General features: G+C 74.1%; 192 protein-coding genes, 10 tRNA genes, 3 rRNA genes, 1 other RNA gene, 4 pseudogenes and 1 riboswitch (2 of these 211 only partly in view). Of the genes and pseudogenes, 98 read left to right on the forward strand and 112 right to left on the reverse strand.

Annotated features, from left to right (window positions below; translation table 11 throughout):
* Both mshA and CP974_RS13585 read right to left on the reverse strand, forming a co-directional pair.
* Window positions 1-10, reverse strand: partial view of a D-inositol-3-phosphate glycosyltransferase gene (mshA, locus tag CP974_RS13575; RefSeq protein ID WP_031130272.1) — the 5' end (the start) only. 1,337 nt of this gene lie to the left of the window's left edge; the window shows 10 of its 1,347 coding nt (coding positions 1-10); it begins with the start codon at window positions 8-10; its stop codon lies beyond the left edge, outside the window.
* Between the two features lie 218 nt (window positions 11-228).
* The gene (locus tag CP974_RS13585) at window positions 229-810 is read right to left on the reverse strand and encodes a GNAT family N-acetyltransferase (protein WP_078915511.1); all 582 of its coding nucleotides are present in this window, start codon (window positions 808-810) and stop codon (window positions 229-231) included.
* A 278-nt stretch (window positions 811-1,088) separates the two neighbouring features.
* Between CP974_RS13585 and CP974_RS13595 the strand changes: the two genes are divergently transcribed.
* The 3 genes from CP974_RS13595 to CP974_RS13605 all read left to right on the forward strand — a co-directional run bounded on the left by CP974_RS13595 (window position 1,089) and on the right by CP974_RS13605 (window position 4,878).
* Window positions 1,089-1,916, forward strand: coding sequence for a class I SAM-dependent methyltransferase (locus CP974_RS13595; RefSeq protein WP_031130274.1), 828 nt, complete (start codon window positions 1,089-1,091; stop codon window positions 1,914-1,916).
* Between the two features lie 393 nt (window positions 1,917-2,309).
* Entirely contained in the window at window positions 2,310-3,374 is a 1,065-nt protein-coding gene (locus CP974_RS13600; protein ID WP_031130275.1) for a C40 family peptidase, read from the forward strand.
* A gap of 268 nt (window positions 3,375-3,642) precedes the next feature.
* Window positions 3,643-4,878 (forward strand): PP2C family protein-serine/threonine phosphatase, encoded by a 1,236-nt coding sequence (locus tag CP974_RS13605; protein WP_031130276.1) that lies wholly within the window; start codon window positions 3,643-3,645, stop codon window positions 4,876-4,878.
* 398 nt (window positions 4,879-5,276) lie between these two features.
* On the opposite strand, the gene CP974_RS13610 is transcribed toward CP974_RS13605, so the two are convergent.
* From CP974_RS13610 to CP974_RS13620, 3 genes are all read right to left on the reverse strand, one after another.
* Complete coding sequence (locus CP974_RS13610; RefSeq protein ID WP_031130277.1) at window positions 5,277-5,606, reverse strand: DUF2516 family protein; 330 nt, start codon at window positions 5,604-5,606, stop codon at window positions 5,277-5,279.
* Between the two features lie 130 nt (window positions 5,607-5,736).
* Window positions 5,737-6,315 (reverse strand): hypothetical protein, encoded by a 579-nt coding sequence (locus tag CP974_RS13615; RefSeq protein ID WP_031130278.1) that lies wholly within the window; start codon window positions 6,313-6,315, stop codon window positions 5,737-5,739.
* A 59-nt stretch (window positions 6,316-6,374) separates the two neighbouring features.
* Window positions 6,375-6,776, reverse strand: coding sequence for a helix-turn-helix domain-containing protein (locus tag CP974_RS13620; RefSeq protein WP_031130279.1), 402 nt, complete (start codon window positions 6,774-6,776; stop codon window positions 6,375-6,377).
* A gap of 226 nt (window positions 6,777-7,002) precedes the next feature.
* On the opposite strand from CP974_RS13620, the gene CP974_RS13625 reads away from it, so the two are divergent.
* Window positions 7,003-7,779, forward strand: a complete 777-nt coding sequence (locus CP974_RS13625; RefSeq protein WP_069976988.1) for a DUF5710 domain-containing protein — start codon at window positions 7,003-7,005, stop codon at window positions 7,777-7,779.
* A gap of 101 nt (window positions 7,780-7,880) precedes the next feature.
* Here the strand turns inward: CP974_RS13625 and CP974_RS13630 are convergent, their stop codons facing one another.
* The 5 genes and pseudogenes from CP974_RS13630 to CP974_RS13655 all read right to left on the reverse strand — a co-directional run bounded on the left by CP974_RS13630 (window position 7,881) and on the right by CP974_RS13655 (window position 14,784).
* A complete protein-coding gene (locus CP974_RS13630; RefSeq protein ID WP_031135589.1) occupies window positions 7,881-9,047 on the reverse strand; it encodes an MFS transporter in 1,167 nt (388 codons plus the stop codon).
* Between the two features lie 250 nt (window positions 9,048-9,297).
* Window positions 9,298-10,599, reverse strand: coding sequence for an ATP-grasp domain-containing protein (locus tag CP974_RS30225; RefSeq protein WP_037939234.1), 1,302 nt, complete (start codon window positions 10,597-10,599; stop codon window positions 9,298-9,300).
* A 356-nt stretch (window positions 10,600-10,955) separates the two neighbouring features.
* Window positions 10,956-13,115, reverse strand: a complete 2,160-nt coding sequence (locus tag CP974_RS13645; protein ID WP_031135593.1) for a HelD family protein — start codon at window positions 13,113-13,115, stop codon at window positions 10,956-10,958.
* 150 nt (window positions 13,116-13,265) lie between these two features.
* A pseudogene (locus tag CP974_RS13650) lies at window positions 13,266-14,027 on the reverse strand (TetR family transcriptional regulator); the annotation flags it as partial.
* On the reverse strand, window positions 14,020-14,784 hold the full coding sequence (locus tag CP974_RS13655) for a TetR/AcrR family transcriptional regulator (protein ID WP_031135597.1): 765 nt from the start codon (window positions 14,782-14,784) through the stop codon (window positions 14,020-14,022). The gene CP974_RS13655 and the pseudogene CP974_RS13650, both read right to left, overlap by 8 nt.
* A gap of 308 nt (window positions 14,785-15,092) precedes the next feature.
* Between CP974_RS13655 and CP974_RS13665 the strand changes: the two genes are divergently transcribed.
* Entirely contained in the window at window positions 15,093-16,298 is a 1,206-nt protein-coding gene (locus CP974_RS13665) for an ABC transporter ATP-binding protein (protein ID WP_051839364.1), read from the forward strand.
* Window positions 16,291-17,043, forward strand: a complete 753-nt coding sequence (locus CP974_RS13670) for an ABC transporter permease (protein WP_031131382.1) — start codon at window positions 16,291-16,293, stop codon at window positions 17,041-17,043. Before CP974_RS13665 ends, CP974_RS13670 begins: the two co-directional genes overlap by 8 nt.
* Before the next feature lie 24 nt (window positions 17,044-17,067).
* Here CP974_RS13670 and CP974_RS13675 read toward each other — a convergent pair whose 3' ends face one another.
* The gene (locus CP974_RS13675; protein ID WP_051839362.1) at window positions 17,068-18,342 is read right to left on the reverse strand and encodes a GNAT family N-acetyltransferase; all 1,275 of its coding nucleotides are present in this window, start codon (window positions 18,340-18,342) and stop codon (window positions 17,068-17,070) included.
* Window positions 18,343-18,428: 86 nt separating this feature from the next.
* Entirely contained in the window at window positions 18,429-19,106 is a 678-nt protein-coding gene (locus CP974_RS13680) for an RsiG family protein (protein ID WP_031131379.1), read from the reverse strand.
* 115 nt (window positions 19,107-19,221) lie between these two features.
* Between CP974_RS13680 and dtd the strand changes: the two genes are divergently transcribed.
* A complete protein-coding gene (dtd, locus tag CP974_RS13685; protein ID WP_031131377.1) occupies window positions 19,222-19,647 on the forward strand; it encodes a D-aminoacyl-tRNA deacylase in 426 nt (141 codons plus the stop codon).
* Between the two features lie 146 nt (window positions 19,648-19,793).
* Here the strand turns inward: dtd and ygfZ are convergent, their stop codons facing one another.
* The 6 genes from ygfZ to CP974_RS30230 form a co-directional block, all read right to left on the reverse strand.
* Window positions 19,794-20,777 carry a CAF17-like 4Fe-4S cluster assembly/insertion protein YgfZ gene (gene ygfZ, locus CP974_RS13690; protein ID WP_031131375.1) on the reverse strand — a complete coding sequence of 328 codons (984 nt, stop codon included), beginning with the start codon at window positions 20,775-20,777 and terminating at the stop codon, window positions 19,794-19,796.
* Window positions 20,778-20,787: 10 nt separating this feature from the next.
* Window positions 20,788-21,237 (reverse strand): Fur family transcriptional regulator, encoded by a 450-nt coding sequence (locus CP974_RS13695; RefSeq protein ID WP_031131373.1) that lies wholly within the window; start codon window positions 21,235-21,237, stop codon window positions 20,788-20,790.
* Between the two features lie 151 nt (window positions 21,238-21,388).
* Complete coding sequence (locus tag CP974_RS13700) at window positions 21,389-21,961, reverse strand: heme-binding beta-barrel domain-containing protein (RefSeq protein ID WP_031131371.1); 573 nt, start codon at window positions 21,959-21,961, stop codon at window positions 21,389-21,391.
* A 288-nt stretch (window positions 21,962-22,249) separates the two neighbouring features.
* Window positions 22,250-23,080, reverse strand: a complete 831-nt coding sequence (locus tag CP974_RS13710) for a hypothetical protein (protein WP_031131370.1) — start codon at window positions 23,078-23,080, stop codon at window positions 22,250-22,252.
* On the reverse strand, window positions 23,077-23,868 hold the full coding sequence (locus tag CP974_RS13715; protein ID WP_031131368.1) for a hypothetical protein: 792 nt from the start codon (window positions 23,866-23,868) through the stop codon (window positions 23,077-23,079). The genes CP974_RS13710 and CP974_RS13715 overlap by 4 nt, the downstream gene beginning before the upstream one ends.
* Complete coding sequence (locus CP974_RS30230) at window positions 23,865-24,938, reverse strand: hypothetical protein (protein ID WP_223844373.1); 1,074 nt, start codon at window positions 24,936-24,938, stop codon at window positions 23,865-23,867. The genes CP974_RS13715 and CP974_RS30230 overlap by 4 nt, the downstream gene beginning before the upstream one ends.
* Window positions 24,939-25,048: 110 nt before the next feature.
* Here CP974_RS30230 and CP974_RS13725 point away from each other — a divergent pair, with 110 nt between their 5' ends.
* On the forward strand, window positions 25,049-25,411 hold the full coding sequence (locus CP974_RS13725) for a DsrE family protein (protein WP_031131363.1): 363 nt from the start codon (window positions 25,049-25,051) through the stop codon (window positions 25,409-25,411).
* Between the two features lie 36 nt (window positions 25,412-25,447).
* Here the strand turns inward: CP974_RS13725 and CP974_RS13730 are convergent, their stop codons facing one another.
* From CP974_RS13730 to CP974_RS13760, 7 genes are all read right to left on the reverse strand, one after another.
* Window positions 25,448-25,714: a DUF3099 domain-containing protein gene (locus tag CP974_RS13730; protein ID WP_031131361.1), complete on the reverse strand. Its 267-nt coding sequence runs from the start codon at window positions 25,712-25,714 to the stop codon at window positions 25,448-25,450.
* Between the two features lie 241 nt (window positions 25,715-25,955).
* The gene (locus CP974_RS13735; protein WP_031131359.1) at window positions 25,956-26,243 is read right to left on the reverse strand and encodes a DUF1416 domain-containing protein; all 288 of its coding nucleotides are present in this window, start codon (window positions 26,241-26,243) and stop codon (window positions 25,956-25,958) included.
* A gap of 36 nt (window positions 26,244-26,279) precedes the next feature.
* Window positions 26,280-27,125 carry a sulfurtransferase gene (locus CP974_RS13740; protein ID WP_031131357.1) on the reverse strand — a complete coding sequence of 282 codons (846 nt, stop codon included), beginning with the start codon at window positions 27,123-27,125 and terminating at the stop codon, window positions 26,280-26,282.
* Window positions 27,126-27,538: 413 nt separating this feature from the next.
* The gene (locus CP974_RS13745) at window positions 27,539-28,228 is read right to left on the reverse strand and encodes an LmeA family phospholipid-binding protein (RefSeq protein ID WP_031131355.1); all 690 of its coding nucleotides are present in this window, start codon (window positions 28,226-28,228) and stop codon (window positions 27,539-27,541) included.
* 234 nt (window positions 28,229-28,462) lie between these two features.
* Window positions 28,463-30,175 (reverse strand): hypothetical protein, encoded by a 1,713-nt coding sequence (locus tag CP974_RS13750; RefSeq protein ID WP_031131353.1) that lies wholly within the window; start codon window positions 30,173-30,175, stop codon window positions 28,463-28,465.
* A gap of 10 nt (window positions 30,176-30,185) precedes the next feature.
* Window positions 30,186-30,440 carry a MoaD/ThiS family protein gene (locus tag CP974_RS13755; RefSeq protein WP_031131351.1) on the reverse strand — a complete coding sequence of 85 codons (255 nt, stop codon included), beginning with the start codon at window positions 30,438-30,440 and terminating at the stop codon, window positions 30,186-30,188.
* 77 nt (window positions 30,441-30,517) lie between these two features.
* On the reverse strand, window positions 30,518-31,399 hold the full coding sequence (locus CP974_RS13760; RefSeq protein ID WP_078915582.1) for an alpha/beta hydrolase: 882 nt from the start codon (window positions 31,397-31,399) through the stop codon (window positions 30,518-30,520).
* 255 nt (window positions 31,400-31,654) lie between these two features.
* Here CP974_RS13760 and CP974_RS29610 point away from each other — a divergent pair, with 255 nt between their 5' ends.
* The 6 genes from CP974_RS29610 to CP974_RS13785 all read left to right on the forward strand — a co-directional run bounded on the left by CP974_RS29610 (window position 31,655) and on the right by CP974_RS13785 (window position 37,480).
* Window positions 31,655-31,810, forward strand: coding sequence for a hypothetical protein (locus tag CP974_RS29610; RefSeq protein ID WP_158935954.1), 156 nt, complete (start codon window positions 31,655-31,657; stop codon window positions 31,808-31,810).
* On the forward strand, window positions 31,807-32,631 hold the full coding sequence (locus CP974_RS13765; protein WP_078915581.1) for a response regulator transcription factor: 825 nt from the start codon (window positions 31,807-31,809) through the stop codon (window positions 32,629-32,631). Before CP974_RS29610 ends, CP974_RS13765 begins: the two co-directional genes overlap by 4 nt.
* A 51-nt stretch (window positions 32,632-32,682) precedes the next feature.
* Window positions 32,683-33,711 carry a LacI family DNA-binding transcriptional regulator gene (locus CP974_RS13770; protein WP_150485809.1) on the forward strand — a complete coding sequence of 343 codons (1,029 nt, stop codon included), beginning with the start codon at window positions 32,683-32,685 and terminating at the stop codon, window positions 33,709-33,711.
* Between the two features lie 323 nt (window positions 33,712-34,034).
* Window positions 34,035-35,063: a S1C family serine protease gene (locus CP974_RS13775; protein WP_085921457.1), complete on the forward strand. Its 1,029-nt coding sequence runs from the start codon at window positions 34,035-34,037 to the stop codon at window positions 35,061-35,063.
* Between the two features lie 237 nt (window positions 35,064-35,300).
* Window positions 35,301-36,038: a response regulator transcription factor gene (locus CP974_RS13780; protein ID WP_031129379.1), complete on the forward strand. Its 738-nt coding sequence runs from the start codon at window positions 35,301-35,303 to the stop codon at window positions 36,036-36,038.
* Window positions 36,035-37,480, forward strand: coding sequence for a HAMP domain-containing sensor histidine kinase (locus CP974_RS13785; RefSeq protein WP_031129380.1), 1,446 nt, complete (start codon window positions 36,035-36,037; stop codon window positions 37,478-37,480). The genes CP974_RS13780 and CP974_RS13785 overlap by 4 nt, the downstream gene beginning before the upstream one ends.
* 213 nt (window positions 37,481-37,693) lie before the next feature.
* On the opposite strand, the gene CP974_RS13790 is transcribed toward CP974_RS13785, so the two are convergent.
* Window positions 37,694-39,517 (reverse strand): bifunctional metallophosphatase/5'-nucleotidase, encoded by a 1,824-nt coding sequence (locus CP974_RS13790; RefSeq protein WP_037936927.1) that lies wholly within the window; start codon window positions 39,515-39,517, stop codon window positions 37,694-37,696.
* A 186-nt stretch (window positions 39,518-39,703) separates the two neighbouring features.
* Between CP974_RS13790 and mshD the strand changes: the two genes are divergently transcribed.
* From mshD to pstB, 10 genes are all read left to right on the forward strand, one after another.
* Window positions 39,704-40,687, forward strand: coding sequence for a mycothiol synthase (gene mshD / locus CP974_RS13795; RefSeq protein ID WP_031129382.1), 984 nt, complete (start codon window positions 39,704-39,706; stop codon window positions 40,685-40,687).
* Between the two features lie 346 nt (window positions 40,688-41,033).
* Window positions 41,034-41,162 (forward strand): hypothetical protein, encoded by a 129-nt coding sequence (locus tag CP974_RS30855; protein ID WP_308425530.1) that lies wholly within the window; start codon window positions 41,034-41,036, stop codon window positions 41,160-41,162.
* Between the two features lie 52 nt (window positions 41,163-41,214).
* Complete coding sequence (locus CP974_RS13800) at window positions 41,215-41,406, forward strand: hypothetical protein (protein ID WP_051839074.1); 192 nt, start codon at window positions 41,215-41,217, stop codon at window positions 41,404-41,406.
* 303 nt (window positions 41,407-41,709) lie between these two features.
* The gene (locus CP974_RS13805) at window positions 41,710-44,019 is read left to right on the forward strand and encodes an RNA degradosome polyphosphate kinase (protein ID WP_031129386.1); all 2,310 of its coding nucleotides are present in this window, start codon (window positions 41,710-41,712) and stop codon (window positions 44,017-44,019) included.
* Window positions 44,006-44,962: a CHAD domain-containing protein gene (locus CP974_RS13810; RefSeq protein WP_031129387.1), complete on the forward strand. Its 957-nt coding sequence runs from the start codon at window positions 44,006-44,008 to the stop codon at window positions 44,960-44,962. Before CP974_RS13805 ends, CP974_RS13810 begins: the two co-directional genes overlap by 14 nt.
* A 119-nt stretch (window positions 44,963-45,081) precedes the next feature.
* A complete protein-coding gene (locus CP974_RS13815; protein WP_031129389.1) occupies window positions 45,082-45,465 on the forward strand; it encodes an NUDIX hydrolase in 384 nt (127 codons plus the stop codon).
* Between the two features lie 591 nt (window positions 45,466-46,056).
* Complete coding sequence (gene pstS / locus CP974_RS13820; protein WP_031129390.1) at window positions 46,057-47,187, forward strand: phosphate ABC transporter substrate-binding protein PstS; 1,131 nt, start codon at window positions 46,057-46,059, stop codon at window positions 47,185-47,187.
* A 105-nt stretch (window positions 47,188-47,292) separates the two neighbouring features.
* Window positions 47,293-48,291 (forward strand): phosphate ABC transporter permease subunit PstC, encoded by a 999-nt coding sequence (gene pstC / locus CP974_RS13825; RefSeq protein ID WP_031129391.1) that lies wholly within the window; start codon window positions 47,293-47,295, stop codon window positions 48,289-48,291.
* On the forward strand, window positions 48,288-49,376 hold the full coding sequence (gene pstA, locus CP974_RS13830) for a phosphate ABC transporter permease PstA (protein ID WP_031129392.1): 1,089 nt from the start codon (window positions 48,288-48,290) through the stop codon (window positions 49,374-49,376). The genes pstC and pstA overlap by 4 nt, the downstream gene beginning before the upstream one ends.
* 65 nt (window positions 49,377-49,441) lie before the next feature.
* Complete coding sequence (gene pstB / locus CP974_RS13835) at window positions 49,442-50,218, forward strand: phosphate ABC transporter ATP-binding protein PstB (RefSeq protein ID WP_031129394.1); 777 nt, start codon at window positions 49,442-49,444, stop codon at window positions 50,216-50,218.
* 259 nt (window positions 50,219-50,477) lie between these two features.
* Here the strand turns inward: pstB and CP974_RS13840 are convergent, their stop codons facing one another.
* Both CP974_RS13840 and CP974_RS13845 read right to left on the reverse strand, forming a co-directional pair.
* The gene (locus tag CP974_RS13840; RefSeq protein WP_031129395.1) at window positions 50,478-51,476 is read right to left on the reverse strand and encodes an inorganic phosphate transporter; all 999 of its coding nucleotides are present in this window, start codon (window positions 51,474-51,476) and stop codon (window positions 50,478-50,480) included.
* 6 nt (window positions 51,477-51,482) lie between these two features.
* Window positions 51,483-52,103: a DUF47 domain-containing protein gene (locus tag CP974_RS13845; protein ID WP_031129396.1), complete on the reverse strand. Its 621-nt coding sequence runs from the start codon at window positions 52,101-52,103 to the stop codon at window positions 51,483-51,485.
* A 190-nt stretch (window positions 52,104-52,293) separates the two neighbouring features.
* On the opposite strand from CP974_RS13845, the gene CP974_RS13850 reads away from it, so the two are divergent.
* Window positions 52,294-52,647 carry a metal-sensitive transcriptional regulator gene (locus CP974_RS13850; RefSeq protein WP_031129398.1) on the forward strand — a complete coding sequence of 118 codons (354 nt, stop codon included), beginning with the start codon at window positions 52,294-52,296 and terminating at the stop codon, window positions 52,645-52,647.
* 61 nt (window positions 52,648-52,708) lie between these two features.
* On the opposite strand, the gene CP974_RS13855 is transcribed toward CP974_RS13850, so the two are convergent.
* Both CP974_RS13855 and CP974_RS13860 read right to left on the reverse strand, forming a co-directional pair.
* Window positions 52,709-52,888, reverse strand: coding sequence for a hypothetical protein (locus CP974_RS13855; protein ID WP_031129399.1), 180 nt, complete (start codon window positions 52,886-52,888; stop codon window positions 52,709-52,711).
* A 294-nt stretch (window positions 52,889-53,182) separates the two neighbouring features.
* A complete protein-coding gene (locus CP974_RS13860) occupies window positions 53,183-54,133 on the reverse strand; it encodes an SCO4651 family lipoprotein (RefSeq protein ID WP_085921512.1) in 951 nt (316 codons plus the stop codon).
* Between the two features lie 155 nt (window positions 54,134-54,288).
* Between CP974_RS13860 and CP974_RS13865 the strand changes: the two genes are divergently transcribed.
* The gene (locus CP974_RS13865) at window positions 54,289-54,492 is read left to right on the forward strand and encodes a hypothetical protein (protein ID WP_051839072.1); all 204 of its coding nucleotides are present in this window, start codon (window positions 54,289-54,291) and stop codon (window positions 54,490-54,492) included.
* 146 nt (window positions 54,493-54,638) lie between these two features.
* On the opposite strand, the gene CP974_RS13870 is transcribed toward CP974_RS13865, so the two are convergent.
* Entirely contained in the window at window positions 54,639-55,358 is a 720-nt protein-coding gene (locus CP974_RS13870; RefSeq protein ID WP_031129402.1) for a phosphatase PAP2 family protein, read from the reverse strand.
* A gap of 148 nt (window positions 55,359-55,506) precedes the next feature.
* On the reverse strand, window positions 55,507-56,523 hold the full coding sequence (locus CP974_RS13875; RefSeq protein WP_031129403.1) for a bifunctional lytic transglycosylase/C40 family peptidase: 1,017 nt from the start codon (window positions 56,521-56,523) through the stop codon (window positions 55,507-55,509).
* 191 nt (window positions 56,524-56,714) lie between these two features.
* Between CP974_RS13875 and CP974_RS30985 the strand changes: the two genes are divergently transcribed.
* The 9 genes from CP974_RS30985 (at window position 56,715) to CP974_RS13915 (ending at window position 66,026) form a co-directional block, all read left to right on the forward strand.
* On the forward strand, window positions 56,715-56,960 hold the full coding sequence (locus CP974_RS30985) for a Scr1 family TA system antitoxin-like transcriptional regulator (RefSeq protein WP_078915395.1): 246 nt from the start codon (window positions 56,715-56,717) through the stop codon (window positions 56,958-56,960).
* Between the two features lie 11 nt (window positions 56,961-56,971).
* Entirely contained in the window at window positions 56,972-57,316 is a 345-nt protein-coding gene (locus CP974_RS13885; protein WP_037936934.1) for a DUF397 domain-containing protein, read from the forward strand.
* Between the two features lie 497 nt (window positions 57,317-57,813).
* On the forward strand, window positions 57,814-57,942 hold the full coding sequence (locus CP974_RS30695; RefSeq protein ID WP_023587499.1) for a hypothetical protein: 129 nt from the start codon (window positions 57,814-57,816) through the stop codon (window positions 57,940-57,942).
* Window positions 57,943-58,331: 389 nt separating this feature from the next.
* Entirely contained in the window at window positions 58,332-58,640 is a 309-nt protein-coding gene (locus CP974_RS13890; protein WP_031129405.1) for a DUF8827 family protein, read from the forward strand.
* A 137-nt stretch (window positions 58,641-58,777) separates the two neighbouring features.
* Window positions 58,778-59,638, forward strand: coding sequence for a DUF8175 domain-containg protein (locus tag CP974_RS13895; RefSeq protein WP_031129406.1), 861 nt, complete (start codon window positions 58,778-58,780; stop codon window positions 59,636-59,638).
* Window positions 59,628-61,016: a membrane protein gene (locus CP974_RS13900; protein WP_031129407.1), complete on the forward strand. Its 1,389-nt coding sequence runs from the start codon at window positions 59,628-59,630 to the stop codon at window positions 61,014-61,016. The genes CP974_RS13895 and CP974_RS13900 overlap by 11 nt, the downstream gene beginning before the upstream one ends.
* Complete coding sequence (locus CP974_RS13905) at window positions 61,013-62,575, forward strand: SCO6880 family protein (protein ID WP_031129408.1); 1,563 nt, start codon at window positions 61,013-61,015, stop codon at window positions 62,573-62,575. The genes CP974_RS13900 and CP974_RS13905 overlap by 4 nt, the downstream gene beginning before the upstream one ends.
* A 251-nt stretch (window positions 62,576-62,826) precedes the next feature.
* Entirely contained in the window at window positions 62,827-64,236 is a 1,410-nt protein-coding gene (locus tag CP974_RS13910) for an ATP-binding protein (RefSeq protein ID WP_031129409.1), read from the forward strand.
* Between the two features lie 134 nt (window positions 64,237-64,370).
* A complete protein-coding gene (locus tag CP974_RS13915) occupies window positions 64,371-66,026 on the forward strand; it encodes a DEAD/DEAH box helicase family protein (RefSeq protein WP_150485894.1) in 1,656 nt (551 codons plus the stop codon).
* Between the two features lie 12 nt (window positions 66,027-66,038).
* On the opposite strand, the gene CP974_RS13920 is transcribed toward CP974_RS13915, so the two are convergent.
* Both CP974_RS13920 and CP974_RS13925 read right to left on the reverse strand, forming a co-directional pair.
* Entirely contained in the window at window positions 66,039-66,254 is a 216-nt protein-coding gene (locus CP974_RS13920; RefSeq protein WP_037940162.1) for a hypothetical protein, read from the reverse strand.
* A gap of 39 nt (window positions 66,255-66,293) precedes the next feature.
* Window positions 66,294-66,902, reverse strand: a complete 609-nt coding sequence (locus CP974_RS13925; protein WP_373276723.1) for a GNAT family N-acetyltransferase — start codon at window positions 66,900-66,902, stop codon at window positions 66,294-66,296.
* A 249-nt stretch (window positions 66,903-67,151) separates the two neighbouring features.
* On the opposite strand from CP974_RS13925, the gene CP974_RS13930 reads away from it, so the two are divergent.
* From CP974_RS13930 to CP974_RS13955, 6 genes are read left to right on the forward strand one after another with little or no spacing between them, the layout of a single operon-like run.
* The gene (locus tag CP974_RS13930) at window positions 67,152-68,066 is read left to right on the forward strand and encodes an ABC transporter ATP-binding protein (protein WP_031136114.1); all 915 of its coding nucleotides are present in this window, start codon (window positions 67,152-67,154) and stop codon (window positions 68,064-68,066) included.
* On the forward strand, window positions 68,063-68,932 hold the full coding sequence (locus tag CP974_RS13935) for an ABC transporter permease (RefSeq protein ID WP_031136116.1): 870 nt from the start codon (window positions 68,063-68,065) through the stop codon (window positions 68,930-68,932). The genes CP974_RS13930 and CP974_RS13935 overlap by 4 nt, the downstream gene beginning before the upstream one ends.
* Window positions 68,933-68,990: 58 nt before the next feature.
* Window positions 68,991-70,331, forward strand: coding sequence for a sensor histidine kinase (locus CP974_RS13940; protein ID WP_162530964.1), 1,341 nt, complete (start codon window positions 68,991-68,993; stop codon window positions 70,329-70,331).
* Complete coding sequence (locus tag CP974_RS13945; protein WP_078915879.1) at window positions 70,328-71,044, forward strand: response regulator; 717 nt, start codon at window positions 70,328-70,330, stop codon at window positions 71,042-71,044. Before CP974_RS13940 ends, CP974_RS13945 begins: the two co-directional genes overlap by 4 nt.
* A 33-nt stretch (window positions 71,045-71,077) precedes the next feature.
* Complete coding sequence (locus tag CP974_RS13950) at window positions 71,078-72,214, forward strand: DNA polymerase III subunit beta family protein (protein WP_078915880.1); 1,137 nt, start codon at window positions 71,078-71,080, stop codon at window positions 72,212-72,214.
* Window positions 72,211-72,723 (forward strand): hypothetical protein, encoded by a 513-nt coding sequence (locus CP974_RS13955; protein ID WP_031136124.1) that lies wholly within the window; start codon window positions 72,211-72,213, stop codon window positions 72,721-72,723. Before CP974_RS13950 ends, CP974_RS13955 begins: the two co-directional genes overlap by 4 nt.
* Before the next feature lie 86 nt (window positions 72,724-72,809).
* Here CP974_RS13955 and rrf read toward each other — a convergent pair.
* The 4 genes from rrf to CP974_RS13975 form a co-directional block, all read right to left on the reverse strand.
* Window positions 72,810-72,927 (reverse strand): 5S ribosomal RNA (gene rrf / locus CP974_RS13960).
* A 78-nt stretch (window positions 72,928-73,005) separates the two neighbouring features.
* Window positions 73,006-76,124: ribosomal RNA gene (locus CP974_RS13965) — 23S ribosomal RNA — on the reverse strand.
* A gap of 313 nt (window positions 76,125-76,437) precedes the next feature.
* Window positions 76,438-77,965, reverse strand: a 16S ribosomal RNA gene (locus CP974_RS13970).
* The 16S, 23S and 5S rRNA genes sit together here, the layout of an rRNA operon.
* A 645-nt stretch (window positions 77,966-78,610) precedes the next feature.
* A complete protein-coding gene (locus tag CP974_RS13975) occupies window positions 78,611-79,165 on the reverse strand; it encodes a MarR family winged helix-turn-helix transcriptional regulator (RefSeq protein WP_031134586.1) in 555 nt (184 codons plus the stop codon).
* Between the two features lie 115 nt (window positions 79,166-79,280).
* Here CP974_RS13975 and CP974_RS13980 point away from each other — a divergent pair, with 115 nt between their 5' ends.
* Window positions 79,281-80,582 carry an MFS transporter gene (locus tag CP974_RS13980; RefSeq protein WP_031134584.1) on the forward strand — a complete coding sequence of 434 codons (1,302 nt, stop codon included), beginning with the start codon at window positions 79,281-79,283 and terminating at the stop codon, window positions 80,580-80,582.
* A 10-nt stretch (window positions 80,583-80,592) separates the two neighbouring features.
* On the opposite strand, the gene CP974_RS13985 is transcribed toward CP974_RS13980, so the two are convergent.
* Together CP974_RS13985 and CP974_RS13990 are read right to left on the reverse strand one after the other, a co-directional pair.
* Complete coding sequence (locus CP974_RS13985; protein WP_031134582.1) at window positions 80,593-82,335, reverse strand: ATP-binding SpoIIE family protein phosphatase; 1,743 nt, start codon at window positions 82,333-82,335, stop codon at window positions 80,593-80,595.
* Window positions 82,336-82,441: 106 nt separating this feature from the next.
* Window positions 82,442-84,043: an NAD(P)/FAD-dependent oxidoreductase gene (locus CP974_RS13990; protein WP_223844600.1), complete on the reverse strand. Its 1,602-nt coding sequence runs from the start codon at window positions 84,041-84,043 to the stop codon at window positions 82,442-82,444.
* A gap of 348 nt (window positions 84,044-84,391) precedes the next feature.
* On the opposite strand from CP974_RS13990, the gene CP974_RS13995 reads away from it, so the two are divergent.
* From CP974_RS13995 to CP974_RS14005, 3 genes are all read left to right on the forward strand, one after another.
* A complete protein-coding gene (locus tag CP974_RS13995) occupies window positions 84,392-85,258 on the forward strand; it encodes a TetR/AcrR family transcriptional regulator (RefSeq protein ID WP_373276770.1) in 867 nt (288 codons plus the stop codon).
* 1,092 nt (window positions 85,259-86,350) lie between these two features.
* Window positions 86,351-88,582, forward strand: a complete 2,232-nt coding sequence (locus tag CP974_RS14000; RefSeq protein WP_373276771.1) for a sigma-70 family RNA polymerase sigma factor — start codon at window positions 86,351-86,353, stop codon at window positions 88,580-88,582.
* Between the two features lie 14 nt (window positions 88,583-88,596).
* Window positions 88,597-89,133 carry a hypothetical protein gene (locus tag CP974_RS14005; RefSeq protein ID WP_051839692.1) on the forward strand — a complete coding sequence of 179 codons (537 nt, stop codon included), beginning with the start codon at window positions 88,597-88,599 and terminating at the stop codon, window positions 89,131-89,133.
* Window positions 89,134-89,347: 214 nt separating this feature from the next.
* On the opposite strand, the gene CP974_RS14010 is transcribed toward CP974_RS14005, so the two are convergent.
* Window positions 89,348-91,465, reverse strand: coding sequence for an asparagine synthase-related protein (locus tag CP974_RS14010; RefSeq protein WP_031133810.1), 2,118 nt, complete (start codon window positions 91,463-91,465; stop codon window positions 89,348-89,350).
* An 831-nt stretch (window positions 91,466-92,296) separates the two neighbouring features.
* On the opposite strand from CP974_RS14010, the gene CP974_RS14015 reads away from it, so the two are divergent.
* The 4 genes from CP974_RS14015 (at window position 92,297) to CP974_RS14030 (ending at window position 97,939) form a co-directional block, all read left to right on the forward strand.
* Complete coding sequence (locus CP974_RS14015; RefSeq protein WP_031133812.1) at window positions 92,297-93,928, forward strand: NsdA family TPR-like regulatory protein; 1,632 nt, start codon at window positions 92,297-92,299, stop codon at window positions 93,926-93,928.
* A gap of 305 nt (window positions 93,929-94,233) precedes the next feature.
* Complete coding sequence (lhgD, locus tag CP974_RS14020; protein ID WP_031133814.1) at window positions 94,234-95,424, forward strand: L-2-hydroxyglutarate dehydrogenase; 1,191 nt, start codon at window positions 94,234-94,236, stop codon at window positions 95,422-95,424.
* 142 nt (window positions 95,425-95,566) lie between these two features.
* Window positions 95,567-96,472, forward strand: coding sequence for a tRNA (guanosine(46)-N7)-methyltransferase TrmB (gene trmB, locus CP974_RS14025; RefSeq protein ID WP_031133816.1), 906 nt, complete (start codon window positions 95,567-95,569; stop codon window positions 96,470-96,472).
* A 183-nt stretch (window positions 96,473-96,655) separates the two neighbouring features.
* Complete coding sequence (locus tag CP974_RS14030) at window positions 96,656-97,939, forward strand: PrsW family intramembrane metalloprotease (protein WP_051839694.1); 1,284 nt, start codon at window positions 96,656-96,658, stop codon at window positions 97,937-97,939.
* 312 nt (window positions 97,940-98,251) lie between these two features.
* Here CP974_RS14030 and CP974_RS14035 read toward each other — a convergent pair whose 3' ends face one another.
* The 8 genes from CP974_RS14035 to CP974_RS14065 form a co-directional block, all read right to left on the reverse strand.
* Entirely contained in the window at window positions 98,252-99,346 is a 1,095-nt protein-coding gene (locus CP974_RS14035; protein ID WP_031133820.1) for a M23 family metallopeptidase, read from the reverse strand.
* Between the two features lie 12 nt (window positions 99,347-99,358).
* Window positions 99,359-99,493: riboswitch (cyclic di-AMP (ydaO/yuaA leader) on the reverse strand.
* A gap of 365 nt (window positions 99,494-99,858) precedes the next feature.
* A tRNA-Met gene (locus tag CP974_RS14040) sits at window positions 99,859-99,932 on the reverse strand.
* Window positions 99,933-100,094: 162 nt separating this feature from the next.
* A complete protein-coding gene (locus CP974_RS29615) occupies window positions 100,095-100,268 on the reverse strand; it encodes a hypothetical protein (protein ID WP_162887754.1) in 174 nt (57 codons plus the stop codon).
* A gap of 74 nt (window positions 100,269-100,342) precedes the next feature.
* Window positions 100,343-100,699 (reverse strand): PRC-barrel domain-containing protein, encoded by a 357-nt coding sequence (locus CP974_RS14045; protein ID WP_031133822.1) that lies wholly within the window; start codon window positions 100,697-100,699, stop codon window positions 100,343-100,345.
* Between the two features lie 248 nt (window positions 100,700-100,947).
* Window positions 100,948-101,020, reverse strand: a tRNA-Lys gene (locus tag CP974_RS14050).
* 162 nt (window positions 101,021-101,182) lie between these two features.
* Window positions 101,183-103,453, reverse strand: a complete 2,271-nt coding sequence (locus CP974_RS14055) for a DEAD/DEAH box helicase (RefSeq protein ID WP_031133823.1) — start codon at window positions 103,451-103,453, stop codon at window positions 101,183-101,185.
* 344 nt (window positions 103,454-103,797) lie between these two features.
* Window positions 103,798-104,487 carry a hypothetical protein gene (locus CP974_RS14060; RefSeq protein WP_150485810.1) on the reverse strand — a complete coding sequence of 230 codons (690 nt, stop codon included), beginning with the start codon at window positions 104,485-104,487 and terminating at the stop codon, window positions 103,798-103,800.
* 181 nt (window positions 104,488-104,668) lie between these two features.
* Window positions 104,669-105,019: a metallopeptidase family protein gene (locus tag CP974_RS14065; protein WP_031137344.1), complete on the reverse strand. Its 351-nt coding sequence runs from the start codon at window positions 105,017-105,019 to the stop codon at window positions 104,669-104,671.
* Window positions 105,020-105,476: 457 nt separating this feature from the next.
* On the opposite strand from CP974_RS14065, the gene CP974_RS14070 reads away from it, so the two are divergent.
* The 5 genes from CP974_RS14070 (at window position 105,477) to CP974_RS14090 (ending at window position 108,616) form a co-directional block, all read left to right on the forward strand.
* The gene (locus CP974_RS14070; protein WP_037939877.1) at window positions 105,477-107,039 is read left to right on the forward strand and encodes a metallophosphoesterase family protein; all 1,563 of its coding nucleotides are present in this window, start codon (window positions 105,477-105,479) and stop codon (window positions 107,037-107,039) included.
* Window positions 107,040-107,340: 301 nt separating this feature from the next.
* Window positions 107,341-107,413, forward strand: a tRNA-Glu gene (locus tag CP974_RS14075).
* A gap of 39 nt (window positions 107,414-107,452) precedes the next feature.
* A tRNA-Asp gene (locus tag CP974_RS14080) sits at window positions 107,453-107,527 on the forward strand.
* Between the two features lie 24 nt (window positions 107,528-107,551).
* Window positions 107,552-107,628: transfer RNA gene (locus CP974_RS14085), tRNA-Phe, on the forward strand.
* 328 nt (window positions 107,629-107,956) lie between these two features.
* Window positions 107,957-108,616 (forward strand): PRC-barrel domain-containing protein, encoded by a 660-nt coding sequence (locus tag CP974_RS14090; protein WP_031136680.1) that lies wholly within the window; start codon window positions 107,957-107,959, stop codon window positions 108,614-108,616.
* 867 nt (window positions 108,617-109,483) lie between these two features.
* On the opposite strand, the gene CP974_RS14095 is transcribed toward CP974_RS14090, so the two are convergent.
* The 3 genes from CP974_RS14095 to CP974_RS14105 form a co-directional block, all read right to left on the reverse strand.
* Window positions 109,484-110,353, reverse strand: a complete 870-nt coding sequence (locus CP974_RS14095) for a cytochrome c biogenesis CcdA family protein (RefSeq protein WP_031135548.1) — start codon at window positions 110,351-110,353, stop codon at window positions 109,484-109,486.
* The gene (locus CP974_RS14100) at window positions 110,350-111,090 is read right to left on the reverse strand and encodes a DsbA family protein (RefSeq protein ID WP_031135546.1); all 741 of its coding nucleotides are present in this window, start codon (window positions 111,088-111,090) and stop codon (window positions 110,350-110,352) included. Before CP974_RS14100 ends, CP974_RS14095 begins: the two co-directional genes overlap by 4 nt.
* 105 nt (window positions 111,091-111,195) lie before the next feature.
* Window positions 111,196-111,762 (reverse strand): hypothetical protein, encoded by a 567-nt coding sequence (locus CP974_RS14105; protein ID WP_140160813.1) that lies wholly within the window; start codon window positions 111,760-111,762, stop codon window positions 111,196-111,198.
* A 224-nt stretch (window positions 111,763-111,986) separates the two neighbouring features.
* Between CP974_RS14105 and hrpA the strand changes: the two genes are divergently transcribed.
* From hrpA to CP974_RS14120, 3 genes are all read left to right on the forward strand, one after another.
* Window positions 111,987-115,946 (forward strand): ATP-dependent RNA helicase HrpA, encoded by a 3,960-nt coding sequence (gene hrpA / locus CP974_RS14110; RefSeq protein ID WP_031135542.1) that lies wholly within the window; start codon window positions 111,987-111,989, stop codon window positions 115,944-115,946.
* A gap of 90 nt (window positions 115,947-116,036) precedes the next feature.
* Window positions 116,037-116,111 (forward strand) — tRNA-Asp (locus CP974_RS14115).
* A gap of 303 nt (window positions 116,112-116,414) precedes the next feature.
* Window positions 116,415-116,708 (forward strand): DUF6274 family protein, encoded by a 294-nt coding sequence (locus CP974_RS14120; RefSeq protein WP_031135540.1) that lies wholly within the window; start codon window positions 116,415-116,417, stop codon window positions 116,706-116,708.
* A gap of 443 nt (window positions 116,709-117,151) precedes the next feature.
* Here the strand turns inward: CP974_RS14120 and bldC are convergent, their stop codons facing one another.
* Both bldC and CP974_RS14130 read right to left on the reverse strand, forming a co-directional pair.
* Window positions 117,152-117,358, reverse strand: a complete 207-nt coding sequence (gene bldC, locus CP974_RS14125; RefSeq protein WP_003949541.1) for a developmental transcriptional regulator BldC — start codon at window positions 117,356-117,358, stop codon at window positions 117,152-117,154.
* Between the two features lie 519 nt (window positions 117,359-117,877).
* Window positions 117,878-118,735: a DUF8083 family protein gene (locus CP974_RS14130; protein WP_031133071.1), complete on the reverse strand. Its 858-nt coding sequence runs from the start codon at window positions 118,733-118,735 to the stop codon at window positions 117,878-117,880.
* A gap of 153 nt (window positions 118,736-118,888) precedes the next feature.
* Here CP974_RS14130 and CP974_RS14135 point away from each other — a divergent pair, with 153 nt between their 5' ends.
* Window positions 118,889-119,971 carry a Leu/Phe/Val dehydrogenase gene (locus CP974_RS14135; RefSeq protein WP_031133073.1) on the forward strand — a complete coding sequence of 361 codons (1,083 nt, stop codon included), beginning with the start codon at window positions 118,889-118,891 and terminating at the stop codon, window positions 119,969-119,971.
* A gap of 432 nt (window positions 119,972-120,403) precedes the next feature.
* Window positions 120,404-120,655 (forward strand): DUF3073 domain-containing protein, encoded by a 252-nt coding sequence (locus CP974_RS14140; RefSeq protein WP_031133075.1) that lies wholly within the window; start codon window positions 120,404-120,406, stop codon window positions 120,653-120,655.
* Window positions 120,656-120,712: 57 nt separating this feature from the next.
* Here CP974_RS14140 and purM read toward each other — a convergent pair whose 3' ends face one another.
* From purM to purS, 7 genes are all read right to left on the reverse strand, one after another.
* Window positions 120,713-121,792: a phosphoribosylformylglycinamidine cyclo-ligase gene (gene purM / locus CP974_RS14145; RefSeq protein ID WP_031133077.1), complete on the reverse strand. Its 1,080-nt coding sequence runs from the start codon at window positions 121,790-121,792 to the stop codon at window positions 120,713-120,715.
* A gap of 44 nt (window positions 121,793-121,836) precedes the next feature.
* Complete coding sequence (purF, locus tag CP974_RS14150; RefSeq protein ID WP_031133079.1) at window positions 121,837-123,363, reverse strand: amidophosphoribosyltransferase; 1,527 nt, start codon at window positions 123,361-123,363, stop codon at window positions 121,837-121,839.
* A gap of 163 nt (window positions 123,364-123,526) precedes the next feature.
* Entirely contained in the window at window positions 123,527-124,360 is an 834-nt protein-coding gene (locus CP974_RS14155; protein WP_031133081.1) for an META domain-containing protein, read from the reverse strand.
* A 425-nt stretch (window positions 124,361-124,785) separates the two neighbouring features.
* Window positions 124,786-125,589 (reverse strand): maleylpyruvate isomerase family mycothiol-dependent enzyme, encoded by an 804-nt coding sequence (locus CP974_RS14160; RefSeq protein ID WP_031133083.1) that lies wholly within the window; start codon window positions 125,587-125,589, stop codon window positions 124,786-124,788.
* Between the two features lie 202 nt (window positions 125,590-125,791).
* Window positions 125,792-128,041, reverse strand: a complete 2,250-nt coding sequence (gene purL, locus CP974_RS14165; RefSeq protein WP_031133085.1) for a phosphoribosylformylglycinamidine synthase subunit PurL — start codon at window positions 128,039-128,041, stop codon at window positions 125,792-125,794.
* Window positions 128,042-128,129: 88 nt separating this feature from the next.
* Window positions 128,130-128,810: a phosphoribosylformylglycinamidine synthase subunit PurQ gene (gene purQ, locus CP974_RS14170; RefSeq protein WP_031133087.1), complete on the reverse strand. Its 681-nt coding sequence runs from the start codon at window positions 128,808-128,810 to the stop codon at window positions 128,130-128,132.
* Complete coding sequence (gene purS / locus CP974_RS14175) at window positions 128,807-129,055, reverse strand: phosphoribosylformylglycinamidine synthase subunit PurS (protein WP_023587565.1); 249 nt, start codon at window positions 129,053-129,055, stop codon at window positions 128,807-128,809. Before purS ends, purQ begins: the two co-directional genes overlap by 4 nt.
* Before the next feature lie 581 nt (window positions 129,056-129,636).
* On the opposite strand from purS, the gene CP974_RS14180 reads away from it, so the two are divergent.
* From CP974_RS14180 to CP974_RS14215, 8 genes are all read left to right on the forward strand, one after another.
* Complete coding sequence (locus CP974_RS14180; protein ID WP_031133090.1) at window positions 129,637-129,963, forward strand: histone-like nucleoid-structuring protein Lsr2; 327 nt, start codon at window positions 129,637-129,639, stop codon at window positions 129,961-129,963.
* Between the two features lie 434 nt (window positions 129,964-130,397).
* Window positions 130,398-130,472, forward strand: a tRNA-Gly gene (locus CP974_RS14185).
* 76 nt (window positions 130,473-130,548) lie between these two features.
* Window positions 130,549-130,624 (forward strand) — tRNA-Gly (locus CP974_RS14190).
* Window positions 130,625-130,767: 143 nt separating this feature from the next.
* Complete coding sequence (locus CP974_RS14195) at window positions 130,768-131,826, forward strand: ABC transporter ATP-binding protein (RefSeq protein WP_078915701.1); 1,059 nt, start codon at window positions 130,768-130,770, stop codon at window positions 131,824-131,826.
* A gap of 2 nt (window positions 131,827-131,828) precedes the next feature.
* On the forward strand, window positions 131,829-132,620 hold the full coding sequence (locus tag CP974_RS14200; RefSeq protein WP_031133094.1) for an ABC transporter permease: 792 nt from the start codon (window positions 131,829-131,831) through the stop codon (window positions 132,618-132,620).
* Between the two features lie 18 nt (window positions 132,621-132,638).
* On the forward strand, window positions 132,639-134,078 hold the full coding sequence (locus tag CP974_RS14205; protein WP_037938282.1) for a sensor histidine kinase: 1,440 nt from the start codon (window positions 132,639-132,641) through the stop codon (window positions 134,076-134,078).
* Window positions 134,075-134,683, forward strand: a complete 609-nt coding sequence (locus tag CP974_RS14210; RefSeq protein WP_031133098.1) for a response regulator transcription factor — start codon at window positions 134,075-134,077, stop codon at window positions 134,681-134,683. The genes CP974_RS14205 and CP974_RS14210 overlap by 4 nt, the downstream gene beginning before the upstream one ends.
* Window positions 134,684-134,705: 22 nt before the next feature.
* Window positions 134,706-134,781: transfer RNA gene (locus CP974_RS14215), tRNA-Gly, on the forward strand.
* Window positions 134,782-134,933: 152 nt separating this feature from the next.
* Here CP974_RS14215 and CP974_RS14220 read toward each other — a convergent pair.
* From CP974_RS14220 to ffs, 6 genes are all read right to left on the reverse strand, one after another.
* Window positions 134,934-135,836, reverse strand: a complete 903-nt coding sequence (locus CP974_RS14220) for a phosphoribosylaminoimidazolesuccinocarboxamide synthase (protein WP_031133100.1) — start codon at window positions 135,834-135,836, stop codon at window positions 134,934-134,936.
* Between the two features lie 84 nt (window positions 135,837-135,920).
* Window positions 135,921-137,522: a N,N-dimethylformamidase beta subunit family domain-containing protein gene (locus CP974_RS14225; protein ID WP_031133102.1), complete on the reverse strand. Its 1,602-nt coding sequence runs from the start codon at window positions 137,520-137,522 to the stop codon at window positions 135,921-135,923.
* 370 nt (window positions 137,523-137,892) lie between these two features.
* Window positions 137,893-139,740, reverse strand: coding sequence for a M48 family metalloprotease (locus tag CP974_RS14235; RefSeq protein ID WP_031133104.1), 1,848 nt, complete (start codon window positions 139,738-139,740; stop codon window positions 137,893-137,895).
* A gap of 376 nt (window positions 139,741-140,116) precedes the next feature.
* Complete coding sequence (gene purD, locus CP974_RS14240) at window positions 140,117-141,370, reverse strand: phosphoribosylamine--glycine ligase (protein ID WP_031133106.1); 1,254 nt, start codon at window positions 141,368-141,370, stop codon at window positions 140,117-140,119.
* Window positions 141,371-141,431: 61 nt separating this feature from the next.
* Entirely contained in the window at window positions 141,432-143,873 is a 2,442-nt protein-coding gene (locus CP974_RS14245; RefSeq protein ID WP_150485811.1) for a DNA polymerase III subunit gamma and tau, read from the reverse strand.
* Between the two features lie 181 nt (window positions 143,874-144,054).
* Window positions 144,055-144,149, reverse strand: an RNA gene (gene ffs / locus CP974_RS14250) — signal recognition particle sRNA small type.
* 73 nt (window positions 144,150-144,222) lie between these two features.
* Here ffs and CP974_RS14255 point away from each other — a divergent pair.
* Window positions 144,223-144,310, forward strand: a tRNA-Ser gene (locus tag CP974_RS14255).
* 88 nt (window positions 144,311-144,398) lie between these two features.
* On the opposite strand, the gene CP974_RS14260 is transcribed toward CP974_RS14255, so the two are convergent.
* The 4 genes and pseudogenes from CP974_RS14260 to CP974_RS14280 all read right to left on the reverse strand — a co-directional run bounded on the left by CP974_RS14260 (window position 144,399) and on the right by CP974_RS14280 (window position 149,344).
* Window positions 144,399-145,661: a competence protein CoiA family protein gene (locus tag CP974_RS14260; RefSeq protein ID WP_223844629.1), complete on the reverse strand. Its 1,263-nt coding sequence runs from the start codon at window positions 145,659-145,661 to the stop codon at window positions 144,399-144,401.
* Between the two features lie 155 nt (window positions 145,662-145,816).
* Window positions 145,817-146,965: pseudogene (locus CP974_RS30990) on the reverse strand (ATP-binding SpoIIE family protein phosphatase); the annotation flags it as partial.
* Between the two features lie 1,125 nt (window positions 146,966-148,090).
* The gene (locus tag CP974_RS30995; RefSeq protein WP_323132761.1) at window positions 148,091-148,909 is read right to left on the reverse strand and encodes an FAD-dependent oxidoreductase; all 819 of its coding nucleotides are present in this window, start codon (window positions 148,907-148,909) and stop codon (window positions 148,091-148,093) included.
* 22 nt (window positions 148,910-148,931) lie between these two features.
* Window positions 148,932-149,344 (reverse strand): annotated as a pseudogene (locus tag CP974_RS14280) (NUDIX hydrolase).
* A gap of 213 nt (window positions 149,345-149,557) precedes the next feature.
* Here CP974_RS14280 and CP974_RS14285 point away from each other — a divergent pair.
* Window positions 149,558-149,995 carry a hypothetical protein gene (locus CP974_RS14285; RefSeq protein ID WP_031128419.1) on the forward strand — a complete coding sequence of 146 codons (438 nt, stop codon included), beginning with the start codon at window positions 149,558-149,560 and terminating at the stop codon, window positions 149,993-149,995.
* A 218-nt stretch (window positions 149,996-150,213) separates the two neighbouring features.
* Here the strand turns inward: CP974_RS14285 and CP974_RS14290 are convergent, their stop codons facing one another.
* Both CP974_RS14290 and CP974_RS14300 read right to left on the reverse strand, forming a co-directional pair.
* Window positions 150,214-151,461, reverse strand: coding sequence for a hypothetical protein (locus tag CP974_RS14290; RefSeq protein ID WP_140160800.1), 1,248 nt, complete (start codon window positions 151,459-151,461; stop codon window positions 150,214-150,216).
* Between the two features lie 954 nt (window positions 151,462-152,415).
* Complete coding sequence (locus CP974_RS14300; RefSeq protein WP_031128417.1) at window positions 152,416-152,898, reverse strand: MSMEG_6728 family protein; 483 nt, start codon at window positions 152,896-152,898, stop codon at window positions 152,416-152,418.
* A gap of 231 nt (window positions 152,899-153,129) precedes the next feature.
* Here CP974_RS14300 and CP974_RS14305 point away from each other — a divergent pair, with 231 nt between their 5' ends.
* On the forward strand, window positions 153,130-153,576 hold the full coding sequence (locus tag CP974_RS14305) for a hypothetical protein (protein WP_031128416.1): 447 nt from the start codon (window positions 153,130-153,132) through the stop codon (window positions 153,574-153,576).
* 242 nt (window positions 153,577-153,818) lie between these two features.
* Here the strand turns inward: CP974_RS14305 and CP974_RS14315 are convergent.
* From CP974_RS14315 to CP974_RS14335, 5 genes and pseudogenes are all read right to left on the reverse strand, one after another.
* A pseudogene (locus tag CP974_RS14315) lies at window positions 153,819-154,301 on the reverse strand (hypothetical protein); the annotation flags it as partial.
* A 411-nt stretch (window positions 154,302-154,712) separates the two neighbouring features.
* Window positions 154,713-156,038, reverse strand: a complete 1,326-nt coding sequence (locus CP974_RS14320) for an LPXTG cell wall anchor domain-containing protein (RefSeq protein ID WP_031128414.1) — start codon at window positions 156,036-156,038, stop codon at window positions 154,713-154,715.
* A 283-nt stretch (window positions 156,039-156,321) separates the two neighbouring features.
* Entirely contained in the window at window positions 156,322-157,074 is a 753-nt protein-coding gene (cobM, locus tag CP974_RS14325; protein ID WP_031128413.1) for a precorrin-4 C(11)-methyltransferase, read from the reverse strand.
* A complete protein-coding gene (cbiE, locus tag CP974_RS14330; RefSeq protein WP_261344847.1) occupies window positions 157,071-158,495 on the reverse strand; it encodes a precorrin-6y C5,15-methyltransferase (decarboxylating) subunit CbiE in 1,425 nt (474 codons plus the stop codon). The genes cobM and cbiE overlap by 4 nt, the downstream gene beginning before the upstream one ends.
* A 169-nt stretch (window positions 158,496-158,664) precedes the next feature.
* The gene (locus CP974_RS14335) at window positions 158,665-159,636 is read right to left on the reverse strand and encodes a helix-turn-helix domain-containing protein (protein WP_031128411.1); all 972 of its coding nucleotides are present in this window, start codon (window positions 159,634-159,636) and stop codon (window positions 158,665-158,667) included.
* Between the two features lie 91 nt (window positions 159,637-159,727).
* Here CP974_RS14335 and CP974_RS14340 point away from each other — a divergent pair, with 91 nt between their 5' ends.
* On the forward strand, window positions 159,728-159,925 hold the full coding sequence (locus CP974_RS14340; RefSeq protein ID WP_031128410.1) for a hypothetical protein: 198 nt from the start codon (window positions 159,728-159,730) through the stop codon (window positions 159,923-159,925).
* A gap of 273 nt (window positions 159,926-160,198) precedes the next feature.
* Here the strand turns inward: CP974_RS14340 and CP974_RS14345 are convergent, their stop codons facing one another.
* Entirely contained in the window at window positions 160,199-160,615 is a 417-nt protein-coding gene (locus tag CP974_RS14345; protein ID WP_031128409.1) for a hypothetical protein, read from the reverse strand.
* Between the two features lie 417 nt (window positions 160,616-161,032).
* Between CP974_RS14345 and CP974_RS14350 the strand changes: the two genes are divergently transcribed.
* Together CP974_RS14350 and CP974_RS14355 are read left to right on the forward strand one after the other, a co-directional pair.
* Window positions 161,033-162,553 carry an APC family permease gene (locus CP974_RS14350; RefSeq protein WP_031128408.1) on the forward strand — a complete coding sequence of 507 codons (1,521 nt, stop codon included), beginning with the start codon at window positions 161,033-161,035 and terminating at the stop codon, window positions 162,551-162,553.
* A gap of 136 nt (window positions 162,554-162,689) precedes the next feature.
* The gene (locus CP974_RS14355; RefSeq protein WP_031128407.1) at window positions 162,690-163,682 is read left to right on the forward strand and encodes a hypothetical protein; all 993 of its coding nucleotides are present in this window, start codon (window positions 162,690-162,692) and stop codon (window positions 163,680-163,682) included.
* A 172-nt stretch (window positions 163,683-163,854) separates the two neighbouring features.
* On the opposite strand, the gene CP974_RS14360 is transcribed toward CP974_RS14355, so the two are convergent.
* Complete coding sequence (locus CP974_RS14360; protein WP_031128406.1) at window positions 163,855-165,921, reverse strand: PhoX family protein; 2,067 nt, start codon at window positions 165,919-165,921, stop codon at window positions 163,855-163,857.
* 268 nt (window positions 165,922-166,189) lie between these two features.
* On the opposite strand from CP974_RS14360, the gene CP974_RS14365 reads away from it, so the two are divergent.
* Window positions 166,190-168,043: a VWA domain-containing protein gene (locus CP974_RS14365; protein WP_031128405.1), complete on the forward strand. Its 1,854-nt coding sequence runs from the start codon at window positions 166,190-166,192 to the stop codon at window positions 168,041-168,043.
* Window positions 168,044-168,198: 155 nt separating this feature from the next.
* The gene (gene metG / locus CP974_RS14370) at window positions 168,199-169,818 is read left to right on the forward strand and encodes a methionine--tRNA ligase (protein WP_031128404.1); all 1,620 of its coding nucleotides are present in this window, start codon (window positions 168,199-168,201) and stop codon (window positions 169,816-169,818) included.
* 241 nt (window positions 169,819-170,059) lie between these two features.
* Here metG and CP974_RS14375 read toward each other — a convergent pair whose 3' ends face one another.
* Both CP974_RS14375 and aspS read right to left on the reverse strand, forming a co-directional pair.
* Window positions 170,060-170,779 (reverse strand): L,D-transpeptidase family protein, encoded by a 720-nt coding sequence (locus tag CP974_RS14375; RefSeq protein WP_107066982.1) that lies wholly within the window; start codon window positions 170,777-170,779, stop codon window positions 170,060-170,062.
* A gap of 583 nt (window positions 170,780-171,362) precedes the next feature.
* Window positions 171,363-173,129: an aspartate--tRNA ligase gene (gene aspS / locus CP974_RS14380; protein ID WP_031128402.1), complete on the reverse strand. Its 1,767-nt coding sequence runs from the start codon at window positions 173,127-173,129 to the stop codon at window positions 171,363-171,365.
* 167 nt (window positions 173,130-173,296) lie between these two features.
* On the opposite strand from aspS, the gene CP974_RS14385 reads away from it, so the two are divergent.
* Window positions 173,297-175,426, forward strand: coding sequence for a SpoIIE family protein phosphatase (locus CP974_RS14385; protein ID WP_031128401.1), 2,130 nt, complete (start codon window positions 173,297-173,299; stop codon window positions 175,424-175,426).
* On the opposite strand, the gene CP974_RS14390 is transcribed toward CP974_RS14385, so the two are convergent.
* Window positions 175,393-176,466, reverse strand: coding sequence for an AI-2E family transporter (locus CP974_RS14390; protein WP_031128400.1), 1,074 nt, complete (start codon window positions 176,464-176,466; stop codon window positions 175,393-175,395). The genes CP974_RS14385 and CP974_RS14390 overlap by 34 nt on opposite strands.
* A gap of 303 nt (window positions 176,467-176,769) precedes the next feature.
* Here CP974_RS14390 and CP974_RS14395 point away from each other — a divergent pair, with 303 nt between their 5' ends.
* The 6 genes from CP974_RS14395 to CP974_RS14415 all read left to right on the forward strand — a co-directional run bounded on the left by CP974_RS14395 (window position 176,770) and on the right by CP974_RS14415 (window position 179,563).
* Entirely contained in the window at window positions 176,770-177,249 is a 480-nt protein-coding gene (locus CP974_RS14395) for an Asp23/Gls24 family envelope stress response protein (RefSeq protein ID WP_031128399.1), read from the forward strand.
* A gap of 27 nt (window positions 177,250-177,276) precedes the next feature.
* Window positions 177,277-177,492 (forward strand): hypothetical protein, encoded by a 216-nt coding sequence (locus CP974_RS29620; protein WP_051838871.1) that lies wholly within the window; start codon window positions 177,277-177,279, stop codon window positions 177,490-177,492.
* The gene (locus CP974_RS14400) at window positions 177,489-177,896 is read left to right on the forward strand and encodes an Asp23/Gls24 family envelope stress response protein (protein ID WP_031128396.1); all 408 of its coding nucleotides are present in this window, start codon (window positions 177,489-177,491) and stop codon (window positions 177,894-177,896) included. Before CP974_RS29620 ends, CP974_RS14400 begins: the two co-directional genes overlap by 4 nt.
* Before the next feature lie 52 nt (window positions 177,897-177,948).
* Window positions 177,949-178,671: a DUF6286 domain-containing protein gene (locus CP974_RS14405; RefSeq protein WP_037936384.1), complete on the forward strand. Its 723-nt coding sequence runs from the start codon at window positions 177,949-177,951 to the stop codon at window positions 178,669-178,671.
* Between the two features lie 43 nt (window positions 178,672-178,714).
* On the forward strand, window positions 178,715-179,323 hold the full coding sequence (locus tag CP974_RS14410) for a hypothetical protein (protein WP_031128394.1): 609 nt from the start codon (window positions 178,715-178,717) through the stop codon (window positions 179,321-179,323).
* Window positions 179,324-179,407: 84 nt separating this feature from the next.
* Window positions 179,408-179,563 carry a DUF6131 family protein gene (locus tag CP974_RS14415; RefSeq protein WP_085921228.1) on the forward strand — a complete coding sequence of 52 codons (156 nt, stop codon included), beginning with the start codon at window positions 179,408-179,410 and terminating at the stop codon, window positions 179,561-179,563.
* Between the two features lie 178 nt (window positions 179,564-179,741).
* Here CP974_RS14415 and CP974_RS14420 read toward each other — a convergent pair whose 3' ends face one another.
* The 6 genes from CP974_RS14420 to CP974_RS14440 form a co-directional block, all read right to left on the reverse strand.
* Window positions 179,742-180,713, reverse strand: coding sequence for a pirin family protein (locus CP974_RS14420; RefSeq protein ID WP_031128393.1), 972 nt, complete (start codon window positions 180,711-180,713; stop codon window positions 179,742-179,744).
* Window positions 180,714-180,854: 141 nt separating this feature from the next.
* On the reverse strand, window positions 180,855-181,265 hold the full coding sequence (locus CP974_RS14425; RefSeq protein WP_031128392.1) for a hypothetical protein: 411 nt from the start codon (window positions 181,263-181,265) through the stop codon (window positions 180,855-180,857).
* A gap of 181 nt (window positions 181,266-181,446) precedes the next feature.
* Window positions 181,447-181,617, reverse strand: a complete 171-nt coding sequence (locus CP974_RS30250) for an LURP-one-related/scramblase family protein (protein ID WP_223844627.1) — start codon at window positions 181,615-181,617, stop codon at window positions 181,447-181,449.
* Window positions 181,566-182,027 (reverse strand): LURP-one-related/scramblase family protein, encoded by a 462-nt coding sequence (locus CP974_RS14430; RefSeq protein ID WP_223844626.1) that lies wholly within the window; start codon window positions 182,025-182,027, stop codon window positions 181,566-181,568. The genes CP974_RS30250 and CP974_RS14430 overlap by 52 nt, the downstream gene beginning before the upstream one ends.
* A 201-nt stretch (window positions 182,028-182,228) precedes the next feature.
* Window positions 182,229-182,684: an SseB family protein gene (locus CP974_RS14435; RefSeq protein ID WP_031128391.1), complete on the reverse strand. Its 456-nt coding sequence runs from the start codon at window positions 182,682-182,684 to the stop codon at window positions 182,229-182,231.
* 70 nt (window positions 182,685-182,754) lie between these two features.
* Entirely contained in the window at window positions 182,755-183,081 is a 327-nt protein-coding gene (locus CP974_RS14440; protein ID WP_031128390.1) for a hypothetical protein, read from the reverse strand.
* Window positions 183,082-183,120: 39 nt separating this feature from the next.
* Between CP974_RS14440 and CP974_RS14445 the strand changes: the two genes are divergently transcribed.
* Window positions 183,121-183,798, forward strand: a complete 678-nt coding sequence (locus tag CP974_RS14445) for an SMI1/KNR4 family protein (protein WP_031128389.1) — start codon at window positions 183,121-183,123, stop codon at window positions 183,796-183,798.
* Here the strand turns inward: CP974_RS14445 and CP974_RS14450 are convergent.
* Window positions 183,776-184,054, reverse strand: coding sequence for a DUF397 domain-containing protein (locus CP974_RS14450; protein ID WP_078915304.1), 279 nt, complete (start codon window positions 184,052-184,054; stop codon window positions 183,776-183,778). The genes CP974_RS14445 and CP974_RS14450 overlap by 23 nt on opposite strands.
* On the reverse strand, window positions 184,035-184,895 hold the full coding sequence (locus tag CP974_RS14455; protein ID WP_031128386.1) for a helix-turn-helix domain-containing protein: 861 nt from the start codon (window positions 184,893-184,895) through the stop codon (window positions 184,035-184,037). The genes CP974_RS14450 and CP974_RS14455 overlap by 20 nt, the downstream gene beginning before the upstream one ends.
* Window positions 184,896-185,007: 112 nt before the next feature.
* Between CP974_RS14455 and CP974_RS14460 the strand changes: the two genes are divergently transcribed.
* Window positions 185,008-185,202, forward strand: a complete 195-nt coding sequence (locus CP974_RS14460) for a hypothetical protein (RefSeq protein WP_031128385.1) — start codon at window positions 185,008-185,010, stop codon at window positions 185,200-185,202.
* Window positions 185,203-185,331: 129 nt separating this feature from the next.
* The gene (locus CP974_RS14465) at window positions 185,332-187,161 is read left to right on the forward strand and encodes an acyl-CoA dehydrogenase (RefSeq protein ID WP_031128384.1); all 1,830 of its coding nucleotides are present in this window, start codon (window positions 185,332-185,334) and stop codon (window positions 187,159-187,161) included.
* A gap of 255 nt (window positions 187,162-187,416) precedes the next feature.
* Here CP974_RS14465 and CP974_RS29625 read toward each other — a convergent pair whose 3' ends face one another.
* Entirely contained in the window at window positions 187,417-187,557 is a 141-nt protein-coding gene (locus tag CP974_RS29625) for a hypothetical protein (protein ID WP_158935931.1), read from the reverse strand.
* 787 nt (window positions 187,558-188,344) lie between these two features.
* On the opposite strand from CP974_RS29625, the gene CP974_RS14475 reads away from it, so the two are divergent.
* The gene (locus CP974_RS14475; RefSeq protein ID WP_031131754.1) at window positions 188,345-189,640 is read left to right on the forward strand and encodes a M18 family aminopeptidase; all 1,296 of its coding nucleotides are present in this window, start codon (window positions 188,345-188,347) and stop codon (window positions 189,638-189,640) included.
* A gap of 97 nt (window positions 189,641-189,737) precedes the next feature.
* Entirely contained in the window at window positions 189,738-189,971 is a 234-nt protein-coding gene (locus CP974_RS14480) for a hypothetical protein (RefSeq protein ID WP_031131756.1), read from the forward strand.
* Between the two features lie 345 nt (window positions 189,972-190,316).
* On the opposite strand, the gene CP974_RS14485 is transcribed toward CP974_RS14480, so the two are convergent.
* Window positions 190,317-192,158, reverse strand: a complete 1,842-nt coding sequence (locus tag CP974_RS14485; RefSeq protein ID WP_031131758.1) for an NHL domain-containing thioredoxin family protein — start codon at window positions 192,156-192,158, stop codon at window positions 190,317-190,319.
* Window positions 192,155-192,967 (reverse strand): carbon-nitrogen family hydrolase, encoded by an 813-nt coding sequence (locus CP974_RS14490; RefSeq protein WP_031131760.1) that lies wholly within the window; start codon window positions 192,965-192,967, stop codon window positions 192,155-192,157. The genes CP974_RS14485 and CP974_RS14490 overlap by 4 nt, the downstream gene beginning before the upstream one ends.
* Window positions 192,968-193,169: 202 nt before the next feature.
* Here CP974_RS14490 and CP974_RS14495 point away from each other — a divergent pair, with 202 nt between their 5' ends.
* Window positions 193,170-193,994: a maleylpyruvate isomerase family mycothiol-dependent enzyme gene (locus CP974_RS14495; protein WP_031131762.1), complete on the forward strand. Its 825-nt coding sequence runs from the start codon at window positions 193,170-193,172 to the stop codon at window positions 193,992-193,994.
* A gap of 177 nt (window positions 193,995-194,171) precedes the next feature.
* Here the strand turns inward: CP974_RS14495 and CP974_RS14500 are convergent, their stop codons facing one another.
* From CP974_RS14500 to pdhA (CP974_RS14520), 5 genes are all read right to left on the reverse strand, one after another.
* Window positions 194,172-195,419 carry an MFS transporter gene (locus CP974_RS14500; RefSeq protein WP_031131764.1) on the reverse strand — a complete coding sequence of 416 codons (1,248 nt, stop codon included), beginning with the start codon at window positions 195,417-195,419 and terminating at the stop codon, window positions 194,172-194,174.
* 161 nt (window positions 195,420-195,580) lie between these two features.
* Entirely contained in the window at window positions 195,581-196,246 is a 666-nt protein-coding gene (locus tag CP974_RS14505; RefSeq protein ID WP_031131766.1) for a GntR family transcriptional regulator, read from the reverse strand.
* Between the two features lie 183 nt (window positions 196,247-196,429).
* Complete coding sequence (locus tag CP974_RS14510; RefSeq protein WP_051839424.1) at window positions 196,430-197,905, reverse strand: dihydrolipoamide acetyltransferase family protein; 1,476 nt, start codon at window positions 197,903-197,905, stop codon at window positions 196,430-196,432.
* 30 nt (window positions 197,906-197,935) lie between these two features.
* Window positions 197,936-198,916 carry an alpha-ketoacid dehydrogenase subunit beta gene (locus CP974_RS14515; protein ID WP_031131770.1) on the reverse strand — a complete coding sequence of 327 codons (981 nt, stop codon included), beginning with the start codon at window positions 198,914-198,916 and terminating at the stop codon, window positions 197,936-197,938.
* Between the two features lie 2 nt (window positions 198,917-198,918).
* The gene (gene pdhA / locus CP974_RS14520) at window positions 198,919-200,115 is read right to left on the reverse strand and encodes a pyruvate dehydrogenase (acetyl-transferring) E1 component subunit alpha (RefSeq protein WP_031131772.1); all 1,197 of its coding nucleotides are present in this window, start codon (window positions 200,113-200,115) and stop codon (window positions 198,919-198,921) included.
* A 779-nt stretch (window positions 200,116-200,894) separates the two neighbouring features.
* Here pdhA (CP974_RS14520) and CP974_RS14525 point away from each other — a divergent pair.
* A complete protein-coding gene (locus CP974_RS14525; RefSeq protein WP_031131774.1) occupies window positions 200,895-201,944 on the forward strand; it encodes a phosphotransferase in 1,050 nt (349 codons plus the stop codon).
* 23 nt (window positions 201,945-201,967) lie between these two features.
* On the opposite strand, the gene CP974_RS14530 is transcribed toward CP974_RS14525, so the two are convergent.
* Entirely contained in the window at window positions 201,968-203,713 is a 1,746-nt protein-coding gene (locus tag CP974_RS14530) for a protein kinase domain-containing protein (protein WP_031131775.1), read from the reverse strand.
* A gap of 313 nt (window positions 203,714-204,026) precedes the next feature.
* Here CP974_RS14530 and CP974_RS14535 point away from each other — a divergent pair, with 313 nt between their 5' ends.
* From CP974_RS14535 to CP974_RS14560, 6 genes are all read left to right on the forward strand, one after another.
* Window positions 204,027-205,721 (forward strand): Stk1 family PASTA domain-containing Ser/Thr kinase, encoded by a 1,695-nt coding sequence (locus CP974_RS14535; protein ID WP_031131777.1) that lies wholly within the window; start codon window positions 204,027-204,029, stop codon window positions 205,719-205,721.
* Between the two features lie 372 nt (window positions 205,722-206,093).
* Complete coding sequence (locus CP974_RS14540; RefSeq protein ID WP_085921212.1) at window positions 206,094-206,894, forward strand: hypothetical protein; 801 nt, start codon at window positions 206,094-206,096, stop codon at window positions 206,892-206,894.
* An 85-nt stretch (window positions 206,895-206,979) separates the two neighbouring features.
* Window positions 206,980-207,618 (forward strand): PadR family transcriptional regulator, encoded by a 639-nt coding sequence (locus tag CP974_RS14545; protein ID WP_031133907.1) that lies wholly within the window; start codon window positions 206,980-206,982, stop codon window positions 207,616-207,618.
* 341 nt (window positions 207,619-207,959) lie between these two features.
* Window positions 207,960-208,712: an ABC transporter ATP-binding protein gene (locus CP974_RS14550; RefSeq protein WP_031133905.1), complete on the forward strand. Its 753-nt coding sequence runs from the start codon at window positions 207,960-207,962 to the stop codon at window positions 208,710-208,712.
* Window positions 208,709-211,582 carry an FtsX-like permease family protein gene (locus CP974_RS14555; protein ID WP_031133903.1) on the forward strand — a complete coding sequence of 958 codons (2,874 nt, stop codon included), beginning with the start codon at window positions 208,709-208,711 and terminating at the stop codon, window positions 211,580-211,582. The genes CP974_RS14550 and CP974_RS14555 overlap by 4 nt, the downstream gene beginning before the upstream one ends.
* Window positions 211,583-211,782: 200 nt before the next feature.
* Complete coding sequence (locus tag CP974_RS14560; RefSeq protein ID WP_031133901.1) at window positions 211,783-212,334, forward strand: bacterial proteasome activator family protein; 552 nt, start codon at window positions 211,783-211,785, stop codon at window positions 212,332-212,334.
* A 103-nt stretch (window positions 212,335-212,437) separates the two neighbouring features.
* Here the strand turns inward: CP974_RS14560 and CP974_RS14565 are convergent, their stop codons facing one another.
* The 7 genes from CP974_RS14565 to pdhA (CP974_RS14595) all read right to left on the reverse strand — a co-directional run bounded on the left by CP974_RS14565 (window position 212,438) and on the right by pdhA (CP974_RS14595) (window position 220,521).
* Window positions 212,438-213,433: an NAD(P)H-quinone oxidoreductase gene (locus CP974_RS14565; protein ID WP_031133899.1), complete on the reverse strand. Its 996-nt coding sequence runs from the start codon at window positions 213,431-213,433 to the stop codon at window positions 212,438-212,440.
* Between the two features lie 10 nt (window positions 213,434-213,443).
* The gene (locus tag CP974_RS14570) at window positions 213,444-214,565 is read right to left on the reverse strand and encodes a potassium channel family protein (RefSeq protein ID WP_051839703.1); all 1,122 of its coding nucleotides are present in this window, start codon (window positions 214,563-214,565) and stop codon (window positions 213,444-213,446) included.
* Entirely contained in the window at window positions 214,562-215,956 is a 1,395-nt protein-coding gene (locus CP974_RS14575; protein ID WP_085921213.1) for a molybdopterin molybdotransferase MoeA, read from the reverse strand. The genes CP974_RS14570 and CP974_RS14575 overlap by 4 nt, the downstream gene beginning before the upstream one ends.
* The gene (locus CP974_RS14580; RefSeq protein ID WP_031133893.1) at window positions 215,953-216,795 is read right to left on the reverse strand and encodes an NTP transferase domain-containing protein; all 843 of its coding nucleotides are present in this window, start codon (window positions 216,793-216,795) and stop codon (window positions 215,953-215,955) included. Before CP974_RS14580 ends, CP974_RS14575 begins: the two co-directional genes overlap by 4 nt.
* Before the next feature lie 185 nt (window positions 216,796-216,980).
* A complete protein-coding gene (locus CP974_RS14585; RefSeq protein ID WP_085921214.1) occupies window positions 216,981-218,354 on the reverse strand; it encodes a dihydrolipoamide acetyltransferase family protein in 1,374 nt (457 codons plus the stop codon).
* Window positions 218,354-219,382, reverse strand: a complete 1,029-nt coding sequence (locus CP974_RS14590; protein WP_031131838.1) for an alpha-ketoacid dehydrogenase subunit beta — start codon at window positions 219,380-219,382, stop codon at window positions 218,354-218,356. Before CP974_RS14590 ends, CP974_RS14585 begins: the two co-directional genes overlap by 1 nt.
* The gene (gene pdhA, locus CP974_RS14595) at window positions 219,379-220,521 is read right to left on the reverse strand and encodes a pyruvate dehydrogenase (acetyl-transferring) E1 component subunit alpha (RefSeq protein WP_031131840.1); all 1,143 of its coding nucleotides are present in this window, start codon (window positions 220,519-220,521) and stop codon (window positions 219,379-219,381) included. The genes CP974_RS14590 and pdhA (CP974_RS14595) overlap by 4 nt, the downstream gene beginning before the upstream one ends.
* Before the next feature lie 182 nt (window positions 220,522-220,703).
* Between pdhA (CP974_RS14595) and CP974_RS14600 the strand changes: the two genes are divergently transcribed.
* The gene (locus CP974_RS14600; protein ID WP_373276698.1) at window positions 220,704-221,231 is read left to right on the forward strand and encodes an Lrp/AsnC family transcriptional regulator; all 528 of its coding nucleotides are present in this window, start codon (window positions 220,704-220,706) and stop codon (window positions 221,229-221,231) included.
* A 312-nt stretch (window positions 221,232-221,543) separates the two neighbouring features.
* On the opposite strand, the gene CP974_RS14605 is transcribed toward CP974_RS14600, so the two are convergent.
* Window positions 221,544-222,137, reverse strand: a complete 594-nt coding sequence (locus tag CP974_RS14605) for a TetR/AcrR family transcriptional regulator (protein WP_031131844.1) — start codon at window positions 222,135-222,137, stop codon at window positions 221,544-221,546.
* Window positions 222,134-223,753: a 3-hydroxyacyl-CoA dehydrogenase gene (locus CP974_RS14610; RefSeq protein WP_085921215.1), complete on the reverse strand. Its 1,620-nt coding sequence runs from the start codon at window positions 223,751-223,753 to the stop codon at window positions 222,134-222,136. Before CP974_RS14610 ends, CP974_RS14605 begins: the two co-directional genes overlap by 4 nt.
* A 123-nt stretch (window positions 223,754-223,876) precedes the next feature.
* On the opposite strand from CP974_RS14610, the gene paaN reads away from it, so the two are divergent.
* Complete coding sequence (paaN, locus tag CP974_RS14615) at window positions 223,877-225,571, forward strand: phenylacetic acid degradation protein PaaN (RefSeq protein WP_031131847.1); 1,695 nt, start codon at window positions 223,877-223,879, stop codon at window positions 225,569-225,571.
* 118 nt (window positions 225,572-225,689) lie between these two features.
* On the opposite strand, the gene CP974_RS14620 is transcribed toward paaN, so the two are convergent.
* From CP974_RS14620 to CP974_RS14630, 3 genes are read right to left on the reverse strand one after another with little or no spacing between them, the layout of a single operon-like run.
* Complete coding sequence (locus tag CP974_RS14620) at window positions 225,690-226,361, reverse strand: TrmH family RNA methyltransferase (RefSeq protein ID WP_031131849.1); 672 nt, start codon at window positions 226,359-226,361, stop codon at window positions 225,690-225,692.
* Window positions 226,358-227,710, reverse strand: coding sequence for an HTTM domain-containing protein (locus tag CP974_RS14625; RefSeq protein ID WP_078915605.1), 1,353 nt, complete (start codon window positions 227,708-227,710; stop codon window positions 226,358-226,360). Before CP974_RS14625 ends, CP974_RS14620 begins: the two co-directional genes overlap by 4 nt.
* Window positions 227,707-228,453 (reverse strand): DUF5819 family protein, encoded by a 747-nt coding sequence (locus CP974_RS14630; protein ID WP_037937910.1) that lies wholly within the window; start codon window positions 228,451-228,453, stop codon window positions 227,707-227,709. The genes CP974_RS14625 and CP974_RS14630 overlap by 4 nt, the downstream gene beginning before the upstream one ends.
* 112 nt (window positions 228,454-228,565) lie before the next feature.
* On the opposite strand from CP974_RS14630, the gene paaA reads away from it, so the two are divergent.
* Window positions 228,566-228,909, forward strand: partial view of a 1,2-phenylacetyl-CoA epoxidase subunit PaaA gene (gene paaA / locus CP974_RS14635; protein ID WP_031131854.1) — the 5' portion only. Its footprint extends 646 nt past the window's final position; the window shows 344 of its 990 coding nt (coding positions 1-344); its start codon is at window positions 228,566-228,568; its stop codon lies off the right edge, out of view.

Below are 228,909 nucleotides of genomic sequence, written 5' to 3' on the forward strand. Positions count from 1 at the left end.
ACTGGCTCACGTCGTCGGTCCTTCCGCTCAGGGACAGGTCGGGCGCGGCATGGCGAGGGGAGAGGCCGATGCCCCTCTCCGACCCGGCACAACAGCGGAGGGGCGCGCTTTCATTTCCGCTTTGCCAATTCATTACGGGTGGGGGCGTGGGCGGGGGCGGGGGCGTGGTGCCGGGGGCCGGAGGCGGGGGCGGAGCGGGTGGCGTCGTGGTGAGGAGCGGGCAGAAGCTCACAGGCTCCTGCGCATGAGTACGCACATCGTCTCGTGGCGCCGGATCGACCCGTCGGGGCACTCCTCGTCCCAGGCGTCCGGCTTGCGGCCGTACGCGGCGTAGCTGAGACGCTCGTACAGGGCACGGGCCCGGGGGTTGTCCACCTCGACGGCGAGTTCCGCCCTGCGCAGCCCGCGGCTCCGGATCCGCTGCTCGGCTGCCCGCACGAGCAGCGTTCCCAGTCCGCGGGACTGCAGTGCCGGCAGCACGGCGAGTTGCCACAGGGTCCCGGCTCCAGCGGAGACCCGGTAGTCGATGCCGCCGATCGCCACCGGCAGGTCCACGGGCGTGCACACCGCCAGGTAGTCCACCTCACCCGCGACGGCGCGCGCGAGCTCCCTCTCCACGTGGCGCAGGTGGGTGGCCGAGCCGGACCAGGCGCACGCCGGCAGATCCCGCGGCAGCAGGTCGCGCACGCTGACAGCCACGGTGATGGTGAGGCCGGTGGGGCCGGTGGGGCCGGTGGGGGCGGTGGGGCTGCTCGGGGTTGGGGTCAACGGGTCGGGACGGGGGTTGGCGGGCTTGTCGTCGACGGTCATGCCTTCGAGTGTGTCGACCGCGGCGGCCGTACGACAGCGCATTGCTCCCGCCCCCGCCTCGGCATGCCGGCGCCCTCGGCGTGCCGGCACGCTCGGCATGCCGGCGCCCTCGGCGCCCTCGCCGGCCGCGCATCCGGTGGACGTCGCACCCGCCGCAGAGCCGACCGCCCGACGTGCGGCTGCGGCTGCGGCTGCGGCTGCGGCTGCGGCTGCGGCTGCGGCTGCGGCTGCGGCTGCGGCTGCGGCTGCGGCTGCGGGGAGCGTCTACGCTCGGGGGCATGGCTCCGCGGATGACACGCCCTGTCGGCACTCCCACGCGCGGGACCACCAACCCCAACCGGCTGCGCCGCATGGACCGCTGGATCGCCGCCTCGCACGGGGCCGTCCTGCGCCGCGCCGACGCCCCGCCGGTCGCCGTCGACCTCGGGTACGGCGCCGCTCCCTGGACCGCCGTGGAGCTGCTGGACCGGCTGCGCCGGGACGCCGACCCGCGCGCCCGGGTCGTGGGCGTGGAGATCGACCCCGCGCGCGTGGCCGCCGCGCAGCCGTACGCGCGCGAGGGACTGTCGTTCGCGCACGGCGGCTTCGAGGTGCCCGTCGCCGGGCCCGTCGACCTGATCCGCGCGGCGAACGTGCTGCGCCAGTACGACGAGGACCGGGTCGCGGACGTGTGGGCCCGCCTGTGCGCGCGCCTCACGCCTCGGGGCGGCCTCCTCGTGGAGGGCACCTGCGACGAGGTCGGCCGCCGTCACGTCTGGGTGGCGCTCGGTCCGGAGGGGCCGCGGACGGTGACGTTCGCGACGCGCCTGGGCTCCCTGGACCGCCCCTCGGACCTGGCCGAGCGGCTCCCCAAGGCCCTCATCCACCGGAACGTGCCGGGCGAGCCGGTCCACGCGTTCCTGCGGGACTTCGACCGGGCCTGGGCGGCGGCCGCCCCGTACGCCTCACTGGGCGCCCGGCAGCGGTGGATCGCGACGGCCTCGGCCCTGGCGGCGGACTGGCCGCTGACCGACGGGCGCGGGCGCTGGCGCCAGGGCGAGCTGACGGTGCGTTGGGATGCGCTGGCGCCCCGTGGGTGGGGCGCGCCCGGCACCCCGCCGCCGTAGCCGGACGCCGCGCGCGGCGTACGTTCGCCCGCGCCTCGGCGGCCGGCCGGTGGTCCGTGGGCGTTCGGGCGGTGGGCCCGCCGGTCGGCTTGTCGGCCGGCCGGTGGGCGAGTCAGGGCGGCCGGGATGACCGGGTGACGGGTGTCCGGATGACCGGATGACCGGTCGCGGCGAGTACGGCGGGCCCCGCCGGTGCGACCGGCCCTGTGGACAACCGCCCGTGGTGGCGCTTGTCACCACGGTCCTGTGGACAGTCCGCCCGGACCCTTTCGCGACCCTGTTACTTTCACCGGTGTCATGGCACGATCGCCGGCGGCGCCCCGAGGTTACTGACGGTAAATCACGTGGGGGTGCGGTGCTGCCTGGTCGGTCGACGTCCGGAGGGGGAAGCCTGTGAATCGACGCCGTCGCGTCACCATCGCGATCACCGCGGTGTGCGCCTTGACCGTTCTCGCGGCGCCGGCCCACGCCGCGCCCGCGCCCACGCCCGTGCCGCCCGGTGCGAGCGCCGCCCCGCAGCCGAGGAAGAGCCTGGAGGAGGTGCGCGCCGAGATCGAGGCGCTGTACCGGCAGGCCGCCTCCGCCACCGACGCCTACAACCTCGCGGAGGAGCAGGCGAAGCGGCAGTCCGCCGAGATCGTGAAGCTGTCCAAGGCGATCGTGGACGGCCGGGCGAGGATCGAGGAGCTGAAGCGCCGCGCCGGCGCGGCCGCCCGCGCCCAGTACCGCAACGGCGGCATCCCGGAGGAGGCCCGGCTCGTCCTCACCGAGGACCCCCAGCTCTTCCTGGAGGGGGCCAACCGCCTCGCACAGGGCCAGAAGGCCACCAGGGACCTCCTGGCGGAGCTCCAGCAGAGCCAGGACGACCTGGAGACGTACACGCGGGACGCCAGCGTCGAGTGGACGCGCCTGGAGGCCAATCGGACCCGCCAGGACAGGGCCAGGAAGCTGATAACGGAGAAGATCGCCGCCGCCGAGAAGCTGGAGTCGCAGCTGGCGGCGGCCGAGCTGGAGCGGCTGCGGCACCTGGAGCGGCAGGCCCAGGCGGACGCGCAGACGGCGTGGCTCGCGTCGGGCGCCCTGAAGGAGGCCAACCGGAGCGCGACCGCCCAGGGCAGGGCGGCCATCGGGTTCGCCCTGGCGCAGGTCGGCAAGCCATACGTGTGGGGCGCCGAGGGGCCGGACGCGTACGACTGCTCGGGGCTCACGCAGCGGGCGTGGAGCGCGGCCGGGCGGGGCATCCCGCGCACGTCGCAGGAGCAGTGGCGGCTGCTTCCGAAGGTGGCGATCCGGGACATGCGCCCCGGTGACCTGATCATCTACTACGGCGACGCCACCCACGTGGGGATGTACATCGGGGACGGTTCGATGGTGCACGCGCCGCGCCCGGGACGGGACGTCACGGTGGCGGGCGCCGGTTCCATGCCGATCCTGGGGGTGGTCCGCCCGGACAAGTAGCAGCGTTCCGGGCATGTCGGGGAGGGGTGGGCCACGGAAGAGGCCAGGGCCGGAGGGTTGGGCCGGAGGGGTTGGTCGGAGGGTTGGGCCACCCGCGTGATGTTTCTCATGAGCGGGGAGCCAACTACCTCCCCTTGCGGGGCATATGCCGGGGACTCTTGGCTGATCGCCATTCCGCTCGGGCACCCGGTGCCGCTATGGTCCCGGTCGGCGGGGCGTCGTCCGGCGCTCCACCGCACCCTCGGGGGGAGGGAAGGAACCGAACCGCATGGCCGTACCCGCGCCCCTGCCCGCACAGCGACAGAGGGTGAACGCGCTCGACGTGACGAGCGGTGACCTCACCCTGCTGGTGATCGCGGACGACCCGGCGGGCACCTTCACCGTCCCCGAGCTGATCGACGCCGCCGGCGGCCGGGTCCGCATACGCACCGCCCGGAACCTCACGGAGGCGGAGCGGCTGCTCACCGACGACGTGCACTGCGTCCTCGTCGACCTCGACCTGCCCGCGGAGGCACGGCGCGGCGACGAGCCGCTGTCCGCCCTGCGGCACGTCCTGCGGGTCGCCCCGCGCCATGCCGTGCTGGTCCTGGCGACGTCCGGGGACGCGGAGCTGGCGGCGGAGGCGGTACGGGCGGGCGCGCAGGACCGGCTGTTCCGGGAGGAGCTGGACGGGCCGCTGCTCAGCCGGGCCATTCGGTACGCGGTGGAGCGCAAGCGGGCGGACTCGGTGCAGGTGAAGCTGGCCGAGTCGCGGCTGCGGGCGCAGGAGAACGCCCGGCTGGAGCGGGGACTCCTGCCGACGCCGCTGCTGCAGGGTTCCGACCTGCGGTTCGCCGCGCGGTACCGGCCGGGCCGCTCGCGGGCGCTGCTGGGCGGCGACTTCTACGACACGGTGCGCACCCCGGACGGCACGGTGCACGCCATGATCGGCGACGTGTGCGGGCACGGCCCGGACGAGGCGGCGCTCGGTGTGGAGCTGCGCATCGCCTGGCGGGCGCTGACGTTCGCCGGACTGTGCGGGGACGAGCTGCTGTCGACGCTGCAGCAGGTGCTGGAGCACGAGCGGGAGAGCGAGGAGATCTTCGCGACCCTGTGCACCGTGGACATCGCGCCGGACGGGCGGCGGGCCGGGCTGTGCCTGGCCGGCCACCCCGCGCCACTGCTGGCCCGCCCCGCGCAGGGCGCCCGGCTGCTCCCGTACGAGGACGGCGGCCCGGCGCTCGGCCTGCTGCCGAGGGCCCGCTGGCCGCGGCGGCAGGTGGAGCTGGGTGGGGTGTGGAGCCTGATGATGTACACGGACGGCCTGATCGAGGGCCGCTCGGCGGGCCCCGGCTCGCCGCGCCTCGGCCAGGACGGCATGGTCGAGATGATCAACCGCCAGCTCTCCCGCGGGCTGGTCGGCGAGGACCTGCTGGAGGCCGCGGTGGCGGAGGTCCGCCACCTCAACGACGGCGAGCTGACGGACGACGTGGCGGTACTCCTCCTGGACCGCGCGGCCCGCTGACCCGCCGCGGGGGTTGGGCGCGGGGTGGTGTGGCGGACGCGGGACTGGGACCCGACGGCCGGGGCGCCGGGGCCGGAGCGCGGGTCGCGTGCCGCGGGGCCCCTGGCGGCACGGCGCTCGGGTGGACCGACGGCTGAGCGCTGATGCCGTACCGCCACCGGTGCACGGTTCGGGGCGTACTGGGCGGGGGCTGGGCGGGGGCCCGTGACCCCTGGCGTCAGGTGTCCGGGGCCCTGTCTGTGCGGCGGAGGCCGCCGTTGCCGCGGAGGGCGGGGCGCACGACGCGGGGGCCGCCCGGCCGACGGGTCCGGGCGCGCCGGAGGCCGGCTCCGGAGGGTGCCGCCGTCCGGCCCGCGGACCTCACCGGTGGTGCCGGCGGGACCGCGTGGCGGGGGCGGTCAGCGGCCGCCGTTGTAGGGGCCGTACGGGCCGTCGCTGCTGGAGCCCCGGCGCCCGCCACCGGACACCTGGCGCAGTGCGGGGCGGACGTCCACCAGGAAGACGATGGTCGCGACCAGTCCGGCGAGCTGGAGGACCAGGAAGTTGATGAACAGGTCCACCGCGACCGTGATGCCCAGGATGATCAGCCAGAACGACTTGCTCTGCTTGTCGGCGGCCCGGTAGGCGTCCTCGCGCGCGAGGGCGGCGAAGACGAAGGCGACGACGGCGAGCACGAGCATCGCGAGGAACAACAGCCCGATCAACGAGTTGAAGCCGGACATCAGCATGGTGTGCACCGCCTGTCAGGTGGATGGAGCGCCTCGCGGCCAAGGTACCCGTACAACGCTCCGGCAACCGGGAATGTGCCCGGCCGGGCCGAACGCCGCTCGGGGCGGCGGCCCGGCCGGAGGCGCCGGCTCACCGGTCGCCGGCGGCACCCCGGGCGGAGCCCTTCGGCTCGGCAGCGCCCTCGGCGTCCTCTGCGGCGTCCGGCGTGCCGTCCTGGGCGGCGGCGTCCGGGGTTTCGTCCCGCTTCGCGGAGGCGGCGGGGGCGGCGTCCTTGGGGGTGGCGGCCGGGGACGGGTCGGGTTCGACGGCGATGGCGATCTCGGTGATCTCCTCGGCGGCCTCACCGCGCCACGCCTTGACGGCCTGCTCGCCGTGCTCGGCGACCTTCTCGTACGTCTCGCGCGCCCTGACGGCGTACTCGGCCGCCACGCCGACGCCCCGCAGGGCCAGGTCCTGGGCGGTCTCACCGAGCTTCTTCAGGTCCGTGTCAAGACCGCCGACCAGCTCCGCGAACCGGGTCTGGATGGTCGCCTGGGCCTCCTTCGCCTGGGCGGCGACCTTCTCCTGGACCGCCTTCGGGTCGGTGTTGCGCACCGCGTCCAGCCGGGACGGGGCCTCGGCGGCGATCCTGCGGGCCTGCTGCACGGCGAGGTCGGCGGTACCGGCGGCGAAGTAGAGGGGCGTACGGAGCTCGTCCTTGATGGCCATGGTCTGGGGTCCTCCCGTGTCGCGGGCACCGCGCGGCGAGGCGCGCGGGCGTCGCGGAGTCAGAGTTCGGTAGATCCTGCGCCTGCTCCGGCATCACCGGTGCCGCCGTCCGAGTCGAACGCGTTCTCCTTGCGGAAGGAGTCGTAGATCTGGAGCAGCACCTGCTTCTGCCGCTCGTTGATCGACGGGTCGGCGAGGATCGCGGCCCGCGTCTCCAGCTCCTCGCGGTCCTGCTCGTCGAGGATCCCGGCCCGCACGTACAGGGTCTCGGCGGAGATCCGCAGCGCCTTGGCGACCTGCTGGAGCACCTCCGCGCTCGGCTTGCGCAGCCCGCGCTCGATCTGGCTCAGATACGGATTCGACACCCCGGCCGCCTCCGCGAGCTGCCGCAGCGAGAGCTGCGCGGTGCGCCGCTGCTCACGGAGGTACTCGCCGAGGTTGCCGACGTTCAGTGATGCCATGTCCCGATACTGCCCCAGCGGTGCTAACAATTGCAAGCAGACGCTTGCGCCAGTTATACGAGCGGGGCGCTCCGTCCGCCCGCCGACCGTCCGGTCCGCCGAAGACGGGCCCTTCGGTTCCCGGCACGCCAGGGCCTCAACTTCACTCGGGCGCAAGGCGATACGGCCTCTGCTCGGTGTGTCCGCGTGCCAGCATGGGGTGGGAGTCGTCGGCGGGAGGGGAGCCATGGCAGCCGAACGCGTGTGGCTGGACGTGCCGTTCGCGGAGAAGGACGAGGCGAAGAGGGGCGGTGCGCGGTGGGACGCCGCCGCGAAGCGGTGGTACGCGCCCCGGCCGGGGATGGCGGGGCTGGAGCGGTGGGCCGCCGCACCGGAGGTGCCCGATCTGCTGCCGGGTGAGGACCGGAGCCTGGGCAGCGGGCTGTTCGTCGACCTGGTACCGCGCAGCTGCTGGTTCACCAACGTCCGGTACTGCGTGGACGGCAGGGACTGGGAGCGGCTGCGCCGCATGATCACCCGCAGGGCGGGCTTCCGCTGCGAGGCCTGCGGCGCCGCCGAGGACCGCGACCGGCGGCGCTGGCTCGAGGCGCACGAGCGGTGGACGTACGACGACTCCACCCGCGTGCAGACCCTCAGGCGGCTCATCTGCCTGTGCACCGACTGCCACACGGTCACCCACTTCGGGCTCGCCCAGGTCCGGGGCGTCGAGGCGCGGGCGTTCGCCCATCTGGTGGAGGTCACCGGGATGACCGAAGCGCAGGCGCGGCAGCACGTCGGTGCGGCCTTCGCGGTGTGGGAGCGGCGTTCCCGGGTCACCTGGGAGCTGGACCTCGGCATCCTCACCGACGCGGGGATCACCCTCGCCGTGCCCCCGGACGCCGCGGACCGGGCCCGGGTGTCCGAGGAGACCCTGCGGCGGGAGGGGCGTCCGGCCGTGCCCCGGCAGTCCGGCTCCGGCCCGTACGGCGGCGGCGACGCCGGGCGGTCGAGCGGGCCGCGCTGACGGAGGGGCGGGGCGGTACTGAGGAGGGGGGTGGGGCTGGGCGGGGAGAGCGGGGCGCGGCGAACCGGTCGGCCGGGCGGGACGGCCGGGCCGGGTGGGGCTCAGCGTCCGGTTCCGCCGCCCGCCCCGCGCGCGGCCCCGTACAGCAGCAGCGCCGCCGCGCCGAGCAGGGACACCGCGGCGGTGGCGACGAGCAGCGGCCCCAGCCCCAGGCCGGGCAGCACCGCACCGGCGAGGGCCGGCGCCGCGACCGAGCTGAGGGCCCCCACGACCAGGCAGGCCGTGAACGCCGCGCCCGCGTGCTCGGGCACCAGCCCGGCGGTCCAGACCGCGAGCACCGCGGACCCCGTCATGTACCCGGCTCCGAAGACGCACGCCGAGGCCGCCGTCGCGACGACGGAGTCGCCGCCCAGCGCGAGCAGCACCAGCGCCGCACCGACCGTCGCCAGGCACAGCGCGGCGACCCGGAGGCTGCCCGCTCGCCGCACGAGAGCCCCGGTCGCCACCGCCACCATGCCGGTGAGGCCGATGGCCGCGTAGAGGGCCGGGACGGCTGCCGCCGGGAGGCCACCGCGGTCCAGGGCGTCGGCGGCGTAGGTGAAGTAGACGACCACGGCCGCGAAGTAGACGACCGAGTAGGCCGCCGGGGCGCGCAGCGCCGCCACCAGGGAGGGGGCACCGGATCGTCCCTTCCGGTGCGGGGCCGCCCCGGTCCGCGGCACCAGGCGCACGTTCACGAGTGCGGCGGCCACCGCGGCGATGGCGATGCCGGCCCAGACCCGCCGCCACGAGCCCACCGCGGCCAGGACGGCCAGCCCGCCCAGCAGTACCAGTCCGCCGCTGGTGCCGGTCGTGATGACCGCCAGCGCCCTGGGCCGCTGTCGCGACGGCACCGAGCGGGTCACGATGTCGGAGTAGGGCGCCCAGACCCAGCCGCCGGCGCTGCCGGCCAGGACCACACCGACGGCGAGCGGCTCCGGGGACCGGGCGAGGGTCACGATCACCGCCCCGGCGGCGCCGCACACCCCGCCCGCGGTCGTCGGCGCGCGCGGGCCGTGGCGGGCGGCGAGCCGTCCCGCGAGCAGCAGCCCGGCCAGGTAGCCCGCGAAGGTCGCGCCGGCGATCAGGCCCAGCACCGACTCGGAGAGCCCCAGGTCCGCCCGGATGCCGGGCAGTGTCAGACCGTAGGCGTAGCGGGCCATGCCGAACGCGACCCCGACCACCGCCGCCCCGGCCAGGCCGATCCGTCCGCCCGCGGAGAGCGTCATGGGACCCCCGTCACGCCGTGGGCCCGGCGGCATCACGGACCCGCGGCCGGGTGCGGCGGGTGTCGACCAGCACGGGGCGCATGCGCCAACCCTTCCACAGCGGGACCGGTCCGGCCGGATCCCGGTGGCGTCGATGTGCCGGAGCCACGCCTCCTGATCGGACCCGACGGGTCGGCGGGATGCCGATGCGCCGGGGCGGTCAGCCTCCGGCGCCCGGGTCGGAGGACGGGGTCCGGGGGCGTGCCGGGGGTTAGGTGTTCGCGGGGCGAGTGGTCACGACAGGGGTGGCGCGCAGTGCGGTGACCGCCGCCGCGCAGGCCGCCGGGCCCGGTGCCGTCAGCAGGGCCGTGCCGAGGCGGTCCGCCGACGACCTGAGCGGCGTCACCGGGTCGCCCGGCTCCACCGGCACGTCCCAGTGCTCCAGCCGCCAGGCCGCCGGTTCCGGCCGGGGCGCGACGGACGTGACGCGGCCGGGCGGCGCGGTCACGAACACGGTCGCCGCCGCCGCCACGGCCTCCCCCGGCTCCTCGCGCGGGCCCACCCCGAGCACCCACCCCAGGGCGGCGCGCCGCCAGTCCACGCGCCGGGTGAGCCGTACGAGGTCGGGGATGCCGTCGCCGCCGGGCCGGGTGTGCGTCTCGATCACGGTCACCCGGCCGCCCTCGACCTTGACCTCCGTGTGCGCGGGGCCGTCGGCGAGGCCCACCGCGTCGAGGAGTTCCGCGACCGCCCGCTCCACGCGCCGCCGGCCGGCCGCGCCCAGCGAGGGCGGCGGCATCAGATGCGCCACCTCGACGAACGCCTCGCCCTCGGTGCGCTTCTCGGCGATGCCCAGGAACGTGTGGCGCCCGCCCGAGGAGAGCGACTCGACGCTGAACTCCCGCCCCCCGACGTACCGTTCCAGCAGGGTGGCGCGGTTCCTGCGGTCCTCCGGCAGGTCCTCCGCCGCGCGCAGCAGCGTGACGGCGTGGCTGCCGGTGCCGCCGACCGGCTTGGCGACGACCAGCGCGCCCGCCCCGGCGCCACGGGGGCCGCCGCGGTGGCCACCAGGCCCGTGACCGGGCCGCCCGCCGCGGGTCCCGTGGCCGCTGTGCCCGCCACCGTGGCCGCCGGGGCCGTCTCCGCGCCCGCCACCGCGGCCGCCGTCCGGTGCGAAGAGCCCGGCCACCGCCCGCGCGTCGTCCCCGGCCGCGAACGGCGGGTTCAGGTGCGGGGCCTTCCGCTCCAGCAGGCGCCGCATCTCCAGCTTGTCGCGCGTCGCCCGTACGACCTCCGGCGGCACCCCGGCCGCGCCGAGGCGCCGCGCCGCGACGGCCGCCGGTTCCAGGCCGAGCTCGGTCAGCGAGACGACGGCGGCCGGGGCCAGGGGGCGCAGCACCTCGTCCACGAACCGGAGGAACGTCGGACCGTGCTGGTAGTCGGCCGCGTGGTACGCGGCGGCCGGGACGTCCAGCGGCGCGGCGCCCGGCAGCCGTACGTGGACGACGTCGGCGGGCAGCGTGGCCGCCGCCCGGGCGACCGCCGCGTCGGCGCCGAGGACGACGAGCGTCACGGCGCCCGCCCCGGGGCGCGCACCCGGCCGGCGCGGTGTTCGTAGCCGCACTCCACACGCCGGATCGTAGCCGCCGCCGTACGGCCGGGGAGGGCGTACCGGGACCCGTCGTGGTGGCTCCTGGGCGGGGCCTCCCGGGCGGGCCTCGTGTGCCGAGCCGCGAGGGTGGGAGGCTCGGGAGGCGGGGCCGTCCGGTGGCGCCTCACCCGATGGCGCCTCACCCGGTGGCGCCTCACCCGCTGGTGCCTCCCCGGGTGGCGCCTCACCCGGTGGCGCCTCCCCTGCTGGTGCCTCCCCCGCTGGTGCCTCTCCGGTGGCGCCTCTCCGGTGGTGCGGACGCGTTCGTACGGCTCCGCTCACTCCGCCCGCAGTTCCGGTGGCAGTGGCCGGGCGTGCAGGACGTCCAGGCGCGACACCGCCCGGGTCAGGGCGACGTACAGCCGGCTGAGGCCGCGGGGGTCCCCGCCCGCGACCGTCGCGGGCTCGGCCAGGATCACGTGGTCGTACTCCAGGCCCTTCGCCAGCCCGGCCGGCACCACCGTGACGCGCGGCGCGTCGGCGGCGACCTCGCCGGGGTGCCCCGCCGGTACGCCCGCCGCGGCCAGCACCTCGCGCGTCCGCCCGTACGCCGCGTCCGCCACGACCACCCCGACGGAGCCCTCCCGTGCCAGCGCGGCCCGCACGGCGTCCACGACCGCCGTCTCCAGGACGTCCACCGCCCGTACGGTCACCTCGCCGTCCCGCCGCACCGACCGGGCGGGCGGCACGTCCACGGGGAGCGCGGCGAGCAGCCGGTTGGCCAGCTCGACGACGGCGCCCGGCACCCGGTACCCGGCCGTCAGCGCCGTGACCCGCGCGTCCGGGCGGCCCAGGTGCGCGAGCTGCTCCCGCCAGTCGCGGGCCGCCCAGGGGGCCGTGCCCTGCGCGAGGTCGCCCAGCACGGTGAGGGAACCGGACGCGGCGGTACGGCGGGCGACCGCCCGGCACTGCATGGGCGACAGGTCCTGCGCCTCGTCCACCACGATGTGGCCGTACCCGGCGGGGCGTTCGAGCGCGGCGGCCAGTTCGTCGAGGAGGACCAGGTCGGCGGCGGTCCAGCGGGCGGAGCGGTACGAGCGCGGGGGCCTCGCCCAGCGGATCGCGGCCCGCTCGGCGCCGGTCAGCACGGGGTCGCGCGGGTCGGCCAGCACCTCGGCGAGCACCTGCTCGGGGGTGGCCCTGGGCCAGCACGCGTCCAGCAGGGCGGCGACCGGGCGGGACCGGCCCGCCCGCCGCTCCCACGCGGCGCCCACCGGTCCGGCGCGCCGCTCGGCACGCGCGCGCAGCGCCCGTACGACCCGGCTGCGCAGGCGCTCCCGGCCCACCAGGTACGGCGGGGCCTCCGCCCGTACCTCCGCGACGAGCGCGGCCAGCTCGTCCGCCGGGACGCGCCAGCGGTAGGCGCCGTCCGGGACGGCCAGCTCCCCGGCGGGGGGCGCGACGCGCGCGTACAGGGCGCGGTGCAGTACGGCGGCCATGCGGGCGTCGTGCTTGACGGCCGCCGCCGCGTCGGTGTCCTCGGCGCGGGGCTCGTGGCCGACGGTCCGGGCGATCTCCTCGTCGACGGTGGTCTGCCGCACGTCCCGCTCGCCGAGGGCGGGCAGGACCTCGGAGACGTACGCCAGGAAGGCCCGGTTGGGACCGAGGATGAGCAGTCCGCCGCGCTGGACGCGCCGGGGGTGGGTGTACAGCAGGTACGCGGCCCGGTGCAGGCCGACGGCGGTCTTGCCGGTGCCGGGGGCGCCCTGCACGCACAGCGACGCGGAGAGCGGGGCCCGGACGAGGTCGTCCTGCTCGGGCTGGATCGTCGCGGCGATGTCCCGCATGGGGCCGACCCGGGGGCGCTCGATCTCGGCGGCGAGCAGTCCCCCGGTGGCGGTACCCGTCTCGCACGCCGCGCCGGGCCCCGAGGCGGCGCCCGCGCCGCGCCGCGCGTCCGGCACCCGGTCGGCTCCCGCCCCGTCGCCGAGCGCCGCCTCGGGCGCCGCCCCGCGTTCCGCCCCGGGCGCCGTGCCGGGGGCGGGCGCCGGGAGGGCCAGGTGCTCGTCCTCCAGGCCGGTCAGGTCCGCGGAGTCGCCCTCGCTGTACGGCGCCCAGCCGAAGCGCCGCCGGACGGCCACGCCCCGGGGGTCGTCCCGGCGCGCCTGGTAGAACGCGCGGGCCACGGGCGCCCGCCAGTCCACGACGAGCGGCGGCTCGGCCGGGTGGGCGCCGATCCGGCGGCGGCCGATGTGGTGGCTGCGCCCGTCGGTGTGGTCGAGGCGGCCGAAGAACATCGGTCCGGGCGGCTCCTCGCGCAGCTCCTTGGCGTGGCTGCGCAGCCGGTAGCCGAGGGCCTCGGCGTCGGCGCCGGACGCGGAGACGTCCTCGCCGGTGACGACGCGTTCGGCGGCGCCGTCCGCCATGCGGTGCAGCGTGGTGCGGCAGAGGTCGTGGAAGTCCCGTTCCCGTCGCAGGTCATGGTCGAGTGGCGTCATTCCCCCGAGAATAACGCAACCGAGTAGCTTTTTTAACTGAGTTACACTTCAGGCCCGGACCGTCGGGAGGCCGCCCGCCTCCTTCCCCCCGGACGACCGCGCGGACCCCTCGCCCGACTCCCGCACGAGCCCCTCAGCAAGCCCCTCGGCGAGCCCCTCCGCGAGCTGGCGGAACGCCACCCCCGCCGCCGCCACCGCGTCCGGATGGACCCGGTCGGCACTCTCCCCGGCCTCCACGCGCCGCCAGTTCTCCTCCGCCAGGACCCGCAGCACCGCCACGATCTGCCCGGCGGCGAGCCGCGCGGCCACGGCCGGGCGCCCCGGCGCGCCGGTACCGCCGAGCGCCTCGGCCAGCGCCCGCTCGGACTCGCCCTGGTACGCGTGGAGCCGCGCGACCAGGCTCGGCGTGCCGTAGAGCAGCCGGTGGAAGGCCAGGACGGACGGCTCGTCGCTCAGGCCCGTGACCGGGTCCCGGCGGTCGAGGCCGTCGAGGTGGTGCCGGTGCAGGGCCTCCAGCGGGCCGACGCCCTCGGGGCGGGCGGCGACCACGCGGGCCGCCTCGTCGCGGTGGTCGGCGAACCGGTGGACGACCAGGTCCTCCTTGGCGGGGAAGTACCGGAACAGCGTCGGCTTCGACACCTCGGCCGCCGCCGCCACCTCGGCGACGGACACCCGGTCGAAGCCGCGCTCCTGGAACAGGGCGATGGCCGCGTCGGAGATGGCCCGGTACGTGCGGGCCTTCTTCCGCTCCCGCAGCCCGGGAGCCGCATCGGCGCCCGCGCCTCCCGCGCCTCCCGCAGCGCCCGTACCGCCCGTACCGCCCGCAGCGCCCGTACCGCCCGCGCCGCCCGTACCGCCCGCGCCGCCGCCGGGGACGCCCGGACCACCCCCGCGCCCGCCCGCCTCAGCCATCGAACCGCCCCGCCACCAGTACCTCGACCCCGTCCAGCAGCCGCTCCAGCCCGAAGCGGAACTCGTGGTCCGGGTCGTCGGGGCCGTCCAGCACACCGGACTCCAGCGCCCGCGCCACCGCCGGATACCGCTCCGGGTCCGCCAGGAGGCGAAGGGTGCGGGCGTAGCGGGCCATCACCTGCTCGTGGGTCCCGCCCGTGGCCGTCACCGCCGCGTCGAGGTCGGCCATCAGCCCGGTGTCGTTGCGGACCAGTCCGCCGAGGAGCATCACCACGGAGATCTTGGCGCCCTCGTCCAGCGGTGTGGCCTCCAGCGCCCCCATCCCGGCCTCCCACCACGCCACCGAGTTGGGCGTGGCCGGCGGGCCCGAGACCGGGACGCGCAGCAGCCACAGGTTCCGCTGGAACACCGCGCGCTGCGCCCACGCCCAGCGGGTCAGGGCCTCGCGCCAGCCGGTGCCGGGCGGCGGCGGGTCCGGCGGCGCGCCGATCGCGGCGTCCTGCATCAGCACGTACAGCTCGTCCTTGGAGCCGACGTACCGGTAGAGCGACATGGTCGAGGCGCCGAGCTCCTTGGCGACGCGGCCCATCGACACCGCGGCCAGACCCTCAGACGCGGCCACGGCGACCGCCGCGTCCACGATCCGGTGGACGCTCAGGCCGGGCCTGGGGCCCTTGACGGGGCGCTCGCGCAGCCCCCAGGCGGCCGCCAGGCCGGGCGTGAGCCCCGTATCGCCCTTGTCCGCCACCGGCTCCACCCCTCCTGGCCTCCAGCCCGTACGCCGGGCCGCTTGACGTCCATCCTAGTAATGCGTAAGGCTTACGCAGTAACGCGTATGGCATACGCAGTACGGGGGGCGACGGGCCGCACCCGTCCCCGGCCAGGCCCGCCATGCGCCGGCCGCGGCCACCGCGGCGCCCCGCCCCTCACGAGCCACCGCCCCTCCGCCCCCCGGCCCCCCCGTCCCTCACGCCCACCCCGCCCACCCCGGCCACCACCCCGGCCACCACCGCCACCCCGACCAGCACCGCCCCCCCAACCACCACCGACCCCGCAGGAGCCGCCATGGGAACCACCGCCCACCCCCCGACCCGAGCCACCACACACGCCCCCACCGGCACCGCCGTCGAGGCCGTCGGACTCCGCAAGTCGTACCGGAACGTCCGCGTCCTGGACGGCCTCGACCTGCGCGTGCCGCGCGGCTCCGTCTTCGCCCTGCTCGGCCCGAACGGCGCGGGCAAGACCACCACCGTCCGCGTCCTGGCCACGCTCACCCCGCCGGACGGCGGCAGCGCGCGGGTCGCCGGGTACGACGTGGTCGCCGAACGCTCCCGCGTACGCCGGGCGATCAGCCTGACCGGGCAGTACGCCGCCGTGGACGACCACCAGACCGGCGCCGAGAACCTGCGCATGACCGCGCGGCTGGCCGGGCTCCCCCGGCGCGCCGCGCGCCGCCGCGCGGCCGAGCTGCTGGAGCGGTTCGGCCTCGCGCACGCCGGCGACCGGCTCGCCGGCTCCTACTCGGGCGGGATGCGCCGCCGCCTCGACCTGGCCGCCGGGCTCGTGGGAGAACCCGAGGTGGTCTTCCTGGACGAGCCGACGACCGGCCTGGACCCGCGCAGCCGCCAGGAGTTGTGGGAGGTCGTACGGGACCTGGCGGCGGGCGGCGCGGCGGTCTTCCTCACCACCCAGTACCTGGAGGAGGCGGACCAGCTCGCCGACCGCGTGGCCGTCATGGACGGGGGGCGGGTCGTCGCCGAGGGCACGGCCGACGCGCTCAAGTCCCGCGTGGCCGGGCACCGCCTGGAGGTGGTGGCCGCGGACGGCGCCGCGTACGACCGCCTGGCGGCGGGGGCGGAGGCGGTGACCCGCGGCACGACGCTCGCCGGCCCCGGTACCGCCCCCGGTACCGCCCCCGCCGGCGGCGGCTCGGCGGCCTGGACCGCGCCCACCGGGCCCACCCCGCCCACCGCGCCCACCGCATCGGCGGACGCGTCCCCGTACCGCTCCCCCGAGGGCCTCACGCTCGGGCTGCCCACCGACGGCACCGCCCCGCAGGTCCGGGCGCTGCTCGACGCGCTCGACCCGCACGGCACGGACATCGCCCGCTTCGCGGTGCGCACCGCGACCCTCGACGACGTCTTCCTCGCCCTCACGGGCGCCCCCGCAGCCCCCACTCCCGGCGCCGGGCCCACCCCCGCGTCCACCCCCGCGTCCGCGTCCGCCACCCACCCCGCCCCCGTCTCCCCGAAGGAGTCCCGCCGTGTCTGACGCCGCCCTCACCCTCGTCGGCCGGGGCGTCCGGCTCAGCCGCCGCAACCCCGACGCGCTCATCACCGCCATGGTGCTGCCGGTCATGCTGATGCTGGTGTTCGTCTACTTCTTCGGCGGCGCCATCGACACCGGCACCCGCACCTCGTACGTGACGTACGTGGTGCCCGGCGTCCTGCTGCTGTGTGCCGGCTTCGGCGCGTCCACCACCGCCGTGCGGGTCAGCGAGGACATGAGGGCCGGGATCGTGGACCGGTTCCGCTCGCTGGACGTGGGGGCGACGCCGATCCTCGCCGGGCACGTCGGGGCGAGCCTGCTGCGCAACGTCCTGTCGACGGCCCTCGTCGTCGCGGTCGCGTTCCTGATCGGCTTCCGCCCGCAGGCCGGCCCCGCCGGGTGGGCGGCGGCGCTGGGGCTGCTGGCCGCGTTCGTGCTGGCCGTGTCGTGGCTGTCGGCGGCGGCCGGGCTGCTGGCGCGCACCCCGGAGGCGGCGAGCGGCTTCACCTTCTTCATGATGTTCCTGCCCTACCCGAGCAGCGCCTTCGTGCCGATCGACACCATGCCGCGGTGGCTGCACGGCTTCGCGGAGCACCAGCCGGTCACGCCGGTCATCGAGTCGCTGCGGGGCCTGCTCCTCGACCAGCCGGTGGGCGACGCCCCGTGGATCGCGCTGGCGTGGTGCGGCGGGCTGCTCGCGGTGGCCGTCGGCCTGTCGGGCGCGCTGTTCCGCGCCCGGACGAGGTGACCGGCGCCGACGTACCGGCCGGGGCTAGAAGATGTCCGGGCACCACGCCCGGCGCGGGGTGCGCAGCAGCAGGTCGGCCCGCGCCGCGGCGCCCGGCACGGCCTCCTCCGCCCGGCCCAGCGCCACGAGCCGGGTCACGGAGCCGTCGCCCAGGTACAGCGCCCCCAGGTCGCCCACGTCCAGGACCAGGTCGGCCGCGAGCGAGGTGGGCGCGCAGGCGGCGCCCTCCGGCGAGGCGTCCAGCCGGTACCGGCCGCCGGCCAGGCCCGTCGCGTCCCGCACGTCCAGCACCAGCGCGCCGGACGCGTCGTACGCGCGCGCCTCCAGGGCCCGTACGACGTCGAGGACGCGCACCCACATCATGTCCGCCTGGGTCTCCACCCGCGCGGCCCTCGGGTCCGGCAGCAGCGACGGCAGCAGGTCGTCCGGGGCGCGGTTGCCGCTCCTGACGAAGGTCACCCAGTCGATCGCGCACACGTACCGCCACAGTGCCCGCTCGGCCGCCGGGGTGGCGGCGACCAGGTCCCGCACCGTCAGGGTGAGCAGCGGCTGCTTGCCGTCGTCCCACGCGTCGTCGGCGGCGTAGGTGACGTACCCCTCGACCTCGCCGGCGGCGGAGCGGTACGTGGCGTGGAACGGCTCCGTCCAGGGCTCTCCCGGCACCGGGTTCCAGCCGGTGCGGCGCTCCCAGTCGCGCGCGCAGCGGCTCACCATGCCGTGCCGCAGGGCGCGCGCCCGGTCGTACACCTCGGGGCCGACCTTCCGCAGGACGTCGCCGTCCACGAGGTCCACCCGGCCGCCGTCCTGCGGCCCGGACCAGTTCGGGTCCAGTCCGGCGCGGCGCAGGTCCACCTTCCAGCGGGTGAGCCAGGTCGCGGGGCCGTAGCCGTACCGTCCGTAGATCGGGTACTCGGCGGCGATCAGCGTCGCCAGCACGTCGCCGCGCTCGCGGGCGTCGGCGAACTCCGCCGCCATCAGCCGGCTCAGCAGGCCCCGGCGGCGGTGCGTGGGCGACACGGAGACGTTCGTGACGGCGGTCGCCGCCACCGGGGCGCCGCCGACCGCGGTCACCTCCTGCGCGAACGACCGGAACGTCGCCACGCACCGCCCCTCGTCGAACGCCCCGCGCATCCGGGAGAGGTCGTAGTGCGGCAGCCGGACCGCGACCTCCTCCGGGGTGGGTGTCGGCGGGCGCACGAAACCGGTGTGCAGGGCGCGGATCCAGCCGGGCACGTCGCCCTCGTCGAGGGTGCGCACGGCGAGGCCGCCGGGGGAGGGGAACGGGGAGTCGGGCGTCATGGCGCCACGCTAGAGCGCCGCCCGTCCGGCCCGCATCGGGGTTTCCCCCCGCCCGCCCCCACGCCGTCGGACCTCCGGGCCCGGTCTCAGGCCAGCAGGTCGTCCACCTGTGCCTCGCCCTCCCGGTACCGGCGGGCGATCTCCGCGCCGCAGGCGTCCGCCGTGCGCTGCAGCTCCTGGCGGCGCCGCGAGACGAGCTGCTCGTACCCGGCCAACCGGCCCATCGCCTCGCGCAGCTCGCCCTCCGTACGGGCCGCGAGGTCCGACAGCTCCACCTCGGCGAGCATCTCCGCCGCGAGCAGCCGGTACTCCTCGCCGCGCGGCGTGGACAGCGTCACGTGCCGCGCCGAGCTGGGGCGGCGGCCCGACGGCGCGTCCGCGAGGATCTCCGACAGCCGGTGCATGACCGGCACCTCGGGCGCCGACCGCCGGGCCAGCTCCGCCCGCAGGATGTCGATGCGGCCCTGCAGCAGCCGCCGCACATAGCTGAGGTCGGCCTCGTCGGTGTGCGAGTCCCGCCGCAGCGCGCGGAGCTCGCCGAGACGGAGCGCCCGCAGGTCGGGCGACACGGACTCCTCCGGAGGCCGTACGGCCTCCAGCGCGGCGAACCCGACGCCCCGTGTCGTGCCCGCCACCGCCTTCCCCGGCGCACCCTCCCCGGCGGCGGCGGACCGCTGCGCCGGCGGACGGGACCGCTCGCGCGCCGGGCCGGCACAGGTGGTCGATACGGGGCCGGGCTGGTGCCCGGCGCCAGATGTGCTCATGGTGTTCCGTCCCCTCGACCGGTGCTTCAGGAGCACCGCCTGACAGGCATGGTGCCACTCCGGCATGGCCCGCGCAGTCGTGTGCACCCGTTCGGCCCTCGGTAAGTTGGGGACCATGCGAGCAGTGGTACAGAGGGTCGACGGGGCGCGGGTCGAGGTCGCCGGGGAGACGGTCGGGGAGATCGTCGGCGAGGGGCTGTGCGTCCTCGTCGGCGTCACGCACGACGACACCCCGGAGAAGGCGGCGCAGCTCGCGCGGAAGCTGTGGAGCCTGCGGATGCTGGACGGCGAGAAGTCCTGCTCGGACGTGAACGCGCCGCTGCTGGTGATCTCGCAGTTCACCCTGTACGGGGACGCCCGCAAGGGGCGCAGGCCCACGTGGAACGCGGCGGCGCCCGGCCCCGTGGCGGAGCCGCTGGTGGACGAGGTCGTGGCGCGGCTGCGGGAGGCGGGCGCGACCGTGGCGACGGGCCGCTTCGGCGCGGAGATGCGGGTCTCCCTCACCAACCACGGGCCGTTCACGGTGCTGGTCGAGGTCTGAGGTGCCGGGGCCCTGAGAGGCGCCGGAGACGGAGAGCCGGGGCCCCGGCCCCGTACCGACCCCGGCTCCGTACCGGCCCCGTAGCGGCCCCGGCTCCGTACCGGCCCGGCTTCGTACCCACCCGGCCCCGGCTCTGTGCGGGCGCCCTACGGCTCGACGACCGTCTCCTGGGCGGCGGCCGTGCCCGTGCCCACGACGAGGGGCGCGTCGACCGGGACGTTCCGCTTCACCAGCGCCAGGGCGATCGGCCCGAGCTCGTGGTGGCGCACCGCCGTGGTGACGAAGCCGAGCTGCCGCCCCTCCGGGCCGTCCGCCGCGAGCCGGACGGGCGCGCCGTGCGGCGGCAGGTGGACCTCGCTGCCGTCCAGGTGCAGGAAGACCAGGCGGCGCGGCGGCTTGCCCAGGTTGTGGACGCGGGCGACGGTCTCCTGTCCCCGGTAGCAGCCCTTCTGGAGGTGGACGGCCTGCCCGATGAGGCCGATCTCGTGCGGGATGGTGCGGTGGTCGGTCTCGAAGCCCAGCCGCGGCCGGTGCGCCTCCACGCGCAGCGCCTCGTACGCGAGGATCCCGGCGAGCGGGCCGTGCGAGGCCGCGTACGCCTCCAGGTCGGCGCGCGGCAGGAACAGCTCGCGGCCGTGCGGGGTCTCCCGTACGACCGCGCCGTCCGGGACCTCGGCGATCGAACCGGCCGGCAGGTGCACGACCGCGTACTCGTCCGTGCGGTCGGCGACCTCGACCCGGTAGAAGAACCGCATCGACTCCAGGTACGCGAGGAGCGCCTCGCGCGTGCCGGGCTCGACGTGCGCCCACACGGTGGTGCCGTCGTCCACCAGGTACAGGGCGTGCTCGATGTGGCCGTTGGCGGAGAGGATCAGGGCGTCCGCGGCGCGGCCCGGCGGCAGCTCGCTGACGTGCTGGGTGAGCAGCAGGTGGAGCCAGGTCAGCCGGTCGTCGCCGGTGACGGTGACGACGCCCCGGTGCGAGAGGTCCACGAGGCCGCTGCCGCCTTCGAGGGCGCGCTGCTCGCGGAACGGGTCGCCGTAGTGCGCGGCGACACCCTCGTCGCGCCCCTCGGCGGGGACCGCGCCGGGCTGGGACAGCAGGGGGCTGGTCGGTGAAGGTCGCTGCATGGCGTCCAGCCTACGACCCGCCCTCCGGCGCCTTCGCCCGCGCCTTGTCGGTGCAGGCGCGGCACCGTCCGTAGATCGCGAAGTGCTTCATGTCGGTGTCGAAGCCGAACGAGTCGAGGAGCTTGCGGGTGAACTCGGCGGCGACCGCCACGTCCGCCTCGATGACGTCGCCGCAGTCCCGGCACACCAGGTGCAGGTGGTGGTGGCGGTCGGCGAGGTGGTACGTGGGCGCCCCGTGGCCGAGGTGGGCGTGGCTGACCAGGCCCAGCTCCTCCAGGAGCTCCAGCGTCCGGTAGACGGTGGAGATGTTGATCCCGGAGGCGGTTCTGCGCACCTCGGTCAGGATGTCGTCGGGCGTGGCGTGTTCCAGCGCGTCCACCGCCTCCAGGACGAGCTGGCGCTGGGGCGTCAGCCGGTAACCGCGCTGCCGAAGGTCGCTCTGCCAGTCGGTGCTCACCACGCGCTCCAGTGTAGGAGCACCGGGCGGCCCCGCCGGAGTGTTCGGCGCGAACCTCCCGGACCGCCCGGACCGCCCGGACCGCCCGTGCGCCGCGGGCGGTCCCGCGCGGGAGGCGGTCACGGGCAGGGGGCGGTCACACGCAGGGGGCGACCTACTTGAAGAAGGCGATGCCGTCGTCCGGCAGGTCGCCGAGGCTCTTGGCCATGGCCTCGACCTCCTCCGGCGTGACGACCTTCTTCAGGTGCGCCGACATGTACGGGCGGAGCGGCACCTCGGGGGTGGCCTTCTCGCCGACCCACATCAGGTCGCTCTTGACGTACCCGTACAGCCGCTTGCCCCCGCTGTAGGGGCCGGACGCGGCGGTGCGGGCGACGGCGTCGGTCGCCAGGTCGATCTGCGGCTTCTTCTCGGCGAGCTCGCCGTACCACACCTCGACGATGCCCTGGTCGCGGACCATGACGACCTCGACCTTGCGGTCCTTGTCGACGCGCCAGTAGCCGCTCTCGCTCTCCAGCGGGCGGACCTTGTTGCCCTCCGCGTCCAGGACCCAGGTGCGGGAGGTGTACTCGATGAAGTCCCGGCCGTCGTGGGCGAACGTCACGGACTGGCCGAAGTTGCACTTCTCGGCGCCGGGGAAGTCGGAGACGCCCGCGCCCTCCCACGTGCCGAGCAGGAACGCGAGCGGGACGAGGTCCGGGTGCAGGTCGGACGGGATCTGGATCATGATGTCAGGCTGCCTGGCGATCTGTGCGGGTGCGGGGGGTCAGCGCTGGCCCTGGTACAGCTTCTTCACGGTGAGCCCGGCGAAGGCGAGGACGCCGACGCAGACCAGGACCAGCAGGGCGGAGAAGAAAGCCTCAAGCACGGGGTGCTCCTCGGATGGCGGGCGGTTCGGTATAGGGGCCGGGTCCCAGCCTAATGGGTGGGCCCCGGCCCCTTCCTGCGAGGTGCGCGGCAGCGGCGCCGGGGCGCCCGCCACCGGGGCCGCCGGGAGGGCTTCCGGGCGCCCCGCTCAGCCGAGGAGCTGCTTCTGGAGGACGACGGTCTGGTGGAACGGCACCGGCGCGGACGTGCCCTTCCTGGACTGCACGACCAGCCCGAGGGTGTCGCCGGCGACGATGTACGCCTGCCGGGTCTGCTCGGCCCCGTACGGGGCCTTCTCCCGGAACACGTACGACGACGTGTCCGCCTGGTCGGGCAGGACCCAGTCCGGATCGCTCTCCAGGTCGGGCGCGCCCATGAGGGGCGTGCCCGCGGCCCCACCGAAGGACAGGTCCCAGTCCTGGTAGGCGCGGGTGAACGCCGTCGAATCGAACTGGAGCAGGTAGATCCGGGTCGACGTGCCGTCCGGCATGGTCCAGCCGCGCGCGGCGACATGGCGCACGCCGTGGTCGGTCAGTGCCTGGCGCAGCTTGGCGCGCTCGCCCTCCTCGTACTCGGCGAGGTACCGGTCGACGGGCACCCAGCCGCCGGTCAGCTCCTTGTCCGCCGTGGCGCCGCCCGGGGCGGGGAGGAGCAGTCTCCGCAGGTCGGCGTGGTGGAGCTGGCCGTAGTTGCCGTCGCTGTACGGGCGGGGGACGTCGACGGGGAGGGCGGGCAGGGAGAGCCGGGGGTACTCCCAGCGTCCGTCCGGCTCGGTGGCGAGACCCGGCACGTCGTGCCGCTCCATCCCCGCGAGACCGTACGCGACGCCGGTCGCGGCGCCCGCGCAGACCGCGACGGCGGCGGCCCACCGCCCCACCGCGAACCCGATCCGCCGCAGACGCCCGCGCCGGGCGGCCGCCGCGCCGGCGGTGCTCCCGTCCTCCGTCGGCTCGGCGACCGGGGCCGTGTTCTCGGTCATACGTACTCCCCCGGGGAGGCGATGTGGTCGAGCTGCTGCTTCACGAAGTCGGCCACCTCCGACGTGTCGAGGGGGTCCGTGGCGACGGCGCCGATGACGACGGACGTGTCGCCGGTGTACGCCGTGCACCGCATGCCGTCGAGCCCGCTCTCCTCCTCCGCCCCGTCCGCGTCGAGGTCGATGTAGGGCGGGAACATGTGGCACACGGCCTCGGGGTGTCCCTTGATCTTCGGCCCCTTCTTCAGGTCCATCCACTCGACGAGTCCGCGGTCGAGCTCGTGGAAGCCGCGCAGGTACTTCCGGTCCTTCAGACGCATGACCTGCACTTCCAGGACCAGCTCGTCGCTGTCGGCGAGGTACGAACGATGGGCCAGGCCGCCCAGCCCCAGCTTCTCGACCCGCTTCTCGAAGTCGCGGCGGTCCTTGCCCGCGAGGCCGCGCCCGAGGTCCTTCATCCGCTGCGTGGCCTCCTTGGCGCCGACCTCGCTGTCGTTGCCGTGTCCGTCGATGTCCGGGCCGAGCCGGTAGCCCTCCGGGACGGGCAGCAGCAGCCTGCTCATCGGCGTGGAGGACCGGCCCCGTACGGCCGCGTCTCCCGCCGGGTCCTTGCCCGGCTTCGGCAGGTTCCTCGACCAGAGGGAGGTCGGCACGGTGCGGTCCGCCTCGTCCGCGGTCCGCTGCACGTAGACGAGGCCGCCGCCCGCCGTACCGAGCGCCAGCACGACGGGGAGGACGACGCCGACCAGCCGCCGTGCGCGGGAACGGGGCTCGGGTTCCCTGGTGGTCACAGGCGCTCCAGCTGTCGTTCGGCGAGGGTGCGGATGGCGCTCGCGGGTATGGGCTTCGAGTCGTAGATCCAGATGTCGGTCATGATGTCGCCGCGGTGGAACACCGCCCTGGCCCGGTAGAGGGGCAGGTAGCCGGGCTTGCGGTTCGGCTTGTCGTAGACGTAGTAGCGGCCCTCGGCTGTCCCCTTGAGGACGGCGCCGTCGTTGCCCGCGTGCCCGTCGCCGGTCATGTAGGAGCGCTGGCCCTCCGCGTGGTCGGCGGCGGCGTTGGTGTAGCCCGGATGGAACTGGACCAGACGGACGTGGGTCTTCCGATCCCCTTCCCTCCAGTGCCTGATCGCGACACGGCGGAACTCCTCCTCCGCGAGCGCGCTGAACATGCGTGCCTTCGATTCGAAGGTCACGGCGTACACCGGAAGACCCCCCAGCTCGTCCCTCGCGTCCACGCCCTTGGGAGCGGGCGCCAGCAGCTTGCGGAGGTCGCCGTCCGTCTTGACGCGGCGGTCCTCGGCGGCCGTGAGCGGGTGCGGCTCCTCGCCCTTGGGGAGCGGCGCGGCCGGGTAGGCGAGGCCGGGCTGGTTCAGGGGCGGGAGCGGGGTCGGCGGGCGGTCGGCCTGGATCCGGTAGCCGACCGCCGTGCCGGCGCTGACGCCGATGACCGCCGCGGCGGCGATCAGCAGGACCGTGCGGCCCCATCGGCGGGCGGGGCGGGGCGCGCCCTGGGCGGGCGGGAGCTCCGCGCTCGCGGCGGCGTCCGGGGCGGTGGCGGCGTCCGTGGCCGGGGCCGGGGCGGCGCCCGGAGCGGCGTCCGGGGCCTTCGGCGCGTCCCGGGTGTCCGGGTTCTTCGGCGCGTGGTCCTTCGGCGCCTCCGGAGCGACGTCCGGGGCGTCCGAGGCCGGGGACGGGATGGCGTCCGGGGCCGGGGCCGTGGCGGTCGGCGCGTCCTGGGCGGTGGCCGGGGCGCCGGCGGCCTCCGGGGCTTCGGCGGCGCCCGGTTCCTCCGCGGCGCCCGGTTCCTCGGCGGCGGCGCCCGGTCTTCCGGCGGCGTCCGTGCTGTCTGCGGTGTTCAAGAGAGGGTCCCCCCACGAGACCTGAGCGTGATCGAATCGGATCAGGTGTACGACTCACTGACATGTACAGGCACGGCGGGGTTGTACGCACCCGCATTACAGTTCGGCACATGGCGAAAAAGCTCGTGATCAAGGTGACCGCCGGGGCCGACGCTCCCGAGCGGTGCTCGCAGGCGTTCACGGTGGCGGCGGTCGCCGCGGCCAGCGGCGTCGAGGTGTCGCTGTGGCTGACCGGGGAGTCCTCGTGGTTCGCGGTGCCGGGGAAGGCGGCCGGGTTCGAGCTGCCGCACGCCGCGCCGCTTCCCGATCTGATCGCGTCGGTGCAGTCGGCCGGCCGGATCACGCTGTGCACGCAGTGCGCGGCCCGCCGGGAGATCACGGAGGCGGACCTGATCGAGGGCGTGCGGATCGCGGGCGCCCAGGTCTTCCTGAGCGAGATCATGGAGGACGGCGTCCAGGCGCTCGTGTACTGAGCGGCCCGCTGCCAGGGGCCGGGTCGCGGGCGCGGTCTACGGCGGGCCCGGCTTCTTCTTCCCGTCCAGCTCGGCCCACCACTCGTCGGACTGCGGGTCCCCGGAGGGGTCGTCCCACCAGCGGTCGTCCGGGCCCCGCCGGTTCGCCGCCCAGGAGGCGAGCGGCGGCAGCAGCATCGCCGCGAAGGCCATCCCCGCCGCGGCCTCCACGGACCACAGCCGTACGAAGGCCCAGGCGCTGACGAACAGGGTCAGACAGGTGCCCATCAGCACGAAATAGGTGCGCCTACGCCGTGCGTACACACCTTCAGGGTAGGAGCCTCCGGCGCGTCCGTCCCGCCGGGCGGCGGGGCCTCCCGCCGCCCGCCCGGCGCGCGCGGCGGCGGTACCGCCCGGAGACGGGCCCCGCCCCGCTGCCGGACCCGCACGCCACGCGGCAGGCCAGGCGGCACGGCACGGCAAGACCGAAGGGCCGCACCTCAAGTCCCGGAAAGCGTCCAACCCCCAGGAGGCGCGGCCCTTCGGCCGTTCGTGTACCGCCGTGTCAGACGGCGATGGCGACCTCCGCGAGACCACCGGTCTCCACGACGACCTGCCGGTCCGCCGTGCCGCCCGGCACCAGGGCGCGGACGGTCCAGGTGCCCTCGGCCGCGTAGAACCGGAACTGGCCGGTCGCGGACGTCGGGACCTCGGCGGTGAACTCGCCGGTCGAGTCGAGCAGCCGCACGTAGCCGGTCACGGGCTCGCCGTCACGGGTGACCTGACCCTGGATCGTGGTCTCACCGGGCTTGATCGCGGAGGCGTCGGGGCCGCCGACCTGGGCTCCACACATGTCGTACCTGTCCTTAAGCGTCGCTGGTGGGGAGGGTTACTTGGCGGGGCCGAGCTCGATCGGCACGCCGACGAGGGAGCCGTACTCGGTCCACGAACCGTCGTAGTTCTTGACGTTCTCCTGGCCCAGCAGCTCGTGCAGGACGAACCAGGTCAGCGCGGAGCGCTCGCCGATGCGGCAGTAGGCGATGGTGTCCTTCGCCAGGTCCACCTGCTCGTCGGCGTAGAGCGCCTTCAGCTCGTCGTCCGACTTGAAGGTGCCGTCGTCGTTGGCGTTCTTCGACCACGGGATGTTGCGGGCGCTCGGCACGTGGCCGGGGCGCTGCGACTGCTCCTGCGGGAGGTGCGCCGGGGCGAGCAGCTTGCCGCTGAACTCGTCGGGCGAGCGGACGTCGACGATGTTCTGGCTGCCGATGGCGGCCACGACGTCGTCGCGGAAGGCGCGGATCGAGGTGTCCAGGGCCTTGGCCTTGTACGCGGTGGCCGGGCGGTTCGGGACCTCGGAGCCGTCCACCAGGTCGCGGGAGTCCAGCTCCCACTTCTTGCGGCCGCCGTCGAGGAGCTTCACGCTCTCGTGGCCGTACAGCTTGAAGTACCAGTAGGCGTACGCGGCGAACCAGTTGTTGTTGCCGCCGTAGAGGACGACCGTGTCGTCGTTGGCGATGCCCTTCGCCGAGAGGAGCTTCTCGAAGCCCTCCTGGTCCACGAAGTCGCGGCGGACCGGGTCCTGGAGGTCCTTCTTCCAGTCGATCCGGACGGCGTTGCGGATGTGGTTCTTGTCGTACGCGGAGGTGTCCTCGTCGACCTCGACGAGGACGACCTTCGGGTCGTCGAGGTGGGCCTCGACCCAGTCGGCGTCTACCAGGACGTCGCTGCGGCTCATGCTGTCTTCTCCTCCGGGGCAGTCTGCGGCGGGATGATGCGGGTGCGGCACGTGCGCCGGGCGCTCTACGCGTACGGGGGTGCGGGGCGGCCACGGCGCGGGGAAGGCCCCTCGGTGCGGAAGGGCCGGAAGACGCGGGGTGCGAGGGCCCCGCTCAGACAGTGCGACAGAGCATGGCGGCGACGCGGCACAGGTCTACTGCCCGCCGCTTCGTGAGGTCCGCCTGTCGCTTCATCATGGTCCGATCGTAGGGACGGACCGGCGGCCGTGTCACCGGCGTGTCGGATAGTGAGACAGGAACATCCGAATGGCGGGATACGACCGCCCCGCGCGCCGGTCCGGGCGCGGCCCGTCCGGGGTGTTCCCGCAGTTCGTCTAGGGGGTGGACGTCCGCGTCTCGCGATGTGGTCCGGTCAGCCGGCCAGGACCAGGTTCCGGCCGGTCACCGTGATCTGGAGGCCGTCGGGCGTGGCGTCCACGCGTTCGATGCCCAGCCCGGCCGGGAAGCCCTTGACCTCGCGGTCGAAGTCCGTGCGCTGCCGCACCAGCTCCTCGATGCCCGGGATGCCCTCGCCGGGCACCTCGTCGGCGCGCACCCGCAGCGTGTCGCCGTCGACGACGCTCACCGTGGACAGCACGCTCCGCGTCAGGGTGCGGCCCAGCACCTCGACGCTGCCGGTGACCTTCAGCTTGCCGTCGCCGCCGTAGCCGAGCGCGACGTCCTTGTCCGACGCCTTGCTCAGCTCCTCGTACGAGATGCGGGCCGTGCCGGTCGCGGAGGCGGCGACGGCCCGCGAGTAGCCGTTCTCCAGCCGCACGCCGCGCAGCCGCGCCTCGAGCTCGCCCACGCGGACCGTGCGGCCGCCCGCCGTCGCCTCGACGCCGGTCATGGCCACGTCCACCTGGTCCAGCTCCTCGCCGAGGACCTGCGTCAGGAAGGGGAACCCCCGGATCGACACGTCCGGCGTGCCGGCCAGGCCCTGCCCGGCCCGGATCCGGTCGGCGGCCTCGGACTCGGCGGCGGCGACCGCCAGCCGGTCCACGACGGTGAAGAGACCGCCGAGGACGACGGCGATGATCAGCAGTGTGCGCAGTGCTCGCATGGTTCGGTGAATCCCCCGCCCAGTTGGTGCCCGGCCCCCCGCGCCGACGTGAAGATCGACGTACGGGGCCTGGCTGATGGTTCCCCGGCGTCTCACAGGTCACACCCGGCACGGGCCCGCCGGTGGCCGGTCTCCTCATGGACCGGTGGACCCGTGACCGGTGGCCCGGCCGGGGGCGAGCGGCCGGCGGGCGAGCGACCGGGGGCGAGCGGCCGGGGGCGAGCGGCCGGCCGGTCAGGCCAGCGCGCGGCCCAGCACGTACACGACCGGCGCGGCGACGGCCAGCGGCAGCGCGACGCCCGCCGTCATGTGCACGAACCGCGACGGGTAGTCGTACGCCGCCACCCGCAGCCCGATCACCGCGCACACCCCGGCCGCGAGGCCCAGCACGGCCCCCGTCACGCCCAGGCCGGTCACCGCCCCGGCCACCGCGCCCGCGCCCGCTGCGGCGAGCAGGGCGCCCACCAGCGAGACCGGGCCGGGCAGCGGCAGCGCGCGGACGACCGTCGCGGCGGCGACGCCGAGGGCGCCCACCACGACCGCGTCCGGCTCGGCGGCCGGGAAACCGGCGGCCACGACGGCCAGCGCCGACGACACCACGGTCGCCATCAGCCCGTACATCCGCTCCTCCGGCGCCGCGTGGCTGCGCAGCTGGAGGACGAGGACCAGCAGGACCCACACGCCGAGGGTGCCCAGGATCGCGGCGGGCGCGTGCTCCCGCCCGGCGGCGAGCAGGGCCGCGTCGGCGACGACGCCGCCGAGGAAGGCCAGCGCGATGCCCTGGCGGGCGGGCCACATGCCGTTGAGCCGGAACCATCCGGCGGCGGTGACCGCCTGGAGCAGCACCAGCGGGACCAGCAACGCGTACGGGCCCAGGGCGGCGCCCCCGGCGAGGAGGACGCCGAGCAGCGCGGTGAGCCCGGCGGGCTGGATGCCCGGGTCGATGATCGGCGACCGCCCCTCGGCGCGGGCGCGCTGCGCGTCGGTGATCCGGGTATTGCCGAGGGTGGTGGGCGCGCTGTACTCCGGCTCGTGCGCGGGCGGGTCCGCGGGGGAGGTCGCGGTGGTGGCGGGGCTCGCGGGCGTGGGGGCGGCCGCGTGTGCGGTGCCGGACGGGTGGGCGGCGGGGGCGTACGGGACGTCCTGGCCCGCGTGGCCGGGGGCGGGCGCGTACGGGGTGTCCGAAGCGGCGGGGGCGTACGGGGAGCCGGGGGCCTGAGCGCCCGGGGCCTGGCCGTACGGGGCGGCGGGGACCTGGCCGTGCGGGGCGACGGGGGCCTGGCCGTGCGGGGCCTGCGTGTAGGGGGCCTGTGTGTAAGGGGTCTGGCCGTACGGGGCCGGGGCCGCGTGGCCGGGGGCCTGCGCGTACGTGCCGGGCGCCGCGTGGCCAAGGTGCTCCGGGGCGCCGCCGTACGTGCCGGACGCCGGGGGCTGCCCGTACCCGGGTGCCTGGGCGCCCGCGCCGGTCGCCGGGCCGGAGCCGTACGCGCCCTGGCCGGTCGCCGGGCCGGAGCCGTACGCGCCCTGGCCGGTCGCCGGGCCGGGGCCGTACGCGTGGTGGCCGGTCGCCGCGCCGCCGTACGACGGGGGGCCCGCGGGCGCCGGCCCGTGGCCGGTCACCGGCGGCAGGTAGGCGGTCGGCGCGTCGTACCCCGGCGCCTGCGCGCCCGCCGGAGCGCCCGGCGGGGTTCCCGGCGGCACCGGGTGGCCGGACTGGCCGGTCACCGGTGGCAGGTACGCCGTCTCCTCCGCCGCGCGCGGCGGCTCGTCCCGGACGGCCGGCTGGTAGTGGGTGTCCCAGGTCTGGCCCTGCCAGGTCTGGGCGACGCCCGCGTCGTACGACCCGGCCCCGCCGTGCGGCCCGCCGTCGGCCCCGGCACCGCCGTGGGGCCCGTCGTGCGGCCCGCCGTACGACGGGTCGTACGGGTTGTGCTGATCGCTGCTCATGCTGTGCGGCTCACCCTCCTGCGAACGGCGGGAGCACCTCGACGGTGCCGCCCTCCGCCAGCCGTACCGTCTCATGTCCGCGCGCCCCGACGGGGTCGCCGTCCACCAGGAACGAGCACCTCCGCAGCACGCGGACCAGCTCCCCCGGATGCCGCTCGCGCACGGCGGCCAGCGCCTCCGCGAGGGTCTCCGCGGCGTACGGCTCCTCGGCCGTACCGGCGGCGGCCTTGGCCGCGGCCCAGTAGCGGATCGTTCCCGCTGCCATGGAGGGCTCCTTTCGTCAGGGTTCCATGATGGGCCACGCCCCGGCGCCCCCCGGTCCCCCGGCCCGCCGCCCGCCGCTCAGCCGCCGCCCCGCGCCGCTCCGGTCAGCCAGCGGGCGATCCGGGTGAGCAGTTCCTCCCCCGCGGCGTTCTCGGCGTGCCCCATGCCCGGCTCCAGCCACAGCTCGGCGTGCCCGCCCGACGCGGCGGCCAGCGCCCGCGGGTGGTCGACCGGGAAGTACGGGTCGCGGTCCCCGTGGACCACGAGCAGCGGCGTGGGCGCGATCATCGGCACCGCCGCCACCGGCGGCAGCGGTACGGGGTCCCAGTCGCGGTCGTGGATACGGGTGCCGAGCCCGTACCGCCCCACCAGCCGCCCGGCGGGGCGGGTGATCAGCCAGTGCACCCGCCGCATCGGGGGCGTGCCCCGGTAGTACCAGCGCGCCGGGGCGCTCACCGCGGCGACGGCGTCCGTACGCCCCTCGCGCCCCTCGCGCCCCTCGCGCCCCTCGCGCGCCACGTGCTCCCCGCGCTCCCCGTACAGCGCCGCGTGCCGCAGCACCACGGAGCCGCCCATGGAGAAGCCGGCGGTCGCCACGCGCGCGTACCCGAGGTCCCTCGCCCGGCCCACCGCCGCCGCCAGGTCCAGCACCTCGCGGTCGCCGACCGTGGAGCGCCCTCCGGAGCGGCCGTGGCCCCGGAAGGAGAAGGTCACGACCGCCGCGTGCCGGGCCAGGACGGCCACCGCGCGGCGCAGCGCCGGGCGGTCCACCGACCCGGTGAAACCGTGCGCGACGACGATCGCCGTGTCCGTCGGGCCGGCGGCGCAGGGGTCGTGGCGCGCCTCCAGGAGGACTCCGTCATCAGTCCGCAAAGACATACGCAAGGTTTCACCCAGAGGGCCGTACGTGAGCGAGGAGACATCCACACTGTGAAATGAGCCCTCTGTCCCGGATCTCATGTGGGTTATTGTGGCTGGCAGAGGATCCGGGCGAAGCAGCCCCCGGATCCTTTTGTGTTTTCCCGCCTCTGTTACGGACGGGTGAACAAAGGCTCTCAGCAGGACCGCAGAACCGGCAGGACCCGCAGGACCCGCACGACGCAGGACCCGCACGACCGCAGTACCCGACATGGACACGCAGGACCCGCAGGACCCGCAGTACCCGAACGACACAGTGCCGCAAGTCCTCGCACGGACCGAGGAGGAACCGACGTGATGGGCGAGCCGACCGTGCACGACCGGACGACGAGCAGGACGAGCAGGACCAGCAGGACCAGCAGGACGAAGACCGGCGGCGAGGCCGGCGGCGGAACGCCGGCCACCGGGGCGACGGCCACCGCGACGACGACCCGGGCGGGTGGGACACGATGAGTTCTCTGCTGCTGCTGACGAACGCCCTCCAGCCGTCGGCCGAGGTGCTCCCGGCACTCGGGCTGCTGCTGCACAACGTGCGGGTGGCCCCCGCCGAGGGCCCCGCCCTCGTGGACACCCCCGGCGCCGACGTGATCCTCGTGGACGGCCGCCGCGACCTGCCGCAGGTGCGCTCGCTGTGCCAGCTCCTGCGCTCCACTGGCCCCGGCTGCCCGCTCCTCCTCGTCGTCACCGAGGGCGGTCTCGCCGCCGTCACGGCCGACTGGGGCGTCGACGACGTACTCCTCGACACGGCCGGACCGGCGGAGGTGGAGGCGCGGCTGCGGCTCGCGATGGGCCGCCGGCAGATGTCGGCCGAGGACCTGCCGACGGAGATCCGCAACGGCGACCTGTCGGTGGACGAGGCGACGTACAGCGCGAAGCTGAAGGGCCGGGTGCTGGACCTCACCTTCAAGGAGTTCGAGCTGCTCAAGTACCTCGCGCAGCATCCGGGCCGGGTCTTCACGCGGGCGCAGCTCCTCCAGGAGGTGTGGGGGTACGACTACTTCGGCGGCACCCGCACGGTCGACGTCCACGTGCGGCGGCTGCGCGCCAAGCTGGGGCCCGAGCACGAGTCGCTGATCGGCACCGTGCGGAACGTCGGGTACCGGTTCGTGGCGCCCGAGAAGGTGGAGCGCGCCGCCGAGGAGGCGCGGTCGCCGGGCACCCGCCCGGGGTCGCGCACGGGGGGGCGTACGGAGGCGCGGGCACACGCGGCGGCGGGCGGCGGGCAGGACACGCCCGAAGTCCTCCGGATGGCGGACGGGAAAGATCCCCGGTAGGCCGCCGCACGACCTGCCCAGAGGCGGGTCACCCCGCGTAGACTGCCGCGCGTGGCCAAGGTGACGCGGGACGACGTGGCACGACTGGCGGGTACTTCCACCGCGGTCGTGAGCTACGTCATCAACAACGGACCCCGGCCGGTCGCCCCGGCCACGCGCGAGCGTGTCCTCGCCGCCATCAAGGAGCTGGGCTACCGGCCCGACCGGGTGGCCCAGGCGATGGCGTCGCGGCGCACGGACCTCATAGGCATGATCGTCCCGGACGCGCGGCAGCCGTTCTTCGCCGAGATGGCGCACGCCGTGGAGAGGGCCGCCGCCGACCGGGGGAAAATGGTCCTCGTCGGCAATTCGGACTACCGCGACGAACGCGAGATCCACTATCTGCGCGCGTTCCTCGGAATGCGCGTGGCCGGCCTGATCCTCGTCAGCCAGGGCATGAGCGAGGTCGCCGCCCAGGAGATCGAGGCGTGGGACGCGCGCGTGGTGCTGCTCCACGAGCGGCCCGAGGCGCTGGACGACGTGGCGGTCGTGACGGACGACATCGGCGGCGCCCAGCTCGCCACCCGCCACCTCCTGGAGCACGGCCACCCGTACGTCGCCTGCCTCGGCGGCACGGCGGCCACCCCCGCGGTCGGCGACCCGGTGGCCGACCACATCGAGGGCTGGCGCCGCGCGATGCGCGAGGCGGGCCGCTCCGTCGAGGGACGGCTGTACCAGGCGGAGTACAACCGGTACGACGCGTACGAGACCGCGCTGAAGATCCTCGCCGGCCCCGACCGGCCGCCCGCGATCTTCTGCACCACGGACGACCAGGCGATCGGCGTGCTGCGCGCGGCGCGGGAGCTTCGGCTCGACGCGCCGGGGGACCTGGCGGTGGCCGGCTTCGACGACGTGAAGGAGGCCGGGCTGACCGACCCGCCGCTGACGACCGTCTCGTCGGACCGCCCGGCGATGGCCCGCGCGGCGGTGGACCTGCTCCTCGACGACGGGCTGAAGGTGTCGGCGTCGCGCCAGGACCGGGTGAAGTCGTTCCCGTCGGCGCTGGTGGTCCGCCGCAGCTGCGGCTGCGACGGCGCGTAGTCCCGCCGCGCCGGCCGCGCGCCGGCGCTCGGCGCCCCGGGCACGCGAGAAGCACCTGTCGGCCGTTGGCCCCTCAGGCCCACGGGTGCTCGGGTCCACGGGTCCACGGGCGCTCGCGCCCCCCGCGTCCTCGCGCCCCCCGCGTCCTCGCGCCCCGGCGCCCTCGCGCCCCGGCGTCCTCGCGGCCCCGGCATCCTCGGGCGGCTCACGGGCCCCTGGGCACGGAGCATCCCCACCGGACACACGAGGCCCTGACGGGGTTCTTCACCTCTTCTCAGGGCGCTTTCAGGAACCTTTCATCCACCGGCGGCAGAGTCGTCGGCATGACGGACCACGACCGCGCCCACCCCACCGCCGGTACCGCCCGCCCCGCTTCCGGCGACGCGACCGCCCCCGGGCGCCCGCGGCGGCGCCGGCGGGCCGGGCGGCCGGTCGGGCTGGTCGCCGCCGCGGCGCTCGTGGCCGCCGCCGTCGGGGGCGGGGCGGGCGCCCTGGCCCAGCGCCTCGCCGACGGCCCCGCCGCGCCCGCCCCGAGCGCGGCCACCGGCGCCACGGCGGCGCGGGCCGCCGCGACGGGCACCGTCGCCGAGGTCGCGCGGGCCGTGTCGCCCAGCATCGTGGAGATCAGGGCCGCGACCGGCTCCGGGGAGTCCACCGGCTCGGGGGTGATCCTCACGGCGGACGGCGAGGTCGTCACCAACCACCACGTGGTCGCCGGCGCGTCCGAGGTCCGGGTGCGGCTCGCGGACGGCACCGCCTACACCGCCGACGTGGCCGGCACCGCCCCGGACAAGGACCTGGCGCTGCTCAGGCTGCGCGGCGCCGAGGGCCTGAAGGCGGCGGCGCTCGGCGACTCCGGCACGCTCCGGGTGGGCGACCCGGTCGTCGCCATCGGCTCCCCCGGCGGGCTCACCAACACCGTGACCAGCGGGATCGTCTCCGCCCTCGACCGGGAGGTGACGGTCGCGAAGGACGACGGGAAGGGTGCGGGGCCGGACCGGCCGTACGGGTACGGCGGGGAGCCCTACGGCTACGGCGGGGAGTCCCACGGCGGCGGGGAGTCCCACGGCGGCGGCGCGGACGCGTCGCGGCAGCCGTCCGGTACGGCGGGCGCGGACCGGACGACGTACAAGGCGATCCAGACCGACGCCTCCCTCAATCCGGGCAACTCCGGCGGCGCCCTGATCAACATGCGGGGCGAGGTCGTCGGCGTGAACTCCGCCATGTACGCGCCGAGCGCGGCGACCGGCCGGAGCGCGGGAGCCGGTGCGGCGGCGGGCAGCGTGGGGCTGGGCTTCGCCATCCCCGTGAACACCGTCAAGGCCGACCTGCCCGCCCTCCGCGGCGCCTGACCCGTACGCGGCACCCGGCCCCATGTCCCGCGCCACCCGCACCCGGGCCCCCGCCCGCACCCACCACCAAGCCCCCGTCCGGCCCCCCGCCCGCACCCACCACCGGGCCCCCGTCCGGCCCCCCGCCCGCACCCACCACCAAGTCCCCGTCCGCCACCCGGCCCACGCCCGGCCCCCGGCCCGCACGCGCCACCTGGCCCGTGTCCGCCCCCCGGCCCGCGTGCGACGCTGAAGCGCATGAACACCACCGCCGAGCCCGACCGCATCCTCGTCGTCGACGACGAGCCCGCCGTCCGCGAAGCGCTCCGGCGCAGCCTGGCCTTCGAGGGGTACGGGACGCTGACCGCCGACGACGGGGTGGACGCGCTGGAGAAGATCGGGGCCTACGCCCCCGACCTCGTCGTCCTGGACGTCCAGATGCCCCGCATGGACGGGTTGACCGCCGCCCGGCGGATCCGGGCGTCCGGCTCGACCGTGCCGATCCTGATGCTCACCGCCCGCGACACGGTCGGCGACCGGGTCACCGGCCTCGACGCGGGCGCCGACGACTACCTGGTGAAGCCGTTCGAGCTGGACGAGCTGTTCGCCCGCATCCGCGCGCTGCTGCGGCGCAGCTCCTACGCCGCGGGCGGCGCGGAGCGGGGCGCCGGGCCGGGCGACCCCGGTGACGTGCTGGCCTTCGCGGACCTGCGGATGAACCTCGCCACCCGGGAGGTGGCGCGCGGCGGGCGGCGGGTCGAGCTGACCCGCACCGAGTTCACCCTGCTGGAGATGTTCCTCACGCACCCGCGCCAGGTCCTCACCCGCGAGCAGATCCTCAAGGCCGTGTGGGGCTTCGACTTCGAGCCGACCTCCAACTCCCTGGACGTGTACGTGATGTACCTGCGCCGCAAGACCGAGGCGGGCGGCGAGCCGCGCCTGGTGCACACCGTGCGGGGCGTCGGGTACGTGCTGCGGGAGGGGGGCGGGGAGTGACGACCGGTCCCGTACGGCGCTTCCGGGCCCTGCCGCTGCGCTCCCGGCTGGCGCTGCTGACCTCGCTGGCGGTGGCCGTGGCGGTGGCGGCGGTGTCGGTGGCGGCCTGGCTGCTCACGCGGGCGCAGCTGCTGGAGGAGCTGGACCGGTCGCTGGAGAACACGGCGGCGCCGCAGGAGCAGGTGGTGGAGGCGCTGGTGCGGTGCCGGGCCGGGGTGTCGCCGGACCCGCCCGTACCGGACCGCCCCGGCTTCGCGTACACGCAGCTGGTCGGGGCGGACGGCGACCGGTGCGTGGCCCGGTACTCGCGGGCGGTGCGGGTGACGGCGCGGGACGTGGAGGTCGCGGCGGGGGACGCCGAGGAGGCGATGCACACCTCCCGGACGGACAGCGGGGAGGCCGTGCGGGTGCACACCGTGCGGCAGACGGTGACGCTGCCCGGGACCGGTCAGCGGGTCCCCGTCGCCGTGTCGCTGGCGCGCCCGCTGACCGAGGTGGACGCGGCGCTCAGCCGGCTGGCCCTGCTGCTGACGGCGCTGGCCGGGATAGGCGTGGTGGGCGCGGGCGCGGCGGGGCTGTGGGTGGCGCGGGCCGGGCTGAAGCCGGTGGACCGGCTGACGGACGCGGCCGAGCACGTCGCCCGTACCGAGGACCTGACGGTGCGCATACCGGTCGAGGGCGAGGACGAGATCGCCCGGCTGTCGCGGTCGTTCAACGCGATGACCGGCGCGCTGGCGTCGTCCCGCGACCGGCAGGCCCAGCTCATCGCGGACGCCGGGCACGAGCTGCGGACGCCGCTGACGTCGCTGCGCACCAACGTCGAGCTGCTGGCCCGCGTGGAGGAGTCCGGGCGGGCGCTGCCGGCGGAGGACCGGCGGGCGCTGCTGGCGTCCGTGAAGGCCCAGACCGCGGAGCTGGCGGCGCTGATCGGGGACCTCCAGGAGCTGGCCAGGCCGGACGCGGTGGCGCAGGGCCGGCTGGAGGTGGTCGCGCTGCACGACGTGCTGGACCAGGCGCTGGGCCGGGCGCGGCTGCGCGGGCCGGAGCTGGTGTTCACGCGGGACGTGCGGCCCTGGTTCGTCCGGGCGGAGCCGGCGGCGCTGGAGCGGGCGCTGGTGAACGTGCTGGACAACGCGGTCAAGTTCTCCCCGCCGGGCGGGACCGTGGAGGTGCGGCTGGTGGACGGCGTCCTGTCGGTGCGGGACCACGGTCCGGGCGTGCCGGAGGAGGAGCTGCCGCACGTCTTCGACCGGTTCTGGCGCTCCCCGTCGGCGCGGTCGCTGCCGGGTTCGGGGCTGGGGCTGTCCATCGTGGCGCGTACGGTGCGGCAGGCGGGCGGCACGGTGGCGCTGGTCCGCGCGGAGGGCGGCGGCACCCGCGCGGAGATCCGGCTGCCGGGCGCGCCGACACCGCCGCCGGGGCCGGCCGGCCCGCGGGGCTGAGGCGGCGGGGGTGCGGCGGCGGAGGTGCGGCGGCGGAGGTGCGGCGGCGCGGTGCGGGGTGCTCCGCGCCGCGGTCCGGTCACCCCCGGCAGGCAGACGAACGGGGGCGGACCCGAGTGGGCCCGCCCCCGCCACGAACACGTCACCGCGTGCGCGTCACCACGTCCGCGTACGCGTCACCACGTGCACGTACGCGTCACCGCGCTGCCGCTCCTACTGCCTGACCGTGATCCGGCCGGTCGCGGGCGGCGCCAGCGGGGCGTCCGGCGACGAGTGCTTGCCCAGGTAGGCGATGAAGACGTCCAGGTCGGAGGCGCCGACCAGCTTGTTCGCGCCCTGGCCGAGGGCGGCGAAGCCGTCGCCGCCGCCCGCGAGGAACTCGTTCATCGCGACGCGGTACGTCGCGGCCGGGTCGAGCGGCTGCCCGTTCAGCCGGACCGAGGAGGCGTCGACACGGTCGGCGCCGGTCTTCGTCATGTCCAGCGTGTAGGTGAAGCCCCGCGACACCTGGAGGATCTTCGGGGACGCCTCGTTGGCGCCGCTGACCTGCTGCCGGAGCGCGGCCAGGAGCTGCGCGCCGGTCAGGTCGACCGTGGTCATCATGTTGGTGAACGGCTGGACGGTGTACGCCTCGCCGTAGGTGACGATGCCGTCCACGGCCTCGGTGCCCGACTTCGCGCGGACCAGGTCGGCGCGGATGCCGCCGGGGTTCATCAGGGCGAGCTGCGCGCCGCCCTTGGCCGCCGGGGCGAGGGCCTCCAGCTGGGCGTCGGCGATCAGGTTGCCGAGCGGCTTCTCGTAGGCGGTGGAGCCGCGGCCGCCGATGTCGGCGGCGATGTGGCCGACGGGGCGGTCGGCGATGGGCGCGGCGAGGCCGTTCCACTTGGCGATGAGGTCGGTCATGTCCGGCGCCTTCGGCACGTCGCGGGTGACGACGTGGTTGGCGGAGGCGACCTTGGTGCGGACGATGTCGCGGGTGGCGCGGTCGTAGGTGAGGGTCGTGTCGGTGTAGAGCTTGCCGAACGACGCCGCCGAGGTGACCGTGCGCGGCTTGCCGGCCGGGTCCGGGATGGTGCAGGCGTACGCCTGGTGGGTGTGGCCGGTGACCAGGGCGTCGACCTGCGGGCTGAGCTTCTTGGCGATGTCCACGACGGGGCCGGAGATGCCGTCGCCCGGCCCGGGGCTGTCGCAGTCGTGGTTGTACGCGGAGGAGGCCGGCGCGCCGCCCTCGTGGATCAGGGCGACGATGGAGCGGACGCCCCGGCGCTCCAGGACCTTCGTGTACTTGTTGATCGCCTCGACCTCGTCGCCGAACTTCAGGCCCTTGATGCCCTCGGCGTTGACGATGTCCGGGGTGCCCTCCAGGGTCACGCCGATGAAGCCGATGCGGACGCCCTTCCTCTCCCACACGAAGTACGGGTCGAGGATCGGCTTGCCGGTCTTCTCGTCCGTGACGTTCGCGGCCAGGTAGGGGAAGGCGGCGCCCTCGTAGGAGGTGCCCTCGGCGCAGCCGTCGACGGGGTGGCAGCCGCCGTTCTGGATGCGGGCCAGCTCGGCGGCGCCCTCGTCGAACTCGTGGTTGCCCACGGAACTGACGTCGAGCTTCAGCTTGTTCAGCGCCTCGACGGTCGGCTCGTCGTGGAACAGGCCGGAGATCAGGGGGGAGGCGCCGATCATGTCGCCGGCGGCGGCGGTGATCGAGTACGGGTTGCCCTTGCGGGCGTCCCGCAGGTGCGTGGCGAGGTACTCGACGCCACCGGCCTTGATCTTCTCGGTGGTGCCGTCCGCGTGGCGGTGGGTGACCTCGCCGGAGGAGCCGGCCGGGGGCTCCAGGTTGCCGTGGAGGTCGTTGAAGGAGAGGAGCTGCACGTCGACGGTGCGGCCGTGGGCCTTCTTCCCGTACGTCCAGCCGCCCGCGCCGTCCTCCTCGGCGGCGCCGGCCGGGAGGGCCGCCACCAGCGCGCCGAGCGTGGCGACTCCGGCCGCGGCGGCGAGTATCCGCCGCCCCGTCCGGTTCCTGCGTCGTGTAGCTGCCATTGTCCGCATTTCCCCTTTTGACACCACATGACCTTACGTGCCGTCAAGTGACGCCGCGGCCATGCCTCCTGGTCTGCTGCCGAGCGCAGCCTAAGGTCAACGCGCGTAGCGCAACAGGGGGGAACGGGTTACGACCTGGTTGCCATCACCCCCCGCGGCCGGGTGCGCCGCCGTAGGCTCGTACCCATGACCACAGACGTTCGCGCAACAGCCCCCGAGGCGGGACGCCGCATCGAGATCTTCGACGAGCTCACCCCCGAGCAGGCTCGGGACGTCCTGGACCTGATCGCCGAGGCCGCCCGCACGGACGGCATGCAGGCGGTGTCCGAGCAGGGCAGGCTCCAGCTCAAGGCGTTCCTGACCGCGCGGGACGCCGCCGCCGGGGGCTCCGGCGAGGGCGGCGGCCGGCGCGAGGGCGTGCGGCACCTGCTGCTCTCCGTCGGCGACCGGCTCGTCGGGTACGCCCAACTGGAGGACACCGACCCGGTGGAGGCCCCGGCCGCCGAACTGGTCGTCGACCCCGCGATGCGCGGGCGCGGCCACGGGCGGGCGCTGGGCTCCGCGCTCCTCGCCGAGTCGGGCAAGCGGCTGCGGGTGTGGGCGCACGGCGGCAAGCCGGCCGCCCGCCACCTGGCGCAGGTGCTGGGCCTCACCCTCTTCCGTGAGCTGCGGCAGCTGCGCCGCCCGCTGGCCCCGCTCGACATCCCGGAGCCGGCCTTTCCGGCCGGGGTCGCGGTGCGCACGTTCGTGCCCGGCCGGGACGACGCGGCGTGGCTGGCGCTCAACGCCGCCGCGTTCGCCCACCACCCGGAGCAGGGGGCGCTGACCCAGCGGGACCTGGACGACCGCAAGGCCGAGCCGTGGTTCGACCCGAAGGGCTTCTTCCTCGCGGAGCGCGAGTCCGACGGCGCCCTGGTCGGCTTCCACTGGACGAAGGTCCACGCCGAGGAGCGGCTGGGCGAGGTGTACGTCGTCGGCATCGCCCCGGACGCGCAGGGCGGCGGCCTCGGCAAGGCCCTCACCGCGACGGGCCTGCGCCACCTGGCGGCCCAGGGCCTGCCGACGGCGATGCTCTACGTGGACGCCGACAACCCGGCGGCCCTGCGCGTGTACGAGGGCATGGGCTTCACCACCCACGAGGTCGATCTCATGTACCGCACGGAGACGTGAGGGCACGGCGCGCACGCGTGAGGGCACTGCCCGGCCCGTGGCGCCCCCCGTGGCGCCTTCCGTGGCGCCGAAGCACCCGTCCTGACGGGTTCCAGACCCCCGCACCTCGCGCCCTGCCGGCCCGGAGCGGGGGTCTTCGCGCATGGGGCCCACAGGCTTCGGGGGAGCCGGCGCGACCGGGGACGGGACCGGCGGAGGCCGCGTCAGGCGCCGTCCGCCGTGCCGCCCCCGGAGCCCTCGGCGGGCGGGAGGAGCCCGTCGGACCGCTCCCGCCGCTCCCCCGCTCCCGGCCCACCGTTCCCCGTACGGGTGGGAGGAGCGGTTCGACGACCCTGCGGGGCCGCTGGTGCGCCCGTACCTGGTCCGGTTCGAGGAGAGCGCCCGTCGGCGGCGGCGGCTCGCGCTCGTACTGGCGGCGGACTTCGGTGCCGACCCGGACGCGCGCGTCCCGCACGGGGCGGGGGCGGGCCGGTGAGCGAGGCGCCCGGAGCGGGGACCCGCGCGGCGGGGCGCAGGGCGGCGTGCGCATGTGCGTGCGCTGCGACCGGATCACGGACGCCCCCGTCGTCGTCGCGGAGGTGCACCAGAACAGCGGCCCCGGGTGCCACGTGTACGCCTGCCGGGAGTGCGCACCGGGCTTCCCGCCCGTGCCGGACGTACTGGAGCTGTTCGGCGGCCCGTACGAGGGCGGGCGGGAGCGCGGCGAACGGGAGGAGTGAGCGGGCACGCTCCCAGGCCGGCCGGGGCCCGGAGAGGCCGAAACCGCATCCTCTCCGGGCAGATCCACAGGATCGGGCGGCGCCCCGGCGCGGGGCGGTGGCACGCAGGGTGACACGGTGCGGAGAGGGCGCGCGCCCGCCCCGTACACACCCCGCCCGCACCCCTCCGCAGCCGGGACGTCACGTGATCGTCACCGGTCATTCAGACACGCTTGCGACGCTCGGCCAATGAAGCCCGCCGTGTCCGCCTTCACGGTCCGCTCCGACGCGCCTGACCTGGCTCTGGCGCGGAAGAATGGTGTCATGAGCCAGCAGCCCGCAGAGGTCCCGGTCCCGCAGGTACAGCCGTCCGCCCCGCACGCGCAGCCGTCCGCGGGGTCCACAGCCGCGCACCGGTCGCGGGGCGCCACCGGGGCCGTCGCGCCCGGTTCCGCGCCCGCCGACCGCGGGCCCGGCCGCGGGTCCGGCCGCGGGTCCGGCCGGGGGCCCGAGCACGGGCCCGGCCTAGACCCGGACCTCGACGCCCACGACGGGGAGGGGGGCGGCGGCGAGCTGCCCGAAGGCCGGTTCCTGGACCGGGAGCGCAGCTGGCTCGCCTTCAACGAGCGGGTGCTGGAGCTGGCCGAGGACCCCGCCACGCCCCTCCTGGAGCGGGCGAACTTCCTCGCCATCTTCGCGTCCAACCTGGACGAGTTCTTCATGGTCCGGGTCGCCGGCCTCAAGCGCCGCATCGCCACCGGCGTCGCCACCCGCTCCGCCTCCGGGCTGCAGCCGCGCGAGGTCCTCGACCTGATCTGGACCCGCTCCCGCGAGCTCATGGCGCGGCACGCCGCCTGCTTCCAGCAGGACGTGGCCCCGGCCCTCGCCGACGAGGGCATCCACCTCGTCCGCTGGGCCGACCTCACGGAGAAGGAGCAGGCCCGGCTGTTCACGCTGTTCCGGCAGCAGATCTTCCCGGTGCTGACCCCGCTGGCCGTCGACCCGGCGCACCCCTTCCCCTACATCTCCGGCCTCTCCCTCAACCTGGCCGTCGTCGTGCGCAACCCGGTCAGCGGCCACCGCCACTTCGCCCGGGTGAAGGTGCCGCCGCTGCTGTCGCGGTTCCTGGAGGCGTCCCCGCAGCGGTACGTGCCGCTGGAGGACGTCATCGCGGCGCACCTGGAGGAGCTGTTCCCCGGCATGGAGGTGCTGGCGCACCACATGTTCCGGGTCACCCGCAACGAGGACCTGGAGGTCGAGGAGGACGACACCGAGAACCTCCTGAAGGCCCTGGAGAAGGAGCTGATGCGGCGCCGCTTCGGGCCGCCCGTGCGGCTGGAGGTGGAGGAGTCCATCGACCCGTACGTCCTCGACCTGCTCGTCCGGGAGCTGAAGGTCTCCGACGCCGAGGTGTACCCGCTGCCCGGTCCGCTCGACCTGACCGGCCTGTTCGGCATAGCCGGGCAGGACCGGCCGGAGCTGAAGTACCCCAAGTACGTCGCCGGCACCCACCGCGACCTGTCCGAGGTGGAGACGGCGTCCGCGCCCGACATCTTCGCCGCGCTGCGCGAGCGGGACGTCCTGCTGCACCACCCGTACGACAGCTTCTCCACGTCCGTGCAGGCGTTCCTGGAGCAGGCCGCCGCCGACCCGGACGTCCTGGCGATCAAGCAGACGCTGTACCGCACCTCCGGCGACTCCCCGATCGTCGACGCGCTCATCGACGCCGCCGAGTCCGGCAAGCAGGTCCTCGTCCTGGTCGAGATCAAGGCCCGCTTCGACGAGCAGGCCAACATCAAGTGGGCCCGCAAGCTGGAGGAGGCCGGCTGCCACGTCGTGTACGGGCTGGTCGGGCTGAAGACCCACTGCAAGCTCTCCCTGGTGGTCCGCCAGGAGGGCGAGCTGCTGCGCCGCTACTCCCACGTCGGCACCGGCAACTACCACCCCAAGACCGCCCGGCTCTACGAGGACCTCGGCCTGCTCACCGCCGACCCGCAGGTCGGCGCCGACCTGTCGGACCTGTTCAACCGGCTGTCCGGCTACTCGCGCCGCGAGACCTACCGCCGCCTGCTGGTCGCCCCCCGGTCGCTGCGCGACGGGCTCGTGTCGCGCATCCACAAGGAGATCGTCCACCACCGGGCGGGCCGGCCCGCGTACGTCCGGATCAAGGTCAACTCGATGGTGGACGAGGCCGTCATCGACGCCTGCTACCGCGCCTCGCAGGCCGGCGTCCCCGTCGACGTGTGGGTCCGCGGCATATGCGCGCTGCGCCCCGGCGTCACCGGCCTCTCGGAGAACATCCGGGTCCGCTCCGTCCTCGGCCGCTTCCTGGAGCACTCGCGCCTCTTCGCCTTCTGCAACGGCGGCGAACCCGAGGTGTGGCTCGGCAGCGCCGACATGATGCACCGCAATCTCGACCGCCGCATCGAGGCGCTGGTACGGGTCGCCGACCCGGCGCACCGCGCGGCGCTCACCCGCCTGCTGGAGACCGGCATGGCCGACACGACCTCGTCGTGGCACCTCGGCCCGGACGGCGAATGGACCCGGCACGCGACCGACGCGGACGGCCGGCCGCTGCGGCACGTCCAGGAGATGCTCATAGACGCCCGGAGGCGCCGACGTGCACAACCCTGACCCCCAGGCGACCGCGGGTGCCGTCCTGGCCCCGTACCTGCACGCCCGGGCGAACGACTTCCTGCGGGCGCTCCGTACGCACACGGAGAGCAGCGGCTCCGACACCGCCGGCGCGGAGGAGGCCTCCCGGTCCCTGCGCGCCGCCGCGCGCCGCATCAGCGGGACGCTGCACACCTTCCGCCCCCTGCTGGACGGGGCCTGGGCGGACGGGCTGCGCACCGAGCTGGCCTGGCTCTCCGGGCTGCTCGCCCAGGAGCACGCCTGCACCTCCCGCCTCGTCCGGCTCGTCGACGCCCTGCACCGGCTCACGGGCGGCCCCGTACCGGCCCCGCGGGGGGCGCGCGGGGGCACGGGGGCGCGCGCCGGGGGCGAGGCCATCACCATGGGCGCCGCGCGCGCGGGCGCGCTGCTGGAACGCCAGCTCACCCTGGCCCGGACGCGCGCCCACTCGGCGGCCCTGGAGGCGCTGGGCTCGTCGCGGTTCCACGCGGTGGCCGACGCGGTGGCGCTGCTGGCGTCGGAGGTGCCGTTCGGTCCGGCCGCGTCGTCGCCCGCCGGGGAGATCCTGCCGGTCCCGGCCGAGACGGTGGAGCGCCGGCTGCTGGACGCCGTGGGCGCCCTCCCGATGAGCCCCGCCGTCGGCGGCGAGCACCAGGACGGCCCCTGGCACCAGGTGCGGCTGCTGCTGCGGCTGCACCGGTACGCGCTGGAGGTGCGGTGCGCCCCGGCGCCCGAGCTGTACGAGGCGGCCACCGCGCTGGACCGGCACCGGGACGCCGCCGAGGCCGCCGCCGCCGCGGCGACGGCCGCCCGCACGCCCCGGATCGCCCCGGCGACGGCGTACACCCTGGGCGTGCTCCACGCGGACCAGCGGCACGAGGTGGAGGCGGCCCGGCTCGCCTTCCACCGCGCCTGGCGCCGCACGGCGGTGACGGCCCCGTGACCGGGCCGGCCGGGGCGGCGGGTGGCGGGAGAGGCCGTGCGGCCGGTGACGGCCCGGCCGCCGGGAAGGACGGCAAGGGCACCGCGACCGGCCGGGGCGGCGCCCGCCCGGCCGTCGTCCTGGCGGCCGGGTGCGTGCTGTGGCGCCCCGCCCAGGACGGCACGGTCGAGCTGTGCCTGGTCCACCGGCCCAAGTACGACGACTGGTCGTTCCCGAAGGGCAAGGCCAAGCGCGGCGAGGACCTGCTGGCGGCGGCGGTACGGGAGGTCCGCGAGGAGACCGGCCACGTCTGCCTGCCCGGCACCCGCCTCGGCACCGTCCGCTACCGGGCCGGGGCGCGCGAGAAGGAGGTCGCGTACTGGTCGGCGCGGGCCGCGTCCGGGGCCTTCACGCCCAGCCGGGAGGTCGACGCCGTGCGGTGGCTCCCGCCCGAGGAGGCCCGCCGCCTGCTCACCCACCCGCAGGACCGGCCGGTCGTGGACTGGTTCCTCACGGCGCCGTGACCCGCGCCCGGCCCCGCCGCGCCCCCTCGCGCCCGGCCCCGCCGTACGGGCTCGCGCCCGCCACCGCCCGCCGCAAGCCCCGTACGCCCCCGGGGGCGCACGGGCCACACGGCCCACCGCCCGCACCACGCGACCACCACCGCCCGCACCACGGCACCGCCGAGCCGCCCGCACCCCACAGCCACCCGCACCACGGCACCGCCGAGCCGCCCGCACCCCACAGCCACCCGCACCACGGCACCGCACAGCCCACCAGAACCGCACGCGCCACCCACCCACCACAGAGCCGCACGGGCCGCAAGAGGCGCATGGGGCGCACCACAGCGCCCGCACAGCGCCCGCACAGCGCCCGCGCGACGCCACGCGCCGGTACTCACCGGTGCTTACGGCACGGTTCACCTCGCGTTCACTCTCCCCCGTCGGCCGCTTCACCTGATCTGCCTAATTTCGGCCGTACACGGTGACCGGCAGACGCCACCACCACCCACCCCGACACACGCCGTCGTACAACCGGCCATGGACGCGGATCACTCAGCGGACCGACGCCATGCGCTCACCCAGCTCGGCGGTTACTGGAAGGAACACCCGAAAGTGAAGCTTCATCGCAAGACCGGGCTTCGCGCCACCGCGCTCGGCGCCCTCGTCGTCTCCGGCGCCCTGGTTCTCACGGCGTGTGGTTCGGACGACAACGCGAGCCCCGCCGGGGAGAAGAAGACCGCCTCCGCGTCGAACGTCAAGTGCGACGACGCCAAGGGCCAGCTCCTGGCGGCCGGCTCGACCGCCCAGAAGAACGCCATGGACCTGTGGGTCAAGAACTTCCAGGCGGCCTGCGCGGGTGTCGAGGTCAACTACCAGGCCATCGGCTCCGGCGGCGGCATCACCAAGTTCAACCAGGGCCAGGTCGCCTTCGCCGGCTCCGACTCCGCGCTGAAGGAGGAGGAGGTCGCCGAGTCGCAGAAGATCTGCAAGGGCGGCAAGGGCATCAACCTCCCGATGGTCGGCGGCCCGGTCGCGATCGGCTACAAGCTGGACGGCGTGGACGACCTCGTCCTGGACGCCCCCACCCTCGCCAAGATCTTCGACTCGAAGATCACCAAGTGGAACGACCCCGCCATCGCCAAGCTGAACCCGGGCGCCAAGCTGCCCGACACGGCGATCCAGGCCTTCCACCGCTCCGACGAGTCCGGCACCACGCAGAACCTCGGCAAGTACCTCAGCGAGGCCGCCCCCGCCGACTGGAAGCACGACCCGAAGACCAAGTCGTGGCCCGCCCCCGGCGGCCAGGCCGCGAACGGCTCCTCCGGCGTCGCCGCCGCGGTCAAGGACACCAACGGCGCGATCGGCTACTTCGAGCTCTCCTACGCCACCGCGAGCAACATCAGCACGGTCAAGCTGAACACGGGCGCCGCCCAGCCGGTCGAGGCCACCACGGAGAACGCCTCCAAGGCCATCGCCGCCGCGAAGATCAAGGGCACGGGCAACGACCTGGCCCTCTCCCTCGACTACAAGACCAAGGCCGAGGGCGCCTACCCGATCATCCTCGTCACGTACGAGATCGCCTGCGACAAGGGCAACAAGGCGGAGACGCTGCCCACCCTGAAGGCGTTCCTCAACTACACGGTGAGCGAGGAGGGCCAGAAGGTCCTCTCCGACGCCGGCTACGCCCCGCTGCCGGCCGAGATCGCGACCAAGGTCCGCGAGATCGTCCCCACCCTCTCCTGAGGACCCGCCGGGGCCGGCCCGCTCACCCCTGGGCCGGGCCGGCCCCGGCATCCGGTGCACCGCCGCCAGGAGCCGCCACGGCTCCGCAGACCGGAGAACACAACGATGGCCACAGCCACCACGCACACCCCACCGCCCCCGGGGCGGAACGACACCGCACGCGCCAAGGCGTCCGCCCCCTCCCAGGCGGGTGACCGGATCTTCAGCGGGCTCTCCCGCGGCTCCGGCATCACCCTGCTGGTGATCATGGCGGCGATCGCGGTCTTCCTCACGTACCGCGCGATCCTCGCCATCGCCGACAACGAGGGCAACTTCCTCACGACCTCCGAGTGGAACCCGGCCGGCGACCCGCCCGTCTTCGGCATCGCCGTCCTGGCCTTCGGCACGATCGTCAGCTCGATCATCGCCATGGCCATCGCCGTGCCGGTCGCCATCGGCATCGCGCTGTTCATCTCGCACTACGCGCCGCGCAGGCTCGCGGCGCCCCTCGCGTACGTCGTCGACCTGCTCGCCGCCGTGCCGAGCATCATCTACGGCCTGTGGGGCGCGATCTTCCTCGTGCCCTACCTGGACGGCCTCAACAAGTGGCTCGACCAGTACATGGGCTGGACGTACATCTTCGACAAGTCCGGCGAGGGCGTCGCGCGGAACATGTTCACCGTCGGCATCCTGCTGGCGATCATGATCCTGCCGATCATCACCAACGTCACCCGCGAGGTCTTCCTCCAGGTACCGCGCATGCACGAGGAGGCCGCGCTGGCCCTCGGCGCCACCCGGTGGGAGACCATCCGCATGTCGGTGCTGCCGTTCGGCCGCTCCGGCATCATCAGCGCCTCCATGCTGGGCCTGGGCCGCGCGCTCGGCGAGACGATGGCCGTCGCCGTCGTCCTGTCGCCGAGCTTCATCATCTCCGGGCGCCTCCTCGACCCGGGCGGCGGCACGTTCGCGCAGAACATCGCCGCGAAGTTCAACGAGGCGAACGAGTACGGCCGCGACGCCCTGATCGCCTCCGGCCTCGTCCTGTTCTTCATCACGCTGCTGGTCAACGGCGCCGCCCGCTGGATCATCGGACGCCGCAAGGAGTACTCGGGGGCCAACGCATGAGCCACGCCGTCCAGGACCAGCGCCAGCGCCCGGTCGTCACCGCGCCCGCCCGCCGGCGCGCCCCGCTCTCCCACGCGCGCATGCCGCGCTGGGCCCCGGCCGCGATAGCCGCCGGCTCCATCGCGGCGGGCGTCGGCATCGGCGCCGCCGCCGGCTGGGAGAGCCGCACCCAGTGGGGCATGCTCTCCGCCCTGATCTTCGTCCTCGCCACGTACGCCATCACCACCAAGGTCGAGAACTCCCGCCAGGCCAAGGACCGCGTCGCGACCAGCCTCGTCTGGGTCTGCTTCGTCCTCGCCGTCGTCCCGCTCGCCTCCCTCTCCTGGGTCACGGTGAGCGAGGGCCTGGAGGTCCTCGACGGGTACTTCCTCACCCACTCGATGAACGGCGTCCTCGACGCCGAGACGGGCGGCGGCGTCTACCACGCGCTGCTCGGCACCATCGAGCAGGTCGCCATCGCCGCGGTCATCGCCGCCCCGATCGGCATGCTCACCGCGATCTACCTCGTCGAGTACGGCCGGGGCAGGCTCGCCCAGGCCGTCACCTTCTTCGTCGACGTCATGACGGGTGTCCCGTCCATCGTCGCCGGCCTCTTCATCCTCGCCACCTGGAACCTGATGCTGGGCTTCGGGCCCTCCGGCTTCGCCGGTTCGATGGCGCTGGCCATCCTGATGATGCCGGTGGTCGTCCGCTCCACGGAGGAGATGCTCAAGCTCGTCCCGAACGAGCTGCGCGAGGCGTCCCTCGCGCTGGGCGTCCCCAAGTGGAAGACGATCCTCAAGGTGGTCCTGCCGACCGCGATCGGCGGCATCACCACGGGCGTCATGCTCGCGATCGCCCGTATCACCGGCGAGACGGCCCCCGTGCTGCTCCTCGTCTTCGGTACGAAGCTGATCAACCCGAACCCGTTCGAAGGCGCCCAGGCGTCGCTGCCGCTCTACGTGTACGAGCAGTACGCCGTCGGTACGGACGCCGCCGTGGCCCGCGCCTGGGCCGCCGCGCTCGTCCTGATCGCCTTCGTCATGATCCTCAACCTGGTGGCCCGCGGCATCGCCCGCTGGAAGGCCCCGAAGACCGGCCGCTGAGGCCACGAGAACCGGCGCCGCGGCCGGCTCCCCCGACCGCGGCGCACACTGGGAAGTGATTGAAGATGGCCAAGCGAATCGACGTCAGCGGCCTCTCCGCGTACTACGGCAACCACAAGGCGATCGACGACATCTCGATGACCGTCGAGCCCCGCTCCGTCACCGCCTTCATCGGCCCCTCCGGCTGCGGCAAGTCCACCTTCCTGCGCACCCTGAACCGGATGCACGAGGTCACCCCCGGCGGCCGCGTCGAGGGCAAGGTGATGCTGGACGACCAGAACCTCTACGGCAAGGACGTCGACCCCGTCGCCGTGCGCCGCACGGTCGGCATGGTCTTCCAGCGGCCCAACCCGTTCCCCACGATGTCGATCTTCGACAACGTGGCGGCCGGCCTCCGGCTGAACGGCGGCTACCGCAAGTCCGAGCTGGGCGACATCGTGGAGCGCTCCCTCAAGGGCGCCAACCTCTGGAACGAGGTCAAGGACCGCCTCAACAAGCCGGGCGCCGGCCTCTCCGGCGGCCAGCAGCAGCGCCTGTGCATCGCCCGCGCCATCGCGGTCGAGCCGGACGTCCTGCTGATGGACGAGCCCTGCTCCGCCCTGGACCCAATCTCCACGCTGGCGATCGAGGACCTGATCGGCGAGCTGAAGGAGCAGTTCACGATCGTCATCGTGACCCACAACATGCAGCAGGCGGCCCGTGTCTCCGACCGCACGGCGTTCTTCAACCTCGCGGCGGTGGGTCAGCCGGGCAAGCTGATCGAGATCGACGAGACGGAGCGGATCTTCTCCAACCCGTCGGTCCAGGCCACGGAGGACTACATCTCCGGCCGCTTCGGCTGATCCGACCCGCGCCACAGGCGTCGTGCGGTGCTGCATGGCGGTGCCACCGCACGACGAAGGGCCCGCCCTCTCGCTCCCGGAGAGGGCGGGCCCGCTCGTCTTCCACCCGCGGCGGCGCCCCCGCCGCGCCCGGCCGGAGCGCGCCCGGCACGTGCCTCCCGGGCGCCCGGTTCGGCCGGCGGGGTACGCCTCCGGCCGGAGGCGTACCCCGCCGGCCGAACCGGCCGGGGACGTACCGCCGGCCGCCGGGGGCGTACCGCTAGCCGAAGAAGATCCGTACCGCGAAGAAGCTCACCGCGGCCACCGCGGCGGCGGCCGGCATGGTGATGAACCAGCCGAGCACGATGTTCTTGGCGACGCCCCAGCGGACCGCGTTGATCCGCTTCGTGGCGCCCACACCCATGATCGCCGAGGTGATGACATGGGTCGTGGAGATCGGCGCGTGGAACATGAACGACGCCGAGTACATGACGGACGCCGCCGTCGTCTCGGCCGCGAAGCCCTGCGGCGGGTCCAGCTCGATGATCCGGCGGCCGAGCGTGCGCATGATCCGCCAGCCGCCCGCGTACGTGCCGAGCGACAGCATCAGCGCGCTGGCGACCTTCACCCACAGCGGGATCGGGTCGCCGGACTGCTCGACGTCGGCGATGACCAGCGCCATCACCACGATGCCCATGGTCTTCTGGGCGTCCTGGAGGCCGTGGCCCAGCGCCATGGCCGCGGCGGAGACGGTCTGCGCGATGCGGAAGCCGCGCTTGGTCTTGTGCGGGCCCGACCTGCGGAAGATCCACATGATGGCGGCCATCACCAGGTAGCCGATGATCAGGCCGACGAACGGGGAGACGAACATCGGGATGACGATCTTCTCGAGGACCCCGCCCCAGATGACCTCCGTCCCGCCGGCCAGCGCCGCGCCGACCATGCCGCCGAAGAGGGCGTGCGAGGACGAGGACGGCAGCCCGAAGTACCAGGTGACCAGGTTCCAGACGATCGCGCCGACCAGCGCGGCGAAGAGGATGCCCATCCCCTTGTCGCCGGTCGGCGTGGCGATGATGCCCTCGCTGACGGTCTTCGCGACGCCGCTGCCCATGAAGGCGCCGGCGAGGTTCATGACCGCCGCCATCAGCAGCGCGGCCCGCGGGGTGAGCGCCCGCGTCGACACGGAGGTGGCGATGGCGTTCGCCGAGTCGTGGAAGCCGTTGGTGTACGTGAAGAAGAGCGCGACCCCGATGGTCACGACCAGTGCGAAGGTGTCCACGGAGGTTCAGGACTCCTTGACGGCGATGGTCTCCACCGTGTTCGCCACGTGCTCGAAGGCGTCGGCCGCTTCCTCCAGCACGTCCACGATCTGCTTCAGCTTCAGCACCTCGATGGCGTCGTACTTGCCGTTGAAGAGGTGGGCGAGCAGCTTGCGGTGGATCTGGTCGGCCTGGTTCTCCAGGCGGTTGACCTCGATCCAGTACTCGGTGAGGTTGTCCATCGTCCGCAGGTGCGGCATCGCCTCGGCGGTCAGCTCGGCGGCCCGCGCCAGCACCTCGATCTGCTGCTCGACGCCCTTCGGCAGCTCCTCGATGTTGTAGAGGACGACGAGGTCGACGGCCTCCTCCATGAAGTCCATGATGTCGTCGAGCGACGAGGCCAGGGCGTAGATGTCCTCGCGGTCGAACGGCGTGATGAAGGAGGAGTTCAGCTGGTGGAAGATCGCGTGGGTGGCGTCGTCCCCGGCGTGCTCGGCCGCCCGCATGCGCTCCGCGATGTCGGCCCTCGCGGACGCCTCCGCTCCCAGCAGTTCCATCAGGAGCTTCGAGCCGGTGACGATGTTGTCCGCCGATGCGGAGAACATGTCGTAGAAGCTCGTCTCCCGGGGGGTCAGACGAAAGCGCACGGGGGGTCCTTCGGTGCATGGAGGTCGGTCAGGCTGATGCTAGGCGCATCATCCGGCCACGGCGAACCGGCGTTTCTCAGTGTCGCCCATCGGGCCCGGTGAACTGAACCGACCCCGCACAATCCCCCGAGGATCGGTAACATATACCCGCGAGGGGTATACCCACCCTTTGCGGACAACGGGAGGACCCATGACGACCACCGAGCCCGCCGGCCTGCCGGTCGCCGAGCCCGTCCGCACCCACGGTGACCACGATCACGCGGTGCACGGCTACCACAAGCAGAAGGACGAGCACCTCAAGCGCCTGCGCCGGATCGAAGGCCAGATCAGGGGCCTGCAGCGGATGGTCGACGAGGACGTCTACTGCATCGACATCCTCACCCAGGTATCGGCGTCCACGAAGGCGCTGCAGTCCTTCGCCCTCCAGCTGCTGGAGGAGCACCTGCGCCACTGCGTCGCGGACGCGGCGCTCAGGGGCGGCAACGAGATCGACGCGAAGGTCGAGGAGGCCACGAAGGCCATCGCCCGGATGATGCGGACGTGACGCCCGGGGCTGTCCGAAACCGATCGATGACCGGTCGATAACCGGGTCGATGACCGACCGCTCAGCAGACCGGCGCGGCCTGGCCCTCCGGTCCGGCGGACACCCTCAGCACCTCGTCGATCCGGTCACGGCTGAGCCGCTCCCCGTCGGCGGTCGCGGCGGCGATCATCAGCTCCCCGCACAGTTCGATCTCGGCGAGCGCCACGTGGTCCTGGAGGGTCTTCGCAGTGAGGAGCAGCAGCGGGGCCACGCGCGTTCACCTCTTCCGGCCGGGTTCGGCTTCCCAGCGTAGGGAGCGGAGCACGTAGCGCGCATGACACGTCCGGACCATTCTCGGCCCACCCGACCGGCCCCCCGCACCCCCTGACACGGGCCCTCCCGGCGCGCCGCGCGCCCGAGCCGGCGGGGCCGCGGGCTCCCGGCCGCGGGCCCCCGGCCGCGGGACCCGGCCGCGGGACCCCCGCACGCCCCCGCGGGCTCCCGGTGCGAGCCCGGATGGCCGGGACACGGCGGCCGGGCGGCATCCCGGTGGCGGCTACGTGGAGATCCGCCCCGTGTAGATGTGGGCGCGCGGCGGCAGCCACACCTCCACCTCCGCCCCGAACGCGTACAGCTCCGTGGTGGAGGCCACCTCCACCTCCCGCTCCCCGTTGGCGAAGCTGAAGCGGTGCCGCACCTTCCGCAGCCGCCCCGCCTCGTCCAGGTACGCGTCGAAGGGCACCGTGTCCGTGACGAACCCTTTCGCCGCCGCCACCAGTGCCCCCCGCGCCCACGGGGCGGCCGCGCGCGCGGCGGCGCCGATGTCCGTCGTGCCCCGGTAGTGCGCGACCCGCACGCCCCCCACCCGTACCCGGCCCACGTACGTGACCTTCCGCGCCGCGCGCAGCAGCTCGGCCGCCGCGCCCGGGTCGGTGGCCCCGCCCGTGACGAGATTGCCGTCCTGGAGGGTGGTGGTGTCCACCCGCACCCACTTGTCGGCGGGCACCCCGGCGCCCCGGTCCTTCATGTACAGGGCGCCCGGCGTGAACAGCTCGGTGATCGCCCGGCGCGGCCGGTCGCCGTCCTCGGGGAGCAGCACCCGGACCCGCCCGTGCCCGGCGCGGAAGTCGTACCCGCCCTCGCCCTCGATGGTCAGCCGCGTGCCGCCCGTCACCATCTCCAGCGCGGTCCTGGCCCTGGACGTACCGGACCGGGCGAGCAGGTCGGGCGCGGCGCGCACCGCCCCGAGCGGCCCCCCGCCCACCTCACCGGCACCGGCCTCCCCGGCCTCGCCCGCGCCCGCCGGCCCCGAAGCGCCCGCATCCGCCGCCCCGGCCTCGCCCGCATCCACCGGCCCGGCGACGACCTTCCCGGCGGGCGGCCTCACGGCCCCGGCGCCCCCGCCGGGCGAGCAACCGGCCAGCACCGCAGCAACCGCCGCCACCATCGCCGCGGTGGCGGTGACGGCGTCCGCGCCGACCGCCCGTGTGCGCCTGTGCACCACCATCGCCATCGCCTGCCTACCCCAACACCGTGCCGCTGCCTGCCGAACCCCCGCCTTCGGCCCGCGGTCTCGACGACCGGGGGACGCCCCACTCGCCTAACGACGGCTGTCTTCGCCCGTCACGCCCGCGCGGCCCCCGCCGCCGGTACGGTGGACGGGTGCACTCGCATGACGTGTCCTCGACGTCGCCGGCCACCGGCGGCGCACCGCACCAGGCGACCACCACCGAACGCGGCGCCTTCGCCCTCGCCCGCTGCCCCTGCGGCTGGTCGGGCCCCGCGCGCCGCTCCCGCGAACGGGCCCGCGCGGACGCCGCCGCGCACATGAACATGACGGAACAGGCGCACCCCGTGCCGGGGTGACACCGGGCACCGGCCGGGCCGCCCCGTCAGCCGGGCGGCCCCTCGGCCACGCGCCCCGGCCACCACCCACGGGGCGAGATCACCACCCGCACAGCCCCGCCACCACCCACGCGGCGAGATCACCGCCCCCACGCCCCCGTCACCGCCTACGCGGCGAGGTCGCGCTCACCTCCCCCGCCCGCTTCCCCGCGAGGGTCCGCCAGTGCGACCGTCTCGTGCCGGCCCCCGCCTCCGGGGGCCTTCCGGGACCGTACGAGCACCCCGGCCCGCGGGGAGCGGGCGACGGCGGAGGCGAAGGGGGTGAGCAGGGCGAGCGCGACGGGCGCGAGGAGCAGCGCGACCGCGGTGCCCAGCGCGAAGCCGCCGATGACGTCGGTCGGGTAGTGGACGCCCATGTAGACGCGGCAGAAGCCCTCGGCGAGGGCGAGGCCGATGGCGGCGGCGCCGAACCGCTTGTTCACGATGAAGAGGCCGACCGCGATGGCCATGGCCAGGGTGGCGTGGTCGCTGACGAACGAGTAGTCCGTCTTGCCCTGGACCAGGACCTCCAGCCCCTCGTGGTCGCGGAACGGTCGGGGCCGTTCGACGAAGCCGCGGATGGGGACGTTGACGAGGACGGCGAGCGCGGCGGCGAGCGGCGCCCACACGATCCCGGCGGCGGCGGTGACGGAGTCCTCCGCCGTGCCGCTGCTGCGGCCGCGCCACCAGCACCACACGGCGACGAGGACGAGGCCCAGCATGATGCCGTACTCGCCGACGAAGCCCATGACGCGGTCGAACCAGCCGGGGGCGGCCTTGGCCAGCCCGTTGATGTCGTAGAGCAGGCTGACATCGGGGTTCGTACCGTCCGATGCGAGTCCGGCCATGCGCTGCGGCCCCTTGCCTTGTGCTGCGGTGAGGTGGGTGCGGTCCTTCGAGGGAACGACGTGTGTGAGGGGTACGTTCCACGCTCCACGAAACGCTCACACGACGTTACCGAAGAGAGATCACCGCTCGGCGGCCGGGCTCTCCCGATCAGGCGTCAGTTCCGCGCCGGGGAAGGGCCTGCGCCCCGTCGCTCGTCACGCGGGTGGCGCCGAAGTAGTCCGGGGTGTCGATCTTGTCGAAGCGGATGACCGCGCCGGTGTAGGGCGCGTTGATCATGTAGCCGCCGCCGACGTACATGCCGACGTGCCGGATGGCGCGCGAGTCGGTCAGGTCGTCGGAGAAGAACACGAGGTCGCCGGGGAGGAGCTCCTCGCGGGAGGGGTGGGGTCCGGCGTTGTACTGGTCGTTGGCGACGCGCGGCAGGTCGATGCCGACCGTGGCGTACGCGGCCTGGGTGAGCCCGGAGCAGTCGAACCGGCCGCCGTCAGCGGCGGTGCCCTCGCCGCCCCACAGGTACGGCTTGCCGAGCTGCTTCTGGGCGAAGTAGATCGCGCCGGCGGCCTGCCGGGAGGGCTCGACGGGGGCGACCGGCCGGGCGAAGCTCTTCTCCAGGGAGCGGATGACGCGCACGTAGTTCTGCGTCTCCTTGTACGGGGGGACGCCGCCGTACTTGATGACCGCGTACGCGCCGGCGTTGTAGGCCGCGAGCATGTTGTCGGTCGGGTCGCCGGGGACGTCCTTCACGTACTGCGCGAGGGAGCAGTCGTAGGAGGCCGCGGAGGGGATGGCGTCGTTGGGGTCCCACACGTCGCGGTCGCCGTCCTTGTCGCCGTCCACGCCGTGCGCGGCCCAGGTGCCGGGGATGAACTGGGCGATGCCCTGGGCCTGAGCGTGGCTCTGGGCGCGGGGGTTCCAGCCGCTCTCCTGGTAGAGCTGGGCGGCGAGCAGCGCGGGGTTGACGGCCGGGCAGAGGTTGCCCCACCGCTGGACGAGCGGCTGGTACGCGGCGGGCACGGCGCCCTTGGCCAGCCCGACGGCCCCCCGCACCCCGCCTCCGGCCCCGCCGAGCTGGGCGGCGACGACGTAGGTCCCGACGACGAGCAGCGCGACGAAACTCAGGCAGGCGCCGACGACGACCCCGCCCACCAGCCACGTCTTACGCACCGTCAAACCCCCGTACGGAGTAGGACCGCCACCGCCGAGCCCAGTCTAGGTACCGAAGCCCGTCCCACGTAGGCATGAAAGCGCATTGCATCCGAAAACCAGCACATGTGATCATCCGTCGCATGACCACACCGGGGGCAGGTCACACAGAGGCGACACCGGCACGGCCACACTCCAGACCACCCCCGCCCATGAGGCGACGGGCCCAGCGCGTACACGGGCTCCGGCGTCATCCGCGCGAGCCGGGTCCGCTACGAGCACGACGCCCAGGGCCGCGTCGTCCTGCGCCCGAGAACCCGCCTGTCACGCAGGCCGGACACCTGGACACCCCGCGCCAACTGGAGGAGTACCGGATGCTCCTGGACCGCATGGAAGCGGTCGCCCTGGAGCCGGAGAAGTCCCGCGACCTCATCCACGCCATCGCCCGAGACCTGTGAAGGGACCCTCGATGCACAGCACGTTCGGCCAGGCCGCCTGGCGCAAGTCCTCGCACTGCGCCACCGGCGACGCCTGCATACACCTCGCCCCCGCCCCCCAGGGCGCCGTCAGACTGACCGAGAGCAGCGACCCGTCGGGCACCGTGCTCACGCTGGCCCCCGCCACCTGGAGGGCCTGGCGGCGGGCCATCGGGGACGGGCGGCTGCCCCGGCCGGACGCGGAGCCCGGTCCCGGCGGGCGCCTGCTCCTGCGGAGCCCCGACGACCAGGGCCTCGTCGTCACCACGACCACCGCGCAGTGGGAGGCCTTCGCCGCCGGGGTGCGGGACGGCGAGTTCGACCGGCCGGCGGGCTGAGAGCGGCGCCCGTCCGCGTACCGCCCGGCCCGGAGGAGGGCGAACGAAAGCTGTACGCAAGTGAACATCGGGAGAACACTCCAGCCGGTCCGCGCCGGGTGGCCCCCTCCGCCCGCACCCCGCGCGCAGGCGCTGCGGACATCACACGGACGGGACGCAACCACGGCGGGCTTTCCCTCGTCCTCCCTTGAGCAGACCGTCCGTCAGATTCGCTGCCGGAGTCGACCCTGCCCGGTCGATCCCCTTTGACCTGCACGGATACCGCGACGCACCAGAGTCGTGCGGGGTGCGGCGCCCGGCCGCACCAGGGAGAGCCCTCAGGGGCGGACCCCGGGGCACCCCCTCCGGAAGGCCCTTCCCGACTCACCGTCACCCTCCACCCGGCCCCCTCCAAGTGGTCTGGACCACTGCGCTACGCTGGGGCGTGCAGCCGCAAACGGCTGTCGTTCACACCCCGGCACCACGACCAGCCGGGGCCAGCACCACAGGAGAGCACCATGGGGAACAAGGTGAGCCGTCTCGGGGACTCCGGGGGAACGGCCGCCGCGATCGCCGTCATCGCACTGACCGCCGTCGCCATCGTGGTTCTGGGCTACTTCCTCTTCTCCCAGACGGGACAGTCCTGACCCTGACGGGGGTTCCGACGGAGCCCTGACGGGCGATCAGACCTCGCCCAGCACCACGCACCACACGCAGTACACGCACCACGTCCGCGCCGCCGCCGGAGACTTCCGGCGGCGGCGTCGCCGTTCCGTCGACAAACCCCCAGTTAAGGGACAACGACGGTCATTGCCCGCAGTCACGCACCGTGATACACAGAGTCACCATGCGTGTATCCGTACGGGCCGGACCCCGAGCCTCCGCAGGTCAGAGGGGTCGGGCCGGTCAAACGTGCGGTGATCGGGTAAAGAGACCCGCCAAGACGTCGTACGACGGCGGTTCGATCAGCGAAGATAGTTGACGGCCCGTGTCATCCGGCGGGCCGTCAAACTACCGATAAGGGGCGGTGAGTTACATGTTCCTGGCGGCCGAGAAGGGCGACATCACCACCATCATTGGCGGAATCGCCCCGAACTGGGGGCCCTTCGGGAGCCTGGGCAACCAGGCGCGCCTGATGGTCGAGATCGTGATGGCCGTGGCCATCCTGCTGTGCCTCGGCATCGCCATCTGGGGCGCGGCCAAGCAGCGCATCGGCGCCACCGCGCTGCGCGACACGTTCAGCGCCGAGCAGGGCAAGGGCCTGATCGTGGCCGGCCTGACCGGCGTCTTCATCATCGGATCGCTCGGCACGCTGTTCACCATCGTCTACGGGATGGCCGTCTAGCCGCCGTCCCGCCCGACCCGCCTCCAGCTCCGGCGCCCGCAGAGGATGCGTCTCCTGATGTCCACTCACCACACCGCGCACGCGACGCGGACAGCAGTACGGCAGATGCAGCCATCGTTCGAGGAGGCGTACCCGTCATGAGCTTCGGCGACGAGTACGGAGGCGGGAGCGGCCGGGGCAGGGGCGGAACGGGGCGGGCGCGTACCCGCACGCACCCCGGGGACGAGGCCGTCGACGAGTACGGCGACGGCTTCGGCGACCCCCACCGGCGCCCGCAGCGCACCACCCGGTCGCTGGTCACGGTCGTCGGGGTGGTCGTCCTGCTGATCGCCGCCATCGCCTTCGCGAACCGCTCGGGCGACGGGGACGGCGACGGCGGCACCGCCAAGGCCCCCCGCGAGGGCGGCCCCGCCCCGACCGCGGCCACCGGCACGAAGCCCGTCACCGGGAAGAACGGCACGATCCCGTCGGGCTTCGCCCAAGACGAGCAGGGCGCGCAGAGCGCGGCGGCGAACTACGCGGTGGCGCTGGTCTCAGCCGGGATCATCAAGCCCCAGGAGCGCCCGGAGATACTGCGGCGCGTCTTCGTACCGAGTCGGGTCAAGTCCCTGGAAGCCGACTTCGACAAGGCGTACAGCCCGCAGTTCCTCGCCAAGCTGGGCCTGGACGCCGACGGCAACGCGGCCCCCGGCATGACGTACGTCTCCCGCGCGGCCCCCGTGGGCACCAAGATCGTCGAGTTGGACAGTCGAGCCGCGACCGTCGAGGTCTGGTGCACCGGTGTCTTCGGCACCGCCGGTGTCAGCTCCACCAACCCGGTAACGAGCGACTGGTTCACCATGACCATCAAGCTGCTCTGGTCCGGCGGCGACTGGAAGGTGGAGAGCTTCTCCCAGAAGGACGGCCCCGCGCCGGTGAGCGCCGACCGCACAGCGTCGAACGCCGATGAGATCGCGGCGGCAGTCGAGGAGTTCGGAGGCTTCACCTATGCCCGGTAAGCCGCGCCGCGCCTTGCGGGCCGCCGCCCTCCTCGCAGCCGTCCAGACGTCCGCCGTACTCTTCGCCTCGCGGGCGTACGCCGAACCGACACCGACAGCCCCCAGTCCGGGTGCATCACCCGCCCCGACCTCCTCACCGTCGAACGACAACGACTGTGAGCTCATCGTCGGCCCCACCCGCGACTTCTGCGAGAGCGACGACCCCGGCAGCACCTCCCGCTCCGTCAACCCCCTCGAGCCCGGCGACGCCCTCGACCCGCTGTCCTCCCTCGCCCGCGGCTGCGCCAACGCCGCCGCGTGGACCGTGGACAAGCTGAGCGAGGCCGTCGAGAGCACGGCCGCCGTCGACTTCACGAACCCGCAGTTCCTCAAGCAGTACGCCGTCGTCTTCGCCGCCTCCACCATCCTCACGCTCGTCCTGTGGCTGCTCGCCGTGGCCAAGCGGGCCATCCGGGGCGTGGCGCTGGGCACGGCGATCTCGGAGGCCGTCGGGTTCCTGTGGCTCACCGTCCTCGCCTCCGCGTTCACGCCGCTGATCCTGCACACCGTGGTGTCCGCGACCGACGGGGTCACCGAGGTGATCGCCTCCGGTACGGGCGGGCAGACCGACGCGTTCTTCGGGTCGTTCTCCGCCGCCCTGAAGAAGGGCGACGACATCGGCGGCGGCCCCATCATGATGATCGTCGTCGCGCTCGTGTCGATCCTCGCCGCCGGCATCCTGTGGCTGGAGCTGGTCATCCGCGCCGCCCTGCTCTACGTGGGCGCCCTGCTCGGCACGGTGGTGTACGCGGGGCTCGTCGACAGGAACATGTGGGGCCACGTCCGCCGCTGGGCCGGCATCATGATCGCGATCATCCTCGTCAAGCCGGTGATCGTGATCGTCCTCGGGCTGGCCGGGGCGCTCTCCTCCGGCGACGGTCCCGACGCGTTCTCCGCCGTCGTCTCCGGCCTCGCCATCATCCTGCTCGCCATCTTCGCGTCCGCCGCGATCTACCGCTTCGTGCCCGGCTTCGGCGACGAGATCGCCACCGCCCGCACCAACCGCAAGCAGGCCACCGACGGCGCCCAGGCCGCCGCCGTCATCTCCTCCCCCGCCGCGCTGGTCTCCCAGGGCATCAAGACCCACAGCTCCCGCAGCCACCAGCACAGCGGCGGCGGCGCCCCGGCAGGGGCGGGAGCCGGCGCCGTGGCCGGCGGAGTCGCCGCCCACAGCAGCCGCGGCAGCGCCCCCACCGGCCCGGCCCCCGGCGCCACCGCCACCCCCGCGCCCCGCAGCGCGCCGAGCGCCCCCTCGACCACCGGCAGCCCGCACACCAGCCGCGGCACCGGCAACACGGGTAACAACAGCAACAACAGCTCAGGAGGTGGAGGGCGGTGACGACCCAGTCCCACGCGATCACGCCCCGCCGCACGTATCTCATCGGCCGCGCCCGGCCGAACGCGATCATCGGCAAGAACCGCGAGACCGGCGAGATCGCCCTGATCATCGCCGGCGCGTTCGTCGGCATGATGTGCGGCCTCCTCGTACCGGTGCTCTCCCTGCGGATCGTGCTGCTCGCCGGCTTCCCGATGCTGGCCCTCGCCGCCGTGTACGTCCCCTACCGGGGCCGCACCTTCTACCGCTGGTACGAGGTGAACCGCAGCTACAAGCGGACCCTCCGCCAGGGCACCGCGTACCGCTCCGGCGCGATGGAGGCGGGCACCCGCCTCGACGGCCGCGAGGTCGAGATCGCGCCTCCGCCCGGCATCGGCCGCATCAACTGGCTCTCCGCCCCCTTCGGCCCCGACGAGATCGCCGTACTGCTCCACGCCGACCGCCGCACGGTCACCGCGGCCATCGAGATCGAGGGCCCCGGCGTCGGCCTGCGCGACAGCGAGGACCAGGAAGCCCTGGTGGACCGTTTCGGCACCCTCCTCAAGCACGTCGCCAACGGGGACGGCTTCGTCACCCGCATCCAGATGCTCGCCCGGACCCTCCCGGCCGACCCCGACGCCCACGCCAAGGACGTCGCCCAGCGCGGCGACCCGAACGCCCCGCGCTGGCTGCTCGACTCCTACGACCAGCTCCTCTCCATGGTGTCGACCTCCAGCGAGCAGCACCGCGCCTACCTCGTCGCCTGCATGCACTACACCCGCGAACTGGCCGCCGAGGCACACGCCATCGCCCGCGCCGCGCGTCACACCGGCCCCGGCGGCCGGCGGCAGCGGCTCGACAAGGACGCCGGGATCGCCGTGGTGATGGCCCGCGAGCTGACCGACATCTGCGCCCGCCTCGCCGAGGCCGACATCCGGGTCCGCCAGCCGCTCGGCCAGTCCCGCCTCGCGTCGCTGATCCACTCCATGTACGACCCGGACCACCCGATCGACCACATCCAGGCCATGTCCAAGCGCAACGCCTGGCCCGCCGAGCTGGACGCGGCGTCGCCGACGCACCTCCAGGCGAAGACCCGCGAGTCCGCGACCCGCGCCCCCTGGTGCCACGCCACGGCGTGGGTCAAGGAGTGGCCGATGACCCCCGTCGGGGTCAACTTCCTCGCCCCGCTGCTCGTCCACACCCCGGACGTGATCCGCACGGTCGCCGTCACCATGGACCTGGAGCCGACCGAGATCGCCATCGAGCGGATGCTCACCGAGAAGACCAACGACGAGGCCGAGGCCAGCCGCGCCGCGAAGATGAACCGCACCGTGGACCCGCGCGACATCGCCGCCCACGGCCGGCTCGACCAGCGGGGTGAGGACCTCGCCAGCGGCGCGGCCGGGGTGAACCTGGTGGGGTACATCACCGTGTCGTCGCGCTCCCCGGAGGCCCTCGCGCGGGACAAGCGCACGATCCGGGCGTCCGCCGGCAAGTCGTACCTGAAGCTGGAGTGGTGCGACCGCGAGCACCACCGGGCCTTCGTGAACACCTTGCCGTTCGCGACCGGCATCCGCCGGTGACCGCCGCACCGGCCGTACCAGCCGCTCGTGCCCAGCCGACCGCAGGTGCCGAGCCGGGCCCGCGGTGCGCGCGCGCCGTTGAGGCCGCACCGGCCGTACGGGACACCCAAGCGGAACCGGCCGCCCCCGCCAGGACCGCCCCCGCCAGGCCCGCTCCCACCAGGCCAGGCCCGGCCGGACCGGCCGGCGCGGCGCGGGAGCCCGCAGACCACACCCCCAGGACGAGACGATAGGACGATAGGGGCCTGATGATGCGCGATCCGCTGTCCGTCCTCACCGAAGCCTTCACCTCCTTCCTCTTCGGGAAGGTGGAGACCACCCGCCTGCCCGTGCGCACCTCCACCGGCCAGGCCCAGGCCGTGTACCTGCCGACCGCCGCCCCCGGCCTGGGCGACTCCGGCGTGATCATCGGCCGCGAGGTGTACAGCGGCAAGGGGTACATCTACGACCCGTTCCAGCTGTACGGCCAGCAGCTCCCCGCCCCGCACTGGCTGGTCCTCGGCGAGTCCGGCAACGGCAAGTCGGCGCTGGAGAAGACGTACGTGCTGCGCCAGCTCCGCTTCCGCGACCGCCAGGTCGTCGTCCTCGACGCGCAGGGCGAGGACGGCGTCGGCGAGTGGAACCTCATCGCCGAGGAGCTGGGCATCACCCCCGTGCGCCTCGACCCGAGGGCCGCCCTCGACGACGGCATCCGCCTCAACCCGCTCGACCCGTCCATCACGACCACCGGCCAGCTCGCGCTGCTGCGCACCATCATCGAGGTCGCCCTGGGCCACGGCCTGGACGAGCGGTCCGGCTTCGCCCTGAAGGTCGCCCACGCGTACGTCAACGAGACCATCACCGACCGCCAGCCGGTCCTCACCGACATCGTGGAGCAGCTCCGCCACCCCGAGCCCGAGTCGGCGGAGGCGATGAACGTCGACCTGGACGACGTACGCGCCTGGGGCCTCGACGTGGCGCTGGTCCTCGACCGGCTCGTCGACGGCGACCTGCGCGGCATGTTCGACGGGCCGACGACCGTCGGCATCGACCTCGACGCCCCGCTCATCGTCTTCGACCTCTCGCACATCGACCGCAACTCCATCGCCATGCCCATCCTGATGGCGATCGTCGGCGTGTGGCTCGAGCACACCTGGATCCGCCCCGACCGGAAGAAGCGCATCTTCCTGGTCGAGGAGGCCTGGCACATCATCAACAGCCCCTTCGTGGCGCAGCTCTTCCAGCGGCTGCTGAAGTTCGGCCGGCGCCTCGGTCTGTCCTTCGTGGCCGTCGTCCACCACCTCAGCGACGTGGTCGACGGCGCGGCGGCGCGGGAGGCCGCGGCGATCCTGAAGATGGCCTCCACGCGGACGATCTACGCCCAGAAGGCCGACGAGGCACGGGCGACCGGGCGGGTGCTCGGCCTGCCACGCTGGGCCGTCGAGATCATTCCCACCCTGACGCCCGGCATCGCGGTGTGGGACGTCAACGGCAACGTCCAGGTCGTCAAGCACCTCATCACCGAGGCGGAGCGGCCGCTCGTCTACACCGACCGCGCCATGACCGAGTCGTCCGCGCCCGAGCTGCCCGACGACCTGAAGGCCGCCGAGTGGGAGGCGGAGCAGCGAGCGGCCCTGATGGAGCGGCAGATGAACGGCTCGCCCGAGTCGACGGTGGCCTGACCGTGGACGGCACGCACGGCCCGTACGGCGCGTCCGGCGCGACGCACGGCGGCCCGAACGTACCGGGCGGCCCGGGTGGTACGGGCGGAGGCCACGGCGGGCGCACCGGGGGCGGCGTCCCCGACGGGCTGCTCGTGGGGCTGCTGGGGTTCCTGCTGGGCGTGACGGTGCTGGTGTGGACGGCGACCGGCCTGGCCGGGCTGCTCGCGCACGGCTCGTGGCCGGGCGGGGTCTCCTTCACCCGCACCCCGCAGGCCCTGCGCCACCTGATCGGCGACCCGCGCGACCTGGTGGGCGCCTGGCCGGAGACGCCCGCCGATCAGCTCCCCGGCCACGGGGTGTTCTGGGGGCTGCTGATCGGCGAAGTGATGGTGGCGGTGGTGCTGGCGGTGTTCGTGGTGGGCACGTACGCCCGCTGGCGCGCGGTACGGGCCGCCGCCCGCGCCCAGGGCGGCAGGCCCGGCCTGAGGAAGGCCCCGCAGGCGGAGGCCGTGGCGGCCACCCCGGCGGCGGCCGACCCTGCGACGGCCGACCCGGCACAGGTGCCCGGCCGCGCGGGCGACCCGACGGAGGGTCCCGTACGCACCCCCGTGCCGGAACCCCGCACGACCCCAGCGCCCGTCGCCCACCAGTCACCCGCGCCCCACCCCTCCACCCACCCGCCGACCGCACACGCCCACCCGCACGGCGCGCACCCGCCGGCCCTGGCGGCGCCCACCACGCGACCGGCCCCCCTGCCCGCCGCCCACACCCCGCAAGCCCACACCCACCACACCCACCACACCCCCACCCCTCCACCCCTCCCCACCATCCCCGAGCCCGGCCAGACCGCACCCGGCCAGACCGGGCCGCGCCTGCTGTACGGCGATCGGGCCGCGCGCCGCCCGCACGCCCTCCAGGCGATCCTGGAAGCCGCGGGCCCCGCCCTCGTCGTGACGTCCGACCCCACCCTGTGGGCCGACACCAAGGACGCCCGCGCCAAGCTCGGCCCCGTCGTCCTGTACGACCCCGGCCACCTCTGCGACACCCCGGCCCGCCTCCACTGGTCGCCCGCCGAAGGCTGCGAGGACACCGCGACGGCCGCCTCCCGCGCCGCCGCGCTCCTCGCCCCGGTACGGCCCCGCGCCCGCCTGGACGCCGCCGTCGCCGACACCGCCGAGACGCTGCTGCGCTGCTGGCTGCACGCGGCGGCCGTCGACGGGCGGCCGTTCAAGCAGGTCCACCGCTGGGCACAGCACCACGGCACCGCCCACGAGCCGGTCCGCATCCTCCGTACGCACCCCAAGGCGGCGGGCGGCCACGCGGGCCTCCTGGAGTCCGCGCTCACCGCCCACCCGGAACGCCGGGACGCCGCACGGGCGCTGACGGCACGTGCCCTCACCGCCCTGTCGCTGGTCCACGTCCGCGAGGCGTGCACCCCGCACCGAACCGACACCCTGGCGCTCGCATCATTCGCCGCCGAGGGGGGCACCCTCTATGTGGTGGGCGAACCGATCGAGGACCCTCGGACCGACCCCGGTGCGATGCCCCTCCTCACCGCCCTCACCTCGCACGTGGTCGAGCACGGCCGCCGCATGGCCGCACGGTCATCCGACGGTCGGCTCGACCCACCAATCGAGCCGCCGCTGACCCTCGTCCTCGACGACGTGGCCGCGGTCGCCCCGCTCCCCCGCCTCCCGGAGCTCCTCGCGCCGGGGCACGGCGACCGCCTGCCGACGCTCGTCCTGCTCCGCTCCCGGGAACAGGCCCGCGCCCGCTGGCAGACCCCCCTCGACCGACCGGCACCCTGACGGCCCCATGGACTAGCGGCCACCGGAACGGGGCCGCCGACGGCGCCGCAGCGGCGCCGTGAGCCACACCGTCAGGCCGACGAGGGTCAGGACCACCGCCCCTCCGACGACCGTGGGGACGGCGGCCACGAGGGCGAAGGACAGCAGGAGCTCCCCCCACGTCGACGGCTCCTCGCCCACGCCCCGTCCCTCCGTCCTGGTCGTCGTCGCGCGGCCGGCACCGATCACACCCCGGCAGTCTCCGGCCCACCGCCCGCACGGGCCCGCTCAGTCCCCGAGCGGACCGAGGTCTTCCGCGCACCCGCCGGGCACCCCCGCCGGCCGCACCACCGCGTACTCGACCTCGACCGCCCCGGGCTCGCCCTGCACGGGCAGCGTCCGGCCGGTCGGCTCGAACCCCGCCCGCCGGTACAGGGCCGCCGCCCGCCCGTTCCGCTCGTGCACGTACAGCCGTGCTCGCCCCACCACCGGGTCTCGCAGCGCCCACGACCACCGCACGGCCGAGGCGAGCAGCCGCGGCGCCAGCCCCGTGCCCCGCGCCTCGGGCCGCACGTACACACCGACCAGGTGCGTCTGGTCCATCTCCGGGGCCTCGCCGAACGGCACGTGCGCGCCCCGCCGCTCCACCAAGGCGGTCACCGACCCGACCCACCGCCCGTCCGGCGCGACCGCCACGAACTGCCGGGCCGTACCGCTGTCCTCCGCCGCCCCCTCGGTCCGCTCGCGCCAGTACCCGTCGGGGCGCGCCACGGCGTCCTCGTACGTGTCGAGGAAGGCGAGCGGCGCCACCGGGTCCCGCAGCGCGTCCAGCCGCAACCGCCGGACCTCACGCCACTCCTCGCCCCGCACGGACCGCACCGCATACGTCACCGCCATCCCCCGATCCTTCAACCCGCCCCCACACCCCGCAACCCCTTTCCCAGCGCCCTCCCCACCCACCGCCCCAGCCACCCACCACCCACCCCAGCCCGCTCCGCTCCACCACCCCCGACTCCACGCCCGACTCCACGCCCAGCCCACCCCCAGCCCCACCCCCACCCCGTCATACCCCGGTACGACACCCCCGCCGCCGCTCCCGTCCACGGTCGGACGCCCCGCGGCACGCCGCTCCGTAGCGTCGGCGACATGATCCGGGCACACGAACTCACCAAGACGTACGGCACCAGAACCGCCGTCCACGAACTGACCTTCACCGTCCGCCCCGGCACCGTCACCGGCTTCCTCGGCCCGAACGGCGCCGGCAAGTCCACCACCCTGCGCATGGTCCTCGGCCTGGACGCCCCGACCCGCGGCCACGCCACCGTCGGCGGACGCCCGTACGCCGCCCACCCGGCGCCCCTCACCCAGGTCGGCGCCCTGCTGGAGGCCCGCGCCGTCCACCCCGGCCGCACCGCCCGCGCCCACCTCCATGCGCTCGCCCTCACCCACGGCCTGCCGCGCCGCCGCGTGGCGGAGGTACTGGAGCTGGCCGGCCTGACGGGGGTCGCCGACCGCCGCGTGAAGGGCTTCAGCCTCGGCATGGGACAGCGCCTGGGCATCGCGTCCGCCCTCCTCGGGGACCCGGAGACGCTCGTCCTGGACGAGCCGGTCAACGGCCTCGACCCGGAGGGCGTCCTGTGGATCCGCACCCTCCTGCGCTCGCTGGCCGCCGAGGGCCGCACCGTCCTCGTCTCGTCCCACCTGATGTCCGAGATGGCGCTCACCGCGGACCACCTGATCGTCATCGGCCGCGGCCGGCTGCTCGCCGACACCACGGTCGAGGACCTCGTACGCCGCTCCGGCGGCCGGACCGTCCGCGTCGTCACCCCGCGCGCGGCGGACCTGCGCCGGGCGCTCCTGGCCGCGCACCCGCACGCCTCGGTCGCCGCCGAGGGCCCGGAGGAGCTGGACGTACGGGGCGTGGAGGCACCGGGCATCGGGCGGGCCGCCGCGGAACTGGCCATCCCGCTGTACGAGCTGACGCCGCGCGACCCGTCACTGGAGCAGGCGTTCATGGACCTCACCCGCGACACCGTCGAGTACCAGGGAGCCACCGCATGACCCCCGCACCCACACCGCCCACCTCCCCCACCTCCCTCACACCGCCCGCCCCACCCACGGCACCCACCCGACCCACCACACCGACCCGAGCCACTCCCCACCCCCACACCGTCACCCCCCTCCGGGTCCTGCACGCGGAGTGGTTCAAGCTCCTCTCCCTGCGCTCCTCCCGCATCACCGCCGCCACGGCGGTGGCCCTCGTCGTCGGCGTGGCGCTGCTGATGGGCGGCACGTACGAGTCGGGCGGGGGCGACTCGGACATCGACCCGGTGGTGATGGTGCTCCAGGGCACCCTGCTGTCGCAGATCTGCCTCGCCGTCCTCGGCATCCTGGTCACCGCGGGCGAGTACGCCACGGGCTCCATCCGCTCGACGCTGACCGCCGTACCGGCCCGCCTGCCCGTCCTGTGGGCGAAGGCGGCCGTCTTCACCGCGACGGCGTTCGCCGCCAGCCTCACCGCCGCCCTGGTCTCGTACCCCGCGGCGCAGTTCCTCCTCGCGGACACCGACAAGGCGGGCTCGCTGTGGGACGACGGCGTCCCGGCCGCGCTGGTGGGGAGTTCGGCGGGCGTCACGCTCGTTGCGCTCGTCGCCCTGGGTCTGGGCGCGCTGCTCCGCTCGGTGCCGGGTGCGCTCGGGGCGTTCATCGGCGGAGTCGTGGTCGTCCCCGAGATCCTGGGCGCCCTTCCCTATGAGGTGACGGAGCAGGCGGTGCGGTACTTCCCCACACAGGCCGCGTACGCGCTCGGCTCGTCGACCCCGCTGCCGGGCGCGGCGTCACCGGGCGCGGCGCTGGCGGCGCTGCTGCTGTGGGCGGGCGGGACGCTGGCGCTCGCCGGGGTCCTGCTGCGGCGCCGCGACGTGTGACGGCACACGGGGCCGGGCGAGGGGGACCGGGCGACGAGGCCGAGACAGGACGTCGAGAATGACTGACGAGAGCAGACGTACGACGATGGGCGGCATGGATCACCACCAGGCGGGCGGCGCGGGGGCGTTGACGGCCCGCGTGCAGGCGGCGCTGCACCGGGTGCGGGCGTTCGACGGGCGCCGCCCGCTGGTGTGGGACGCGATGCTGACGGGGTTCTTCGTGGTGGCCGCGCTGACGGAGGCGGGCGGCGGCTGGCGGAACACCGCCGCGGACCCCGACGTGCCGTCCGGACTGGTCACGGTCCTGAGCCTGTTCCTGTCGGTGCCGCTGCTGTGGCGCCGCCGCCACCCGCTGGCGGTGCTGGCGGTGATGGCCCCGGCGGCGCTGGTGAGCCAGTGGACGGGGGCGCTGCTCCAGGCGGCGCTGATCCAGCAGGTGGCCGTGTTCGGCGTGGCCCTGCGGCAGCCGCTGCGGCGGCTGTGGTGGGCGGTGGCGCTGCTGGCCCCGCCGCTGGTGGTGGGCGCGGTGCGGTTCCCCCGGGACGGGTGGGTCCAGTCGGTCGGGGCACCGCTGTGGCTGTTCGCCCTGGTGGTGCTCGGCGCGGTGGCCGTCCGCACCCGGCGCGAGTACACGGCGTCGCTGGTGGAGCGGGCGCGCCGGCTCGAAGTGGAGCGGGACCAGCAGGCCAGGCTGGCCGCGGCGGCGGAGCGGGCCCGCATCGCCCGCGAGATGCACGACATCATCGGCCACAACCTGTCGGTCATCACGGGGCTCGCGGACGGCGGCCGGTACGCGGCGGCGAAGTCCCCGGAGCGGGCCGCGCAGGCGCTGGACGGCATCGCGTCGACGAGCCGCCAGGCCCTGACGGAGCTGCGCCGCCTCCTCGGCGTCCTGCGCGACGACCCGTCCACACCCGGAGCGCCGGGGGAGCCGGGAGAGCCCGGGACCCCCACCGCACCCGTGACGCCGCCGGAGCTGGCCCCGCAGCCCGCGCTGGCGGACCTGGACGAGCTGCTGGAGGGGGTGCGGGCGGCGGGCCTGCCGGTGCGCCACACGGTCCGCGGGGAGGCGCCTCCCCTGCCGCCGGGCCGCCAGCTGACAGTCTTCCGGGTGGTGCAGGAGGCGCTGACGAACACCCTCAAGCACGCGGGACCGGGGGCGACGGCGACGGTGGAGGTGTCGTACGAGGACGGTGGCGGGGTCGCCGTCACGGTCACCGACACGGGCGGCGGCGCGCGGACGCCCCCGGTGCCGGGCCCCCGCGCGGAGGGCCGCGGGCTGACGGGCATGCGGGAGCGCGCGGCGCTGTACGAGGGGGCCCTGGAAGCGGGCCCGCTGCCGCCCCCGGCCGCCGGCTGGCGCGTCCGCCTCTCCCTACCGAAGGATGCGGTGACATGACGACGGTGCTCATCGTGGACGACCAGCCGCTGCAGCGGTTCGGCTTCCGCATGCTGCTGGAGAGCCAGGACGACCTGTCGGTCGCGGGCGAGGCCGGTACGGGCGGCGAGGCCGTCCGGCTGGCGGCCGAGACACGGCCGGACGTGGCGCTCATGGACATCCGGATGCCGGGCATGGACGGCATCGAGGCGACCCGCCGGATCGTGGCGTCGGGGGGCCGCACGAGGGTGCTGATCCTGACGACGTTCGACCTGGACGAGTACGCGTACGCGGGGCTGCGGGCCGGCGCGAGCGGGTTCCTGCTGAAGGACGCCCGGCCGGAGGAGGTCCTGGCGGGGGTGCGGGCCGTGGCGTCGGGCGACGCCGTGGTGGCGCCCCGGCTGACGCGCCGGCTGCTGGACGCGTACGCCGCGCACCTGCCGCCCGCACCGGGGGCGCACCCGGACCCGCGGCTGGCGTCGCTGACGGAGCGGGAACGGGAGATCCTGACCGTGATCGGCCGGGGCTGGACGAACACGGAGATCGCGAGCCGCCTCCACCTGGCGGAGTCCACGGTGAAGACCCACGTGGGCCGCATCCTGGCGAAGACCGGCTCCCGGGACCGGGTCCAGGCGGTCATCCTGGCGTACGACACCCGCCTGGTGCGCCCGGACTCCCAGAGCGACCGGCCCGCACCGGCAGCAGACCCCCACGGGCCCCCGACCAGGCGTTGACCTTCGAGTGGGTCGAAGCCCCACGATGGCCGGGTGCCGAACCCCGAGATGATGCCGATCGGTCTCTTCGCCCGCCGAACCGGTCTGACCGCGAGCGCCCTGCGGTTCTACGCCGACTGCGGGCTCCTCGTCCCGGCCGAGGTCGACCCGGTCACGGGCTACCGCTCCTACGGCTCCGAGCAGGTGACACGCGCCTCCGACCTGCGGCGGCTCCGTGAGATCGCCATGCCCCTCCCCACCGTACGGGCAGTGCTCGACGCCGACCCGGCGGAAGCCGCCCGGCTCGTCGACGAGCACGTGGCGAAGGTCCTCGGGGACGCGGCGGCGGTACGGCGGAAGGCAGCCGCCTTCGTGGCCTCGCGGGCCGAGGCGCCGCGGCGGCCGGTCGCCGTGGTGAAGGGCCCCGTACTGGCGGACGCCGTCGAGCAGGTCCTGACCGCGGCCGGATGCGATCCGGACCTGCCCGTACTCGGCGGGCTGCGCGTCGAGGCGTCCTGCGAGGCGGTCACCCTGACCGCGACCGACCGCTACCGGCTCTCCACACGCGGCCTGGTCCCCGCCGAGCCGGTGGGCAGCGCGTGGGCGGCCACCGTCGACGGTGACGACGTGCGAGGCGCGGTCGCCGCGATGCGCCGCAGCGTCCTCGTACGCGTCGAAGCGGCCCCGCACGCGGTGCGGCTCCGCACGGCGGACGGAGAGGACCGCTACTGCCGGCTGCTACCGGACCCGTTCCCCGACCACCGCCTGATGCTGGCGTCGCTGCCGGAGGTCGGCACCCGTGTGACGGTCGACAGGAACCCGCTCCTCCACGCCCTCGAGCACCACGCGGGCGAGCTGATCACGCTGCGGACGGCCCGTCACGCCCTGTACGTCCTGTCAGACGGCGACGGGCCCTCAGGCGTCCGGCTGCCGGCCACCGTGGCGGGACCGGACCTCCGGGCCCGCTTCGCGTTCACCACGCTCTACCCGGCCGTCAGCACGGCCCTCGGTCCCGAGGTGATGCTCGACCTGCGAGGACACGACCTCCCCGTCACGATCCGCTCCGCCGATCGCGGCGACCTCACCACCCTGGCCATGCCCGCAGCCCCCGACCACCAAGCCCACCGAGCCCCTGAGCCCCTGAGCCCCTCCGATGACCCCCTGCCCCCCGACAAGGACACCCTCGAATGACCACCGCCCCCTCTCACCCCACCGACCCGACCATGAACGCCATCGGGCAGGCGGTCGCCGAAGCCCGGGAGGGCGACGTCGCCGCCGCACGGCGGAAACTCCTGAGCCTCTGGTCCGGGATCGGGGTCACCGGCGACCCACTGCACCGCTGCACACTCGCTCACCACCTGGCGGACCTGTACGAGGACCCCGCACAGGCACTGGCGTGGGACATCCGGGCGCTGGACGCCGCCGGCGCGGTGACCGATCAGCGCGTCCAACAGCATCACGCGGCCCTGCACATCGCGGGTTTCTTCCCCTCCCTGCACCTCAACCTCGCCGACGACTTCCGTCGTCTCGGGTCGTTCGAGGCTGCGGCGGAGCACCTGAACGCCGCTGAGGAGAGCGCCCCGGCCCTGCCCCGGGACGGCTACGGTGCCCTGCTGCGCACGGCGATCCGCCAGGTGGCCGAGGCCGTGGCCCGGCGCGACACCGCCAAACGGGACACCGCGCCGGGACGCACCGCGTAAAGCACGCCCCGGCCCCCGCCCGGCCCGGAAACGCAGAAAAGCCTCGGGCCTGGAAACATGGTTTCCAGGCCCGAGGCTGAATGATAGTTCGGCGGCGTCCTACTCTCCCACAGGGTCCCCCCTGCAGTACCATCGGCGCTGAAAGCGCTTAGCTTCCGGGTTCGGAATGTAACCGGGCGTTTCCCTAACGCTATGACCACCGAAACACTATGAAGATAACAACCAACCGGCAACATGGCGGTGTTCGTTACTTCAGAACTAACACAGTGGACGCGAGCAACTGAGGACAAGCCCTCGGCCTATTAGTACCGGTCAACTCCACCCATCACTGGGCTTCCATATCCGGCCTATCAACCCAGTCGTCTACTGGGAGCCTTACCCTCTCAAGGAGGTGGGAACACTCATCTCGAAGCAGGCTTCCCGCTTAGATGCTTTCAGCGGTTATCCCTCCCGAACGTAGCCAACCAGCCATGCCCTTGGCAGAACAACTGGCACACCAGAGGTTCGTCCGTCCCGGTCCTCTCGTACTAGGGACAGCCCTTCTCAATGTTCCTGCGCGCGCAGCGGATAGGGACCGAACTGTCTCACGACGTTCTAAACCCAGCTCGCGTACCGCTTTAATGGGCGAACAGCCCAACCCTTGGGACCGACTCCAGCCCCAGGATGCGACGAGCCGACATCGAGGTGCCAAACCATCCCGTCGATATGGACTCTTGGGGAAGATCAGCCTGTTATCCCCGGGGTACCTTTTATCCGTTGAGCGACGGCGCTTCCACAAGCCACCGCCGGATCACTAGTCCCGACTTTCGTCCCTGCTCGACCCGTCGGTCTCACAGTCAAGCTCCCTTGTGCACTTACACTCAACACCTGATTGCCAACCAGGCTGAGGGAACCTTTGGGCGCCTCCGTTACCCTTTAGGAGGCAACCGCCCCAGTTAAACTACCCATCAGACACTGTCCCTGATCCGGATCACGGACCCAGGTTAGACATCCAGCACGACCAGAGTGGTATTTCAACGACGACTCCACCATGACTGGCGTCACAGTTTCACAGTCTCCCACCTATCCTACACAAGCCGAACCGAACACCAATATCAAACTGTAGTAAAGGTCCCGGGGTCTTTCCGTCCTGCTGCGCGAAACGAGCATCTTTACTCGTAGTGCAATTTCACCGGGCCTATGGTTGAGACAGTCGAGAAGTCGTTACGCCATTCGTGCAGGTCGGAACTTACCCGACAAGGAATTTCGCTACCTTAGGATGGTTATAGTTACCACCGCCGTTTACTGGCGCTTAAGTTCTCAGCTTCGCCCGGACGAATCCAAGCTAACCGGTCCCCTTAACGTTCCAGCACCGGGCAGGCGTCAGTCCGTATACATCGCCTTACGGCTTCGCACGGACCTGTGTTTTTAGTAAACAGTCGCTTCTCGCTGGTCTCTGCGGCCACCCCCAGCTCACACTGCAAGAGTGATCACCAGAAGTGGCCCCCCTTCTCCCGAAGTTACGGGGGCATTTTGCCGAGTTCCTTAACCATAGTTCACCCGAACGCCTCGGTATTCTCTACCTGACCACCTGAGTCGGTTTAGGGTACGGGCCGCCATGAAACTCGCTAGAGGCTTTTCTCGACAGCATAGGATCATCCACTTCACCACAATCGGCTCGGCATCAGGTCTCAGACTATGTGTCACGCGGATTTACCTACGTAACGTCCTACACCCTTACCCCGGGACAACCACCGCCCGGGCTGGACTACCTTCCTGCGTCACCCCATCGCTCACCTACTACCAGTCTGGGCCACCGGCTCCACCACTCCGTGCTTGTCCGAAGACGCACACGGCGGTTTCACGGGCTTAGCATCGCTGGGTTCAGCGCTGGCGCTTCAAAGCGGGTACCGGAATATCAACCGGTTGTCCATCGACTACGCCTGTCGGCCTCGCCTTAGGTCCCGACTTACCCTGGGCAGATCAGCTTGACCCAGGAACCCTTAGTCAATCGGCGCACACGTTTCTCACGTGTGTATCGCTACTCATGCCTGCATTCTCACTCGTGAACCGTCCACAACTCGCTTCCGCGGCTGCTTCACCCGGCACACGACGCTCCCCTACCCATCACAGCACCCGTTGGGGCTTATGCTGCAATGACACGACTTCGGCGGTACGCTTGAGCCCCGCTACATTGTCGGCGCGGAATCACTTGACCAGTGAGCTATTACGCACTCTTTCAAGGGTGGCTGCTTCTAAGCCAACCTCCTGGTTGTCTCTGCGACTCCACATCCTTTCCCACTTAGCGTACGCTTAGGGGCCTTAGTCGATGCTCTGGGCTGTTTCCCTCTCGACCATGGAGCTTATCCCCCACAGTCTCACTGCCGCGCTCTCACTTACCGGCATTCGGAGTTTGGCTAAGGTCAGTAACCCGGTAGGGCCCATCGCCTATCCAGTGCTCTACCTCCGGCAAGAAACACACGACGCTGCACCTAAATGCATTTCGGGGAGAACCAGCTATCACGGAGTTTGATTGGCCTTTCACCCCTAACCACAGGTCATCCCCCAGGTTTTCAACCCTGGTGGGTTCGGTCCTCCACGAAGTCTTACCTCCGCTTCAACCTGCCCATGGCTAGATCACTCCGCTTCGGGTCTTGAGCGCGCTACTCGATCGCCCTATTCGGACTCGCTTTCGCTACGGCTTCCCCACACGGGTTAACCTCGCAACGCACCGCAAACTCGCAGGCTCATTCTTCAAAAGGCACGCAGTCACGAGACATGCAAAGCATGTCCGACGCTCCCACGGCTTGTAGGCACACGGTTTCAGGTACTATTTCACTCCGCTCCCGCGGTACTTTTCACCATTCCCTCACGGTACTATCCGCTATCGGTCACCAGGGAATATTTAGGCTTAGCGGGTGGTCCCGCCAGATTCACACGGGATTTCTCGGGCCCCGTGCTACTTGGGTGTCTCTCAAACGAGCCGTCAATGTTTCAGCTACGGGGGTCTTACCCTCTACGCCGGACCTTTCGCATGTCCTTCGCCTACATCAACGGTTTCTGACTCGTCTCACGGCCGGCAGACCGTGAAAGAGAGATCCCACAACCCCGCATGCGCAACCCCTGCCGGGTATCACACGCATACGGTTTGGCCTCATCCGGTTTCGCTCGCCACTACTCCCGGAATCACGGTTGTTTTCTCTTCCTGAGGGTACTGAGATGTTTCACTTCCCCTCGTTCCCTCCACTTACCCTATGTGTTCAGGTAAGGGTGACAGCCCATGACGACTGCCGGGTTTCCCCATTCGGACACCCCCGGATCAAAGCTCGGTTGACAGCTCCCCGGGGCCTATCGCGGCCTCCCACGTCCTTCATCGGTTCCTGGTGCCAAGGCATCCACCGTGCGCCCTTATAAACTTGGCCACAGATGCTCGCGTCCACTGTGCAGTTCTCAAGCAACGACCAGCCACCCATCACCCCACCACCGAAGTAGCGAGTTCACTGGGGCCGGCATCGCGAAGGGCGAGCAACGCTCGCACCCTCAGACACCCAACAGCGTGCCCGGCAGACCGCCGTTCCGTATCCCTCGTTCCACGCTCCGAAGAGCAGTACTAGAGAAGACCGAACTGGTCGAACCTGCCGAGTAGTCAACGTTCCACCCATGAGCAACCAGCATCAGACGTTCGCTGATGTACTGGCCTCTGGACCACCGTGGTGGCCTAGAAGTGCTCCTTAGAAAGGAGGTGATCCAGCCGCACCTTCCGGTACGGCTACCTTGTTACGACTTCGTCCCAATCGCCAGTCCCACCTTCGACAGCTCCCTCCCACAAGGGGTTGGGCCACCGGCTTCGGGTGTTACCGACTTTCGTGACGTGACGGGCGGTGTGTACAAGGCCCGGGAACGTATTCACCGCAGCAATGCTGATCTGCGATTACTAGCGACTCCGACTTCATGGGGTCGAGTTGCAGACCCCAATCCGAACTGAGACCGGCTTTTTGAGATTCGCTCCACCTTGCGGTATCGCAGCTCTTTGTACCGGCCATTGTAGCACGTGTGCAGCCCAAGACATAAGGGGCATGATGACTTGACGTCGTCCCCACCTTCCTCCGAGTTGACCCCGGCGGTCTCCCGTGAGTCCCCAGCACCACAAGGGCCTGCTGGCAACACGGGACAAGGGTTGCGCTCGTTGCGGGACTTAACCCAACATCTCACGACACGAGCTGACGACAGCCATGCACCACCTGTACACCGACCACAAGGGGGCACCCATCTCTGGGTGTTTCCGGTGTATGTCAAGCCTTGGTAAGGTTCTTCGCGTTGCGTCGAATTAAGCCACATGCTCCGCCGCTTGTGCGGGCCCCCGTCAATTCCTTTGAGTTTTAGCCTTGCGGCCGTACTCCCCAGGCGGGGAACTTAATGCGTTAGCTGCGGCACGGACGACGTGGAATGTCGCCCACACCTAGTTCCCAACGTTTACGGCGTGGACTACCAGGGTATCTAATCCTGTTCGCTCCCCACGCTTTCGCTCCTCAGCGTCAGTATCGGCCCAGAGATCCGCCTTCGCCACCGGTGTTCCTCCTGATATCTGCGCATTTCACCGCTACACCAGGAATTCCGATCTCCCCTACCGAACTCTAGCCTGCCCGTATCGAATGCAGACCCGGGGTTAAGCCCCGGGCTTTCACATCCGACGTGACAGGCCGCCTACGAGCTCTTTACGCCCAATAATTCCGGACAACGCTTGCGCCCTACGTATTACCGCGGCTGCTGGCACGTAGTTAGCCGGCGCTTCTTCTGCAGGTACCGTCACTTTCGCTTCTTCCCTGCTGAAAGAGGTTTACAACCCGAAGGCCGTCATCCCTCACGCGGCGTCGCTGCATCAGGCTTTCGCCCATTGTGCAATATTCCCCACTGCTGCCTCCCGTAGGAGTCTGGGCCGTGTCTCAGTCCCAGTGTGGCCGGTCGCCCTCTCAGGCCGGCTACCCGTCGTCGCCTTGGTGAGCCGTTACCTCACCAACTAGCTGATAGGCCGCGGGCTCATCCTGCACCGCCGGAGCTTTCCACCACCATCAGATGCCTGAAGTGGTCGTATCCGGTATTAGACCCCGTTTCCAGGGCTTGTCCCAGAGTGCAGGGCAGATTGCCCACGTGTTACTCACCCGTTCGCCACTAATCCCCCACCGAAGTGGGTTCATCGTTCGACTTGCATGTGTTAAGCACGCCGCCAGCGTTCGTCCTGAGCCAGGATCAAACTCTCCGTGAATGCTTCCCGGTAATCCGGGTGAACACTCGCGTTGAGCGGAACCGGAAGGAGGAATGATCCTTCTGGTTCTCAGCGTCCTCGCTGTGTGTTTCAAAGGAACCTCGTCTCTGAGAGACGGGGTTATCAACATATCTGGCGTTGACTTTTGGCACGCTGTTGAGTTCTCAAGGAACGGACGCTTCCTTTGTACTCACCCTCAGGCTTCCCTGCGGGCTTTCCTCCGGGCGCTTCCCTTCGGTGTTTCCAGCCTAGCAGATCCGTTTTCCGTTTCCGCCACCCGCTGGAGCGGGCTGCCGGGCTGTTCTGCGCTTTCGCGCTTTCCCTTTCCGGCGGTTCCGACTCTATCAGATCCTTTCGGGCCTGATTCCCAGTCAGCGGGATTCGCCATCACGGCTGTTGGGCCGTTCCGACGTCCCAAACTCTAGCGGATTTCCCCGGTTGCTCATAATCGGGCTTCCCGAATCGAATTCCGGCATGCCGAAATCGACCCTGTTGGGAGATCGCACTGAGGTTTGGTGCCGCTGTTCGCGGCGGAGTGGCTGCCGCGGAACCGTTCAGGTCCCGTGACAACTCGGAGAACCTTACGGACCGGCGAAGAGCGTGTCAAGCCCCCGTCGGCATGCGCCGTTGCCCCTGGGGGGCCGCTCAGCCTTCCAAATCCGTGAGCCGGCCGCCCGCGTCGGGCTGGGCGTGCTCCACCCGGCGCAGCAGGCGGATCAGCAGCTCTCCTAGGACGCCCCGCTCGTCGCCGGAGAGGTCCTGGAGCAGGTCCCCCTCGAAGGCCGTGGCCATGCGCATGGCCTCCAGCCACTTGGCGCGGCCCTCGTCGGTCAGCTCCACGATGACGCGCACCCGGTTGGTCTCGTCGCGGTCGCGGGTCACGAGCCCGTCGCCGGCCATCCGGTCGATGCGGTGCGTCATCGCCGCCGGGGTGAGGCCCAGTCGCTTCGCCAGTTCGCTGGGGCCCATCCGATAGGGGGTGCCCGCGAGGACGAGGGTCTTGAGGACCTCCCACTCGGCGTTGCTGATGCCGAGCTCGGCGAGTTGGCGTCCGTACGCCACGTTCATGCGCCGGTTCAGCCGGCCGAGTGCCGAGACGACCTCCTCGACCTGTGGGTCAAGGTCGCGGTACTCGCGCTGGTAGGCGGCGATCTGCTCGTCGAGGGTCGGCTCGGCGCTCGGCTCCTGGGCTTCGGGCATGCGGCGAGTATCCCACGTCACTTGGCGTCTAAGTCCTTCGGTGTGTAGAGTTCACGTTCGAAGTTTACTGTTGAAGTCTTGAGCCTTCAGGCTTACGGATTCGAAGTGGGTGAGTGTGACCAAGGCGAGGGGCGCAGCGATGCGCCGGATCCAGGCGGGCAACGCGCTGAGCGCGTTCGGGCTCGGGTTCACGGTTCCGTATCTGTACGTGTACGTGGCTCAGGTGCGGGAGCTGGGCGCCGGTGCGGCGGGTGCCGTGCTGGCGGTCTTCGCCATGGCGGCTCTCGCCGTCCTGCCGTTCACCGGCAGGACCATCGACCGGCGCGGGCCGCTGCCCGTGCTGGTGGGTGCCGCGTTGCTGGCGGCGCTGGGCGCGCTGGCCATGGGCGTGGCGGGCAGCGTGGCCACCGTCGTGGGGGCGGCGCTGCTGCTCGGCGCCGGTACGGCCGTGATGCAGCCGGCACTGGCCACGATGATCGTGTGGAGTTCGGCGCCCGACGCGCGGACGCGGGCGTTCGCCCTCCAGTTCTTCCTGCAGAACCTGGGCCTCGGGCTCGGCGGGCTCATCGGCGGCCAGCTGGTCGACGAGAGCCGCCCCGGAAGCTTCCTGCTGCTGTTCTCCATCGAGGCGGCCATGTTCCTGGTCCTCGCGGTTATCGGGGCGACCGTGCGGATGCCCCGTACGCCCACCATCGCGGACGCGCGGCCCGGCCAGGAGGCGGGCCCGCGGTCGGGTGGGCTGCGGGCGCTGCTCGGGCACCGGGCGATGGTGCAGCTGTGTGTGCTGGGCTTCGTGCTCTTCTTCGCCTGCTACGGGCAGTTCGAGTCGGGTCTGGCCGCGTACGGCACGGAGGCCGCCGGGATCGCGCCCTCGACGCTCGGCATGGCGCTGGCGGCCAACACGGCCGTGATCGTCGTCGCCCAGTTCCTGGTGCTGCGCTTCGTGGAGCGGGCGCGCCGGACGCGGGTCATCGCGGCGGTGGGCCTGATCTGGGCCGTCGCGTGGCTGATCGCCGGGTACGCGGGGCTCGGGCACGGCAGCCAGGCCATGGCCACGGCGGCCTTCATCACCACGTACGGGCTGTTCGGGCTGGGCGAGGCGATGCTGTCGCCGACCGTGGCACCGCTCGTGGCGGACCTGGCGCCGGAGTCGATGGTGGGCCAGTACAACTCGGCCTTCGCGCTGGTGAAGCAGCTGGCGCTGGCGGTGGGACCGGCGATCGGCGGTCCGATGGGAGCGGCGCTGCACGGCCCGTACATCGTGACGTTCGTGCTGTTCTCGCTGGGGATCAGCGTCCTCGCGGTGCGGCTGGGCCGGGGGCTCACCACCGCGCAGGACCACCCGTACGCCGTGGCCCGCTCGCGGGTGGTGGCCCGGCGCGCGCCGGAGGGGCGGCCGGTGGAGTCGGCCGCCTGACCGGAGCGGGTCAGCCCGGCAGGGCGAACTCGCACCACACGGCCTTGCCGCCGCCCGGAGTGCGGCGGCAGCCCCAGGACGAGGCGATCGTGGCGATGATGGAGATGCCGCGACCCGCCTCGTCCTCCGTTTCCGCGCGACGGCGGCGCGGCAGGTGGTCGTCGCCGTCCGTCACCTCGATGATCAGCCGCCGGTCCGTGCGGCGCAGCCGCAGCCGCATCGGCGGCGTGCCGTGCTGGAGGGAGTTGGCGACGAGCTCGCTGGTGGCGAGGACCCCGAGGTCGCGCAGCTCCACCGGGAAGCGCCAGCTGGAGAGGACCCCCGAGGCGAAGGCACGCGCGCGCGGGGCGGCCTCGACGCCGCCCAGCAGGTCCAGTGCGGCGTTGTGGAACAGCTCCGCGTCGGGTCCGGTGCGGGAGGGGTGCTGGAGGACGAGGACCGCCACGTCGTCGTCGTGCTCCGCGGTGACGCCCAGCGAGCGCAGGAGGCGGTCGCAGACGACCTGCGGGGAGCCGGACGCCCCGGAGAGGGCGCGCTCCAGGGCGGCGACGCCCTCGTCGATGTCCTCGCCCCGCCGCTCGACGAGGCCGTCCGTGTAGAGGACGGCGGTGGAGCCGGGCGGGAGGGCGATCGTGCCCGACGTGTGCAGCCAGCCGCCCGTGCCGAGGGGCGGGCCGGTGGGGTCGGCGGCGCGGCGGACGGTGCCGTCCTCGTCGCGGACGAGGATCGGCAGGTGCCCGGCGGACGCGTAGACGAGGCGGCCCTCGTTGGGGTCGTGGACCGCGTACACGCAGGTGGCGATCTGGCTGGCGTCGATCTCGGCGGCCAGTCCGTCGAGGAGCTGGAGCACCTCGTGGGGCGGGAGGTCCAGGCGCGCGTAGGCGCGGACGGCGGTGCGGAGCTGGCCCATGACGGCGGCGGCGCGCACGCCGCGCCCCATCACGTCGCCGATGACGAGCGCGGTGCGCCCGGCTCCGAGCGTGATCACGTCGTACCAGTCGCCGCCGACCGCCGCGTCGGTGCCGCCGGGCTGGTAGGTGGCGGCGACCCGCAGGTCGTCGGGCTGCTCCAGCTCCTGCGGGAGGAGGGAGCGCTGGAGGGTGACGGCCGTCTGGCGGTGGCGGCGCTCGCTGGCGCGGAGCCGCTCGGCCGCCTCGGCGTGGTCGGTGACGTCGGCGGCGTGGACGAGGACGCCGCCGCCGGGCCGCGCCGGCTGGCCGTGGTGTGCGGGGACGTCGACGGGGAGGCAGGACACCGTGTAGAAGCCGCCGCCCTGGGAGCGGCGGCTCTTGACCGTGCGGGACCTGCCGCTGCGCAGGACCTGGTCCATCAGCGGGAGGAGGCCGAGCTCGGCCAGCTCGGGGCAGGTCTCGGCGGCGGTGCCGCCGGGGGCGCGGCGGCCGAAGGCGGTCGCGTAGGCGTCGTTCACGTAGGCGAGGCGGTGGTCGGTGCCGTAGGTGAGGGCGACCAGGCCGGGGAGGTGGCCGAGGATCTCCCGTACGGAGAAGTCCTCCAGCGCGGGGGGCGCGGGGCGCGCGGTGGGGGCGGGTGGTCCGCCGGAGACGCCGGGGGGCGCCGCCGGGTCGTCGTCCGGGCCGGTGGTGCCGGGCGCGTGCGGCTGCGCGTACGCGCCGCGGGCGGCGGGCACGGAGCCTTCACCACGCCGCGCCGGCGAGCCCGCGCGGTCGGTGCGGCGCGCGGCGGCGCGGCGCTGCGTACCGGGGAAGCGGGCGCTCCAACGCGTGAAGTTCACGGATCTCTATGCCTCGTGGTGTCGTTGCCGTGCCGGGTCACTCTGTGCAGGTGTGGGCCCACCTATGGTCACACGTCCAGTGTGACGGAGCGCACTGACAGGGGCGTCAATCGGTCGCGGTGCCGGTGTCCTTGCGGTCGTCGGCGTCTCCGGTGCCGCTCGTGTCGCTCGTGTCGCTCGTTCCTCCGCCGGGGCGGCCCGTGTCGCGCGCGGGGGCGCTGTCCGGGGGCGCGGCGCTCGCGCCGGGGGCTGTGCCGGGCGTGGTGCCGGGCGTCGTGTCGGGCGTGGTGTCGTGGGCGTCCGGCGACGAGTCGGCGGTGACGTCGGTGTCGCGCGGCGGCGGGCTCGCGGCGAGGGCGAACTCGGCGCGCGGGTGCTCCAGGGAGCCCAGGGACACGATCTCCCGCTTGAACAGCCCGGCGAGGGTCCACTCGGCCATCACCCGCGCCTTGCGGTTGAAGGTGGGCACGCGGCTGAGGTGGTAGGTCCGGTGCATGAACCAGGCCGGGAATCCCTTCAGCTTGCGCCCGTAGATGTGGGCGACGCCCCGGTGCAGGCCGAGCGAGGCGACGGAGCCGGCGTACTTGTGCGCGTACCGCCGCAGCGGACGGCCGTGCAGGGACGCGACGAGGTTCTCGGCGAGGACCTTGGCCTGCCGTACGGCGTGCTGGGCGTTGGGCGCGCACTCGCGGCCGGGCTCGTCGGCGGTGACGTCCGGGACGGCCGCCGCGTCGCCCGCGGCCCACGCGTGCTCGACGCCCTCCACGGTCAGCTGCGGGGTGCAGCGGATGCGCCCGCGCGCGTCGCGCGGCAGATCGGTGGCGGCGAGGACAGGCGCGGGCTTGACGCCCGCCGTCCACACGACCGTGCGGGTGGGCAGGCGGCTGCCGTCGCTGAGCACCGCGACCCGGTCCGCGCAGGACTCCAGGCGGGTCTCCAGCCGTACGTCGATGTTCCGCGAGCGCAGCTCCCGCACGGTGTAGCGGCCCATCTCCTCACCGACCTCGGGGAGGATGCGGTCGGTCGCCTCGACGAGGACCCACTTCAGGTCCTCGGGCCTGATGTTGTGGTAGTACCGCGAGGTGTAGCGGGCCATGTCCTCCAGCTCGCCGAGCGCCTCGACGCCGGCGTACCCGCCGCCGACGAAGACGAAGGTCAGCGCGGCGTCCCGGATGGCCGGGTCGCGGGTGGAGGAGGCGATGTCCATCTGCTCGATGACGTGGTTGCGCAGGCCGATGGCCTCCTCGACCGTCTTGAAGCCGATGGCGTGGTCGGCGAGGCCGGGGATGGGCAGGGTGCGCGAGATGGAGCCGGGGGCGAGGACCAGTTCGTCGTAGCCGAGCTCCAGCGGCCCGGCGGCCTCCTCCTCGGTGGCGAGGGTGGTGACGACCGCGGTGCGCTTGGCGTGGTCCAGTGAGGTGACCTCGCCGATGACGACGCGGCAGTGGTTCAGGACGCGGCGCAGCGGTACGACGACGTGGCGCGGGGAGATGTTCCCCGCGGCCGCCTCGGGCAGGAACGGCTGGTACGTCATGTACGGGTCGGGGGTGACCACGACGACTTCGACCGCGCCGCTCCTCATCTCGGCTCTGAGCTGCCGCTGGAGGTGCAGGGCGGTGTACATGCCGACGTAGCCGCCGCCGACGATCAGTACGCGGACGCGGTCCGGGGCCTTGCCGGATCCCCTCGGGTTTGCAGCCGTCACCATCCCATGACGCAACGGACGCGGGGGTTTGTCCACAGGCCGGACCGAATTGTGTGACCGGACCGGTGGGGTGGCGCGGGGTGCGGGCGGGGCCTGTGGAGGGGGTGATTCCGCAGGTGGGAGGGGGTGTGGCGGGGTCTGTCCCGGAGGGGAATGAGGAGCCTTCCGGGCCTTGCTCCGATCGGGGGGCGCACCGGACGGAACTGCCCCTTCTGAATTGACTGCCTCTCAACTATGTTCGTATCTCACGGGGTGTCGGGTCGTTGCGCGTGGATTTCGGCGTTGTCGGGCCGGGCCCCGGATGTCAGGGGAGTCTCCGGGGGGAGACATCGAAGCAACCGGGGGAAACGCATGCATGTTCAGGATTCGCATGGGCCGGCGCGTGCCGCTCAGACCGTCGGCGCGGTGTCCGCGCCGGCCGGGATGGGCGCGGTCGGCACCATGACGGGCGCACCGGCGGGAGCGGGCGGTGCCGGCTCCGGTGCGGCGGGGGCCGCCGTGGCCGGGATGGGAGGCCCCCTGGCCGGGGCTGCTTCCGGTGCGGCCGGGGCCGCGCGGCCGGCGCCGCTGCGCGTCGACGCCCAGCGCAACCTGGAGCACGTTCTGCGGGCGGCGCGCGAGGTGTTCGGCGAGCTGGGGTACGGGGCGCCGATGGAGGACGTGGCGCGCCGGGCGCGCGTCGGTGTGGGCACCGTCTACCGGCGGTTCCCGAGCAAGGACGTGCTGGTCCGGCGAATAGCCCAGGAGGAGACGGCGCGCCTCACCGACCAGGCGCGGGCCGCGCTGGGGCAGGAGGACGAGCCGTGGTCGGCGCTCGCCCGGTTCCTGCGCACGTCCGTGGCGTCCGGCGCCGGGCGGCTGCTGCCGCCGCAGGTGCTGCGGGTCGGTGTGGACGTGGAGGAGGTCCCGGCCGCGGACGACGCGCGGGTGCCCCGCCAGCGCGGTGCGGTCCCTTCGGGCTCGCCGCGAACGGTGGCGCCGCGCGGCGTTCCGGCGGCCGAGCTGGACGGGGCGGGTGTGCCGGAGCTCCTGGACGTGGTGGGCCGGCTGGTCGGGCGCGCCCGGGAGGCCGGTGAGCTGCGCCGGGACGTGACCGTCGGGGACGTCCTGCTGGTCATCGCGACGGCGGCGCCGTCCCTGCCGGACGCGGCGCAACAGAGCGCGGCGTCGGCGCGACTGCTGGACATCCTTCTGGAGGGCCTCCGCTCCCGGCCTTGACGGGGCGGGGCCGGAGGGCGGTGCGGGCGGGGGGCTCGGGGCCCCAGCTCAGGACCCCAGCTCCCGGCTGCGGAGTCCGGGCCCTTGCTTCGGGCCCCTTGCTTCGGGCCCCCTGCTCGGGGCCTCTTGCTGAGGGCCTCTTGATCCGGAGTGCGAGGGGTGGGGTTCGGGGCCCGGGATCTTCGCGACGGGCAGCGCTGCGGGACGGACGGCGCTGCGCGGCGCGGTTCCCTTGAGGGTGTGGCTCTGTCGGGTGCCCCGCTCTCCTGCGCCCGTGGTTCTCCGGGCCGGCGGTTCCGCGGGGCGCGGCGCCTGGATGTGCCCCTCCCGGGCCGGCGGTTCTCTGTCGGGCGCGGGGCCGGGGCGCGGTGCTTTCGGGTACGCGGCTTTGCAGGGTGGGCCTTCATGGGCCCCAGCGCTGTCGGGCGCGGTGCCCGCGCGGGTGCGCCGCACCGTCGGTCGCGCCGCTCTCCGCGACCGGCTGCACCCGCAGACCCGCGCAGGGCGTCCCCTTCCGGGGCTCGCGGTCGGTCCCGCCGGACGTGGGGACGCTGGGCGGGGCCCTGTTGGGCGCCGGCCGTTCCCTGGCGCGAGGTCTCGTCGGAAGGCGGGACGGGGCGCGGGGCCCGCATGGGGTGACGCGCCCGTGTGGGTGACGGGTCCGTGTGGTCGGTGGAGCGTGTGTCGGAGCCCGTGCGAGCGGTGGGCACCTGGCGGGTGGCGGCTCGCGCCCCGTGACGGTGTGTGGGGCCGCTCGGACTGCGCGCTCGGACCGCGGCTGCGGGCTCCACCACGGGCGACGGGACCGCGGCGGAGGCCGGACCGGCGGGGCGGCGCGGTGGCGGGTGGACCGGTCGGCGGCGTCGTGACGGGACAGGTGGGCGCGGTGGCGGTGGGCGCGGGACTGGTGTTCGCGGGGTGACGGGAGTGGGGGTGGCGAGCGTACTGCGGGTGTGTGCCTGAAGGTGTGTCCGTACGGGAGTTGATCCCCGGACGAGTGGTTGACGGACCCTGGGGATACGGCCGTTCGAGGACGCTGTGGGACCCTGGGCCGGTGTTCCGGTCTGAGGTGTGTTTCGGGGGGCGGTCGCGGTGAACGGTGACGGAGGCGACGAGCCGCTCAGCGGCGCCGACGCGGTCGGTGCCGCCGGGGCGGGCCGCACCGGCGGGACGCGCGGTCGGGCCTCCGCTCAGGTCCCGGCCCAGGGCGGGCGGGGCGGGCGGACGATCGGAACCCGTTCGGACGAGTCGGGTGCCGCCGCGCGGCGCGGTCGCACACCGCGGCCCTCGGGGCCGGTGAGTGGGGGTGCCGGGGTGGACGCCGGTGGGGACGGCGGTCGGGACGGCGAGGCACCGCGCGGCGGGTCTGCGGGGGCTGGTCGGGATGCCCGCCCGCCGGGTGCCGGGCCGGGCGGTGCGGTGGCCGGGGCGGGGGCCGGTTCGACCGGGGCCGACACGTCGGGTGCCGGGCCACGGGGGGATTCCGTGGCGGATTCGGTGCTGCCGCCGGCGGTGGAGCTGCCGCCGTCCGACGCCGAGCTGGTGCAGCGGATGCGGGGCGGCGACGACTCCGCGTACGCGGAGCTGTTCCGGCGGCACTCCGCGGCCGTGCTGCGGTACGCGCGCACCTGCTGCCGGGACGACCACACCGCCGACGACCTGACGGCCGAGGTGTTCGCCCGGACCCTGCAGGCGGTGCGGCGCGGGGCCGGGCCCGAGCAGGCCGTGCGGGCGTATCTGCTGACGACCGTCCGGCGTGTCGCCGCGGCCTGGACGAGGACCTCCAGGCGGGAACAGCTCGTCGAGGACTTCGCGGTCTTCGCCGCGGAGGCCGCGGGCGCGGTGGAGCCGGGCCGCGGGGACGCCGTCGAGGTGGGCGCCGACGTGCGGGCCATGCAGGAGGCCGAGCGGTCGCTCGCCCTGCGGGCGTTCCGGTCGCTGCCGGAGCGCTGGCAGGCGGTGCTGTGGCACACGGCCGTCGAGGAGGAGTCGCCGAGCCAGGTCGCGCCGTTGTTCGGGCTGACCGCCAACGCCACGGCCGTACTGGCGAGCCGCGCCCGGGAAGGGCTGAAGCAGGCCTACCTCCAGGCGCACGTCAGCCAGTCCCTGACGGCGGGCGGCGACTGCGCCCGCTACGCCGACCGGCTCGGCGCGTACGCGCGCGGCGGCCTGCGGATGCGGGCCGAGCGGGGGCTGCGCAGGCACCTGGAGGAGTGCGCCAAGTGCCGGCTGGCGGCCGGTGAGCTGGCGCAGGTCAACGCCGGCATCCCGGCGCTGCTGCCGGTGGCCTTCATCGGCTGGTTCGCCACCGGGTTCTCGCTGAAGGCGGCGGGCATCGTCGCGGGGAGTGCGGCGGGTGCGGCGGGCGCGGCCGGTGCGGCTGCCGCGGCGGGCGGCACGGCCGGGGCTGCGGGGGCGGGTGGAGCAGCGGGGGCTTCGGGAGTCTCGGGGGCATCCGGTGGCGCGGCCGGTGGCGCCGCCGCGGAAGGGCTGGGCGCGCCCGCGAAGCTGGGGGCCGCCGCCGCGCTGGCCGCCGCGGCGACCGTCGGACTCGTGTGGGCGCTGGCGGGGGACCCCGGCCCCGTGCCGAAGCCGGTGGCGCCTCCGCCCGTGGCGGCGCAGCCGGTCGTACCGCCTGTCGTCGGGCCTCCGACGCCCGTGCCCCGGCCGGAACCGCCGCGCATGGAGGCCGTGTCCGCGCCGCAGCCCGCCCCGGCGCCGTCCACGGCGCCCAGGCCCGTGCCCTCGCCGGTGCCACCGGCCCCCACATCCCCGCCCTCGACCCCACCCGCGCCCACGCCCGCCCCGACGTCCACTCCGCCGCCGGAGCCCGCCCCCGAACCGCCCCCCGCGCCGACCCCGGCGCCGGACCCCGAGCCCGCGGCGGTCACGTACCAGGTGGGGCGGCTGCCGTACGACCTGACCGGCGACGGCAGCGGGCCCGAGCTGCGGCGCAGCGGGTCGGGCTGGGTGTGGCAGCGGAACGGGCTGTCCATCGGCGGCACGGCGTACGGCCACGGCATCACCGTGCACGCCCGGTCGGCGGTGACGGTCGATCTGAACCGGGAGTGCTCCACGTACCAGGCGGTCGTCGGGGTGGACGACCTGACGATGGGGCTCGGCTCGGTCAGGTTCTCGGTGTGGGCGGACGGGGTCCGGCTCTGGCAGTCTCCTGCGGTCGACGGCGGTGACCCGGCCGTCCCGGTGCGCGTGGGCATCGCCGGGCGGGCGACGATCCGCCTGGTGACGGAGCCGTCCCGGCCGTCCGGCGCCATCGCGCTGGCCGACTGGGCGGACGCTCGGATCAGTTGTGCGGGAGAGTGAGGGAGTCGGGGGCGATGGAGTCGGCACAGGATGTGGCGGTACGGGTGCGGGAGGCCGAGGACCCGCTGTTCGGGGCGGTGACGGTCGAGCTCGACACGGCCGCCGGGATGGTGGAGGTGCGGGGTGACACGGTCCCGCAGATCGTGCTGCGCCGCGCGGTCGGTGTCCGGGAGGTGGACGAGCACATACCCGTCGGCACGCGTGACGGGGCGCTGCTGTCTCTGGCCGTCGATGGCGCGGCCGTGCAGGTGCGGCCCGGGAAGGGGCGGCTGACCAGGCGCTCCTTTCGGGTGGACGTGACGTACGAGGGGATCGTGTACCGGTTGGTGCCGGACTCGCTGGCGGGCAGCCGGTTGCTCCGGGACGGCGATCCGCTCGGGTGGCTCGAGTCGGTCGGCGACGGGGACGTGTCGGCCCGCTGGCGGGACGGGGCCCGCGTACGGGCGGTCGAGGCGGCCATCGGGTACGCCCTCGCCGCCGGGTTCGGCACCGGGGCGCAGCCGATGTGGGCGCTCGCCTTGGAGGCGCTGGGGGATCTGCTGCCCAACTGACCTTGTGGGGGACTTGCTGCGGGTCCCTGGCGTCCGGTGTCCGGTGCCTGCCGCCTTGCCGGCCGGTGGCGGTGCGGGCTCGCGCCGCGGCCCGCGCCGGTCGGGGCGGGGGCCTGGCCGGCCGCGCCGGGGTCTGCGGTGCGGCGGGGAGGGGCCCCTCTGGGGGGAGGGCCCGTCTGGTGGCCTGGACAGCGGTCCGGTGGTGGTGGGGTGGTCAGGAGCGGAGGGTGGGGCGGGAGGGCACGCCCGCGGCCACCGCGCGGCGGCGGGGCGCGGCCGTGCCGGTCCAGCAGGTGCCGCGGCGGGCCAGCAGGCGGTGCAGCCACAGCTCCGTCGAGACCAGGTCCGCGATGCCGTCCAGCGGCACGGGCTCGCCGTCCGCGGCGGCGCGCAGGGCGGTGCGGACGACCCGCGCCTCGACCAACCCGGCGTCCGCCAGGAGCGGCGCCTCGAACAGTCGCAGGAGCTGCGGCAGCGCGACCCGCAGCCCCGCCCGGACGGCCGCCTGCGAGGGGACGTGGGTGGTGGCGCCCCAGCCGGGCGGCAGGTCGTGGACGCCGCTGCCGGAGAGGACGGCCCGCAGGATGTCGGCCCGGGCGCCGGGCCGTACCCGCAGCGATTCGGGGAGGTCCCGGCAGGCCCGTACGACCTGGTTGTCGAAGAACGGGGCGTGCAGGCGCTGGCTGCGCACCTCCGCCGCCTGTTCGAGGACGCGGTGGTCGGCGGCGTACCGGGCGAGGGCGGCGCGGGCGCGGGCCTCGCCGGGGCGCTGGACCGAGGTGGGGCGGGTGGCGGCCTGGTGGAGGCGAACCGATACTTCCGCGAGTGCCTCCCCGGTCAGCCAGCGGGCCGCGGGGCCGGGGCGCGACCAGGCGAGGGCGGCGAGGGAGGCGTCGAGGGGGCCGGGCGCCCCGGTCCCGGTGGCGAGGGCGCGGTTGGCTTCGAGGAGGCGGCCGGCGGCGGCTTCGAGCCCGGCGCGGTAGGGGGTGCGGGCCAGGCGCCGGGCGGCCCGGTAGACGGTGATCGGGACGAGGAGCGAACCGGCCGTCGTCCCCGTCGCGCGGGCCAGGGCGGTCACGGGCCGCAGCAGGTGGCGGCGCCGGCGGTCCATCAGCAGGTCGGCGAGACGGGCCGGGTGGGCGTCGAGGACCTGGCGGGCGCCGTGGCCGGTGAAGTGGTCGGCGCTGCCCGCGGCGAGGCGGCGGCGGTGGCGGGCGGCGGTGACGAGTGCGGGGCCCGGTTCGTCGGTGAGGGGCACGTCCAGGTCGGCGTACGGAAGGGCCTCCTCGGCCGCCGCGACGACGACGTGGTGGAGGCGGGGGTCCTCGGCGAGGGCGCGGGCGCGCTCCAGCTCGGCGGTGTGGGCGGGTTCGCGGGCGCTCGCGGTGAGGTCGTTGAAGGTGACGGCGAGGAGGCGCTCGCCGGCGTTGGCGCCGCCGTGCCCGGTGATCGTGCCGGGTACGCCGGGCAGGCCCGCGGCGAGGAGGGCGAGGGTGCTGGAGGCGCCGCCACCGGAAAGGTCGGCACCGATGCCGGGCGCGGGGGCCTCGCCGCGGGCGGCGCGCCGGTCGGCGGGTCCCATGCCGGGCACGGGACCCGGGTCGGACGGGGCGCCGGCCGGTGCGTGGCGGGGGGCGGTGAGGCGGGCGCGTACGGCTTCGACCAGGGCGTCGCGGACTCCCTCCACGGCGCGGTCCGGGTCGAGTTGGGGCGCGGCGACGGCGAGGGAGGCGACGGTCTCGTACCCGGTGATCTCGCGGGAGCCCTCGCGCAGCACCAGGGCGTGGCCGGGCGGGACGCGCTTGACGCCGGCGTACGGGGTGGAGTCGCGCAGCGCCTCGGGGGTCTCGGGGCAGGCGAGCAGCGCGGCGAGGTGCCCGATGTCGAGCTGGGCCTCGATGAGGTCGGCGAGGGGCAGCGCGGCGGTCGCGTACGCGGTGCCGTTCGCCCAGGGGGTGTGGAAGACGGGGCGGGCGCCCGCGAGGTCGGAGGTGACGGTGATGCGGCGGCCGGTCTGCACGACGGCCGTGTAGCTGCCCGGCCAGGCGGTGAGATGGCGGAGCGCGCCGCCGCGCGCGGCGAACAGGCCGACCTTCAGCTCGTCGTCGGACGCGGCGCAGCAGCCCAGCACGGCGAGGCGGACGTCGGGCGCGACGCTGACGACCCGCACCTCGTCGGGGCGCCAGTCGCCGACCGCCCACAGGGGGTCCGGGTCGGCCCACAGGAGCTGACCGCCGACCGGCTGCATCGAGCCGCCGTCGTCGGCGGGGCCGACCGCTCCGACCGTCCCGAAGCTCGCGGCGATACTGCTCCACCCCACCAGCCAGCGCATCGCCGCCTCCACAGCCTGTGGACGTCTCCAGCCACTCGCGGCCCGCCCGGCGCGCGCCGCCGGAGGCGGCTGGTGCGACAGGGGTGCCGACGGAGACATGCTGCCACGACAAGGCGGGCAGGCGGTGCCGTCCGGGCGGCGCGTACGCGAACGGGCACGCGCCCCTGGCACTTGGCGATGTGGTGACGGTGTGAGGGTGCCGCGTCCGGCGTGGCCGACCGGCTGCCCGGCGCCGGAGGCGACCCGGTCCGGCACGGACGGCGAACGGTGCCCCGCCGGGCACGAGCCGCGCGTGGGCCGGACGCGCGCCGCGCGTCGCCGCGGAACCGGTCAGCTCCTTCGCGACGGATTCCGAACGCTCGCCTCCCGTACGGGTCCTGAGGGTTCGGCCGGCCTCTCCATGGGCATCATTCAGCCAATCTCCGAGCCCCACCCAACCGCATCGTCTGTCGAAGACTCCGTTCTCGACCGTGTTCCTCGCGCGCGGTCCGGAGGGCGCTCCTCGCCCTCCGGACCGGTCCGCCGCCCGCGGGGAATGAGGCGACGGTGTCCCCCAGCCCGCTGATTCCCGCCGGCGGGCCGACCCACGCGGGACCATGGAAGCGCTTCCCGCGCGGCACCGGCCAGAGCGCACGCACGGGCGCACGGCCACACGGCGGGAGCGCGGCGGCACGGCGCCGGGCGCACGCCAATCTCCCGTACGCACAACAATCCCGCCATAGGGAACTCCACCCCTTAACGGTGGGGATGTGGCGAACTACGCTGGGTTTACGAATGCCGCGCGCCTATGCCTGGCAGCGCGGCGGCCGTCTGGGTGTCGAGGGGTGGCGCATGTCCAGGGAGCTACGCGGACCGAACGAGAAGCTCGGCACCGTTCTCGCCCTCGCCGGGATCAGCAACGCCGGCCTGGCCCGCCGCGTCAACGACCTCGGGGCGCAACGGGGCCTGACGCTGCGCTACGACAAGACGTCGGTGGCCCGCTGGGTGTCGAAGGGCATGATCCCGCAGGGCGCCGCGCCCCATCTCATCGCCGCCGCGATCGGCCAGAAGCTGGGCAGGCCCGTGCCGCTGCACGAGATCGGCCTCGCCGACGCGGACCCGGCGCCCGAGGTCGGGCTGGCGTTCCCGCGCGACGTGGGCGAGGCGGTCAAGTCGGCGACGGAGCTGTACCGGCTGGACCTCGCCGGGCGGCGGGCGGGTGCGGGCGGCATATGGCAGTCGCTGGCCGGCTCCTTCGCGGTGAGCGCGTACGCGGTGCCCGCCTCGCGGTGGCTGATCACACCGGCTGACCCGTCGGTGGAGCGGCGCGTCCCGCGCGCGGAGGGCGGCGAGGCGGGGGCGGCCGGGTCCCCTGGGGGTGGGTCCCCTGCGGCGGGGTCCCCTGCGGGCGCGACAGCTGCGGGTGGCGGCGCCGGGTCGGGTGCCGGAGCCGGGGCTCGCACGGGTGAGCCGGGGGCCGGGGCGGGCGGCGGTCCGGTGGGCGCGGTCCGCCCGGCGGTGGTGCCCGTCCTGTCGGTCGAGGAGCCCCCGCTGGAGGGCGCCCACGCGCGCGTGGGCCACAGCGACGTGGCGAAGCTGCGCGAGGCCGCCGAGGACGCCCGCCGCTGGGACTCCAAGTACGGCGGCGGGGACTGGCGCTCGTCGATGGTGCCCGAGTGCCTGCGCGTGGACGCCGCGCCGCTGCTGCTCGGCTCGTACTCGGACGAGGTCGGCAGGGCCCTGTTCGGCGCCACCGCGGAGCTGACCCGGCTGGCCGGGTGGATGGCCTTCGACACGGGCCAGCAGGAGGCCGCCCAGCGCTACTACATCCAGGCGCTGCGCCTCGCGCGCGCGGCGGCCGACGTACCGCTCGGCGGGTACGTGCTGGCGTCGATGTCCCTCCAGGCCACGTACCGGGGCTTCGCCGACGAGGGCGTCGACCTGGCGCAGGCGGCCGTGGAGCGCAACCGGGGCCTCGCCACGGCCCGCACCATGTCCTTCTTCCGCCTCGTGGAGGCCCGCGCCCACGCGAAGGCCGGGGACGCCGCGGCGGCCGGGGCCGCCCTCAAGGCCGCCGAGGGGTGGCTGGAGCGCTCGCGCGACGGCGACGCCGACCCCTCGTGGCTGGGCTTCTACTCGTACGACCGGTTCGCCGCCGACGCCGCCGAGTGCTACCGCGACCTGAAGGCGCCGCGTCAGGTCCGCCGGTTCACCGAGCAGGCGCTGTCCCGCCCGACGGAGGAGTACGTGCGGTCGCACGGGCTGCGGCTGGTCGTCAGCGCCGTCGCCGAACTCGAGTCGGGCAACCTCGACGCCGCCTGCGCGGCCGGCACGCGCGCGGTGGAGGTGGCCGGGCGCATCTCGTCGGCGCGCACGACGGAGTACGTACGGGACCTCCTGCACCGCCTGGAGCCGTACGGCGACGAGCCGCGCGTCGCCGAGCTGCGCGAGCGGGCCCGGCCACTGCTGACGGCCCCGGCGTAGCCGCACGGGCGGGTCGCGGGCCGGGCGCGGGCCGGGCGCCGCGGGGCGGACCCGGGGCGGGCGCGTGCGCGGCGCGCGGCACACGCGTCGTGACGCGCCGGGCTCCGCGCGATCCGTCGGCCCCGTCGGGCGCACCGCGTACTCCGCACGGCGCGGCGGAGTAGTACGCCGGCGGGGTGGCGGGCGCTTGTCACCCGGCGTGATCCATCTCCCACCGCCGGACAGCCCTGGTTTAACGGCGTTGTCAGCGGGCCAGTGCACTATCGGGGTGGGAGGTGGCACAGGTGTCCGGGTTCGGCGGCGGCATGTTCGACTGCGACGTCCTGGTGGTGGGCGGCGGGATCATCGGGCTGTCGACGGCGTACGCGCTGTCGCGGGCCGCGCCCGGCACGCGCGTGGTGGTCCTGGAGAAGGAGGGCGGCCCCGCCCGCCACCAGACGGGGCGCAACAGCGGCGTCATCCACAGCGGCATCTACTACCGCCCCGGCTCGCTCAAGGCGCGGTTCGCGGTGCGGGGCGCCGCCGAGATGGTGAAGTTCTGCGCCGAGTACGGGCTGCCGCACCGCGTCACCGGCAAGCTGATCGTCGCCACCGACCGCGCCGAGCTGCCCCGGCTGCACGCCCTGGTGCAGCGCGGCCGGGAGAACGGCATCCCGGTCCGGGAGCTGGGCCCGGCGCAGATCAGCGCGTACGAGCCGGAGGTGCGGGGCATCGCGGCGATCCACGTCGGCACCACCGGGATCTGCGACTACGGCGCGGTGGCGGAGCGCCTCGCCGACGCCTCCGGCGCCGAGGTGCGGTACGGGGCGCGGGTCACCGCCGTCGACCGGCGCCCCTGGGGCGTGGCGGCCCGCACGGCGGACGGCCGGGTCGTCCGCGCGCGGGCGCTGGTGAACTGCGCCGGACTGCACTGCGACGAAGTGGCGCGGCTCGCGGGGGACGACCCGGGCATGCGGATCGTCCCGTTCCGGGGCGAGTACTACGAGCTGGGCAGGCCTGAGCTGGTGCGGGGCCTGGTGTATCCGGTACCGGACCCGGCGTTCCCGTTCCTGGGGGTGCACCTGACGCGGGGGGTCGACGGCGGCGTCCACGTCGGGCCGAACGCGGTGCCCGCCCTGGCCCGCGAGGGGTACGGGCGTCTGGACGTGCGCCCCCGCGAGCTGGCCGGGACGCTGGCCTGGCCGGGCGCGTGGGCGATAGCGCGGCGGCACTGGCGGTACGGGGCGGGCGAGCTGCACCGGTCGCTGTCGAAGCCGGCGTTCACGCAGGCCGTGCGGCGCCTGCTGCCGCAGGTCACGGCCGAGGACCTGCGGCCCGCCCCGGCCGGGGTGCGGGCCCAGGCGGTGCTGTGGGACGGCACGCTGGTGGACGACTTCCTGATCAGGGAGGCACCGCGCACGGTCCATGTGCTGAACGCCCCCTCCCCCGCCGCGACGGCGTCCCTGCCCATCGGGCGGGAGGTGGCGCGGCGGGTCCTGGCGCGTCTGGCCGCTTAGGGGGCCGGTTGGGCGGAGCCGGGCGAGGGCGGTGCCGGGGCCGGGCGGGGTGCGGCCGAAGGCCGGTGCGGGGCGGGGGCGGCCGTGGGGACGTCGTGGGCCGGTCGGGTACGCCCGGCGGGTTCGTAGAATCGAAGGCACTGTGTCCGAGAAGACCGCGTCGAGCACGCCCCCCACGCCCCCCGCCCCCGAGAGCCGCGTCCCGGCCGCCGACCGCCCCGGGGACGCGACTGCCGGGCGCCCGAGCCACGCCGCCGACCGCCCCGGCGCGGCCGCCGCGCGCCCGAGCCAGGCCGCCGAGGTGCCCGGCGCCCGGCGCGGGAGCCGGATGTTCGCGGACGGGACCGGCCCGTCCCCCGACCCGGCCGGGTCGCACTTCGAGCGCCGCATCCGCAGCTTCCAGCCGCGCCGCAGCCGCGTCACCACCGGGCAGGCCGACGCGCTGCGCCGCCTGTGGCCGCAGTGGGGCCTGGACATCGACGGGCAGCGCGTCCTCGACCTGGACGCGATGCTCGGCGGCCTGCCCGTCGTCCTGGAGATCGGCTTCGGCATGGGCGAGGCGACCGCGCGGATGGCCGCCGCCGACCCGTCGACCGGCATCCTCGCCGTCGACGTCCACACCCCGGGCCAGGGCAATCTGCTGGCTCTCGCCGAGCGCGGCGGCCTGACCAACGTACGCGTGGCGAACGGCGACGCGATCATCCTGCTCCGCGAGATGCTCCCGCCCGCCGCGCTCGCCGGGGTCCGCGTCTACTTCCCGGACCCGTGGCCGAAGAAGCGCCACCACAAGCGGCGGCTGATCCAGCCGGAGTTCCTGAGCCTCGTCGCGCCCCGCATGAGGCCCGGCGCGGTACTGCACTGCGCCACGGACTGGGAGCCGTACGCCGAGCAGATGCTTCAGGTGCTGACGGCGCACCCGGACTTCGTGAACACGGCACCCGATGGCGGATACGCGCCACGGCCCGGCTTCCGGCCGCTCACCCGGTTCGAGGGGCAGGGCCTGGAGAAGGGCCACGTCGTCCACGACCTGCTGTTCGCCCGCGCGTAACGCCTCGGGCCCGGTTGTCCACAGGCTCCGGCCGACTGTCCACAAGCCGCTCGCGCGCTGTCGGTGCGGCCGTCTAGGGTCGATCGGGTGTCAGATACGCACCCGCGCCCCTTCGACCCGCAGCCGGCCGCGTCACCCGCGCCGGCGGCGTCGGCCGCGCCGGCCGGCCCCGGCCAGCCGGCCATCCCGGCGTACGACCCGCGGCCGTCGTTCGACGCCGTGCCGGACCGGGCCCGCTGGCGGTACAAGCCGCGCGGCCGGTTCTGGCGCAGCAGGGTGGTGCGGCTGTCGGCGGTCAGCCTGGTGCTGGCGCTGTGCGCCCTGGTGATCCTGGCGCTGGTGCGGGAGCAGACGGGCACGGCGGGTTTCCTCGTGGGCCTCGGCCTGGCGCTGCTGCCCGTGCCGCTGCTGATGGCGGCCTTCCGCTGGCTGGACCGGGTGGAGCCGGGACCGTGGAAGAACGTGCTGTTCGCCTTCTCCTGGGGGGCGTTCGCGGCGGCGCTCGTCGCGATCATCGCCAACACCTTCGCCACCCGCTGGATAGCCACGGCGACGGCCGATCCCACGGCCGCGGACACCCTCGGCGCGACCGTCGTCGCCCCCGTGGTGGAGGAGAGCGCGAAGGCCGTCGCGATACTGCTGATCTTCCTGTTCCGCAGACGGGACTTCACGGGACTCGTGGACGGGGTGGTCGTCGCCGGGTTCACGGCGACGGGCTTCGCGTTCACCGAGAACATCCTGTACCTGGGCAGCGCCTTCGGCGAGGACCAGGAGTTCGGTACGGCCGGCCTCCAGTCGGTGACCGCGGCGACGTTCTTCGTGCGGATCGTCATGTCGCCCTTCGCGCACCCGCTGTTCACCGTGCTGACGGGCATCGGGTTCGGGATCGCCGCGATGACGGCGCGCCGCCGCCGGTTCGTGCGGACGCTGCTGCCGCTGCTGGGACTGGCGCTGGCGATGGGCGTGCACGCGCTGTGGAACGGCTCGACGACGTTCGGGCCGTGGGGGTTCATCGTCGTGTACGGGGCGTTCATGCTGCCCGCGCTGGGGCTGCTGACGTGGCTGGCGATATGGACCCGCCAGCGGGAGCTGCGGACGATAGCCGGCGAGCTCCCCGCGTACGCGGCGGCCGGCTGGCTGACGGCCGACGAACCGTCGGCGCTGTCGTCCATGCGGGCGCGGAGCCTGGCGCGGTCGTACGCCGCGCGGACGCACGGCCCGGCCGCGGCGCGGTCGGTGGGCGAGTACGAGGCGTTCGCCACGTCCCTGGCGTTCCTGCGGCACCGGGCGCGGCGGGGGGTGACGGATCTGTCGTTCACGGCCCGCGAGCAGGAGCTGCTGCACCACCTGTGGCAGCGCAAGGCGGTGGCCGCGCCGGCTCTGACGTACGCCGCGCGGGCGACGGGGCGCGTCCGTACGCCGCCGCCCCACCGCGACTACGCGGGCTACAACCCGTACCGCCACTGAGGCGCGGCGGGCGGAGGCCGGGAACCGCCCGCGGGCTCGGGCCGGGCCCGCGCACAGGGCGGCCTGAGCCGCCGGGGGCGGAAAGGCCGGCAGCCCTGGCGTCGGGGGGTGTGCCGCCAGGGCTGCCGGGGTACTCGGGGTGCGCGGAGCGAACAGGCCGGACCTCGCGGAGCGGGCCGCGAGCCACGAGCCACGAGCCACGAGCCACGAGGATCAGACCATGCGGATCAGATCATGCGGGTCGGGACACGCGCCCCGGAGGGCGGCGGTCGGGAGCGCCGTCGTCACGCCGAGGCGGCCGGATCGTGGCCGTCAGACGGTGAGGCCCTTGCCGCGCAGCCAGGCCAGCGGGTCGACACCGGCGCCGGAGGCGGTGTGGACCTCCAGGTGAAGGTGCGGGCCCGTGACGTTGCCGGTGGCGCCGACGCGGCCGATCGTGTCGCCCGTGCCGACCTTCTGACCGGCGCTGACGGTCATGGAGGACAGGTGGCAGTACCAGACCTCGGTCCCGTCCGAGAGCTCGAGCACGATGCGGTACCCGTACGCGCCGGAGTACCCGGCCGACTTGATCGTGCCGCTGTGGACCGCGTTCACCGGGGTGCCCGTGGGCGCGGCGAGGTCCAGGCCCGTGTGGTAGCCGGAGGACCACATGGAGCCGGACTGGCCGTACGTCGAGGTGATCGTGTACGAGGAGGTCGGCAGGGCGTAGCTGGCGGCGAGCTTCGCCAGGCGCTCCTTCTCGGCCTCGGCCGCCTTGGCGGCGGCTTCCGCCTCGGCCCGCTGGCGCTCCGCCTCGGCGGCCTTCGCGGCGGCCTCGGCGCTGGCCTGCTGGGCCGCGGCCTCCTGGGCGGCCTTCTCGGCGGCAGCCTTCTCCGCGGCGGCCTGCGCCTCGGCCTCGGCGGACGCCTGCTGCAGCTCGGCCTGCTGGAGGATGCGCGCGCGCAGCGCCTCACCGGCGGCGGCCGCCGCGCCCCGCGCCTCGGCGGGGGCCTGCTCGGCGGAGAGGGTCAGCGCGGCCAGGTTGGCGGGGGCGGCCTCGGCCGGCGCGTCCGGCTCGTCCGCGTCGTCGGCGAGGAGCGCGCCGACGCCGGGCAGCGAGGAGGCGTCCGGGAGGTTGACGTCCGGGAGGGATATCGCCACGCGCGGCTTGTCCTGCGCGGTGGCCATGCCGCCCGCGCCGACGGCGGCGATGACGCCGACCCCGAGGACGGTGGAGCTGCGGGCGAGGCCGCCGCGCTGCTTGGCGACGCGGTGCCGGCCCCGGACGGGGCGGACGGTGTCCTCGGTGGGGTTCCACGCGACGCCCGCCGGGGGCGCGCCCGCGTCCGGGACGCCGGGGGCGGTGGTGTGGCCGGTCGGGTCGTACGAGCCGAAGGGGACTTCGGGGGCAGGCCTGTTGGACGCCACGGGGGCGTACTCCTTTCCTTCCTTCTCCGCCTACCGGGTTAGCTGACGGGTTCGGAGCAGGAAGGTCTCCTACGGGCCGTTCAGAGCCCGATTCACCCCAAGTGTGTGGTTCCCCGGTTCCCTTGCGGGATTCGGCGCATGCGCACGGTGCCGCCTCTTGCGACGACTGGTACGACCGCGCTGCGTTATCGAACGTTAATAGAAGCGGGGCCCCGATTCCAAGCTGTCGCCGTGGATGCCTCGCACGGCTCACGCCGAACCAAGGCCCCATACAAGGACATTGCACGGCGAACTGACCGCCAATCAGGCCGGCGGAGGCCCGCAGTCCCATAATCGAGTTTCTGACTGTCTGTCAACTGCTCTCGCTGTGCGCTCCGCGGGTCACGCTGCGTACGGGCGCCCTCGCCGCCGCCGTGCGGGCCGGCTCCAGCAGGACGGGCCGACGGATCGACGGACCGATACGCGGGAACGCCGAAGGCCCGGTGCTTTGCGCACCGGGCCTTCGGTTTCAGTAGCGGGGACAGGATTTGAACCTGCGACCTCTGGGTTATGAGCCCAGCGAGCTACCGAGCTGCTCCACCCCGCGTCGGTGAACACAACCTTACGCCATCCCGGAGGGTCTCTCGACCACTTTCCCGGCCCGCCCGCCGCAAGCCGCCGCAAGACCGCCCACGGCGCGGCACGGGCCGCCCCGAAGGAGCCTGGGCGGGGCCGTTCAGCGGGGCCGTCGGCGCGCGTCCCCGCCCGCCTACCGCACCGCCCCCCTGCGGGTGCGCCGCCGGGCCAGCCAGGAGCCGAGGAACACCAGGGCGGCCACGAAGACGGCCACCCCGATGAACAGCAGGTACAGCAGACCCTCCACCACGACGCCGACGATGCCCAGCACGACGGCCACGAGAACCAGGAACAGGAAGAACGCCATGCTGTGACTCCTCCGTACGACGGGACGGGGGCGGGGGCGGGGCGAGGGCCCGGCTTCGGCCGCGCCGCGCGGTGTCAGCGGCGGGCGAGCCGCCGTTCGCCGGCGGCACCGGGCTGGTAGGCGATGCCGTAGTGGTGGAAGACGACCGACTCGTCCTCGGCGGCCAGCACGTCGTCGAGGCCGATCGAGGGCGCCTTGCGGACCGTCCCCTTGTCGTACGTGACCTTGACGTACCCCGGCCCGACCGTCGCGTCGTCGAGCGGGACGAACACCAGGCGCTGGCGCGTGGGCAGCCCCGTGCGGACGGTGGCCATGGCGGGCTCGTCCGTGGCGGTGTGGACGTAGACCGCCTCCAGGACACCGATCTTGTGCCCCGCGGGGTCCACGACGTCCTGGTTCCGCCACTCTCGGATGTCTGCTGGATGGATCATGCGGTCTGCTCCCTCGTCGGGCCGTGCGGTGGGCCGCGCCACGGGCCGGGCCGCGCCACGGAACGCCGACGGCGCGACGACGTGCCCGCCCGGCTGTGCTCCCAGCCTGCCCCGCCGCTCCCGTCCCCGCCACACGAGCGGCCCCGCCCCGGCCCGGGGATCGGGGTCCGGACACGACTGTGCCCCGGCCGCGCAGGCGGCCGGGGCACGGGATCCGTCGCGGAACCGCGGACGGTTCGACGTGGCGGTAGGCCCTGTGGGACTCGAACCCACAACCAACGGATTAAAAGTCCGCTGCTCTGCCAATTGAGCTAAGGGCCCTCGACGGGTCATCCCCGAGCATAGCCCGCCGGGCAGCGTGAGCCGATCGGGTATCGGCACAACGCCGGTCCCGGCGCGTCCCGACGCGCGCCGGACGGCGGACGGGCCCGCCCGCAGCACCTGGGTGTCGCGTGCGGGCCCGTCCACGGAGCCTACGGAGCGTCAGCCGTTGCGCTTCCAGCGCGGCTTGTCGTCGCGGCGGCCGAAGGAGCCGGAGCCCCGGTGGTCGTCACGGCGGTCGTCACGGCGGCCGTACGGGCGGTCGTGGCCGCCGGAGCGGTGGCCGCCCGCGGGGCGGTCGTCGCGGCGGTCGCGGTTGAACGGACGGTCCGGGCGGCGGAAGCCGCCACGGTCGCCACCGCGGTCGTCACGGCGGTCCCGGTTGAACGAGGGGCGCTCGTCCCGGCGGTCGTGCGACGACGGACGGTCGTCGCGGCGGTCCCGGTTGAACGACGGGCGCTCGTCACGGCGGTCCCGGTTGAACGAGGGGCGCTCGTCACGGCGGTCGCGGTTGAAGGACGGCCGGTCGTCACGGCGGAAGCCACCGCGGTCACCACCGCGGTCGTCGCCCCGGTCGCGGTTGCCGTACGCCGGCCGGTCGTCCCGGCGGAACCCGCCGCGGTCGCCACCGCGGTCGTCGCGGCGGTCCCGGTTGAAGGACGGGCGCTCGTCCCGGCGGTCCCGGTTGAAGGAGGGACGGTCGTCACGGCGCTCACGCGAGTACGACGGACGGTCGTCGCGCCGGTCGTCGCGCCGGTCGTCCCGGCGGTCGTCGCGCCGGTCGTACGACGGGCGCTCCTCCCGCGGGGCCGGTACGGTCGCCACGGCCTCGGGCGCCTCCTCCACCGGGGCGGCGGCGGCCTCGGCGGCCTCGGCCACGGCCTTCTCCGGGTCCTCGCCACGCTCGCGCGCCGCGCGGGCGACCAGGCGGTCGGCCTCCTCGCGGAGCTCGGCGGCGCGGCGCTGCGCCCGCTCCAGCTGCTTGGCCAGGTCGGCGGCCTCGCGCTCGGCCTGCTTGGCGGCGTTGCTGGCCGAGTCGGCCTGCACCTCCGTCAGCGACCGGGCACCGGTGATCTCCGCGACCTCCGGGTCGAAGGCGCCGCCCTGGCCGATGATGTGGCGGGAGGCGTCGACGCCGGCGTCCTCCATGAGGCGGAAGATCTGGCGGCGCTGGTGCGGCAGCGCCAGGGAGACCACGACACCGGAGCGGCCGGCGCGCGCCGTGCGGCCCGAGCGGTGCAGGTAGTCCTTGTGGTCGCCGGCCGGGTCCACGTTGAGCACCAGGTCGATGCCGTCCACGTGGATGCCGCGCGCGGCGACGTCGGTGGCGACGAGCACGTTGACGTACCCGTCCTTGAAGTCGGCGAGGGTGCGCGTGCGGGCGCCCTGCGTCATGCCGCCGTGCAGCGCGTCGGCCTTCACACCGGAGTCGCGGAGCTGCTCGGCGACGCGGTCGGCGCCGAGCTGGGTGCGGACGAAGATGATCGTGCGGCCCTTGCGGGCGGCGATCGCGGCGGTGACCGGGGCCTTGTCCTTCGGCTTCACGACGAGGACGTGGTGGCTCATGGTCGTGACGTTGCCCTGGGCGCTGTCGACCTCGTGGTTGACCGGGTCGTTGAGGTAGCGCCGGACGAGGGTCGCGATCTCGTTCTCCATCGTCGCGGAGAAGAGCATGCGCTGGCCGCCCGCCGGGACCTGGTCGAGCAGCTCGGTGACCTCGGGCAGGAAGCCCAGGTCGGCCATCTGGTCGGCCTCGTCGAGCACCGCGACCTGGACCTGCTCCAGGGAGCAGGCGCCGCGGTTGATGACGTCGCGCAGGCGGCCGGGCGTGGCGACGAGGATGTCGACGCCGCGCTCGAGGGCGTAGATCTGGTTGCCCATCGACGTGCCGCCGCAGACGACCTTCATCTTCAGGCCGAGCACGTCGCCGTACGGCTGGAGCGCGTCCGCGACCTGCATCGCCAGCTCGCGGGTCGGGGTGAGGATGACGCCGCGCGGCTTCTTCTTCTCGGTGTGGCCGCCGGCCAGGGTGGCGAGCAGCGGCAGGCCGAAGGAGAGGGTCTTGCCGGAGCCGGTGCGGCCGCGGCCGAGGATGTCCTTGCCGGCCAGGGCGTCCGGGATGGTCGCGGCCTGGATCGGGAACGGGACGGTGACGCCGTTCTGCGCGAGCTTGCGGACGACGCCGTCGGGGAGCCCGAGGGCCGCGAAGGTGACGGCCTCCTCGGCGTCCTCGGCCTCTTCGGCGCCGGCCTCGGCGGCCACGGCGTCCTCGGCCTCGGGGGCGTCGGTCGCGGTGCCGGCGGGGGCCTCGGCGACGATCTGCTCGCCGGCCGCCTCCGCCGCGGCGGAGGTCTCGGTCACCTCGGCGAGGGCGGGGTTCTCGGTGTTCTCGGTGTTCTCGTTCAGAACGGTGTCAGTGCTGGAAATGGACATGCGAAATGCGAAACCTTCCGGAGTCTCGGCACGCGCCCGTCAACTCCGTGATTTCGCTGCTTAGCAAATCGACCGCCTCGATGCGGTCAGCCACGGCAAGGGAGAGTACGCGCCACACGGCGCGCTTCGGTTCACGGCGCCGGGCAAATGGGATCAAACGATCTACCACCATACGCACCTCACCCCACCGGGCGCAAGCCGCGCGGCCTCGGAGAGGTGCGACGTGCGTCACGCCGACACTCCGTGGCACCCGCGGACCGGCACCACGCCGACCCGGGCCACCGGCGCGTCAGGCCGCCGGAGCCGCACCTGTCCGTCGCGGACCGCGCGTGCCGGGGCCCGTGTCAGGCCGGGGCGTCCTGCGGTGAGGCGGCCGGCTCCGGCCGGCCGGCGGAAGCGTACGGAGCCCGCAGGGCCCGGACACGGGACTCGGCGGGCGGCGACTCCCCCGGCGGCTCGGACGGGCCGGTCGGGCCGGTCGTCGGCGGCTCGCCGGTCTGCGGCGGGTCGGTGGGGTCCGGCTCGGGCGGTTCGCCGGACCCGGAGGGCGCCGGAGACGGCCCGTCCGGCCCCGTGCCCCCGCCGTGCCCGCCCGCGCCGCCCGCGCCTCCGTCCGCACCGCCCGGCCCGGTACCCCCCGTGCCCGCGCCGCCGGCGCCCGTGCCGTCGCCGCCCGCCGCACCCCCGCCTCCCGGGCCCGTGCCGGGCATCGGAGCGTCACCGTGCCCGCCGGGGGCGTCGTCCCGGCCGGGCGACGCGGACGGGGAGGCCGCCGCGGAGCGTTCCGCAGCGCCGTCGTCGCCGCCCGCCGCGCCGCCCGGTGCTCCCGCGCCGCGCGGCTCGCGGCCGCCGCCGGTCTCCGCCACTTCGGCGTCCCGCTCGGCCGCCGCGGCCCCCGACGGGCCCACCGACTCGCTGGGCAGGGGCCTGACGCTGTCGTCGGACACGCTCATGCAGCCGCCGACGGAGCCGGCGGAGGCCACGACCGCGACCGCGGTCACGGCCCATCGGACGGGGGCGGGCAGCTGGCGCACGCGGGCACCTCCAGGCGGACGGGGTTTTCCTGCCCAACTCCCCGCGCCCCGCCGGGGACACGCCCGGACGGCGCACCGGCCGCACCCCGCCCGGCACCGGCTCGCACCGACCGCGGGCCGGCCGCGCTCCGGCCTTCCGGCGGGTGCCGTCCCACCGTGCCGTGCCCCGGCCGGGCGCCGGTCAGCCGTAGCCCAGCTCGTGCAGCCGGGCGTCGTCGATGCCGAAGTGGTGGGCGATCTCGTGCACGACGGTGATCTCGGTCTCGGCGACCACGTCCTCCCGGGACTCGCACATCCGCAGCGTCGGCCCCCGGTAGACGGTGATCCGGTCGGGCAGCACACCCGCGTACCACTCGCCGCGATCGGTGAGCGGGGTCCCCTCGTACAGCCCGAGCAGGTCCGGGTCGTCGGCCGACGGCTCGTCCTCCACGAACACGGCGACGTTGTCCATGAGCCGCGTCAGCTCCGGGGGGATCCGGTCGAGCGCCTCGGCCACCAGTTCCTCGAACTCCTCGCGCGTCATCTCCAGCACTCGGCCATTGTCGTGGATCGCCGGGCACAACGGGCGCGTACGGGCGCGAACGGGCATAGCCGCGCGCCCCCACGGGCATACGGCCCCAATGGCCCGAGCAGCAGTCCGTGCGGCGTATGCCCGCATCGCCCGAGCCCTGCGCCGCGCGAGCCGCCGAGCGGAGGGCGGTCCCGCGAACCCCTCACCCACCCGCCCCCCAGGCGCGGGCCCCACACCCACCCGTCCCCCCGGCGCGGGCCCCACACCCCCCGGCCCCCCGGGCACGGGCCCGACGCCCGCAGGCCCCCCGGGTGCCCACCGCCCGCCCGCGGATCCGGCAGCCACCGGCCCCGCACGCCCCGGCCCCGCTCGCGCCACCCCACCCGTCCGCCGCCCCACCCGCGGCGCCGCCCACCCCGGAAACCGGCCGGGCCGCCTCCGCCCCGGTGCCCGCACCCCCCGCGGACGCGTCGGGGCGCTGCTCCCCGGGAGCGCGGCCCCGCACCCGGTGGCCCGCGCCCTCGGGCTGGTCGCGGTGGTCCTCACCGGCGCGTGGCTGGGCCTGCTGGTCGTCGGCAGCGTCCGCGCGCCCGTCGGCCCCGTCGACACGAGCATGGCGCTCCGCCCCTCGCTCACCGGCGGCACCAGGATCAACGTCTCGCCGCTCGGCGCGCTCGAACTGGACTCCCACACCGCCCCGATCCGCCTCGACGTGGACGTCGACCAACTGGACCCGGTCCGCTCCCAGGCCCTCGTCGAGCGCCCCGAGCGGATCTCCGGCCTCCAGGAGGAGATCACCGCGGACGTCGAGGACGGCGCCCGGGAGCTGGCCGTGCGGTCCTGTGTCGCGGTCGTCGCCGGGGCCACCGCCCTGGGCCTCGCCGTCTACCGCCGCCCGCGCCGCGCCCTGGCGGCCGGCGGGCTGGCCCTGGCGCTGCTCGCCGCGTCGGGCGCCTCCGCGTACGCCACGTGGAACCCGAAGTCGGTACTGGAGCCGCGCTTCTCCGGGCTGCTCAGCAGCGCTCCGTCGGTCGTCGGCAGCGCGCGGTCGATCGTCACCGAGTTCGACGTGTACCAGAAGGAACTGGCGCGGCTCGTCACGAACGTGACGAAGCTGTACGACGCCACGTCGACCCTGCCGACCTACCAGCCGGACCCGTCGACGATCCGCGTCCTGCACGTCTCCGACATCCACCTGAACCCGGCGTCGTGGCACATCGTCGCCTCGCTGGTGGAGCAGTACGACATCGACCTGATCATCGACTCGGGCGACACGATGGACCACGGCAGCACGGCCGAGAACGTCTTCCTGAACCCGATCCCCACCCTCGGCGCGCCGTACGTGTGGGTGCGCGGCAACCACGACTCGGCCGACACCCAGGAGTACCTGGAGGGCATGCGGAACGTGCACGTCCTGGACGGCGGCCGGGCGGTGACCGTCGCGGGCGTGCGGGTCGCGGGCGTCGGCGACCCGCAGTTCACGCCGGACCGCTCGGTCGTGCCGGCCGGGGACGGCGCCGAGCGGGCGGCCGGCCGGGTGCTCGCGGAGGCCGTGCGCGGACAGGCGCGGGCGGGCACCCCCGTGGACATCGCGGTGGCCCACAATCCGGTCGCCGCCCACCAGGTGGACGGCGCCGTGCCGCTCGTCCTGGCCGGCCACGTCCACCGGCGGGTCAACGAGGTGCTGCCGAACGGCACCCGCCTGAAGATCGAGGGTTCCACGGGCGGCGGCGGGCTGCGCGCGGTCGAGAACGAGAAGCCGGAGCGGGTGCACGCCTCGGTGCTGTACCTGGACCGGGACACGCGCCGGCTCCAGGCGTGGGACGAGATCACGCTGGGCGGCCTGGGCCTGACCACGGCGGAGGTGGCCCGCCACGTCCCGGACGAGGTCCTGCCGGGTACCGCCCCGGTCCCCTCCCCCACCGGCCCGACGCCCACGGCCCCGGCGACGGGCGGTTCCACGGAGCCCGCCAGGCCTCTGCCCCCGGCCGTGCCCCCGGCGCAGCCCGCGGGCCCGTCCGCACCGGCGTCCCGCCCGTGACGGCGCCACGCCCGTGCCGGCGCCACGCGGGTGCCGCGCCACGCGGGTGACCGGCTCGGGGCCGGTCACCCGGGGCCCGGCCGTACCGTCCGGATCCGAAGCGGAGAGCCCGATGCGAACGGCCCGGCACCCCGCCCCGAAGGGCGGGCGGCCCCTCGGGCGGATCAGCGGTACCCGCACGCGGGGGCGCCGCGAGTCGGTGCGCGGCACCCCCGCGCAAAGCGTTTTGGCGAACCGTCCCCCCATCCCATATGCTTCTCACGTCCCCGACGCGCTGACGAAGCGCCCAGGTGGGCCCTTAGCCCTCATCGTCTAGTGGCCCAGGACGCCGCCCTTTCAAGGCGGTAGCACGGGTTCGAATCCCGTTGGGGGCACGCTTTACCTTGTGCGAGACTAGTGATCGCACGATGCTTGGTCCTGTGGAGCAGTTTGGAGTGCTCGCCACCCTGTCAAGGTGGAGGCCGCGGGTTCAAATCCCGTCAGGACCGCTGAGGTTTCACGTGAAACCTCGTGGCTGGGTAGCTCAGTTGGTACGAGCGTCCGCCTGAAAAGCGGAAGGTCGCCGGTTCGACCCCGGCCCCAGCCACCAGCCGAAAGGCCCCGTCTCCGGACGGGGCCTTTCGCCGTTCACGCCGACCGCTACGCCCGCGGCCACGACAGGGCGGACCCCGGCTTCCCCGGTCTCCGCGCCACTCGCCCGGCCCCACCCGAACGTCCCGCCCCGGCCCGGCCCGACGGCCCCGCGGACGGCGGCGGGCCGAGGGGCGGGGCCGGGGCGGCACACGGCCGGGCGCATACGGCCCCGTCCGAGTTGCGGGGCGTATCCGGGTCGCGGGCAATGGACGCAGGGTCCGGCCCGCTCCCGCGCCCTCACCCGCGCGCTCACGAGGCCGACCCCCGTCTAGGGAGGATCCAGCATGGCCCAGAACGAGAAGGCTTTCCCTGTGGAGGGCCTCCAGGGCGCGACGGCGTACGACTCGAACGGCGAGAAGATCGGCACGATCGGCCAGGTCTACGTGGACGACCGGCTCGGCACTCCGGAGTGGATCACCGTCAAGACCGGCCTGTTCGGCACCAAGGAGACCTTCGTCCCCCTGGCCGGTGCTCGTCGGCAGAACTTGCAGCTCCACGTGCCGTACACCAAGGACATGATCAAGGAAGCCCCTCGGTGCGACACCGAGGAGCACCTCGACGCCTCCGAGGAGCAGCGGCTCTACCGTCACTACCAGGTCACTCCCGGCGGGGGCGCCCGCGGCAGGACCGGCACCCCGGGCACCGTCGAATCGGCGGGCGCCCACGAGCGCCACGTCAGCGAGCACCGCGAGCCCGCCGCCGCGATGCGCGGCCGCGAGGACGAGGGCGTGACCCGGTCGGAGGAGCAGATCGAGATCGGCATGGCGGAGTACGAGTCGGGGCGCGTCCGGCTGCGCAGGTACGTCGTCACGGAGGAGGTGACGACCAGCGTGCCGAGCCACGAGGAGATCCGCGAGGAGCGGATCGAGTACGACGAGAGCGGGACCGGCCGCGAGGGCGGGCCGGAGCCGTGGCGCGGCCCCAAGCGGGGCCCGGACCAGTGACCGCACGGGCCCGAGCCGCGCGCCGCGTGGCGGCCGGAACCGCCCTGGCGGCGGTACTGGCCGCGGGACCGGCTTCGGTCACCGCGGCGGCACAGGGCCCTGCGGGGCGGGACTCCGCGGTGACGGTCGCCCCCGCTCAGGGGGACGCGCCGGCGGCCTGGGGCCGCCACGACGGCGATGGCGGCGGCGGTTGGGGCTTGTGGGGACTCGTCGGGCTGCTGGGCCTGCTCGGGCTCCTCCCCCTCCGGTCGAGGACACGGGGAGGCGGAGGCGACCAAGGCCCCGGCACGGGCGGCGGCGCGGGCGGCGGCCCCGACCCGGGCTGGGGCACGGGCGGCGGCCCCGACCCGGGCTGGGGCACGGGCGGTGGTCCAGGCGTCGGCCCGGTCCCCGATCCGAGCGTCCGCCCCGGCACGGGCCCCGGCACGAGCCCCGGCCCCGGCACGAGCCCCGGCCCCGGCGCGGGCAGCGGCCCCGGCGTGGGCGGCGGCACGGGCGGCGGCCCCGGCGGCACGGGCAACGGCCCCGGCCCCGGCACGGGCGGCGGCACCCACCCGTCCGGCCCGGCCTCAGAACGCCTGCCCGGCACGCCCCCGTGCGGGAGGAGCGGCCCGGCCGGGCACCGGCCGGGCACCGGCCGGGCCGCTCCCGTACGCCCCCACCCGGCCCCTGCGGGAGCCCGCCCGCCCCGACCCCGCGCGCCCCGCCGCGCACACCTGCCGCGCACCGCCCCGGCGCGGCCACCTCGGCCACCGGACAGCCCGCCGTCAGCCGCCCCGGCGACCGGTCACCCGTACCGGACCCGCACCGGGCACCGCACCGGGCACCCGCCACCGGACGGCTCCACCGCCGGCCGGCCCCGCCCCCTCACGCCCGGCCGCGCCTGCGCCAGCCGCGCACGCCCAGGACGACTCCCGCGGCGGCGACCGCGGCCAGCAGCAGCAGCCAGTCCGGCACCGCCCCGCCCGCTCGCGCCGCCCACCGCTCCACCTCGAACGAGGCGTCCACGGAGAGCAGGCCCGGCAGGGCGCTCGTCCCGTCGAAGGCCAGGAAGAGCGCACCGAGCAGGATGAAGAAGGCACCCGACAGCAGCGAGGTGGTGTGCAGCTCCAGCCGCCCCACACGCCCCCGCCAGCCGGTGCCGTCCCGCCACCCCCGCGGGCCCGGCCGCAGCACCCGGCCGCGCAGCCACCCGCGCCGCCCCAGGTCGTACCGCTCCCACAGCAGCGCCAGGACGAACAGCGGAACCGCCATGCCCAGCGCGTACACGGCCAGCAGCAGTCCGCCGTAGACGGCGCTGCCGCCCAGCGCGGCCACCGTCAGCACCCCGCCCAGGATGGGCCCCGCGCAGAACCCGGCGAGTCCGTACACGAGGCCCAGCGCGTACACGGACAACGCCGTCGTGGGGCGGATCCGGCCGCTCGCCTCCGCCAGCCGGCGCGGTGCGAAGCCCAGCCCGAGCAGCTGCGCCACGCCCAGCGTGATGATCAGCCACCCGCCGACCGCGACCAGCAGGTCCCGGTGGCCGTAGAAGAACCGCCCCGCCAGCGACCCGGCCGCGCCCAGCGGCACCAGCGTCGTCGCCAGCCCCGCGTAGAAGACGCACGTACGGGCGACGAGCCGGGCCGTCGAGTCGATCGAGTACGCGAAGAAGGCCGGCAGCAGCAACGCGCTGCACGGACTGACCAGCGCCAGCAGACCGCCCAGGAAGGCGGCCAGGTACCCGACGTCGGTCACCGGCCGGCCTTCGCCGCCGCCGCGTCGATCGCGGCCGTGAACGTCTCCAGCGGCTGGGCGCCCGCGATGGCCCGCCCGTTGACCAGGAACGACGGGGTGGACGTCGCGCCCAGCCCGTACCCCTCCTCCTGGTCGCGGGTCACGGCCCGCTTGGCCTCGGCGCTGTCGAGGTCGCGGGTGAACCGGGCGATGTCCGGCACGCCCGCCTCGCGGGCGAGGGCCGTCAGCCGCTCCTCGCCGAAGCCCTTCTCCTTGGCGTCCTCGGCGTACGCGGCCCGGTGGAACTCCCAGAATCGGCCCTGCCGCCCCGCCGCCCACGCGGCCCGCGCCGCGCCCTCGGACTCCTCGCCGAAGATCGGGAAGTTCCGCCACTCGATGCGCAGGACGCCCTTCTTCACGTACTTCTCGATCAGCACGGGCTCGGTGTCGCGGGCGAACTTGCCGCAGTAGCCGCACTTGAAGTCGGCGTACTCGATGAGCACCACCGGCGCGTCGGCGCGGCCCGTGGCGAGGCCGTCCTTCGCGTCGCGGCGGGCGAGCCGCTCCAGCTCCGGGTAGACGCCCTCCTGCCCGGCGGCGGCGGAGGCGGGCGCGGAGGCGGCGGGCGCCGCCGCCCCGGAGGCGTCGCGGTCGCCGGGCTTGGTGGCGGTGTACGAGGCGAAGGCCAGCAGCCCGGCTGCGGCGACGACCCCTGCCCCGATGGCGTACGGCTTGGCGGAACGGGTCTTCCTGGACATGCGTGTGCTCCTGCGGTGTGGCGGTGGAAGGGCGAAGGGGGGAGAGGAGGGCGAGGAAGGCGGAGCCGTGCGCGTGGCGGAGGGGACCGCCGCTCGCCCGCCCGCCTACACGCGCAGGATCGACAGGTCCATCAGGGACGGGGGCACGAGCGCGGGCGGGGCCCGTTCCGGACCGGCCGGGTCCGGCTCCCACGCCGCCCATCCGGCGCAGGAGGCGTCACCGCGCCCGTCGTGCGGCGCGGCCAGCAGGTCGCCCGCGGCGAAGCCGCGCGGCGGGGCGGCGGGCGCCATGCCGCCGTCACGGGCACCGGAGCCGTCCCGGCAGCCGGGCGTACGCGACTCCCCGTCGACGGGCCCGACGGCGGCCCCTGCCGCGGCAGGCACCCCGGAGGCGGGCCCGGTCGCGGCAGTCCCCACGGCGGCGGGCACCGCGGGCGCGGCGGGACGGAAGGGGCCCACAGCGGCTCCGCTCACACCGGCGCCGACCGCGAGGACGCGGTCCTCACCGGCCATCGCCCGGCCGCCGAGGACGCGGTACTCACCGGCCGTCTGGCCACCGCCGCGGGCGCGCTCGCCGGCCCCGCGGCCTTCGAACGCCCCCGGGCAGGCACAGACCAGCAGCACCCCCAGAACCAGCCCCCACACGGTCCACCCGGACCGCGCGAACGCCACGGACCGCACCGGTCGGCCACCCGGCCGCCCGGACCGCGCACCCCGCCGCACCGGCCGCCCCGCCCGCGGGTGGGCCTGCGGGCCGGGCCGCCGCCACCGGGCGTCGGTACGGGGCATCGGGCGGGTGCCTTCCTGGTCGTGGGACGGGTGTTCGGCTCGCCCGAAATGGTACGGCGAAATGGGTTCGCCACTCCTGAGCCGCGGGTGAGATCCTGGGTCACGGTATGTCTACTTCCTTCGCCGACCTCCAGACCCTGCTGACCGAGGTCTCGCTGCGCGACGCCCATCGGCTCGGCCGCCGTCTCGAAGGCGCCCGCCGCATCCGCAAGCCCGAGGCCAGGCAGGCCGTGCTGGACGAGATCGCCGCCGAGGCGTCGAAGGCGGCGGCCCGCACCGCCGAGCGGGCGTCCCGCGTCCCCGAGGTCACGTATCCCGAGCAGCTCCCCGTCAGCCAGAAGAAGGACGAGATCCTGGCGGCGATACGCGACCACCAGGTCGTGATCGTCGCCGGTGAGACCGGCTCCGGCAAGACGACGCAGATCCCGAAGATCTGCCTGGAGCTCGGCCGGGGCGTGCGCGGCATGGTGGGCCACACCCAGCCCCGCCGGCTCGCGGCCCGCACGGTCGCGGAGCGCGTCGCCGACGAGCTGGGCACGCCGCTCGGCGAGGCGGTCGGCTGGAAGGTGCGCTTCACCGACCAGGTCGGCTCCGACACGTTCGTGAAGCTGATGACGGACGGCATCCTGCTCGCCGAGATCCAGACGGACCGCGAGCTGCGCGCGTACGACACGATCATCATCGACGAGGCCCACGAGCGCAGCCTCAACATCGACTTCCTCCTCGGCTACCTCGCCCAGCTCCTGCCGAAGCGCCCCGACCTCAAGGTCGTGATCACCTCCGCGACCATCGACCCGGAGCGGTTCTCGCGGCACTTCGGGGACGCCCCGATCGTGGAGGTCAGCGGGCGTACGTACCCGGTGGAGGTGCGCTACCGGCCGCTGCTGGAGGAGGACTCCGAGGAGCCCGACCGGGACCAGGTCACCGCGATCTGCGACGCCGTCGACGAACTCCAGGCGGAGGGCCCCGGCGACATCCTCGTCTTCCTCTCCGGCGAGCGGGAGATCCGCGACACGGCCGACGCCCTGCTGAAGAAGCAGCTGCGGAACACCGAGGTCCTGCCGCTGTACGCGCGCCTCTCGCACGCCGAGCAGCACCGCGTGTTCCAGCAGCACGCCGGCCGCCGCATCGTCCTCGCGACCAACGTGGCCGAGACCTCCCTGACGGTCCCCGGCATCAAGTACGTGATCGACCCGGGCACGGCGCGGATCTCCCGGTACAGCCACCGCACGAAGGTGCAGCGGCTGCCGATCGAGCCGGTCAGCCAGGCCAGCGCCAACCAGCGCAAGGGCCGCTGCGGCCGTACCAGCGACGGCATCTGCGTCCGGCTGTACTCCGAGGACGACTTCCTGGCCCGCCCGGAGTTCACGGACGCGGAGATCCTCCGGACGAACCTGGCGTCCGTCATCCTCCAGATGACCGCGGCCGGGCTCGGCGACATCGAGAAGTTCCCGTTCATCGACCCGCCGGACCACCGCAACATCCGCGACGGCGTGCAGCTCCTCCAGGAGCTCGGCGCGCTCGACCCGGCGCAGAAGGACCCGAAGAAGCGCCTCACCCCGCTCGGCCGGCAGCTCGCCCAGCTCCCCGTCGACCCGCGCCTCGCGCGCATGGTGCTGGAGGCCGACAAGAACGGCTGCGTCCGCGAGGTCATGGTCATCGCGGCGGCCCTGTCCATCCAGGACCCTCGCGAGCGCCCGGCCGAGAAGCAGGCGCAGGCGGACCAGCAGCACGCCAGGTTCAAGGACGAGACGTCCGACTTCCTCGCCTTCCTGAACCTCTGGCGGTACGTGCGCGAGCAGCAGAAGGCGCTGTCGTCGTCGGCGTTCCGCCGGATGTGCAAGGCGGAGTACCTCAACTACCTGCGCATCCGGGAGTGGCAGGACATCTACAGCCAGCTGCGCACGGTCGCCAAGCAGATGGGGATACACCTCAACGAGGACGACGCGGGCGACCAGCAGATCCACGTCTCGCTCCTCGCGGGCCTGCTCTCCCACGTCGGCATGAAGGACGTGAAGACCACCGGGGCGGAGAGCGGCAAGCCCTCGGGGAAGAACGAGTACCTGGGCGCGCGGAACGCCAAGTTCGCGATCTTCCCCGGCTCCGCGCTGTTCCGGAAGCCGCCCCGGTTCGTGATGTCGGCCGAGCTGGTCGAGACGTCCCGGCTCTGGGCGCGGGTCAACGCGCGGATCGAGCCCGAGTGGATCGAGCCGCTCGCCGGGCACCTGCTGAAGCGCACGTACTCGGAGCCGCACTGGGAGAAGGACCAGGCGGCGGTGATGGCGTACGAGAAGGTGACGCTGTACGGCGTGCCGATCGTCGCCCAGCGGAAGGTCAACTACGGCCGCATCGACCCCGAGGTGTCGCGGGAGCTGTTCATCCGCAACGCCCTCGTGGAGGGCGACTGGCGCACCCACCACAAGTTCTTCGCGGACAACCGCAAGCTGCTCACCGAGGTCGAGGAGCTGGAGCACCGGGCGCGCCGCCGCGACATCCTCGTGGACGACGAGACGCTGTTCGACTTCTACGACCAGCGGATCCCCGAGCACGTGGTGTCGGGCGCGCACTTCGACTCCTGGTGGAAGCACAAGCGCCGCGACGAGCCGGAGCTGCTCGACTTCGAGCGCGAGATGCTCATCAACGAGAAGGCGGGCGCGGTCACCAAGGCCGACTACCCCGACGCCTGGCGGCAGGGGCCGCTGAAGTTCCGTGTGACGTACCAGTTCGAGCCGGGCGCGGACGCGGACGGCGTCACCGTCCACGTGCCGCTCCAGGTGCTCAACCAGGTCGTCGACGAGGGCTTCGACTGGCAGATCCCGGGTCTGCGCGAGGAGGTGGTGACGGAGCTGATCCGCTCCCTCCCCAAGCCGATCCGCCGCAACTACGTCCCGGCGCCGAACTTCGCCAGGCGCTTCCTCCAGGCGGCGGCGCCGAGCGCGGAGCCGCTGACGACCGTTCTCGCCCGCGAACTGCGGCGCATGGTGGGCGTGCCGGTCAGCCCGGACGACTTCGACTGGGGGAAGCTCCCCGACCATCTGAAGATCACCTTCCGGATCGTCGACGAGCGGCGCCGGAAGCTCGCCGAGGACAAGGACCTGGAGGCGCTGAGGCTGAAGCTGCGCCCGAAGGCCCGCCAGGCCCTGTCGAAGGCGGCCGCGGCCGCCACGGCGGGCCCCTCGGGGTCGGGCGGGTCGCTGGAGCGCACGGGTCTGACGGACTGGACGATCGGCCCGCTCACCCGGGTCTTCGAGACCCGGCGGGCCGGCCAGCCCGTCAAGGCGTACCCGGCCCTGGTCGACCAGGGCGAGACGGTCGCCGTGCGCCTCTTCGACACGGAGGCCGAGCAGGCGCGGGCGATGTGGCGGGGCACGCGCAGGCTCATCATGCTGAACATCCCGGTGAACCCGGCGAAGTTCGCGTCCGACCGGCTGACGAACCAGCAGAAGCTGGCCCTGTCCCGCAATCCGCACGGCTCGGTGCAGGCCCTCTTCGAGGACTGCGCCACGGCCGCGGCGGACCGGCTGATGGCCGACCACGGCGGCCCGGCGTGGGACGAGGAGGCGTACCGGAAGCTGTACGACGGCGTCCGCACCGACCTGGTGGACCTGACCGTGCGGACGATCGACCGGGTCCAGCAGATCCTGGCCGCCTGGCAGTCCTGCGAGCGGCGCCTGAAGGCGACCAGCAGCCTGGCGCTGGTGAACAACCTCCAGGACGTGCGGGAGCAGCTCGCGGGCCTCGTGCGGCCCGGCTTCGTCACGGAGACCGGCCTGCGGCGGCTGCCGGACCTGATGCGGTACCTGGTGGCGGTGGACCGCCGGCTCCAGCAGATGCCGACCTCGGTGCAGCGGGACACCACCCGCATGGAGAAGGTCCACGAGATGCAGGACGAGTACGCCTGGCTGCTGGAGCAGTTCCCGAAGGGGCGCCCGGTGCCGCAGGAGGTCCTGGACATCCGGTGGATGATCGAGGAGCTGCGCGTCAGCTACTTCGCGCACGCGCTGGGCACGGCGTACCCGGTGTCGGACAAGCGGATCGTGAAGGCGATCGACGCGGCGGCGCCGTGACGGGACCATCGCCCTGGGTGAGTTCGACCGCGCGGTCCGAGCTGCTGTAGAGTCTTACTCGCAGCCAAGGAGCGACCGGCTGCGAAACCTGGTCCTGTGGAGCAGTTTGGAGTGCTCGCCACCCTGTCAAGGTGGAGGCCGCGGGTTCAAATCCCGTCAGGACCGCATCTCTCGAAGGCCCGTACCGTCTCGGTGCGGGCCTTCGCCGTGTCCGGCCGCGACTCGGGGGCCGTCCACCCGGACGTGACCCGCGAGGAGCCTCGGGAAGCCGTGCGGCAGGGCGCGGGAGCGCCGCACGACCGGCGCAGCGCCTCGCGGAGGCGACGCGGAGGCGGCCCGCACGAGCGGCCGGGCGGCGCGCGCACGGCCGGGCGGCCGAAACGGGTTGCCCCGGGCGGTGTTGACGGGCGGGGCGGGGGCGGGTACCCAAGCAGCAGAGGGGCGCCCGGCCCCACGGAGGTGACGCGCATGGCGGCAGCCACGGCCAGGCACGAGACCCGCGCGCTGCTGCGCGCCCACCTGGCGGCCGCCTCGGGCTATCGCCACCTCACCCGGCACTGCGCCGTCTGCCACCGCCTCGCCCAGTACGCCGCCCTGCCGGAGCCGCCCCCGCACGAGCGCCGGGAGGGCCGGGAGAGCCGGGAAGACCCCGAGGGCAGGGCGGGCCGGGAGCCCGGAGAGCCCCACGAGGGCCACGAGCCCCGCGAGGGCCACGAGCCCCGCGAGAGCGCCGGCACGGCACCGGCTCGGGCCCGCCCCTGACGCACCGTCGGAAACCGCCCCCGCGCCCCCACGGCCCCCGCAGCGCCCCGGCGACGCCCCCGCCCCGCCCATGACGCCCGCAACGCCCCCTGGGCGCCCGAGGGCCGGGACTCCCCGGAACGACTCCCGGCATCCCCGAAGCGCCCTCAACGCGCCCTCGGAACACCCCGCGCGCCCCCGCACACCCCCACCCCCAGTGTGACGCGAGTCACGGAACTCGTCCCGGACACCGCTTCACTTATCCCACCCCTACACCAGCCCCATTTAATACATGCAATTGCACCAGCGTCCGCCCCGGCTCCGGACGCAAAGAGATCGCGCCGGACTCGGCGGAGTCCGGCGCGATCGGTGACGTCAGCCCGTTGGGGCGGGGTGCCGTCAGTGGTGCTTGGGGTGGGCGTACCGGGTTGGGGGGCCCGGAAGAGCCCGGTTCACAGGGGTGTTCAGGCCTCGCTGCGCTGCTGCGGGATACCTGCCAGCAGCGCCCGGACCTCCGCCTCGCGGTAGCGGCGGTGTCCACCCAGCGTGCGGATGGACGTGAGCTTGCCGGCCTTCGCCCAGCGGGTCACCGTCTTGGGGTCCACGCGGAACATCGTGGCGACCTCGGCGGGGGTCAGCAGCGGCTCGGCATCAGGGGTGCGAGCGGTCATGAGCGGCCTCCTCGGGAGAACCGACGTTCTCGGTTCTTTCCTCTAAATTCTGCACCTTGACCCGCGTTGCCCGAAATGGCGGACGCGGGCCGAGTCGGTTATAGGACGAACGGCTTGTCCTCGGCACTACAACTACACCATCTGTCCAGCCACGTTCGGCCAAACCGATGGAATTGCCCTCTCAGGTGTCCATCAGCGGCGGAAGCCGATGGACCATGCCATAGCGGACAGTCACGTCACAACGACGGTCAGTCACAGAGCGATCAGGAGCCACCAGACCCCCCATAGCGTGCAATGCTGAGCCTTCCGCCCAAAGTTGGACGGAAGGAGCCCTCCCCGGACTCCTTGTCCTATTTTGGCACGAGGTTGGGCGATGGGCGCAAGAGCCCCTGTTAGTGCAATCCATCACCCTTGAGGCAAAGGCCCGGTTCACGCCACGGAGCCCTCGTCACCTGACGTCACACAAGACTCAGGTGCAACAGCCTCCGACGCAACAGCCACAACTGGGGAATTTTCGGTTCAGTTGGCGAACTGCCGGTCCCGCACCGCACCCCAGCGCTCCGCGAGCCGCTCGTACGCCTTCCGGGCCGCCGCCTCGTCGCCCGCCCGCAGCGCCGCGACCCCGGCCGTGACGTCCGCCACGGACCGGTCCTCCGCGAGCAGTTCCGCCGGCAGGGCGTGCACCAGGCCGCCGTAGTCCAGTTCCACCAGCGAACGCGGGTGGAACTCCTCCAGCCACCGCCCCACGTCGACCAGCCCCTCGGTCAGCGGCCCCTCGTCGGTCGCCTCGCGCAGCGCCCGCAGCGTCCGCGCCACCCGCCGCCGCGCCTCCACCATCGGCGTCCGGTACCGCAGCAGCGGCGTGCGCCCCGGCCCGGAGCCGCCCGGTACGTACTCGCGCTCGGCGTCCGCGAAGAGCACGAACCACCGCACCGGCACCTGCCACACCGCGCTCCTGATCCAGGGGCGCGCGTCCGGGTTGCGCGCCCGCCAGCGCTCCCGGTCCGCCTCCGCCTGCCCCCGCACCACCGGCGGCAGTACGGCGTCCAGCACGGGCCGCGGCAGGAGCTGGTCCAGCTCCTCCAGCGCCAGCCAGGCCCGCAGCCGGGTGCGCCACGGGCAGACGCACACCGAGCCGCCCGCCTCCGCCACGAAGGCGTCGCCGCTCTCGTGCACCGGGACCGGCGCGGGCGGGGTCGGCACCAGGTCGGCGAGCGCGCGGCGCAGCTCGTCCTGCGCCGTGGGCCCCCCGCCGTCCAGCACCCGCTCCGCGTAGCGGGCCCAGTGGCTCCGCTCCGGCTCCGGGAAGGCGGCCAGGGGCTCGTACACGCGCAGGTAGGAGGCGTACGGGACGAGGACCGAGGAGACAGCCGGCATGCGCCGATCCTTCCACGCGCGCACCCCCGTGGGGGTGATCCTGCGCACTGCGTCGGACCTACGCCCAGGTAGGACTTACCCTCTTGCCCAGCAGGTCCCTCCCCACCCCTAGGAGGGGCCGACACCGCCGCTTCGTACTTGGGAGTCACCACCGTGACCGATGTGACCGACGGCGTCCTGCACACCCTGTTCCGCACGGAGCAGGGCGGCCACGAGCAAGTCGTGCTGTGCCAGGACCGCGCCTCCGGCCTGAAGGCCGTCATCGCCCTCCACTCGACCGCCCTGGGCCCGGCCCTCGGCGGCACCCGCTTCTACCCGTACGCCTCCGAGGAGGAGGCCGTCCTCGACGCGCTCAACCTGTCGCGCGGGATGTCGTACAAGAACGCCCTGGCCGGTCTGGAGCACGGCGGCGGCAAGGCCGTGATCATCGGCGACCCGGAGCTGGTCAAGACCGAGGAGCTGCTGCTGGCCTACGGCCGGATGGTGGCCTCGCTCGGCGGCCGGTACGTCACGGCCTGCGACGTCGGCACGTACGTGGCCGACATGGACGTCGTCGCCCGCGAGTGCCGCTGGACGACCGGCCGCTCCCCCGAGAACGGCGGCGCCGGCGACTCCTCGGTCCTCACCGCCTTCGGCGTCTTCCAGGGCATGCGCGCCTCCGCCCAGCACGTGTGGGGCGACCCGACGCTGCGCGGCCGGACGGTCGGTGTCGCCGGCGTCGGCAAGGTCGGCCACTACCTGGTCGAGCACCTGGTGCAGGACGGCGCCGAGGTCGTGATCACCGATGTCCGCGAGGAGTCGGTGCGCCGGATCACCGACAAGTTCCCGCAGGTCAGGGTGGTCGCCGACACCGACGCGCTGATCCGCGCCGAGGGCCTGGACGTCTACGCCCCGTGCGCGCTCGGCGGCGCGCTGAACGACGAGACGGTGCCCGTGCTCACGGCACGGATCGTCTGCGGCGCGGCCAACAACCAGCTCGCGCACCCCGGTGTCGAGAAGGACCTGGAGGGGCGCGGCATCCTCTACGCGCCCGACTACGTCGTCAACGCGGGTGGAGTCATCCAGGTCGCCGACGAGCTCCACGGCTTCGACTTCGACCGGTGCAAGGCGAAGGCGGCGAAGATCTTCGACACCACACTGGAGATCTTCGCTCGCGCAAAGGCCGATGGCATCCCGCCGGCCGCCGCGGCCGACCGGATCGCCGAGCAGCGGATGGCGGAGGCCCGCCGCGCCTGATCCGGCGCACCATCGGGACGGTCACCGAGGGCCACTTTTCGGCCACTTCCGCTCACGGAGGGTTCGTCCGCCGGGTCCGCACTCTTGACAGGGCGCCCGGCGGACGGAACCGTACGCACCCAGGGACACCTCTCGAACACTCTCCGCATTGGTGCGTTCGCACAGACTTGTGCCCGCGGGCGGGGAGAGATGCCTCACGCCCATCGGCGGGTCGCCTGCCGAAAGAGGTTAAAATCGCAGCTGACCAGCGAGGACGGGGCGCCTCGCGGGTTCGGCTCCGGGGCACGTCATGCGGGCGGCGTACCGTATGGCCGCGGAAGCAGGTACCGTTGAAGCCCACGGGCCGGTCTCTCCACGGGGAGTCCGTCCCACATCATGAACGCGTGTCAAGACTCTGGGGCCGTCGAGCCCCGTCACCGAGGGGGTCGAGCCATGGGGCGCGGCCGGGCCAAGGCCAAGCAGACGAAGGTCGCCCGCCAGCTGAAGTACAACAGCGGTGGGACGGACCTCGCACGGCTGGCCAGCGAGCTGGGCGCATCGACTTCGAGTCAGCCTCCGAACGGAGAGCCGTTCGAGGACGACGACGAGGAAGACGACCCGTACGCCCGCTACGCGGAGCTGTACAACGACGACGATGACGAGGACGAGGAGTCCGGTTCGTCATCGCACCGTCGCGGCGCTTGACGCCAGCACTCTTCCGACCCGGTCCGGGGCACTGCCCCGGACCGGGTTTAGTGCTTGTCAGCTCGCGTAGTCGCCCGTCAGGGCGGCGCCGGTCGGGTGGTCGCCGCGCTCGGTGATCTCACCGGCGACCCACGCCTCGACCCCGCGGTCGGCGAGCGTCGCCAGCGCGACGTCCACCGACTCGGCGGGCACGACGGCCATCATGCCGACGCCCATGTTGAGGGTCTTCTCCAGTTCGAGCCGCTCCACCTGCCCGGCCTTGCCGACCAGGTCGAAGATCGCGCCGGGCGTCCAGGTGGACCGGTCGACCGAGGCGTGCAGGTGGTCGGGGACGACCCGCGCCAGGTTGGCGGCGAGCCCACCGCCCGTGATGTGGCTGAAGGCGTGCACGTCAGTCGTCCGGGTGAGCGCCAGGCAGTCCAGCGAGTAGATCTTCGTCGGCTCCAGCAGCTCCTCGCCGAGGGTCCGGCCGAGCTCGTCGACCCGCTGGTCCAGCTGCATGCCGGCCCGGTCGAAGAGCACATGGCGGACGAGCGAGTACCCGTTGGAGTGAAGACCGGACGACGCCATCGCGACGACCACGTCACCCGTACGGATGCGGTCGGCGCCCAGCAGGCGGTCCGCCTCCACGACACCCGTGCCGGCGCCGGCGACGTCGAAGTCGTCGGGGCCCAGCAGGCCGGGGTGCTCGGCGGTCTCGCCGCCGACGAGGGCGCAGCCGGCGAGGACGCAGCCCTCGGCGATGCCCTTGACGATCCCGGCGACCCGCTCGGGGTGGACCTTGCCGACGCAGATGTAGTCGGTCATGAAGAGGGGCTCGGCGCCGCACACCACGATGTCGTCCATGACCATGGCGACCAGGTCGTGTCCGATCGTGTCGTACACGCCCATGCGGCGGGCGATGTCGACCTTCGTGCCGACGCCGTCGGTGGCGGAGGCGAGGAGGGGGCGCTCGTAGCGCTTGAGGGCGGAGGCGTCGAAGAGTCCGGCGAAGCCGCCGAGGCCGCCGAGGACCTCGGGGCGCTGCGTCTTCTTCACCCACTCCTTCATCAGCTCGACGGCGCGGTCGCCCGCCTCGATGTCGACGCCCGCGGCGGCGTAGCTGGCGCCGCCCGTGGCACTGGTGGCCTGAGACATGGCTACAGAACTTTCGTGTGTACAGCGGGGGTCTGGGAGATCGCCTACGGGCGGCGGAGCGCGTCGACGGCGGCCGTGGCGGCGGGACCCGCGGCGAGCTCCGTCTCCAGCAGCTGCTTGCCGAGCAGCTCGGGGTCGGGGAGCTCCATGGGGTACTCGCCGTCGAAGCAGGCCCGGCACAGGTTCGGCTTGGCGATCGTGGTCGCCTCGATCATGCCGTCGAGCGAGATGTAGGAGAGGGAGTCCGCGCCGAGGGACTTGCCGATCTCTTCCACGGACATGCCGTTGGCGATCAGCTCGGCGCGGGTGGCGAAGTCGATGCCGAAGAAGCACGGCCACTTCACGGGCGGCGAGGAGATCCGGATGTGGACCTCGGCGGCGCCGGCCTCGCGGAGCATCCTCACGAGCGCGCGCTGGGTGTTGCCGCGGACGATCGAGTCGTCGACGACGACCAGGCGCTTGCCCTTGATGACTTCCTTGAGGGGGTTCAGCTTGAGCCGGATGCCCAGCTGGCGGATGGTCTGCGACGGCTGGATGAAGGTCCGGCCGACGTAGGCGTTCTTCACCAGGCCCGCGCCGAACGGGATGCCGCTCGCCTCCGCGTACCCGATCGCGGCGGGGGTGCCGGACTCGGGCGTCGCTATGACGAGGTCGGCGTCGGCGGGTGCCTCCGCGGCCAGTTTCCGTCCCATCTCCACACGGGAGAGGTAGACGTTCCGCCCGGCGATGTCGGTGTCGGGGCGGGCCAGGTAGACGTACTCGAAGACGCAGCCCTTGGGCTTCGCTTCCGCGAAGCGGGACGTTCGCAGGCCGTTCTCGTCGATGGCGATGAGCTCGCCCGGCTCGATCTCGCGGACGAAGCTGGCGCCGACGATGTCGAGGGCGGCGGTCTCCGAGGCGGCGACCCAGCCGCGCTCCAGCCGGCCGAGGACCAGCGGGCGGATGCCCTGCGGGTCCCGGGCGGCGTACAGCGTGTGCTCGTCCATGAAGACGAGCGAGAAGGCGCCCCGGACCTCGGGGAGGACCTTGGCGGCGGCCTGCTCGACGGTGAGCGGCTTGCCGTCCTCGTCGGTCTGCCCGGCGAGCAGGGCCGTGACGAGGTCGGTGTCGTTGGTGGCGGCGACCTGGGGGGCCCGGCCGTCCTTCTTGGGGAGGTCGGCGACCATCTCGGCGAGCTGGGCGGTGTTGACCAGGTTGCCGTTGTGGCCGAGGGCGATGGAGCCCTCGGCCGTGGCACGGAACGTCGGCTGGGCGTTCTCCCAGACGGACGCGCCGGTGGTCGAGTAGCGGGCGTGACCGACCGCGATGTGACCCTGGAGGGAGCTGAGGGAGGTCTCGTCGAAGACCTGGGAGACGAGTCCCATGTCCTTGAAGACGAGGATCTGGGAGCCGTTGCTGACCGCTATTCCAGCGGATTCCTGACCCCGGTGTTGGAGGGCGTAGAGCCCGAAGTACGTGAGCTTTGCGACCTCTTCACCCGGGGCCCAGACACCGAAGACGCCACAAGCGTCCTGGGGGCCCTTCTCGCCGGGAAGCAGATCGTGATTGAGTCGACCGTCACCACGTGGCACGCCACCGAGTGTAGGCGAGATCGACCACTGGTCCGAATTGGGGACGCTGCCGCTCCGGTGGCCCCCCGGCGGGGAGGGCTCCCTGACCAGGGGGCCTTTCCCGCCCGCCGGGGGCGCTTTCCGGCCGGTCGCGGTGTGACGGACCTCGCACCCGCGGCGGCCCCTACTCGGCGTCCGCGCGGGCCGCGAACCCGTTTCCGTCCTGAGCGGTGACGGTGAGTTGCCGGCCGTCGATCCGGTACGTCACCGGGCCGCTGCCGAGCGTGCCGTACAGCTTCTGCTCCAGGCCGTTCTGGAGGGTGGTGCACATACGGCGGGTGACGGCGAGCCTGTCGAACGTCAGCTTGTCGCCGTCGGTCCGCACGGTGGCGGTGAAGTTGTTGCAGCCGAGGTTGCCGCGGGCGCTGCCGTCGGCGGCGATGGTGAGGTGCGGCCTGCCCTTGACGCCCTCGGGCAGCGAGCCGGCCGTCCCGCCCTCCAGGAGGGTGTCCACGGCCCAGGTGGTGCCCTTGAGGGGCGCCTCGGGCCGCTCGGAGAGGGCGAGGGAGTCGCCGCCGGGGGCGGTGAGCGTGAGGCGGTCGGTGCCGCCGCTCTCTCCCAGCTCGGCGCGGAGGGTGCCGGTGAACGTCGCGCGGAAGGCGTCCTCGAAGTCCTGTACGGGCTTCTCGCAGGCCATCTCGGTCATGGTGACCTCCCCGACGGTGACCGTGTCGCCGTTGACGGCCGCCTTGGCGGTGAAGCGGTTGCACCCGGTGCTGCCGTGCGCGGTGCCGTCGGGTGTGAACTCGATGGAGGCGGTGCTGCGGGCGGGGGCGGCCCGGCGGGCGCCGTCGACGGTGACGGCGTCGAGGCTCCAGTGGGTGCCGGTGAGGGGGATGCCGGGCCGGTCGCCGCCTCCCGAGCCGGCTGTGCCGCCGTCGGAGGAGCAGCCGGCGAGGACGGTGGCGGTCGCGGCGACGACCACGAGGACGGGGAGCAGGCGCTTGGTGTTCGGCATGCCCCTCTGACGGGGGAGCGGCGAGAGCGGTTCCGCCCGGGGCGCGCTTCCGGGGGCCGGGGCCGTCCCTGGAGGCCGGAGGCCCGGCTCCCGGCGGGCGGGCCTCCCTGGGGCGGGGCCTTGCCGGGGGGCGGGCTCCCCCTGGTGGGGCTGCTTCTGGTGGGGCAGCCCTTGGTGGGGGGCTGCTCTTGGTGGGGAGCTCCCCCTGGTGGGGCTGCTTCTGGTCGGATCTCTGCCGGGGCGTCTCCGGGCGCCGCCGGGGCGACGGGGCCTTCCGCTCCCGGTGGGGCCCGGCGTGGTACGGGCCTGGTGGGGCCGCACCGGGGCGCTACGTCTGGGGGCGCGGGCCCCCGCGGGGGCGGCTCGGCCGGGCCGGTGGTGGGGGGCGTCCGCCGGGGCCGGGTCCGGGCCGACCGGGCGCGGGGTCAGCCCAGGACGGGGAGCCACGGGGCCAGGTCGGCCCGGTCGCCGCTCGCCTGGAGGCGGGCCTCCGTCAGGGCCTCCCCCCACGGGGTGCGGCCCGTCGCCAGGCGGGCCCAGGTCAGCGGGTCGGTCTCGACCACGTTGGGCGGCGTCCCGCGCGTGTGCCGGGGTCCCTCCACGCACTGCACCACCGCGTACGGCGGCACCCGCAGCTCCACGGACCCGCCCGGCGCCTTCGACGCCAGTGCGTCGGCCAGCACGCGGGTGCACGCGGCCAGGGCCTGCCGGTCGTGCGGCACGGCCAGTCCCGCCGCCGCGTTCAGGTCGTCGGTGTGGACCGTCAGTTCCACCGTCCGCGTCACCAGGAAGTCGCCGAGCGGCATCCCGCCGAAGCGCGTCACGATCAGCCGCTCGTCCGGCGCCGCGGCCAGCGCCCCGGCGAACTCCTCCGCCGTGCGCGCGTACAGCTCGCGCAGGCCGCCGGCCTCGTCGGCCCACTCGGCGAGCTCCCGCGTGTCCTCGTCCACGGCGCCCGCGAAGCCCCGCGTCGCCGCGGGCCAGTCGAGCAGCACCACGTCCCGCGCGGCCGGCTCGGGCGCGGCCACGCCCCGTACGACGGACCGCAGCACCAGGGCGATGTGCGCGGCCAGTTCGCGTACCGTCCACTCCCCCAGGCGCGTCGGCAGTGCCAGCTGCTCGGGCGTCAGGCCCTCGACGGCCTCCCGCACGTGCGCGAACTGCGCGGTCACCGCCGCGCGGGTCTTCTCGGAGTCGTACCGGCGGGCGCGCTTCCTCGGCTGGGGCATGGGCCGAGGCTACCGCCGCCGCCTCCTGTCGCGGAACGCGGCGCCGAGGGCCGACGACGGCGGGGAACGGGGGAGGGCCGGGCCACGGCTTCCACCGCGACCCGGCCCTCCCTACGCGTCGGCACGTCCCCCGCCGGTACGCGCGCGGCCGCCGGTACGGACGTACCGGCGGCCGCGCGCCGTACGGGGGTGCGTGCCCGTGTCAGGCCAGCAGGCCCGGGATCGTCGCCTCGTACGCCTCGCGCAGCTCGGCCAGCGGGACGCTGAACTCGCCCTGCACGTCGACCGCGTCGCCGTCGACGACACCGATCCGCGTCGCGGGCAGCCCGCGCGCGCCGCACATGTCGGTGAAGCGGAGCTCCTCGCTGCGCGGCACGGCCACGACCGCACGGCCCGCCGACTCGCTGAACAGGAACGTGAAGGCGTCCAGACCGTCCGGGACGACCAGCCGCGCGCCGTTCCCGCCGCGCAGGCAGGACTCGACGACCGCCTGCACGAGACCGCCGTCCGACAGGTCGTGCGCCGCGTCGATCATGCCGTCGCGGGAGGCGGCGATCAGGATCTCGCCGAGCAGCCGCTCGCGCGCCAGGTCCACCTTGGGCGGCAGGCCGCCGAGGTGGTCGTGGACGACCTGCGACCAGGCCGAGCCGCCGAACTCCTCGCGGGTGTCGCCCAGCAGGTAGAGGAGCTGGCCCTCCTCCGCGAAGGCGATCGGCGTGCGCCGCGTCACGTCGTCGATGACGCCGAGGACGGCGACGACGGGCGTCGGGTGGATCGCGGTGTCACCGGTCTGGTTGTACAGCGAGACGTTGCCGCCGGTGACGGGCGTGCCCAGCTCCAGGCAGGCGTCGGCGAGGCCGCGCGTGGCCTCGGCGAACTGCCACATGACCGCCGGGTCCTCGGGCGAGCCGAAGTTGAGGCAGTCGGAGACGGCCAGCGGCTTGGCGCCGGACGCGGCGACGTTGCGGTACGACTCGGCCAGCGCCAGCTGCGCGCCCGCGTACGGGTCGAGCTTGGCGTACCGGCCGTTGCCGTCCGTGGCGATGGCCACGCCGAGGTTGGTCTTCTCGTCGATGCGGACCATGCCCGCGTCCTCGGGCTGGGCGAGGACCGTGTTGCCCTGCACGAACCGGTCGTACTGGTCGGTCACCCACGCCTTGGACGCCTGGTTCGGCGAGGAGACGAGCTGGAGGACCTGCGCGCGCAGCTCCTCGGCCGTGGCCGGCCGGGGCAGCTTGCCGGCGTCGTCGGCCTGGAGGGCGTCCTGCCACTCGGGGCGCGCGTACGGCCGGTGGTAGGTCGGGCCCTCGTGGGCGACGGTGCCGGGGGGCACGTCGACGATCTGATCGCCGTGCCAGAAGATCTCCAGGCGCTCGCCGTCCGTCACCTCGCCGATGACGGTGGCGATGACGTCCCACTTCTCGCAGATCTCCATGAAGCGGTCGACGTGCTGCGGCTCGACGATCGCGCACATGCGCTCCTGCGACTCGCTCATGAGGATCTCCTCGGGCGAGAGCGTCGCGTCGCGCAGCGGGACGGTGTCGAGCTCGACGCGCATGCCGCCGGTGCCGGCGGAGGCCAGCTCGGAGGTGGCGCAGGACAGGCCGGCGCCGCCGAGGTCCTGGATGCCCGCGACGAGCTTCTCCCGGAAGACCTCCAGGGTGCACTCGATCAGGAGCTTCTCCTGGAACGGGTCGCCTACCTGGACGGCGGGGCGCTTGGTGGGCTTCGTGTCGTCGAAGGTCTCCGAGGCCAGGACGGACACGCCGCCGATGCCGTCGCCGCCCGTGCGGGCGCCGTACAGGATGACCTTGTTGCCGGGGCCGGACGCCTTGGCGAGGTGGATGTCCTCGTGCCGCATCACGCCGATGCATCCGGCGTTGACCAGCGGGTTGCCCTGGTAGCACGCGTCGAAGACGACCTCGCCGCCGATGTTGGGCAGACCCAGGCAGTTGCCGTAGCCGCCGATGCCGGCGACGACGCCGGGCAGGACGCGCTTGGTGTCGGGGTGGTCGGCGGCGCCGAAGCGCAGCGGGTCGACCACGGCGACCGGGCGGGCGCCCATCGCGAGGATGTCGCGGACGATGCCGCCGACGCCGGTGGCCGCGCCCTGGTAGGGCTCGATGTACGAGGGGTGGTTGTGCGACTCGACCTTGAAGGTGACCGCGTAGCCCTGGCCGACGTCGACGACGCCCGCGTTCTCGCCGATGCCGACGAGCATGGCGTCGTTCTGCGGGGCCTTCTCACCGAACTGCTTCAGGTGGACCTTGCTGCTCTTGTACGAGCAGTGCTCGGACCACATGACCGAGTACATGGCCAGCTCGGCGCCGGTCGGACGGCGGCCGAGGATCTCGCGGATGCGCTCGTACTCGTCCTTCTTCAGGCCCAGCTCGGCCCACGGCTGCTCGACGTCGGGCGTCTCGGTGGCGTGCTTGACCGTGTCGAGGGTCACGCTCGGTCGCTCCTTCGCGCGGGGTGGTACTGGCATCGCGGGCCGGGGCGCCCAGTGGCTCCCCCGGCCGTTCCGGCATGGAGGCTCATCAGGCGTTGACCAGCTTCTTGAGGATCGAGGTGAAGAAACCGAGGCCGTCGGTACCGCCCGTGCCGATCAGCGGCTCGACCGCGTGCTCGGGGTGGGGCATGAGGCCGACGACGTTGCCCGCGGCGTTGGTGACGCCCGCGATGTCGCGGAGCGAGCCGTTGGGGTTCACGTCGAGGTACCGGAACGCGACCCGGCCCTCGGCCTCCAGTTCGTCGAGCACGCGCTCGTCGGCGACGTACCGGCCGTCCATGTTCTTCAGCGGTACGGAGATCTCCTGGCCCTGCTCGTAGTCGGCGGTCCAGGCGGTGTTCGCGTTCTCCACCCGCAGCTTCTGGTCGCGGCAGACGAAGTGCAGGTGGTTGTTGCGCAGCATGGCGCCGGGGAGCAGGTGCGCCTCGGTCAGGATCTGGAAGCCGTTGCAGATGCCGAGGACCGGCATGCCGGCCTTCGCCTGCTCGATGATCGTCTCCATGACCGGCGAGAACCGGGAGATGGCCCCGGCGCGCAGGTAGTCGCCGTAGCTGAAACCACCGGCGAGGACGACCGCGTCGACCTGCTTGAGGTCCTTGTCGCGGTGCCAGAGCGCGACCGGCTCGGCGCCGGCGAGCCGGGCGGCGCGCAGGGCGTCCTGGTCGTCGAGCGTCCCGGGGAAGGTGACGACTCCGATGCGGGACGTCACGCCTCCTCCACCTTGACGACGAAGTCCTCGATGACGGTGTTGGCGAGGAAGGTCTCGGCCATCTCGTGGATGCGGGCGAGGGCGGCGTCGTCGACGGGGCCCTCCACATCCAGCTCGAAGCGCTTCCCCTGGCGGACGTCCGCGATCCCCTCGAAGCCGAGACGGGGCAGTGCGCGCTGCACCGCCTGTCCCTGCGGGTCGAGGATCTCCGGCTTGAGCATGACGTCGACTACGACGCGTGCCACTGGCACTCCCGGTGGTGTGTTGCGTGGGCGGTTCCTTCAGCGTACCTGCCTACAATTTCTACGCGAGTAGATATCCGGAGGATCCCACAAACGCGCCAATCGATCTTGAGCGGAAGCTCCCACGCCGCGGCCCGGACCGCGCCGCCGCCGCGGGCGCCCGGGGCAGGCCGTCCGCGAAGGGCCGACGGGCAGGGGCGACCCGAAGGGCCTGAAGGTCCCCGGACCTCCCGGACCTTTCCGGAGGGGCTCGCCTCGGGGGAGGTCGGGGAAGGGCTCGGCAGGAGGGCTCGACAGGAGGGCTCGGCCGCGCACGACCGGCCGAGGCCCGCCGCTCGCCCGGCACGCGGCCGGGGCCGCATGCACGCCGGAAGCCCGGAGTCGAGAAGCGCGCGGGAAAATCCCGGAAAAGAATCGCACTCACGCCTTTCCGCGGACACGCGGGCACAATTGCCGGGTCTTCCCAGTGCGGCACTTCGGGAGGTACAAAGGAATACACCAGGAAAACCAGGTAACGCCGCACGTCAAACGTGTCACACAACACATCCCGTGCGGCGCGTTACCACGGGAAAGGACCGATATCCGTGGCGCAGCGCGTAGTGGTCACGCTCACCGACGACATCCAGGGCGGAGAAGCGGCGGAAACGGTCACCTTCGGCCTCGACGGTAAGTCGTACGAGATCGACCTCAATGAAGCCAATGCAGAGAAACTGCGCAAGGCGCTCGCCCCCTACACGGAGGCGGGCCGCAGGAAGTCCGGCACGGAGAGGCCCCGCAAGGCGTTCCGGCACACCTCCGTGGACCCCGACCCGGCGGCCGTCCGCGCCTGGGCGCAGTCCCACAAGATGGACGTGCCCGCGCGGGGCCGCATCCCCAAGCGGGTGTACGACGCCTTCCACGAGGCCCACTGACGGGACGGACCCGCGCGGCGGGGCGCGGCGGGCCGGCGGCCGTACCGGCGAGGCGCACCGACGGGCAGGGAGCGTCAGGTGACGCGCCGGCGGGCGGGAGGCGCGCGGGGACGCGCCGGCGAGTGGCCGGGGACGTGCCGGCGGGCGGCCGGGAACGCGCCGGCGAGTGGCCGGGGACGCGCCGGCGCGCGGGCCCGGCGGGGGAGCCGTCCGGCCGGACGGCCCGCCGCGCGCGCTTCCACCGGCCTCCCGGCCGCGGCCGGACCGACGCCCGGGGGCGGACCTCGCCGGACCGCCGGGAGCCCCCGAAGCCGGTCTCGGGGCGCGGGAAGCGGGGGCGTCCGGAGCCGAGTTGCGCGGCACCCCCCTTGATCGGCTAAAGTCTGGAGCACGCCGAGGGGCGAGGCCGAAAAGCCGAGCGCCTCACGGAGCGTGCGGGTGTAGTTCAGTAGTAGAACATCCCCCTTCCAGGGGGAAGGCGCAGTGTGCGATTCCTGTCACCCGCTCCACATCACGTACCGACCACTCCGGTGGATCAGGTACAGTGGTGCTCGCACCGCCCGGTGAAAGCCGGTCGGGAGCAATGCGGACGTGGCTCAGTTGGTAGAGCATCACCTTGCCAAGGTGAGGGTCGCGAGTTCGAATCTCGTCGTCCGCTCCAGAGCGAAGGCCCCGGTCATCAGACCGGGGCCTTCGACGTTTCCGGATTCGGGCTCCGCGCCCACGACCCCCGTGACATCTGTCATCGCCCACCGCTGACACCGCGTACTGCCGGACGGCCCGGACCGCCCTGACGCTGGAAGCATGACCAGCGACGACCACCCCAAGAGCCGCTCCGCCCGCTCCGGGCACGGGCGGGAACCAGCGCCCGGACGCGACCGCACACGCGACCAGGGCCATGGCCGCGGGCATGGCCACGGAGACGACCACGGGCACGGACGCGGCTGCGCGATCGAGGCGCACGAGCTGCGGCGCCGGTACTCGGAGGGCTTCGAAGCCGTGCGGGGCATCACCTTCACCGTCCCGTACGGCGAGGTCTTCGCCCTCCTCGGCACCAACGGCGCCGGGAAGACGTCGACCGTCGAACTCCTCGAAGGGCTCGCCCCGGCCGACGGGGGCCGCGTCCGCGTCCTCGGCCGCGATCCGCACCGGGAGCGCACCGCCGTGCGGCCGCGCATCGGCGTGATGCTCCAGGAAGGCGGCTTCCCCTCCGACCTCACCGTCGCCGAGACGGTCCGCATGTGGGCCGGCTGCACCAGCGGGGCCCGCCCCACCGGCGAGGCGCTCGACATGGTGGGGCTCGGCGCCCGCGCGAAGGTCCGCGTCAAGCAGCTCTCCGGCGGCGAACGGCGCCGGCTCGACCTGGCCCTCGCCCTCCTCGGCCGTCCCGAGGTGCTCTTCCTCGACGAGCCGACCACCGGACTCGACGCCGAGGGCCGCCGCGACACCTGGGACCTCGTACGGCACCTGCGCGACACCGGCACCACCGTGCTCCTCACCACGCACTACCTGGAGGAGGCCGAGGCACTCGCCGACCAGCTCGCGATCATGCACGGCGGCCGGATCGTCACCTCCGGCACGCCCGCCGAGGTCACCGCCTCCCGGCCCGCCCGCATCCGCTTCGACCTGCCCGCCGGGGTGGTCGCCGCGCGGCTGCCGCTGCGGCTGAGGGCCGCCCAGCCCGAGGGGCGGCGCGTCGAGATCCGCACCCGCGACCTCCAGACGGATCTGGCGGAACTGCTGCGGTGGGCGGACGAGCACGGCGTACGGCTGGAGGCGCTCGACGCCCGGTCGGCCTCCCTGGAGGACGCCTTCCTGGAGATCGCCCGCTCCGGCGCCGCCACCGAGCCGGCGGGGGTGTGAACATGACGACCACCACCCCTCAGGCGGCCCGCACCACCGCGGCCGGCCGGCTCGGCGCGCTCACCCGCGCCGAACTGGTCCTCCTCGTCCGCAACCGGACCGCGCTCTTCGTCAGCCTCCTCATGCCGCTGCTCATGATCGGCTCCATCCGCGCCGGACTCGACCGGGTCGGCCTGGAGGGGACCGGGATGTCGCTCGTCGAAGCCGCCATGACCGGCGGGGTCGGCATGGTCCTCGTCATCGTCGTCTACCTCAACCTGGTCCCCGCCTACGTCGCCCGCCGCGAGGAGCTGGTGCTGAAGCGGCTGCGCACCGGGGAGGCGACCGACACGGAGATCCTCACCGGGACGGCCCTGCCCTCGGTGGCGATCACCCTGGTCCAGTGCGTGATCATGGTGGGGGCCGCGGTGGCCTTCCTCGGCGTGCGGGCGCCGCAGCGGCCCGAGCTGCTCGTGGCGGGCGTGCTCCTCGGCGTCGTCCTGCTCGGCGCGCTCGCCGCGTACACGTCCACACTGACCAGGACGGTGGAGAGCGCGCAGCTCACGACGATGCCGCTGTTCTTCGTGACGGCGTTCGGCTCGGGTCTCTTCGTGCCGCTGGAGGTGCTGCCGGAGCGGGTCGAGGCGGTGTGCGCACTGCTGCCGGTCACCGGGGTCGTCACACTCGTACGGGCCGGATGGCTGGGCGGGGCGGACACGGGCGACCTCGTGCGCGCCGGGGCGACCGCCCTGGTGTGGACCGCCGTGGCGGTGTTCGCTGTACGGCGGCGGTTCCGGTGGGAGCCGCGCCACTGAGGAGGGGGAGGGGACGGCATGGCCAGGCTGACCGGCTGGTGGACCCGCAGGAGCAACCCGGAGAAGGTCGAGCTCTACACGCGGTGGACCTACCACGGACTGGCCGGGGTGGCCGTCTTCGTCGGCGCGCTGCCCGCCCTGGCGACGGCCTCGGTCGTCGGGCCGGCCGGCGGGTGGCTGTTCCTCGCCGTGCTGCTGCACACCGTCCTCGTGGCCGTCCTGTGCTCGCGGGCGCTGAGCTGGCAGCTGGGGCGTCGGGACCGCCCGAACCGGCTCGCGGCCGTCGTCGCCGCGCTCACCGTGGGCGGCTGCCTCGCCACGCTGCTGCTGCGCCGCCGGTGGCCCGACCTCGACCTCCAGATGACCATGTACGTGGTGTCCGGGCTGGTGAGCTGGGGCGTGGGGGCCCTCGCCCTGTGCACGACGCGGGTGCGGCACATGATGGGCCTGTCCGTGGCCGCCGTCGCCGGGGTCGCGGTGGGCACCGTACTGGTGGGGCTGCCGGTCACCGACACGGTCACCCACACCTTCACCGCCGGTTTCGGCACCCTCGTCTTCGCCCCCACCAGCGGTTTCTCCGGCTGGCTGCTGCGGGCCGTGTGGGAGCTGGACGCCGCCCACCGCCTCCAGGCGCGGCTGGCCGTCGCCGAGGAGCGGCTGCGGTTCGCCCGGGACCTGCACGACGTGATGGGGCGCAACCTGTCGGTCATCGCCCTCAAGAGCGAGCTGGCCGCGCAGCTGTCCCGGCGCGGGGCGGCCGACCGGGCCGTCGCCGAGATGGGCGAGGTGCAGCGGATCGCCCGCGAGTCGCAGCGGGAGGTGCGGGAGGTGGTGCGCGGCTACCGGGAGGCCGACCTGCACACCGAGCTGGAGGGCGCCCGCGGCGTCCTGGCGGCGGCGGGCATACGGTGCCGGGTCGACCTGCGCGACGCGGAGGCGGAACTGCCGGCCGCCGCCCAGTCCGCCCTGGCGTGGGTGGTCCGCGAGGCCACGACGAACGTCCTGCGCCACAGCGACGCCCGCCACTGCCGCGTGACCGTGGCCATCGACGCGGCCGGTGGACCGGCCGGTGGACCGGGAGCGGCCCGGGGCGACGGGACGGGGCGGGACGGCAGGGCGGTCGCCACGCCGGGCGGGGAGGCCGTGGGGGCGGCTCCGGTGACGGGGGCGGCTTCCGGTGGTGGTGCGGGATCGGCTTCGGTGGTGGGGGTGGGGCCGGCTTCGGGGACGGGCGGAGGGGAAGTGGTGCTGGTGATCGAGAACGACGGGGCGCGGCCCGCCGGGAGCGGCGGGTCCGGGCTGGCCGGGCTGCGCGAGCGGCTCGCGGCGCTCGGAGGCGTACTGGACGCCGGGCCCGCCGACGCGGACGGGCGGTTCCGGCTGACCGCCCGGGTGCCGCTCGACGGCGGGGACCTCCGGTCCGCCGCGGCCGAACCGGCCGGGAGGGGGCGCTCGTGACCGTACGGGTACTCCTCGCCGACGACGAGCACCTCATCCGGGGCGCCCTCGCCGCCCTGCTCGGCCTCGAGGACGACCTGGAAGTGGTCGCCGAGGCCGCGTCCGGCCCCGAGGCGCTCGCCATGGCACGCGTCCACCGCCCCGACGTGGCCGTGCTGGACCTCCAGATGCCCGGCGCCGACGGTGTGAGAGTCGCCACGGCCCTGCGGGCGGAGGTGCCGACCTGCCAGGCCATGATCGTGACCGGGCACGGCCGCCCCGGCCACCTCAAGCGGGCCCTCGCCGCCGGGGTGCGGGGCTTCGTGCCGAAGACCGTCAGCGCCCAGCGGCTCGCCGAGATCATCCGCTCCGTCCACGGCGGAAGCCGCTATGTGGACCCGGAGTTGGCGGCGGACGCGATCTCGGCGGGCGACTCGCCCCTGACCGCGCGGGAGGCCGAGGTGCTGGAGCTGGCCGCCGACGGCGCGCCCGTGGCGGAGATCGCCCGCCGGGCCTCCCTCTCCCCCGGAACGGTCCGCAACTACCTCTCCTCCGCCGTCTCGAAACTGGGCGCCGAGAACCGGCACACGGCCGTACGTCTCGCGCGCGAGCGAGGTTGGGTATAGTGGGTCTCGCGCTACGGCGCAGGCGGACGTGGCTCAGTTGGTAGAGCATCACCTTGCCAAGGTGAGGGTCGCGAGTTCGAATCTCGTCGTCCGCTCCAGAGCGAAGGCCCCGGTCATCAGACCGGGGCCTTCGACGTTTCACGTGAAACACCGGGCCGGACGGGGCGAGACGCCCCCGCGCACGCCGTGTGCTGCGGGCGTCCCCCGTACGGCACGGCCCGCCGGGCGTCCCGGCGGGCCCATGTACGCGCTACGACCAGGCCGTGCCCGTCAGCAGCTCGTACGCCTCGATGTACTTGGCGCGTGTGGCGTCCACGACCTCCTGCGGCAGCGGCGGAGGCGGCTGCTCGCTGCGGCGGTCCCAGCCGGACGCCGGGGAGGTCAGCCAGTCACGCACGAACTGCTTGTCGTACGACGGCTGGGCGCGGCCCGGCTGCCACTCGGCGGCCGGCCAGAACCGCGACGAGTCCGGCGTCAGCACCTCGTCCGCGAGGATCAGTCCGCCGTCCTCGTCGTGGCCGAACTCGAACTTGGTGTCGGCGAGGATGATGCCCCGGTCCCGCGCCACATCGCGGGCGCGGCTGTACACGGCGAGCGTCGACTGGCGGAGCTGCGCGGCGGTCTCCGCGCCGACCTGGCGGGCGACCTCCTCGTACGAGACGTTCTCGTCATGCTCGCCGACAGCGGCCTTCGTCGCGGGGGTGAAGATCGGCGCGGGGAGTTCCGAGCCGTCCGTGAGGCCCTCGGGGAGGGCGAGTCCGCAGACCGTACGGGACTCTTCGTACTCGGCCAGCCCGGAGCCGGTCAGATAGCCGCGCGCCACGCACTCGACCGGGATCATCCGCAGCGACCGGCACACGAGTGTGCGGCCCGCCCAGTCGGCGGGGGCGCCCTCGGGCAGCTCCGTCGAGATGACGTGGTTGGGGATCAGGTCGGCGAGCTGGTCGAACCACCACAGGGAGAGCTGGGTGAGGACGCGGCCCTTGTCCGGGATCTCCGTGGGCAGCACCCAGTCGAAGGCGGACAGGCGGTCACTGGCGACCATCACGAGGTCGCCCGCCTCGTTCTGGTACAGCTCGCGCACCTTCCCGGTGTGCAGATGCACCAGGCCCGGCACCTCGATGGGCTCGGGCTTTTCTACGAATCCGGACACGGTTCCTCCCCGTGGGTCTGTCCCAACGGCTCCGATTGTCCCGCATGCGGCGGAGCGGGCCGTGGCCAGGGGTGCAGAGCCGTTCTAGTCGCGTTTGCAGATGCGGTCCAGCAGGTTCGCCGTGGCGCGCTGGACCGCCGGGTCGACATGACCCGGCCGGTCCAGAGCGGGCGACCAGCCGAAGGTGCCGGACGCGAAGACCAGGGCCCCGGACGGGGCCCGGTAGAGGGACGTCTCCTGGTGCCGCGCCGCCCCGGCCGCGTCCCGGTACGGGGAGTGGGCGAGCAGGATGCGCGCCCGGTGCTCCGGCAGCGCCGTCCGCGGGAAGTACCGGTCGGCCTCGCCGGCGACGAGCCCCGGCAGCTCGTCGCCCTCGCCGGCGCCCGTCGCCTCCCAGAGCCAGTGCCCGGCGTTCCGCACGACCAGGGGATGGGGCCGCGGGACCCGGCCCGCGTACTGGATGCCGAGCAGTTGCTGCTCCGGCCGGTCGGCCTCCCGCCACAGCGCCGACCTGCCGGGGCCCCGGCGCTTGCGGCACGTGAGGAGGCGGTCGGGTACGCCGGACGCGGACGGGGCCAGCTCCACCTGCCAGTAGACCGAGTTCGCGGAGAGGAACACCAGGGACGTGCCGCCGTCGCGGGCCGCCTCCACGGCACGGCGCAGCGGGGCCGACCAGTACTCGTCGTGCCCGGGAAAGATCAGGCCCCGGTACCGGGAGGGGTCGACCAGACCGGAGTGCAGGTCGGTCGCGTTGGCGTACGCCAGGTCGTATCCGTACCGCTCGGCCCAGCGGATCACGTCGTACGCGTGACCGATGTGCAGGGGCAGGCCCTGGCCCGCGTACGGGCGGTCGAAGGAGACCGTGCCGGCGGCGTGCTCCTCGCCGAGCAGCCGGCCCTCGCCGTCCCACGCGTGGTACAGGCTCGCCCCGGTGCGGCCGTCCTCCGGGTACAGGTTGTACGCCTGCCAGGTGATGTCCGGCAGGACGAGCAGCAGGTCGGCGGGGTGACCGTCGCGCACCGTGAAGGGGATGTGGGAGCGGTGGCCGTCGACGGTGGTGAGGACGGCGACGTACGCCCCCGGCGACCAGTGCGCGGGGACCTGCAGCCGCCAGGACAGCCACCAGTGGTGGCAGGACACCGTGCGGTCGGCGGACAGCGGGGGCGGCTGGACGATGCCCGACAGGCGGGGGCTGGTGGTGACCTTGGCGGCGCCGTGACCGCCGTGGTACCCGACGCGGTAGACGTCCACCGAGAACTGCTGCGGCGGGTTCACCGTGACCCGGAAGTCGATCGCCTCCCCGGGCGCCACGGCACCGGTCGAGGCGAAGCCCTTGATCTGGAGGCCCACGTCGTCGGCCGCGCGGGGGCCCGACGACCGGTCGCCTCCGGGGCGGCGGCCCGCGCGGTCCCCGTCCGCGCCGTGCTGGCGGGGGCCGTCCTGATCAGGGCCACAGGGTCGGGGGGCGTCGTGGCGGGGGGCGTCGTGGCGGAGGCCGTCGTGGCGGGGGCCGGCCTGGCCGGAACGGCTGGAGGGGGGCTCCGCGTACCAGGGGGTGATCCGGCCGTCCTCGCCCACGTACTGCTCGGTCCCGCGCAGCCAGGGCAGCGGGCCCTGTGCGAACGGGTCGTCCACGGCATGGGCCCGAGCCCCCGACTCCCAGCGCCGAACCTGCTCCGCCCCCACGCTGCGCCCCTCCCTCGACTCCCCCGCCGCCCGGCCACGCCCCGGCGCGTGCGGCGCCGGTCTTCAGCACATCACATAACGCACGCACTCCGTCACCCCTCGTCGCCTTTTGACTTGAACGACCCGGACCGCCCGGACCGCCCGCGCGAGGCGGGGCGTGGGGTACGGGGAGTACGCACCGGGAGGTGCGGAAGGGGCGGGCGACGCGCCGGGGCTCAGGGCGGGGCCCTGCGAGTGCCGTGAGCCCCCGGGCTGCGGACCGGCGGCGGGCACGGTGGTGTGATGGTGTCCGCAGGTGGCGGGCCGGGCTGCGCGCGGGGGGCGGACGCGCCCGGGCCGGGGTGCCGCCCGGCGCCGGGCGACGCTCCCGTCAGACGAGGCGGACCGGCTTCTCGGGGCGGGCGCCCACCGAGGTGAGCCAGTCCCGCAGCGGCTCGGGGTCGGCGTCCTCGATCAGCGCCAGTACGGGGGGACCGACGTCCGCGCGCCTGCGGCCACCGGCATCGCCCGCCCCGTCGCCCCCGACGAGCAGGACCGGGCCGTCCAGCCAGTCCAGACCGGGCGCCGCACCGGCCGTGTCCACGGCGGCGCAGCACACCGCGGCCAGCACGTGGTCGGCCAGCAGCTCCCGCCCGCTGCGCGGGGGCTGCAACGGCAGCAGGGGCAGGTCGTCGGCGCCCCGGACGGGGGGACCGGCAGGCGCCGCACCGGACGGGGGCGTACGAGACGGAGCCGTACCGGACGAGTCCGTACCGGGCGCTGCCGCGCTGGACGGCGCCGAACCGGAAGGGGCCGAACCGTAAGGGGCCGAACCGTGAGGGGGTGTACCGGCCGGGGGCAGGGGCCCGGCGGCCGGCTCGAACGCGGCGGTCAGCACGAGCGGTCCCGTCCCGGAGCCGGGCGCTCCGTCGGGCGCGGCCCGGCCCGGGGCGCGCTCCTCGCGGGACAGCTCCGCGACCAGGGCCGCCGCCACCCTCTCACCGTCCTCCGCCGTGGAGAAGTGCTCCAGCACCCGCGTGAGCGTCGGCCCCTGAGGCCCCGTGCGGGCGCCGAGCCGGTCCAGCACCCGGTGCAGCCGCGCCGCCTCCGTGCGCCACTTGCGGTCCACGACCTCCTCCGGATACCGCTGCCAGTCCACCGGCGCCCAGCCCGGACCCGGCTCGGCCGGCCCGCCGTGGAAGATGCGGGCCGCCAGCAGGGACGTGGCCTCGTCCACCAGGCCCGGCTCCTCCAGCAGGTCGCACGCCGGGCGCTCGCCGAGCCGGGACGCGAACCCCTCCGCGAGCCGGTCGCGCCGGGACAGCTCCGTCAGCGCCGAGACCACGCCCGCGTCCAGCCGGGACGGCCAGCGGCCCATCCGCCAGGCGGGCAGCGCCACCCGCGTGAGCAGCCGGTCCCACCCCGCGTACGCGAGGCCCACCTGCTCCTGGGCGACAATCCGCAGCCCGTAGTCGACCGCCCGGGCCCGCTCCGAGGCGGCCGCCGCGACACCCCGCTCCATCTCGGCGGCGTGCTCGCCCACGGCCCGCAGCAGGGTCCTGGCCACCGCGGCGACCGGCCGCGCGCCCAGGCGCCGTACCGCCCCGAGGCCGGGCCGGCCGGGCAGCGCCACCGCCGCGTCCAGTCCCCGGACGAACCGGCGCGCGGCGGCTATGTCGGGGTGGGCGGACGGGCCCGTGCCGGCCACGACCGGGGCCAGCACCGCCCGCAGCTCCCCGACCCGCATCCACCACAGGAACGGCGAGCCTATGACCAGTACCGGAGCCGCGTCCGGAGCCGCGTGCGGACCGCGGCCGGGCAGGCGGTGCGCCCGGTGCGTACGGTCCTCCAGCCAGCTGTCGCAGTCGGGCGTCAGGGCTATCGCGGAGGGCGCGGGGACCGTCAGGCGCGCCGCCAGGTCCCGCACCATCCCGTACAGGTCGGGCGCCGACGACTCGGCGATCTCCACCGTCGGGGTGAGCGCGGGACGGGCCCGCGCCACGACCGCGCCGACCGCCGCCGCGCCGAGCAGCACCACCGCGGCGGCACCGGACACCGCCCAGCGGGCGGCGTCCCACGCCGGACCGGCCAGCCGCCCCGCGGCACCGCCGGCCAGCAGGACGACCGCGACCGCGGCGGGCAGCAGGGCGACGGCCCAGGCCCTGCCGCGCACACGCAGCACGGCGCGGGCTCGGGCGCGCGCGGCCTGCGCGCCCCGCTCCTCACCCATGGCGCCCATGGCGGCCGGGGTGCTCGTGGCACCCCGGCCGGCGCTGCCGGATCCGGGACCGAACACGGCCGTACGTCACCCCCTCCACCCCTGCGACGGTTTTGCTCACTCCCCCACTGTGACACCCGTCACCGACATCGCAATGCCGGTGGGCCAAGTGCCGGAAAGCCTGCGCGGCACCCTAGTTGGGGTGCCGCCAGGCGTCATTCGGATGGGTGAGTCGTCACTCGATGGAATGGCTTGGGCAGAACCGGGCACGGTTCGGGGCGTCGGTGGGTGTAGAAGGGCCCGGGTGCGTACGCACCGCACCCGGGCCTCCCCGCCGTCCCTCCGTGCCCCGGCCGGCTGTCCCGCCGAGGGCCTCGAAGCCTGTCCCGCCGCGCGTTCAGTCCTGCCCGGCGGCGGCGCGGGCGATGTCCGTGCGGTGCTGGGAGCCGTCCAGCCGGATGCGTCCGACCGCCGCGTACGCCCGCTCCCGCGCCTGCGCCAGGTCCGCGCCCGTCGCGGTGACCGACAGGACCCGCCCGCCGGCGCTCACCACCGCGTCGCCGTCCCGCTTCGTGCCGGCGTGCAGGACGTACGCGTGCGGGGCGTCCGCCTCGGCCACCTCGTCCAGGCCGGTGATCGGATCGCCGGTGCGCGGCGATCCGGGGTAGTTGTGGGCGGCGACCACGACGGTGACGGCGGCCTCGTCGCGCCAGGTGAGCGGCGGCTGGGCGTCCAGCGTGCCGTTCGCCGCGTGCAGCAGGACCCCGGCGAGCGGGGTGCGCAGGCGGGCGAGGACGACCTGCGTCTCGGGGTCGCCGAAGCGGGCGTTGAACTCGATGACCCGCACGCCGCGCGAGGTGATCGCGAGGCCCGCGTACACCAGGCCGGAGAAGGGCGTGCCGCGGCGGCGCAGTTCGTCGACGGTCGGCTGGAGGACGGTGTCCATGACCTCGTCGACCAGCTTGGGGTCGGCCCACGGCAGCGGCGAGTAGGCGCCCATGCCCCCGGTGTTGGGGCCTTCGTCGCCGTCGAGGGCGCGCTTGAAGTCCTGCGCGGGGGTGAGGGGGAGGACCGTGGTGCCGTCGGTGATCGCGAAGAGGGAGACCTCGGGGCCGTCGAGGTACTCCTCGATGACGACGCGGTCGCACGCCAGGGCGTGGGCGCGGGCCTGCTCCACGTCGCTCGTGACGACGACGCCCTTGCCCGCGGCGAGGCCGTCGTCCTTCACGACGTACGGGGCGCCGAACGCGTCGAGCGCCGTGTCGACCTCCTCGGGCGTGGTGCACACGTAGCTGCGGGCCGTGGGCACGCCCGCGCACGCCATCACGTCCTTGGCGAACGCCTTGGAGCCCTCCAGCAGCGCGGCCTCCCGCGAGGGGCCGAAGCACGGGATGCCGGCGGCGCGCACGGCGTCGGCGACCCCGGCGACGAGCGGCGCCTCCGGGCCGACGACGACCAGGTCGGCCTCCAGGCCGCGGGCCAGGCCCGCCACGGCCGCGCCGTCGAGGGCGTCGACCTGGTGGAGCTCGGCGACCTCCGCGATTCCGGCGTTGCCGGGCGCGCAGTGCAGAGCGGTGACGTCGGGATCGAGGGAGAGAGAGCGGCACAGGGCGTGTTCGCGGGCGCCGCCGCCGATGACGAGGACCTTCACGCCAGCCAGGGTAGCCCGGCGGGCGGCCCGCCCTTTGTGCGGGCCGCCGAGCGGACGGCCGCTACTCGTTCGTGTATTCCTCCACCACCGTCGCGCCCAGCTCCCGGACGATCAGGTCGTGGCCGGAGAGGGCGGAGTCCACCAGGTCCGGATCGTCCTCCTCCGGTACGTCGTCCTCGGGCGCGACGGACCGCGGCGGGGCGGCGTGCTGCGCCTGGTACCCGGCGGGGCCGGGTCCGGTGCCGTGCTGGGCGCCGTGGCCCTGGGCGTGGCCGGGGCCGGAGGGCAGGGCTCCGGGGCCGTGCCCCGGTCCGGGGCCCTGGCCGTGAGACTGCCCCTGGCCCTGCCCGTGCCCCTGGCCGGGGCCGGTCCGGGCGTCGGGGCCCTGGCCGGCCTGCGGCGCGACGGCGGACGGCGGTACGGGGCCGGGGCCGGCCTGCGGTGCCTGGGACGCGCCCTGCGGGTACCCGCCGGAGGGCGGCCCGGCCGGTGCGGGGCGGCCGTATCCCCCTGCGGGGGGCCCGCTCGCGGGTGCGGGACCGGCGCCGCCGGACGGGTCGACGATGGCCTCGATCTTCCAGTGGACGTGGAACTGCTCGGCGAGGGCCTGCTTGAGGACCTCCTCGCTGCCGCTGCTCGTGAAGTTGTCCCGGGCTCCCGCGTTGAGGAAGCCGAGCTGGAGGGTGGTGCCGTCGAACCCGGCGACCTGGGCGTTCTGGCTGAGCAGGATCCACGTGAAACGGCGGCGGTTCTTGACCGCCTCCAGGATGCCGGGCCACATGGTGCGCGCCTGGACGGCGCCCTGAGCCATCTCGGCGGAGGCACCGGGGGCGGGGGCGCCGGCGGCGGGCGCCGGGGCGTGGGCCTGGGCGTGGGCGGGCGGCTGCGGGGCCTGCGGCGGCTGGGCGGGGGCGGCGGCTGCGCCCTGGCCGGGTGCGGCGGCGGAGGGCCAGGCCCCCGGCTGCCGTACGCCCGGCCCCTCCGCACCCGCGGGGCCTCCGGCCCCGGGTGCGGCGGCGGTGGGCCAGGCACCGGGCGCGCGGGCCGCGGGCGCGGCGGCGGGCGGGGCGGGCGCGGGCGCGGCGGGGGCGGGCGCGGCGGGGGCCGCCGGCGCGTGCTCCGGCGGCGCGCCGGCCGGCGCCCCCGTGGGGGCGGCGCCCGGGAAGGCCCCTGGGACCGTCCCCGTGGGGGCGGCGCCCGGCGGAGGTCCGGCCGGGACCCCCGCCTCCGGGCTCCCGCCCCGCGCGGCGGCACGGGCGGCCGCGGCCCCGCCGCCGTCGGGCACGTGGGCGCCGGGCCCCGGCACGTACCCCAGGGCGGGGCCCGGCGCCGCGGCCTGGAGGTGGACGCCGCGCTCCAGCCGCTCCAGGCGGGCCTGCACGGAGCGCTCGTCGTCGTACGCGGCGGGCAGCAGCACGCGCGCGCAGATCAGCTCCAGCTGGAGGCGCGGCGAGGTGGCACCGCGCATCTCGGTGAGCCCGGCGTTCACGATGTCGGCGGCCCGGCTGAGCTCCGCGGCGCCGAAGGTGGACGCCTGGGCCTGCATCCGCTCGACGACGTCGGCGGGCCCGTCGATGAGGCCCTTCTCCGCGGCGTCCGGCACGGCGGCGAGGATCACGAGGTCGCGCAGCCGCTCCAGCAGGTCCGCGACGAACCTCCGGGGGTCGTTGCCGCCCTCGACGACCCGGTCGACCACCTCGAACGCGGCGGCGCCGTCACCGGTGGCGAACGCCTCGACGACCGCGTCGAGCAGCGACCCGTCGGTGTACCCGAGGAGGGACGTCGCCATGGCGTACGTCACCCCGGCGTCGGCGGCACCGGCGAGGAGCTGGTCCATGACGGACATCGAGTCACGCACCGACCCGGCACCGGCCCGCACGACGAGCGGCAGGACGCCGTCCTCGACGGGGATGCCCTCGCGCCCGCACACCTCGCCCAGGTAGTCGCGCAGCGTGCCCGGCGGGACGAGCCGGAAGGGGTAGTGGTGCGTACGCGAGCGGATGGTGCCGATGACCTTCTCGGGCTCGGTCGTCGCGAAGATGAACTTGAGGTGCTCCGGCGGCTCCTCGACCACCTTCAGCAGGGCGTTGAACCCCGCCGAGGTGACCATGTGCGCCTCGTCGATGATGTAGATCTTGTACCGGCTGCTCGCGGGGCCGAAGAACGCCTTCTCGCGCAGGTCGCGGGCGTCGTCCACACCGCCGTGCGACGCGGCGTCGATCTCGATCACGTCGATGGAACCGGGCCCGTTGCGCGCGAGGTCCCGGCAGGACTGGCACACCCCGCACGGCGTCGGGGTGGGGCCCTGCTCGCAGTTCAGGCAGCGCGCGAGGATGCGGGCGCTGGTCGTCTTGCCGCAGCCGCGCGGCCCGCTGAAGAGGTAGGCGTGATTGACCCGGTTGTTCCGCAGCGCCTGCTGCAGCGGGTCGGTGACATGCTCCTGCCCGATGACTTCGGCGAAGGTCTCGGGTCGATAGCGGCGGTACAGCGCGAGGGACGACACGCATACGACGATATCGGGCCGCACCGACAACCGGACCGCCCCAAGATCCACCGACCCGCACGCCGGAGATCCACCGAGCCGCGCCCCGGAGATCCGCCCGGCACGGGCACCCGTGATCCACCGGCACCGGACGCCGGGCCCGCACCGGAGCCGGCCCCGCACCGTCTCCGTCCCCGGACACGCGAACGCCCCCCACGCACCCGCCAGAGCCGACCTACCCTTGCTGCCTTCCGGCCCTGGGGGAGTTCAGTCAGATAGCGCCACGTGAGGGGCTGCGCCCAGGGTACCCGATCCGTCGCCCTGGGAACGAGTTCGCAAGCACCCCTCGGAGTCATGTAATGTTCCCGGCGGAGGATTCGCCTAGAGGCCTAGGGCGCACGCTTGGAAAGCGTGTTGGGGGCAACCCCTCACGAGTTCGAATCTCGTATCCTCCGCCACGGCTGACCAGCCGAAACGAAGGTCCCGACCGCAGCGCGGTCGGGACCTTCGTCGTTCCGTGGTTGCAGTTTTGGTTGCAGTTCCCGTCTACCGCCCGTTGAGGACGGACCGGCACGCGTTGCAGTACATGGCGGCGTTCCGCCCGTAGCGTCGCATCAGCTGGCCGCAGCCGGCGCACAGCCCGAGCTCCCACGGCGGGCATCTCAGCGCGGCGGAAGCGGCGGCGCGTTCCACGGTGGTGATCCGCATCGGGTCGTGGGAGCGCTGGATCGGCATACGGGGAAGCGTGAAGCCGCCGGTCGGCTGGTCGAGATCGCGGAAGGGCCGGCCGTCACTGACGAACCAGCTCTCCTCCCCGGCTCTGCAGTTACGGTCGATCTCCTGCTCGGCGAAGGTGATCAGGTCGTCCTCCTCTTCGACTGGGGCCGTTGGGAGAGGCGTCTTCTCGCCGATGAGCTCCTGCCACAGCGCGCGGTCCTCAGCCGAGACCCACATGTGCCGACCGGCGCGGCCGCTCCCTCGGCTGGGCACGTAGACCGGGACGCTCTCCCCCGTCGCACTCTGCAGGACCAGGTCCTCGATGAAGACCGGCTTCTTCTCCGGGAGGCAGAGCGCGGGCACGAACCAGTCCGCGTGAATCGCGCCACAGTGGCCGGCACCCTCGCTGACGAGACAGTGGCGCTCGCTGCTCGCTACGCACTTCCAGACTTCGAGGTGCCGGTACCCTCCGCGGATCACCATCTCCCTGCCGTCGGCGATGTCCTTCCACGGCATGTCGTCGACCCGCGCCCACGGAGCGCGGTCGATCAGGGAGGCCGTCCGGTCCTTCGCCACCCAGAGAGGAGTGATGCCGTGCTCCACAGCGTTGACCGAGCGCCGGTGGACGCTGCTGGGACTGAGGTGGTGGTACTGGATCTCCCAGCCGATCCGCAGGCCGCCGGGTCCGACGACGACGGCGTCCGAGATGCTGCGCCGGTTGCCGATGGGAACCTCGGCCTCGGCGTCCAGGCCGTGCCGCCCGGCGGTCTCGACGATCCGCTCCTTGGTGGCCTTGTGCTGGGCGCTCTCCGCCGGCGTCGCCTTGTGCGTGATCGGCAGGTGGGAGGCGACGAGCGGTCGCCGGCCGCCGGCGCGCCCCCGGCGGATGAACATCCAGGGCGACTTCCCGCCCGACTCCGACAGGCACTCGCGCTTGTCGTGGTGCGCCAGGCATTCAAGCAGTTGCGGGTCACGCTCGGAGACGCGGGCGGTGATCTCCTGGAGCAGATCGGGACGGTCCGGGTGACCGAGGTCGGGCAGGGACAGATTGATCTCTATGCCGTATCCGGTGTGCCACACCCCATTAGCCATTCCTCCACCATAGGAACGACCACTGACACTCAACAGGGCGCATAAGAGATCCAACGCCACTATTCAGAACGGGAGTTCGAGCCCTTCCGGCCTCGGCGCAACACAGACGGCATTGTCAGAGGAATCCGAACGAGCTGTGCGCGCAACGGCGTTTCCTAGCCCCCCAGCGGCAGCTCGCACCAGACGGCCTTGCCCCCGCCTGAGTCGCGACGAGACCCCCAGGACGAAGCAATCGCAGCGATGACCGACATGCCACGACCAGCCTCGTCAGCTGGTCCGGCTTGCCGCCTACGCGGCAGATGATCGTCCGCGTCCGTCACCTCGATGATCAGCCGGCGATCGGTGCGGCGCAGGCGCAGCCCCACGGGTGGGGTGCCGTGTTGGAGAGCGTTCGCCACCAGCTCACTCGCGGCCAGCACGCCAAGGTCGCACGTCCCGGCTGGGAGACGCCAGGAGGCGAGCGTGTTGCGCGCGAATCTCCTGGCGCGCGGGGCTGTCTCCACGCCGCCGCCGAGATCCAGCGCCGCATGGACAAAGAGCTCGGCATCCGCGCCGGTGCGGGTGGGGTGCTGGAGAGCAAGCACGGCGATGTCGTCCTCGAGATAGGCATCTGCACCCAGAGTGCGCAAGAGCGTGGCGCAGATGTCGCCAGGGGTGCCCTGGACACCGGCGAGTGTGCGCTCCAGTACGGCCACGCTTTCGTCGATGTCCCGGTCCCGGCGTTCGACCAGGCCGTCGGTGTAGAGAACGGCGGTGGAGCCCGGCGGCAGGCCGATGGATCCGGAGGCGTGCCGCCACCCGCCGGTGCCGAGCGGGGCCCCGGTGGGGTCCTCGGCGCGGCGGACGGTGCCGTCCTCGTCCCGTACGAGAATCGGCAGGTGCCCGGCGGACGCGTAGACGAGCTGCCCTCCGTGCGGGTCGTGGACGGCGTACACGCAGGTTGCGATCTGGCTGGCGGCGATCTCGGCGGCAAGGCCGTCGAGGAGCTGGATCACCTCATGGGGAGGCAGGTCCAGTCGAGCATAGGCTCGAACAGCGGCACGCAGCTGACCCATGGCCGCAGCGGCGCGCACGCCGCGGCCCATCACGTCGCCGATGACGAAGGCCGTACGGCCGGCCCCTAGGGAGACAACGTCGTACCAGTCGCCACCCGCGTCGGAGTCTCCGGGCTGGTAGGTGGCAGCGATGCGCAGATCGTCGGGCTGCTCCAACTCCTTTGGGAGCAGCGACTGCTGAAGACTAACGGCCGTCTTGTGCCGATCCTTCTCGGCGAGAGCAAGCCTCTCGCGCAGCACGGCAACGTCGTCGTCCAACCCGTAAGAGTTGTTCAGGGTTGTCCGGAACAACTCGGGGCTAGAGTCTCCTGCCGACGACCTGGGGTGTGGAAAAACGCTTCCCGCAATGATGCGTGCGTCGGAGGAATCATGGGGCTCTGCGACGACACCCAGGTCGTCTGCGGCGTCTCGCACAGCCTCCTGTTCACGGTCCAAGGCGTCGTCGGTTCGCGCCAGGATCTCGTCGAACTGGTCAAGAGCGCTGTCCTCGCCCGGTACGTCGTGAACGACGGCGTCAGCGGAGATCACGGCCAGGTCTCCAGCGTCGCTGACCAGCGGCTGTTGGCCGATGTCCAGCAGATACGCCTCCAGCATCTGCACGCGCCGGGCAGCAAGGTCGGCGATGCGCTGGGCTTCGTCACGTTGGCTCACCGCACGTTCGAGCTGGGCGCTCAGGCGCGCCTCCTGGTCCCGAGCACGTTTAAGCTGCGGCTGCAGCGCACGCGTCGGGTCCGGTGAGTACACACCGACCCCGGTGCGTGCGTCGATACGTCGCGACAGCTCAGCAACCTTGGCTTGTGCCTGGCCGAGGACGAGAAAGAGCATCGAGGCAATCCGGAGCGCCTGTTGACGCCCCTGCTCACTGGTCTCGTATGCCTGGCGCGCACGCACGAGGTCCCGGTAGACCTGAATCGTGCGTTCCTTCTCCTCGATGAGTTCGCGCGGCGACACGACCACCTGACCGTCGACGGCGACCAGGGTCGGAGCGCTCTGCGCCTTGTCCCAGAGGGCACGTGCCTCGCGTACGCGACCCAGCGCCTGGTGGGCCGGCTCGTCAGGGAAGCACACATCCGCGACGGCCTCCACCACATCCCAGGTCAGGTCTTCCCCTGACAGATGAATGCGCAGGCGGCGGAGGTCTGCGACTCTCCCGTCCGCGAAGTGCTCCGGGGTCAGACGGCTATGGATGTCCCGAACGCTCAGACCAGCCTCGTCGATCCATGAACGAACCATCTGGACCAACGAAATGACTTCGGCGCTGGCTCCTTTGGGCGGTGCCCAGGGACGCCCCGGGCGCTTCTTCCGCTCCCCCATCGCTTCTCCCCGTGTTGTTCCGCGACAACCCGCCGTTGTCGCCGGAACAACATCCAAACGTTACCGCCAATCACCGCGCAGCTGGATCGTGTAGACGCGTCGCCCCCAACCCCCCTTCACGAACCGAACTCGGAGACTTCCCGTGCACCTCACGCAGGCTGAACTGCTCCTCGTCGCCTTGCTCATGATCACCCTTCTGGCGATGGGAGTAGGTGGTGCAGCAATGGCCCTCGCGCGCTGGGAGGGGCTCACAGTGCCCGCCGCCATCAGCCGAGGGGGCACCGCCTTCGCCGGGACCATGGTCCTCGGAGCATCCTTGGCCGGTCTCTTCCTGATGCTCAAATAAGGTAGGAGGGAGGCAGCCGACCGGTGTCGGCCGCTCCCCGCGCTTGCGCCAGCCTTCAACCAGAGAAGGGTGGCGGGGCGTCTACCACTCGTCGGTGTCCCCGTACTTTCCTGGGTTCTGAGCACGGTCCACAGCCTGTGCACACGACTCGGCGAAGGCCGCCTCGACGGCCACCGTGTCCCTGCCTCGCACCTGGGCCTCGACCTCCTGGCCCATGCCAGGGCGGCGAGCTGTGCGCCAGGCCGAAGCGCGGTCGGTGTACCGGTCGGTCTCGAAGTCCCAGGCCGGCAACGACCACTGCTCCGGGAGGTCGGTCGCCGCGCGTTCCCCGCCAGGGAGGAACAGGGCTCGGGCGTGGAAGACCACAGCCCGACCAGGTACGGCCCCCACATCGCCCCGGCCGCCAGCGAGGTGACGCCCGGCACCTGCTCGGCGATCACGTGCACCGAGGCTCCGGTCTCGGCGAGAACGAAGGCGGTGGTGAGCCCTGCCACCCCCGCCCCGACAACGACAACGCGCTCTCCTGCACGCACGATTCTGTGGCCTGGGGCCCACTCAGGAAGGCAGGGCCCCGTCGAGGTAGTCCTGCACCGGCTCGAACAGTCCGTACGGCACATACTCCGGGATCTCGCCATGGGCGACCCAGGCCAGTTCGGCCAGCTCCTCGGTGTCCGCGACGTGGGCCGTGCCGTCCAGTACCTCGCATGCGGTGTACGACATCAGTCGGCCCGTCTTGGGGTGGACGCGCTCGCCGAGCAGCTTCACGGCCGCACGGTCAGCCCGGTCTCCTCCTGGGTCTCCCGCACGGCTGCGTCCTCGCGGGCCTCCCTGGGCTCGACCTCGCCGGCCGGAAACTGCCAAGAAGGCTGTCCCTCGCTGACCCGGCGGCGCACCATCAGCACACGTCCCTCGTTCACGACGATGGCGGCGGCGATGCCCGGACGCTCGTCCGTGTTCTGGTTCGTCACGTCTGTTCCTCCAGGACGGCCAGGATGGGTGGGAAGATCGCACGACTGCCTCAGCGTGAGCCTCGATTCACCCTGAGGGCCACCTCCCGGCTCAATTCTGGTCTCACTTACATCAGTCCAGGCCCGTGCGGACCTGGATATGCCGGAACCGCTTTGGGAGGCCGTGAGGCCAACTTAAGGTGGGATCCGTTACCAAACGAGGGAGTCCCCAGCATGGACCCGATCACCGCAGCGGCCCTCGCCGCGCTGGCCGGCGGGCTCGGCGGCGAAGCCGGACGTCAGGCGTGGCAAGGACTTACCGCGCTGGTGCGGCGCCCGTTCGGGCGAGCCGCGGCACAGGGAACGCAAGAAGACGGGACACCGCAGGTCAGCTCCGGCGAACTGGAAGTCGCCGCGCTGGAGGGAGACCCTGTCGACCCGATGCGCGCGCAGGCACTGGCCACTGCCCTCGGCGTACGAGCGGCCCTGGATGGAGAGTTCCGCGTACTGCTCGAGGAGTGGTGGCAGCGAGCACAGCCCAGCTCATCGAGTGGCGATGTCCACAACAGCATCAGCGGCGGCACCCAGAACGGTCCGGTGCTTCAAGGGCGGGACTTCTCAAGCCTCACCTTCAACATGACACGCACCACAGGCTCACCCAACAGGGACTGATCGGCAGGGGCTCGTCAAACTCGCAGCGTCCCGGTCGCAGGCCAGACGAACGTGAGGTTTGGCGGTGCACATTGGTTGGAGTGCCATGTACTTGGCAACTCTTGTCCGTTTCTTGAAGCCGATGTCGTAATCGCGTCAGCTTCACTCGGCCCTGAACCTAAGCTCCGACACACGACCCCGCTACAGCAGAGCGCTCCTGATCGATCACTCCGATGGAATCATTCAGACTGCGAATTCAGCCAAGCCTGGATAAGCATCGATTCATCCCTTTCCTCGGCTGCAGACTGTTCCAGATCTTCTTCCCATGCCACGGTGCGAAACAGCCCCCTCTCCCGCCATTCATTCAACGGTTCTTCGAGGTCCTCGCCATTAGCCTCATCCTGAAGCCGCCTTGCCGCGCTATAAACCAGCCGCAATTCCGCACCGGCAACATGATAATCGTCATACGGCGGCAACAGCCGATCATGCAGGGGCAAGTTTCTATCCACCTCAACACAGCCGAGATAGCTGGAAACCGTTTCACGCATCGCCGCGTCTAGGTCCGCCGCCTGCTCCTCGCTGAGCCCAGAAACGGTAGAGACAGCGATGTTGAAGGACTTGATCAGAGTGGTAAGCCCAGGGACCGTGAGGGTCTTCCAGAGTGCGGGTTCCCGGGCTAGGAAGTGAGCAGCGAGGTCAGCAACCGCAACCCCGTTGTCGTTGAAGAGCAGACTCGCGACGGCCACACCCAGATCACGCCGATACTCGGGGACAACCCGCGAGACCTGCGTCAACACGTCTCGGTCGATCTGCCCAGGCAGTACCTCATCTTCATCAAACAGTAGAGCGATACTCTTGCGGCTCACCGTTTCCCTTTCCCGGGATTGACCCAAATGGAGCTGCGAGAGCTCCGACTTTGACAGTTCGTTACGGAAGTCCATCCACGTCAACCCGGGCGGCTCCGGAACAAGAGACTGCTTTGCGTACTCCAACTGAGCCTGTGCCAGAGTTTCCGGCTGCCCGAACGCAAGCGCGGAGATTCGAATCCTCCCTCCTGCCGATACCGATGCCACAGTGCCGATACCTGAGAAGACCAGCGGCTCCTGAGCAGCTTCATGGAGCGTCGTAGTCGCCGTCGCCGTCGTTAGCCAACGTGGGTCAAAGGTGACGACCACCCTCCTCGCCCCAATAGAGAAGGCAAGGTAAGGATCCTTGGTCAGCACTCCAGTCGGTTCCTTGAGCGGAGGCTCGGGCGGGTTGTTGCAGCGCATAGCGCCTTCAAAAGAGACCAGAAGGCCACGATGCACCTTCTCTGCCGTGCCTTCGCTGAGCGTCACCGCCTCCGCGTCCCACGTCTCGAACAACGGGCGAACGATCCGGACGAACTCTCCAGGCGCCATCCCCTGCCCGGCAAATGGCCTCGTGCCGTCGAGTCCGGCTCTTCTTGCTGCAGTTGCCACCGCGTTGGTCTGCGCGAGCATCGCCATCCTTGGCAGGTTGACCAAGTCGACACTGGCGAACCGGGCCCTCCAGATCTGCGATGCCCTGCGCAACTCCTCAGCGAGGGCCTCGTCAGTAACCTCGGCTACTGACGGTGGTCCTGTCATCGTGATGTTCACGTCGCCGTGAATATCCCTTGCCTGGACGGCAGGCCCATCTACCTGCCCGGAGAGCTCATTGCTGACATGGGACGGTTTCCGGAGAGCACCCTCTCCGCCCCCGACCTGCTCCACTACTGCCTCCCGACCTCTCTCACCCCGTGTGATCGGCTACCTGGCAGACAGTCAACACCATCTTCTGTGTCTGCAAAGGGTGTTCAAGGCGACCTATGGCTGCTGGCCTGAAGGCAAGGCCGGACCGCTCACCGCGGCTGCGGAGCAGCAGGATGTTTCCAGCTCAGCGCCCCAGATAGAGTCGGTTAACAGGAACAGCTCGCCGAGTTCACGCCGGCAGGGACAGGCAGCAGTCCCGGTCTCAGTTCTGGTCTCATTCGCCCCCGTCCGGGCCCGTCCGCACGAGGTCACCCCGAACGCTCCGCCGCAGGTCAGGACGCCCCCGACCCCCGCCGGACCCCCGTACGAACAGTTGGAAAGCGTGTTGGGGGCAACCCCTCACGAGTTCGAATCTCGTATCCTCCGCCAGTGCCTCACCGGGCACGATGTCGAAGGGCCCCACCGTTCGCGGTGGGGCCCTTCGACGTTCTCCGGACCGTGTCGTCCCGGTATTCGTCCACAGCGGGTGCTCGGGTCGGTCGAGTGGCGGGAGAGCTCCGCGGTCGACGATCACGACCCGGCCGCGCTGCAGAAGCACCGGGCCGCATCCGAGCACGCGTCGGTCGCGCCGCTCCGGGTCAGGGCGGGTACGGCCGCCCGGCGCGGACTCGGGGGGCGTGAATCCACCGACCGGTGGCGGGGTGGGTGGGCGGCCGTCCGAACGGCGGGTCAGTCCGGGTGGAGGGCCGTGCGGCGGTCCGAGGGGGGCCAGACGTACGGGAGGTCGTCGGGGACCTCCGGGAAGAGGGGCACGTAGGCGTCCGGGTCCTTGCGTACGAGGGCCGACCTGTGGCTGCGGTGGAAGGCGTCGTCGCCCAGCCACGGCGGCAGCTCCCCGGCCGCCGCCAGTTCCGGCTGGTCGCGCACCGGGGCGTGCGGGTGCAGCGCCGCGAAGCCGGACACGAGGGAGGCCGCGCAGCTGTCCTGGTGGCCCAGGTCGCGCCAGACCCGGCACATCTCCAGGCCGTACCGGACCAGCGCCTCCTCGTAGCCGGCCCACATGCGTACCGCCGGGTGCCTGCGCCAGCCGTAGCCGGGGACCGTCAGGCCGCGCAGGACCTGGAGCGCCTCGACCCGCTGCTTGCCGAGCCGGCGGCGGTCCAGGGCCTGCGCCGAGGCCCGGAAGTCGGGGTAGGGCAGGAAGGTCTGCATCGGTCGCCCTTCGTACGGCGTGCGCGGACCGCACGGGTACGAGGCGGGTACCACGCCCGGCGCCGCCCGCACCCGCGCGCCGCCGCTCCTCCGCCGTTCGGCGGCACCGGTCATGCGGCCACGGGGCACGGGGTACCCCTCCGGGGACCGGCCCGGCGTCCCGGACCGGCCCGGCGGCGGGCACCCGCCCGTCCCCTCCCGAACGGCACCGGCGAAACGGCGGCACGCACCATGCAGAAGCACCACGACGGCCCCGACCGGGCCCACCAGCGCCCCGAGGGGCTCGACGACACGCTGGTGGAGGCCCTGGGGTCACTGTCCAAGGCACGCGAGACGACGGAGCGGGCACGCGGGCACCTCTACGCGTTCCACCAGCTCACCGGCACCGCGGACCTCGAGCTCGACCGGGCCGTCGCCCTGCTGCGCGAGGCCGGCCGGCCCGAGTGGGCCGACCGCGTGGCGGCGGAGATCCTGGGCCGCAACGTCATCCCGGGCCACTGGACGTTCCAGGTCGTCGAGGCCTACGACGACACGTACTACGAGCCGTTCCGGGCGCTCGAGGGGGCCGCCGTGGAGCAGCTGGCCGGTGGGCGCCGCCATCTGTACGAGGCGGAGATGAAGGAGGCCCGCCGCACCACCGGCCACCCCGACCACACCGCCCGCCCCGGTACTCATTGAAGGAGCCGTCCGACCCATCTGTGCGCAGAGCTCGCCGCGCGGGACCGGGCCGCCGCCGTCGCGACGTTCTACGAGCGCGGCATCCTGGGCTGACCGCCCGGCCTCGGGCCGCCCGGTCCGGAGGCGCCCGACCCGGCGGCGCCCGGCCCGGGGCCGCCCGGCCGCCGGCCGCCGCCGGCCGCCGAGGCCGCGGGGGTCCGGCGCGGCGCGGCCGACGCGGCGACGGTGACGGAGGCCGGCGCGGTGGCCGGGGTGCGGCGGGTGGCTCCCGCGGGCCAGACGACGTCGACCGGGATGCCCCTGGCGCGCGCGAAGGCGACGAGGTGCGCGGTGGCGTCGCGGCCGTTGGAGGGGGAGCCGTCCCAGACCGCCAGCAGGCGCCGGCTGGTGGTGATCATCCGTTCGTCGGCGGCCACGCAGGCGTCGCGACCCTCCGGGTCGTACGGCATCAGTCTCATCTGCTCCGCCAGCAGCAGCAGTTCGCCCGCCGCGTGGCGGTCGCGGTACGGGAGCACCGCCGGGACCGAGCCCTGGGCCGGGAGCAGCACCACCAGCGGCCTGCCCGCCCGCCGGGCCGCGCGGCCGGCCGCCACCGGGACGCCGGCGCCGACCCGTACGACGCCCTTCGCGCCGTCCGCCTCCCGGAGCAGGCGGGCGCTCAGCTCCGCCTCGACCAGGGTGAGGGTCTCCGTGGTCAGGTCGGTGTGCCCGACCACCGCGATCACCTCGCGGCTCGCTTTCCCGCCATGGCGCCTCCCGTTCGTCCGTCCTCGCGTCCGCCAGTGAACACAGATCGCCGGGCGAGCGGAAGGGCGCATCGGCTCCTTGACGGGGGCGGACGGGGGCCGGTGGGCCCCCGGTGGCGGGACTTCCGGCTCTGCGGGGGCGGTTGGGCCCTGTGGTTCCGTAGGTGGTGCGGGACGGTGTGCCCGGCTCGGCGGTTGCCTCCCCGTCAGGACGGCGGCAGCCGGGCGCACCCCCACCGCGTGCGTGCGTGGTGCGCGTGCGAGGGCCCCGGCCGCTGATCGCGGCCGGGGCCTTCGGGGTTGCCGGTGAGGCTTTCGGGCTGCCGGCGGGCCCTTCGGGGCTGCCCTCCGGCGGCTCGGGCGGTGCCGGTCAGCCTTCGGGCTGCGGCCTCAGGCGCCGGTCGTCCGGCGGCGGCGGGTGCCGTAGACGGCGGCGGCGCCCAGGAGCACGGCCGCACCGCTCGCCAGGGCGAGGCCGTTCAGGGCGTCGGACGAGCCGGTCTTGGCGAGCGTCCCGCCCGTCGTGGCCGCCGTGGTCGTGGTGCCGGTCAGCGGCGCGGTCTTCGTACCGCCCTGCGGGGCGGGCGTGTTGGCCGTCGGCGTGGGGGTGGGCGACGGGGTGGCCGCGACGACCTGGAACGTGTGGCTCTTGAGCGTCGTGTTGGCGGCGCACTCGCCGTCGCGCTCGTACGAGCCGCTCACCTCGATCCGGCCCGACCACTTCTCCAGCTTCGCGGACGGGCTGAGCCGCAGCCGCAGGTCCGCGTGGGCGCCGGGCTTCAGCGCGCCGACGTTCACGTCGATCCCCCACGAGTTCCAGTCGCGCCACGTGGTGGAGGTCCCGACGGCGTACCGGGGCTTGAAGAGGGGGACCAGGGTGTGGGTGCCCGGTGCGAGGGTGACCCGGCCGTATGCGCGGTCCACCGCCTCCCCGGTGTTGTTGGTGACGCGGACCGTGAAGTCGACGGTGCCGCCCGCGGTGACCTTCGCGGGCAGGCCGGTCAGCTCGGCGACGAGGCGGTCGTCCCCCTTGCACATACCGTCGTCGCCGTCGTCGTCGCCTCCGTCGCCGTTCTTCTTGGCGTCCTCCAGGGCCTTCTCCGCGGCGGCGAGGTCGGCGGCGGCCGTCTCCACGGCCTTCCGGAGCAGGCTGTACGCCCTCACGTCCTCGATGTACCGGTCGATGTAGGTGTCGTCGGCGGCGGCACGCTTCGCGTCGGCGGTGGCCTTCGTGGTGGCGGCGGTGGCCTCGGTGGCCCGCGCGGCCTCGACGGCCTTCTCGGCGGCCTCGCGCTCCTCGGGCGTCGCCGTGCCGGGCAGGGCGGCGAGCTTCGCCTCCGCCTCCTCCCGCGCCTTCGCCGCGGCGGTGTGCGCGGCGGTGGCGGTCTCGGCCTCCTTCTCGGCGGCGACGAGCGCGACCGCCTCCGGCCAGTCGCGCTCGCGGTGGGACTTCTTCAGCTCCTTGAGGGCGGCCTCCTGGACCGCCACCGCGTCCTGGTGCGCCTTCCGGGCCTGCGCGACCGCCTTCTCCAGCTCCGCGATCGACGGCTTCTTCCCGAACGCGGCCGGCGACGGCGACGGGGTCGGCGCGGACACGGGCGGCGCCGCGGGCGGCGGGGTCACCGTCGTCGCGTACGCCGGGGCGGCGGCGAGGAGCAGGAGGGGGGCGGTGACGGCAGCGGCGACGGCCGTTGCGAGAGTTCGTGTGGTCTTCACGGATGCTCTTTCTCGGGAGCGGACGTCGTGAACGGGGTGGTACGTGTCGGCGATCGCACGATCGTACGGAGCAAAGCCCTTGGGAGGGCCGTGAGTTCTGGTCACGTCGCGGGGCCCGGCCGGGAACGGGGGGTTCCACGGCCGGGCGATTCCGGGCGATCCACGCAGTTGCCCACACACCCCTGGTTTTCTGTGTGGGGAATCTCATCCCGCGGAACTGATGGGCAGTCAGTTTCGTTGCGGGGGTCGCGGAGCGTCGGGCGTGCGCCGTGGCGCCGCGCCGTCAGTCGCAGACGTGCCGGTCGCGCTCCGGCGAGTACAGGTGGCTGTCGCGGAACTCCGTCGCGGCCAGTGTCCGCCCGACGATGATGACCGCCGTACGGGTGATCCCCGCCGCCTTCGTCTGCCCGGCGATGTCCGCGAGGGTGCCGCGCAGCACCACCTCGTCCGGGCGACTGGCCATCGCGACGACGGCGGCCGGGCAGTCCTCGCCGTAGTGCGGGACGAGCTCGGCGACGACGCGGTCGACGTACCGCGCCGCGAGGTGGAGGACCAGCAGGGCGCCGCTGCGGCCGAGCGTCGCCAGGTCCTCGCCCTGCGGCATGGGCGTGGCCTGCTGGGCGACGCGCGTCAGGATCACCGTCTGGCCGACCGTCGGGACGGTCAGCTCCCGCTTCAGCGCCGCCGCGGCCGCCGCGAACGCCGGTACGCCCGGCACCACCTCGTACGGCACGCCCGCCGCGTCCAGGCGCCGCATCTGCTCCGCCACGGCGCTGAACACCGACGGGTCCCCGGAGTGCAGCCGTGCCACGTCGTGCCCGGCCTGGTGGGCGGCGACCATCTCGGCCGTGATGGCGTCCAGGTCCATGCGGGCCGTGTCGACGAGCCGCGCGTCCGGCGGGCACTCGGCCAGCAGCTCCCTCGGCACGAGCGAGCCCGCGTACAGGCACACCCGGCAGGAGGCCAGGGTGCGGGCGCCCCGCACCGTGATCAGGTCGGCGGCACCGGGGCCCGCGCCGATGAAGTAGACCGTCATTGTTCCTCTGCTCCCGCCTTCGTTACGGACCACTGCGTGACCGGCATCGCCTGCCGCCAGCCGGTGAAGCCGCCCACCGGCACGGCGTGCGCGACGGCCAGCCGGACGAGCTCGCCGCCGTGCCGCCGGTACCGCTCGGCGAGCAGCGCCTCCGACTCCAGCGTCACGGTGTTGGCGACCAGCCGGCCGCCGGGGCGCAGCGCCGCCCAGCAGGCGTCCAGCAGACCGGGCGCGGTGAGGCCGCCGCCGATGAAGACCGCGTCCGGCGCCTCCTCCAGGCCGGCGAGCCCCTCGGGGGCGGCGGCGGTGACCACGCGCAGGCCGGGCACGCCGAGGGCGGCGGCGTTGCGGGCGATGCGCCCGGCCCGCGCCGGGTCGCGCTCGACGGTGACCGCGCGGCAGGTGCGGTGGGCGCGCATCCACTCCACGGCGATGGAACCGGAGCCCCCGCCGATGTCCCAGAGCAGTTCGCCGGGGGCGGGCGCCAGCGCGGCGAGCGTCACGGCGCGGACGTGGCGCTTGGTGAGCTGCCCGTCGTGCTCGTACGCCTCGTCGGGCAGGCCCGGTACGGCTCCCAGGCGCGGGGCTCCGGGCGCGCGGACGCACTCGACGGCGACCAGGTTCAGGGGGTCGCCCGGCGGGTGCGGCCAGTCGTCGGCGGTGCCGTGCAGGGCGCGTTCGCGGTCCGGGTGGCCGAGCTGCTCCAGTACGCGCAGGCGGCTGGGGCCGTAGCCGCGGGCGCGCAGCAGCGCGGCCACCTCGGCGGGGGTGTCCGCGCCCGCGCTCAGCACGATCAGGCGGCGGCCGTCGTGGAGGGCGGCGGACAGGGTGTCGAGGGGGCGGCCGACGAGGGTGACCGTCTCGGTGTCCTCCTGCGGCCAGCCCATGCGGGCGCAGGCGTACGCCACGGAGGAGGGGTGCGGCAGGACGCGCAGCCCCTGCGGGCCGACGACGTCCGCGAGGGCCCGCCCGATGCCGTGGAACATGGGGTCGCCGCTGGCCAGCACGGCGACGGTCCTGCCGGCGTGCTCCGCGAGGAGGGCGGGGACGGCGGGGCGGAGGGGGCTGGGCCACGGCACCCGGCGCGCGGTCACCTCGGGCGGGAGCAGGTCGAGCTGGCGGGCGCCGCCGCCGATGACCACGTCGGCGGCGCGCAGGGCGGCGCGGGACGGCTCGGGCAGGCCGGCCCAGCCGTCGGCGCCGATGCCGACGACGGCGAGGGGGGCGGGGGCCCCGGTCGGGGACTGGGCCCCGGTCGGGGCGGGGGCCTGGGCCGGGACGGGAGCCTGGGCCGGGGCCTGGGCCGGGGCGGGAGCCTGGGCCGGGCCCCCCGTGGCGGGAGCGCCGGCCGTGCTGTCGGTGGGAAGCCCGGCGGGACCGCCGGCGCGGCTGCTGGCTGGACTGCTCGGTGGCCTGCTCACGGGCCGGAACCCTACCCGCCGGTCGGGGGGCGGGTGGGGGGCGGGGCCGTGTAGAGCCGGGCGGGCGGGGCGCAGACCGCGTGTACGGCTCCGCCCCACGTCGCGCGCACCTGGCGCGTATCTCGCCCCCGCCTGGCACGTATCGGCCCCGCCGCGTCCCGGCCCCAGGTCAGCGGGCCTCCTGCGCCCTGCGCAGGGCGGCCCGGTGCTCCCCCGTCCACGGGGCGCTCCGCAGTTCCTCGGGCAGCCCGGACAGCCCTGCGGTGATGTGGTCCACGGCGTCCGCGTACCGGCCCAGGCCCAGGCTCGCCAACCCCATGTTGAGGCGGTTGAACTCGGGCGTGAGCCAGTACGCCGTGTCCGGCGGCGGCAGCGCGGCGGCCTCGTCGGTGAGCCGCTCGGCGTGCTCCACCAGGCGGAGGGCGTCGTCCCGCGAGCCCAGCTCCGCCAGACCGGCGGCGGCCTGGAGCAGGTCCCCCAGCCGCTGCGCCGGGTGGGCGCCCGGAGTGAAGGCGGCGGCCGAGTACCAGCGGGCCACGCCCTGTGCACTGCCCTGCTGCCGGGCGAGGTAACCCCGGAAGTTGAGGGCCTGGGCGGCCAGTGTCCCGTTGCCGGTGTCGTCGGCCAGTTCGACCGCTTCGCCCAGGAGCCGTACCGCCTCGCGGTCCTGCCGCTCCTGGGCGAAGAGCCATCCCGCGAACTGCACGAACTCCGAAGCGGTCTCGGCGAGGCGGTCCCTGTGCGGCCCCCGTGCCCCCTTCAGCAGCCGCATGACCTCCTTCGTCTGGGCCAGAACGGCCGGGATAACGGAGCGGGGCGGCATCGTGTCGTCCAGCCTCCGGTACGCGGCCAGGACCCCGGCGATCGCGTCCACCGTGCCGCCGTCCAGGCGCGAGGGGTTCGCCGTACCCCGGGCCAGCCGGGCGCGGTCGTCCTCACCCGGCAGGGTGCCCACCAGCGCCCCGCCGGTGCCCAGCAGGTCGTCCAGCGCACGCGCCAGTCGCGGAGAGGCCCGCTGCCTGCCGTTGAGTACGCGGGAGAGGAAGGCCGGGTCGTAGTTGAGTGTCCGGGCGGCAGCCCTTATCGAGTAGCCGCGCTCATACAGCGCCCTGCGCGCCACATCCGCGAACTCGTCACGCATCGTGCACCCCATGGCATTGACCGGTGACCACCAGAGTATGTCAACACCGGTCAACTCCCGCGTGAGCGGCGGCTCTCGGCAGCCTTGGCGCATGGCTCACAGAACCGTCATGGACGACGCGGTGCACCTCTCCCCTCCGGGCCGGGAGCCCGTCCCGGTGGAGGGCTGCGCCACGTGCGCGGAACTGGCCGCGCGCAGGGAGGTGGACAGGCGCGCGGGCGACCTGTCGGCGGTCAGCGACCGCAACGTGCATATCCGCAGGCATCCTCACCGGGGGGCCGCCGGATGAGCGACCAGCCGGAGGGCGCCGGCCGCCTGCGCCTGCTGTCCCTCCGCGTCTCCCGCGACAGCGGGCGGACCTGGGGCCCGGAGCGGCGGATCTGGAGCGGTGAACGCCTCGCACCGCTCGCGAGCAGTGCGTGGCCGCCGTGCCTGTGCCCCCGATGCCGGCGAACGTGACCGGGCCGGTGCCGGGCAGGCCCCCGCCGGTCGACTTGGCCGGGGCCGGGGCCGGTGAGGCCCAGGCCCCGCCACGAGTGGTAGGGGTTTCAACTGTCGGGGTTCACTCGTGCGTGTAGAAGAGGTAGAACGCCGACGCTCCGATGCCCGCGCCGACGAGCAGGCCGATCACGGAGCTGCTGAGGACGGACGCCCCGGACACGTTGTGCAGGAAGCCGATGGCGATGCCGCCGAGCGCCCCGTACGCGGCCCCCCGCACCTCCCTGGGCAGGCGCCGCTGCACCCGGCCGAGGCCGTAGCAGAGGGCGCCGAAGACCAGCCCGGAGACCAGGCCGAAGACGACGTCGCCCCAGTTCGTCGGGGAGGCGCCGCGGTCGAGGAAGCCCGCGTACAGCGCGTATACGGCGCCGAGCGCGGCGGGGATCGCCCAGCTCAGCGTGGTGCGGCGGACGGCGCCCCGCCCGGTCCGCGGGCGGGAACGGGGGCGGCGGTGCCGTGCCGGGGCTGCGTGTGCGCCCATGGCTGCTCCTTCCGACATGGCCGACGGCCAGACCGGCGAACCGGCCAATGACCCCTTCCAGCCACCACAGCGACGCTTTTCAGCCACCTTCCGGCAGCCTTCCGGCAGCCTTCGGGCCACCGTCCGGCCACCGTCGGGTCGCCGTCCGGCCCTCCGGCGCGGCGCGTCCGGTACGGCCGTACGGCGCCGTCCGGCGGGCCGGGCCGCGCACGGCGTGGCCCCGTCGTGCGCGGCCCCGCGGCGGCTGTCCTCCCAGGGCACACCCGCCGCGCCGAACCGGCAAGTGGATCAACACGGCGCCCCCGCCGTCCGACGCGAACGCGACAGCGGCGCCTTGGTCCGGACCGCCCGGTTCCGGGGACGGGATTACGATGCGCCTGTTCGCGCCATATCCCCTGCCAACCAAGGACGTTCGGCATGCGCAACACATCCGGCAGAGGGCTGAGACCCAACGCGCTGGGCACGTTCGACACCGTCGTGATGGCGGTCGCGGGCAGCGCCCCGGCCTACACGCTCGCCGCGACGACGGCCGTGCTCGTCGGCGCCGTCGGCCTCGCGGCCCCCGCCGCGCTGCTGTACTGCGCGCTCCCCGTGCTCGGCATCGTGCTGGCGTACGGGCGGCTCGGGCGGCTCGACGCCAACGCGGGCGCCGCGTACTCGTGGGTGGGCCGCACCCTGCACCCGTTCCTCGGGTTCCTGTGCGGCTGGGCGCTCGTCGTGTCCACGACGCTGTTCATGGTGGCGGGCTCGGTGCCGGCCGGGGCGCTGACGCTGTCGCTGTTCGATCCCGCGCTGGCGGAGGACACCTGGGCGGCGACGGCGGTGGGGGCCTGCTGGTTCACGGCGATGCTGCTGGTGGTGCTGGGCGGGGTCCGGCTCACCGTGCGGGCGCAGCTCGTCGTCTCCGGTGTGGAGCTGGTCCTCCTGCTGCTGTTCGTGCTGGGCGCGGTGGTGCGCGGCGGAGCGGCGGCGGCCTTCGACTGGTCGTGGCTGGGATTCGGCCACTTCGACGGGGTGTCGGGCTTCGCGTCGGGCGCGCTGATCGCGGCGTTCTACTACTGGGGCTGGGACGTCACGAGCAACCTGAGCGAGGAGACCCGCGACGGCCGCCGCACCGCCGGGCTGTCGGCGCTGATCGGGGTCGGGGTGGTGTTCCTGCTGTTCGAGGCGTTCACCATCGCCGTCAACGTCATCCTGACCGCCGAGGAGATCACCACGCACGGCGGGGCCGGCACCCTGGCGCTGCTCGGTGAGGCGATCTGGCCGGGCGCGGGCGGAAAGCTGCTCGTCCTGGCGGTGATGCTGTCGACCGTCGCGACCCTGGAGACGACGCTGATACAGGTGACGCGCACGCTGTTCGCGATGGGCCGCGACCGGACCGTCCCCGCCGCGTTCGGGCGGGTGCACCGGCGCTGGAACACCCCGTGGGTCGCGGTCGCCGTCGTCGGAGCGGTCGCGCTGGCCCTGTTCGTCGCGTCGAACGCGTTCGGCTCGGTCGGCGCCATCCTGGCGGGCGCGGTCGGCGCGATGGGACTCCAGATCGCCTTCTACTACGGCCTCGCCGGGCTCGCCGCCGTCGTCGCGTACCGCCGCCTGCTGCTGACGTCCGTACGGGACTTCGTGCTGGGCGGGGTGTGGCCGCTCGCGGGAGCCGTCTTCATGCTGTGGATCTTCTGCGAGTCGCTGACGGCGCTGCCCGCCGCGTCGCTGTGCGTCGGGCTCGGCGGGCTCGCGGCAGGTCTCATTCCGATGATCTGGTACTGGCGGCGGGGCAGTTCGTACTACCGTCCGGCGAAGCTGGACGCGGTACGCGCGCTGGCGGCGGAGACCGGCCGGACCCACGGGTCGCACGACCCGTACGACCCGGCCGGGCCGTACGGCGACGTACCGCGGCAGCACCGGCCGGCCGCCGACGAGACCCTGGCGACCGACTTCTGACCAAACGCGACTGACCACGCGATCGGGGGGAGAAGGCATGGCCGCACGCCATCGTGCCACCGGAGGGGGACGACCGGACCGCACCGGGGGCACGGGAAGACCACGGCACGGCGGCGCCGCGCGGCGCACCGGCCTCATGGGCCGGGCGGGCCGCTCCGGGCGGGAGGGCCGCTTCGTGCCCGACCTGGACCCGTACTTCGGGGACGAGGCCCTCGGAGACGTACGCCACGACATCGCCATCGGCCGCTGGCAGGGCGTACGGGACCTGCTGCGCGCCACCGGGGACGACTGGCCGCGCCGCACCCACCGCGTCCGGCTCCTCGCGCACGCGGCGGCCGGCACGTGCGCCGTCGAGTCCTGGCGGGCCGCCGAGCCGGACGACCCGGACGCGGCGGTGCTGCGGGCGGCGACGGAGGTGGTCCGGGTCTTCGACGCGGCCATCGCGGCGGGCCGCGGCAGCGTCGTCGACCCGGCCCGGCTCGACTCGACGGTCCTGGCCTGCCTGTCCGCCGCGGACGCCCGCCCTGCGGACCCGATGCCGTGGGTGTCGCTGCTGACGGTGGCCCGGCTGTACGAGGGCGGGGTGAGCCGGGCGGAGCTGCGCCGCTGGTGGGACGAGCTGCGGCGGCGCGACCCGCACAACACGGAGGGGCACGTGCAGCTGCTGCGCTACTGGTCGGCCCGGTGGCACGGCACGCACGGCTCCATGTACGACTTCGCGCGGGACGCGGCGGGCGCGGCGCCGCCCGGCTGCCCGCTGCCGGTACTGGTGCAGATCGCCCGCGTCGAGGAGTACCGGTACGTGGTGGACGGGGCGCTCGGGCGGGGCCGGGGGCCCGGCTCGGTGCGCGGCTTCGACCAGCACTGGAAGCACGAGCTGGCCGTGACGGAGGTGCGGCGCACCTGGGAGCGGTGGATCGGGGACCGGGCGCCGGGGCCGGTCAGGCCGGAGGAGGTGGAGCTGCTGAACTACCTGACGCACGCCGCCTGCTACGCGGGGCGGCTGGAGATGGCGGAGCACCTCTTCGGGCTGCTGGGGGCGCGGGTGTCGCGGGCGCCGTGGTCGTACACGGGCGACCCGGAGGAGCAGTTCACGAGGTGGCGCGCACAGGCTCGCGCCACCCCGTGAAGCCCCTGCCCCGGTGCGGTCCGGCTGCCGTGCGGACCCGCTGCACCGGGGGGTTTCGCGGCCGGGCGCCCCTCGCCGGGGGCGCCCCCGGTGCCCCGCGTGGCGGGGGCGTCCGGCCGTGTGCGGGGGCGGGCACCCGGCTCCGGTGGGCGCCCGCCCGGCTCGTGGCCGGTCAGACGCCGATCGGGCGCCCGTCCCTGCGGTACACCGCGACGACCGCGGGGCGGACCAGCCGGCCCGGTCCGTCGGGCCACGACGAGGCGGGCTTCTCCACGGAGGCGCCGTCCACCTCGCCGGGGTGCTGCACGGCCACCAGGACGCGGCGCTCCTGGATGATCGGCCCGCACGTCTCGGCGCCCGCCGGGACGGTGAGGAACTGCTTCAGCTCACCGCGCCGCTCGCCGTGCGTGGCCACGCCGAACAGCCCGTCGTGCGAGCCGAGCGCGTTGCCGTCCGTGGAGATCCAGAGGTTGCCGTGCGGGTCGAAGGCGACGTTGTCCGGGCAGGAGATGGGCGACACCTTCTCCTTCGGGTACCCGGCGAAGTAGGTGGCCGGGTCCTCCGGGTCGCCCGCCACGAGGAACAGCCGCCAGGCGAAGCCGTCCGCCGCCGGGTCGTCCCAGTGCTCGGCGAGCTCCAGGATCTGGCCGTGCTTGTTGCGGGCGCGCGGGTTGGCCTCGTCCGCGCCGGGCTTGCCGGCCGTGCCGCGCTGCGAGTTGTTGGTGAGGGCGACGTACACGCGGCCCGTGCGGGGCGACGGCTCGACGTCCTCGGGGCGGTCCATCTTCGTGGCGCCGACCTTGTCCGCGGCGAGGCGCGTGAAGACGTACACCTCCTCGGCGGTCATGCCGGGGACGTGCGACACGTCGCCCGTGGCGAGGGGGATCCACACGCCGGAGCCGTCGAACTCGCCGTCGGAGGGGAGCTTGCCGGTGCCGTCCAGCTCGGCGGCGGGCGAGTCGCCGGTCAGCCTCGCCACGTACAGCGTGCCCTCGTCGAGCAGGGTCAGGTTGTGGGCGCGGGCGGCGCGGGAGCCGCCCTTCATCATGCGCTTGGACGACACGAACTTGTAGAAGTAGTCGAACCGCTCGTCGTCGCCCATGTACACCACCGGGCGGCCGTCGTCGGTCAGCCGGGGCTGCGCCGCCTCGTGCTTGAACCGGCCGAGCGCGGTGCGCTTGCGGGGCGTGGAGTCCGGGTCGTACGGGTCGAGTTCGACGACCCAGCCGAAGCGGTGGGACTCGTTCGGCTCCCGCTGGGCGTCGAAGCGCTTGTCGAACCGCTCCCACTTGCGCTCGGTCGGGCCGGAACCGATGCCGTAGCGCTTGTCGGTGGCGGAGGAGCCGTTCGCGAAGTACTGGTTGAAGTTCTCCTCGCCGTGGAGCGTGGTGCCCCACGGGGTGGTGCCGCCCGCGCAGTTGTTGAGCGTGCCGAGGACCTTGCGGCCCGACGGGTCGGCGGAGGTCTTCAGCAGGTCGCCGCCGGCCGCCGGGCCGGTCATCTCGAACACGCTGGTCGCGGTGAGGCGGCGGTTCAGCGGGTGGCGGGTGACCGGGGTCAGCCGGCCGGAGCGGTGCTCCTCCTGCACGACGACGACGGAGAGGCCGTGCGCCGCCCAGGCGATCTCGACCTGCTCGCGGGTCGGGTTCTCCGGGTCGTAGCCGCGGAACATCAGGACCTCGTCGGTGTACTCGTGGTTCGCGACGAGCACCTGGCGGCCCGGCTCGCCCCGCAGCGGCAGCAGGGAGAGGAAGTCGTTGTTGTAACCGAACTGGCCCGCCTGCGCCTTGGCGGTCTGCCGGTCCGGGTCGAAGGCGGGCGCGCCGCGCAGGATCGGCTCGCCCCAGCGGATGACCACGTTCTGGGTGTAGCCGGGCGGGACGGTGACCTGGTCCGCCGTGTTGGGCGCGACGGGAGTGAAGCGCAGGCCGCGCGCGCCCTGTGCCCTGCCGGAGGGGCCGCCGTGCCCGTGGCCCCGTCCCGCCTGGGCGGCGTGTGCCTCCGGGGCGCCCGCGCCGAGGACGGCGCCGCCCGCGGCGGTCGCGACGGTGACCACGGCGGCGGCGCGCACCATCGAACGGCGGGAGAGCGCGCCGGCGATGACGTCGCCCACGTACGGGTTGCCGCTGGTGTTGGGCACGTCGTGGAAGCAGGCGTCCCCGCAGCGGTAACGGCAGGTCAGGGCGGACCGGCCGCCGGCGTGCGGGGTCGTGGTGAGCAACGGCAGCAGCTTGCGCACGGGTTCCTCCTTCGGCGCGCACCGCGCCGACGTGGTGTCTCGATCGTCCGGCGGCGACGTTAGGCGGATCCCCGTGCAGGGCGGCGGCGGAGGGGTGAACGTGTGATGAATGCGGGGCAAAGGGGGCGGGGTTGACGCGAATGGACGCCACCCTTCCGCGCCACTCCGGGCGGCTAACCTTACGTGTCCGCCCTGGCCAGGGATGATTCCCAGGTATTCCCAGCAGTACGGACATATACGGCACCCAATATGCGAAAGGCCATGGCCCATGGGCATTCGGAGCTTGCTGCGCAAGGTGTTCGGCCGCGACCGCGACGACGAGCGGGACGCGGGTACGTCGACGGCCACTCCCTCCGTCCCGCCCCAGGCGGAACGCACGGTGCCGCGGGACGAGCCGTCGACGTCGGCGACGGTCCCGTCCCAGCAGGACCGCCAGGACACCGACCGGTCCCCGGAGGAGGTCGCGGCGGAACTGGTGGCGGCGTCCTTCGACGACCCGAAGCCCACCATTCCCCCCGCCCGCACCGACTCCGCCGCCCACCCGGAGCCGGAGGCCGCCGCGGAGCCCGAGGCGGACGCCGCCGCCCCGGCCTCCGGGACCGTCACCCCGGCGCGCGAGGCGGACGCCGCCCCGGCACCCGAGTCCGGGGCCACCCCGGCGCGGGAGGCGAGCGTCCCGGCACCCGAGGCGGACGCCGCCCCGGCCGGCCCGGAGGCCGAAGCGGCACCGGAGCCCGCCACCGAGGCCACCGCCGCCCCGGCGGAGGCCGCAGCCGCGCCGCAGCCCGCGACCGAGCGGGAGCCCGAGGCCGCGCGAAGCGACGCTTCCGAGGAGAAGACCGACCCCGCGGCCGCCGCCTCGGCGGTGCCCGAAGCCGAGGCGCGGGCCGCCGAGCCCGGTGACGCCCCCTCGGACGGCAGGCCCGCCACCGAGGCGAGCACCCGGCCGGAGGCCGGGCCCGACGCCGACGCCCCTGCGTCCGTGGATCGGGCGCCGACCGCCGGGAACGACGCCGCCCCGGCCCCCGCTCCGGCCGCCGGGACGGCGGAGACCCGCACGCCGGACACCGACGCCGACGCCGATGCGACCGCGGGTACCGAGGCCACCGGGGCCGGACCGCAGGAGGCCCGTGACGGGGCCACCGCCGAGGAGGAGAGCGGGCCCGCCGCCGACCCGGAGCCCGAGACCACCGCGGCGGACGAGCGCCCGGCGACCGCCGGCGACCCCACCGCCGCCGCGGGCCGCCCCGACCCGGCCCCCGCCCAGGACGAGCCGGAGCCCGCCACCACGGACCAGCCCGAACCGTCCGCCACCGACGCACCCGAGCCGACCGGCATCACCGCCACCGAACCGGCCACCGCCGAAGCAGTCCCCGCCCCCGAGCCGGCCACCGCCGAAGCAACCACCACCGAAGCGGCCCCCGCCCCCGCCCCCGCCGACCAGCGCGAGCCCGGCACCTCCGCCGTGGCCCTGCGGCAGGTCAAGCGCGTCGCGCCGGAGGGCGTGGCCGAGGCGTACAAGGCCGCCGGTGCGGCGCTGCGGGGGCGCGGGCTCCTCGGGGCGCGCGCCACGGTGTACCTGGTGCTCGACCGGTCGGGCTCCATGCGCCCGTACTACAAGGACGGCAGCGCGCAGCGCCTCGGCGAGCAGGCGCTGGCCCTCGCCGCGCACCTGGACGAGAAGGCGACCGTGCCCGTCGTCTTCTTCTCCACCGAGATCGACGGCACGGGGGAGCTGACCCTCGACAACGCCGAGGACCGCGTCACCGCCCTCCACGACGGCCTCGGCCGCATGGGCCGCACCAACTACGACCGCGCCGTGCGCGAGGTCCTCGCCCACCACGAGAAGGCCGGCCCGGACCGCCCCGCGCTGGTGGTCTTCCAGACGGACGGCGCCCCGGAGTCCAGGACGGCCGCCACCCAGGCCCTGGAGGAGGCCGCCGCGACGGGGCGGCCGGTGTTCTGGCAGTTCGTGGCGTTCGGCGAGGAGGACGCCAAGGCGTTCGACTACCTCCGCAGGCTCGACGTCGCGAACACCGCCTTCGTCCACGCGGGGCCCGCCCCCAAGGACGTCCCGCACGCCCGCTTCTTCCGGGAGCTCCTCGCCGCCTGGTCCGTCTGAGGCCCGGCGCCCACCGCCGGTGCGGTGACCGGGCCGGCCGCCGCGGCCCGGTCGCCCACCGGACCGGCGGCCCGCCCGGCCCCCGCGGCGCGAGCGACGTCCCGCACCGTGAACGACGGCGAGGGGCGCTTCGGCCGACCGATAGGATTTCGACCATGGCGGCCACTGGATCCGAGAAGCAAGGGGGCGAAGGCGTGAAGTCCTTCTACGTCACGACCCCCATCTACTACGTCAACGACGCTCCTCACCTGGGCCACGCCTACACGACCGTCGCAGGCGACGTGCTCACGCGCTGGCACCGTCAGCGCGGCGAGAAGGTGTGGTACCTCACCGGCACGGACGAGCACGGTCAGAAGATCATGCGCACGGCCGACGCGAACGGGGTCACCCCGCAGGAGTGGTGCGACAAGCTCGTCGAGGAGGCGTGGAAGCCCCTCTGGGAGCACCTGGAGATCGCCAACGACGACTTCATCCGCACCACGGAGAAGCGCCACACCGACCGCGTCCAGGAGTTCGTGCAGGACCTGTACGACAAGGGCGAGATCTACAAGGGCGGCTACGAGGGCCCGTACTGCGTGGGCTGCGAGGAGTACAAGCTCCCCGGCGACCTGATCGAGGACGAGCAGGGCGCCAAGCTCTGCCCGATCCACAAGAAGCCGGTGGAGATCCTCAAGGAGGAGAACTACTTCTTCAAGCTCTCCGCCTACGGCCCGAAGCTGCTGGAGTTCTACGAGGCGAACCCGGACTTCATCCAGCCCGAGTCGGCCCGCAACGAGGTCGTGAACTTCGTCAAGCAGGGCCTCCAGGACCTGTCGATCTCCCGCTCCACGTTCGACTGGGGCATCCCGATCCCGTGGGACGACAAGCACGTCATCTACGTGTGGGTCGACGCCCTGCTGAACTACGCGACGGCCGTCGGCTACGGCGCCGACCAGGCGAAGTTCGACGCGACGTTCCCGGCGGACGTGCATCTGGTCGGCAAGGACATCCTGCGCTTCCACGCGGTGATCTGGCCGGCCATGCTGATGGCGCAGGGCCTGCCCGTGCCGGGGAAGGTCGCCGCGAACGGCTGGCTGATGGTCGGCGGCGAGAAGATGTCGAAGTCGAACCTGACCGGCATCAAGCCGCAGGACCTGACCTCGCACTTCGGCGTGGACGCCTACCGCTGGTACTTCCTGCGGGCCATCGCGTTCGGCAGCGACGGCTCGTTCTCGTGGGAGGACTTCACCGCCCGCTACACCTCCGAGCTGGCCAACGACTACGGCAACCTCGCCTCGCGCGTCGCGGCGATGGTCGGCAAGTACTTCGACGGCGCCCTGCCGGAGGCCACGGCGGCCGGGGACGCCGAGCAGGCGGTCCAGCGCGGCCTGGCCGAGGCGGTCGCCGAGGCCGACCGGAAGATCGGCGAGGAGCTGGACTTCCAGGGCGGCATCCTGGCCGTCTTCGACTTCGTGAAGCAGGTCAACGGCTACATCACGGAGCAGGAGCCCTGGAAGGTCGCCAAGGACGACTCGCCTGAGGGCCGCGCCCGTCTGGCGACGATCCTCTACACGGCGGCCGAGTCGCTGCGCGCCGTGGCCGTCCTGCTCAACCCGGTCATGCCCGAGACCTCCCAGAAGCTGTGGGAGTCCCTCGGCGCGGAGCCCGCCCTGGGCGCCCTCGCCGACCAGCGGCTCGCCGACTCCGGCCGGTGGGGACAGCTCCCGGCCGGGGTGACGGTGACGAAGGGCGCGGTGCTCTTCCCGCGTCTGGAGGAGCCCAAGAAGGACGCCTGACGCACGCCCGGCCCCGGCGGGCCCCCGGCACCCGTGGGCAGCCGGGCCCCCGGCCGGATGGCCGGGCCCCGGCCCCGCCCGGCCGCACCACCGGTACCACCGCTGCGACCGCCGCCCCCGCCACCCGGCCGGGGCGGCGGTCGCCGCCGTATGGGGCCTGCCCCCGGTCGTCACCGGTGGGGCACCCCGACGGGACCGTCACGACGATCCCTGCCGTCACCGGCGGGGCACCGCCGCCCGGTCAGCGGGCCAGGCTCGCCACGTCCCCCATCACCACGACCGGCTGGTGCGCCGGGTCCAGCCAGCGCAGCAGCTCGCGGATGTGCGTACGGAGCAGCGAGACGCAGCCCTGCGTGGGGCCCTCGTGGTCGACGTGGATCCAGATGCCGCCGCCCCGGTCCTCTCCGAGCGGCCGGGTCTTGTCGAGGGGGGTCGTGCCGGGCACCCGGTTGTAGTTGATGGCCACGACGTGGTCGAAGGAGCCCTCCAGCGGTTCGCCGAGGGAGCCGCTGCCGACGGCGACGAAGTGGCGGTCCTCGTCGTACGGGAGCCGTGTGCCCGGATCGGGGAGGAGGCCGCCCGCGTCCGTGAGCCGGAAGACGCCGACCGGGGAGCGCAGGTCGCCCCGGACGTGGTGGTCGGTCCAGCCGCTGACCGCGTTGTGCGCGGGCCACGGGGCGGAGGCGGCGGTCCAGCCCGCGCCGGGCCGGCGCTCGTACAGGGTGGCCGTGCCGGTGCCGACGTCCCGGCCGTGCCCGCGGACGACGACGGCCTGGAGACTGGCGGGCGGGATCTGCGCGCGGGTCCTCGGGCCGAGCCCGGGGATCTCGGCGGGTGCGGCGGGCGGTCCCGGCACGCCCCTGCGCGGCGCGGTCGCCGCCGGGGACGCCGTGCCCCGCGGGGCCGTGGTGCCCTGCGCGGACCCCGTGCCCTGCGCGGACCCCGTGCCCTGCGGGGACACGGTGCCCTTCGGGCCGGGGACGGCGTGCCGGTGAGCCTCGCCCGGCGCCGTACTCCGCACCTCACCGCCCGCCGCGCCGGCCCCGCCGGGGCCTTCCGGCGCACCGGAGCCGCCCGGCGAACCGGGTCCGGCCGCCGTGCCGGCGGGGCCGGACGGGCCGCCGGGGCCGCCCGGTCCGGTGGTGCCGCAGGCGGACAGGGGCAGCAGCGCGAGCAGCAGCGTCGCGGCGAGGAGGCGGTGGGGGCTTCGCTGGACGGGCGGCATGTCGGGCCTTTCGGGGCGGTCGGTGCGCGGTCTCCCCATCAGGGGTCCCACGCCGGGCCACGGCCGGAACGCCCCACCCCCCAGATCGCCCCCGTACGCACGACCGGGCCACCGCCCGACGGCCCTCCGACGGCCGTCCCGAGGGCCCGCCCGGCAGCCCTTCCGCCGGCCCCGAGGGCCACCCGGCGCTCCGGCCGCCCCGGCCACCCCGGCGACCACCCGGCGGCCCCGCCGGCGGCGGGTACGGGAAGGGCCCCGAAACCGGTCGATCGGTTCCGGGGCCCTCGCCCACGCCCGTGCCTGCCGGGCTACATCCGTCCTACTTGTCGGCCGCGGGCTTGCGCAGCGCGATGTTCAGCTCGCGCAGCCGGGCCTCGTCCAGCACGGTCGGGGCGCCCATCATCAGATCCTGGGCGTTGCCGTTGAGCGGGAAGGCGATCGTCTCGCGGATGTTCGGCTCGTCGGCGAGCAGCATGACGATGCGGTCCACGCCCGGGGCGATGCCGCCGTGCGGCGGGGCGCCGAAGCGGAACGCGCGCAGCATGCCCGCGAACTCCTCCTCGACGGTCTCCCGCTCGTACCCGGCGATCTCGAACGCCTTCAGCATGATCTCGGGCTCGTGGTTCCGGATCGCGCCGGAGGACAGCTCGACGCCGTTGCAGACGATGTCGTACTGCCAGGCGAGGATGTCGAGCGGGTCCTTCTCCTCCAGGTCCTTCATGCCGCCCTGGGGCATGGAGAACGGGTTGTGGGAGAAGTCGATCTTGCCGGTCTCCTCGTCCTTCTCGTACATCGGGAAGTCGACGATCCAGCAGAAGCGGAAGACGTCCTCCTCGAAGTGGCCGGCGCGCCTGGCGGCCTCGACGCGGACCGCGCCCATGATCTTGGAGACCTCGTCGAAGTCGCCCGCGCCGAAGAAGACCGCGTGGCCGGGCTTCAGGCCGAGGCGGTCGACCAGCGTCTTGACGTTCTCCTCGGTGAGGAACTTCGCGATGGGGCCGGTGAAGGCCATGTCCTCACCGACGCGGATCCAGGCGAGGCCCTTGGCCCCCTGCTCCACGGCGAAGTCGCCCATCGAGTCGAAGAACTTGCGCGGCTGGTCCTGCACGGCCGGGACCGGCAGGGCGCGGACATGCTTGCCCGCGAACGCCTTGAACTCGGAGTCCGCGAAGACGTCCGTGATGTCGACCAGTTCGAGCCGGGCGCGCAGGTCCGGCTTGTCGGAGCCGTACTTCAGCATCGCCTCGCGGAACGGGATGCGCGGGAACGGCGAGGTGACGTGGCGGCCGCCGCCGAACTCCTCGAACAGCTCGGTCATGAGCTTCTCGATCGGCTGGAAGACGTCCTCCTGCTCGACGAAGGACATCTCCACGTCGAGCTGGTAGAACTCGCCCGGCGAGCGGTCGGCGCGGGCGTCCTCGTCGCGGAAGCAGGGCGCGATCTGGAAGTAGCGGTCGAAGCCGGAGACCATCAGGAGCTGCTTGAACTGCTGCGGCGCCTGCGGGAGGGCGTAGAACTTGCCCGGGTTGAGGCGGGAGGGCACCACGAAGTCGCGGGCGCCCTCGGGCGAGGTCGCGGTGAGGATGGGCGTGGCCATCTCGTTGAAGCCGAGGGCGACCATCTTGTGCCGGATCGCGGAGATCACGGCCGTGCGCAGCATGATGTTGCGGTGCATGCGCTCGCGGCGCAGGTCGAGGAAGCGGTACTCCAGGCGCCGCTCCTCGTTGACGCCGTCGTCCGCGTTGATGGTGAAGGGCAGCGGGCCGGCGGCGCCGAGCACCTCGACCTCGGAGACCTCGACCTCGACCTCGCCGGTGGGCAGGTCCGCGTTGACGTTCTCGGCGCCACGCGAGACGACCTTGCCGTCGACGCGGACGACGGACTCCTTGGTCTGCTTGTCGAGGGCCTCGTACGCGGGGGTGCCGGGCCGGGCGACGAGCTGCGTGATGCCGTAGTGATCGCGCAGATCGATGAAGAGGATGCCGCCCAGGTCGCGCCGATTGTGCAGCCAGCCGCTCAGCCGGACGTCGGTGCCGACGTCAGAAGCGCGGAGCTCGCCGCAGGTGTGGGACCTGTACCGATGCATCGTGGTTCATCCAGTCTTCGCGGATCGGGGTCTGTGGTGCGTGGTGCTGTCGTGCACGGCTTCACGGACGCGTGGTTTCACGTGAAACACAGACCAGGGTACCGGGCGGCGGGTTCCGGGCTTTCGCACACTGGCGTCGCCTCCACCCATCTCCATAAAGTGGGGCAATGCACACCGAGGACGTCCTTGCCGCGATCCTGACCGGTCTGTGGCGGTGGGACAACGCGACCGAGGTCGTCCAGCTCGACGCCGAGGCCGCCCGTCTGCTGGGGCTGCCCGCCGAGCCCGTGGAACTGTCGGAGGGCGCCGTGCGCTCCCGCCTCCACCCGGTCGACTGGAACGAGATCGACGGCGTGGTGAACCTCGCGTTCGCCGAGGGCACGCTCGCCGAGTCGCTGCTGCGGGTGATGGACGAGAACGGCCGGGTCCTGCGCACGGTGCGGTCGCGGGCGAAGCCGATGGCCTCCGAGGGGGGCGTCGGGCTGCGGCTGGTCGGCACGTTGCAGGAGGTGTCCGAGCAGGAGCCGGGGCGGGCGGCGCGGCAGCCGGTGACAGGTGACTGGCGGCGGTCGCGGGAGGCGTTCCTGCTGGACGCGGGCCGGGCGCTGGCGGAGGCGCGGTCCACGGCGGAGGTGCTGCGGGTGGCGGCGTCGCTGTCGATGCCGGGGTTCTCGCCGGACGGGCTCGCGGTGTTCGGCACGGCGGGAGACCGGCTGACGATCATCGGGCAGCACGGGCACAGCGCGGGGGACGAGGGGCCTTTCGCGGACATGCCGCTGGACACGGACTACCCGGCGGCGGAGGTGGTCCGCACCGGGCGGGCGATCTACCTCTCCACGCCCGACGAGTACCGCGGGCGGTTCCCCGCGACCTGGCCGCTGGCGCGGCGGTTCGGCCGGGAGTCGTGGGCGTTCCTGCCGCTGATCGTCGCGGGCCGGACGATCGGCGCGTGGATGGCGGCGTTCGCGCACCGGGTGGGGTTCACTCCGGACGAGCGGTCGGTGCTGACCACGGTGGCGCGGATGCTGGCGCAGGCGCTGGCCCGTGCGGGGGTCGCGGAGACGGAGCGGGAGCTGTCGCTGGGGCTCCAGCGGACGATGCTGCCGGTGCTGGGTCCGGCGATCCCGGGCATGGAGGTGGCCGCGCGGTATGTGCCGACGGGCGGCGGGCTCCAGGTGGGCGGCGACTGGTACGACATGATCCCGCTGCCCGGCGGGCGGGTGGCGTTCGTCATCGGGGACGTGCAGGGGCACGACGTGCGGGCGGCGGGCCTGATGGGGCAGCTGCGGATCGCGCTGCGGGCGTACGCGTCGGAGGGGCACCGGCCGGACGCGGTGCTGTCGCGGGCGTCGCGGTTCCTGTACGGGATCACCGAGGGCGCCCACGGGGTGGACGGCCGCGCCCCGGCGGCGGTGTCCGACGACGGGGACGGCACGCGGTTCGCGACCTGCCTCTACCTGGAGGTGGACCCGGCGACGGGCACGCTGGACATCGCGCGGGCCGGCCACGTGGACCCGGCGCTGCTGCTGGCGGACGGCACGGTGATGATGCGGCCCACCGACGGCGGGCTGCCGCTGGGGATCGTCCCGGACACGGACTACCCGACGACGCGGATGACGCTGGAGCCGGGCGAGACGCTGATGCTGTGCACGGACGGCCTGCTGGAGACCGGCGGGCACGACATGGAGACGGGCTGGCTGCGGGTCCGCAAGCTGCTGGAGGAGTACGAGCCGCGCCGGGAGTCGCTGGAGGTGCTGGCGGACTCGCTGGTGCAGGCGGTGCACGGGCCGGGTTCCCACCACACGGTGGGCCCGCTCGCGGACCGGCGCGAGGACGACATCGCGGTACTGCTGCTCTCCCGTACGGGCGAGCCTGCCGGGCGGACGGCCCCGCGCCGTACGGTGATGACGGTCGCGCAGGCGGAGCCGGAGCGGATCGCGGGCGTGCGGCGGCATGTGCGGGACCTGCTGCACGACTGGGCGGACGAGGACCAGGTCGACTCCGCGGTGCTGATGGTGTCGGAGATGGTCACGAACGTGCTCGTCCACACCGACGGGGACGCGCTGCTGGTCGCGGAGGCGCGCGGGGAGCTGGGCGCGCGGCGGCTGCGGGTGGAGGTCGCGGACTCCGGCGACGAGCTGCCGCACCGCAGGCGGCCCGGTGAGATGGCGTCGTCGGGGCGCGGGCTGATGCTGATGGAGATGCTGGCGCACGCGTGGGGCGTGGACCCGCGCGGCGAGGGCAAGTCGATCTGGTTCGAGCTCTACGAGGGCGGGACGTCCGCGGCCGGCGGTTGACCGTAGTGCCGCCGCACCTCCTCCACCGCGCCGAACACGGCGGCGGTGAAGGGCACGGCGAGCAGGATGCCGAGGATGCCCGCGACGGCCGCCCCGGCGGCGAGCGCCAGCAGGACGACCGCGGGGTGGAGCTGGACGGTGCGGCTCTGGACGACCGGCTGGAGGATGTTGCCCTCCAGCACCTGCACGGCCAGTACCACTCCGAGCGCCCACAGGGCGATGACCAGCCCCCGGTCGGCGAAGGCGACGAGCACGGCTACGGCCCCGGACAGGAAGGCGCCGAGGTACGGGATGTAGGCGCCGACGAAGACGAGCGCGCCCAGCCCGACGGCACCCGGCACGCGCAGCACCAGCAGCCCGGCCGTGATGAGCACGGCGTCGATCAGGGCGATGAGGGTGGTGCCCCGCATGAACCCCTCGACGGACTGGAACGCCCGGCGCGCCATGGCCTCCACCAGGTCGCCGGTCGTGGCGGGCGCGAGCGACCGCAGCGCGGCCACGGCCCGCCCGGAGTCGCGCAGGAAGAAGAAGACCAGGAACAGGGCGAGCACGGCCATGGCCGCGACCTCGACGACGAGCCCGAGTCCGCTGATCACCCCGGTCGCGGCGGTGGAGCCGAAGCGGGTGACGAGGTTCCTGGCGTTGGCGGCGAGGTCGTCCAGGGAGGTCCCCTCGACGCCGATCCGCCCCGCGAGGTCCTCGGCGGCGCGGCGCAGGGAGGAGACGATCTGGTCGCCGTTGTCGATGAGCGCGGCGACCACGATGTAGGCGGCGCCCCCGAAGACCGCGACGATCGCCGCGCAGGTCAGCCCGGCGGCGAGGGACCGGTGGACGCCGACCGCGACGAGGCGGCGGTGGAGCGGCCCGAGAAGGGCGGTGCCGAGCAGCGCGAGGAGGAGCGGGGTGACCGCCGTCCGGAAGGTGACGACCAGCCAGACGGCGACGGCCGCGGCGCCCGTGACGAGGAGGCCGACGGCGCACCAGGCGGCGAGGCGGCGGACGGGTTCGGGCAGCAGCGGTGGCGGCGCGGGCGACGGCACGCCCTCAGCCGACCACGCCGGCGCGGGCCCCGCCCCTCGGCGGGGCCCGCACGGGTGATGCCCCGTCAGGCAGCCGTGGCGGTCGGCCCTGACCCCCTGCCCCGGACGTCCGGGGAGCGGTCGGCGGCCGCGGCCGGCGGCCGCCGCGCGTGGCCAGGCAGCGGTTGACGGTGATCCGGCGCATTCGGATTGCGCGTGGTGCGGATCACACCCCACACTCGTGGTGAGCGACATGTCCGATATGCCCACATCCTTTGACGGGTGCCACACCAGTGTCCAACCGATCGAGGCGAGGCGACCGCGATGACGGACGACAACACCAGCACAGGCAACCGGCCCGAGACGGGCAAGAGCGCCCTGCAGGGCCGTACGGGGGCCGGGGCTCCGGCCGAGAGGAGGGGTAAGACCACCATCGCGGACGGCGTGGTGGCCAAGATCGCCGGCATGGCGGCCCGCGAGGTACCGGGCGTCTACAGCCTGGGAGCGGGCATGGCCCGCGCCTTCGGCGCCGTACGGGAACGCGTCCCCGGCGGCGGCAGCGGGGCCGTCACACGGGGGGTGAAGGTCGAGGTCGGTGAGCGTCAGGCCGCCGTGGACCTGGACATCGTCGTCGAGTACGGCGTGCCCATCGTCGACGTCGCCGGGGGCGTGCGCACCAACGTCATCGGCGCCGTGGAGCGGATGACGGGCCTGGAGGTCGTCGAGGTGAACATCGCCGTCGACGACGTCCACCTCCCCGACGAGGAGGACGAGGCGGAACCGGAAGAGGGCCGCGTGAGGTGATCCACCGCCGCCCCCTGACGGACACGCGTGACCACGCGCACGGTGACGTGCCTGCGCGAGACGGGTGAGTGCGAGATGAACACAGCGACGACGGGGCTCGCGGCCGGAATGGCCCTGGGTTTCGCCGGATACTTCGGCGGCTTCTGGGCGTTCCTGCTGGTGCTGGTCCTGGGCGCGGCGGGTCTTGTCGCCGGCCTCGCCCTCCAGGGCGACCTCGACCTCCGGACCCGGAGGCAGCGGTGAGGACCAGGTCCGCTCCCCCGGACGAGGGGCCGGACCCGGCGGCCCCGGCCGCCGGGCTTCCGCCCCCGGCCGAGCGGGGCGCCACCGTGATCCCCGACAGGGTGGTCGCGCGCATCGCCGCCCGGGCCGCCCGGACGGCCCAGTCCCGGCGCGCCGCCGTACCGCCGGACCGGGGCCGGCCGGAGGCGCCCCACGCCTCCGCCACCGTCCGTGCCGGATCGGTGCGCCTGCACCTGGCCATGGACCTGCCCTACCCCACCGACATCCCCCGCGTCTGCGAGCGGATCCAGCGGGACGTCGCCGAACGCGTCGCCCAGCTGACCGGTCTGCGGGTGGGGGAGGTCCTGCTCACCGTCCGGCGGCTGATGACCGCCGCCGACGTCGGCCGGGGGCGGGTCCGGTGAGCGGCCGCGCGGCCCGGACCACCGGGCACACCGCGGCGGAAGGGCGAACGCGATGACACCCGACACCGGTTCCCCCGGCCGCGGCTCCGCGTCGTCCGCGCACGGCGACACCGCGGCGCCCGCGTCCCGCGCCACCGGGCCGTCGGCGAAGGAAGCCGGCCCGCCTGGACACGGCCCGTCCGCTCCGGACCGCGCGGCCGCCGGAACCGGCGATGAGCGCGGCGGGGGGCACCGGACGCACCGGAAGTGGTCCGCGCGCCGCGTCACGTCGGCCGTGGTCGCCGCGGTGATCCTGGTGGCCGCCGTCGCGGCGCTGGTCGACGTCATCGCCGTACGGGCCGGGCGTCCGGCGGCGGCCTGGCGGCGGCACCTCGCCGACGAACTGGCCACCCGTCCGGTGGACGACGTGTGGATGCTGACGGGAGCCGCCGTGGCCGCCGCCCTCGGCGTCTGGCTGATCATCCTGGCCCTCACCCCCGGCCAGCGCCGCTGGCTGCCCATGCGCTCCCCCGCCGACTGTCCCCGGCTGCGGGCGTTCCTGGACCGCGACGGCGCCGCCGACCTGCTGCGCAACGCCGCCATGAGGGTTCCCGGAGTCAGCGCGGCGCACGTCCGGGTGCGCCGCCACCGCATCAGGGCCCGCGCCGACGTCCGCTTCCGCGACGCCCGGCAGGTGAGGGACGACCTCACCGCCGTCCTGGACGAGGAGCGGGACCGGCTGGCCCTCGCCCGGCCTCCCCGCGTCGTCGTACGGGTGCGGCGACGACCCGACTGACCGAAGCCCCTCAGGAAGAAGACCCTCGGCCCCGGAGCCCGCCATGACACCGCGACCCGCACTCAACCGCAGCCTGCTGGCCCTCGCCGGGCTGGTGCTGCTCGGCGGCGGACTGCTGGTCCTCTTCGCCGGGCTCGACCTCTACCGGCGACGTGATCTGGTCCCGCCCGCCGGCTGGCCCCTGACCACGCCGGACGACGTCCTGCTCGCCGCCTCCGACCGCGAACGCTGGAGCGATCAGGGCTGGTGGTGGTGGCCGGCGGTCATCGCCGCCCTCTCCCTCGTCGCCCTGCTCGCGCTGTGGTGGCTGCTCGCCCAGCCGAGCCGGCTCCGCCCCGGCACCCTGCCCGTCGGCGGCACACCGCCGCAGGAGGGCGTCGCACTGCGCGACCGCGCACTCGGCGACGCCATCGCGGCCGAGGCCGGCGCCCTGCCGGCCGTCGACCACGCGTCCGTACGCATCACCGGTCGGCCGACCCGCCACCGCGCCCGCGTCGCACTCGCCCTCACGCCCGAGGGCGCACCCGGCGCCGCCCTCGGCGCCCTCTGCGAAGGCCCCCTGGGCACCGCTCGGCGGTCCACCGGCCTCCCCGACCCGCCCACCGAGGTGCGCCTGCAGGTCACCCGCCACGGACCGACCCGCGTGGAGTGAGGAGGAGACCGGCCGCTTCAGCCCCCCGCGCCTCGCGGATCACCGCGGTCCGCGGCAGGGGCACTTCCCACCGAAGGAGGAATCATGCTCATCCTGGGCGTCATCCTGCTCGTCATCGGCCTCATCACCGGCGTATCCATCCTGTGGACCATCGGGCTCATCCTGGCGGTCATCGGGGCCGTCCTCTGGATCCTCGGCGCCACGGGACACGCCGTCGCCGGCCGACGCCACTACTGGTGATCGGCCCCCGGAGACCGGGGTCCCCGGACTCCGCAAGACCACGGCCGCCCGCCCGCGGACCACCGAACGGGAGCGGCGGCCGGGAGCGGCGGCCGGGAGCGGCGGCCGGGTCCGGGGGCGGACGGGCCCCGTCCGCCCCCGGACCGGGCCCGTCCGCGCGGTCCGGCCGCGCCGGCCCCTACAGCCCGCCCTCGGACATCCCGTGCACCGCGGGGACCGTCCCGAGCCGCCCCTTCTGGAAGTCCTCGAACGCCTGCTGGAGTTCGTCGCGCGTGTTCATGACGAACGGGCCGTAGTGGGCCATCGGCTCACGGATGGGCCGCCCGCCGAGGAGGACGACTTCGAGGTCCGGTGTGGAGGAGTCCTGGTTCTCGTCCGCGCGGACGGTCAGCGAGGACCCGGCCCCGAAGACGGCGGTCTGCCCGAGGCGGACCGGCCGGCGCTCGGTGCCGACGGTACCGCGCCCGGCGAGGACGTACGCGAGGCCGTTGAAGTCCTCGCGCCAGGGCAGCGTGACCTCCGCCCCCGGCGCCACCGTCGCGTGGACCATCGTGATCGGCGTGTGCGTGATGCCGGGGCCCGCGTGCCCGCCCAGCTCGCCGGCGATGACGCGCAGCAGCGCGCCCCCGTCGGGCGTGGTCAGCAGTTGGACGCTGCCGCCGCGGATGTCCTGGTAGCGCGGCGCCATCATCTTGTCCCTGGCGGGGAGGTTCACCCACAGCTGCAGACCGTGGAAGAGGCCGCCCGAGACGACCAGGTGCTCCGGCGGCGCCTCGATGTGCAGCAGGCCCGAGCCCGCCGTCATCCACTGGGTGTCCCCGTTGGTGATGGTGCCGCCACCGCCGTGGGAGTCCTGGTGGTCGAAGATCCCGTCGATGATGTAGGTGACGGTCTCGAAGCCCCGGTGCGGGTGCCACGGGGTCCCCTTCGGCTCTCCGGGCTGGTACTCCACCTCGCCCATCTGGTCCATCATGATGAACGGGTCGAGGTGGCGGTAGTTGATGCCCGCGAACGCGCGGCGGACCGGGAAGCCCTCCCCTTCGAAGCCGCTGGGCGCGGTGACCACGGTGAGGACCTTGCGGGCCCGGCTGTCGGCCGGTGCGGCGACGCGGGGCAGGGTGAGCGGGTTCTCGACGGTGACGGCGGGCATCGGAGCCTCCGGGTGGTGGGTCGGCGTACGGCCAGTTTAGTTGAACCGTGAACTTCTTGCCAGGGCAACGCGCCGCCCGGCTCGCGCATTCCCCACCCCGGCGGGCCCGCCCCACCCAGCGACCGACCCGCGCCGCCGCTCTCAGCGGCGCCCCGCCACGGTGCCCGCGACCAGCCGCACCAGCTCCACGTCCCACGTGGTGAGCAGCACCTCGGCGGGCACCCCGCCGCCACCCGCCGGGACGGCCGTGCACGACAGGGACGTACCGCCGCGCCCGCCGCCCGACACCGCCGACACGGGCCCGGCCAGCCGCGCGCCCGCCGACTCCGCACCGGTCCGGAGAACGGCGCCGGACCGGCTCAGGGTGAGGGTGCCCCGCCGCATGGCGGGGGCCTGCGCGCCCAGCCGGTAGCGGCAGCGCAACCGGACCGCCTCACCCCGCCGGAACGCGTCGACGCGGCGGGCGGAGAGGCGCCGGTCCAGGGCCTTCCCGCCGACCCACACCCCCAGGTCCGTCAGAAAGTGGGCGGCGAGTTCCAGCAGGAGCAGCATGGCGGCGGTCGGCCTCTCGTTCGGTGGATTCGGGTACGGGCGGGCAGGTGCCACGGGCCGGGCGGCCGTATGGGCGGCAGGGCGCACAGGGAGCGGTCGTACAGGAAGGGACGGACTCGGTACAGGCGGTACGGGTGGTACGGGTGGTACGGGTGGTACGGGCGGTACGGGCGGGTCCCGGTCAGCGGCTCTGCAGGGCGTCGAGCCCGACGGCCATGCAGAGCGCGAGCACGGGGTCGAGCTCCGGGTCCCGGACGTGCACGACGTACCGGTCGCGCAGCCCCCACAGCCGCTCGACCGTCAGGACGGGCTCGCCGTCGCGCACGAAGTCGAAGTGGTAGACGAACGGCATCGGCGGCACCGGCACGGGCAGGAACGTGTCGACGAGCTGCCACCCGCGCCGGGCGACGGCCACGGGGAGGCTGCGCTCCCGGCCCACGGCGGGCGGTCGACCCGGGGGACGAGGTGCCAGGTGGAGCGCAGCAGGGAGGCCCTGGCGTCCTTCCTGAAGAAGCCGAGCGGCCGCCCGTCCGGGCCGGTCACGTCGTACGCGGCGCTGAGGTCGAGCACCTTGAGCGCCTTGAACCCGCCGAGCCGCCGCGCCCGGTCCTCCCCGGACCAGAAGGTCAGCTCCTCCTTGAGGGCGAAGCGTTTCTGCTCGGCGAACGCCAGCACGTCCCCGCCGTCCGGCGCCGTGACGACGTACCGGTTGACGAGCGGGGCGATCCGCTGGGTCAGGAGATAGGCACCGAGCTGTTCCACACTCGAACAGTAGGCAGCGCCCGAGCCCCCTCCCCTCCGCCTCAGGGGGGATTGGGCCCCCCGCCGACCGGAGGGGGACAAACCGCCACCGGAGGGGTTGCGCTGCGGCGGCTCAGCGGTGCACAGCGGCGGCGCGGCGTTCGCGGCCGGGCCGCCGGGTCACCGGGTCACCGGGCGGCCGGGCCGCCGGAGGACGTGCGGCTAGCCGTACATGCGGCGCATCGCGAAGTCGACCATCTCCTCGACGGCCTTCGCGTCGAAGACGATCCGGTGGTCGCCCTCCATGTCCAGCACGAAGCCGTACCCGGTCGGGAGGAGGTCCAGGACCTCGGCGCCGGTGATCACGAAGTACTTCGACTCCTTGCCGGCGTAGCGGCGGAGCTGCTTCAGGGAGGTGAACATCGGGATGACCGGCTGCTGCGTGTTGTGCAGCGCGAGGAAGCCCGGATTGTCGCCGCGCGGGCAGTACACCTTCGACGTGGCGAAGATCTGCTGGAAGTCCTCGGCGGCGAGGGAGCCCGTGGTGAACGCGCGCACCGCGTCGGCGAGGGACGGCGGGGACGGCTCCGGGTACAGCGGCGGCTGCTGCTGCCCGTACCCCTGCTGGGGCGGGGCGTACTGCTGCTGGGCGCCCGGGTTCTGCTCGTAGCCGTACATGCACGCAAGGGTACTGAGTACGGGCCGCGCCCGTGACGCGTGCCCGGCGGTACGCGGACGCCTCCGGGGCCTACAGGGCGCTCGCCGCGATCAGCGCCGCCGTGGGCGCCAGGGTCGCCGCCGCTCCTACCGACCAGTACAGCCCGCCGCCGCCCTCGTCGCGGCGGCGCAGGGGCCGGTTCACGGCCCACCAGGCGAGCCCGGAGAGCACGACCACCGGCCCGGCCACGACGAACCACGGCCACACGCCGTCGTTCTCGGTCGGCTCCGCCTGCGTCCAACCCAGCGCGGCGAGCGGCCAGTTGGACAGCAGGTACCAGACCATCCAGATCGGTACGACCGCGGGAACGCCGAGCACCAGGTTCGTCCCCGCCCCCACCATCAGCCACTTTCGCATCGGTCCAGTCTGTCAGTGGCACGACCTACGCTCACCCGTATGAGCGCAGACATCTGGGCAGGGGTACGCGAACGGGTCCTCGCGCTGGCGAAGTCCCCCGGCGCCGCGGAGGTGTTCGGCTTCCCGCGCGGCGAACGGGTGCTGGAGGATCCGCTGACGGAGGCGGAGTTGGCCGACCTGGAGCGCTTCTGCGGGGTGCGGCTGCCGGAGGAGTACCGCGACTTCCTGCTGCACGTGGGCGCGGGCGGCGCGGGCCCGGCGTACGGGGTGTTCCCGGTCCGCCGGGGCGACGACGGGACCTGGGCGTGGCACGGCGACGGCGGGGACATGACGCTGGCGCGGCGCCTCGCGGAGCCGTTCGGGCAGCGGATGACCCCGGAGGAGGTCGAGGCCCTGCTGGCGGACCAGCCGGACGAGGAGTCCTACGAGGACATGGACGCCTTCGACCTGGCCTACGAGGCGTGGGAGAAGCGGCTCCTCGCCACCCTGTGGTCCTACGAGCACACGGCCGGCGCGATATGCCTCTGCGACCTCGGGTGCGCCCAGCGGCAGTGGCTGGCCGTCTCCGGCCCGGAGCGCGGCCGCATGTGGGACGACGCCCGCTGCGACCACATGGACCTGGAACCGCTCGGCGTCACCTTCGCCCGGTGGTACCTGGAGTGGCTGGAGGAGGCCGAACGCACGGCGGGAGCGGTCAGCCCTTCAGCGACTCGATGAACGGCGCCCACGCCCGCGCGGACACCACGACCACGCCCCCGTCCGGCACCTTGGAGTCCCGGACGGGCACGAAGCCGGGGAAATGGTCGGCGACTTCGAGGCAGTTGCCGCCAGAGCCGTTGCTGTGGCTGCTCTTCCGCCACGCGGCTGCGCCGAGGAAGCCCTCGGCCACCTGGACGCAGTCACCGCCCGACGCGTTGCTGTAGCTGCTACGCCGCCAGACGGCGGCACTCAGTTCAACGCTCCTGCTTGCCATTTCGGAAGTCCTCGGCCGCTGATTCGATCATGGCGAGGGACGCCTCCGGCGGTAGCGCGGCGGCCCTCAGCAGATCGTACGACCTTTGGTAGTCCGCCACGAGGGCCGGATCGTCGATCGTGTGCCCCGTGTGCAGCGACTCGGTGTAGACGAGCGGCGGAGCGTCGGTGAAGGTCATGATCATGGCACTGCCGACCATGAAAGGGTGCCCTCCAGCGCTCCACGGGAGGACCTGCGTAAAGACGCGTCGCCGCCTCACCAGATGGACGATGCAGTCGAGTTGCTCCGCCATACCCTGAGGCCGCAGCACTGGCTGACGCAGCAGGGACTCGTGCAGTACCACCCAGTACTGGGGCGTCTTGTGGTCGTCCTCGAAGAGGCATGCCCGTGACAGTCGCCCTTCGACCTTGCCCCTCGTCTCTTCCTCGGTCTCCAGAGGATGCGTGGCCCGCACCACGGCCCGGGCGTACGCCTCGGTCTGGAGCAGCCCCGGAAAGACCGTCGGGCACCACTCCTCGATGGTCAGCGCGTGCTTCTCCGCCTCCAGAATGCGCTCGAAGTACGCCGCGTGGCCCCGCCGTCGCGCCCGCCGCACGTCCTCGCAGCACCGTTCGAAGTAGCCGTCCGTGCCCAGCACCCGGTCCACGTGGCGGGCCAGGTCCGGCGGCATGCGGCGCTGGGCGCGCTCGATCTCGCTCAGGTAGGTCGCCCCGTAGAAGCTGCCCTCCACCAGTTGCTCCAGCGTGAGGCCCGCCCGCTCGCGCTGGAAGCGCAGCTCCTTGCCGTAGAAGCTCGGGACGCTCTCCGAGCCGTCGATCTCCACCCGCTGCCCTCGCGCCATCCGCGATCCCCTTTCACATCCGGCCTCGTGGTGCCGAAACGGCTTCCACGCTAGGCAGCCCCGCGCCAGAGTGTGACCAGTACGTCACAGCACGCACGGAAAGGGTGAAGGAATGACCATCGGATACGACGCGGAGGCCGACCGGGAGGCCCGCAGCACGGTGAACGAGCTGCGGATCGTCCTCGGGTCGCACGGGATCAAGCTGCCGTCACTCGGGAGGGACTACGGCGACCCGCCGCTGATCACGCTCGGGAACTGCAATCTCGCGACCGCCCGCGCCCTGGTGGACGTGTTGCGCAGGGCGTGAGGGAGGGGCGTGACGCGTCACAGTCGGGCGCCAGGGGTTGCCCTTATTACCCGTGGGTAGCATCATCGTAGCTACCAGCTGGTAGATGCACGAGGAACCTGCCTCCCGATCCCTTACGGAGCCGTCGCCATGGGGCACTACAAGTCGAATCTCCGCGACATCGAGTTCAACCTCTTCGAGGTCCTCGGGCGCGACAAGGTGTACGGCACCGGTCCGTTCGAGGAGATGGACGTCGAGACCGCCAAGAGCGTCCTGGACGAGCTGTGCCGTCTCGCGGAGAACGAGTTCGCCGACTCCTTCGCCGACGCGGACCGCAACCCGCCGGTCTTCGACCCGCAGACCAACACCGCTCCCGTACCGGAGTCCTTCAAGAAGTCCTACAAGGCGTTCATGGACTCCGAGTACTGGCGGCTCGGCCTGCCCGAGGAGATCGGCGGCACCACGTCGCCGCGCTCGCTGATCTGGGCGTACGCGGAGCTGATCCTCGGCTCGAACCCGGCCGTGTGGATGTACTCCTCCGGCCCCGCCTTCGCCGGCGTCCTCTTCGAAGAGGGCAACGAGGTCCAGAAGAAGATCGCCGAGATCGCCGTCGAGCGCCAGTGGGGCTCCACCATGGTGCTGACCGAGCCGGACGCGGGCTCCGACGTGGGCGCCGGCCGCACGAAGGCCGTCCAGCAGGAGGACGGCTCGTGGCACATCGAGGGCGTGAAGCGCTTCATCACCTCCGGTGAGCACGACATGTCGGAGAACATCCTCCACTACGTCCTCGCCCGCCCCGAGGGTGCCGGTCCGGGCACCAAGGGCCTGTCGCTCTTCCTCGTCCCGAAGTACCACTTCGACTGGGAGACCGGCGAGCTGGGCGAGCGCAACGGCGTCTACGCGACGAACGTCGAGCACAAGATGGGCCTCAAGGCGTCCAACACGTGCGAGATGACCTTCGGCGACCAGCACCCCGCCAAGGGCTGGCTCATCGGCGACAAGCACGACGGCATCCGCCAGATGTTCCGCATCATCGAGTTCGCCCGCATGATGGTCGGCACGAAGGCCATCGCCACCCTGTCGACGGGCTACCTCAACGCGCTGGAGTACGCCAAGGAGCGCGTGCAGGGCCCCGACCTGGCGAACTTCATGGACAAGACCGCGCCGAAGGTCACCATCACGCACCACCCCGACGTGCGCCGCTCACTCATGACGCAGAAGGCGTACGCGGAGGGCATGCGCGCCCTCGTCATGTACACCGCCGCGGTCCAGGACGCGATCCAGGTCAAGGAGGCGGCGGGCGAGGACGCCAAGGCGCTGCACGGCCTGAACGACCTGCTGCTGCCGATCGTGAAGGGCTACGGCTCCGAGAAGTCCTACGAGCAGCTCGCGCAGTCGCTCCAGACGTTCGGCGGCTCCGGCTACCTCCAGGAGTACCCGGTCGAGCAGTACATCCGGGACGCCAAGATCGACACCCTCTACGAGGGCACCACGGCCATCCAGGGCCAGGACTACTTCTTCCGCAAGATCGTCCGCGACCAGGGCGCCTCGCTGAACACCCTCTCCGAGGAGATCAAGAAGTTCCTGGCGGTCGGCACCGGCGGCGACGAGCTGGCCCCGGCCCGCGAGGCGCTCGCCAAGGCGGCCGTCGACCTGGAGGCCATCGTCGGCAAGATGCTCACCGACCTCACCGCGACCGGCGAGGACGTCAAGAACATCTACAAGGTCGGCCTGAACACCACGCGCCTGCTCATGGCGTCGGGTGACGTCGTCGTCGGCTACCTGCTGCTGCGCGGTGCCGCCGTCGCCGCCGAGAAGCTGGCCGCCGGCGCCTCCTCGAAGGACGTGCCCTTCTACCAGGGCAAGATCGCGGCGGCGAAGTTCTTCGCGGCCAACGTCCTGCCGGGCGTCGCCACCGAGCGCCTCATCGCCGAGGGCGTCGACAACTCCCTGATGGAGCTGGACGAGGCCGCCTTCTGACGGGCGCGCCGGCCACGGCGCCCCGCCCCTGAGGCCCAGGCCCCACGACGGCCCGCTTCCCCCGGATGGTCCGGTCCGGGGAGGCGGGCCGTCCGCGTACCCGGAGGGCGGCGGCCCGGGGCCGGACGACCCCGGAGCCGGGCGACCTCAGAGCCGCGCGACCTCGGAGCCGCGCGGCTTGCCGGAAGCCGGACCGCCACCCGGAGCCGGACCGCCCACCCGGAGCCGCGCGGCCCGAAGGCGGACCGGCCGCCCTCAGGCCGTCAGCCGGCCGGGGGCCGGGTCGGCGTGCCGCCCTCGCGGCGGCGGTATCCGCACGGCACCCCGCTCGAACGCGCGCAGGGCGGCGGCCGTCACCGGGAGCACGTCCCCGAGGCGTACCGGATCGCGGTCCACCGCACCCTCCCCCGAGCCCCCCGAACCCCCCGAGCCCCCCGCGCCCGCACGCCGGCCCGCGCCCCACGAGCCCTCCGTGTCCGCACCGGCCCCCGAGCCGGCTCCCGTCCCCGTCCGTGTGCACACCGGGCACAACGGCATCCTGAGCGGGACGCTCCACCGCGCGCCGGGCACCCCGCACACCGAGCAGGCAGGCCCCGTCACCGACCCGGCGGGCCGCCCCGCCGGCCGTACCGGAGACACCGACCGGACCGGGGCCGCGGCCCCACCGGGCCCCGCCGACCCGACCCGCCCCACCGACCCGACCCGCGCCACCGGCCTGCCGGGTGCCACCGACCCACCGGGCCCCGCCGACCCGTCCGGCACCGACCCGACCGGCGCCACCGGCCGGACCGGAACCACCGGCCGGGCGGCCCCCTCCCGCCACGCCGTGGTCTCCGGCCGGAGCGGCGGACCACCCGACCGGGCGGACGGCCCCTCCCCGCCGGGCGCCGGACGCCGGACCGGCCCCGCCGGCCGGGCCCCCGGCGCCGGCGGGCCGCCCGGAGCCGCCCCGGGGCCCGGGGCCGCCGCCCGGCAGGCGCGCAGGGCGGCGCGGACGGCCGCCGCCCCCCGGACGGGCGCGGCGCCGCGCGGGCCGTCCGCGGTCCTCGTCGTCTCCACCAGTGCACCTCCGGTCACGCGTCGGTCAACGGTGTGTCATCCCCACCGATACTCCCAGCCACCACTGACAACGCCCCGCCCGAACCCCTGCGCCCGCCCGCGGGGCCGCCCGTATGGTGTGGGCATGAGCAGCTCTGCCACCCGCTTCGACCGCGGCCACACCGACGACCTGATCACGTTCCTCACCGCCTCGCCGACCCCGTACCACGCCGTGGCGACCGCCGCCGGGCGGCTGGAGGAGGCCGGTTTCCGCCAGGTCGAGGAAACCGCCGCGTGGGACGGGACGACGGGCGGCAAGTACGTGGTCCGGGGCGGCGCCATCGTCGCCTGGTACGTCCCCGAGGGCGCCTCGGCCCACACCCCGTACCGGATCGTCGGCGCCCACACCGACTCGCCGACCCTGCGCGTCAAGCCGCAGCCCGACAGCGGGGCGCACGGCTGGCGGCAGGTCGCCGTCGAGATCTACGGCGGCCCCCTGCTGAACTCCTGGCTCGACCGCGACCTCGGCATCGCGGGCCGGCTCTCCCTCCGCGACGGCACGCACCGCCTCGTGAACGTCGACCGGCCGCTGCTGCGCGTGCCGCAGCTCGCGATCCACCTCGACCGGGGCGCCAACGACGGGCTGAAGCTGGACCGGCAGCGCCACATGCAGCCCGTCTGGGGCCTGGGCGACGACGTCCGCGCGGGCGACCTGATCCGCTTCCTCGCCGACGAGGCCGGGCTCGACGCCGAGGACGTCACCGGCTGGGACCTCATGGTCCACCCCGTGGAGCCGCCCGCCTACCTGGGCCGCGACCGCGAACTGCTCGCCGCCCCGCGCCTGGACAACCTGCTCTCCGTGCACGCCTGCACCGCCGCGCTCACCGCCGTCGCCACCGCCGGGCGGCCCCCCGCGTACATCCCCGTCATGGCGGCCTTCGACCACGAGGAGAACGGCTCCGAGTCGGACACCGGCGCCCAGGGCCCCCTGCTCGGCACGGTGCTGGAACGGTCCGTCTACGCGCGCGGGGGCACCTACGAGGACCGCGCCCGCGCCTTCGCCGGCACGGTCTGCCTCTCCTCCGACGTGGGCCACGCCGTGCACCCCAACTACGCGGAGCGGCACGACCCGACGCACCACCCGCGCCCCAACGGCGGCCCCATCCTCAAGGTGAACGTCAACCAGCGGTACGCCACCGACGGCACCGGGCGCGCGGTCTTCGCCGCCGCGTGCGAGGAGGCCGGGGTGCCCTGGCAGTCCTTCGTCTCCAACAACGACATGCCGTGCGGCACGACGATCGGCCCGATCACCGCCGCCCGGCACGGCATCCGCACCGTCGACATCGGCGTGGCCTGCCTGTCCATGCACAGCGCCCGCGAGCTGTGCGGCGCGCACGACCCGTACCTGCTGGCCAACGCCCTGGTGGCCTTCCTGAAGTGACGCCTCCTCAAGTGAAGCCGTTCCCGGAGGCGTCGGCAGGGCCGCAGGGGGTACCCGAAGGTCTCCGGGACGAGTTCACACACGGAGGAGGCACACCATGGGCCTGGGCGGATGCCTGCTGCTCATCGCGGGAGGCGCGATCCTCACGTTCGCGACCGACTGGGAAGTCAGCGGCTTCAATCTGGACGTCGCCGGACTGATCATGATGGCGGTGGGGCTGATCGGCGTCGCCGCGTACACGAGCCTCGCACGCCGGCGCAGGGCGGTCGTCCCGCCCGTCGCACCGGTCGTGGAGCCCGACCCGCTCCGCGACGACGGCCGCATGCTCTGACGCCCCCGGCGGCCCCGCCCGCCGGGACCGGCGCCCCCACCGGGGCCGGCGCACCCGCACCCCGGCACGCCCCGCCGAGGGCGGCCCCACCCGTAGGCGGTACGCCACACCCCCCACGGCCCCGCCGCACCGCGGCGGTCCGACGCCCCACGGGCGGCCGCCCCGCCACCCCCGCGGCCCGGGCGCCCACCGCACGGCGGGCACCCGGCCGTCCGGCCCGGTGCGCGGGGCGCACCTCGAAGCCACCAGCCGAAGGCGCCGGGGGCCCCTCGGGCCCCGCGAGCAGCCCGAAGCCGCGGGCCCCTGGCCCAGGGCCCTTCCCTCCGGGCCCGCGGGTCCGGCGCCCTACCCCTCGTCGAGACCCGCCAGGATGAGCGGGAGCCGCGCCGCCCCGCCGTCCTCGACGCGCACCGGAACGCCCCAGTCCTGCTGGTGGACGTGGCACGCCGGGTACTCGATCTCCGGGTCGTCGTCGCAGGACGCGGCCATCGCGGAGACGTGCAGGACGCCCTCCGTGACCGACGGGTCCAGCTTCACCTCGCGGAGCAGGTCCGTCCCGCTGCCCGCCCCGTCCGCCAGCAGCTCCGGCGGCGTGGACGACACCAGCAGCCGCGTCGACGGCCCGTAGCGCTCGTCCAGCTTCTGCCCGGCCGGGGCACGGAAGACCACGTCGATGCGGAGCGAGCCGGGCGCCACCGCCGTGGCCTCCCGCTGCGTGCGGTGCGCGACCGCCGCCACCTGCACGGCCTCCTCCGGCAGCCGCAGCCGGGTCAGCCGGTGCCGCGCCGACTCCACCACCACCAGGTCGTCGCCGACGAGGACGGCGTCGCTCGGCTCCCGCAGGTCGGTCGCCAGGGTGGTGACCTCCCCGGTCGCGGGGTCGTAGCGGCGCAGCGCGTGGTTGTACGTGTCGCAGACCGCGACCGAGCCGTCCGGCAGGGCGGTGACGGCCAGCGGGTGCTGGAACAGGGCCTGCTCCGCGGCGCCGTCCCGGTGCCCGAAGTCGAACAGGCCGGTGCCGACCGCGGTGTGGACGGCGCCCTCGGCGTCGACCCAGCGGACGGCGCTCGTCTCCGAGTCGGCGACCCACAGGCGGTCGCCGGCCGCCGCGAGCCCGGACGGCTGCGCGAACCACGCCTCGGCGCCGGGGCCGTCCACCAGGCCCTCGTTGGTCGTGCCGGCGGCGACCTCCACGGTCCCGGCCTCCGGGTCGTACGTCCACAGCTGGTGGACGCCCGCCATCGCGATCCACACGCGGCCCCGCCACCACGCCACGTCCCACGGCGACGACAGCGCCACCTCGCGGGCCGGCCCCGACGTCGGGGAGCCCTGCATCCACTGGGCGCCGGTCCCCGCCAGCGTGGTCACCTCGCCGGTCGCCGGGTCCAGGGCGCGCAGCGCGTGGTTGACGGTGTCCGCGACGACGATCCGGCCGTCCGGCAGGACGCACATGCCCTGCGGCTCGCTGAACCGGGCCGCGTCGGCGGGCCCGTCGACCAGGCCGCGCCGCCCGTCGCCGTGGCGGCGCACCACGGTCTCGCCGTCGGCGGCCACCTCGACGAGCTGGTGGCGGGTGGTGTCGGAGACGAGGAGGTGGCCCGACTCCAGCAGCAGCGCCTTGCCGGGGAAGCGCAGATGGGTGGCGACCGGCTCCGGCGGAACGTACGGCCCGTCACCGCGCCGCAGGGTGCCCTTCGCCTCGTGCTCGGCCTCCAGCTCGGCGACGAGGGCCTCGATCGCCTTGGCGTGGCCCTCGCCCGCGTGCTGGGCGACGACGTACCCCTCCGGGTCGATGACGACGAGCGTCGGCCAGGCCCGCACGGCGTACTGCTTCCAGGTGGCCAGCTCCGGGTCGTCCAGGACGGGGTGCTCGACGCCGTACCGCTCCACCGCGTCCACCACGGCCTGGTGGTCGGCCTCGTGCACGAACTTCGGCGAGTGCACGCCGACGATCACGACGGTGTCGCGGTGCCGCTCCTCCAGCTCCCGCAGCTCGTCGAGGACGTGCAGGCAGTTGATGCAGCAGAAGGTCCAGAAATCGAGGATCACCACGCGACCCCGGAGGTCGGCGAGGTTCAGGTCCTTCCCGCCCGTGTTGAGCCAGCCGCCCTTGCCGATCAGCTCGGGGGCACGGACACGGGCACGGGGGCGGGGCGCGGGGGTGGGCGCCGGGGCTGCGTCGTTCATCCCTCAAGCTTGCCATTCGCGGGGAGGGGCGCCGTCAGGCCCGGTACGCGGTCCTTCAGGGCGGGGAACGACGCCCTGGTCTCGGCCACCTTCGCGGGGTCGAGGGTCACGGTCAGGACCTCCTCCGTGCGGCCGGCCTCCGCCAGGACCTCGCCCCACGGGTCCACGACCACGCTGTGCCCGGCCTGCTCCACGCCCGCGTGCGCCCCGGCCGTGCCGCAGGCCAGTACGTACGCCTGGTTCTCCACCGCCCGCGCGCGGGCCAGCAGCGACCAGTGCCCGCGGCGCCGCTCCGGCCATCCCGCCGGGATGACGAAGGCCGCCGCGCCCGCGTCCACCAGGCCCCGGAACAGCTCGGGGAAGCGCAGGTCGTAGCAGGTGGCGAGGCCGAAGGGCAGCCGCGGGTGCGGGACGACGGCCAGCTCGCGGCCGGCCGACATCAGGACGGCCTCGCCCTGGTCGAAGCCGAACCGGTGGATCTTGCGGTACGACCGGGCCAGCTCGCCGTCCGGGGAGAAGACCAGCGACGTGTTGTACAGGGCGTCGCCGTCGCGCTCCACGAACGACCCGGCGTGCAGCCACACCCGCGCGTCCGCCGCCGCCGCGGACATCGCCTCGTAGGTCGGGCCCCGCAGCGGCTCCGCGTCCGTCGTGAACGCCTCGTAGGCGAACGCGCCGACCGGCCACAGCTCCGGCAGGACCACCAGGTCCGCCGCGGACTCGTCCCGGACGAGCGCCGCCGCCCGCCGTCGCCGGGCGTCCACCGATTCGTCCGGGTTGACCGCAATCTGGATCAGAGAGGCGCGCACACTACCACCGTCCTGGCGTTGAAGCCGTCAATACGGGCCTACGATCGTCACACGAAAGCACTGCCGAGGGGCTTGGGAGGAGCGTACTGTTCTCTCCTGGGGGGATCTTCCCTCCCGAGGACCGCGTCCAGGGGGGACCCCCGGGGCTCCCCGGCAGCCGCCACTGCACCCAGCCCGCGTACCAAGCCGCACGAGGGGTCCCGTGACCGTCCATCCCAGCCTCCAGACTTACGCCGACGCCTGGACCCACTCCATCGAGGCCATATCCGAGCTGGTGACGCCGCTCGTCGAGGGCGAGTGGAACCGCGCCACCCCGTGTCCCGGCTGGTCCGTCCGGGACATCGTCTCGCACGTCATCGGCCTGGAGTGCGAGATGCTGGGCGACCCGCGGCCCATTCACTCGCTGCCCCGCGACCTCTACCACGTGCGCAGTGACTTCGCGCGCTACATGGAGATGCAGGTCGATGTGCGGCGGCACCACACCGCGCCGGAGATGACGGCCGAGCTGGAGTACGTCCTGATCCGCCGCGCCCGCATGCTGCGCAACGAGAGCCGCTCCCCCGACACCCTGGTGCGCGCCCCGCTCGGCGCCGAGCAGAGCCTCGAAGTGGCCTACCGGATGCGGGCCTTCGACGTGTGGGTGCACGAGCAGGACCTGCGCACGGCGCTCGACCGTCCGGGCAACCTCGACTCGCCCGGTGCGTACGTGGTGCGCGACAACCTGCTCGCGGTGCTGCCGAAGGTGGTCGCCAAGGACGCGGGCGCCCCGCCGAACACGGCCGTCGTGTTCGACGTGACCGGCCCCGTGGAGTTCCTGCGCACGGTCCGCGTCGACGCCGAGGGGCGCGGCACGATCGACGGTGCCCCGTCGCTGGGCCCGGCGGTGACGCTGGCGCTGGACTGGGAGACGTACGTGCGCCTCGCCTGCGGGCGGGTGCGGCCGGCCGCCGTCGCCGACCGGGTGAAGATCGAGGGCGACGAGGACCTGGCGCGGGCGATCCTCGCCCACTTCGCCGTCACGCCGTAGGCGACGCGGGGGCTCCACCCGCCGGGCGCCCGGCAGGGCCGGTGCGCCGCCACCGGGGCCGCGCCGGTCCGGCGCGCCGCCCCGGGTGCCGCTCGCGGGCGCCGGGTGCCGCGCGGGCGCCGGGTGCCGCGCGGACGCCGGGGTCACGCGGGTGCCGGGGTCACGCGGACGCCGGGGTCACGCCGGGACGCGGACCGCCTCGGCGCGGGCGGCGGCCAGCCGTTCCCGCTCCACCCGGGCCGTCCGGGCGCGCAGCCGCACGATCTGGGCCACGCCCAGCGCCTGGAGGACGAACACCGACGAGAACGCCACCCGGTAGCTGCCGCCGGTCGCGTCCAGCAGGACGCCGACGGCGAGGAGGGTCGTCATCGACGCGGTGAACCCGCCGATGTTGACGATGCCGGCGGCCGTGCCCTGCCGCTCCGGCGGGTTGGCGGGGCGTGCGAAGTCGAAGCCGATCATCGACGCGGGGCCGCAGGCGCCGAGCACCACGCACAGGGTGACGAGCAGCCACATGGGGGCGCGGTCGCCGGGGTACGCGACGGTGCCCGCCCACACCAGGGCCGTCGCACCTATGGTGCCCAGCGCCAGGGGCGCCCGCGCCGCGTGCCGGCGGGCGATCAGATGCCCGTACACGGGGCCGACGACCATGTTGGAGAGCACCACCACGGTGAGCAGTCCACCGGCCCGCCCGCGCGAGAGGCCCTGCGCCTCCACCAGGAACGGCATCCCCCACAGCAGCAGGAAGACCATGCCGGGGAACTGCGTGGTGAAGTGCACCCACATGCCCAGCCGGGTGCCGGGCTCCCGCCAGGCGCGGGCGATCTGGTGGCGCACGTACGCGCGGCCCGCGTGCGGGACGGGCTCCGGGGCGAAGCCCTCGGGGTGGTCCTTGAGGAACGCGACGACCAGGACGAGGACGACCAGGCCGGCCAGCGAGCTGCCCGCGAACGTCGCCGTCCAGCCCAGCGAGTCCAGCGTCCGCGCCAGCACGATCGTGGAGAGCAGGTTCCCGACGACGCCGAACAGCCCGGCGATCTGCACGACCACCGGCCCGCGCCGCGCGGGGAACCAGCGGCTGCCCAGCCGCAGCACGGAGATGAACGTCATCGCGTCGCCGCAGCCCAGCAGGGCCCGCGACAGCAGCGCCATGCCGTACGTGGGGGACAGCGCGAAGCCCAGCTGCCCGACGGTGAACAGCACGATGCCGAGCGTCAGGACCCGCCGGGTGCCCCACCGGTCCACGAGCAGGCCGACGGGTATCTGCATGCCCGCGTAGACGAGGAGCTGGAGGATCGAGAACGCCGACAGCGCCGAGGCGTTGACGTGGAAGCGGTCGGCCGCGTCCAGTCCGGCCACGCCGAGGGACGTGCGGAAGACGACCGCGACGAGGTACACGCTGACGCCGACGCCCCACACGCACACCGCCCGCCGGCCACCGGGCGGGTCGAGGGGGAGGGCGGGCGAGGCGGGGGAGGCGGCAGGGCCAGGGGAGGGTGAGGGGGTGGAGGAGGCAGAGGATGCGGAGGAGGTTGGGGAGGCGGGGGAGGTTGGGGACGCGGAAGGGTCCGGGGTGGCGGGGGTGTTCACCGGGTCTCACCCCGGACCAGGTCCTTCACGCGGCCGACATGGGCGCGCACGCAGCGGGCCGCGAGCTCCGCGTCGCCGTCGCGCAGGGCCTGGAGGACCTCGGCGTGTTCGGCGATGTTCTTCGTGACGCGGTCGGGATGCGCCTCCATGACCGCGACGCCCATGCGCAGCTGACGGTCCCTGAGCTGGTCGTACAGGCGGGCCAGGATCTGGTTCCCGGCGTGGCGCACGATCGCGGCGTGGAAGCCGCGGTCCGCCGCGGCGACCGCCCGCAGGTCGCCCTCACGCGCGTGGTGCCGCTGTTCGGCGAGGAGTTCCTCCAGCCGGGCCTGGAGCCGCGCGGAGAGCGGTACGGCCTTGCGCACCGCGAACTCCTCGACCAGCAGGCGCGTTTCCACCACGTCCGCGATCTCCTGCGCGGAGACGGCCAGGACCAGGGCGCCCTTCTTGGGGTAGAGCTTGAGCAGCCCCTCCATCTCCAGCCTGAGCAGCGCCTCCCGGACCGGTGTGCGGGAGACCCCGACGGCCTGGGCCAACTCGCCCTCCGTGAGCAGCGTTCCGCCCTCGATGCGGCGGTCGAGCACCGCCTGCTTGACGTGGGCGTAGACCCGCTCGGCGGCGGGCTGGGGCGGCGGGGTCGGCTGGGGCGCGAGGGACGACATGCGCACAGGATAGATACAACAGGGGTGCATCCGGGGGCCGGTCCGGGATGCGGACGGCCACGGGGCCGCGGGCGCGGAGGCCGCGAAGGCCCCGCGGTACGGCCGAGGGCCCGGACGCCGGGTGGCGTCCGGGCCCTCGGGAGGCGCCGGGCCGGTGGAGGCGGGCTCGCACCGGGCCCGGTGTCACGCCCAGGTGATCAGGCGCTTGGGCTGCTCGAGTACGGCCGCGATGTCGGCCAGCACCTTCGAGCCCAGCTCTCCGTCGACCAGCCGGTGGTCGAAGGAGAGCGCCAGCGTCGTGACGTGGCGCGGCTTGACCTTGCCCTTGTGGACCCACGGCTGGAGCTTGATCGCGCCGACCGCGAGGATCGCCGACTCGCCGGGGTTCAGTATCGGCGTGCCGGTGTCGACGCCGAAGACGCCGACGTTGGTGATGGTGACCGTGCCGCCCTGCATGGCCGCCGGGGTCGTCCTGCCCTCGCGGGCGGTGGCGACCAGCTCGCCGAGGGCCCGCGCCAGTTCGGGCAGGGTCTTGGCGTGGGCGTCCTTGATGTTCGGCACGATCAGGCCGCGCGGGGTGGCGGCGGCGATGCCCAAGTTGACGTAGTGCTTGAGCACGATCTCCTGGGCGGCCTCGTCCCAGGACGCGTTGACGTCCGGGTTGCGCCGGATGGCGACGAGCAGGGCCTTGGCGATGAGCAGCAGCGGGTTGACCCGCAGCCCCGCCATGTCCTTGTCGCCCTTCAGCTCCTCGACCAGGCGCATGGTGCGGGTGACGTCGACCGTGACGAACTCGGTGACGTGCGGCGCGGTGAACGCCGATCCGACCATGGCCGCCGCCGTGGCCTTGCGGACGCCCTTGATGGGGACGCGGGTCTCCCGGACGCCGGCCGCGAGCGGCTCGGGCGCCGGGGCGGCGGCCGTCCCGGCGGACGGGGCCGCGGCGGTGGACGGGGCCTGCGGGGCGGCGGGTGCCTCGGGCCGCGCCGGGGCGGCGGCCGGGGCCTGCGCGGCCTGGGCCTGCGCGGGCGCCGCCGCCTGGTGGACGTCGTCCCGCGTGATGATCCCGTCCGGGCCGGACGGGGTCACGGTGGCCAGGTCCACGCCCAAGTCCTTGGCGAGCTTGCGCACGGGCGGCTTGGCCAGCGGACGGGCCTGCGGCGCGGGGGCCGCCGGGGCGGGGGCGTTGCCGTTCAGCTCGCTCTGGACCGCCGCGAGGGCGGCCGGGGCGGCGCCGGTGGCCGTCGCCTGCTTGCGGGGGCGGCGCTTGGTGGACGACGCGGCCACGCCGTACCCGACCAGGACCGGCTGGCGGCCCTGCGGCTCGGCCTCCGCCTCCGCGGCCGGGGCGGGGGCCGCCACCGGGGCCGGGGCGGCCTCGGCGGCCGGGGCCTGCGGTGTGGCGGCCGGGGCCTCGGGGGCGGCGGCCGGCTCGTCGCCGCCCACGTTCACCGAGATGATGACCTCGCCGACGTCGACCGTCGTGCCCTCGGGGAAGCGCAGCTCGTGCACCACCCCGTCGAACGGGCAGGGCAGCTCCACGGCCGCCTTCGCGGTCTCGACCTCGCACACGACCTGGCCGTCGGTGACGGTGTCGCCGGGCTGGACGTACCACTTGAGGATCTCGGCCTCGGTGAGCCCCTCACCGACGTCCGGCATCTTGAACTCGCGGATCACGGGGTGTTCCTCCTAGTACGCCAGCGCGCGGTCGACGGAGTCGAGCACCCGGTCCAGACCCGGCAGGTACTCCTCCTCCAGCCTGGCCGGCGGGTACGGCGCGTGGTACCCGCCCACACGCAGCACCGGGGCCTCCAGGTGGTAGAAGCACCGCTCGGTGATCCGGGCGGCGATCTCGGCGCCGGAGCCGAAGAACACCGGGGCCTCGTGCACGACGACCAGGCGGCGGGTCTTCTCGACGGACGCCTGGATCGTGTCGAAGTCGATCGGGGAGATCGAGCGCAGGTCCACGACCTCGACCGACTTGCCCTCCTCGGCGGCGGCCGCGGCCGCCTCCAGGCAGGTCTTCACCATCGGGCCGTAGGCGAGGAGGGTGAGGTCGGTGCCCTCGCGGGCGACCCGGGCCTTGTGCAGCTCGCCGGGGATGGCCTCGGTGTCGACCTCGCCCTTGTCCCAGTAGCGGCGCTTGGGCTCGAAGAAGATCACCGGGTCGTCGCTCTGGATCGCCTGCTGGAGCATCCAGTAGCCGTCGGACGGGGTCGCCGGGGTGACCACCTTGAGGCCCGCGACGTGCGCGAAGAGCGCCTCGGGCGACTCGGAGTGGTGCTCGACGGCGCCGATGCCGCCGCCGTACGGGATGCGGATGACGACCGGCACCTTCACCGTGCCGAGCGAGCGGGCCCGCATCTTCGCGAGCTGCGTGACGATCTGGTCGTACGCCGGGAAGACGAAGCCGTCGAACTGGATCTCTACGACCGGCCGGTAGCCGCGCAGCGCGAGGCCGATCGCGGTGCCCACGATGCCGGACTCGGCGAGCGGGGTGTCGACGACCCGGTGCTCCCCGAAGTCCTTCTGCAGGCCGTCGGTGATCCGGAAGACGCCGCCGAGCTTGCCGACGTCCAGGCCCATGACGACGACCTTGGGGTCGTTCTCCAGGGCCTTGCGCAGCGACTCGTTGAGCGCCTTGGCGAGGGGAAGCTTCTGCACAGCCATGATTACTCGGCCTCTCCGTTCGCGAAGGACGCCTGGTAGGCGGCGAACTGCGCGCGCTCCTCGTCGACGAGCGCGTGCCCGTCCGCGTACACGTTGTCGAACATCGCCATGTGCTCCGGAACGGGCATGGCGCGGACGACCTCGCGGACGTGCTTGCCGAGGGCCTCGCTCTCCACCTCCAGCTCCTCGAACCAGGACGCGTCGGCGTGGCCCTGGGCCTCCAGGTGACGGCGCAGGCGCAGGATCGGGTCCTTCGCCTCCCAGGCGGCCCGCTCCTCGTCGTGCCGGTAGCGGGTCGGGTCGTCGGAGGTGGTGTGGGCGGCCATGCGGTAGGTGAACGCCTCGATGAGCGTCGGGCCCTCGCCGCGGCGGGCGCGCTCCAGCGCCCAGCGGGTCACGGCCAGGCAGGCGAGGACGTCGTTGCCGTCGACGCGGACGCCGGGGAAGCCGAAGCCCTGCGCGCGCTGGTACAGCGGGACGCGGGTCTGCTTCTCGGTGGGCTCGGAGATGGCCCACTGGTTGTTCTGGCAGAAGAACACGACCGGGGCGTTGTAGACCGCGGAGAAGACGAACGACTCGTTGACGTCGCCCTGGCTGGAGGCGCCGTCGCCGAAGTACGCGAGCACGGCGGAGTCCGCGCCGTCCCTGGTGACGCCCATGGCGTAGCCGGTGGCGTGCAGGGTCTGCGAGCCGAGGACGATCGTGTACAGGTGGAAATTGTTGCTGTTGGGGTCCCAGCCGCCGTTGTTCACCCCGCGGAACATGCCGAGGAGGTTCGTCGGGTCGACCCCGCGGCACCAGGCCACGCCGTGCTCGCGGTAGGTCGGGAAGACGTAGTCGTCGTCGCGCAGCGCCCGGCCGGAGCCGATCTGCGCCGCCTCCTGGCCGAGCAGCGAGGCCCACAGGCCCAGCTCGCCCTGGCGCTGGAGCGCGGTGGCCTCGCCGTCGAAGCGGCGGGTCATCACCATGTCGCGGTAGAGGCCGCGCAGCTCCTCGGGGGTCAGGTCGACGTCGTAGTCGGGGTGCTGGACGCGCTCGCCCTCGGGCGTCAGCAGCTGTACGAGCGGCGGCTCGGAGCTGGAACTCCGGGGCTTCTTCGCGCGCGCGGCGCGCTTGGTGGCACCGCCGGCGGCTTTGGTGCCACTGCTGCTGGTGCCGCCGCGTCGCGGCTGGCGCGCGGCAGTGCTGTCCACGGTCACGTGCGTGCTCCTCCGTCTGTCCGGGCTCCCGGGGTCCGCCGGGTCGCCTGGGGTTCCCCCTCGCTCCTCGGGAGCGGGTCGCTCCTCGGAGCCGGGGGGAAGCGGCTCGCCTGGTCCGTACGCGATGCACGGGGTGGGTGCCCTCGGCCGGAGACAGGCGTGACAGGTGCCCCGGCGAGCGCCCTGTGATAGGCACGTTACCCAGTGCGCAGCGATCCTGCGAAACCCCTCTGACCTGCGATTTTGCTTGGATATCCAAGTAAATCGAGGAGGGCGGGGACAACGCCTGGTCACGCCGCTGGTACGACTGGGACAACACACGGATAACAGCCTCGCAGGCCGCCGGAACACCGGCACGTTATCCCGCGCACCCCGCCGTCGGGAAGAGTTCCCAGGACGGTGATGTGACGCGGGTCATCCCATAGTGATCTAACATCTGACAAGTGCCGCGCTCATCTGTAACGGCTCCGCCCGCCGATTCCGACGTGTTCCACGTCCCCCGGCCGCGCCCCGCCCACCCCGCGCCGGCCGCGCCCTCCCCGCGTGCGGCCGCGTTACCCGCGCCCGCGGCCGCGTTCCCCGCGCGGGTGGTCGCGTCCGGTTCCTCCTCCGGGGCGTACGGGGTGCCCGGGGCGTACGGGGTGTCCGCGTCCTGCACGTCCGGTGCGGGCCGCACGTCCGGTACGTCATCCGGTACGTCATCCGGTACGGCGTCCGGTACGGCGTCGGCCGGGGCGGGGGCGTCCGGGGCCGGGGCGGGCGCCGGCGCACAGGCCGGGGTGGGCGAGCCGGCCGGGGCCGGCGCCGAGTGCCGGTCGGGCGAGCCGCCCGTCGCCGCGCTGCTGCGCCGCTACCCCGCGTACGGCGAGCCGCTCTCCTGCGTCCGCGTCACCCAGGGCCTGCTGAACCGCGGCTACCGGCTGTCCACCACGCGCGGCACGTTCTTCCTCAAGCAGCACCTCGACGCCACCACCTCCCACCACGCCGTCGTCGCCCGCCAGCACCGCGCCACCGAGCGGCTGCACGCCCTGGGCGTCCCCGTCGCGCCCGCCCTGCCGGACGCCGAGGGCCGCACGGTCGCCCAGCTCGGCGGCGACTGCTACGCCCTGCACCCGTGGGTGGAGGGCCGCCACCGGGACGGCGCGCAGCTCACCGCGGCCGGGTCGCGGCGGCTCGGCGCGCTGCTCGGGTACGTCCACACCTGCCTGGAGCGGGTCCTCGGGGTGGCCGGGGTGCACCCGGCCGCCCGCGCGTACGGCAGCGCCGACCCGGACGACACCTTCCGGCTCATCGACGACCTGCTGGCGCTGGCCAGGGCCCGCCGGCGCCGGGCCGCCTTCGACGAGCTGGCCGAGCACCGGCTGCTGGAGCGCCGCCGCCTGCTGGCCGCCCACGCGCACCGGCGCCCGGCCGCGGCGGCGCCCTCGGCGGGCGGCTGGGTGCACGGGGACTTCCACCCCCTGAACCTGCTGTACCGGGGCGCCGAGCCCGCCGCCATCGTCGACTGGGACCGGCTCGGCCTCCAGCCGCGCGCCGAGGAGGCGGTGCGGGCCGCCATGATCTTCTACGTGCAGCCGACGGGACGCCTGGACCTCGCCAAGGTGCGGGCCTACGCGCGCGCGTACCGGCGGGCCGCCGGGCTGGGCGCGGCGGAGCTGGCCGCCGCCGTGCACCGCGTGTGGTGGGAACGGCTGAACGACTTCTGGATACTGCGGTGGCACTACCAGCTCCACGACCGGAGGGCCGACCCGCAGTTCCCCGCGGTGTCGGCCCTGGCGGTGTGGTGGACGCGCGAGTACGACGCCGTACGCGACGCCTTCACGGGCTGAGCCCCGCTCCGAGGCCGGGCCCGTCAGCCGGCGGTCGTGCCGGTCCCGGTCGTGGTGCCCGTGCTCGTACCGCCCTGCTGGCCGCCCGAGGTCGCCGTACCGCCCGAGGTGTCCGTGCCGCCCGCGTCGGCGGACCCGGTCGTCCCGCCGCCCTCGGTGGTGCCGCCGCTGCTCGTACCGCCGTCGGCCGAACCCTCGCTCGTGCCGTCGGTGCCGCCGTCCTGGCCGCCGTCGGTGGTGCCGTCGGTGGTGCCGCCCTGGTCGGTGGAGCCGTCCGTGGCGCCCGTGCCGCCCGTACCGCCGCCGCCCGTGGTGGGCGCGGGGTCCTGGCTGTAGGAGGGCGACTTCTGCGGCCACGACGGGCGGTCCCAGCCGCCGCCGCCCCCGCCGCCCGACGTGCTGGGCTCCTCCTGCTCCTCCTCGGACTGCGAGGGGGACGGCGAGGGGCTGGTGCTCGGCGAGACGGACGGCGACGGGCTGGTGACCGGCCGCGGGTCGGCGCCGGCCGGCTTGTCGCTCATCTTCACCGCGTACACGACACCCGCCACGATCGCGACCAGCGCGAGCGCGACGAACAGCAGCACCCTGCCCCGGCCGCCCCCGCCGCCCCCGTTGTCGTACGCCGCCGCGTAGGCGCCGTCGTCCTGGTTGAGCGGCGGCAGGATCGGCCCCTGCGAGGTGTCGCCGTGCACCGGCATCGGCCGGGGCGGTGTCGCCGGGCCGTTGCCCAGGCCCGTCGCGGCGCCCATCACGGCGGTCGCCGCGACGCCGCCGTGCGCGGTGTGGCCGCCGTCGTGCGCGCCGGCCGGACCGGTGTTCCACACGCCGGTGTGGCCGCCCTGCTCCTGGAGCATGCGCAGCGCGTACTGGATCAGCCCGCGCATCTCCTCGGCGCTCTGGAAGCGGTCGTCCGGGTCCTTCGCCAGCGCCCGCATGGCCAGCCCGTCCAGCTCCGGCGGCGCGACGCCGTCCGACACCTGGGACGGCGGCACCGGGATGTCCTGCACGTGCTGGTAGACGACCGACAGCGGCGTCTCGCCGACGAAGGGGGGCCGCAGGGCGAGCAGTTCGTAGAGCAGGCAGCCGGTGGCGTACAGGTCGGAGCGGTGGTCGACGGCCTTGCCGAGCGCCTGCTCCGGCGACAGGTACTGGGGCGTGCCCATGACCATGCCGGTCTGCGTCATCGTCGTGGACGCGCCGTGCAGGGCGCGGGCGATGCCGAAGTCCATCACCTTGACGGCGCCGGCGTGCGTGATGATCACGTTCGCCGGCTTGATGTCGCGGTGCACGATGCCGTGCTGGTGCGAGTAGGCGAGCGCCTCCAGCACGCCCGACACGATGATCAGCGCCTGCTCCGGCGGCGGCGCCTCCGCGCTGACCAGCAGCTCGCGGATGGTGCGGCCCTCGACCAGCTCCATGACGATGTACGGCACGGCCTGGCCGTTGACCTGGTCCTCGCCGGAGTCGTACACCGCCACGATCGCGTGGTGGTTGAGCCCCGCGACGGACTGCGCCTCGCGGGTGAAGCGGGCCTTGGAGACCGGGTCCTCGGCGAGGTCGGCGCGGAGCAGCTTCACGGCGACCGTGCGGCCCAGCCGTACGTCCTCCGCCGCGAAGACCTCCGCCATGCCGCCGCGGCCGAGACGGTGGGTCAGCCGGTAGCGGCCGTCGCCGACCATCCCTCCGGCACCGAACTCGACGGCGTCCCCGCGCCCCGACGCTCCGTCATCCGACACTCCGCCGCCACCTGCTTCGGATCCGGGTGCCATCGTCCTCGCCGTCATTTCCGTTGCTGTCCGCGCGCTGTGCCCGCGAGCGGTGTGCCGCCGTCTTTCCAGGGGTACTTCGCCACGTCACGCTACAGCCTCCGCGCGACGCGCCGGTTCGGGATGGACCGGCCATCCAATCGGTTCCCCGTACACCTGTGCAAATCCGGCAGCCGCCACGTAACACTTCCGAGACGCTTCCGGCGCGTACGGTCACGGAACGGGCGCCCGGCTTGACGTGTCGGTGGCCTGGGGCAGACTTGGCGCGTAAATCCGGATCACCGCGGCGCCACGCGCGGGCGTAGGGGGAAGCACGATGAGCCAGGACGGCGCACACGGCCGCTACGCGGGCGGTTCGGTGGCGAACGGCCGGTACCAGCTCCGCGCCCTGATCGGCGAGGGCGGCATGGCCTCCGTCTACCTGGCCTACGACAGCGCCCTGGACCGGCAGGTCGCCATCAAGACCCTCCACACGGAACTCGGCCGGGAACAGTCGTTCCGCGAGCGGTTCCGGCGCGAGGCGCAGGCCGTCGCGAAGCTCCAGCACACCAACATCGTGTCCGTCTTCGACACCGGCGAGGACAAGGTCGTCTACAGCGACCCGTCGGCGGGCGACGGCGGCGTCATGCCGTACATCGTCATGGAGTACGTGGAGGGCCGGCCGCTCGGCTCCGTGCTCGCCGCCGACATCCGGCAGTACGGGGCGATGCCGGCCGACAAGGCCCTGAAGGTCACCGCCGACGTGCTGGCGGCGCTGGAGGCCAGCCACGAGATGGGCCTGGTCCACCGGGACATCAAGCCGGGCAACGTGATGATGACCAAGCGCGATGTGGTCAAGGTCATGGACTTCGGCATCGCACGGGCCATGCAGTCCGGCGTCACCTCCATGACGCAGACCGGCATGGTCGTCGGCACGCCCCAGTACCTGTCGCCGGAGCAGGCCCTCGGGCGGGGCGTGGACGCCCGCTCCGACCTGTACTCGGTCGGCATCATGCTCTTCCAGCTCCTGACCGGCCGCCTGCCCTTCGACGCCGACTCGCCGCTGGCCATCGCGTACGCCCACGTCCAGGAGGAGCCCCCGGCCCCGTCCTCGGTCAACCGGGCGGTCACCCCGGCGATGGACGCGCTGGTCGCCCGCGCGCTGCGGAAGAACCCGAACGAGCGGTTCCCGAGCGCCGCCGCCATGCGCGACGAGTGCCTGCGGGTGCTGTCCGCCGGGCAGGCCGGCGCGCCGGTGATCGTGCCGGGCGCCCCCGCGAACAGCGGCTCGGGGGTCGGGTCCGCGGTCTTCCCGCCGCTGGACCCGTCCCAGGCGGGCGCGGGCCACGCGCCGCAGGGCGTCCACACGCCCTACGCGCCGGCGCCCCACCACGGCTACGGGCCGCCGACCCCCGCCCCGGCGCCGACCCCGACCCCGGCGCCGGCGCCGGCGCACGGCCCGGGTCACGGCCCGGCCGGGTACGGCTACCCGCACCAGGCGGCACCCGCGCCCGTGTACCAGACGCCCGCCCCGTCCCCGTACCAGCCGGCGGCGTCCGGCGGCGGGACCGGCGGCGGCCGGCGCATGCCGCTGCTGGTGGGCGCGATCGCCGTGGCTCTGATCGCCGTCGCGGGCGCCGTCACCGCGGTCGTGGTCAACCGGGACGACGACCCGGGCACCCCGACGGCGGGGGGCTCGCAGTCCGCCCCGGCGGCGGGAGGGGACGCGGCGGGTACCGACTACAAGGGCCCCGACCTGGCGCGGACGATCGACACCAAGAAGTGCACCGAGCCGCGCGAGGGGCAGGACCCGGAGAAGTTCGAGGCGCCGAACTTCACCTACAAGAACATCAACTCCGTGAAGGCGTGCATCCAGGCGGCCGGCTGGAAGATCATCAAGGAGGTCCGGGTCGACGAGAACACGTACGGCGACGGGACGGTCCTCACCCAGTTCCCGCGGCAGGGTACGGAGATCGACGAGGAAGCGGCCGAGTTCACCCTGGAGATCTCGACCGGCAACAAGCCGCAGTAGCCACCGCGCGCGAGGCCGTGCGGCCTGCGGGGTCCTGCCGCCGCCCGCCGGCTGGGGCCCGCGGGGTCCGTGGAGCCTGGGGCCGGGGCCCGGGGGGCCTGGGGCCTGCGAGGTCCGTGGGACCTGAGGGGCCCTGGGGCCTGCGAGGTCGTGGGAACTGAGGAGTCCTGGGGCCTGCGAGGTCCGTGGGGCGTTGCTCCCGGCCCGGTCGGGCGCGGCACCGCGGGGGCGACCGTCGTGGCGTCCGCACGCCGTTCGCGCCGCGTCCACCCGCCCGCACTCCTCCATTCGGCTGCTCCGGGAGGCCCCCGCGGGGGGCCGTGTGTGATCGTAGGCGGGAACGAGCACCCGCCGCGCGAAAGGGAGTCGCCCATGGCTCCACGTCCTCCCTCCCGCCGCGCGGTCGCGCCGGCCACCGCCCTGCTGGCCGCCGTGATCCTGGGCGCCGGTCCGGTGCCCGCGGCGTACGCGGACGGCGGAAGCGGGGCCCCCCGGGCACCCCGCGTGAGCGCGGCGGCCGGAGCCGCCGACGCGGCTCCCCCGGCCCCGGCGTCCACGGCACCCGCGCCCCCCGGCACCGGGTCGCCCACGACGCCCACCGCCCCCGGTACGGGCCCTGGCCCTGGCTCCGGTCCTGGCTCCGGTCCTGGCTCCGTCACGCCCTCCGGCTCGGCCGCCGCCCCCTCCCCCACCGGCTCCCCCGCCGGGCCGGCGGCCTCCGGCTCCCCGCCCGCCGGCGGCGCGAGCGGACCCGAGGCCGCGCCGCCGTCGCCCCGGCCCCGCGGCGACGGTTCGAGCCCGTCGCTCGCCGGGCGCCCCGCCGGCGCCGGGAAGAGCCGCCCCGGCCGGTCGGTGCCGCCGGCTCCGAGCGCCCCCGCCGCCGAGCCGTCGGCCGACCCGCCAGACGCCGCGGACGGGCAAGCGCGTACCGGGACGGCAACAGACCGACGCCGCTTCGACGGGTACGGGCCGGACCCGGAGGCCGTCCCCGAGGAGGAGGCCCCGGTCGGCGCGATCCCGTCCGGGAGCCCCACCGCCGCCGCCTGGGAGCCGCGCGGCCGGGCCGCCGAGACCGGCGCCGACCGGCGCGTTCCCGTCCTGACACTCGGCGTGGGGCTGACGATGATGGGCCTCGGACTCGGCTTCCTCGGCATGCGGATCCGCCGCTCCTGACGCTCCCCGTCCCCCCTGAGAGGGACCCGCGCCGTCCGTCGGAGGACGGTTGCCCCCCTGGGCATACTCGGTATACATACTGAGTATGTCGATCCGCCACGGGCTTCTGGCCCTCCTCGAACGCGGCCCTCGCTACGGCTCCCAGCTCCGCACGGAGTTCGAGTCCCGCACCGGCTCCACCTGGCCGCTCAACGTCGGCCAGGTGTACACGACGCTCAGCCGACTGGAGCGGGACGGCATGGTCGCGCAGGACGGCGCGGACGAGGCGGGCCACCCGCTGTACGTCATCACCGCGGCCGGGCGGGAGGAACTGCGCACCTGGTTCGAGCGGCCCGTCGACCGCGCCAGCCCCGCCCGCGACGAGTTGGCCATCAAGCTCGCCATGGCCGTCGGGGCGCCCGGCGTGGACATCCGCGCCGTCATCCAGTCCCAGCGCCGCCACACGATCAAGGCGATGCAGGACTACACGCGGCTGAAGGCGCGGGCGCTGGCCGCCCTGGAGAGCGGTTCGGAGCAGCGCCGCGACGACGTGGCGTGGCTCCTCGTACTGGAGCAGCTCATCTTCCGTACGGAGGCCGAGGCGCGGTGGCTGGACCACTGCGAGGCACGGCTGATCCGCCTCTCGGCCGTCGCCCCGCAGGAGCCGGCCCCGCCCGAGGCGGCCCCGGCGCCACCCGGGGCCCGCCCTGAGGCCCGCCCCGAGCGCGCCGCCCGGCACCACTGACGCCGGCGTCCACTCCGGCGCGCCGCCGCCCGGCACCCGGCACCCGGCTCACCGGCCGGGTGCCGGGGAGTCCGGGAGGTCCGGAGTGGCCCGGGAGTGGCCCGGGGCCGGGCGCCGGGCCAGGGGCGAGCCGGGAGCGGGAGTGAGCCTGGGCCAGAGCCCGCAGCCCGAAGCCGCAGCCCGAAGCCGTAGCCCGCGGCCCGCGGCCCGCGGCCCGCGACCCGCAACCCCGCAAGCCGCAGCCCGCAGCCCGCAGCCCGCAGCCCGCAGCGAAGACCGAAACGACCGTTCCGTGCGCCCGGCCCACCGTGGCCCGCGCACGCCCAAGGGGGGACCCCTCCATGTCAACACCGACGCCACAGCCGTCCCAGCAGCCCGTGCTGCGACTCCAGCAGCTCACCCGCGTCCACGGCACGGGCGCCACCGAGGTCCACGCCCTGCGCGGCGTGGACCTCGACGTCCACCCGGGCGAGCTGGTCGCCGTCATGGGCCCCTCCGGCTCCGGCAAGTCCACGCTGCTGACCATCGCGGGCGGCCTCGACCTCCCCACCTCCGGACGGGTCGTGGTCGAGGGCACCGACATCACCACGGCCGACCGGCGTGCGCTCGCCGCGCTGCGCCGCCGCAGCATCGGCTACGTCTTCCAGGACTACAACCTGATCCCGGCGCTCACCGCCGCCGAGAACATCGCCCTGCCGCGCGAGCTGGACGGCACGTCCGCCCGCAAGGCGCGCACCGAGGCCCTCGCCGCGCTGGAGGAGATGAACCTCGCCCACCTCGCCGACCGGTTCCCCGACGAGATGTCGGGCGGCCAGCAGCAGCGCGTGGCGATCGCCCGCGCCCTGGTCGGCGACCGCCGCCTCGTCCTGGCCGACGAGCCGACCGGCGCCCTCGACTCGGAGACCGGCGAGTCCGTCCTGGCCCTGCTGCGCTCCCGCTGCGACGCGGGCGCCGCCGCGGTGCTCGTCACCCACGAGCCCCGGTTCGCCGCGTGGGCCGACCGCGTCGTCTTCCTCCGCGACGGCGCGGTCGTCGACCAGACCGTGCGCGCGGGCGCCGAGTCCCTTCTGTCGAACCAGGGGGGAGCGGCGTGACCGGCTGGCTCCACTCCTGGCGCGCCGCCGTGCGGATCGCCCGCCGCGACGCCTGGCGCTCCAAGGGCCGCAGCTTCCTGGTCCTCGCGATGATCGCGCTGCCCATCCTCGGGGTGAGCGCCGCCGACGTGACCCTGCGCACCTCCAAGCCCTCCGCCGCCGAGCAGGCCACGCGCCTCATGGGCGCCGCCGACGCCCGGGTGTCCGACCCCGAGTACGGCGGCGTGGCCGTGCAGCAGTCGCCGAGCGGCGACATGAGCACCCCGGCGGACAAGAAGTACGACGACCAGCCGCCGCCCGAGGGCCGCACCGACCTGCGCAAGGCGCTCCCCGCCGGGGCGACCCTGCTGGAGGACAGCACGGGCAGCGGCAAGCTCCGCACCGCCCACGGCCTGCTGCACACCAACATCCGGGAGCTGAAGGCCGCCGACCCGCTCGCGAAGGGCATCCTGACCCCGCTGGACGGCCGTTTCCCGGAGCGCCCCGACGAGGTCTCCGCCTCCGCGCGCTTCCTCGAGGAGAGCGGGCTGCGGATCGGCGACACCCTCACCGCGCGCGGCCTGGACCGCGAGTACCGGATCACCGGTTCGTACGAGGTTCCCGACGATCTCAAGTCGGTGCAGGTCAACGCCCTGCCCGGAGCCTTCCTGGAGCCGCTGCGCAAGGCCCTCGACGGGACCGGAGCGGCCACGCCCCACATCTCCACCGCCCATCTGCTGAGGCTTCCGGCCGACAGCGGGCGTGGTTTCACGTGGAACATGGTGAAGGAGGCCAATGCCAAGGGCGCCGTCGTCGTCGGGCGGGCGGTCCTCCTCGACCCGCCCCCGGACTCCGACGTGCCGCTGTTCCAGCGCGAGGGGTACGGCTCCTTCCGGCTCAGCCCCGGCGCCGACCGGGAACTGCTGATCGCCACGGTCACCGTCGTCAGCCTCGCGATGCTGGAGATCTGCCTGCTCGCGGGGCCGGCGTTCGCGGTCGGCGCCCGCCGCTCGCGCCGCCAGCTCGGCCTGGTCGGCGCCAACGGCGGCGACCGCCGGCACATCCGCTCGATCGTGCTGGCGGGCGGCCTGGTGATCGGTGTCGCCGCTGCGGTCGTGGGCACGGTGCTGGGACTGGTCCTCGCCTTCGTGCTCCAGCCGTGGCTGGAGGAGCTCTTCGGGGCGCGCTTCGGCGCCTTCGACGTCCGGCCGCTGGAGCTGCTGGCGATCGCGGCGGTGGCCGTGCTCACCGGTCTGCTCGCCGCGATCGTGCCCGCCGTCACCGCCTCACGGGAGACGGTCCTCGCCTCGCTGACCGGCCGCCGCGGAGTGCGCCGGAGCAACCGCGTCCTGCCCCTCGTCGGCCTCGGCGCCACGCTGCTGGGCGCCTCCATCGCCCTGTACGGGTCGCTGGTCTCCGAGCACTTCGTCCTGGTGGCGGGCGGCAGCGCCCTCGCGGAGCTGGGCATCGTGGCGATGACCCCCGCCCTGGTGGGCCTCTTCGGACGGGTCGGCCGCCTGCTGCCGCTGTCGCCGCGCCTCGCGCTGCGCGACTCGGTGCGCAACCGGGGGCGCACGGCCCCCGCCGTCGCGGCGGTGCTGGCCGCCGTCGCCGGCACGGTCGCCGTCGCCACGTACGCGACCAGCGACGACGCCCAGCGGCGCGCCGAGTACGTCTCCCAACTCCCGCACGGCGCGGTGTCGACCCTCCTCACCGAGGACGGCGGGCGCGACGTCCCGGCCGTCCGCGAGGCCGTGCAGCGGCATCTGCCCATCGAACTGCGCGCCGACGTCGCCCGCATCGCGATCGGGCGGCCGGGCTGCGCCCCGTACTCCAGCGAAGCCGGATGCGGCCGGACCGAGCTGATCGTGCCGCCCGCCAACGAGTGCCCGCTGTGGGTGGAGACGGAGGAGGGCGAGGACCCGGCGTCCCGGTTCTCCCCGGAGCAGCGCCGCAAGCTGGCCGACGACTGGCGCTGCCAGCACGGTGACGACGGATACGTCCCCACGGACGACGGGCTGCTCGTCGCCGACGCGACCCTGCTGAAGGTGCTCGGCGTCGACGACCCGGGCGCGGAGAAGGCCCTCGCCGAGGGCCGGGTCGTCTCCCTGCGGAAGCGCCACGTCGACGCGAACGGCGCCCTCTCCCTGCGGGTGATCCCGGACGCCAAGGCGGCCGAGGAGGCGTACGAGGCGAAGAAGCCCGTCCCCGGCACGGTCAAGACCCTCCCGGCGTACCAGGTCCGCGACGGCATCCGCTCGTACGGCGTCGCAGGCGTGCTCACCCCGGCCGCGGCCGAGGCCGCCGGGCTCACCACCGCCCCCATGGGCTCGTACTACACGACGGACCAGCCGCCCACCAGCGAGCAGCGGCAGCGCCTCGACGCCGACCTCGCCAAGCTGGGGGGAGACGTCGTGCTCCAGGTGGAGGCGGGCTACGAGAGCGAGAACAGCATCACGCTCCTGGCCCTGACCGTCTTCGCCGGGCTGATCACGATCGGGGCCGCGGGCATCGCCACCGGTCTCGCCCAGGCCGACGCCGAGGCGGACCTGAAGACCCTCGCCGCCGTCGGGGCACCGCCGCGGGTACGCCGCACCCTCAGCGGTCTCCAGTGCGGGGTGGTCGCCGTGATGGGGGTCGTGCTCGGCACGGTGGCGGGGTTGCTCCCCGCGCTGGGGCTGCGGCTGACCGAGCGCCGGGAGCGGCTGCGGTGGTTCGAGGAGAACCGCGACGCCGGCTACGCGACCACGGCTGATCTGCCGCACGTGCCGATCGTCATCCCGTGGGAGACCTTCGGTGTGCTGCTGGTCGCCGTGCCGCTGGGCGCGGCGCTGCTCGCCGCCCTGCTGACCCGCTCCCGCGCCGCCGTGGCACGCCGCGCCGCGACGTAGCCGGGTCACGGTCACCGGCCGCACCGGCCGCACCGGCCGCACCGGCCGCACCGGCCGCACCGGCCGCACCGGCGATCGTGCCCCGCGCGCAGTGCTCCACCGCGCGCGGGGCACACCCGTTTCCGGCGCCCCGTCGGCCACCGGGAACGGAAGCGGGGGCACACCCCTTCTCCTGCACGTCCGTACGAGACAATGACCGCATGGAGATGCCGAGGAATGAACGGTCGCAGGAGACCCCGCAGGTCCTCATCGTCGGGCAGGACGGGATGGCGCTCGGCGGCGGTGGCGGCGACGGTGACGACGAGTCGCGTGAGACCCCGGTGACGGAGATGGTCGAGCAGCCCGCCAAGGTCATGCGGATCGGCAGCATGATCAAGCAGCTGCTGGAGGAGGTGCGCGCGGCACCTCTCGACGAGGCGAGCCGTGTCCGGCTGAAGAAGATCCACCACAGTTCGGTGAAGGAGCTGGAGGAGGGGCTGGCCCCGGAGCTGATCGAGGAGCTGGAGCGGCTCTCGCTCCCGTTCACCGACGAGGCCATCCCGTCCGAGGCGGAGCTGCGGATCGCCCAGGCCCAGCTGGTCGGATGGCTGGAGGGCCTCTTCCACGGCATCCAGACCGCGCTGTTCGCCCAGCAGATGGCGGCCCGCGCCCAGCTGGAGCAGATGCGCCGGGCCCTGCCTCCGGGCATGGCCCTGCAGGACGACGAGGAGCAGGGGCGGGCCCGCGGCAGGACGGGCGGCCCGTACCTGTGACCCCCCGGCCGGGCCCCGCACCCCCCGGCCCGTACACCGTTCCGCCCCGACGAACGGCCGACGACGGCCCGGCACACGCGGTGTGCCGGGCCGTCCTGCGCCGTCACGCGCCGGCAGCCGCGCCCGTGGTGAGCAGCACCTTGCCGACGTGGGTGCTGTCCTCCAGCACCTGGTGTGCCTCCGCGGCCCGCTCCATGGGGAGCGTGCGGTGCACGACGGGGCGGACCGTGCCCGCCTCGATCAGCGGCCAGACGTGCTGCCGTACGGCGGCGACGATGGCGGCCTTCTCCTCCGGCGGGCGCTGGCGCAGCGAGGTCGCCGTCACGGCGGCCCGCTTGGCGAGCAGCGCGCCGAGGTTCAGCTCGGCCTTGACGCCGCCCTGCAGGCCGATGACGGCGAGGCGTCCGTTCACCGCGAGGGCCCGGACGTTCCGCTCCAGGTACTTGGCGCCCATGATGTCGAGGATGACGTCCGCGCCCGCCCCGTCCGTGGCCCGGCGCACCTCCTCCACGAAGTCCTGGGTGCGGTAGTCGACCAGGATGTCCGCGCCGAGTGCGGCGCAGCGCTCCAGCTTCTCCGGGCCGCCCGCGGTCACCGCGACCCGCGCGCCGACCGCCTTGCCGAGCTGGATCGCCATGGTGCCGATGCCGCTGGCGCCGCCGTGGACCAGCAGGGTCTCGCCCGGCCGCAGATGGGCCACCATGAAGACGTTGGACCAGACGGTGGCGGTGACCTCGGGCAGCGCGGCGGCGGTCACCACGTCGAGACCCTTCGGGACGGGCAGCAGCTGCCCGGCGGGGACGGCGGCCTTCTCGGCGTAGCCGCCGCCGGAGAGCAGGGCGCACACCTCGTCGCCGACGGCCCAGCCGGAGACGTCGGGGCCGAGTGCGGAGATCCGGCCGGAGCACTCGAGGCCCGGGTACGGGGAGGCGCCCGGCGGCGGGTCGTAGAAGCCGCGCCGCTGGAGCAGGTCGGCGCGGTTGACGGCGCCCGCCGCCACGTCGACGAGCACCTCCCCCTCGCCGGGTACGGGATCGGGCACCTCGGACCAGACGAGCGCCTCGGGACCACCGGGTTCGGGAATCGTGATCGCACGCATGGCGGCGAGGCTACTCCGCCGGGAAGCCCGGCGCGGTGCCGTTGCGGTGCGGCTTCAGCGCGTTCCCGGCACCGTTGGGGCCGGGCGACCGCTTGATGGTGATGACCCGGTCGGTGAGCTGGAGGGGGCTGGCCTCGGGGTCGTCGTAGCCGATCAGCCGGTGGCCGCGCAGCACGCTCACCACCAGGTCGTCGGTGTCCCGGACACTGCGGCCCGCCTCGGCCTTGGTGACCGGCCGCTCCACGAGGTCCAGGCCGGTGCCCTGGTGGATCAGGTCCTCCAGCACCGTGCCGGCGCTGGGACTGAGCACGGACAGGCCGAGGAGCCGTCCGGCGGCGCTGGCGCTGGTGATGACGGCGTCGGCGCCGGACTGGCGCAGCAGCGGTGCGTTCTCCTCCTCGCGGACCGCGGCGATGATCTTGACGCCGCGGTTGAGCTGGCGGGCGGTGAGGGTGACGAGGACGGCGGTGTCGTCGCGCTGGGTGGCGACGATGATCTGGCGGGCCCGCTGCGCCTCGGCGCGCAGCAGCACGTCGCTGCGGGTGCCGTCGCCGACGACGCCGGTCAGACCCTCCGCGTTGACCATCTCGATCACCTTGTTGCTCGGGTCGACCACCACGACCTGCTGCTTCTTCAGGCCCGTGGCCATCAGGGTCTCCAGTGCGGAGCGCCCCTTCGTGCCGAAGCCGACGACGACGGTGTGGTCGCGCAAGGCCAACCTCCAACGCTTCTGGCGCCACTCCTCGCGGGTGCGCTCGGCGAGCACCTCGAGGGTGGTGCCGACCAGGATGATCAGGAACAGCACGCGCAGCGGGGTCACGACCAGCACGTTGACCAGGCGCGCGCTGTCGCTGGCCGGGACGATGTCGCCGTAGCCGGTCGTGGAGAGCGTGACGGTCGCGTAGTAGAGGGCGTCGAGCACGCTGACGTCTCCGTCGACCCCGTCCTTGTACCCCTCGCGGTCGATCACGACGATCACCACGGTGGTGAGCAGGACGAGCAGGGCGAGGAGGAGCCTTTTGCCGACCTGGCGGAGCGGGTGCTCGACGGTGGGCCGGGGCAGGCTGACCCGGCCGGTGCCCAGGTGGTCCTCTATCGCCTGCTCTCGGACCGCGCGGCCGCGGGGTTTCACGTGAAACACCGCCCCTGGGCGGGCGTCGGCCGCGCGGTCGAGGCCGGGGTGTCCGAGGGCCGGGGCGCCAGGGCCGGCGGCGCCGCGGCGAAGGCCGTCCACGGCAGGTCGAGGACCTCGACCTCGTCGCCGGGCCGCGCGCCGCCGGGCGGCACGACGGCGAGCCCGTCGGCGGCGGCGAGCCCGCGCAGCATGGCGGGGCCGGCGAAGTGCAGGGGGACGACCCGCCCGGCCCGGTGGACGACCGGCACGAGGCGGGTGTCGTCGGGGTGGCCCTGCACGGCGTCGCGCAGCGGGGCGCGGTACGGCTCGGGGGCGCGGCGCCCGGCGAGACCGCGCAGCAGCGGTTCGGCGAGGGTGAGGAGGCCCGACACGGCCGCGAGCGGGTTGCCGGGCAGCCCGACGAGGTGGCGGGAGGCGGTGAGGCGGGCCAGCAGCATGGGGTGTCCGGGCCGGACCCGTACGCCGTCCACGAGGAGGTCGGCGCCCGCCGCGCGCAGCACCGGGTGCACATGGTCGACGGGCCCCGCGGCGGTGCCCCCGGTCGTGACGACGAGGTCGGCTCCGCTGCCGGTGACGGCCCGGCGCAGCGCCTCGGCGTCGTCGCCCATGCGCCGGACGGCGGTGACCTCGGCACCGAGGGCGCGCAGCCAGGGGCCGAGCATCGGGCCGAGCGCGTCGCGGATGAGGCCGTCGTGCGGGACTCCGGAGGTGAGGAGTTCGTCGCCGAGGACGAGTACCTCGACGCGGGGCGGCTCGACGACGGTGAGCTCGTCGTACCCGGCCGCGGCGGCGAGGCCGAGGACGGCCGGGGTGACCGCGGTGCCGGCGGGCACGAGCTCGTCGCCGGTGCGGCACTCCTGACCGCGCGGGCGGATGTCCTGCCCGGGGACGACCTCGCGCCGGGCGTGCAGATGGCCGCCGCCCTGATCCGCACCGGGGCGTCCCGCGCGGCCCGGTTCCGCACGGGCGTGCTCGGAGCGGATGACGGCGGTCGTCTCGGCGGGCACGCGGGCGCCGGTCGCGATGCGCACGGCGACGCCGTCCGGCAGGGCGGGCAGTTCGGCGTGGCCGGCGAGGACGGAGTCCCCGGCGCGGATCTCCCAGGGGCCCGGTCCGGCGACGGCCCAGCCGTCCATGGCGGAGGTGTCGAACGGCGGCAGGTCGGTGAGGGCGGTCAGCGGCTCGGCGAGGACCTGTCCGACCGCCTGGCCGAGCGCCACGCGGCGGGTACGGGCGGCGGTGGCGCGGCCCGCCCGTGCCGCCGTGGCGCGCGCCCGCTCCCAGGGCGTGTCGCGGTGCCCGGGCGGGTGGGACGCGGCGCGGCCGGCCGGGGGCGGGCCGACCAGGGCGAGGGCTTCGTCGACTCCGTCGACGTCCTGCTCGGTCATTCCGGCCCGGCCTCGCGCGCCCAGCGGTCGGCGAGCGCCGCCGCCTTGCGGCTCGCCTCGGCCACGGCCTGCGGGCCGTCGCCCTCCGCCTTGGCCGCCGCGTATCCCACGAGGAACGTGGTGAGCGGCGCGGCGGGGCGGGCGACGCCGTGCGCGGCGTCGCGGGCGAGGTCGAGCAGCAGCGACGTGTCGACGTCGAGTTCGATGCCCAGTTCGGCCTTCACAGCGGTGATCCATTCGTCCAGCACGGTCCCATGCTCCCTGATGCGGGCCCGGGCCGCGGCGAGGTCGTCCCAGGTGTCGCAGTCGAAGGAGGCGAGCGGCTGGGCGTGGACCCGGGCGAGGTCCAGTTCCCGCGTCAGCAGACGCAGGGGCAACCCGGAGAGCGGGCCGTGCTCGGCGGCCAGGAGGGCGATCTCGCGGCGCAGCGGCTCCGTGCGGTACGCGGCGACGAGCGGCTGCTCGCGGCCGTCCGCGTCGACGGCCAGCGCCGCCTCGGCGGACGACGAGCCGAGCGTGTCGACGAGCCGGCGCACGGCGGCGCGGTCCAGGAACGGCAGGTCGCCGCCGAGGACGACGACCGTGTCGGCCTCGACGTGCCGCACCCCGGCGTCCAGCGCGGCGACGGGGCCGCCTCCGGGCGGTTCCTCCCGCGCCCAGACGACGGGCCGGGCGGTCGGCCGCCGGCCGCCGACGACCACGGCGCGTCCGGCATCGCGGCAGGCGTGCAGCACCCTGTCGAGCAGGGTCCGCCCGCCGACGCTCAGTCCGGGCTTGTCCGCACCGCCGAGGCGCCTCGCGGCGCCCCCTGCGAGCACGACGGCGTCGAATCGGGTCACGCGCCCAGTATGGTCGCCGCCGTCGCCGGCCGGACGGCGGCCCTGCCTCCCAAGGGACGGGGCGCCGGATCCCGGCGTGACTCGGCACCGCCTTCCGACGCGACGGCGCCGCTGCCTTCCGACACGACGGCGGCGCTTCGCGCCCGGAAGAGGCCCGGCCCCGGGGAGTGGGGCCGGGGCCCCGGCTACAGGGTGCGCAGCAGCACGGCGGGCTGCTCGACGCAGTCGGCGACGTACCGCAGGAACCCGCCCGCCGTACCGCCGTCGCACACCCGGTGGTCGAACGTCAGGGAGAGCTGGACGACCTGGCGGACCGCCAGCTCCCCGCCGTGCACCCACGGCTTGGGGATGATCCGGCCGACACCGAGCATCGCCGCCTCGGGGTGGTTGATGATCGGCGTGGAGCCGTCGACGCCGAACACGCCGTAGTTGTTCAGCGTGAACGTGCCGCCCGTCAGGTCCGCCGGGGTCAGCGCCCCGGCGCGGGCCACCTCGGTGAGGCGGGCGAACTCGGCCGTGAGGTCCTCGGCGGAGCGGCCGTGCGCGTCGCGGACGACCGGCACGACGAGCCCGCGGTCGGTCTGGGCGGCGAAGCCCAGGTGCACCTCGGGCAACCGGACGATCTCGCGGGCCTCCAGGTCCACGCGGGAGTTCAGCTCCGGATAGCGGGCGAGCGCCGCGGTGCAGATCCGGGCGAACAGCGCCAGGACGGAGATCTTCGGACCTCCGGCGGCGTTCATCGCGGCGCGGGCCGCCATGAGCTCCGTCGCGTCGGCGTCGACCCAGCACGTGGCGTCCGGGATCTCCCGGCGGCTGCGGGTCAGCTTGTCGGCGACCGCACCGCGCACCCCGCGCAGCGGCACCCGCTCCACGGCGGCGCCCGCCGGCGCGGCGGCCGGTACGGCGGGGGCCGGGGCCGTCTCCGCCGGGGCCTGCGCCGTCGAGGCGTGCTCGACGTCCACCCGCAGGATCAGCCCGTCGGGGCCGGATCCGCGCACCTGCCGCAGGTCGATCCCGCGCTCCCGCGCGAGCTTCCGCACGAGCGGCGAGATCACCGGCACCGGTCCTTCCACCGGTGCGGCGGGCGCCCGCGCGGCCGTCGGCGCCGCGGGCGCGGCCGGCGCGGCGGCCCGCGGCGCGGCGGGGGCGCTCGGCGCCGCCGGGCGGACGCGCCGCCTGCGCGCCGTGGACGTACTCGTGCCGTAGCCGACCAGCACGTTCCCGGAGCCCTCGTCGGCGGGCTCGGAGGAGCCGCCCGCGGCGGGTCCGGCCGCAGCCCCGGCGCCACCGGAGGCGGCGGGCGCCTCCTCCTCGGCACCGACGGCGACGGTCAGCAGCGGGGCGCCGACGGGCAGCTCCTCGCCCTCCTCGCCGAAGCGGGCGGTGACGACGCCGCCGTAGGGGCAGGGCACCTCCACCATCGCCTTGGCGGTCTCGACCTCCACCACGGGCTGGTCGATGGCGACGACGTCGCCGACCGACACGAGCCAGCGCACGATCTCGGCCTCGGTGAGCCCCTCACCGAGGTCCGGCAGCTTGAACTCCAGCACCCGGGCCATCAGCTCTGCGCCTCCCACTGGAGCCGGGCGACCGCGTCGAGGATCCGGTCGACTCCCGGCAGGTGGTGCCGCTCCAGCATGGGCGGCGGGTACGGGATGTCGAACCCGGTCACCCGCAGCACCGGCGCCTCCAGGTGGTGGAAGCACCGCTCGGTGACCCGCGCGGCGATCTCCGCACCGGGCCCGGCGAAGCCGGTGGCCTCGTGGACCACGACCGCGCGGCCCGTGCGCCGCACCGACGCGCAGACCGTCTCGTCGTCGAACGGCACCAGCGAGCGCAGGTCGACGACCTCCAGGTCCCAGCCCTCGGCGCGGGCCGCCTCGGCGGCTTCCAGGCAGACCGGCACGGACGGGCCGTAGGAGATCAGCGTGGCGCTGCGTCCGCCGCGGCGCACCACGGCGCGGCCGATCGGCTCCACCGCCGCCGGGTTCTCCGGCGACCAGTCGGACTTCGACCAGTACAGCCGCTTGGGCTCCAGGAAGACGACCGGGTCGTCGGAGGCGATGGCGGCGCGCAGCAGCCCGTAGGCGTCCTCGACCGTCGCCGGGGTGACGACGTGGAGCCCCGGGGTCGCCATGTAGTAGACCTCGGACGAGTCGCTGTGGTGCTCGACGCCGCCGATGCCGCCGCCGTACGGCACGCGGACGACCAGCGGCATCGGCATGGCGCCCCGCGTGCGGTTGCGCATCCGGGAGACATGGCTGACGAGCTGCTCGAACGCCGGGTAGGCGAAGGCGTCGAACTGCATCTCGACGACCGGCCGCAGCCCGTACATCGCCATGCCGACGGCCGTGCCGAGGATGCCCGCCTCGGCGAGCGGGGTGTCCGTGCAGCGGTCCTCGCCGAACTCCTTGGCCAGGCCGTCGGTGACGCGGAAGACGCCGCCGAGCGTGCCCACGTCCTCCCCCATCACGTGGACGGTGGGGTCCTCGGCCATCGCGTCGCGCATGGCCCGGTTGAGGGCCTGCGCCATGGTGGCGGGCTTGGCCGCCGTCCTGGCCGCCGCCCTGGTCGCCACGGTGGTCATCGGTCGTCGCCTTCCGCTTCGGCGTCCAGTTCGGCCCGCAGCTGCGCGGCCTGCTCCCGCAGCTGCGCGGTCTGCTCCGCGTAGACGTGGGTGAACAGGTCCATCGGGTCGAGTACGGCGTCGGCGTTCATCCGCTCACGCAGCCGCGCCGCCATGTCCTCGGCCTGGTCGGCCGCCTCCCGGATCCCGTCCTCGTCGATGAGCCCACGCTCCGTCAGCTCGCGCTCCAGAAGCTTCACCGGGTCGTGCCGCCGCCACGCCTCGACCTCGTCGTCCACCCGGTAGCGGGTCGCGTCGTCGGCGTTGGTGTGGGCGTCGATCCGGTACGTGACCGCCTCGACGAGGGTGGGGCCGCCGCCGCGCCGGGCGCGGGCCACCGCCTCGGAGAGCACCTGGTGCACGGCCGCGGCGTCGTTGCCGTCGACCAGCCGGCCGGGCATGCCGTAACCGACGGCCTTGTGGGCGAGCGAGGGGGCCGCGGTCTGCTTCGCGAGCGGCACGGAGATCGCGAATCCGTTGTTCTGCACGAGGAAGACGACGGGCGCCTGCCACACGGCGGCGAAGTTCAGCGCCTCGTGGAAGTCGCCCTCGCTGGTGCCGCCGTCGCCGATCATCGCCAGCGCCACGACGTCGTCGCCCCGCAGGCGCGCCGCGTGGGCCAGGCCCACGGCGTGCGGGAGCTGTGTGGCGAGCGGGGTGGACAGGGGGGCGATACGGTGCTCGCGCGGGTCGTACCCGGTGTGCCAGTCGCCCCGCAGCAGGGTCAGCGCCTCGACGGGGTCGAGTCCGCGCGCCACGGCCGCCAGCGTGTCCCGGTACGACGGGAACAGCCAGTCCCGCTCCTCCAGGACGAGTGCCGCCGCCACCTCGCAGGCCTCCTGGCCCGTGCTGGACGGGTACACGGCGAGCCGGCCCTGCTTGGTCAGCGCCGTCGCCTGCGTGTTGTACCGGCGGCCGCGCACCAGCTCGGCGTAGAGCCGGCGCAGCACGTCGGGGGCGAAGCCGCCCGCCGCCTCCGTGCCCAGCACCCGGTACGGCTCGGGGTCCGGGAGCAGCGGCGCGGGGTCCGTACGCGGCTTCCACGCCGGCGGCGGAACGGGTCGGTAAGAGGCCGCGCCGGGCAGCTCTTGGACCGTCATGACAGCACCTCCTCGTGGGAGTGGGCACAAGACCCGAGGGGCGGCGCGAATGTGGCGCGCCTCACCTACCGATTGTTCGGTCGTGGAGCCAATTTGGCTACAGGCGCCCCGAGCCTGTGGACAAACGGTTTTGCACAGCCTGGGATAGGGGCAGGTCGTCCACGAGAGAGAGGCGGGGGGACATGGGAGCTGAACAAATGGCCGACGGCGGGGAACAGGTGCCGCCGGACGGCGACCGCGCCGCGCCGCCGCGCCCGCTCGACGCCATCGACCGCGACATCCTGCGGATCCTCCAGACGGATGGCCGGGCGTCCATACGGTCGGTCGCCGAGCGGGTCCACGTGTCGCGCGCGAACGCGTACGCACGGATCAACCGGCTCATCGACGACGGGGTGATCCGCGGCTTCAGCGCCCGCGTGAACCACGAGCGGGCGGGGCAGGGGGCGTCCGCGTACATCACGCTGAAGATCGTCCAGAATTCCTGGCGCACGGTGCGCGAGCAGCTGCGGGCGCTGCCGGGGGCGGCGCACATCGCCCTGGTCAGCGGGGACTTCGACGTACTGCTGCTGGTGCACACCCCGGACAACCGCACGCTGCGGGAGCTGGTGCTGACCAGGCTCCAGGCGATCCCGGAGGTGCTGTCCACGCGCACGCTGCTGGTGTTCGAGGAGACCGACCTCAACCGCCCGCCGGCGGTGGACGAGGTGTGAGGCGCCCGCGGTGCGGGCCGCGCCGGGCACACCGGGGCGGGCTCCACGCGACGGGGGAGGACGGGGCCAGGGCCAGGGTCGGGGCCGGGCGCCGGACCGGCGGCAGCGGGCGCGGCAGGCGGCCGGGGAGGGAACGGCCGGCACGGGGCCGGCCCCGGCCACACGGGAGGCGGCCGCACCGGGGGCGGCCGGGGCGGCCGGGGCGGCCCGGCGGGAAGAGCCTGGGCACCCCGGCGCAAGGAGCCGGGGCATCCGGGTGGGAGAAGCCGGACCGACGGAGGGGGCCGGCCCGGGACGGCCCCGGGCGGGGCGTCAGTGGCCGGTGCGGAGTCCGTCGAAGGCCAGGCGTACCACCGTGTCCGCCACCTGCCGGCGGCCGGCGTCGTCGCCGGGCTGCGGCCGGTACCACTCGACCAGCGAGTTGACCATGCCGAACAGCAGCCTGGTGGCGATCTTTATGTCCACGTCGGAGCGCAGGTCCCCGTCGGCCGCCGCGGCCTTCATCAGCTCGGCGACCCGGTGGTCGAACTCGCGGCGCCGCTCCAGCGCCCACCGCTCCGTCCGGGTGTTGCCGCGCACCCTCAGCAGCAGCGTCACGTACGGCAGTTCGTCCACCAGCACCTCGACCGTGCGGCGCGTGACGTACTCGACGCGCTCGACCGCCCTGCCCCGCCCGGCGGGCGGCTCGTCCAGGACGGCGAACAGCCCGTCCAGGGCCCGGCTCACGGCCCGCCGCAGCAGCTCCTCCTTGCCCGCCACGTGGTGGTAGATCGAGGACTTGGAGATCCCGGCGGCCTTGGAGAGGTGCTCCATGGACGTGCCGTCGTAGCCGCGCTCGTTGAAGACCCGGACGGCGACGGAGAGCAGCGTCTCCGGCGTGTACGTGTCACGCCTGGCGGTGGTCATCGCCCGTCCTCCCGCCGCTCGCCCGCGGTGCCCGCCGGGTCGGCGGTGTCGGGCGCTCCGCCGGCCGCGTCCGGCGCACCGGCCCCGTCCTCGGCGTAGGAGTGGCGGTACAGCGCGAGGGACGGCGCGTACCGGCCGGAGGGGTCGCGCCGGTGCATCTCCTCCAGGACCTCGTACGCCCAGCCCCGGCCGAGCCTGCGGCCCCACTCGATCGGCCCCAGCGGGTAGTTGACGCCGAGCCGCATCGCGGTGTCCACGTCCTCCTCGGAGGCGACGCCCTTGGCGACCGCCTCGCGCGCGAGGTCGACGAGGCGCGCCACGGTCCGCGCGACGATCATGCCGGGCACGTCGCCGATGACGCTGACCTTCTTGCCGAGCGCCTGGAACAGGCCGGTCGCCTGGGCGAGCGTCTCCGGGGACGTGTCGGGCCCGGCGGCCAGGGCGATGCGGGTCGCCTCGCGGTAGTCGAGGGCGAGGTCGAAGTAGACGACGTCGCTGAACTCGACGGAGGTCTGGCCGTCGGCCGGGGCGAGCTGGCCGCCGCTCGGCAGCTCCAGGCGCGTGCCGCCGTCCTCCTCCTGCTGCCGGAGGGGCACACCGGACGCGCGGATCATGTCGAGCAGCTCACCGAAGGGCGCGAGGTCCCCCTCGACCACGACGTACGCGGGCGGGTCGGCCGGCTCCGCCGTGTGCGGCTCGGGTCGCTGGACGCCCTGGTCGTCGTACGCGTACCAGCCCCGCCCGGTCTTGCGGCCGAGCATCCCCGCCTCGACCAGGCGCCGCTGGGCGAGCGAGGGGCGGAACCGGGGGTCCTGGAAGAACGCCTCCCACACCGAGGTGGTGACGGCCTCGTTGACGTCCTGGCCGATGAGGTCGGTCAGCTCGAACGCGCCCATGCGGAAGCCGCCGGACTCGCGCAGCACGGCGTCGATGGTGGCCGGGTCCGCGGCCCGCTCCTCGTACACCGCGAACGCCTCGGCGTAGAAGGGGCGGGCGAGGCGGTTGACGATGAAGCCGGGGGTGTCGGCGCAGGCCACGGGGGTCTTGCCCCAGGCGCGGGCCGTCTCGTACGCGCGCGTGGCGCAGGCGGTGTCCGTGGCGAAGCCGCTGACGACCTCGACGAGCGGCAGCAGCGGCGCCGGGTTGAAGAAGTGCATGCCCACGAAGCGGCCGGGCAGGCGCAGCGCCCCGCCGATCGCGGTGACGGAGAGCGAGGAGGTGTTGGTGGCCAGGAGGCAGTCGTCGCCCACCACCTTCTCCAGGGCCTTGAACAGCTCCTGCTTGACGTCGAGGCGCTCCACGACCGCCTCCACGACGAGGGCGGCGTCGGCCAGCTCGTCCAGGCCCGCGGCCGGGTGGAGGCGCGCGGCGGCGGCGTCCCGCTCCTCGGGGGCCATCCGGCCCTTGGCGACCAGCCGGTCCAGCCGACCGGCGACGGCCCGCGCGGCCTGCTCGGCTCGGCCGGGTGCGGCGTCGTAGAGGCGTACGGGATGGCCGGCGACCAGCGCGACCTGCGCGATCCCCTGGCCCATGGTCCCCGCCCCGACGACGGCGACGGTCCGGTCGGGTGCGACGGCGGCCCCGGCCGCCCGTGTGGTGGCGCCTGTGTCGGTCATGTCAGTGATCCTCCCCGATGCGTTTTCCACAGGTTCGAGAGACCCCCTTGTCCCGACCGATCGTTCGGTTACTCTAGCTCTGTCCGCCTGTCCCTGCCCAGCTCACCGAGGAGTTGGTCCGCCATGGCCGCCGCGCAGCTGACCCCCGCCCACCTGTCCGAGAGGCACCGGCCCACGCTCGACCAGGCGCTGGAGGCGATCCGTACGCGCGCCTACTGGTCGCCGCACCCGGAGCACCCGAAGGCGTACGGGGAGAACGGCTCGCTGAGCGCCGCCGAGGGCCTGGCGGCCCACCAGGCGGTCCTGGGCTCACGCTTCGAGCTGGACCAGCCCGGCACGGACGGCTGGACGGGCGGCGAGGTCTCCCCGTACGGCCCGGCGCTCGGCGTCGAGTACCCGCACGCGGACATGGACGTGCTCCTGCCGGCGATGCGTGCCGCGATGGGCGCCTGGCGCGAGGCGGGCGCGGAGACGCGCGCGCTGGTCTGCCTGGAGGTCCTGGCCCGCGTCAGCGCCCGTACGCACGAGTTCGCCCACGCGGTGATGCACACCAGCGGACAGGCGTTCATGATGGCCTTCCAGGCGGGCGGCCCCCACGCGCAGGACCGGGGCCTGGAGGCGGTGGCGTACGCGTACGCGGAGCAGACGCGCACGCCGCGGGACGCCGAGTGGTCCAAGCCCCAGGGCAAGCGGGACCCGCTGGAGCTGCGCAAGACGTTCACCCCGGTCGGCCGCGGCATCGCCCTGATGATCGGCTGCAACACCTTCCCGACGTGGAACGGCTACCCGGGCCTGTTCGCCTCCCTGGCCACGGGCAACGCCGTCCTGGTCAAGCCCCACCCGCGCGCGGTCCTGCCGCTCGCCCTGACCGTCCGGATCGCGCGGGAGGTGCTGGCCGAGGCGGGCTTCGACCCGAACCTGGTGGCACTGGCCGCCGAGCGCCCCGGCGAGGGCATCGCCAAGTCGCTGGCCGTGCGCCCCGAGGTCCGGATCATCGACTACACGGGCTCCACCGAGTTCGGCGACTGGCTGGAGACCCACGCCCGGCAGGCCCAGGTCTACACGGAGAAGGCCGGCGTCAACACGGTCGTCGTGGACTCGACGGACGACTACAAGGGCATGCTGGCGAACCTCGCCTTCTCGCTGTCCCTCTACAGCGGCCAGATGTGCACCACCCCGCAGAACCTGCTGATCCCCCGCGACGGCATCGCCACGGACGCCGGCCACAGGTCGTACGACGAGGTGGTGAGCGATCTGGCCGCCGCCGTGGACGGCCTGCTCGGCGACGACGCCCGGGCGAACGGCCTGCTGGGCGCCCTGGTCAACGCGGACGTGAAGGCCCGCCTGGAGGCCGCGGCCGGACTGGGCGAGGTGGCCCTGGCGTCCCGCGAGGTCGCCAACCCTGACTTCCCGGACGCCGTGGTGCGCACGCCGCTGATGGTGAAGCTGGACGGCGCCAAGCCGGACGACGAGGCCGCGTACATGGCGGAGTGCTTCGGCCCCGTGTCCTTCGCCGTGGCCGTGGACTCCACCGCCGACGCGCTGGAGCTGCTGCGGCGCACGGTCCGTGAGAAGGGCGCGATGACCGTCGGCGCGTACACGACCTCGCCGGACGTGGAGCGCGCCGTCGAGGAGGTCTGCCTGGAGGAGTCGGCGCAGCTGTCGCTGAACCTGACGGGCGGCGTGTACGTCAACCAGACCGCCGCCTTCTCCGACTTCCACGGCTCGGGCGGCAACCCGGCCGCGAACGCCGCGCTGTGCGACGGCGCCTTCGTCGCCAACCGCTTCCGGGTGGTGGAGGTCCGCCGCCCGGCGTGACGCCCCGGCGCAAGGCCCCCGGTCGCCCCGCCGGCGGTGGCCGGGGGCCTTCCCCTTGCCGCCACGGCGGCCGGTCTCGGCGGGCGGGGCCCGGCTCGGCCCCCGCCCCCGACCCCGCTCAGGCGGGGGAGTCGCCGATCTCCGCGTACCGCTGGACCCAGGCGTGCATGGCGATGGCCGCCGCCGCCCCGGCGTTGATGGACCGCGTCGAGCCGAACTGCGCGATGGAGCACACCATCGCCGCGTGCTCGCGGGCCTCCTCCGTGAGGCCAGGCCCCTCCTGACCGAAGAGCAGCACACAGCGGCGCGGCAGGACCGTCCGCTCCAGCGGGACCGCTCCCGGCAGGTTGTCGATGCCGATGACCGGCAGCCCCTCCGCCGCCGCCCAGGACGTCAGCGACCCGGTGTCCGGGTGGTGGCGGACGTGCTGGTACCGGTCGGTCACCATGGCGCCGCGCCGGTTCCAGCGGCGGCGGCCGACGATGTGGACCTCCTTCGCCAGGAAGGCGTTGGCGGTCCGCACGACGGACCCGATGTTGAAGTCGTGGCCCCAGTTCTCCACCGCCACGTGGAAGTCGTGGCGGCGGGTGTCCAGGTCGGCGACGATCGCCTCGCGCGTCCAGTACCGGTAGCGGTCGACCACGTTGCGCCGGTCGCCCTCGGCGAGCAGCTGGGGGTCGTACCGCCCGTCCTCAGGCCAGGGCAGCGGGTGCGGCCCGACGCCGACCCCGGGGCCGTAGCCGTCGTCGTACTGGAGGGGGGTGTCGTCCGTCCGCGTCTCGCTGCTCACCCGACGAGGGTACGGGGCGCGGGGTCGCCGGGCGCCGGGCCCCGCGCCACCTCGCCGGCCCCGCCCGCGGGCGACCCCTCGGACGCGCCCGTCGGCCCGTCCGCGCCCCGCCGGGGCCGCAGCCGCCGCCCGGCCCGGCGGACCCGGCGCTCCAGCCACACCAGGAAGACCGTCGGCAGGAAGACCGCGTCGGCGGTGATCATGGCGAGGGAGAAGGCCGGCAGGCCCAGCAGCAGGGCGATCCCGGCGTGCTCCATCATCATCACCGCGAGCAGCACGTTCTTGACGCGGCGGTTGAAGAGGGTGAAGGGGAAGGCCACCTGCACGATCACCGTGCCGTACGTGATGAGCATGACCACCACGCTGGCGCCGGCGAGGAGGTCGGACACGGCGGGCCAGGGACTGAAGTAGTCCAGCTGCAGCGGGTAGTACAGGGCGGTGCCGTCCTGCCAGCGCGAGCCCTGGATCTTGTACCAGCCGGCGGTCGCGTAGATCAGGCAGACCTCCGCCATGATCACCGCGAGGGTGGCGTTGTGCAGCAGGTTGGCCATGACGTCGAGCAGGATGCGCGGCTGGCCGGGGGCGAAGCGGCACACCAGCCACCACGCGCCCTGAGCGAGCCACAGCAGCCACAGCAGCACCACGATCCACGGCTCGCCGCTCCGGTCGCGGAACAGCAGCACGGCCACGAGCCCGAGGCCCAGGACGGCCCAGAGCGCGACTCCCGCCGGGTCGGACGGCCGCGCCCCGGCGGGGTGGCGGGCCTGCCGGGTCCTTCGGCGGGCGTCCAGCGACCAGACGCGCCCGCACCGGGTGAGGACGAGGTAGATCGCCATGAGGTGGATGACGTTGTCGCCGCCGTCGCCCATGAAGACGGAGCGATTCTGCAGCGACAGGACGCCCACCATGAACAGCGCGGAGGTCGCGCGGGTGCGCCAGCCGACCAGCAGCAGCGCGCTGGAGAGGACGGCGAGTGCGTAGACGGCCTCGAACCACACCACCGAGTCCGACCACATCAGGGCGGTGAAGGAGCGGTTGTCCGCGATGAGCTCCCGCGCCATCTGCCAGCCCCACGGGCCGTCGGGGCCGTAGAGCTCGTGGCGGTGCGGGAACTCGCGGAGGAGGAAGATCAGCCAGGTCGCGGCGAACCCGATCCGCACCACCGCGCTCTGGTACGGGCCGAGGACGGAGCCGGTGACGCGCTGGACGGCCCCGGCGAGGCGCCGGTCGGCGCCGGGACGGCCGGCGGCCGGGGGCTCGGGACGCGCCGAGGGTGCGGAGTGCGCGGGGGACGGCGTTTCGGAGGCGGGCGCCGGGGCGGGGGCGGGGACGCGGGGGCTCTGCTTCACCGTGCCTCCTCCGGGGTGCGGCCGACGGTCACGCCGCCCGCCAGGTCGGCGGCGGTCACGGTCCACCAGGGCAGCATCCGGTAGTACGGACGGGTGTCGTTCTTCTCGCGGCTCCACGGCGGGGCGGCGACGCCCGTGGTCGAGGAGCGCACCTGTATCCGCTCGACCCTGCCGCCCAGGTCGTGGTGGTCCAGCCGCATGAGGGCGATGCGGCGTATGTAGCGCTCGGAGAGGCCGGCGCGCAGGCTGCCCGCCCGGTCGTCGTCGCCGTGCTGGTTGGCGTAGAAGTCCCAGGCCCGCCGCAGCTCGTTCTGCTGCACATGGCTGGGGAAGGGGTTGCCGCGGATCGCGGCGGCGTCCTCGGCGGTCAGGTCGATCCACGGGGTGACACGGCGGGTGCCCTCGGCGGACACCTCGGCACGGACCTGGACGGCGACGTTCTGCTGGAGGGGGTTGGGCGCGAAGAGCTTCCAGTTCTGCTCGAACTCCGGCATCACCCAGGCGTCGACGGTCTCGCCGTGCTGCTTGCTCAGCGTGTTCGACGGCGCGACGTGCAGGAAGACCATCCCGACGTGGAAGCAGGCGACGAGTCCGACCACCGCGAGGGCGAGCGCACCGGCCACCTGGTAGGGGAGGGAGAGCGCCGCCAGGCCGCCGCGCTCCAGCGTCCTGCCGGGGTCTTCGGGGCCCTGCTCGCCGACCGCGTGTCCGGCGCGTCCGCGCTGTCCGTCGTACGACTCCATCCCGCCCCGTTCCCCGTCTGGCCGCCCCGGTTATCCACAGGGTTGACACCATACGGGCCGCCGACTCACCATTGAAGTCATTCAACCGAACGATCGGTCGGTAGGGGGCCCGATGACGGCAGTGACTGCGGACTCGCAGGAGGCGTACGAAGCGGTGTTCAACGCCGCCGTGGCCGCCGACGAGCGCATCGAACCGCGCGACTGGATGCCGGAGGCCTATCGCGCCACGCTCATCCGGCAGATCGCCCAGCACGCGCACTCCGAGATCATCGGCATGCAGCCCGAGGCGAACTGGATCACCCGCGCTCCCTCCCTGCGGCGCAAGGCGATCCTGATGGCCAAGGTGCAGGACGAGGCGGGCCACGGGCTGTACCTCTACAGCGCCGCCGAGACCCTGGGCGTCAGCCGCGACGAGCTGCTCGACAAGCTCCACTCCGGCCGCCAGAAGTACTCCTC

Source organism: Streptomyces fradiae ATCC 10745 = DSM 40063 (genome assembly GCF_008704425.1).
Classification (GTDB): domain Bacteria; phylum Actinomycetota; class Actinomycetes; order Streptomycetales; family Streptomycetaceae; genus Streptomyces; species Streptomyces fradiae.

What these genes read in the sequence shown, in the direction of transcription:
- CP974_RS13585 (WP_078915511.1), bottom strand. Translation starts at nt 810, where the DNA reads ATGACCGTCGACGACAAGCCCGCCAACCCCCGTCCCGACCCGTTGACC.
- CP974_RS13595 (WP_031130274.1), top strand. Translation starts at nt 1,089, where the DNA reads ATGGCTCCGCGGATGACACGCCCTGTCGGCACTCCCACGCGCGGGACC.
- CP974_RS13605 (WP_031130276.1), top strand. Translation starts at nt 3,643, where the DNA reads ATGGCCGTACCCGCGCCCCTGCCCGCACAGCGACAGAGGGTGAACGCG.
- CP974_RS13610 (WP_031130277.1), bottom strand. Translation starts at nt 5,606, where the DNA reads ATGCTGATGTCCGGCTTCAACTCGTTGATCGGGCTGTTGTTCCTCGCG.
- CP974_RS13615 (WP_031130278.1), bottom strand. Translation starts at nt 6,315, where the DNA reads ATGGCCATCAAGGACGAGCTCCGTACGCCCCTCTACTTCGCCGCCGGT.
- CP974_RS13620 (WP_031130279.1), bottom strand. Translation starts at nt 6,776, where the DNA reads ATGGCATCACTGAACGTCGGCAACCTCGGCGAGTACCTCCGTGAGCAG.
- CP974_RS13625 (WP_069976988.1), top strand. Translation starts at nt 7,003, where the DNA reads ATGGCAGCCGAACGCGTGTGGCTGGACGTGCCGTTCGCGGAGAAGGAC.
- CP974_RS13630 (WP_031135589.1), bottom strand. Translation starts at nt 9,047, where the DNA reads ATGACGCTCTCCGCGGGCGGACGGATCGGCCTGGCCGGGGCGGCGGTG.
- CP974_RS13645 (WP_031135593.1), bottom strand. Translation starts at nt 13,115, where the DNA reads ATGACGCCACTCGACCATGACCTGCGACGGGAACGGGACTTCCACGAC.
- CP974_RS13665 (WP_051839364.1), top strand. Translation starts at nt 15,093, where the DNA reads ATGGGAACCACCGCCCACCCCCCGACCCGAGCCACCACACACGCCCCC.
- CP974_RS13675 (WP_051839362.1), bottom strand. Translation starts at nt 18,342, where the DNA reads ATGACGCCCGACTCCCCGTTCCCCTCCCCCGGCGGCCTCGCCGTGCGC.
- CP974_RS13680 (WP_031131379.1), bottom strand. Translation starts at nt 19,106, where the DNA reads ATGAGCACATCTGGCGCCGGGCACCAGCCCGGCCCCGTATCGACCACC.
- dtd (WP_031131377.1), top strand. Translation starts at nt 19,222, where the DNA reads ATGCGAGCAGTGGTACAGAGGGTCGACGGGGCGCGGGTCGAGGTCGCC.
- ygfZ (WP_031131375.1), bottom strand. Translation starts at nt 20,777, where the DNA reads ATGCAGCGACCTTCACCGACCAGCCCCCTGCTGTCCCAGCCCGGCGCG.
- CP974_RS13700 (WP_031131371.1), bottom strand. Translation starts at nt 21,961, where the DNA reads ATGATCCAGATCCCGTCCGACCTGCACCCGGACCTCGTCCCGCTCGCG.
- CP974_RS13710 (WP_031131370.1), bottom strand. Translation starts at nt 23,080, where the DNA reads ATGACCGAGAACACGGCCCCGGTCGCCGAGCCGACGGAGGACGGGAGC.
- CP974_RS13725 (WP_031131363.1), top strand. Translation starts at nt 25,049, where the DNA reads ATGGCGAAAAAGCTCGTGATCAAGGTGACCGCCGGGGCCGACGCTCCC.
- CP974_RS13735 (WP_031131359.1), bottom strand. Translation starts at nt 26,243, where the DNA reads ATGTGTGGAGCCCAGGTCGGCGGCCCCGACGCCTCCGCGATCAAGCCC.
- CP974_RS13740 (WP_031131357.1), bottom strand. Translation starts at nt 27,125, where the DNA reads ATGAGCCGCAGCGACGTCCTGGTAGACGCCGACTGGGTCGAGGCCCAC.
- CP974_RS13745 (WP_031131355.1), bottom strand. Translation starts at nt 28,228, where the DNA reads ATGCGAGCACTGCGCACACTGCTGATCATCGCCGTCGTCCTCGGCGGT.
- CP974_RS13750 (WP_031131353.1), bottom strand. Translation starts at nt 30,175, where the DNA reads ATGAGCAGCGATCAGCACAACCCGTACGACCCGTCGTACGGCGGGCCG.
- CP974_RS13755 (WP_031131351.1), bottom strand. Translation starts at nt 30,440, where the DNA reads ATGGCAGCGGGAACGATCCGCTACTGGGCCGCGGCCAAGGCCGCCGCC.
- CP974_RS13760 (WP_078915582.1), bottom strand. Translation starts at nt 31,399, where the DNA reads ATGAGATCCGGGACAGAGGGCTCATTTCACAGTGTGGATGTCTCCTCG.
- CP974_RS29610 (WP_158935954.1), top strand. Translation starts at nt 31,655, where the DNA reads ATGGGCGAGCCGACCGTGCACGACCGGACGACGAGCAGGACGAGCAGG.
- CP974_RS13765 (WP_078915581.1), top strand. Translation starts at nt 31,807, where the DNA reads ATGAGTTCTCTGCTGCTGCTGACGAACGCCCTCCAGCCGTCGGCCGAG.
- CP974_RS13775 (WP_085921457.1), top strand. Translation starts at nt 34,035, where the DNA reads ATGACGGACCACGACCGCGCCCACCCCACCGCCGGTACCGCCCGCCCC.
- CP974_RS13780 (WP_031129379.1), top strand. Translation starts at nt 35,301, where the DNA reads ATGAACACCACCGCCGAGCCCGACCGCATCCTCGTCGTCGACGACGAG.
- CP974_RS13790 (WP_037936927.1), bottom strand. Translation starts at nt 39,517, where the DNA reads ATGGCAGCTACACGACGCAGGAACCGGACGGGGCGGCGGATACTCGCC.
- mshD (WP_031129382.1), top strand. Translation starts at nt 39,704, where the DNA reads ATGACCACAGACGTTCGCGCAACAGCCCCCGAGGCGGGACGCCGCATC.
- CP974_RS13800 (WP_051839074.1), top strand. Translation starts at nt 41,215, where the DNA reads ATGTGCGTGCGCTGCGACCGGATCACGGACGCCCCCGTCGTCGTCGCG.
- CP974_RS13805 (WP_031129386.1), top strand. Translation starts at nt 41,710, where the DNA reads ATGAGCCAGCAGCCCGCAGAGGTCCCGGTCCCGCAGGTACAGCCGTCC.
- pstC (WP_031129391.1), top strand. Translation starts at nt 47,293, where the DNA reads ATGGCCACAGCCACCACGCACACCCCACCGCCCCCGGGGCGGAACGAC.
- pstA (WP_031129392.1), top strand. Translation starts at nt 48,288, where the DNA reads ATGAGCCACGCCGTCCAGGACCAGCGCCAGCGCCCGGTCGTCACCGCG.
- pstB (WP_031129394.1), top strand. Translation starts at nt 49,442, where the DNA reads ATGGCCAAGCGAATCGACGTCAGCGGCCTCTCCGCGTACTACGGCAAC.
- CP974_RS13850 (WP_031129398.1), top strand. Translation starts at nt 52,294, where the DNA reads ATGACGACCACCGAGCCCGCCGGCCTGCCGGTCGCCGAGCCCGTCCGC.
- CP974_RS13860 (WP_085921512.1), bottom strand. Translation starts at nt 54,133, where the DNA reads ATGGTGGTGCACAGGCGCACACGGGCGGTCGGCGCGGACGCCGTCACC.
- CP974_RS13870 (WP_031129402.1), bottom strand. Translation starts at nt 55,358, where the DNA reads ATGGCCGGACTCGCATCGGACGGTACGAACCCCGATGTCAGCCTGCTC.
- CP974_RS30985 (WP_078915395.1), top strand. Translation starts at nt 56,715, where the DNA reads ATGAGGCGACGGGCCCAGCGCGTACACGGGCTCCGGCGTCATCCGCGC.
- CP974_RS13885 (WP_037936934.1), top strand. Translation starts at nt 56,972, where the DNA reads ATGCACAGCACGTTCGGCCAGGCCGCCTGGCGCAAGTCCTCGCACTGC.
- CP974_RS30695 (WP_023587499.1), top strand. Translation starts at nt 57,814, where the DNA reads ATGGGGAACAAGGTGAGCCGTCTCGGGGACTCCGGGGGAACGGCCGCC.
- CP974_RS13890 (WP_031129405.1), top strand. Translation starts at nt 58,332, where the DNA reads ATGTTCCTGGCGGCCGAGAAGGGCGACATCACCACCATCATTGGCGGA.
- CP974_RS13895 (WP_031129406.1), top strand. Translation starts at nt 58,778, where the DNA reads ATGAGCTTCGGCGACGAGTACGGAGGCGGGAGCGGCCGGGGCAGGGGC.
- CP974_RS13900 (WP_031129407.1), top strand. Translation starts at nt 59,628, where the DNA reads ATGCCCGGTAAGCCGCGCCGCGCCTTGCGGGCCGCCGCCCTCCTCGCA.
- CP974_RS13910 (WP_031129409.1), top strand. Translation starts at nt 62,827, where the DNA reads ATGCGCGATCCGCTGTCCGTCCTCACCGAAGCCTTCACCTCCTTCCTC.
- CP974_RS13925 (WP_373276723.1), bottom strand. Translation starts at nt 66,902, where the DNA reads ATGGCGGTGACGTATGCGGTGCGGTCCGTGCGGGGCGAGGAGTGGCGT.
- CP974_RS13930 (WP_031136114.1), top strand. Translation starts at nt 67,152, where the DNA reads ATGATCCGGGCACACGAACTCACCAAGACGTACGGCACCAGAACCGCC.
- CP974_RS13935 (WP_031136116.1), top strand. Translation starts at nt 68,063, where the DNA reads ATGACCCCCGCACCCACACCGCCCACCTCCCCCACCTCCCTCACACCG.
- CP974_RS13940 (WP_162530964.1), top strand. Translation starts at nt 68,991, where the DNA reads ATGACTGACGAGAGCAGACGTACGACGATGGGCGGCATGGATCACCAC.
- CP974_RS13945 (WP_078915879.1), top strand. Translation starts at nt 70,328, where the DNA reads ATGACGACGGTGCTCATCGTGGACGACCAGCCGCTGCAGCGGTTCGGC.
- CP974_RS13955 (WP_031136124.1), top strand. Translation starts at nt 72,211, where the DNA reads ATGACCACCGCCCCCTCTCACCCCACCGACCCGACCATGAACGCCATC.
- CP974_RS13975 (WP_031134586.1), bottom strand. Translation starts at nt 79,165, where the DNA reads ATGCCCGAAGCCCAGGAGCCGAGCGCCGAGCCGACCCTCGACGAGCAG.
- CP974_RS13990 (WP_223844600.1), bottom strand. Translation starts at nt 84,043, where the DNA reads ATGGTGACGGCTGCAAACCCGAGGGGATCCGGCAAGGCCCCGGACCGC.
- CP974_RS13995 (WP_373276770.1), top strand. Translation starts at nt 84,392, where the DNA reads ATGCATGTTCAGGATTCGCATGGGCCGGCGCGTGCCGCTCAGACCGTC.
- CP974_RS14005 (WP_051839692.1), top strand. Translation starts at nt 88,597, where the DNA reads ATGGAGTCGGCACAGGATGTGGCGGTACGGGTGCGGGAGGCCGAGGAC.
- CP974_RS14010 (WP_031133810.1), bottom strand. Translation starts at nt 91,465, where the DNA reads ATGCGCTGGCTGGTGGGGTGGAGCAGTATCGCCGCGAGCTTCGGGACG.
- CP974_RS14015 (WP_031133812.1), top strand. Translation starts at nt 92,297, where the DNA reads ATGTCCAGGGAGCTACGCGGACCGAACGAGAAGCTCGGCACCGTTCTC.
- lhgD (WP_031133814.1), top strand. Translation starts at nt 94,234, where the DNA reads ATGTTCGACTGCGACGTCCTGGTGGTGGGCGGCGGGATCATCGGGCTG.
- CP974_RS29615 (WP_162887754.1), bottom strand. Translation starts at nt 100,268, where the DNA reads ATGGCGTTCTTCCTGTTCCTGGTTCTCGTGGCCGTCGTGCTGGGCATC.
- CP974_RS14045 (WP_031133822.1), bottom strand. Translation starts at nt 100,699, where the DNA reads ATGATCCATCCAGCAGACATCCGAGAGTGGCGGAACCAGGACGTCGTG.
- CP974_RS14055 (WP_031133823.1), bottom strand. Translation starts at nt 103,453, where the DNA reads ATGTCCATTTCCAGCACTGACACCGTTCTGAACGAGAACACCGAGAAC.
- CP974_RS14090 (WP_031136680.1), top strand. Translation starts at nt 107,957, where the DNA reads ATGGCCCAGAACGAGAAGGCTTTCCCTGTGGAGGGCCTCCAGGGCGCG.
- CP974_RS14100 (WP_031135546.1), bottom strand. Translation starts at nt 111,090, where the DNA reads ATGTCCAGGAAGACCCGTTCCGCCAAGCCGTACGCCATCGGGGCAGGG.
- hrpA (WP_031135542.1), top strand. Translation starts at nt 111,987, where the DNA reads ATGTCTACTTCCTTCGCCGACCTCCAGACCCTGCTGACCGAGGTCTCG.
- CP974_RS14120 (WP_031135540.1), top strand. Translation starts at nt 116,415, where the DNA reads ATGGCGGCAGCCACGGCCAGGCACGAGACCCGCGCGCTGCTGCGCGCC.
- bldC (WP_003949541.1), bottom strand. Translation starts at nt 117,358, where the DNA reads ATGACCGCTCGCACCCCTGATGCCGAGCCGCTGCTGACCCCCGCCGAG.
- CP974_RS14130 (WP_031133071.1), bottom strand. Translation starts at nt 118,735, where the DNA reads ATGCCGGCTGTCTCCTCGGTCCTCGTCCCGTACGCCTCCTACCTGCGC.
- CP974_RS14140 (WP_031133075.1), top strand. Translation starts at nt 120,404, where the DNA reads ATGGGGCGCGGCCGGGCCAAGGCCAAGCAGACGAAGGTCGCCCGCCAG.
- purM (WP_031133077.1), bottom strand. Translation starts at nt 121,792, where the DNA reads ATGTCTCAGGCCACCAGTGCCACGGGCGGCGCCAGCTACGCCGCCGCG.
- CP974_RS14155 (WP_031133081.1), bottom strand. Translation starts at nt 124,360, where the DNA reads ATGCCGAACACCAAGCGCCTGCTCCCCGTCCTCGTGGTCGTCGCCGCG.
- CP974_RS14160 (WP_031133083.1), bottom strand. Translation starts at nt 125,589, where the DNA reads ATGCCCCAGCCGAGGAAGCGCGCCCGCCGGTACGACTCCGAGAAGACC.
- CP974_RS14195 (WP_078915701.1), top strand. Translation starts at nt 130,768, where the DNA reads ATGACCAGCGACGACCACCCCAAGAGCCGCTCCGCCCGCTCCGGGCAC.
- CP974_RS14200 (WP_031133094.1), top strand. Translation starts at nt 131,829, where the DNA reads ATGACGACCACCACCCCTCAGGCGGCCCGCACCACCGCGGCCGGCCGG.
- CP974_RS14205 (WP_037938282.1), top strand. Translation starts at nt 132,639, where the DNA reads ATGGCCAGGCTGACCGGCTGGTGGACCCGCAGGAGCAACCCGGAGAAG.
- CP974_RS14235 (WP_031133104.1), bottom strand. Translation starts at nt 139,740, where the DNA reads ATGGGCGCCATGGGTGAGGAGCGGGGCGCGCAGGCCGCGCGCGCCCGA.
- CP974_RS14260 (WP_223844629.1), bottom strand. Translation starts at nt 145,661, where the DNA reads ATGGCTAATGGGGTGTGGCACACCGGATACGGCATAGAGATCAATCTG.
- CP974_RS14285 (WP_031128419.1), top strand. Translation starts at nt 149,558, where the DNA reads ATGGACCCGATCACCGCAGCGGCCCTCGCCGCGCTGGCCGGCGGGCTC.
- CP974_RS14290 (WP_140160800.1), bottom strand. Translation starts at nt 151,461, where the DNA reads ATGGCGATGCTCGCGCAGACCAACGCGGTGGCAACTGCAGCAAGAAGA.
- CP974_RS14300 (WP_031128417.1), bottom strand. Translation starts at nt 152,898, where the DNA reads ATGCAGACCTTCCTGCCCTACCCCGACTTCCGGGCCTCGGCGCAGGCC.
- CP974_RS14305 (WP_031128416.1), top strand. Translation starts at nt 153,130, where the DNA reads ATGCAGAAGCACCACGACGGCCCCGACCGGGCCCACCAGCGCCCCGAG.
- cobM (WP_031128413.1), bottom strand. Translation starts at nt 157,074, where the DNA reads ATGACGGTCTACTTCATCGGCGCGGGCCCCGGTGCCGCCGACCTGATC.
- CP974_RS14335 (WP_031128411.1), bottom strand. Translation starts at nt 159,636, where the DNA reads ATGCGTGACGAGTTCGCGGATGTGGCGCGCAGGGCGCTGTATGAGCGC.
- CP974_RS14340 (WP_031128410.1), top strand. Translation starts at nt 159,728, where the DNA reads ATGGCTCACAGAACCGTCATGGACGACGCGGTGCACCTCTCCCCTCCG.
- CP974_RS14345 (WP_031128409.1), bottom strand. Translation starts at nt 160,615, where the DNA reads ATGGGCGCACACGCAGCCCCGGCACGGCACCGCCGCCCCCGTTCCCGC.
- CP974_RS14350 (WP_031128408.1), top strand. Translation starts at nt 161,033, where the DNA reads ATGCGCAACACATCCGGCAGAGGGCTGAGACCCAACGCGCTGGGCACG.
- CP974_RS14355 (WP_031128407.1), top strand. Translation starts at nt 162,690, where the DNA reads ATGGGCCGGGCGGGCCGCTCCGGGCGGGAGGGCCGCTTCGTGCCCGAC.
- CP974_RS14365 (WP_031128405.1), top strand. Translation starts at nt 166,190, where the DNA reads ATGGGCATTCGGAGCTTGCTGCGCAAGGTGTTCGGCCGCGACCGCGAC.
- metG (WP_031128404.1), top strand. Translation starts at nt 168,199, where the DNA reads ATGGCGGCCACTGGATCCGAGAAGCAAGGGGGCGAAGGCGTGAAGTCC.
- aspS (WP_031128402.1), bottom strand. Translation starts at nt 173,129, where the DNA reads ATGCATCGGTACAGGTCCCACACCTGCGGCGAGCTCCGCGCTTCTGAC.
- CP974_RS14385 (WP_031128401.1), top strand. Translation starts at nt 173,297, where the DNA reads ATGCACACCGAGGACGTCCTTGCCGCGATCCTGACCGGTCTGTGGCGG.
- CP974_RS14395 (WP_031128399.1), top strand. Translation starts at nt 176,770, where the DNA reads ATGACGGACGACAACACCAGCACAGGCAACCGGCCCGAGACGGGCAAG.
- CP974_RS14405 (WP_037936384.1), top strand. Translation starts at nt 177,949, where the DNA reads ATGACACCCGACACCGGTTCCCCCGGCCGCGGCTCCGCGTCGTCCGCG.
- CP974_RS14410 (WP_031128394.1), top strand. Translation starts at nt 178,715, where the DNA reads ATGACACCGCGACCCGCACTCAACCGCAGCCTGCTGGCCCTCGCCGGG.
- CP974_RS14415 (WP_085921228.1), top strand. Translation starts at nt 179,408, where the DNA reads ATGCTCATCCTGGGCGTCATCCTGCTCGTCATCGGCCTCATCACCGGC.
- CP974_RS14420 (WP_031128393.1), bottom strand. Translation starts at nt 180,713, where the DNA reads ATGCCCGCCGTCACCGTCGAGAACCCGCTCACCCTGCCCCGCGTCGCC.
- CP974_RS14425 (WP_031128392.1), bottom strand. Translation starts at nt 181,265, where the DNA reads ATGCTGCTCCTGCTGGAACTCGCCGCCCACTTTCTGACGGACCTGGGG.
- CP974_RS30250 (WP_223844627.1), bottom strand. Translation starts at nt 181,617, where the DNA reads ATGCCGTTCGTCTACCACTTCGACTTCGTGCGCGACGGCGAGCCCGTC.
- CP974_RS14435 (WP_031128391.1), bottom strand. Translation starts at nt 182,684, where the DNA reads ATGTACGGCTACGAGCAGAACCCGGGCGCCCAGCAGCAGTACGCCCCG.
- CP974_RS14440 (WP_031128390.1), bottom strand. Translation starts at nt 183,081, where the DNA reads ATGCGAAAGTGGCTGATGGTGGGGGCGGGGACGAACCTGGTGCTCGGC.
- CP974_RS14445 (WP_031128389.1), top strand. Translation starts at nt 183,121, where the DNA reads ATGAGCGCAGACATCTGGGCAGGGGTACGCGAACGGGTCCTCGCGCTG.
- CP974_RS14450 (WP_078915304.1), bottom strand. Translation starts at nt 184,054, where the DNA reads ATGGCAAGCAGGAGCGTTGAACTGAGTGCCGCCGTCTGGCGGCGTAGC.
- CP974_RS14455 (WP_031128386.1), bottom strand. Translation starts at nt 184,895, where the DNA reads ATGGCGCGAGGGCAGCGGGTGGAGATCGACGGCTCGGAGAGCGTCCCG.
- CP974_RS14460 (WP_031128385.1), top strand. Translation starts at nt 185,008, where the DNA reads ATGACCATCGGATACGACGCGGAGGCCGACCGGGAGGCCCGCAGCACG.
- CP974_RS14465 (WP_031128384.1), top strand. Translation starts at nt 185,332, where the DNA reads ATGGGGCACTACAAGTCGAATCTCCGCGACATCGAGTTCAACCTCTTC.
- CP974_RS14475 (WP_031131754.1), top strand. Translation starts at nt 188,345, where the DNA reads ATGAGCAGCTCTGCCACCCGCTTCGACCGCGGCCACACCGACGACCTG.
- CP974_RS14480 (WP_031131756.1), top strand. Translation starts at nt 189,738, where the DNA reads ATGGGCCTGGGCGGATGCCTGCTGCTCATCGCGGGAGGCGCGATCCTC.
- CP974_RS14485 (WP_031131758.1), bottom strand. Translation starts at nt 192,158, where the DNA reads ATGAACGACGCAGCCCCGGCGCCCACCCCCGCGCCCCGCCCCCGTGCC.
- CP974_RS14505 (WP_031131766.1), bottom strand. Translation starts at nt 196,246, where the DNA reads ATGTCGTCCCTCGCGCCCCAGCCGACCCCGCCGCCCCAGCCCGCCGCC.
- CP974_RS14510 (WP_051839424.1), bottom strand. Translation starts at nt 197,905, where the DNA reads ATGCCGGACGTCGGTGAGGGGCTCACCGAGGCCGAGATCCTCAAGTGG.
- CP974_RS14515 (WP_031131770.1), bottom strand. Translation starts at nt 198,916, where the DNA reads ATGGCTGTGCAGAAGCTTCCCCTCGCCAAGGCGCTCAACGAGTCGCTG.
- CP974_RS14530 (WP_031131775.1), bottom strand. Translation starts at nt 203,713, where the DNA reads ATGGCACCCGGATCCGAAGCAGGTGGCGGCGGAGTGTCGGATGACGGA.
- CP974_RS14535 (WP_031131777.1), top strand. Translation starts at nt 204,027, where the DNA reads ATGAGCCAGGACGGCGCACACGGCCGCTACGCGGGCGGTTCGGTGGCG.
- CP974_RS14540 (WP_085921212.1), top strand. Translation starts at nt 206,094, where the DNA reads ATGGCTCCACGTCCTCCCTCCCGCCGCGCGGTCGCGCCGGCCACCGCC.
- CP974_RS14545 (WP_031133907.1), top strand. Translation starts at nt 206,980, where the DNA reads ATGTCGATCCGCCACGGGCTTCTGGCCCTCCTCGAACGCGGCCCTCGC.
- CP974_RS14550 (WP_031133905.1), top strand. Translation starts at nt 207,960, where the DNA reads ATGTCAACACCGACGCCACAGCCGTCCCAGCAGCCCGTGCTGCGACTC.
- CP974_RS14560 (WP_031133901.1), top strand. Translation starts at nt 211,783, where the DNA reads ATGGAGATGCCGAGGAATGAACGGTCGCAGGAGACCCCGCAGGTCCTC.
- CP974_RS14565 (WP_031133899.1), bottom strand. Translation starts at nt 213,433, where the DNA reads ATGCGTGCGATCACGATTCCCGAACCCGGTGGTCCCGAGGCGCTCGTC.
- CP974_RS14575 (WP_085921213.1), bottom strand. Translation starts at nt 215,956, where the DNA reads ATGACCGAGCAGGACGTCGACGGAGTCGACGAAGCCCTCGCCCTGGTC.
- CP974_RS14585 (WP_085921214.1), bottom strand. Translation starts at nt 218,354, where the DNA reads ATGGCCCGGGTGCTGGAGTTCAAGCTGCCGGACCTCGGTGAGGGGCTC.
- CP974_RS14590 (WP_031131838.1), bottom strand. Translation starts at nt 219,382, where the DNA reads ATGACCACCGTGGCGACCAGGGCGGCGGCCAGGACGGCGGCCAAGCCC.
- pdhA (WP_031131840.1), bottom strand. Translation starts at nt 220,521, where the DNA reads ATGACGGTCCAAGAGCTGCCCGGCGCGGCCTCTTACCGACCCGTTCCG.
- CP974_RS14600 (WP_373276698.1), top strand. Translation starts at nt 220,704, where the DNA reads ATGGGAGCTGAACAAATGGCCGACGGCGGGGAACAGGTGCCGCCGGAC.
- CP974_RS14605 (WP_031131844.1), bottom strand. Translation starts at nt 222,137, where the DNA reads ATGACCACCGCCAGGCGTGACACGTACACGCCGGAGACGCTGCTCTCC.
- CP974_RS14610 (WP_085921215.1), bottom strand. Translation starts at nt 223,753, where the DNA reads ATGACCGACACAGGCGCCACCACACGGGCGGCCGGGGCCGCCGTCGCA.
- paaN (WP_031131847.1), top strand. Translation starts at nt 223,877, where the DNA reads ATGGCCGCCGCGCAGCTGACCCCCGCCCACCTGTCCGAGAGGCACCGG.
- CP974_RS14630 (WP_037937910.1), bottom strand. Translation starts at nt 228,453, where the DNA reads ATGGAGTCGTACGACGGACAGCGCGGACGCGCCGGACACGCGGTCGGC.